This is a genomic window from Dysgonomonas hofstadii (assembly GCF_014196915.1).
GTDB lineage: Bacteria > Bacteroidota > Bacteroidia > Bacteroidales > Dysgonomonadaceae > Dysgonomonas > Dysgonomonas hofstadii.
On sequence record NZ_JACIEP010000003.1, the window covers coordinates 1 to 230,686 of the forward strand.

Annotated in this window: 200 protein-coding genes and 4 tRNA genes (1 of these 204 cut by a window edge); 103 read left to right on the forward strand and 101 right to left on the reverse strand. The window is 37.7% G+C overall.

Annotated elements, in window-relative coordinates; all coding sequences use genetic code 11:
* Nucleotides 1–378: 378 nt before the first annotated feature.
* From GGR21_RS04360 to lepA, 6 genes are all read right to left on the reverse strand, one after another.
* Nucleotides 379–1,326 carry a DUF3667 domain-containing protein gene (locus tag GGR21_RS04360; RefSeq protein WP_183305974.1) on the reverse strand — a complete coding sequence of 316 codons (948 nt, stop codon included), beginning with the start codon at nt 1,324–1,326 and terminating at the stop codon, nt 379–381.
* Between the two features lie 15 nt (nt 1,327–1,341).
* On the reverse strand, nt 1,342–2,100 hold the full coding sequence (locus GGR21_RS04365) for a hypothetical protein (protein ID WP_183305975.1): 759 nt from the start codon (nt 2,098–2,100) through the stop codon (nt 1,342–1,344).
* A gap of 74 nt (nt 2,101–2,174) precedes the next feature.
* Nucleotides 2,175–4,067 carry a biosynthetic arginine decarboxylase gene (speA, locus tag GGR21_RS04370; protein ID WP_183305976.1) on the reverse strand — a complete coding sequence of 631 codons (1,893 nt, stop codon included), beginning with the start codon at nt 4,065–4,067 and terminating at the stop codon, nt 2,175–2,177.
* Between the two features lie 24 nt (nt 4,068–4,091).
* Nucleotides 4,092–4,562: a GyrI-like domain-containing protein gene (locus GGR21_RS04375; RefSeq protein WP_183305977.1), complete on the reverse strand. Its 471-nt coding sequence runs from the start codon at nt 4,560–4,562 to the stop codon at nt 4,092–4,094.
* Nucleotides 4,562–5,071 (reverse strand): flavin reductase, encoded by a 510-nt coding sequence (locus GGR21_RS04380; protein WP_221232919.1) that lies wholly within the window; start codon nt 5,069–5,071, stop codon nt 4,562–4,564. The genes GGR21_RS04375 and GGR21_RS04380 overlap by 1 nt, the downstream gene beginning before the upstream one ends.
* A 235-nt stretch (nt 5,072–5,306) precedes the next feature.
* Complete coding sequence (gene lepA / locus GGR21_RS04385) at nt 5,307–7,094, reverse strand: translation elongation factor 4 (RefSeq protein ID WP_183305978.1); 1,788 nt, start codon at nt 7,092–7,094, stop codon at nt 5,307–5,309.
* Between the two features lie 236 nt (nt 7,095–7,330).
* On the opposite strand from lepA, the gene GGR21_RS04390 reads away from it, so the two are divergent.
* The 3 genes from GGR21_RS04390 to GGR21_RS04400 are packed head-to-tail and all read left to right on the forward strand — an operon-like array spanning nt 7,331 to nt 9,297.
* Nucleotides 7,331–8,332: a M28 family peptidase gene (locus GGR21_RS04390; RefSeq protein ID WP_183305979.1), complete on the forward strand. Its 1,002-nt coding sequence runs from the start codon at nt 7,331–7,333 to the stop codon at nt 8,330–8,332.
* Nucleotides 8,333–8,340: 8 nt separating this feature from the next.
* On the forward strand, nt 8,341–8,772 hold the full coding sequence (locus GGR21_RS04395) for a SufE family protein (protein WP_183305980.1): 432 nt from the start codon (nt 8,341–8,343) through the stop codon (nt 8,770–8,772).
* Nucleotides 8,773–9,297 (forward strand): hypothetical protein, encoded by a 525-nt coding sequence (locus GGR21_RS04400; protein ID WP_183305981.1) that lies wholly within the window; start codon nt 8,773–8,775, stop codon nt 9,295–9,297.
* Here GGR21_RS04400 and GGR21_RS04405 read toward each other — a convergent pair.
* Together GGR21_RS04405 and GGR21_RS04410 are read right to left on the reverse strand one after the other, a co-directional pair.
* Nucleotides 9,282–9,923, reverse strand: a complete 642-nt coding sequence (locus GGR21_RS04405; protein WP_183305982.1) for a thiamine diphosphokinase — start codon at nt 9,921–9,923, stop codon at nt 9,282–9,284. The genes GGR21_RS04400 and GGR21_RS04405 overlap by 16 nt on opposite strands.
* A gap of 52 nt (nt 9,924–9,975) precedes the next feature.
* Nucleotides 9,976–10,539: a hypothetical protein gene (locus GGR21_RS04410; protein WP_183305983.1), complete on the reverse strand. Its 564-nt coding sequence runs from the start codon at nt 10,537–10,539 to the stop codon at nt 9,976–9,978.
* A gap of 253 nt (nt 10,540–10,792) precedes the next feature.
* Here GGR21_RS04410 and nspC point away from each other — a divergent pair, with 253 nt between their 5' ends.
* The 17 genes from nspC (at nt 10,793) to GGR21_RS04495 (ending at nt 29,656) form a co-directional block, all read left to right on the forward strand.
* Nucleotides 10,793–11,935 (forward strand): carboxynorspermidine decarboxylase, encoded by a 1,143-nt coding sequence (nspC, locus tag GGR21_RS04415; protein WP_183305984.1) that lies wholly within the window; start codon nt 10,793–10,795, stop codon nt 11,933–11,935.
* Nucleotides 11,936–12,023: 88 nt separating this feature from the next.
* A complete protein-coding gene (locus tag GGR21_RS04420; protein WP_183305985.1) occupies nt 12,024–12,179 on the forward strand; it encodes a hypothetical protein in 156 nt (51 codons plus the stop codon).
* Between the two features lie 97 nt (nt 12,180–12,276).
* Nucleotides 12,277–12,936, forward strand: coding sequence for an XAC2610-related protein (locus tag GGR21_RS04425; RefSeq protein WP_183305986.1), 660 nt, complete (start codon nt 12,277–12,279; stop codon nt 12,934–12,936).
* A 66-nt stretch (nt 12,937–13,002) separates the two neighbouring features.
* On the forward strand, nt 13,003–13,827 hold the full coding sequence (locus GGR21_RS04430) for a toxin-antitoxin system YwqK family antitoxin (protein WP_183305987.1): 825 nt from the start codon (nt 13,003–13,005) through the stop codon (nt 13,825–13,827).
* A 71-nt stretch (nt 13,828–13,898) separates the two neighbouring features.
* Nucleotides 13,899–14,552: a ribulose-phosphate 3-epimerase gene (rpe, locus tag GGR21_RS04435; protein ID WP_183305988.1), complete on the forward strand. Its 654-nt coding sequence runs from the start codon at nt 13,899–13,901 to the stop codon at nt 14,550–14,552.
* A gap of 18 nt (nt 14,553–14,570) precedes the next feature.
* On the forward strand, nt 14,571–16,544 hold the full coding sequence (locus GGR21_RS04440) for a ComEC/Rec2 family competence protein (RefSeq protein WP_183305989.1): 1,974 nt from the start codon (nt 14,571–14,573) through the stop codon (nt 16,542–16,544).
* 47 nt (nt 16,545–16,591) lie between these two features.
* Entirely contained in the window at nt 16,592–17,635 is a 1,044-nt protein-coding gene (locus tag GGR21_RS04445; protein WP_183305990.1) for a DHH family phosphoesterase, read from the forward strand.
* Nucleotides 17,636–17,649: 14 nt separating this feature from the next.
* A complete protein-coding gene (locus tag GGR21_RS04450) occupies nt 17,650–18,249 on the forward strand; it encodes a DUF4827 family protein (protein ID WP_183305991.1) in 600 nt (199 codons plus the stop codon).
* 31 nt (nt 18,250–18,280) lie between these two features.
* The gene (gene glmM / locus GGR21_RS04455) at nt 18,281–19,666 is read left to right on the forward strand and encodes a phosphoglucosamine mutase (RefSeq protein ID WP_183305992.1); all 1,386 of its coding nucleotides are present in this window, start codon (nt 18,281–18,283) and stop codon (nt 19,664–19,666) included.
* 67 nt (nt 19,667–19,733) lie between these two features.
* On the forward strand, nt 19,734–20,423 hold the full coding sequence (locus GGR21_RS04460; RefSeq protein WP_183305993.1) for a DUF2461 domain-containing protein: 690 nt from the start codon (nt 19,734–19,736) through the stop codon (nt 20,421–20,423).
* Between the two features lie 32 nt (nt 20,424–20,455).
* Complete coding sequence (locus tag GGR21_RS04465; protein WP_183305994.1) at nt 20,456–21,352, forward strand: diaminopimelate dehydrogenase; 897 nt, start codon at nt 20,456–20,458, stop codon at nt 21,350–21,352.
* A 90-nt stretch (nt 21,353–21,442) separates the two neighbouring features.
* A complete protein-coding gene (gene ispE, locus GGR21_RS04470; protein ID WP_183305995.1) occupies nt 21,443–22,264 on the forward strand; it encodes a 4-(cytidine 5'-diphospho)-2-C-methyl-D-erythritol kinase in 822 nt (273 codons plus the stop codon).
* 277 nt (nt 22,265–22,541) lie between these two features.
* A complete protein-coding gene (locus GGR21_RS04475; RefSeq protein ID WP_183305996.1) occupies nt 22,542–23,519 on the forward strand; it encodes a lytic transglycosylase domain-containing protein in 978 nt (325 codons plus the stop codon).
* Between the two features lie 23 nt (nt 23,520–23,542).
* Complete coding sequence (gene uvrA / locus GGR21_RS04480) at nt 23,543–26,374, forward strand: excinuclease ABC subunit UvrA (protein ID WP_183305997.1); 2,832 nt, start codon at nt 23,543–23,545, stop codon at nt 26,372–26,374.
* 650 nt (nt 26,375–27,024) lie between these two features.
* Nucleotides 27,025–27,762: a TorF family putative porin gene (locus GGR21_RS04485; RefSeq protein ID WP_183305998.1), complete on the forward strand. Its 738-nt coding sequence runs from the start codon at nt 27,025–27,027 to the stop codon at nt 27,760–27,762.
* A 70-nt stretch (nt 27,763–27,832) separates the two neighbouring features.
* The gene (locus tag GGR21_RS04490; protein ID WP_183305999.1) at nt 27,833–28,192 is read left to right on the forward strand and encodes a P-II family nitrogen regulator; all 360 of its coding nucleotides are present in this window, start codon (nt 27,833–27,835) and stop codon (nt 28,190–28,192) included.
* Nucleotides 28,193–28,225: 33 nt separating this feature from the next.
* Entirely contained in the window at nt 28,226–29,656 is a 1,431-nt protein-coding gene (locus tag GGR21_RS04495; RefSeq protein ID WP_183306000.1) for an ammonium transporter, read from the forward strand.
* A 78-nt stretch (nt 29,657–29,734) separates the two neighbouring features.
* On the opposite strand, the gene GGR21_RS04500 is transcribed toward GGR21_RS04495, so the two are convergent.
* From GGR21_RS04500 to GGR21_RS04525, 6 genes are all read right to left on the reverse strand, one after another.
* Complete coding sequence (locus tag GGR21_RS04500; RefSeq protein WP_183306001.1) at nt 29,735–30,181, reverse strand: VOC family protein; 447 nt, start codon at nt 30,179–30,181, stop codon at nt 29,735–29,737.
* Between the two features lie 198 nt (nt 30,182–30,379).
* A complete protein-coding gene (locus tag GGR21_RS04505; RefSeq protein WP_183306002.1) occupies nt 30,380–30,715 on the reverse strand; it encodes a YegP family protein in 336 nt (111 codons plus the stop codon).
* A 494-nt stretch (nt 30,716–31,209) separates the two neighbouring features.
* Entirely contained in the window at nt 31,210–32,031 is an 822-nt protein-coding gene (gene pyrF, locus GGR21_RS04510; protein WP_183306003.1) for an orotidine-5'-phosphate decarboxylase, read from the reverse strand.
* A 16-nt stretch (nt 32,032–32,047) separates the two neighbouring features.
* The gene (gene prfA, locus GGR21_RS04515) at nt 32,048–33,133 is read right to left on the reverse strand and encodes a peptide chain release factor 1 (protein ID WP_183306004.1); all 1,086 of its coding nucleotides are present in this window, start codon (nt 33,131–33,133) and stop codon (nt 32,048–32,050) included.
* 311 nt (nt 33,134–33,444) lie between these two features.
* On the reverse strand, nt 33,445–34,149 hold the full coding sequence (locus GGR21_RS04520) for an SAM-dependent methyltransferase (protein ID WP_183306005.1): 705 nt from the start codon (nt 34,147–34,149) through the stop codon (nt 33,445–33,447).
* 6 nt (nt 34,150–34,155) lie between these two features.
* A complete protein-coding gene (locus tag GGR21_RS04525) occupies nt 34,156–35,664 on the reverse strand; it encodes a glycosyltransferase family 39 protein (RefSeq protein ID WP_221232920.1) in 1,509 nt (502 codons plus the stop codon).
* Nucleotides 35,665–35,790: 126 nt separating this feature from the next.
* Between GGR21_RS04525 and GGR21_RS04530 the strand changes: the two genes are divergently transcribed.
* On the forward strand, nt 35,791–37,179 hold the full coding sequence (locus GGR21_RS04530; protein ID WP_183306006.1) for a methyltransferase RsmF C-terminal domain-like protein: 1,389 nt from the start codon (nt 35,791–35,793) through the stop codon (nt 37,177–37,179).
* Nucleotides 37,180–37,190: 11 nt separating this feature from the next.
* Here the strand turns inward: GGR21_RS04530 and GGR21_RS04535 are convergent, their stop codons facing one another.
* The 3 genes from GGR21_RS04535 to GGR21_RS04545 all read right to left on the reverse strand — a co-directional run bounded on the left by GGR21_RS04535 (nt 37,191) and on the right by GGR21_RS04545 (nt 39,294).
* Entirely contained in the window at nt 37,191–37,529 is a 339-nt protein-coding gene (locus GGR21_RS04535; RefSeq protein ID WP_183306007.1) for a hypothetical protein, read from the reverse strand.
* A 61-nt stretch (nt 37,530–37,590) separates the two neighbouring features.
* Nucleotides 37,591–38,412, reverse strand: coding sequence for a glycosyltransferase family 2 protein (locus GGR21_RS04540; protein ID WP_183306008.1), 822 nt, complete (start codon nt 38,410–38,412; stop codon nt 37,591–37,593).
* 3 nt (nt 38,413–38,415) lie between these two features.
* The gene (locus GGR21_RS04545) at nt 38,416–39,294 is read right to left on the reverse strand and encodes a glycosyltransferase (protein ID WP_246347992.1); all 879 of its coding nucleotides are present in this window, start codon (nt 39,292–39,294) and stop codon (nt 38,416–38,418) included.
* Between the two features lie 336 nt (nt 39,295–39,630).
* Here GGR21_RS04545 and GGR21_RS04550 point away from each other — a divergent pair, with 336 nt between their 5' ends.
* Nucleotides 39,631–40,728 (forward strand): Gfo/Idh/MocA family protein, encoded by a 1,098-nt coding sequence (locus tag GGR21_RS04550; RefSeq protein ID WP_183306009.1) that lies wholly within the window; start codon nt 39,631–39,633, stop codon nt 40,726–40,728.
* A gap of 47 nt (nt 40,729–40,775) precedes the next feature.
* Here GGR21_RS04550 and GGR21_RS04555 read toward each other — a convergent pair whose 3' ends face one another.
* From GGR21_RS04555 to GGR21_RS04635, 17 genes are all read right to left on the reverse strand, one after another.
* On the reverse strand, nt 40,776–41,732 hold the full coding sequence (locus GGR21_RS04555; RefSeq protein ID WP_183306010.1) for a hypothetical protein: 957 nt from the start codon (nt 41,730–41,732) through the stop codon (nt 40,776–40,778).
* Between the two features lie 75 nt (nt 41,733–41,807).
* A complete protein-coding gene (locus GGR21_RS04560; protein WP_246347993.1) occupies nt 41,808–42,512 on the reverse strand; it encodes a WbqC family protein in 705 nt (234 codons plus the stop codon).
* Entirely contained in the window at nt 42,500–43,624 is a 1,125-nt protein-coding gene (locus GGR21_RS04565) for a DegT/DnrJ/EryC1/StrS family aminotransferase (RefSeq protein WP_183306012.1), read from the reverse strand. The genes GGR21_RS04560 and GGR21_RS04565 overlap by 13 nt, the downstream gene beginning before the upstream one ends.
* 85 nt (nt 43,625–43,709) lie before the next feature.
* Nucleotides 43,710–44,564 (reverse strand): glycosyltransferase, encoded by an 855-nt coding sequence (locus GGR21_RS04570; protein ID WP_183306013.1) that lies wholly within the window; start codon nt 44,562–44,564, stop codon nt 43,710–43,712.
* A 28-nt stretch (nt 44,565–44,592) separates the two neighbouring features.
* A complete protein-coding gene (locus tag GGR21_RS04575) occupies nt 44,593–45,450 on the reverse strand; it encodes a glycosyltransferase family 2 protein (RefSeq protein WP_183306014.1) in 858 nt (285 codons plus the stop codon).
* Between the two features lie 52 nt (nt 45,451–45,502).
* Entirely contained in the window at nt 45,503–46,357 is an 855-nt protein-coding gene (locus GGR21_RS04580) for a glycosyltransferase family 2 protein (RefSeq protein ID WP_183306015.1), read from the reverse strand.
* A complete protein-coding gene (locus GGR21_RS04585; protein ID WP_183306016.1) occupies nt 46,354–47,277 on the reverse strand; it encodes a glycosyltransferase family 2 protein in 924 nt (307 codons plus the stop codon). The genes GGR21_RS04580 and GGR21_RS04585 overlap by 4 nt, the downstream gene beginning before the upstream one ends.
* Complete coding sequence (locus GGR21_RS04590) at nt 47,274–48,236, reverse strand: glycosyltransferase family 2 protein (protein ID WP_183306017.1); 963 nt, start codon at nt 48,234–48,236, stop codon at nt 47,274–47,276. The genes GGR21_RS04585 and GGR21_RS04590 overlap by 4 nt, the downstream gene beginning before the upstream one ends.
* On the reverse strand, nt 48,233–49,015 hold the full coding sequence (locus GGR21_RS04595) for a glycosyltransferase family 2 protein (RefSeq protein ID WP_183306018.1): 783 nt from the start codon (nt 49,013–49,015) through the stop codon (nt 48,233–48,235). The genes GGR21_RS04590 and GGR21_RS04595 overlap by 4 nt, the downstream gene beginning before the upstream one ends.
* Before the next feature lie 7 nt (nt 49,016–49,022).
* Nucleotides 49,023–50,231 carry a glycosyltransferase gene (locus tag GGR21_RS04600; protein ID WP_183306019.1) on the reverse strand — a complete coding sequence of 403 codons (1,209 nt, stop codon included), beginning with the start codon at nt 50,229–50,231 and terminating at the stop codon, nt 49,023–49,025.
* 8 nt (nt 50,232–50,239) lie between these two features.
* Nucleotides 50,240–51,355: a glycosyltransferase gene (locus GGR21_RS04605; RefSeq protein ID WP_183306020.1), complete on the reverse strand. Its 1,116-nt coding sequence runs from the start codon at nt 51,353–51,355 to the stop codon at nt 50,240–50,242.
* A gap of 7 nt (nt 51,356–51,362) precedes the next feature.
* A complete protein-coding gene (locus GGR21_RS04610) occupies nt 51,363–52,073 on the reverse strand; it encodes a class I SAM-dependent methyltransferase (RefSeq protein WP_183306021.1) in 711 nt (236 codons plus the stop codon).
* Nucleotides 52,063–52,953, reverse strand: a complete 891-nt coding sequence (locus GGR21_RS04615) for a class I SAM-dependent methyltransferase (RefSeq protein WP_183306022.1) — start codon at nt 52,951–52,953, stop codon at nt 52,063–52,065. Before GGR21_RS04615 ends, GGR21_RS04610 begins: the two co-directional genes overlap by 11 nt.
* 105 nt (nt 52,954–53,058) lie before the next feature.
* The gene (locus GGR21_RS20880) at nt 53,059–54,321 is read right to left on the reverse strand and encodes an ABC transporter ATP-binding protein (protein WP_183306023.1); all 1,263 of its coding nucleotides are present in this window, start codon (nt 54,319–54,321) and stop codon (nt 53,059–53,061) included.
* Between the two features lie 16 nt (nt 54,322–54,337).
* The gene (locus GGR21_RS04625) at nt 54,338–55,198 is read right to left on the reverse strand and encodes an ABC transporter permease (RefSeq protein ID WP_183306024.1); all 861 of its coding nucleotides are present in this window, start codon (nt 55,196–55,198) and stop codon (nt 54,338–54,340) included.
* A 182-nt stretch (nt 55,199–55,380) separates the two neighbouring features.
* Nucleotides 55,381–55,602, reverse strand: a complete 222-nt coding sequence (locus GGR21_RS04630; protein ID WP_183306025.1) for a hypothetical protein — start codon at nt 55,600–55,602, stop codon at nt 55,381–55,383.
* 173 nt (nt 55,603–55,775) lie between these two features.
* Nucleotides 55,776–57,443 (reverse strand): AMP-binding protein, encoded by a 1,668-nt coding sequence (locus GGR21_RS04635; RefSeq protein WP_183306026.1) that lies wholly within the window; start codon nt 57,441–57,443, stop codon nt 55,776–55,778.
* A 178-nt stretch (nt 57,444–57,621) separates the two neighbouring features.
* Between GGR21_RS04635 and mtaB the strand changes: the two genes are divergently transcribed.
* From mtaB to GGR21_RS04660, 5 genes are all read left to right on the forward strand, one after another.
* The gene (gene mtaB, locus GGR21_RS04640; protein WP_183306027.1) at nt 57,622–58,932 is read left to right on the forward strand and encodes a tRNA (N(6)-L-threonylcarbamoyladenosine(37)-C(2))-methylthiotransferase MtaB; all 1,311 of its coding nucleotides are present in this window, start codon (nt 57,622–57,624) and stop codon (nt 58,930–58,932) included.
* A gap of 3 nt (nt 58,933–58,935) precedes the next feature.
* Nucleotides 58,936–59,859, forward strand: a complete 924-nt coding sequence (locus GGR21_RS04645; RefSeq protein WP_183306028.1) for a lysophospholipid acyltransferase family protein — start codon at nt 58,936–58,938, stop codon at nt 59,857–59,859.
* Nucleotides 59,856–60,875: a glycosyltransferase family 2 protein gene (locus tag GGR21_RS04650; protein WP_183306029.1), complete on the forward strand. Its 1,020-nt coding sequence runs from the start codon at nt 59,856–59,858 to the stop codon at nt 60,873–60,875. Before GGR21_RS04645 ends, GGR21_RS04650 begins: the two co-directional genes overlap by 4 nt.
* Before the next feature lie 93 nt (nt 60,876–60,968).
* Entirely contained in the window at nt 60,969–61,598 is a 630-nt protein-coding gene (locus GGR21_RS04655; RefSeq protein ID WP_183306030.1) for a DUF4294 domain-containing protein, read from the forward strand.
* Nucleotides 61,599–61,693: 95 nt separating this feature from the next.
* A complete protein-coding gene (locus GGR21_RS04660) occupies nt 61,694–62,269 on the forward strand; it encodes an outer membrane beta-barrel protein (protein ID WP_183306031.1) in 576 nt (191 codons plus the stop codon).
* Between the two features lie 89 nt (nt 62,270–62,358).
* Here GGR21_RS04660 and GGR21_RS04665 read toward each other — a convergent pair whose 3' ends face one another.
* Together GGR21_RS04665 and glpE are read right to left on the reverse strand one after the other, a co-directional pair.
* Entirely contained in the window at nt 62,359–64,059 is a 1,701-nt protein-coding gene (locus tag GGR21_RS04665; protein ID WP_183306032.1) for a hypothetical protein, read from the reverse strand.
* Between the two features lie 242 nt (nt 64,060–64,301).
* Nucleotides 64,302–64,595, reverse strand: a complete 294-nt coding sequence (gene glpE, locus GGR21_RS04670; protein WP_183306033.1) for a thiosulfate sulfurtransferase GlpE — start codon at nt 64,593–64,595, stop codon at nt 64,302–64,304.
* A 114-nt stretch (nt 64,596–64,709) separates the two neighbouring features.
* On the opposite strand from glpE, the gene metA reads away from it, so the two are divergent.
* From metA to GGR21_RS04760, 18 genes are all read left to right on the forward strand, one after another.
* Complete coding sequence (metA, locus tag GGR21_RS04675) at nt 64,710–65,657, forward strand: homoserine O-acetyltransferase MetA (protein ID WP_183306034.1); 948 nt, start codon at nt 64,710–64,712, stop codon at nt 65,655–65,657.
* 21 nt (nt 65,658–65,678) lie between these two features.
* Entirely contained in the window at nt 65,679–67,514 is a 1,836-nt protein-coding gene (locus GGR21_RS04680; RefSeq protein ID WP_183306035.1) for a peptidase U32 family protein, read from the forward strand.
* Between the two features lie 149 nt (nt 67,515–67,663).
* Nucleotides 67,664–68,083 (forward strand): VanZ family protein, encoded by a 420-nt coding sequence (locus GGR21_RS04685; RefSeq protein WP_183306036.1) that lies wholly within the window; start codon nt 67,664–67,666, stop codon nt 68,081–68,083.
* Nucleotides 68,080–68,610 carry a TlpA family protein disulfide reductase gene (locus tag GGR21_RS04690; RefSeq protein ID WP_183306037.1) on the forward strand — a complete coding sequence of 177 codons (531 nt, stop codon included), beginning with the start codon at nt 68,080–68,082 and terminating at the stop codon, nt 68,608–68,610. The genes GGR21_RS04685 and GGR21_RS04690 overlap by 4 nt, the downstream gene beginning before the upstream one ends.
* Nucleotide 68,611: 1 nt before the next feature.
* Complete coding sequence (gene hisH, locus GGR21_RS04695) at nt 68,612–69,208, forward strand: imidazole glycerol phosphate synthase subunit HisH (protein ID WP_183306038.1); 597 nt, start codon at nt 68,612–68,614, stop codon at nt 69,206–69,208.
* A gap of 9 nt (nt 69,209–69,217) precedes the next feature.
* Entirely contained in the window at nt 69,218–69,679 is a 462-nt protein-coding gene (locus GGR21_RS04700) for a DUF4870 domain-containing protein (protein ID WP_183306039.1), read from the forward strand.
* A 7-nt stretch (nt 69,680–69,686) separates the two neighbouring features.
* Nucleotides 69,687–70,409, forward strand: coding sequence for a 1-(5-phosphoribosyl)-5-[(5-phosphoribosylamino)methylideneamino]imidazole-4-carboxamide isomerase (gene hisA / locus GGR21_RS04705; protein WP_183306040.1), 723 nt, complete (start codon nt 69,687–69,689; stop codon nt 70,407–70,409).
* Nucleotides 70,410–70,453: 44 nt separating this feature from the next.
* Entirely contained in the window at nt 70,454–70,942 is a 489-nt protein-coding gene (locus tag GGR21_RS04710) for a hypothetical protein (RefSeq protein ID WP_183306041.1), read from the forward strand.
* Between the two features lie 12 nt (nt 70,943–70,954).
* On the forward strand, nt 70,955–71,707 hold the full coding sequence (gene hisF, locus GGR21_RS04715; RefSeq protein WP_183306042.1) for an imidazole glycerol phosphate synthase subunit HisF: 753 nt from the start codon (nt 70,955–70,957) through the stop codon (nt 71,705–71,707).
* Nucleotides 71,704–73,311: a S41 family peptidase gene (locus GGR21_RS04720; RefSeq protein ID WP_183306043.1), complete on the forward strand. Its 1,608-nt coding sequence runs from the start codon at nt 71,704–71,706 to the stop codon at nt 73,309–73,311. The genes hisF and GGR21_RS04720 overlap by 4 nt, the downstream gene beginning before the upstream one ends.
* A gap of 6 nt (nt 73,312–73,317) precedes the next feature.
* Nucleotides 73,318–73,914, forward strand: coding sequence for a bifunctional phosphoribosyl-AMP cyclohydrolase/phosphoribosyl-ATP diphosphatase HisIE (hisIE, locus tag GGR21_RS04725; protein ID WP_183306297.1), 597 nt, complete (start codon nt 73,318–73,320; stop codon nt 73,912–73,914).
* A 4-nt stretch (nt 73,915–73,918) separates the two neighbouring features.
* On the forward strand, nt 73,919–74,617 hold the full coding sequence (locus tag GGR21_RS04730; protein WP_183306044.1) for a cell division ATP-binding protein FtsE: 699 nt from the start codon (nt 73,919–73,921) through the stop codon (nt 74,615–74,617).
* Between the two features lie 62 nt (nt 74,618–74,679).
* Nucleotides 74,680–75,210, forward strand: coding sequence for a GNAT family N-acetyltransferase (locus GGR21_RS04735; RefSeq protein WP_183306045.1), 531 nt, complete (start codon nt 74,680–74,682; stop codon nt 75,208–75,210).
* Nucleotides 75,211–75,330: 120 nt separating this feature from the next.
* The gene (locus GGR21_RS04740) at nt 75,331–77,178 is read left to right on the forward strand and encodes a 2-oxoacid:acceptor oxidoreductase subunit alpha (RefSeq protein ID WP_183306046.1); all 1,848 of its coding nucleotides are present in this window, start codon (nt 75,331–75,333) and stop codon (nt 77,176–77,178) included.
* 2 nt (nt 77,179–77,180) lie between these two features.
* Nucleotides 77,181–78,215: a 2-oxoacid:ferredoxin oxidoreductase subunit beta gene (locus tag GGR21_RS04745; RefSeq protein WP_183306047.1), complete on the forward strand. Its 1,035-nt coding sequence runs from the start codon at nt 77,181–77,183 to the stop codon at nt 78,213–78,215.
* Between the two features lie 126 nt (nt 78,216–78,341).
* Nucleotides 78,342–78,414 (forward strand) — tRNA-Gly (locus tag GGR21_RS04750).
* 38 nt (nt 78,415–78,452) lie between these two features.
* Nucleotides 78,453–78,536: transfer RNA gene (locus GGR21_RS04755), tRNA-Leu, on the forward strand.
* A 308-nt stretch (nt 78,537–78,844) separates the two neighbouring features.
* On the forward strand, nt 78,845–79,690 hold the full coding sequence (locus GGR21_RS04760) for a hypothetical protein (protein ID WP_183306048.1): 846 nt from the start codon (nt 78,845–78,847) through the stop codon (nt 79,688–79,690).
* Between the two features lie 8 nt (nt 79,691–79,698).
* On the opposite strand, the gene GGR21_RS04765 is transcribed toward GGR21_RS04760, so the two are convergent.
* The 5 genes from GGR21_RS04765 to GGR21_RS04785 all read right to left on the reverse strand — a co-directional run bounded on the left by GGR21_RS04765 (nt 79,699) and on the right by GGR21_RS04785 (nt 85,147).
* Complete coding sequence (locus GGR21_RS04765) at nt 79,699–81,306, reverse strand: MFS transporter (RefSeq protein ID WP_183306049.1); 1,608 nt, start codon at nt 81,304–81,306, stop codon at nt 79,699–79,701.
* A gap of 1 nt (nt 81,307) precedes the next feature.
* Nucleotides 81,308–82,408 (reverse strand): HlyD family secretion protein, encoded by a 1,101-nt coding sequence (locus GGR21_RS04770; RefSeq protein ID WP_183306050.1) that lies wholly within the window; start codon nt 82,406–82,408, stop codon nt 81,308–81,310.
* Between the two features lie 2 nt (nt 82,409–82,410).
* The gene (locus tag GGR21_RS04775) at nt 82,411–83,715 is read right to left on the reverse strand and encodes a TolC family protein (protein ID WP_317169859.1); all 1,305 of its coding nucleotides are present in this window, start codon (nt 83,713–83,715) and stop codon (nt 82,411–82,413) included.
* Entirely contained in the window at nt 83,712–84,044 is a 333-nt protein-coding gene (locus GGR21_RS04780) for a MarR family winged helix-turn-helix transcriptional regulator (RefSeq protein ID WP_183306051.1), read from the reverse strand. Before GGR21_RS04780 ends, GGR21_RS04775 begins: the two co-directional genes overlap by 4 nt.
* A gap of 266 nt (nt 84,045–84,310) precedes the next feature.
* Nucleotides 84,311–85,147, reverse strand: coding sequence for a hypothetical protein (locus GGR21_RS04785; RefSeq protein ID WP_183306052.1), 837 nt, complete (start codon nt 85,145–85,147; stop codon nt 84,311–84,313).
* Between the two features lie 215 nt (nt 85,148–85,362).
* On the opposite strand from GGR21_RS04785, the gene GGR21_RS04790 reads away from it, so the two are divergent.
* Complete coding sequence (locus GGR21_RS04790; protein WP_183306053.1) at nt 85,363–86,409, forward strand: tyrosine-protein phosphatase; 1,047 nt, start codon at nt 85,363–85,365, stop codon at nt 86,407–86,409.
* A gap of 87 nt (nt 86,410–86,496) precedes the next feature.
* Here GGR21_RS04790 and GGR21_RS04795 read toward each other — a convergent pair whose 3' ends face one another.
* Together GGR21_RS04795 and GGR21_RS04800 are read right to left on the reverse strand one after the other, a co-directional pair.
* Nucleotides 86,497–87,357 (reverse strand): sigma-70 family RNA polymerase sigma factor, encoded by an 861-nt coding sequence (locus GGR21_RS04795; RefSeq protein WP_183306054.1) that lies wholly within the window; start codon nt 87,355–87,357, stop codon nt 86,497–86,499.
* A 240-nt stretch (nt 87,358–87,597) separates the two neighbouring features.
* A complete protein-coding gene (locus GGR21_RS04800) occupies nt 87,598–89,121 on the reverse strand; it encodes a Do family serine endopeptidase (RefSeq protein ID WP_183306055.1) in 1,524 nt (507 codons plus the stop codon).
* A 263-nt stretch (nt 89,122–89,384) separates the two neighbouring features.
* Between GGR21_RS04800 and GGR21_RS04805 the strand changes: the two genes are divergently transcribed.
* Both GGR21_RS04805 and GGR21_RS04810 read left to right on the forward strand, forming a co-directional pair.
* Entirely contained in the window at nt 89,385–90,794 is a 1,410-nt protein-coding gene (locus GGR21_RS04805) for a glycosyltransferase family protein (protein ID WP_183306056.1), read from the forward strand.
* Nucleotides 90,795–90,798: 4 nt separating this feature from the next.
* Nucleotides 90,799–92,253, forward strand: coding sequence for a sodium:solute symporter (locus tag GGR21_RS04810; protein WP_183306057.1), 1,455 nt, complete (start codon nt 90,799–90,801; stop codon nt 92,251–92,253).
* A gap of 57 nt (nt 92,254–92,310) precedes the next feature.
* Here the strand turns inward: GGR21_RS04810 and GGR21_RS04815 are convergent, their stop codons facing one another.
* The 5 genes from GGR21_RS04815 to GGR21_RS04835 form a co-directional block, all read right to left on the reverse strand.
* Nucleotides 92,311–93,183, reverse strand: coding sequence for a Cbp1 family collagen-binding glycoprotein adhesin (locus GGR21_RS04815; protein ID WP_183306058.1), 873 nt, complete (start codon nt 93,181–93,183; stop codon nt 92,311–92,313).
* Nucleotides 93,184–93,232: 49 nt separating this feature from the next.
* Nucleotides 93,233–93,907 (reverse strand): 16S rRNA (cytidine(1402)-2'-O)-methyltransferase, encoded by a 675-nt coding sequence (gene rsmI / locus GGR21_RS04820; RefSeq protein WP_183306059.1) that lies wholly within the window; start codon nt 93,905–93,907, stop codon nt 93,233–93,235.
* An 88-nt stretch (nt 93,908–93,995) separates the two neighbouring features.
* Nucleotides 93,996–94,784: a TIGR02757 family protein gene (locus tag GGR21_RS04825; protein ID WP_183306060.1), complete on the reverse strand. Its 789-nt coding sequence runs from the start codon at nt 94,782–94,784 to the stop codon at nt 93,996–93,998.
* Between the two features lie 64 nt (nt 94,785–94,848).
* Nucleotides 94,849–95,394 carry an AAA family ATPase gene (locus GGR21_RS04830; RefSeq protein ID WP_221232921.1) on the reverse strand — a complete coding sequence of 182 codons (546 nt, stop codon included), beginning with the start codon at nt 95,392–95,394 and terminating at the stop codon, nt 94,849–94,851.
* Between the two features lie 341 nt (nt 95,395–95,735).
* On the reverse strand, nt 95,736–96,596 hold the full coding sequence (locus tag GGR21_RS04835; protein ID WP_183306061.1) for a hypothetical protein: 861 nt from the start codon (nt 96,594–96,596) through the stop codon (nt 95,736–95,738).
* Nucleotides 96,597–96,699: 103 nt separating this feature from the next.
* Between GGR21_RS04835 and GGR21_RS04840 the strand changes: the two genes are divergently transcribed.
* Nucleotides 96,700–97,482: a HipA family kinase gene (locus GGR21_RS04840; RefSeq protein WP_183306062.1), complete on the forward strand. Its 783-nt coding sequence runs from the start codon at nt 96,700–96,702 to the stop codon at nt 97,480–97,482.
* Nucleotides 97,460–97,843, forward strand: coding sequence for a DUF3037 domain-containing protein (locus GGR21_RS04845; RefSeq protein WP_183306063.1), 384 nt, complete (start codon nt 97,460–97,462; stop codon nt 97,841–97,843). Before GGR21_RS04840 ends, GGR21_RS04845 begins: the two co-directional genes overlap by 23 nt.
* 208 nt (nt 97,844–98,051) lie before the next feature.
* Here GGR21_RS04845 and GGR21_RS04850 read toward each other — a convergent pair whose 3' ends face one another.
* From GGR21_RS04850 to GGR21_RS04895, 9 genes are all read right to left on the reverse strand, one after another.
* Entirely contained in the window at nt 98,052–98,921 is an 870-nt protein-coding gene (locus GGR21_RS04850) for an AraC family transcriptional regulator (protein ID WP_246347994.1), read from the reverse strand.
* A 473-nt stretch (nt 98,922–99,394) separates the two neighbouring features.
* Nucleotides 99,395–100,972, reverse strand: coding sequence for a carboxypeptidase-like regulatory domain-containing protein (locus GGR21_RS04860; RefSeq protein WP_183306065.1), 1,578 nt, complete (start codon nt 100,970–100,972; stop codon nt 99,395–99,397).
* 15 nt (nt 100,973–100,987) lie between these two features.
* Nucleotides 100,988–101,893, reverse strand: a complete 906-nt coding sequence (locus GGR21_RS04865) for a FecR family protein (RefSeq protein WP_183306066.1) — start codon at nt 101,891–101,893, stop codon at nt 100,988–100,990.
* Nucleotides 101,890–102,441, reverse strand: a complete 552-nt coding sequence (locus GGR21_RS04870; RefSeq protein ID WP_183306067.1) for an RNA polymerase sigma-70 factor — start codon at nt 102,439–102,441, stop codon at nt 101,890–101,892. Before GGR21_RS04870 ends, GGR21_RS04865 begins: the two co-directional genes overlap by 4 nt.
* A gap of 108 nt (nt 102,442–102,549) precedes the next feature.
* The gene (locus GGR21_RS04875; RefSeq protein WP_183306068.1) at nt 102,550–103,809 is read right to left on the reverse strand and encodes a carboxypeptidase-like regulatory domain-containing protein; all 1,260 of its coding nucleotides are present in this window, start codon (nt 103,807–103,809) and stop codon (nt 102,550–102,552) included.
* 184 nt (nt 103,810–103,993) lie between these two features.
* Complete coding sequence (locus GGR21_RS04880; protein WP_183306069.1) at nt 103,994–104,431, reverse strand: Hsp20/alpha crystallin family protein; 438 nt, start codon at nt 104,429–104,431, stop codon at nt 103,994–103,996.
* Between the two features lie 300 nt (nt 104,432–104,731).
* A complete protein-coding gene (locus tag GGR21_RS04885; RefSeq protein WP_183306070.1) occupies nt 104,732–105,364 on the reverse strand; it encodes a hypothetical protein in 633 nt (210 codons plus the stop codon).
* Between the two features lie 439 nt (nt 105,365–105,803).
* Complete coding sequence (locus tag GGR21_RS04890) at nt 105,804–107,420, reverse strand: hypothetical protein (RefSeq protein ID WP_221232922.1); 1,617 nt, start codon at nt 107,418–107,420, stop codon at nt 105,804–105,806.
* Between the two features lie 10 nt (nt 107,421–107,430).
* Nucleotides 107,431–108,129: a hypothetical protein gene (locus GGR21_RS04895; RefSeq protein ID WP_183306071.1), complete on the reverse strand. Its 699-nt coding sequence runs from the start codon at nt 108,127–108,129 to the stop codon at nt 107,431–107,433.
* Nucleotides 108,130–108,463: 334 nt separating this feature from the next.
* On the opposite strand from GGR21_RS04895, the gene GGR21_RS04900 reads away from it, so the two are divergent.
* Nucleotides 108,464–109,381 (forward strand): phage integrase SAM-like domain-containing protein, encoded by a 918-nt coding sequence (locus GGR21_RS04900; protein ID WP_183306072.1) that lies wholly within the window; start codon nt 108,464–108,466, stop codon nt 109,379–109,381.
* 147 nt (nt 109,382–109,528) lie between these two features.
* Here the strand turns inward: GGR21_RS04900 and GGR21_RS04905 are convergent, their stop codons facing one another.
* Nucleotides 109,529–110,800 carry a tyrosine-type recombinase/integrase gene (locus tag GGR21_RS04905; protein ID WP_183306073.1) on the reverse strand — a complete coding sequence of 424 codons (1,272 nt, stop codon included), beginning with the start codon at nt 110,798–110,800 and terminating at the stop codon, nt 109,529–109,531.
* Between the two features lie 964 nt (nt 110,801–111,764).
* On the opposite strand from GGR21_RS04905, the gene GGR21_RS04910 reads away from it, so the two are divergent.
* The 5 genes from GGR21_RS04910 to GGR21_RS04930 all read left to right on the forward strand — a co-directional run bounded on the left by GGR21_RS04910 (nt 111,765) and on the right by GGR21_RS04930 (nt 119,336).
* The gene (locus tag GGR21_RS04910) at nt 111,765–112,988 is read left to right on the forward strand and encodes a hypothetical protein (protein WP_183306074.1); all 1,224 of its coding nucleotides are present in this window, start codon (nt 111,765–111,767) and stop codon (nt 112,986–112,988) included.
* On the forward strand, nt 112,985–113,689 hold the full coding sequence (locus tag GGR21_RS04915) for an ABC-three component system middle component 1 (RefSeq protein ID WP_183306075.1): 705 nt from the start codon (nt 112,985–112,987) through the stop codon (nt 113,687–113,689). Before GGR21_RS04910 ends, GGR21_RS04915 begins: the two co-directional genes overlap by 4 nt.
* Nucleotides 113,682–116,000 (forward strand): ATP-binding protein, encoded by a 2,319-nt coding sequence (locus tag GGR21_RS04920; RefSeq protein WP_183306076.1) that lies wholly within the window; start codon nt 113,682–113,684, stop codon nt 115,998–116,000. Before GGR21_RS04915 ends, GGR21_RS04920 begins: the two co-directional genes overlap by 8 nt.
* Before the next feature lie 70 nt (nt 116,001–116,070).
* Nucleotides 116,071–118,068, forward strand: coding sequence for a DUF4365 domain-containing protein (locus tag GGR21_RS04925; RefSeq protein WP_183306077.1), 1,998 nt, complete (start codon nt 116,071–116,073; stop codon nt 118,066–118,068).
* Between the two features lie 47 nt (nt 118,069–118,115).
* On the forward strand, nt 118,116–119,336 hold the full coding sequence (locus GGR21_RS04930; protein WP_183306078.1) for a DUF2971 domain-containing protein: 1,221 nt from the start codon (nt 118,116–118,118) through the stop codon (nt 119,334–119,336).
* A gap of 35 nt (nt 119,337–119,371) precedes the next feature.
* Here the strand turns inward: GGR21_RS04930 and GGR21_RS04935 are convergent, their stop codons facing one another.
* The 8 genes from GGR21_RS04935 to ilvD form a co-directional block, all read right to left on the reverse strand.
* On the reverse strand, nt 119,372–120,658 hold the full coding sequence (locus GGR21_RS04935) for a tyrosine-type recombinase/integrase (RefSeq protein WP_183306079.1): 1,287 nt from the start codon (nt 120,656–120,658) through the stop codon (nt 119,372–119,374).
* A 237-nt stretch (nt 120,659–120,895) separates the two neighbouring features.
* Nucleotides 120,896–121,942: a ketol-acid reductoisomerase gene (gene ilvC, locus GGR21_RS04940; protein WP_183306080.1), complete on the reverse strand. Its 1,047-nt coding sequence runs from the start codon at nt 121,940–121,942 to the stop codon at nt 120,896–120,898.
* Nucleotides 121,943–122,025: 83 nt separating this feature from the next.
* Nucleotides 122,026–122,763 (reverse strand): acyl-[acyl-carrier-protein] thioesterase, encoded by a 738-nt coding sequence (locus tag GGR21_RS04945; RefSeq protein ID WP_183306081.1) that lies wholly within the window; start codon nt 122,761–122,763, stop codon nt 122,026–122,028.
* An 87-nt stretch (nt 122,764–122,850) separates the two neighbouring features.
* The gene (ilvN, locus tag GGR21_RS04950) at nt 122,851–123,405 is read right to left on the reverse strand and encodes an acetolactate synthase small subunit (RefSeq protein WP_183306302.1); all 555 of its coding nucleotides are present in this window, start codon (nt 123,403–123,405) and stop codon (nt 122,851–122,853) included.
* A gap of 99 nt (nt 123,406–123,504) precedes the next feature.
* Nucleotides 123,505–125,208, reverse strand: coding sequence for a biosynthetic-type acetolactate synthase large subunit (ilvB, locus tag GGR21_RS04955; RefSeq protein WP_183306082.1), 1,704 nt, complete (start codon nt 125,206–125,208; stop codon nt 123,505–123,507).
* A gap of 24 nt (nt 125,209–125,232) precedes the next feature.
* Nucleotides 125,233–125,754, reverse strand: a complete 522-nt coding sequence (locus GGR21_RS04960; RefSeq protein WP_183306083.1) for a DUF2628 domain-containing protein — start codon at nt 125,752–125,754, stop codon at nt 125,233–125,235.
* Nucleotides 125,755–125,760: 6 nt separating this feature from the next.
* A complete protein-coding gene (locus GGR21_RS04965) occupies nt 125,761–126,255 on the reverse strand; it encodes a DUF2628 domain-containing protein (RefSeq protein ID WP_183306084.1) in 495 nt (164 codons plus the stop codon).
* A 4-nt stretch (nt 126,256–126,259) separates the two neighbouring features.
* Nucleotides 126,260–128,089, reverse strand: coding sequence for a dihydroxy-acid dehydratase (ilvD, locus tag GGR21_RS04970; protein ID WP_183306085.1), 1,830 nt, complete (start codon nt 128,087–128,089; stop codon nt 126,260–126,262).
* A gap of 420 nt (nt 128,090–128,509) precedes the next feature.
* Between ilvD and GGR21_RS04975 the strand changes: the two genes are divergently transcribed.
* Nucleotides 128,510–129,358, forward strand: coding sequence for an Ig-like domain-containing protein (locus GGR21_RS04975; protein WP_183306086.1), 849 nt, complete (start codon nt 128,510–128,512; stop codon nt 129,356–129,358).
* A 79-nt stretch (nt 129,359–129,437) separates the two neighbouring features.
* On the opposite strand, the gene pheS is transcribed toward GGR21_RS04975, so the two are convergent.
* Both pheS and GGR21_RS04985 read right to left on the reverse strand, forming a co-directional pair.
* Entirely contained in the window at nt 129,438–130,457 is a 1,020-nt protein-coding gene (pheS, locus tag GGR21_RS04980; RefSeq protein WP_183306087.1) for a phenylalanine--tRNA ligase subunit alpha, read from the reverse strand.
* A gap of 196 nt (nt 130,458–130,653) precedes the next feature.
* The gene (locus GGR21_RS04985) at nt 130,654–131,832 is read right to left on the reverse strand and encodes an OmpA family protein (RefSeq protein ID WP_183306088.1); all 1,179 of its coding nucleotides are present in this window, start codon (nt 131,830–131,832) and stop codon (nt 130,654–130,656) included.
* Nucleotides 131,833–132,144: 312 nt separating this feature from the next.
* Between GGR21_RS04985 and GGR21_RS04990 the strand changes: the two genes are divergently transcribed.
* Both GGR21_RS04990 and GGR21_RS04995 read left to right on the forward strand, forming a co-directional pair.
* Nucleotides 132,145–134,517, forward strand: coding sequence for a cation:proton antiporter (locus GGR21_RS04990; protein ID WP_183306089.1), 2,373 nt, complete (start codon nt 132,145–132,147; stop codon nt 134,515–134,517).
* A 13-nt stretch (nt 134,518–134,530) separates the two neighbouring features.
* Nucleotides 134,531–135,358, forward strand: a complete 828-nt coding sequence (locus GGR21_RS04995) for an endonuclease VIII (RefSeq protein ID WP_183306090.1) — start codon at nt 134,531–134,533, stop codon at nt 135,356–135,358.
* A 4-nt stretch (nt 135,359–135,362) separates the two neighbouring features.
* On the opposite strand, the gene GGR21_RS05000 is transcribed toward GGR21_RS04995, so the two are convergent.
* The 5 genes from GGR21_RS05000 to GGR21_RS05020 form a co-directional block, all read right to left on the reverse strand.
* Complete coding sequence (locus GGR21_RS05000) at nt 135,363–136,655, reverse strand: bifunctional folylpolyglutamate synthase/dihydrofolate synthase (RefSeq protein ID WP_183306091.1); 1,293 nt, start codon at nt 136,653–136,655, stop codon at nt 135,363–135,365.
* A gap of 19 nt (nt 136,656–136,674) precedes the next feature.
* On the reverse strand, nt 136,675–137,367 hold the full coding sequence (locus GGR21_RS05005) for an HAD family hydrolase (protein ID WP_183306092.1): 693 nt from the start codon (nt 137,365–137,367) through the stop codon (nt 136,675–136,677).
* Nucleotides 137,368–137,487: 120 nt separating this feature from the next.
* Complete coding sequence (gene radA, locus GGR21_RS05010; protein WP_183306093.1) at nt 137,488–138,855, reverse strand: DNA repair protein RadA; 1,368 nt, start codon at nt 138,853–138,855, stop codon at nt 137,488–137,490.
* On the reverse strand, nt 138,843–140,678 hold the full coding sequence (locus GGR21_RS05015; protein ID WP_183306094.1) for a trypsin-like serine protease: 1,836 nt from the start codon (nt 140,676–140,678) through the stop codon (nt 138,843–138,845). The genes radA and GGR21_RS05015 overlap by 13 nt, the downstream gene beginning before the upstream one ends.
* Entirely contained in the window at nt 140,675–141,196 is a 522-nt protein-coding gene (locus GGR21_RS05020) for a shikimate kinase (protein WP_183306095.1), read from the reverse strand. The genes GGR21_RS05015 and GGR21_RS05020 overlap by 4 nt, the downstream gene beginning before the upstream one ends.
* Before the next feature lie 234 nt (nt 141,197–141,430).
* On the opposite strand from GGR21_RS05020, the gene GGR21_RS05025 reads away from it, so the two are divergent.
* The gene (locus GGR21_RS05025) at nt 141,431–141,802 is read left to right on the forward strand and encodes a BlaI/MecI/CopY family transcriptional regulator (protein ID WP_183306096.1); all 372 of its coding nucleotides are present in this window, start codon (nt 141,431–141,433) and stop codon (nt 141,800–141,802) included.
* 11 nt (nt 141,803–141,813) lie between these two features.
* Complete coding sequence (locus GGR21_RS05030) at nt 141,814–143,619, forward strand: M56 family metallopeptidase (RefSeq protein ID WP_183306097.1); 1,806 nt, start codon at nt 141,814–141,816, stop codon at nt 143,617–143,619.
* Nucleotides 143,620–143,687: 68 nt separating this feature from the next.
* Here GGR21_RS05030 and ypfJ read toward each other — a convergent pair whose 3' ends face one another.
* From ypfJ to glmS, 10 genes are all read right to left on the reverse strand, one after another.
* Nucleotides 143,688–144,548 (reverse strand): KPN_02809 family neutral zinc metallopeptidase, encoded by an 861-nt coding sequence (gene ypfJ, locus GGR21_RS05035; protein WP_183306098.1) that lies wholly within the window; start codon nt 144,546–144,548, stop codon nt 143,688–143,690.
* 100 nt (nt 144,549–144,648) lie between these two features.
* Nucleotides 144,649–145,245 carry a Fe-S-containing hydro-lyase gene (locus GGR21_RS05040; RefSeq protein WP_183306303.1) on the reverse strand — a complete coding sequence of 199 codons (597 nt, stop codon included), beginning with the start codon at nt 145,243–145,245 and terminating at the stop codon, nt 144,649–144,651.
* 45 nt (nt 145,246–145,290) lie between these two features.
* Nucleotides 145,291–146,136, reverse strand: coding sequence for a fumarate hydratase (locus GGR21_RS05045; RefSeq protein WP_183306099.1), 846 nt, complete (start codon nt 146,134–146,136; stop codon nt 145,291–145,293).
* A gap of 1 nt (nt 146,137) precedes the next feature.
* Nucleotides 146,138–147,079, reverse strand: coding sequence for a P-loop NTPase family protein (locus tag GGR21_RS05050; RefSeq protein ID WP_183306100.1), 942 nt, complete (start codon nt 147,077–147,079; stop codon nt 146,138–146,140).
* Between the two features lie 115 nt (nt 147,080–147,194).
* Nucleotides 147,195–147,512: a DUF4387 domain-containing protein gene (locus tag GGR21_RS05055; protein WP_183306101.1), complete on the reverse strand. Its 318-nt coding sequence runs from the start codon at nt 147,510–147,512 to the stop codon at nt 147,195–147,197.
* Between the two features lie 12 nt (nt 147,513–147,524).
* Nucleotides 147,525–148,895, reverse strand: a complete 1,371-nt coding sequence (locus GGR21_RS05060) for an acyclic terpene utilization AtuA family protein (protein ID WP_183306102.1) — start codon at nt 148,893–148,895, stop codon at nt 147,525–147,527.
* Nucleotides 148,896–148,990: 95 nt separating this feature from the next.
* Entirely contained in the window at nt 148,991–150,235 is a 1,245-nt protein-coding gene (locus GGR21_RS05065; protein ID WP_183306103.1) for a methylaspartate ammonia-lyase, read from the reverse strand.
* Between the two features lie 32 nt (nt 150,236–150,267).
* Nucleotides 150,268–151,728 (reverse strand): methylaspartate mutase subunit E, encoded by a 1,461-nt coding sequence (locus GGR21_RS05070; protein ID WP_183306104.1) that lies wholly within the window; start codon nt 151,726–151,728, stop codon nt 150,268–150,270.
* Between the two features lie 33 nt (nt 151,729–151,761).
* Nucleotides 151,762–153,141 carry a methylaspartate mutase accessory protein GlmL gene (gene glmL, locus GGR21_RS05075; RefSeq protein ID WP_183306105.1) on the reverse strand — a complete coding sequence of 460 codons (1,380 nt, stop codon included), beginning with the start codon at nt 153,139–153,141 and terminating at the stop codon, nt 151,762–151,764.
* Nucleotides 153,142–153,152: 11 nt separating this feature from the next.
* The gene (gene glmS / locus GGR21_RS05080; RefSeq protein WP_183306106.1) at nt 153,153–153,560 is read right to left on the reverse strand and encodes a methylaspartate mutase subunit S; all 408 of its coding nucleotides are present in this window, start codon (nt 153,558–153,560) and stop codon (nt 153,153–153,155) included.
* A 315-nt stretch (nt 153,561–153,875) separates the two neighbouring features.
* Between glmS and GGR21_RS05085 the strand changes: the two genes are divergently transcribed.
* The 15 genes from GGR21_RS05085 to GGR21_RS05155 all read left to right on the forward strand — a co-directional run bounded on the left by GGR21_RS05085 (nt 153,876) and on the right by GGR21_RS05155 (nt 170,968).
* On the forward strand, nt 153,876–154,619 hold the full coding sequence (locus GGR21_RS05085; protein WP_394353475.1) for an MlaE family ABC transporter permease: 744 nt from the start codon (nt 153,876–153,878) through the stop codon (nt 154,617–154,619).
* The gene (locus tag GGR21_RS05090; protein ID WP_183306108.1) at nt 154,616–155,392 is read left to right on the forward strand and encodes an ABC transporter ATP-binding protein; all 777 of its coding nucleotides are present in this window, start codon (nt 154,616–154,618) and stop codon (nt 155,390–155,392) included. Before GGR21_RS05085 ends, GGR21_RS05090 begins: the two co-directional genes overlap by 4 nt.
* 12 nt (nt 155,393–155,404) lie before the next feature.
* Nucleotides 155,405–156,169 carry an exodeoxyribonuclease III gene (locus GGR21_RS05095; RefSeq protein ID WP_183306109.1) on the forward strand — a complete coding sequence of 255 codons (765 nt, stop codon included), beginning with the start codon at nt 155,405–155,407 and terminating at the stop codon, nt 156,167–156,169.
* Between the two features lie 120 nt (nt 156,170–156,289).
* The gene (locus tag GGR21_RS05100; RefSeq protein WP_183306110.1) at nt 156,290–157,486 is read left to right on the forward strand and encodes a TPR end-of-group domain-containing protein; all 1,197 of its coding nucleotides are present in this window, start codon (nt 156,290–156,292) and stop codon (nt 157,484–157,486) included.
* Between the two features lie 177 nt (nt 157,487–157,663).
* A complete protein-coding gene (sufC, locus tag GGR21_RS05105; protein ID WP_183306111.1) occupies nt 157,664–158,422 on the forward strand; it encodes a Fe-S cluster assembly ATPase SufC in 759 nt (252 codons plus the stop codon).
* Nucleotides 158,422–159,762: a Fe-S cluster assembly protein SufD gene (sufD, locus tag GGR21_RS05110; protein ID WP_183306112.1), complete on the forward strand. Its 1,341-nt coding sequence runs from the start codon at nt 158,422–158,424 to the stop codon at nt 159,760–159,762. Before sufC ends, sufD begins: the two co-directional genes overlap by 1 nt.
* A 77-nt stretch (nt 159,763–159,839) precedes the next feature.
* Entirely contained in the window at nt 159,840–161,054 is a 1,215-nt protein-coding gene (locus GGR21_RS05115; RefSeq protein ID WP_183306113.1) for an aminotransferase class V-fold PLP-dependent enzyme, read from the forward strand.
* A gap of 96 nt (nt 161,055–161,150) precedes the next feature.
* Nucleotides 161,151–162,002: an outer membrane protein assembly factor BamD gene (locus GGR21_RS05120; protein ID WP_183306114.1), complete on the forward strand. Its 852-nt coding sequence runs from the start codon at nt 161,151–161,153 to the stop codon at nt 162,000–162,002.
* Between the two features lie 39 nt (nt 162,003–162,041).
* Nucleotides 162,042–162,374, forward strand: coding sequence for a DNA-directed RNA polymerase subunit omega (locus GGR21_RS05125; protein WP_183306115.1), 333 nt, complete (start codon nt 162,042–162,044; stop codon nt 162,372–162,374).
* Between the two features lie 96 nt (nt 162,375–162,470).
* Entirely contained in the window at nt 162,471–162,923 is a 453-nt protein-coding gene (locus tag GGR21_RS05130) for a DUF4293 domain-containing protein (protein ID WP_183306116.1), read from the forward strand.
* 326 nt (nt 162,924–163,249) lie between these two features.
* A complete protein-coding gene (locus tag GGR21_RS05135) occupies nt 163,250–166,207 on the forward strand; it encodes a PEP/pyruvate-binding domain-containing protein (RefSeq protein ID WP_183306117.1) in 2,958 nt (985 codons plus the stop codon).
* Nucleotides 166,208–166,285: 78 nt separating this feature from the next.
* Nucleotides 166,286–166,356 (forward strand) — tRNA-Cys (locus tag GGR21_RS05140).
* 223 nt (nt 166,357–166,579) lie between these two features.
* On the forward strand, nt 166,580–167,332 hold the full coding sequence (locus tag GGR21_RS05145) for an N-acetyltransferase (protein WP_183306304.1): 753 nt from the start codon (nt 166,580–166,582) through the stop codon (nt 167,330–167,332).
* A 678-nt stretch (nt 167,333–168,010) separates the two neighbouring features.
* Nucleotides 168,011–169,921 (forward strand): transcription termination factor Rho, encoded by a 1,911-nt coding sequence (rho, locus tag GGR21_RS05150; protein ID WP_183306118.1) that lies wholly within the window; start codon nt 168,011–168,013, stop codon nt 169,919–169,921.
* 102 nt (nt 169,922–170,023) lie between these two features.
* Complete coding sequence (locus GGR21_RS05155; RefSeq protein ID WP_183306119.1) at nt 170,024–170,968, forward strand: cation diffusion facilitator family transporter; 945 nt, start codon at nt 170,024–170,026, stop codon at nt 170,966–170,968.
* A 10-nt stretch (nt 170,969–170,978) separates the two neighbouring features.
* Here the strand turns inward: GGR21_RS05155 and GGR21_RS05160 are convergent, their stop codons facing one another.
* Complete coding sequence (locus GGR21_RS05160) at nt 170,979–172,943, reverse strand: DUF3857 domain-containing protein (RefSeq protein ID WP_183306120.1); 1,965 nt, start codon at nt 172,941–172,943, stop codon at nt 170,979–170,981.
* Entirely contained in the window at nt 172,940–174,766 is a 1,827-nt protein-coding gene (locus GGR21_RS05165) for a DUF3857 domain-containing protein (RefSeq protein WP_183306121.1), read from the reverse strand. Before GGR21_RS05165 ends, GGR21_RS05160 begins: the two co-directional genes overlap by 4 nt.
* A gap of 174 nt (nt 174,767–174,940) precedes the next feature.
* On the opposite strand from GGR21_RS05165, the gene purH reads away from it, so the two are divergent.
* From purH to rodA, 6 genes are read left to right on the forward strand one after another with little or no spacing between them, the layout of a single operon-like run.
* Nucleotides 174,941–176,464, forward strand: coding sequence for a bifunctional phosphoribosylaminoimidazolecarboxamide formyltransferase/IMP cyclohydrolase (gene purH / locus GGR21_RS05170; protein ID WP_183306122.1), 1,524 nt, complete (start codon nt 174,941–174,943; stop codon nt 176,462–176,464).
* A gap of 37 nt (nt 176,465–176,501) precedes the next feature.
* Nucleotides 176,502–177,527 carry a rod shape-determining protein gene (locus GGR21_RS05175; protein WP_183306123.1) on the forward strand — a complete coding sequence of 342 codons (1,026 nt, stop codon included), beginning with the start codon at nt 176,502–176,504 and terminating at the stop codon, nt 177,525–177,527.
* Nucleotides 177,528–177,580: 53 nt separating this feature from the next.
* A complete protein-coding gene (gene mreC, locus GGR21_RS05180) occupies nt 177,581–178,438 on the forward strand; it encodes a rod shape-determining protein MreC (protein ID WP_183306124.1) in 858 nt (285 codons plus the stop codon).
* Nucleotides 178,425–178,952, forward strand: coding sequence for a rod shape-determining protein MreD (mreD, locus tag GGR21_RS05185; protein ID WP_183306125.1), 528 nt, complete (start codon nt 178,425–178,427; stop codon nt 178,950–178,952). Before mreC ends, mreD begins: the two co-directional genes overlap by 14 nt.
* Entirely contained in the window at nt 178,934–180,907 is a 1,974-nt protein-coding gene (gene mrdA / locus GGR21_RS05190) for a penicillin-binding protein 2 (protein ID WP_183306126.1), read from the forward strand. Before mreD ends, mrdA begins: the two co-directional genes overlap by 19 nt.
* Nucleotides 180,908–180,913: 6 nt before the next feature.
* Nucleotides 180,914–182,365, forward strand: a complete 1,452-nt coding sequence (gene rodA / locus GGR21_RS05195; protein ID WP_183306127.1) for a rod shape-determining protein RodA — start codon at nt 180,914–180,916, stop codon at nt 182,363–182,365.
* Here the strand turns inward: rodA and GGR21_RS05200 are convergent, their stop codons facing one another.
* From GGR21_RS05200 to GGR21_RS05210, 3 genes are read right to left on the reverse strand one after another with little or no spacing between them, the layout of a single operon-like run.
* On the reverse strand, nt 182,366–183,379 hold the full coding sequence (locus GGR21_RS05200; RefSeq protein WP_183306128.1) for an ABC transporter ATP-binding protein: 1,014 nt from the start codon (nt 183,377–183,379) through the stop codon (nt 182,366–182,368). It abuts the gene before it with no gap.
* Nucleotide 183,380: 1 nt separating this feature from the next.
* On the reverse strand, nt 183,381–184,412 hold the full coding sequence (locus GGR21_RS05205; RefSeq protein WP_183306129.1) for an iron ABC transporter permease: 1,032 nt from the start codon (nt 184,410–184,412) through the stop codon (nt 183,381–183,383).
* A gap of 50 nt (nt 184,413–184,462) precedes the next feature.
* Complete coding sequence (locus GGR21_RS05210; protein WP_183306130.1) at nt 184,463–186,097, reverse strand: C69 family dipeptidase; 1,635 nt, start codon at nt 186,095–186,097, stop codon at nt 184,463–184,465.
* A 570-nt stretch (nt 186,098–186,667) separates the two neighbouring features.
* Here GGR21_RS05210 and GGR21_RS05215 point away from each other — a divergent pair.
* The gene (locus tag GGR21_RS05215) at nt 186,668–187,168 is read left to right on the forward strand and encodes a helix-turn-helix domain-containing protein (RefSeq protein WP_183306131.1); all 501 of its coding nucleotides are present in this window, start codon (nt 186,668–186,670) and stop codon (nt 187,166–187,168) included.
* A gap of 55 nt (nt 187,169–187,223) precedes the next feature.
* Here GGR21_RS05215 and GGR21_RS05220 read toward each other — a convergent pair whose 3' ends face one another.
* The gene (locus tag GGR21_RS05220; protein ID WP_183306132.1) at nt 187,224–188,600 is read right to left on the reverse strand and encodes a tryptophanase; all 1,377 of its coding nucleotides are present in this window, start codon (nt 188,598–188,600) and stop codon (nt 187,224–187,226) included.
* A gap of 619 nt (nt 188,601–189,219) precedes the next feature.
* Between GGR21_RS05220 and GGR21_RS05225 the strand changes: the two genes are divergently transcribed.
* The 6 genes from GGR21_RS05225 (at nt 189,220) to GGR21_RS05250 (ending at nt 195,491) form a co-directional block, all read left to right on the forward strand.
* Nucleotides 189,220–190,002, forward strand: coding sequence for a dihydroorotate dehydrogenase electron transfer subunit (locus GGR21_RS05225; protein ID WP_183306133.1), 783 nt, complete (start codon nt 189,220–189,222; stop codon nt 190,000–190,002).
* A complete protein-coding gene (locus GGR21_RS05230) occupies nt 189,990–190,901 on the forward strand; it encodes a dihydroorotate dehydrogenase (protein ID WP_183306134.1) in 912 nt (303 codons plus the stop codon). The genes GGR21_RS05225 and GGR21_RS05230 overlap by 13 nt, the downstream gene beginning before the upstream one ends.
* Before the next feature lie 12 nt (nt 190,902–190,913).
* On the forward strand, nt 190,914–191,534 hold the full coding sequence (locus tag GGR21_RS05235) for a hypothetical protein (protein ID WP_183306135.1): 621 nt from the start codon (nt 190,914–190,916) through the stop codon (nt 191,532–191,534).
* Between the two features lie 117 nt (nt 191,535–191,651).
* Nucleotides 191,652–192,806, forward strand: a complete 1,155-nt coding sequence (locus tag GGR21_RS05240) for a BamA/TamA family outer membrane protein (RefSeq protein ID WP_183306136.1) — start codon at nt 191,652–191,654, stop codon at nt 192,804–192,806.
* Nucleotides 192,807–192,818: 12 nt separating this feature from the next.
* The gene (locus GGR21_RS05245) at nt 192,819–194,516 is read left to right on the forward strand and encodes a phosphoethanolamine transferase (protein WP_246347995.1); all 1,698 of its coding nucleotides are present in this window, start codon (nt 192,819–192,821) and stop codon (nt 194,514–194,516) included.
* Between the two features lie 18 nt (nt 194,517–194,534).
* Nucleotides 194,535–195,491: a PCMD domain-containing protein gene (locus GGR21_RS05250; RefSeq protein ID WP_183306137.1), complete on the forward strand. Its 957-nt coding sequence runs from the start codon at nt 194,535–194,537 to the stop codon at nt 195,489–195,491.
* 183 nt (nt 195,492–195,674) lie between these two features.
* On the opposite strand, the gene GGR21_RS05255 is transcribed toward GGR21_RS05250, so the two are convergent.
* On the reverse strand, nt 195,675–196,277 hold the full coding sequence (locus GGR21_RS05255) for a SagB/ThcOx family dehydrogenase (RefSeq protein ID WP_183306138.1): 603 nt from the start codon (nt 196,275–196,277) through the stop codon (nt 195,675–195,677).
* Nucleotides 196,278–196,444: 167 nt separating this feature from the next.
* Between GGR21_RS05255 and GGR21_RS05260 the strand changes: the two genes are divergently transcribed.
* The 10 genes from GGR21_RS05260 to GGR21_RS05305 all read left to right on the forward strand — a co-directional run bounded on the left by GGR21_RS05260 (nt 196,445) and on the right by GGR21_RS05305 (nt 211,367).
* Entirely contained in the window at nt 196,445–197,677 is a 1,233-nt protein-coding gene (locus GGR21_RS05260; protein ID WP_246347996.1) for a lipoprotein N-acyltransferase Lnb domain-containing protein, read from the forward strand.
* Nucleotides 197,674–199,260, forward strand: coding sequence for an alkaline phosphatase family protein (locus tag GGR21_RS05265; RefSeq protein WP_183306139.1), 1,587 nt, complete (start codon nt 197,674–197,676; stop codon nt 199,258–199,260). Before GGR21_RS05260 ends, GGR21_RS05265 begins: the two co-directional genes overlap by 4 nt.
* Nucleotides 199,261–199,353: 93 nt before the next feature.
* Nucleotides 199,354–202,671 carry a preprotein translocase subunit SecA gene (secA, locus tag GGR21_RS05270; RefSeq protein ID WP_183306140.1) on the forward strand — a complete coding sequence of 1,106 codons (3,318 nt, stop codon included), beginning with the start codon at nt 199,354–199,356 and terminating at the stop codon, nt 202,669–202,671.
* Nucleotides 202,672–202,873: 202 nt separating this feature from the next.
* Complete coding sequence (gene gyrA / locus GGR21_RS05275) at nt 202,874–205,480, forward strand: DNA gyrase subunit A (protein WP_183306141.1); 2,607 nt, start codon at nt 202,874–202,876, stop codon at nt 205,478–205,480.
* 24 nt (nt 205,481–205,504) lie between these two features.
* Nucleotides 205,505–206,803 carry a tetratricopeptide repeat protein gene (locus GGR21_RS05280; protein WP_183306142.1) on the forward strand — a complete coding sequence of 433 codons (1,299 nt, stop codon included), beginning with the start codon at nt 205,505–205,507 and terminating at the stop codon, nt 206,801–206,803.
* A 169-nt stretch (nt 206,804–206,972) separates the two neighbouring features.
* A complete protein-coding gene (locus GGR21_RS05285; protein ID WP_246347997.1) occupies nt 206,973–207,293 on the forward strand; it encodes a DJ-1/PfpI family protein in 321 nt (106 codons plus the stop codon).
* Nucleotides 207,294–207,523: 230 nt separating this feature from the next.
* The gene (meaB, locus tag GGR21_RS05290; protein ID WP_183306143.1) at nt 207,524–208,618 is read left to right on the forward strand and encodes a methylmalonyl Co-A mutase-associated GTPase MeaB; all 1,095 of its coding nucleotides are present in this window, start codon (nt 207,524–207,526) and stop codon (nt 208,616–208,618) included.
* Nucleotides 208,619–208,753: 135 nt separating this feature from the next.
* The gene (locus GGR21_RS05295) at nt 208,754–209,716 is read left to right on the forward strand and encodes an ROK family protein (protein ID WP_183306144.1); all 963 of its coding nucleotides are present in this window, start codon (nt 208,754–208,756) and stop codon (nt 209,714–209,716) included.
* Nucleotides 209,717–209,849: 133 nt separating this feature from the next.
* Complete coding sequence (locus GGR21_RS05300) at nt 209,850–211,016, forward strand: AIR synthase related protein (protein WP_183306145.1); 1,167 nt, start codon at nt 209,850–209,852, stop codon at nt 211,014–211,016.
* Between the two features lie 111 nt (nt 211,017–211,127).
* A complete protein-coding gene (locus tag GGR21_RS05305; RefSeq protein ID WP_183306146.1) occupies nt 211,128–211,367 on the forward strand; it encodes a hypothetical protein in 240 nt (79 codons plus the stop codon).
* Nucleotides 211,368–211,423: 56 nt separating this feature from the next.
* On the opposite strand, the gene gcvT is transcribed toward GGR21_RS05305, so the two are convergent.
* Nucleotides 211,424–212,518 carry a glycine cleavage system aminomethyltransferase GcvT gene (gene gcvT / locus GGR21_RS05310; protein WP_183306147.1) on the reverse strand — a complete coding sequence of 365 codons (1,095 nt, stop codon included), beginning with the start codon at nt 212,516–212,518 and terminating at the stop codon, nt 211,424–211,426.
* A 244-nt stretch (nt 212,519–212,762) separates the two neighbouring features.
* Entirely contained in the window at nt 212,763–213,977 is a 1,215-nt protein-coding gene (gene pepT, locus GGR21_RS05315; RefSeq protein ID WP_183306148.1) for a peptidase T, read from the reverse strand.
* Between the two features lie 274 nt (nt 213,978–214,251).
* On the opposite strand from pepT, the gene GGR21_RS05320 reads away from it, so the two are divergent.
* Nucleotides 214,252–214,325, forward strand: a tRNA-Thr gene (locus tag GGR21_RS05320).
* 38 nt (nt 214,326–214,363) lie between these two features.
* Here GGR21_RS05320 and GGR21_RS05325 read toward each other — a convergent pair.
* Nucleotides 214,364–215,590, reverse strand: coding sequence for an FAD-dependent oxidoreductase (locus GGR21_RS05325; RefSeq protein WP_183306149.1), 1,227 nt, complete (start codon nt 215,588–215,590; stop codon nt 214,364–214,366).
* Nucleotides 215,591–215,999: 409 nt separating this feature from the next.
* On the opposite strand from GGR21_RS05325, the gene GGR21_RS05330 reads away from it, so the two are divergent.
* From GGR21_RS05330 to hemN, 3 genes are read left to right on the forward strand one after another with little or no spacing between them, the layout of a single operon-like run.
* Complete coding sequence (locus GGR21_RS05330) at nt 216,000–218,096, forward strand: TonB-dependent receptor (RefSeq protein ID WP_183306150.1); 2,097 nt, start codon at nt 216,000–216,002, stop codon at nt 218,094–218,096.
* 2 nt (nt 218,097–218,098) lie between these two features.
* On the forward strand, nt 218,099–219,343 hold the full coding sequence (locus GGR21_RS05335) for an MFS transporter (RefSeq protein ID WP_183306151.1): 1,245 nt from the start codon (nt 218,099–218,101) through the stop codon (nt 219,341–219,343).
* On the forward strand, nt 219,321–220,688 hold the full coding sequence (gene hemN / locus GGR21_RS05340) for an oxygen-independent coproporphyrinogen III oxidase (RefSeq protein ID WP_183306152.1): 1,368 nt from the start codon (nt 219,321–219,323) through the stop codon (nt 220,686–220,688). The genes GGR21_RS05335 and hemN overlap by 23 nt, the downstream gene beginning before the upstream one ends.
* Here hemN and GGR21_RS05345 read toward each other — a convergent pair.
* From GGR21_RS05345 to GGR21_RS05380, 8 genes are all read right to left on the reverse strand, one after another.
* The gene (locus GGR21_RS05345) at nt 220,685–221,053 is read right to left on the reverse strand and encodes a hypothetical protein (protein WP_183306153.1); all 369 of its coding nucleotides are present in this window, start codon (nt 221,051–221,053) and stop codon (nt 220,685–220,687) included. The two genes, hemN and GGR21_RS05345, sit on opposite strands and share 4 nt — an antisense overlap.
* Before the next feature lie 250 nt (nt 221,054–221,303).
* On the reverse strand, nt 221,304–221,708 hold the full coding sequence (locus GGR21_RS05350) for a GNAT family N-acetyltransferase (RefSeq protein ID WP_183306154.1): 405 nt from the start codon (nt 221,706–221,708) through the stop codon (nt 221,304–221,306).
* Nucleotides 221,709–221,715: 7 nt separating this feature from the next.
* Complete coding sequence (locus GGR21_RS05355; RefSeq protein ID WP_183306155.1) at nt 221,716–223,365, reverse strand: DUF4980 domain-containing protein; 1,650 nt, start codon at nt 223,363–223,365, stop codon at nt 221,716–221,718.
* 168 nt (nt 223,366–223,533) lie between these two features.
* On the reverse strand, nt 223,534–226,884 hold the full coding sequence (locus tag GGR21_RS05360) for a carboxypeptidase-like regulatory domain-containing protein (protein WP_183306156.1): 3,351 nt from the start codon (nt 226,882–226,884) through the stop codon (nt 223,534–223,536).
* Between the two features lie 833 nt (nt 226,885–227,717).
* Nucleotides 227,718–228,680: an alpha/beta hydrolase gene (locus tag GGR21_RS05365; RefSeq protein WP_183306157.1), complete on the reverse strand. Its 963-nt coding sequence runs from the start codon at nt 228,678–228,680 to the stop codon at nt 227,718–227,720.
* Between the two features lie 4 nt (nt 228,681–228,684).
* Nucleotides 228,685–229,305: a YIP1 family protein gene (locus tag GGR21_RS05370; RefSeq protein WP_183306158.1), complete on the reverse strand. Its 621-nt coding sequence runs from the start codon at nt 229,303–229,305 to the stop codon at nt 228,685–228,687.
* Complete coding sequence (locus tag GGR21_RS05375) at nt 229,295–229,558, reverse strand: DUF2089 family protein (RefSeq protein WP_183306159.1); 264 nt, start codon at nt 229,556–229,558, stop codon at nt 229,295–229,297. Before GGR21_RS05375 ends, GGR21_RS05370 begins: the two co-directional genes overlap by 11 nt.
* 168 nt (nt 229,559–229,726) lie before the next feature.
* Nucleotides 229,727–230,686, reverse strand: the 3' portion of a protein-coding gene (locus GGR21_RS05380) for a phosphoenolpyruvate carboxykinase (protein WP_183306160.1). Its footprint extends 774 nt past the window's final position; 960 of the gene's 1,734 nt are visible here — the last part of the coding sequence; the start codon falls outside the window, past its right edge; its stop codon occupies nt 229,727–229,729.

Below are 230,686 nucleotides of genomic sequence, written 5' to 3' on the forward strand. Positions count from 1 at the left end.
GCCGATGGTACTGCGTAACAGTGGGAGAGTAGGTTACCGCCGTTTTTTAAGAAAGTGAAGTCCGCATACTAAAATATGCGGACTTTCTTGTTTTTTAGGCTAATAGTTAATAACTCTTCTACACCTTTTATATTTAAAAATTTACCTCCTGTTCGGATGGTAGTCAAATTATTTTCAAAGAGCGTTTTTGGTAGTTTAAAAATGATTGTTCTTTTTAGACTAATATATAGATAAAGGTCTCAAATTATAATTTAGATTATTAACAGAAAGAATAACCTTTTTATAAAAGATGGCAATCAAATACTACCATAGTAGCATTTTAACCTGTAATGAGGAATATTCAATAATTGGTTTTTAGTATGGTACATTATATCAATCTCATCCATATACTTTTACAACAGTAAATAGTCCATATATTATTAAGACCAGTAATATCAATATAAAATTTATTATCACCTGAATAAATGATTTGATATTAGAAACCCATCTTTTTTCATTGTAGAATATACGACTTCCTCTGAAGAAGTAGAATGTTATATAGCAGATAAAGAATATCCAGGTTAACGCTGCTAACCAGATCCAGTCTAGCCAGTTTGCGATGCAGACTAATATGCTCCCTATTGTGAAAGAAAATAAGACTACCGAAAAGAAATGTAATGTGAAAATCCCACTATCGAAATAGTAAAATCTCTTTTTGTTATGAAACAGCCATAACATAAAGGCAAACATTGGCATATATATAAATAAGGCTTTTGGTATGTTGCTTACAAAGAAATCCATGGCTTTTTCTTGCCTGTGTTTATCGTCCATGTTATCGGCAACGTTCAGTGCTGTTTTATATATGATATTATCTGTAGAGATTAATTGTTTTTCAGGATTTGAGTTTCTGTATATCGAATCTAATTGAACGCTAAGCAGTTGTTTATCATTTAATATTGTTGTATCTCTACCGGCATTTACGATTGTTAATTTATTACCGGTATTCTTTTCTTCATCGTTAATAGTAGGAGGATCAGGTAGCAGGAAGGGGATAAAGAAAGCCAGGAAGCTAATAAATATATATAAAGAGAAAGGATTAATATACGATTTCCGTTTACCTTTCATATACTCAAGTGATAACTTTCCTGGATATATGAATAAACATTTTATGCTTTTCCAGAAAGACCCATCGTAGTGAAGGTAATCTGAAACAAAGTGTGTAAAAAGGTGATAAAACGACTGGCGGCTTTCACTGTTTTCCTGGCCACAATTAGGGCAATGATTCCTTTCGACAAAAGAACCGCAATTGAGACAGGTCTTATTGTTTCTGATCTTATGCTTACTCATGGCCTATCACAATATTTATTCTGTAACGATTTCTATGGAAAGTTCCTTATCAGGCTTAAGAAATAGACTTGCCGGATAATTGAGTATAGCCGTTTTTCCATCCATGGAGAAAGTTGCATCTTTATTGTTCACACTTTTTATTTTTTTAGGAAAGTGATATTTAACAACCATCTTACCTTGCGAAAATAATCTGTCGAATGACTCATCAATCTTTTTGTCCATTCCCTCTTCGGAATCAGTATTCTGATTTGTTATCTCTTCTTTTTCCGGCGCTGTAACAATGCGTTTTAGCCTTGTTCCATCCCAGGAAAGAGTGTTTTTATTGAATAAATTATCAATTGAAAATTTACTCATTGGATTATTTTCTCTTTTCTTAATTTGTCCTTCAATTTTAGACATCGACGCAAAGGCATTTGTAAAGGATTCCATATTATCGAAATCTCCATAAACAGATATTTTCAGTATCCCAAGACTATCATTGTTCTGAACCCGCATGTATATTGGTTCTATATTTTTTACATCTTGTTCTATTTCGGCTGGGATTATATCCAGTGTATCTCTTACAATTTGTGAAAAGTTGATAATACTGTCTTTTGGATAGCCATTTTTCCCTTTAAGGGACGATTCTCCAACGAGAGCCATCATTTCTCCGCCATCTATGGTCATATTATATTTTACACGGCCATCTTCCAGGAAGTATATGTCTTCATACACAGAACAACTACTTAATATAACGATTGGTAACAGAAAAAATGTAAGGATGTATTTCTTCATAATATTATAAGTTTGAGTAATGATAAAAATCCCTCTTTACTTATTAGGAAATAAAGAGGGATATCTTATTTTTATTATTCAAGGTATGTATATCCATATAAACCAGACCGGTAGTTTGAGAGAAACTCTTTCCCTTCTTCTACCGTAATTGTCCCTTGCTTCACACTCTGGGTTACCCATGTTTCAACTGTACGAACGAGCTTCTTTGCATTGTATTGTGCATAGTCCAGCACTTCGGCGACAGTTTCACCATCGATCATTTGCTCTATTTTATATCCGTCTTTATCTACGGATATATGTACAGCATTTGTATCGCCAAACAGGTTGTGAAGATCGCCCAGTATCTCCTGGTACGCACCTACAAGGAATACTCCCAGATAATATGCTTCATTCTTTTTCTTGGAATGTACAGGAAGATATGATTTTTGATTACCATTCGTAATGAAATTATCGATCTTGCCATCGGAATCACAAGTAACATCCTGTAAAGTCGCTGTTTTATCCGGTTTCTCGTCCAGACGATGGATCGGAATAATAGGAAAGACCTGATCGATAGCCCATGAATCGGGTAACGACTGGAATAGTGAGAAGTTACAGAAATATTTATCCGGTAACAACTTCGATAACTGTTTTAATTCTTCCGGAGCATGTTTGGCCCGTCCTGCGATCTGAAATATTTCGCGCGCAATGGAGAAATAAAGTCGTTCAACCTGTGCCCGGGTTTTCAGCGCGAGCATGCCGAGACTGAATAGGTCAAGAGCCTCTTCACGGATTTGCTGGGCATCATGCCAGGCTTCAAGCATTCGCGACTGGTTCAGATCATCCCATATTTCGTATAATTCCCGAACCAGTTCATGGTCATCTTCCGCTATTTCTTCACTTTCGTCCCATTCGGGTAAAGTGGTTGTTTCTAAAACCTCAAATACCAGAATAGAATGATGTGCTGTAAGAGAACGCCCCGATTCAGTAATAATGTTAGGGTGGGGTATATCATTCTTATTCGCGGCATCTACCATTGTAGCTATCGAGTCGTTTACATATTCCTGTATCGAATAGTTTACGCTACTTTCATTGTAGGAAGAGCGTGTGCCGTCATAATCTACACCAAGGCCTCCTCCGATATCAACAAATTCGACTTTAAAGCCCATCGTATGTAATTGTACATAGAATTGTGCAGCTTCACGCAGAGCTGTTTTGATGCGGCGTATTTTTGTTATCTGACTGCCTATATGAAAATGGATAAGACGGAGCGAATCCTGTAAGTTATTCTTTTCAAGATATGCAAGTGCTTCCAGTAGCTCACTCGAATTCAGTCCAAATTTACTGCCATCTCCTCCCGATTCTTCCCATTTGCCACTGCCAGAGCTGGCTAATTTGATGCGAATGCCAATATTTGGTGTTATTTTTAGCCTCTTCGCTATTTTGGCGATCAGAGGTATTTCATTGAGCTTTTCTACAACAATGAAAATTGGTTTTCCCATTTTTTGAGCCAGGAGAGCCAGTTCTATGTAACTTTCGTCTTTGTATCCATTACAGATAATAAGCGAATCGGAATCGGTATTGATGGCTATTACGGCATGAAGTTCGGGTTTAGAACCAGCTTCGAGTCCGATGTTGAATTTCTTGCCATGGCTGATAAGCTCTTCAACAACGGGACGCATCTGGTTTACCTTAATAGGATAAATTATATGGTTCTGCCCTTTATATTCATATTCTTCGGCAGCCTGTTTAAAACATGTCGATATTTTCTCGATACGGTTATCCAGAATATCTGGAAAACGTATCAATACCGGAGTCGATACATCACGAAGCTGCAGTTCATCGAGCAGCTCTTTCAGATCGACAGATACTCCGTCTTTACGCGGAGTTACCACAACGTTACCTTTCTCATTCACAGAAAAGTAATTAATTCCCCAGCCTGCAATGTTATACAGTTCGGCCGAGTCTTCGATGCGCCATTTTCTCATTCTTTCGTGTAAAATGTAAAATAATTATTTAATAGATAAAAACGTCGTAATTTTTGTATTCTTAGGATCCCGGGATTCTGCTCCATATACATCGAAATCGGCAGCATAGTGTCTGTCAATATTCGATTGCCAGATATGTGCCCAGGTTTTTCCTACAGCATAAGGCAACTCTCCTTCAGATATATATTTATAATATTTGCTCTCAGGGATTTCTTTAATAGTTAAACTCAGGTTGGTCGGAATCCCTTCTATTCCTGATACTTTATATCCTATGATTGTTGTATATTTTCCAGTGTAGTCGCTCTCGTAATCGGTATAAATACAAAAGATGTCATCAGATACTTTGTTCGCTAACATTTGTTGCAGATATCCGTTCCGGAAAAAAATTTCCCACAATTTGGCGATATCCCCTTGTGACTGATGATTCTGATTTGTTGTACGTACCGAAATGCCGACAACATAGAATTTATCTAATGCAACTTCTTCGTGTTTCATTATTTGTCTTTCTGTAAAATGTCAGTTATTACTGCAATATAAAGATAGTGAAAATCTTTTTCAGGATACCATTGTTTGATAATGCCCTTATCTAGAAATGCCGATTCATCTATTCGCTGCACAAACAGTTTTTTTGCAAGAATCGCAGTTTCGGCTTCTTCGAAGTATGGTATGCCATTTTTTTTAACTACAGTCAGCCCTGTCTTAGCTATCTTATCTTCATCACGTCCCGATATTTTACCCAGATAACCCAAATCTTTTAGATATTTTTTATCGAAGAATGTAAGCGAAAATGATTCTGCGCTATCTACAAATTCCTTTGTATATCTTTGTGGACGTATAACAACAAAGACAACTTCTTTGTTCCACATCACGCCGAATCCGCCCCAGCTTGCCGTCATTGTATTAACTGTTCCATCAGGTTTGGCGGCCGTGATAAGCATCCATTTATTCTTCAATCCGAAAGCATCGGGGGTGAAGTCTTTTATATTCATTTCTTTATGTTCCATTATCGTTTAATTTAAATAAAAACCTGACAAACCTGACACTTTATTTAGCCTTTAGCTGCTAGCTCATAGCCATTAGATTTTTAGATAAAAAGTTACAATCAACGATCGCCGAAACGTAGGCGAGGCAAACTTGTAACTATTTAAAAACCTGACAAACCTGACAAATTTTTTCTGTTTTTTTCAAAGATCGCACCTATTTTGTTCCCACCTTAATTTTTCTATCCTATAGATAAAGTTAATCCAATTTCAATACAGCAAGGAAAGCTTTCTGTGGTACTTCTACATTACCTACCTGTTTCATACGCTTCTTCCCTTCTTTCTGTTTTTCCAGAAGTTTACGCTTACGGGAAATGTCACCGCCATAACATTTTGCCGTAACGTCTTTACGTACAGCCTTGATAGTCTCGCGGGCAATGATTTTTGCACCGATAGCTGCTTGTATCGCAATATCAAATTGCTGGCGGGGAATCAATTCCTTTAGCTTTTCACACATGCGGCGGCCAAATGTAACCGCATTGTCAACGTGTGTTAGCGTGGAAAGTGCATCTACCGATTCTCCATTGAGCAGGATATCCAGTTTTGCCAGCTTCGATTCACGATAGTCATGCATATGATAATCGAACGAAGCATAACCCTTCGATATACTTTTCAGTTTATCATAAAAGTCGATTACGATTTCGCCCAGAGGTATGTCATATATTATTTCAACCCGGTCGCCCGAGATATATTCCTGTTTAATAAGTATTCCCCTTTTACCAAGGCACAGGGTCATTATCGGTCCTATATAGGTGGTGCTTGTGATAACAGAAGCCCGTATGTATGGTTCTTCTATATAATCGATAAGAGTGGGGTCGGGTAATCCTGCCGGATTATGTACTTCTTTTTTATTCCCTTTCTTATCGTGTACAATATAAGATACATTGGGCACAGTGGTAATCACATCCATATTGAATTCCCTGTCCAGGCGTTCCTGTATGATTTCCATGTGCAGAAGTCCCAGGAATCCACATCGGAAACCAAAGCCAAGAGCGACAGAAGATTCCGGCTGGAATGTCAGTGATGCGTCATTTAATTGCAGTTTCTCTAGAGAAGAACGCAAGTCTTCAAAGTCTTCACTGTCTATCGGGTATACTCCGGCAAAAACCATTGGTTTTACTTCCTCAAATCCGGCAATAGCTTTATTAGCAGGGTTTTTCACATGAGTTATAGTATCTCCGACTTTAACCTCTTTAGAGGTTTTAATACCTGAAATAATATATCCAACATCTCCGCATTGGACTTCATCGCGTGGGGACATATTGAGTTTAAGAACCCCAACCTCGTCGGCGTCGTATTCTTTCCCTGTATTGATGAATTTTACAAGATCACCTTTTCTTAATGACCCGTTTACAACTTTAAAATAGGCTATAATTCCACGGAAAGAATTGAATACCGAGTCGAAGATCAAAGCCTGCAATGGTGCTTCCGGATCACCTTCTGGCGCCGGTATACGTTCTATGATAGCATCCAGGATGTCATATACACCTTCTCCTGTTTTTCCGCTTGCCCTGATAATTTCTTCTTTTTTTACACCCAGTAATTCGATGATCTGGTCTTCTACTTCTTCGGGCATAGCGCTTGGCAAGTCTATCTTGTTAAGTATCGGAATTATTTCCAGATCATTATCTATTGCCATATACAGGTTCGATATAGTCTGTGCCTGTATGCCCTGTGCCGCATCTACAATGAGCAAAGCGCCCTCGCAGGCGGCAATGGAACGTGAGACCTCATACGAAAAGTCTACGTGTCCCGGGGTATCTATCAGGTTGAGTATATATTTTTCACCTTTGTACATATATTCCATCTGTATGGCATGGCTTTTGATCGTAATACCCCGTTCACGCTCAAGATCCATATTGTCCAGTACCTGTGCTTGCAAATCTTTGCCTTCAACAGTTTTTGTATATTCCAAAAGCCTGTCGGCAAGGGTACTTTTACCATGGTCGATATGTGCAATGATGCAAAAATTCCGTATTTTATTCATTCTTATTTACCTCAATTTTATTTTCTTGCAATTCAGAGTAGATACACTACCCCAAATTAGAGTGCAAATATACTAAAAAGATATAGAAATATTACTTGTATAGAGCAAAGGAGAGTGAATATTTATTAGTAGGCTTAAACTGTTTACCAAGAGTTCCGATTTAAAAACTTATAACTCATAACTCATAACTTATAACTAATCCTTATCTTTGCAGACAATAATTTAACTTTCAAAAGATGACGATAAAAAATATTTTTGCTATAGCTTTGGCTTTTTCCCTGATAGCATGTTCGTGTGGAAACCGGGCAACTAAAAATACAACTACTACACCGGTGACATATCAGAAAATATCACCGGATTTCAATGGTGATAGTGCCTATGTTTATGTAGACAAACAAGTAGCATTTGGTCCCCGAGTTCCTAATACTGCTGCGCATGTGGCATGTGGCGATTACCTTACAGGTGAGCTGAAACGTTTTGGTGCCGATGTTACAGAGCAAAAAATGACAGTAACCGCTTATAACGGAACAAAACTAAATGCACGCAATATTATAGGGGCATACGTACCGGATAAAAAAAACCGTGTGCTGCTTTTCGCTCACTGGGATAGCCGTCCTTATTCAGATCATGATCCTGATCCGGCTAATCATAAGAAGCCATTATTGGGAGCAAATGACGGGGCCAGCGGAGTAGGAGTGTTGCTGGAAGTAGCCAGGATTATACAATCGCAGGCTCCTGAAGTGGGAGTGGATATAATTTTCTTCGATGCCGAAGATTACGGGCTTCCGGCATTTGTGACTGATTATAAAGGAGACTCGAATGAAACATGGTGTCTTGGTTCGCGCTATTGGGCACATAATCCTCATGTGGAAAATTATAAAGCTAAATTCGGTATATTACTCGATATGGTGGGTGCCGAAAAGGCCACTTTCTATAAAGAACCTTATTCAAAAGAATTTGCAGGTAATGTTGTGGAAAAGGTATGGAGTACTGCTGCTCGTTTGGGCTACGGTAAATTCTTTATTGGTAAAGATGGTGGTGGCGTGATGGACGATCATATTCCGGTCAATCAGATAAGACGCATACCTAGTATCGATGTAATAGATTACAGAACGGATACCGAGAATGGATTTGTTCATACATGGCATACACAGAAAGATGATATGAGCAATATAAGCAAGGAAACCCTGAAAGTTGTAGGACAAACAGTTTTGGAAGTAATTTACAAGGAAAAATAAAGAGAGATATGGCTACAATAAACGAAGTACAGGACGAGATAATAGAAGAATTCTCTATGTTTGACGATTGGATGGATCGTTACGCATTGTTGATAGAGTTGGGAAATTCGCTGGGAAAACTTGATGATAAATATAAAACGGAGGATAACCTTATAGTAGGATGCCAGAGCCGGGTATGGCTGCAGGCGGAATATATTGACGGTAAGGTCGTGTTTCATGCCGAAAGTGATGCTGTAATAGTTAAGGGGATTATAGCATTGTTGATAAATGCCCTTTCGAACCGTACACCGGATGAAATAATTAATGCCGACCTGTATTTCATAGAAAAGATCGGATTAAAGGAAAACCTGTCGCCGACCCGTTCCAATGGATTGGTGTCAATGATAAAGCAGATACGCTTTTATGCAATGGCCTATAAGGCAAAAGAAATGGGAGAGTAGATGAATGTTATATTTCATGTGGCTACGGCTATTAGTCTTACTATTGCATTAACGGACACAAACAAAATAAAGACAGTTAAGGACACAATTATTCCTGCTTGTGGCGGGTTAATATCGGGTGTTTTCGCACATGGAATCATTGATTATCTGCCACACACTTATCCTCTTTCTGCAAAGCCGGATATAATTATAAGTTTTTTGCTGATAGCAGCTATGTTGGTTATCGCTAACAAACAGTATATATTGATATTAAGCTTTACAATATTTGGTTGCGTTTTGCCTGATCTTGTTGATTTATTACCTCCTATGATGAATAAGTATCTTGGATTTCAGATATCGGTAAATGAAAAGATATTCCCCTGGCATATGCCTGAGTACTCTGGTTCTATTTTTGCCGGTAAGAGTCTTGCTTCTGATATAAACCATATAGCAGTCCTACTGATAACAGTGATGATCTGCTGGTGCAGGAGGTCTGACTTTTCAAATATCTTTATCCGGGGAATAATAAATCAGAAGGCCCTGTAAATTATAGTTCGTCCATAAGTTTTTATAACGAATTCATTGCTCTCAGCCTCATTAAGTGTTGCCTGCCACCAATTTGTGAAAACCTGATCTTTAATAGCATAAGCCAGATTGTGAGAGGTGATTTTGTATTGGTCTATGCAAAATATAGAGACTTGTTGCTGGGGGATACTTTCGAATATAGAATCGGAAGTGATAGCATTAAAGATACCATAATCAGTAATCATTTCCACATCGGCTGATCTCATATACTCACATAGCAGACTTATATTTCCTATAGTGTGGTCTTCACGTTTTCCGGTAGCACCCAGTATGGTAATCTTTTTTCGTCCCTGTTGTACACAGAAATTTACTGCCTTTGTCAGGTCATTGGTTTCCTGTTCGGCAATACGGTGGATAATGTCAGTAAAGCGTTCCTTGTTTTCTTTCGACAGTGAGTCACAATCACCGACTATGGCGTTGGGAATCTTATCCGTTGCTGACAAATTATTTATAGCCCCATCACAACAAACCAGATATTTACAGTTTTCCAGTATTGATAATGCTATAGGGTGGGAGGGAAAGTCGCCGTTTGCCAGTATGACTGTATCGGTATGCTGTCCTATAATTGGTAATATATATTTTTTCATTAAGTTAAATTAGCACCTATATAGAACAGCAAAATTAGCGAAATGTTTTATATTATTCCTCTTCCTGTACGAAAGTTCCTACTATTGGTACAGACTTAGATGTTGATGCGGCTTCAGTCTCAATCACTTCACGTTCGCCTTTATCATCGAAAGTGTACATTTTGTATTGCCGGCCGTTTTTATCAATTCTTACACCCCAGGTATGTCCTTCGGGTGTGTGCCAGAATGTACATTTCCATTCATTACCGTCTGTTTTGTTATAATAACCTTCCTGTTCCAGGTATTCCAAAACATTATTATAACCATATATATTTCTTCCGGTTTCAAGATCAGTTACAGTACAATTACCCTTGTTGTCGCATTGTATCCATTTGCCTACCCTTAACTGATTGGGAAGGAATACCACTTTTTCTTTCAGGCTACCATTAGCATAAAATACTTTATAAACAATATGAATTGCCGGAGCAGGCGGATATTCAAAAACCTCAATTTCGGAGTTACGCCTGTAGGATTTAAATACAAGTTTGGTGCCGTCATCTTTTGTGTAACTATAATCTAGAATAGAGCCTTTGTATTTACCTGTATACAGCCCTATATCTATTACCTCTTTATCCATGGAAATTTTATAGTCAGGGTAAATTTCCGTATATGCTGTTTGAGCATTTAGAGAAAAACAACTACATAAAATGATAAATAGAGGTAATAATATAAATTTAGGAGTACGCATAGCTTATATGTTTTTTTGTGTTATTAAATCCGAATTATCTTATGTGTGTGATAGCAAATATATTTTAACAACTGCTAAGATAATTATTATCGATTAAAATTTAATAACTTTGACGGTTCAAAAATAAAAAGTTATTACGAAAATGATCGAAATAGATAAAATCCCGTCACCTTGTTTTGTGATGGAAGAAGAATTGTTAAGGAAAAACCTTTCACTGATAAAGTCGGTGAAAGAAAGGGCTGGGGTTAACATAATCCTTGCTTTCAAGGCTTTTGCCATGTGGAAATCCTTCCCTATCATCAGGGAGTATATCCCGCACTCGACGGCCAGTTCTGTTTATGAAGCGCAGTTGGCATATGAAGAGATGGGAAGCCTTGCCCATACTTTTTCTCCGGCATATACGGAGGAAAATTTCCCCATATTTATGCGTTACAGCAGCCATATAACTTTCAATTCGCTGTCACAATTCAATCGTTTTTATCCAGATACGCTGAAATACCGCAAGAAAGTATCATGCGGGCTCCGTATAAATCCTGAATTCTCAGTAGTGGAAACCGATCTTTACAACCCGGCTACTCCGGGCTCGCGTTTAGGAGTCTCTGTCGATCAGTTGGACGATACTTTGCCGGAAGGGATCGAGGGCTTACATTTTCATACGCTATGTGAGTCTTCTTCTTACGATCTTGAGAAAACACTGGAGGTTATAGAACAGAAGTTTGGACATTTGCTTAAACAAGTAAAATGGTTCAACATGGGAGGCGGCCACCTTATGACGCGTAAGGATTATAATGTGGAGCATCTTATTGGTGTACTTCAATCGTTTAAGGCAAAATATACGAATCTGGAGATAATAATGGAACCCGGAAGTGCATTTGCATGGGAAACCGGAGTACTTGTATCCAGTGTTGTGGATATTGTGGAAAACAGAGGTGTGAAAACAGCAATACTTGATGTGTCTTTTGCCTGCCATATGCCCGACTGTCTCGAGATGCCATATAAACCACGGATCAGGGGTGCTTACCATGATCCGGTAGAAGGCTTGCCTACATACCGTATGGGTGGAAGTAGTTGCCTGAGCGGGGACTTTATTGGGGAATGGTCTTTTGATGAACCTTTGGCAATAGGAGACAGGATAATATTTGAAGATATGATACATTACACTACGGTTAAGACTACCATGTTTAACGGAATATCGCATCCGGCCATTGCCCTTTGGAACAGATATAACCAATTGGAAATATATCGTGAGTTCACTTATGAAGATTATAAAGGGCGAATGAGTTGATTCTGTAAATGTTAAAAATAAGGGAATAGGCAATAAGACCTCCGGCATGGCGTTTCGTATATAGGAAATCTATTAAACAAGGACGCTTATGAAAAAAATCTTTACACCAAAAGATAATATGAAGAAACAGGAGGAGGTTGTCGTACCTTCCGAAAAAACACTCGATTTCTTGAAGCAGTTTGCACGCTCATACTATGTAGAGAAATCCCTGCCGAGAGCAGTAAATGAAATTTGTGTTAATTAATTTATTCTTAATAATTAAGAATATGGAAAGGTACAGACTTGCAAAATGTTTGTACCTTTTTTATCTTTGATGCTCCAATCGTAAATTAGATTATACTATGAGAAAGATAGTTTTTATACCTTTTCTTTTTATATTGTTATTCCTGTCTTGTGGAAGAAGGGATGTTGTTGATAATAATATTCCTCAAATGTCGTTGAGGGATACATTACATTTGCTGATGGATAAAGCATTGCTGGTTGATTCTTTTGAATTCGCCACCGATTCATTACCGTTAGCTTATCTCAAAACAGGCTATTTTCTCGATTCATTAACCAAAAATGCACTGTTGATATATAATCCGGCAGATACGTCCTATACAATAAAATTATATACCCAGGCCAATGATATATGGGTACAGAATGATTCGGTACCCGGAATATGGGGGTTGCCTGCATTCTTCGAAATAAAGTATATGGACTATAATTTTGATGGAATAAATGATATTTATATACAAACATCGGTTTCGAATAATCTTCCTATTTCGAGAGGACATCTGTTTACTGTAGATCGAGATTCATTGAAGCTGAACTATCATTACGAAACAAAAGATCTGGGTAACCTTGCGCCGGATAAAGAGAATAAGGTTGTTTATTCACAAGAGGCGATTATAGATAATTATGGTCTGTGGAAATATCAGGTATCTGCGCACCAATGGGAAGAAGGCAGGCTGATTATCATAAGAAAAGAAGACCCGGTTGATCCGGATGCCGGAAAATAGAAGTTTTGTGTTATTTTGCACAGGTTCTGCTTTACAAATACTAATAAATAATACACACAACTTATTATGAAAAAATCAGTTTTATTTTGTCTGCTGTTGATGCTCTTTATAAATGCGTTCTCTCAACAACAGATAGAGCTTACCGATATTCAGATGAATAATCTGGGTGATACCCAGATGTATGCCCATAAGCGGGATGAAGCTAAAACTCCGTTGGATGGAAAAGTGAGGATCATAACAGGTTTCACGACAGAATATATCGATGCCGAGTTTAAAGACGGTTATGGCGTAAATACATGGGAATATTACCGTAAGAATAAGCTAACCATATCTGTGCACTTCAAAGATGGTTATATGGATGGAAACTTTACTGAATACTATCCGGGTGGCGATATAAAAGAAAAAGGGCAGTATGTAAAAGGACAAAAAAACGGGACATGGGAAAGCCTGAAAGACGATGGAATTCCAAAGCTTACCGAAGTTTATGACAATGGGAGCAAAATCAAGACAGTGACTTATTATACCGATGGAAAAGTAGACAGGGAGCGGAATTTTAAGAATGGAAAAGAACATGGCATTGATAAACAGTATACATGGGAAGGTGAACTGAAATCTGAAAAGAACTATGTAAATGGTAAGCAAGTAGGTAAGCAGATGCAGTATTATACAAGCAATCAGAGTAATTTTATCCAGACAAGCAATTATAATGAAAAAGGTCAGCTTGATGGGGATTTCTCGGAAATATTCGCTGAAAAAAATACAGTGAAGACAAAAGGAAAATATAAAGATGGAAGGAAAGTGGGTAAGTGGGAATATGGTTATCCTCACAAATTGTATAAAGAAGAGATTTACGAAGACGGTAAACTAATTGAAACTAAAAAACTAGATTAATAAGCCGGGACAATATCTTCTTATATGCATCTTTTTACCTAAATTTACAGTCACATATTATAATCAGAATTATGAGTCATAAGATTGCGCCCTCTATTCTTTCTGCCGATTTTCTGAATCTGGCTGCAGATGTAGAGATGATAAATAATAGCGAAGCCGACTGGTTTCATTGCGATGTGATGGATGGAACATTTGTTCCCAATATATCATTTGGATTCCCCGTAATAAAACAGATCAGTAAGATCGCTAAGAAGCCGCTCGACGTACACCTGATGATTGTCAATCCTGATAAGTATATCAATGAGGTAAAAGATGCCGGCGCGTATATGATGAATGTACATTATGAAGCTTGTACACATCTGCATCGTGTAGTAGGAGCCATACATGATGCCGGAATGAAAGCAGGGGTTACTTTAAATCCGCATACTCCGGTATCTCTGCTCGAAGATATTCTTCAGGATGTGGATATGATACTCCTTATGTCGGTCAATCCCGGATTCGGAGGTCAGAAATTTATAGAACACTCCCTTACGAAAGTCGTCAGGCTTAAAGAAATGATACTCAAACAAAATCTGGATACACTGATCGAAGTAGATGGAGGGGTTAACCTGGAGACAGGCAAACGGTTGATAGATGCCGGGGCTGATGTACTGGTGGCCGGTAATGCGGTATTTGCAGCCGATAATCCTACAGAGATGATACATAAACTGAAAAGTATTGTATAAGAATTGCAGTAGAGGAAGGTGAAGAATCCGCTGGCTAAAATACCTTTTCTGTTCCTTCTGATTCCTTTATTGATCGGGATTCTTTTGCAATATTATTTCAGTACTGAATATTTAAGCATGGCCTTTGCCCTTACCGGGACAATGGCCATGCTTTTTTCTTACCTGATAGCAGAAAAATATCAGTTTAGCTTTCGCTGGCTATTCGGCTTTGGTGCCTTTCTTTTTATCGTAGCTATTGGAATATTCTCCACTGAACTTCGGCAACAGAAATCGGAATTTATATTTCCAGATATGCAGGAGGCATATTATGGAATAGTGACCGATACCCCGCAGGAGAAACCGAATACAACGGCATATCGTGTATATCTGCCTGATTTGGATAAACAAATAGTCTGCTATTTCCAACGGGATACATTGGATAACAATCGCCTCCTTCCGGGAGAGCAATTCCTGTTTTTCGGAGCTATACAACCGTTTAGGAATATGGGAAATCCCGATGATTTCGATTATGTGAAGTATATGTATGATCAGGGATTTGCAGGCTCTGTATATCTAAACAAGCAATCGTGGAAGTCATCAGGTGACGTGTCGTACTCATTGAAGTATTTGGCGCTTCGTTGCCGGCAGCAGATTATGAATTTCTATAAATCATTGGGATTTACCCAAACGGAATATTCTATCCTTTCTGCATTGACGCTGGGTTATCAGAATGATCTGACCGATGATATAAAGCAGGGTTTTCGTACGACCGGGACTGTTCATGTGTTGTCGGTTAGCGGATTGCATGTCGGGATCATATATCTGATAATAAGTTTTCTCTTAGGTTTTATCTGTCGTAGTTCAAAATATTACTGGATAAAACCATGCCTGATTATACTGTTGCTGTGGTGTTATGCGTTTATTACAGGACTTCCGGTGTCTGTAGTCCGTGCAAGCCTCATGCTGAGTGTATTTTGCGTGTCTGAGATTTTCGAAAAGAAAAGCTTTTCCATACATGCTTTATTTATCGCCGCCTTTTTTATATTGCTTATTAATCCTTTTTCTTTGTTCGATGTCGGGTTTCAGCTTAGTTTTATATCAGTACTTTCCATATTGTATTTGTTACCGAAGGTATCGGGCATAATAAAAACAGAGAATAAATATCTACGAAATGTGTGGCAATTATTTGCTTTGTCTTTGGTAGCACAACTGGCTACCTTCCCGCTTTGTTTATATTATTTTGGAACGTTTCCAACTTATTTCTTTATCGGGAATTTGCTGATAGTTCCATTGGTCTCCTTTATTACTTATGCAGTAGCTGGGATTGCTGTGGCTAAATTATTCAGCCTGATATTGCCGGATTTAAGTTATTATTTTTATTATCTTCCTGTAAAAATATTGCAGCTGCTGGTGTGGCTGATGACTGCAATAATTCGGCTAATAGAGGATTTGCCTTATGCCTTGATCGATAATGTAGAGTTTTCCTTTACAGATTTGGTTCTTATGTTTACAATGATAATAAGCGGAATATTCTTTTTTGTTTATAAACGATCAAAGGCTTTATTGGTGAGCCTTTCTGTAGTAGTATTTATATTTTCAATTCATATTTATGATAATCTGAGACAGAAGCCGGATCTGCTGACTGTATATAACAGGAGGCAATCGACAGAGATCAGATTGTACAAGGAACAGAACGAAACGATACTAAATACGGAGGATCTCAGTCAGGGTTATTATATTCCGGATACGAGAGATAAAAATACATTAATATTATCATCGGATAAATGGGATAGAAAAAGAACAGGAGATAAACTCTGTGTTGATAACCTTATACTGACAAATGATAATAATTTTTCTTTGTATTCTTTAACTGAATTATTTATTCCGGCCAGAGTTGTATTAGATGGCTCATTATCAATATATACCCGTCGCAGATTATCTAAAGAATGTAAAAAACTGAATATTCCCTGTCACGATGTTGTTGAAAATGGTGCGTTTAGTCTGTTTTTTTAGTATTTTTGTGGCTGCGCTTAAAATATAAGAGAAAGAAGTATAAGTAAATGATTTCAAAGATAATAGCAAGCAAAAAGATAACTCAGGTTGAAGAATTGCTTAACAAATATGATAAGATTGTGATTGTAACGCATGTTTCGCCCGATGGAGATGCCATAGGCTCTTCATTAGGTTTGTATCACTATCTTAACGATTTAGGGAATAATGTGAATGTGATTGTGCCCAATTCCTTTCCCGATTTTCTGAAATGGATTCCCGGATCAAAGGAAATTATAGATTATGAGAGGTATACAGAATTTGCCCAAAGGCTGTTATCGGAAGCAGAATTAATATTTTGTCTCGATTTCAATATTCCAAAACGTACATATCTGATGGCTCAGGCTTTGGAAGCGGCTAAAGGAAAAAAAGTACTGATAGACCATCATCCCGATCCTTCCGATTTTTGTGATGTCGTGATTTCATATCCGGAAATATCATCAACCAGCGAACTTATATTTCGCCTGATCTGCCGGATGGGAGATTTCGAAGCTATGAGTTTCGAAAGCGCCACCGCTCTTTATACGGGTATGATGACTGATACCGGTGCGTTTACTTATAATTCAAACAATGCCGAGATATATTATATTATCGGGGAATTGCTGAAAAAAGGAATAAATAAAGATCAGATATATTCAAATGTCTATCACAACTATTCGGAAGACCGTTACCGGATGCTTGGTTATACGTTGTGCGACAAAATGAAAATTTATCCTGAATATAATGCTGCGCTAATATGGTTAACGAACGAAGAGCAAAAACGCTTTCATGTAAAAAAAGGCGATACGGAGGGTTTTGCCAATATGCCATTGAATATAAAGGGAATTATTTTCTCTGTTTTTATTCGAGAGGACAATGATTTTATAAAAATTTCGTTTCGTTCTCAGGGGGATTTCCCTAGTAACAGGTTTGCATCTGAATGCTACAATGGGGGAGGACACCTGAATGCGGCCGGAGGTGAATTTTATGGTACAATGGATGAGGCGATAGCTATTTTTGAGAAGGGCCTGTCTGAGTTTGGAGATTTATTGAAAAAAAACAAAACGAAAATATAATTTAATATTTACTGATGAGAAAGATAATAGTTACAATATTTGCATTGATGGGATTTGCTATCCTGTTTTCTGCTTGCGGTGGAGAAACGTATGCCGATAAACTAAAAAAAGAAAGCAAGGCAATTAACCGTTTTATAGATGATAACGGCATAAAGGTGCTTTATACATACCCGGACAAACATCAGTTTGCTGAAAATGAATATTATCTGGAACCTTCTACCGGAATATACGTTCATGTAATTGATTCGGGAATTAAAGATAAACCTTCGAAGGAAAACAAAACTCAGATATTTTTGAGATACGATGCTATTTATGATATGCTGGAAAATACAGATGTGTCAGGTTCTAATTTTTCGGGAGTAGCCATGTCATTCGAATATGGAACATCTTCTACATATTATAGTACTGATTATAGTACTACATATACGGCTCAGATGTACTATTTCCTGTCTCAGGCTTGTGTTATCCCGTTAGAGCTTGGTTTAGGTAAATACGCCGAGGTAAAATTAATTGTGCCTTTTGCCAGCGGCTCTACCTATCAGCAGTCCAGCTATGTACCGCTATATTATTCCAGATTGCAGTATAATTTCCTGCTGGATCAGCCAGAAGAATAAATAAGATTAAAAATACAACATTAGTAATACTATGACATTAATAAAATCTATCTCGGGAATCAGAGGGACAATGGGGGGAAAAGTCGGTGATGGACTTAATCCGTTGGATACAGTAAAATTTGTATCTGCATACGCTACTTTTATCAGGGAGAATGTGAAAAATGGTTCGAATACAATCGTTGTGGGTCGTGATGCACGCATCTCCGGTAAAATGATGGAACAGGTAGTTATAGGAACACTTATGGGGATGGGCTTTGATGTAACGAATATCGGACTGGCCACTACCCCTACAACAGAATTAGCTGTAACAATGGAAAAGGCTTGTGGTGGAATAATCCTTACAGCCAGCCATAACCCTAAACAATGGAATGCCCTGAAACTCCTAAATGAAAAGGGAGAATTCCTGAATGCAAAAGAAGGAGAAGAAGTTCTCCGTATAGCCGAATCGGAGGATTTTGATTATGCTCATGTAGACCATATAGGAAAAGTTGTTGAAAAAGATTATACTGATAAGCATATACAGGCGGTCTTAGATTTATCGTTAGTAGACATAGAGTCTATTAAATCTGCTGATTTTGAAGTTTCTATCGATTGTGTTAATTCAGTAGGAGGTGTCGTTATTCCTAAGCTATTAAAGGCTTTAGGTGTAAATAAGATAAACGAATTATATTGCACTCCTAACGGAGAATTTCCTCATAATCCGGAACCACTGCCCGAGCACCTGAAAGATATATCAATAATGATGAAGACCACTCCTTCAGATGTAGGTTTTGTTGTTGATCCCGATGTTGACCGTCTGGCTATAATCTGTGAGAATGGCGAAATGTTCGGAGAAGAATATACATTGGTTGCAGTGGCCGATTATGTGTTGAAACATACTCCGGGCAATACAGTATCAAATCTTAGCTCAAGCCGTGCATTACGTGACATTACACGGAAGTACAACGGTGAGTATTATGCGGCGGCTGTAGGTGAAGTAAATGTCACCACCAAGATGAAGGCTGTAGATGCAGTTATCGGAGGTGAAGGTAATGGCGGGGTTATATACCCGGCAAGCCACTATGGGCGTGATGCATTGGTTGGCATTGCATTGTTCCTGTCTCATCTGGCATTCGAAAAGAAAAAAGTAAGTGAGATCAGGGCTGAATATCCGCAATATTATATAGCAAAGCAAAAAGTAGAACTGACTCCGGCCATAGATGTGGATGCTATATTAGGTGCAGTTAAAGAAAAATACAGCCAGTATGATGTGACAGACATTGATGGTGTGAAAATAGATTTCCCCGATAAATGGGTACATCTGCGAAAATCAAATACCGAGCCGATTATCCGGGTTTATTCCGAAGCCCATACAATGAAAGAGGCCGAAGATATTGGAGGTGAAGTAATGGATGTAATAAAACAATTGGCAAAATAAGATCAATAAAATAGCAGTTTTAACAAAAACTGCTATTTTTGTCATAAAATACATCGAATTCGGAAAAATGGCTCAGAAAGATTTAATATTTAAAGGTTTTACTCCGCAGACTTTCCAATTCTTCAAAGATCTTGGAGAGAATAATTATAAAGAATGGTTCGATGCTAATAAGCCAGTCTATGAAAAGGTATTATTAAATCCATTAAAGGCTTTGATAACTACTTTGTCGCCGGCAATGCATAATATAGACCCGGGGTTTGAGTTGCGTCCGCATCGGGCGATGTCGCGTATATACAGGGATATACGATTCTCGAAAAATAAAGATCCGTATAAGGATTTTATGTGGGTTGCCTTTCAGATACCGGTTACAAATGATGTATGGAAAGACTATCCCGGTTATTTTATGGAATTCAGGGCTGATACATACACGTTAGGACTTGGCCTTTTTCAGCCGAAGAAGAAGGTGATGGATACTTTCAGGGAAGAAATTTCATATGATGCGGAAGAATTCAGAAGACAAACACAAACTAATGTTCTCGATCGTGGATATGCGATAGGAGGTGAGGAATATAAACGTCCTGTTCCGAATGATCTTCCTGAATATTTCCAGCCATGGATACAGCGCAAAGGCCTATGGGTGGAGAAAACAAGGCCTATAGGAGAAGAGTTATTTTCTTCCGGTTTTGTAAAACTGGTACAGGAAGATTTTATGGCTATGGAATGGCTGTATAATTTCATGAAAGAGTGTACATTGTAATTATAATCAAATAATATATAAATCAATAACCAATGAAAAAATTAAGAGCAGCGATTGTCGGATACGGAAACATCGGGCAATACGTTTTGGATGCGATTCTTACATCGCCCGAATTTGAAGTGGCCGGTATCGTGCGCCGTGATCCGAATAATGTGCCTGATGAAATTAAAAAATATCAGGTAGTTAAGAGTGTTAAAGAACTGGAAGATGTAGATGTAGCCATACTATGCACACCTACCCGCAGTGTAGAAGAATATGCGAAAGAATGTCTTGTTGCAGGTATCAATACAGTAGACAGTTACGATATACACGGAGGTATTGTCGCTTTACGTGCCAACCTCGATGCAGTAGCCAAAGCTAATAACACAGTTTCAATTATATCAGCAGGATGGGACCCGGGAACAGATTCTATGGTACGTTCCATGCTTGAGTTCATGGCTCCTAAGGGTGTTACATATACTAATTTCGGGCCCGGAATGAGTATGGGACATACTGTTGCTGTTAAAGCCATAAAGGGGGTTAAGGCCGCCTTGTCGATGACTATTCCGTTAGGAACAAGTATCCATCGCCGTATGGTATATATAGAGGTCGAAGATGGATATAATTTTGATGAGGTTGCAAAGGCTATCAAGACAGATGATTATTTCGTTCATGATGAAACTCATGTAATGCAGGTAGACTCTGTTGACAACCTCAAAGATATGGGACACGGAGTGAATATGGTTCGCAAAGGCGTTTCGGGAACAACCCAGAATCAGCTTTTCGATTTCAATATGCGTATCAATAATCCAGCTCTTACAGCTCAGGTATTGGTCGCATCTGCCCGTGCAACCATGAAACAAAAGCCTGGTGCATATACTATGATTGAAGTGCCGATTATCGATTATATATACGGCGATAAAGAGGCTTTGATAAAAAAACTGGTTTAATAAATTAAAAATGAAGAATTAAAAATGAAGAATATATAGATAGTTATTCAAAATTTTTAATTCTTCATTCTTCATTTTTCATTTACAAACATGATCTGTTTTCCGAATGCAAAAATAAATCTGGGACTGAATATTGTTTCGAAGCGTAGTGATGGTTATCACAATCTAGAAACAGTATTTTATCCTATTGGAATAAAAGAAGCATTAGAAATTATTATAAAGGAAGATCTGAAACAGGATTCTTTTTTTCAATGCGGAATACAGGTTGATGCGATTCCTTCCGATAACCTGGTGATAAAAGCCCTTAGATTAATGCGTGAGCATTACAATTTCCCTCCGCTTGAAATTCACCTGCTAAAGAAAATACCTTTTGGAGCAGGTATAGGGGGAGGATCGGCTGACGCTTCTTTTATGCTGAAACTCTTAAATGAGACTTTTAACCTGAATGTTACAAAAGAGAAATTGATTCATTTAGCCCTGCAATTAGGTGCCGATTGCCCTTTCTTTATTTATAATAAGCCGAAGTTTGCTACCGGGGTGGGAGAGATTCTTGAGGATGTGGAATTGTCGTTAAAAGATTATTATTTCGTGCTGATAAAACCGGATATACATATATCAACTAAAGATGCATTTGCTTTGGTGACACCACAACAACCGCAAACTTCATTAAAAGAGATCATCACTTATCCGGTTTCTTCATGGAAAGATCTGATGGTAAATGACTTTGAGAAAAGCGTATTTATTAAATATCCGCAGATAGAGGATATAAAGAAGGACTTGTACGAAAAGGGAGCATTGTATGCGTCTATGTCGGGATCAGGTTCCTCTGTTTTTGGAATTTTTAAGGAAGAAGTAAGTATTCCCGAAAACCTTTATGCAAACCACTTTGTTTGGGTAGGACAAGGTATGTAACAGTTTCCCATTCTTTTATAACTAAAAATAAAGTCGTACCTTTGATAGTTATTGTCTATTTTGGTGAAATGCCAGAATCTTTATCTATTAATAAAAAGAGGAATGATATTGTAATGGAAAGTAATACAAAAAAGAAAACAGGAGAAGTTGTAGAACTTTGTTACTTTTTAGTTAAAAGTTTTAGTTCTCCATTTTTTACTTTTAATTATTAGTTTTTCATTTTTAATTACTTTCATTACTTTTTAGTTAAAATGTTTTTGTATAAGTGTTATTTCTAATGAAAAAAAATATAATGTATTTTATTCCTGTTGTTTTGTTATGTGCGGCAGCTTTCATGTTTTTGTCCAATCATAATCAGGCGCAGGTTGAGGCAGAGAAGCCGTACGTGTTGTCTATGACAAAATCGGTAGAGGTGCCACAGAAAGTGCAATTTGCAGGAGAAGACATTGACTTGAGCCGGTACGATATGCATGAGCGGTTTGACAGGGAAATAAACGGGTTTACCTATCTTCATTCTACAACATTGCTGCTTATTAAAAAAGCGAACAGATTTTTCCTTGTGATAGAACCTATCTTGAAAGAGAACGGAATACCTGATGATTTTAAATATCTGGCTGTTATAGAAAGTAGCCTTAACCACCGTGCTGTATCTTCAGCCGGAGCTGCCGGCCTTTGGCAATTTATGCCTAAAACGGCTCCCAGTTATGGGTTGGAAGTTTCATCAGAAGTAGATGAGAGATATTCAATAGAAAAATCGACTGTCGCTGCCTGTAAGTATTTCAAACAGGCATATGCAAAATATGGCAGTTGGGCGAGTGTCGCTCTATCATATAATGCAGGACAAGGGCGTATAAGTGGTGAGCTTGACAAACAGCAGGCAGAAGATGGATTAGATCTTTGGCTGGTAGACGAAACTACACGTTATTATTTCCGCATGCTGGCGGTTAAGCAGATATTTGAAAATCCTTCCAGATATGGTTTTGTATTAACAGATAAAGATTTATATAAACCTATGGAGTTCAGGAAAGCCGAAGTAAGCCAATCAATCGTCGATTTGGCTGCATTCGCCAAAGACAACGGTGTATCTTATGCACAGTTGAAAGATTTCAATACTTGGCTTCGCGACCGGAAACTGACTATTTCGGCTAAAAGCCAGAGTTCATATACAATTTTAATTCCTACACAAGAATCCCTCTACTATAAAAAGGGCGAAAAAGTAAAGGTTCATGACAGAAGATGGCTTTATCAGGATTGATCGAGCATGACAGAATTAAATTAATGGAAACAAAAACAGAGAAAGAGACTATAAATGTGTACGGTGCACGTGTACACAATCTTAAAAATATTGATGTGGAAATTCCTCGTGATTCACTTGTTGTAATCACAGGGCTTAGTGGCAGTGGGAAGTCTTCGTTGGCATTCGATACCATTTTTGCGGAAGGGCAACGCCGCTATATTGAGACATTTTCGGCCTATGCCCGTAATTTTCTGGGTAGTATGGAGCGTCCCGATGTAGATAAGATCACAGGGCTTAGTCCTGTAATTTCCATAGAACAGAAGACCACCAATCGCAACCCACGTTCTACAGTAGGTACAACGACAGAAGTTTATGACTTTCTGCGTCTGTTGTATGCCCGGGCTGGGGAAGCTTATTCTTACCTGACGGGTGAGAAGATGGTAAAATATACTGAAGAGCAGATTCTTGACCTTATACTTGAAAAGTATTTGGGAAAAAAGATATATATGCTGGCTCCTCTTGTTCGTAACAGGAAGGGACACTATAAAGAACTCTTCGAGCAGATCAGTAAAAAGGGATATCTAACAGTCCGTGTCGATGGAGCAATACGTGAGATCATACCCGGGATGCGCCTCGACAGATATAAGATGCATAGTATAGAAGTCTTGATTGATAAACTGGTTGTATCCAATAAATTTATCGATAACCTCAAGGCAAGTTTACGTACGGCTATGAAGCTTGGAGAGGGATTGATCCTGATCCAGGATGTAGAATCGGACGAAGTCCGGCATTATAGCCGGCAGCTGATGTGCCCGACCACAGGATTGTCCTATAGTGAACCGGCTCCGCATACTTTTTCTTTTAATTCTCCGTACGGAGCATGTCCCCGTTGCAAAGGCCTTGGTTATGTCAATCAGATAGATATGACGAAGATAGTACCTAAGCTGCAGTTGAGTATATATGCGGGAGGTATTGCGCCATTGGGTAAATACAAAAACTCATTGTTTTTCTGGCAGATTGAAGCTATCTGCGAAAAACATGGTGTTACCATTAAAACTCCGATCAAGGACATTCCACAGGAGGCTATGGACGAAATCATGTTTGGAACCGACGAGAGGCTGCAGATTAAGAATGAATCGCTGGGAAGTTCCAATTATGTGGTGGCATTCGAAGGTGTTGCAAAATATATAGAAATGCAACAGGATGGAGACTCTTCGGCTTCTGCTCAGAAATGGGCTGAGCAATTTATAAAGACTGATGTTTGTCCTGAGTGTAACGGACAGAGATTAAATAAAGAAGCATTACATTATAAAATAAACGGAAAGAATATTGCCGAACTGGCGGAAATGGATATTCAGCATCTTTATGAGTGGATTAAAGATATGGATATACATATTTCCGAACGTCAGAAAGTAATAGCCTCTGAAATTAAGAAAGAAATAGTTTCACGTCTTTCATTCCTGCTCGATGTGGGTCTTAGTTATTTGTCCCTTAACAGGGCATCGGTTTCTTTGTCGGGTGGTGAAAGTCAGCGTATTCGTCTCGCCACACAGATCGGTTCTCAATTGGTAAATGTTCTCTATATACTGGATGAACCGAGTATTGGTTTGCATCAACGCGATAACAGGCGTTTGATAGAATCGCTGAAGAAATTACGCGATACAGGTAACTCGGTTATAGTTGTAGAACACGATAAGGATATCATGCTCGATGCTGATTATGTTGTAGATTTAGGCCCTTATGCCGGACGCCGTGGAGGAAAGGTTGTTTTTTCGGGAACACCTCAGGAAATGATAAAAGCAAGTACCATGACTGCCGATTACCTGAATGGAAAACTTAAAATAGAGATTCCTAAAAAGCGAAGGAAAGGTAATGGTAAAAAGATCACTATAAAAGGAGCCACAGGACATAATCTGAAAAATGTAAATGTAACATTTCCTTTAAATACTTTTATTTGTGTCACAGGGGTATCGGGTAGCGGGAAGTCCAGCTTGGTTAACGGTACTTTACAACCTATTCTTAGCCAACATTTATATAGATCATTGGCAGATCCACTACCATATAAATCACTGGAGGGGATAGATAATGTGGATAAGGTGATCAGTGTAGATCAGTCACCTATTGGACGCACACCCCGTTCCAATCCGGCAACTTATACCGGAGTCTTCTCCGATATAAGAAACTTGTTTGTAAACCTGCCCGAATCAAAGATCAGGGGATATAAGCCCGGCCGCTTCTCTTTCAATGTGAAAGGCGGGCGCTGTGAAGTCTGTGGCGGGAATGGTTATAAAACAATCGCAATGAACTTTTTGCCGGATGTATATGTACTATGTGAAGAATGTCATGGAAAGCGTTATAACAGGGAGACGCTGGAAGTCCGTTTTAAGGGAAAATCAATAGCAGATGTGCTGGATATGACTATTAATATGGCTGTTGAATTCTTTGAAAATGTACCTAACATTCTTCACAAAATTAAAGTCCTTCAGGAAGTGGGATTAGGATATCTTAAATTAGGGCAACCTTCTACAACTCTGTCAGGAGGAGAATCTCAACGTATCAAATTGGCAGCTGAATTAGCCCGTGTCGATACCGGAAATACAATATATATTCTGGATGAACCTACAACCGGATTGCATTTTGAGGATATACGCGTATTGCTTGGAGTACTTAATAAATTGGTAGATAGAGGGAATACTGTAATAGTAATAGAACATAATCAGGATATAATTAAAAGTGCCGATTATATTATTGATATGGGGCCCGACGGAGGAGTTGGAGGTGGAACCGTAGTCACTACAGGTAAGCCGGAAGATGTTGTTAAGACAACCAACAGCTTTACAGCTGAATACCTAAAAGATGAACTTGTTAATTAAGGATAAAAACAAATATATTTTATAAAAAAAAATAGATACTGTCTATTGTCATTGTGTAAAATTTGCATATCTTTGTTGTGTCAGTTTGCATATAAAAGAATATATAAGTTTTAATTTTTGAAAAGTTTTAATAACTGATTAGATTATAAAACTGAAAAGAAATATAATGAGACATAGGGTTGGTTCCTGATTTTGAACCAATTTCAGGCTGCGATCAGCTCTATTGTGTAGTTTTGTAAAGTTTGTGTTAAGGTTGGGAAGTCTGCGAAGTTGATTTCGCGGACTTTCTATTTTTATGCATATTTCTTTCGTTAATTTATCTATACTCAGGTAAATGATTAATATTAGATATTGATTGTTTTCTGAGATCTTTTGAAATAAATTTTTAATCACAATTCTATCGTTTAATAACCTTTATTTGATAAAAATATCAAGGCTATATTGTTTTTAATCAATTCCTTAGTTTAATATTCAAGATGTTTGAAATTGATTGTATATAAATTTCTTTAAATTTTATCTCTTTAAAATTTGTTGGTTAAAATATTTTGACATAATTTTGTTGAATAATAAAACAAAAAGATCACTCTTCTCCATTTTTCTAATCAAAAAGAAGATTAAATTATAAATTTAACATCTTTAAATATTTGATTATGAAAAGCTCTATTTTAAGGAAAATTATTTGTTTGGTTATTGTATTCACATGTTTATCCTCTGTCTCATTACAGATGAAAGCCCAGTCTGGTATAGATGTTGACTTTGGTGCAGATCTTGTCAGTTCGTATGTCTGGCGTGGTGTTAAATCTGCCGGAGCCAGTGTGCAGCCCAACCTGAGTGCAAGTGTAGGAGGATTTTCTCTAAGCGCATGGGGTTCTACCGATTTAACCAGTAAAGAAGGTAAAAAAGAGGTAGACTTCACTGCCGCTTATGAAGTTAGCGGACTTAAGTTGGCTGTCACCGATTACTGGTGGGATGGAGAGGGTGTTTATCGTTACTTTAGTTATCCTAACGATGGTTATAGCGGCCACCTGTTGGAAGGAACTATTGGCTATACCTTGCCTGAATCTTTTCCTCTAAGTATTACCTGGAATACTTTTTTCATGGGAAAGGGAAATAAGAAAGCAGACGGAAAGAACAGCTATTCTACTTATGTTGAATTTGCATATCCTTTTTCAGTAAAGGGAGTGGATATGGGAATCTCTATGGGATTCACTCCCTGGCAGAACACTACACTGGGAACAGACAACGGTTTTAAAGTAACTTCTATTTTGTTGAATGCATCTAAAAGCATAAAAATCACAGATTCTTTTTCTCTACCCGTATTTGCTAATATAATAGCTAATCCGGCACACGAAGACATACATTTCGTATTTGGTATATCTATCAGGTAATTATCATTGGTTCTGGTAAAATTCATTTATATAACAGGTTCGTTAAAACCAATTGTAAAATAAGTAAAGTATGAAAAAGATTGAAGCAATCATCCGTAAATCAAAATTCAATGAAGTGCGTTGCGCCTTGCATGAAGCAGATATCGACTTCTTGTCGTGGTGGGATGTAAAGGGGCAGGGGAGTGCCCGCCAGGGATTAATATTCAGAGGAATAGCATATGATGTGAATGCTATAGACCGTATATTCATTTCGTTTGTCGTCAGGAATATAAATGTCGACAAATCGATTGATGCCATATTAAGGTCGGCATATACAGGAGAAAGTGGTGATGGAAGAATCTTTGTGTCGAGTATCGAGCAATCTATCCGTATTCGCACGGGAGACCATGGGGATGAGTCTTTATACGATAAAGAAGAGGAAGATAAGTAAATAAATTTCATGGTTAGGTAAAAAATAATAAATATGAAACGAAGATTTTTTAAATACATCGCAATATTATTGGTCACTTTTGTAATTGCTCCTACTATATTAACAGCTCAGGATTCGATAGCCACAACAACCGATTCAGTTCAGATCGTTGCGGGAATTACTACACCAATCATAGAAGAAGTTTCTGCGACAGCAGAAGTGTCGGGCCTGGACTCTGGTAATACAGCCTGGATTATTGTTGCGACAATTCTTGTTATGATGATGACTGTTCCCGGACTGGCTCTCTTTTATGGAGGCTTGGTACGGCAGAAGAATGTACTGAGTATCATTATGCAATGTCTCATTATAACAGGAGTCATCAGTATACTCTGGATTTCATTCGGATATAGCTGGGTATTCGGTACCTCTTTCATGGACTCTGAAAGCTCTTTAGGAGCTGTGATCGGAGGATTCGATAAAATATTCTTAAAAGGTCTTTCCCTAGAAACATACATAGACGGTGTAGGTATACCTGAAATACTTTTCGCCTTGTTCCAATGCATGTTTGCTGTTATAACACCGGCCCTTATTATCGGAGCATTTGCCGAGAGGATCAAATTTTCGGGCTTCCTTGTATTTACTATCCTCTGGGCTATTCTTGTATACAATCCAATGGCTCACTGGGTATGGGGTGGCGGTTGGTTGATGCAGATGGGCGCTATCGACTTTGCCGGAGGAACAGTGGTGCATATCAATGCTGGTATTTCGGCTTTAGTAATGGCTATTATGCTTGGTCGTCGTAAGGGATACCGGACTATAGGCCACCCGTTTACTCCACACAATATACCGTTCGTCTTCATCGGTACAGCATTACTTTGGTTAGGCTGGTTCGGGTTCAATGCAGGTAGTGGACTGGCGGCAGACGGATTAGCTGCAAATGCTTTTCTTGTAACACACCTTGCAACCTGTATGGCGGCTGTAATCTGGATGAGCCTGGAATGGATCATGTATAAAAAGCCGACAGCCGTAGGGTTCTGTACCGGAGCTGTTGCCGGATTGGTAGCTATAACTCCTGCAGCGGGAACTGTCGATGTGCTAGGTGCATTTGCCATAGGTGGAATCTCTGCTCTGTTTTGTTTCTGGATGGTTGCTTATGTGAAACCAAAACTCAAATATGATGACTCTCTGGATGCTTTTGGCGTACATGGGGTAGGAGGGATAGTCGGATCTGTCCTTACCGGGGTATTTGCAACTCAAGCCATAACCGGTGCTGATGGTGCGCAGGGAGCCCTGTATGGCGACTGGAATCAATTATGGATACAGGTAGTGGCAACGTTCGCTTCTGTAGCGTATAGTGCAATCCTTACCTTCATCCTGTTCTTCATAGTTAACAAAACAATAGGCCTGAGAGCGTCAAAAGAGGAAGAATCTATCGGGCTCGATATATCTCAACACGGAGAAATAGCTTATAGTGAAGATGAATAAAAAAATACTAAGTACTATTAAAAACACACATTTTTAGTCAGAAGCGAGGGGAGGCCTATCCACCCTCGCTTCTTTATATTATTTTTCGAATTTTTCCATATCATCCAACAGGTCTTTATCCCATTTGTCCCTAGCCAATTCCGAGAATAACTCGATAAGATTTCCATCTACATCTCTGAGGTGTACCGTTCTCATACCCCATCCACCCATATCGGTAGGCTGGTTGATAAATTCTACACCGCGAAGCTGTAATTCTTTATAAGTTTCATCCACATTATCCACATTTAAGATAATAGCGACCTTTTCCCGACTATTCTCTGGTAGAGGCATGTCTGAATTACCAATCGCTTCGGCCATAAGGTTGGATGGAAAAATAGAAAGGCTGTCAGGGTTATCCCCTATGTCGAAACTGGCGTATGCTCCACCCAATTCACCCCATGTTACTTTTAATCCCAGCTTTTCAGAATAGAATTTAAAGCTTTCATCAAAATTCTTTACTAGTAGTCTGATTCCAATTAATTTCATAATATTATATTTATTATTAGTATCTATTTCTTTTTTAATAATTATATCAAATTGATATATATATAGTGTTTTTATATATAGATAAAGATATAAAAATATTATTCAGAATATTTTAGATTTTAATGTTTTTTGATATAGATAAAAAAGACAAAAGCCCCGAAAGGGGCCTTTGTCTTTTACTGTTATGCATATAATTTATTATTCTGCGGTCAGATCTTCAACATCTGCATCAGGAGCATTTTTTTTGACGGAAGCAATTCCATTATCACGACTGACTACACTTTCATACATTTCACTGGTTCCGATAATCTGGCCGTTACTGGCTTTCAGATTGAAATATGGCTTTCCGTTTTTAGCTTCCAGTTTTTCAAATCTTTCGTCGAGTTGGCTATTTTTCTTTACAGATTCGATCCCTTTTTTACAATTTTCTTTTGTTGTATAGCCTTCACTGCTTAGAATAACCTGACCGTTAGAGGCCTTCAGATTGAATTGGAATTCTCCGTCTTTTCTTTTCTTAATTTCAAATTTTCCCATTTTGTTTCGTTTTAAGAAGTTCGTATTATGTAAACATCAAACATTTAGAAAATGTTTAATGAAATCTCACAAGGTTAATACGATTCAAAATGAAAAAGAATAAACGATCTTTATTTTTTAAGATGTTTAGTTTCTTTGATTAGTTCAAATACGGCAAAGGGTACTAAAATTAATAATATTCCCGTACAAATTAATTTTAATTCAAGTCCAAATGCTAGTCCAGATAGAACCGGAGTGGTTACCAGTATTGAAATAAGAATTAATAGTAAGCTATATCTAATACTTTTTTTCATAAAAACTATATATAAACAATATTACATAATATGAACTTCTTAAAACGAAACAAAATAAAGAAAAAGATTAGGCTGTTACTACTGCCACTACTACAGCAGCATAAATAATTAACTAAATACTAAAGTGTGTGTTGTAAAAATAACAAAAATAGGTTATAAACCAATATTTTCCAGATAATATATAGCGCTATTATAATAAAGCTACATATTCATCAGATATCCAGCCATTTCTTCCTGTATCTTCTTCGCTTCTGCAGCAGCGGCGAAAGCAAATTCACGTGTGCTGTCAGCATAGATTATTGCCCGCGAAGAATTAACCAATAGTCCACATTGCGAATTCATCCCATATTTCACTACCTCTTCGAGGCTACCACCTTGAGCACCTACTCCGGGTACCAGCAGGAAATGATTCGGTGCATATTGGCGTATATCAGTGAACATGCTCCCCCGGGTAGCTCCCACAACATACATCAACTGTTCATCGGTAGCCCATTCCTGAGATTTTTTCAGTACTTTTTCGAACAGGCGTTCCCCGTTTTTGTCTTCTGTCAGTTGAAAGTCTGCAGAGCCTTTATTCGATGTCAGTGCCAATAATATCACCCATTTGCCCGGATATTTAACGAATGGCTTTACGCTGTCCTCTCCCATGTAAGGAGCGACAGTGACGGCATTTGCCTTTAGGTGTTCAAATGCTGCAGTTGCATACATCTCAGATGTATTGCCGATATCTCCGCGTTTAGCATCGAGGATAATGAACTGATCAGGATATTTTGTGCGTATATATTCAATTGTTTTTTCCAGAGAGATCATTCCCTTCACGCCCATGCTTTCATAAAAAGCAGTATTGGGTTTGTAGGCCACACAATATTTCGCTGTGGCATCTATAATCGTTTTGTTGAATATGTAGATCGGGTCTTCTTCTTCGAATAAAAATGAAGGTATCTTTTTTATATCGGTGTCGAGTCCTATGCAAAGAAAAGACTTTTTCTTTTTTATATTCTCAAATAATTCTTGTTTTGTCATAATTGTTTTACTTCTTCTATAGTTCACTTTCCTTTAATCTCTCGGTATTTTCAGCAATTATCAACTGATCTAAAATAGGTTGAATATCCCCATCCATTACTCCCGACAAGTTATATAGCGTAAGATTGATGCGATGATCGGTGACACGGCCTTGTGGATAATTATATGTCCTGATCTTTGCAGAGCGGTCGCCTGTTGAAACCATTGTTTTACGCTTGGATGCTATTTCATCCTGATATTTTGTTAATTCTATATCATATAGTTTAGCTCTCAGCATCTGCATGGCAAGTTCCCTGTTGGCTAATTGCGAACGTGCCTGCTGGCATACAACCACTATGCCCGACGGCTTGTGGGTTAATTGCACTTTGGTTTCCACCTTATTTACATTTTGCCCTCCTGCACCGCTCGAACGTGCTGTCTGCATCTCGATGTCTGCCGGATTTATATCTACGTCCACCTCTTCAGCTTCGGGAAGAACTGCAACTGTGGCAGCCGATGTATGCACCCTTCCCTGAGTTTCGGTAGCAGGTACACGCTGCACACGGTGTACACCCGATTCATATTTCAGAATGCCATATACACCTTCTCCTGTAACAGTGAATATGACCTCTTTGAATCCGCCCGAAGAACCTTCCGTCAGACTGGTTACTTCTGTTTTCCAGCCTTTATTCTCGCAATACTTCTGATACATCCGGTAAAGGTCACCTGCAAATATGGCAGCTTCGTCACCTCCTGTACCTCCTCTGATCTCGACAATAGCATCCTTACTATCTCCCGGATCGGCCGGAATAAGCAATAGCTTTATATCTTCTTCAAGTTCGGGTAAGCGGATTGTTGCGGCATCCAGTTCTTCTTTTGCCATTTCCCTTAATTCTGCATCATTTTCTGTTTCCAGAATGTTTTTAGCTTCATCTATTGTTGTCAGCAGTTGCTTATATTCGTTGCGGGCTGAGTTGATTTTCTCCAGGTCGCGATATTCCTTGTTCAGCTTTACATAGCGTTTCATATCCGAAATAACGGCAGGGTCTGTTATCAGTTTGCCTATTTCTTCGAAACGTATGACCAGTGTATCTAATTTCTCTAATAATGACGTTTGAGCCATGTTTTCTCTCTTTTTTAATTCGGGTACAAAGGTACTGAAAAAGGCTTCATCTTCAACAGCCGCAAAACATAATTTATGAAAGGAGGATGAATATTTATATGGCGTTCTGTTTTAACAAAAGTCTGATATTTCATTCAGTTAACAGTCAACAGTTAGCAATTAATAAAAAAGTTACAAAAGTTACACTTTTGCAGTATTTTTCTCGCAAAGACGAAAAGTTTTTTGTTTACAAATTTCAAAGACCGTTCACATTCTTTGTTTCCCATTAACAACATACAGATAAACTATTATAAAAAAGATGCAGGAAATGACTATTTATAAAGCAGAAATATGCATAATTGCTTGTTCATGTCAGGCAATTGCTTGTTCCATTGTTTAACAGTCATAGTTCTGATGTATTCGTTGTCGCAGGTAATGTTCATTGCAATGCATAATTTTGTGTTCGGGTTGCAATGTTTGAGTATGTCCTCGACAAGCTTCAGGTTTCTGTATGGGGTCTCTATAAATATTTGTGTTTGATGATCCCGGTATATGTTTGTTTCCAATTGTTTCAGTTTTTTTATCCGCTCAGAAGCTTCTACTGGGAGATATCCCTGAAATGCAAAACTCTGACCGTTGAATCCCGAAGCCATGAGTGACAGCAGAATGGACGAAGGGCCTACCAGTGGTACTACCTTGATGTTCTTTTGCTGTGCAATAGCTACAATGTCACTGCCTGGATCGGCTATTGCAGGACAACCGGCTTCTGAAATAATTCCTACATTAAATCCTTTGGTAATCGGTGTCAGGTAATTTTCAATTTGCTCGGGGTTGGTATGTTTATTCAGCTCATAGAACGTTAGTTCATCTATATCGATGCTGTTATCTACCTTTTTCAGGAAACGGCGCGCAGACCGTATGTTTTCAACAATGAAATATTTCGTTTGCAGGATTATTTCTTTATTATACGGAGGCAGAACCTGTTCGATACCAGTTTCGCCCAATGTTACAGGAATAAGATATAATGAAGGCTGCATAATAGCTCAATCTTTTCTTTTATACAAGTGAAAAAACTTATCTCCTTTATCAATATATGTATCTATCAGATCGTAATTTTCTTTCAGATAAGGCAGATTATAAAAATAGTCGAAATTCAGCGCTTTCTCCGGCAGAATAACAAATTGTATTTCCTTGTTTTTTATATAATCCGTCTGCGCATTACGCATCTCAGGATACATCTCGTAAGTAATATTGGGAGTGATGAAATACTTAACATTCGGAATAATGTTTAATTGGGTGAATATAACATTGTTTTCGTCCAGTCCCATATTCATCAGTGTGGGATTGGTTTCAGCCCCAATTATACTTTCGAAATGACTGTATACGGTAGTTTCTTGTTTTCTACTCAATAAATCCTTTATTTCGAAGTCGAAAAAGTTCTTTTTGGAAATTCCCCAGTTCAGAGCCAATACAGCGCATATGGCATAGATATACCATTCCGGTTTCAGATTTAAATGATTACAGATGACTATGAAGCCAAGTAGTCCGTATATATAATATACTATCGTATAATAATAGAGAAACTTCGGAGTAATAAATATAACACTATAAACAGCAAAAAAGGAACAAATGATAGCGATCTTACCTAATTTATTCTTAATGTATCGGATTGGGAACCATATCGCACCTGTGAGTATAATGATAAAGTCGAACGGCTCGAATCTCAATCGCAGATAGAAACGCACAGCCAGTTGCTCGATCACTTCGGGTAATGTTCCTATTTCAGCGTAACTTCTGTTGAGGACTATATAAATATTCCAGGCTTCGGACAGGGAATTATTTACAACAAAATATAAGATAAACGGTAATGTTACCACAAGAACACCTCTGGCGAACGCGATTAGATTATGCAGCAGGTTTTTATATTCCTTGTTTATCAGTATATTCAGAAATATGGCAAGTACAGGGAAAAACCAGAAGATGGCTAGATTTATCTTTATGAAAATCACGGCTGTGAACAAAATTCCGTGAATAAGCATATCAGTCGGCTTATGCCTTATTGCCGTACTATCTTTAAAATACGAAATAAAGAGGAATAAGCTTATGACGGCAAAAACTGCGATGAATTCTTCAGCAGAGCCACCTTCCGATGTATGTGTTGTTATAAATACAGGGAATAAGACTGTTGCAATAAAAGCATATATCTTATCAAGGTATAGCCTTGCTGTATAATATGCTGCAAAAACCATAAGAGTCCAGCAAGCAGACTGTATAATATATACACCCAGAAAGCTACTATTGGAGATCAGATAACCAATACCGTAAATTACGAATATCAGTGGCCCTTTGTGGTCGAAGGTTTCCGAATAGATCGTTTGCCCGTTAAATACGGCTTTACCTATGTTGAAGTAGAGATTGACGTCAGCCCATGCATTTGTCGGATATAGAGGCGACATCTTGGAACAGAAGAAAAGTAGCAGGAATGTATATATAGCCAAAGTAATAAGGATATTCCTGTCTTCTTTTATTCCAATGCTTCTTATTATACTCATATCTTGTAAAATTGGATGTAAAAATAGGAAAAATATTGCTGTCTACGAATTGTTTTTAAGTATTCATTAGTTCCGGATATTGGAAGAAGCGGTAAAACTTCTATTTTTGTATTTAAAAAACTAAAGATGGCCGAACTTTCCATTGATTTTATATCCCGAACGAAGAAACTGCTTTTTAAGGATTGGGACTTGTTTGCTGATGCGCTGAAGAGTGAGTCTCCGGTAAGTATACGCTTAAATCCGGCTAAGGCTGATGTGAAAAAAGTTGCATCTTTCTCTTCTGTATTATGGAACAGTGACGGGATGTATCTGGAAAAACGCCCCCGGTTCACTTTCGATCCGTTATTTCATTCGGGGGCTTACTATGTTCAGGAAGCATCTTCCATGTTTATCGGTCATGTTCTGAAGCAATATATGGACGGCGATTTGAAAGTGCTTGATCTTTGTGCGGCTCCTGGAGGAAAGTCTACATTGTTGGCAAGTCTGATGAACAGGAACAGTTTGCTCGTGTCTAATGAAGTGATCCGTTCCAGAGCGAATATATTGGCTGAAAATATGATTAAATGGGGCTATCCGAATAATATAGTAACAAATAACGATCCGGCACAGATAGGGAAGCTACATAATTACTTCGATGTAATTCTGGTGGATGCTCCATGTTCGGGTGAAGGAATGTTCCGAAAGGATGAAGGGGCTATCAACGAATGGTCTGTTGAGAATGTAAAGCTGTGTAAAGAACGCCAGCAACGGATTCTTGCCGATATATGGCCTGCATTAAAGACTAGTGGAATACTTGTGTACAGCACATGTACCTATAATCTCGAAGAAAACGAAGAAAATGTAGGATGGATAAGGGATGAGTTGGGAGCAGAGGTTTTACCGGTAGAAATAGAAAAGGGGTGGAGGATATCTCCATCTTTTGTAAAGGAGGTGCCTGCCTACCGTTTCTTTCCTTATAAAACCAAAGGTGAGGGCTTTTTTTGCGCATTATTGAGAAAAACAGAAGAAGCCGATGACTGGACAGATTTGCCTAAAAAGCCGAAAGATAAAGGAAAGAAGATGAAAGAGTCACTGCCGGTTGAATATAAGAACTTTCTTCTGAATGATAAGGAGTTCTCTTTTTACACAAGTAAAGAGAGATGGTATGCTTTCCCGGCGTCAATGTATGATGATCTGTCAACTCTGAGAAAGTCCCTGAATGTAATGTCAGAAGGTATCTGTCTTGGAGAGTTTAAAGGAAAAGACTTTGTCCCGGATCAGTCATTGGCCATGAGTATATACCTGAATAAAGAGAATTTTATCATACACGATATAGATTGGAGAACGGCAATCAATTACCTTCGCAAGGAACCTCTTGCATTACCAGATCAACCCAAAGGGTTTGTATTGCTTACATATAAAAATATGCCGCTAGGTTTTGTGAAGAACATAGGTAACAGGGCAAATAACTTATATCCACAAGAATGGCGTATCAGGTCATCTAATATTCCCGATGAACCGACAGATGTGTATTAATGCTGAGTTTCTTAATCTTTTAATTGTGCCTCTTCGTAGACATAGGGTTCTACATAAAGTCCACTTTCGTTAGCTCCTAATATGTAATTCTGATCAGCTTCTATTGAAGCGTGCACAAGCGCAGGTGTCCTTTGATATGTAGCACCATGAGCTATGATACTGTACTTTCCCGGTTGCAGATAAATTATTTCAACCTTTCCTGTGAGTAACCCTTTTCTCTTTTTGCTTTTTTCCCAATAGAAGTCATTCAGTTTTTGCTCATTTATCGAATCAACTTTGATAAAATTAAATAACTTTCCACATATCAAAGGGGGCTCTTTAATTTTACTTTTTGAATCAAAAATACTCATAATAGTTATTTTTAGATATAGATTTAAGTTTAGTGTTCTGAGTTCTGTAAATATATAACTATTAATCCAAATTAACAAATCTAAATATTCTTCCTAGCTTACAAAATACTCTGAAGCAGTTGTATATCCATCTTTTAGACTTCATTATATCAGTCACAAATCCGTTTTGTTCCAAATAATAAAGCCGTTCTAATTTCTTTACTGCGCTCTCTTTTAAAAACTCGCGGCAAACTTTTAGTTTCTCCGGATAGATCACCTCTCCTCCGATCTGCGTGCTGAAACCTTCCATATTGTAGATGACTATGAAAGTATCCACATATCGCACAGGCAACTGATCTATAGCTATCCCTTGAAAAAACAATTTCCAATCTGCTACCACCCGCAGGCTTTCATCATATAATCCGTATTTTTCGAAATTATTGCGATGAATAAAAAATGCCTGATGACAAAGAAATCCGGAGAATAGTTCATATACAGCCAAATGCCAGTCGCGGTCTCTGTAAGAAGTATCTGCTTCGAGCTGTCCGGCGACTTCCATATAAAAGCTGCCGCAAATGAACGGATCGTGCGGATCATTTTTAAATACTTTTTCCAGAGTTGTATTTTCATAAAGCGCATCGCCCGAATTCAGAAAATAAAGGTATTCTCCTCTGGCCTGTTTTATTCCTTTATTCTGTGCATTATATATGCCGCTGTCTTTTTCACTTACCCAATAAGAAATCTTATTTTCATATTCTTTGATAAGCTCCACATCCCCTTTAGTAGAACCTCCATCGATAATAATAAATTCGTAATCAGTAAAAGTTTGAGAGACAACACTTTCTATGGTTTTTTCCAAACCATCTTTGTTGTTAAGATTTATAGTGATAATAGATAACTTCATGGTTTATTTTCTTCTCGACTCTATTAAGAAAGGATTAATAAGGGCTAATTTCTGATATAGACTAAGTACAGCAGCGGCTTTCCGCAGACTGTAACCTTTTGCATAATATATTTGTAGTTTATACATCCTTTTTATACGTTCTACAATTGCTTTTTTATATCCATTGCTTGTATATTTATTGAATTCATGCAATAAGTATACCATCCATGCAGTCTGGTTCAAAGGCTTTAAGGTGGATGACATTCCACCCAGATGCTGCCTGTAGACTGCCATATATTCAGGTAGGAATTTTATTTTACCTGACAGTGATACAATCAGTTGCAGCGCATAATCGCCATTCTTCACTGTGTAATACCAGCCGGGTGTTTTATGTGCGTCCTTGCGAAAAAAAACAGAAGCAGTGAGTAATCCCCAGTCTTTGTTTATCAGATCCTCAGTTGTCAACTCATCTTTTTCCATTTCTATATTTTCATCCAGTACGCCGCACATCAGAGTATGCACTTTGTGAGAACAAAGTGCAAAATCAGGATTGTTCTCCATAAAATCCACTTGTTTTTGCAGCTTATAAGGATCTGTCCAGTAATCATCTCCGTCGCACAAGGCGATATATTTGCCTTGTCCGCTTTCTATGTTGTTTATCCAGTTGAGCATCATGCCCTGATTTGGGTCATTCAGTCTCAGGCGAATAATGTCGGGATATTTCTGATGCATATCGATGCAGATAGCACGGGTATTATCGGTGCTGAGGTCTTCTCCGATAACTAGTTCGAAAGGGAATGTAGTCTTCTGTGATACAACACTTTCGATAGCTTCGGCAATGAATTTCTCATGATTGTAAGTAATCATGGAAACAGAGACCATTATATTTTTTTGCTCATTCATTTTAACAAAAAAGTGACAAAAGTTACGAATTCAGGAGTTAGTAGAATTGAAAATCGGCGGATCCAAAAAACTTGTTTACTTGTATCTCGTTTACTTGTCAACTAAAAATTAACTAAAACCTTACAAACTTGTATATGTTTTTCAAAGTTACTTCTTTTTTCGATATCATCTTTTCACAGTGTTGATAAATTGAAATATATAGATAAAGATGTTTGAATTTATTAATATTTAAGTACATGAAAATATTTGCGTCAACAGTGGATATATTAGAGGATAAATAGTCGAAAAATCAGATTGTTATATTTATCTTTAAACCTTAATTTAGCAATACCGGCAATGAATAGAATGAAACTTATTTATCTGATAATATTATCAGCTATTGTAACAACAATGACCGCTCAAAATGATAAGCCTTTACGGCTGGGTATAGCAGGGCTTTCACACGGACATCTGTGGGAAGTTATATCGCGTCTCGATCGTGGAGATTTCGAAGTAGTAGGAATAGCAGAAAGAAACACTAAACTATGGAATAATAAAACGCTGCGAGCGAAGGTTGATGAAAAACTATTCTTCGAAGATATAAATGAGATGCTCGACAAGACCAGGCCCGAAGCTGTAATTGTATATGAAAGTATTTACGATCATCTTCGTATCATAGAAGCCTGTGCTCCCAGAGGCATCCACGTTATGGTAGAAAAGCCACTGGCAACTACTACAGAGCAAGCGAAGCGTATAGCAGAACTGGCTGAAAAATATAATATAATGGTGCTTACCAATTATGAGACTACTTGGTATCCAGCTAATCATAAAGCATACGAATTGATAAATAATCAGGGGAAAATAGGAAAATTATCCCGTATCAACGTATATGATGGACATGAAGGCCCTGTTGAAATAGGCTGTGGCCCTGAATTTCTCGAATGGTTGACCGATCCTCTTCTGAACGGTGGAGGAGCAGTTGTCGACTTTGGTTGCTATGGTGCAAACTTAACTACATGGTTGCTGAAAGGGCAAAAACCACTAAAGGTAACAGCCACGCTAAAACAATTGAAACCGCAGATTTATCCAAAAGTAGATGACGATGCCACTATCGTATTGGAATATCCCGAAACAACGGCTGTTATTATGGCTTCGTGGAACTGGCCGATGGGCCGGAAAGATATGCACATATATGGAGCCAGTGGATATATCTATCAGGATGATCCTACTAATATGCGTATATATGCAGATAAGAAGCAGACTACTACTGTTGCGGAAAAACTTCCGACGCCTTACAATGATTCATTCTTTTATCTCAAGGCAGCTGTCAGGGGAGAAATAGAAGTGAAGCCAACTGATCTTTCGTCTTTGGAAAATAATCTTATCGTAGTTGAAATACTGGAGGCTGCCATCAAAAGCAGCAAGACAGGAAAAGCCGTAGAATTGGATAGATAATATTTTCCTGTATGTGAAGAAACGTTTCTATATTGTCTGGTGCGGATTTATCCGTGCCTTATTACATTCACTATCCTTTCCATATCCTCTTCATCATACCGGTGGTCGCAAGGTAATGGCAATAAATAGTTTACAATCTTATATTCGGCCGAATCTTTTTCTACCAGGTCTAATGTCGCTTTCCAGTAAGTGGAAACGTATATTTTGTTTTCGATCAGCCTTTTTCTCAAGTGGGGATCTTCCGAATAGAACATATAGCTCAGAGGGCAGGTATCGGCAGGGAAATCGTCATATTCGAATTTATTCTCTTTTCTCAGAACGGCATGCAGATAACGAAAATTCTTTATCTGCCTTTCTTTCAGATTTTCATAATCGAGACTTTTCAATAAAGATTCTCCCAGATTCGACATCCGTTTAATCGGCTGATTGATAAGTCCTGCGCAATAATTGAGGTAATCCTGATAGGCGGAACTCGCACTACCGTATTCAATCCGTTTCATCAAATGCGTCATGTGGGGGATAGCGTCATCCTGATCAAATTCTTCATCCAATAAAATATCTGTGAAAAGATATGCGCCATCAGGTAATCCAAAGAATTTCCGAGGTGAATATATTGTATCTATCCCTTCATATGGCTTAGAAAAGAAAGCATGGGTATTATCAATAATCAGTTGCTTACCCAAACGTTTAACTAATTTTTCTACTGTACAGCATTTGATGCCGTAAGTATCGGAGTAAAAGAAAACTTCATCTTCCTCCAACTTCTTATCAAAAATAGGATCAAGTTTAAAATCAACGGAATAGAATTCATATTCAATACCTAATTTACCCATTGGTTCCCAAATTACTTCCGAGTCGAGATAGGGAATATATATCTTTTTATATTTTTTCGCCCTGAGAATATACTCAAGGCAATTGCGGGCAGTATTTAGTTGTATTGCGCCTTTATGGTAATGTTCTCCTTTCCGGAGTTGAAGTTCAAAGTATCCGCCTATTTCTTTCATCTTGTCAATTAGCAGATTAGCAGATTGGTAAATTAGCAAATATTTTCATTGGCTAATCTCCGAATTTGCTAATTTTCAAATTAATTTATATTCATTCAGCATTCTTTGTATATTATCTGTCGAATTAAACATCATAACATCCAGAATCGACAGCCAAGGTACAAATTCATTTTTAAACTGTTTATATTCAATAGGATTGCTTGATATAAAGTTCAGGATTATATTTTCTTTTGCAAATTCGTTTTTGTCATACAACGATTGCCCTCCTATTGCATTATAATAGTTTTTTGCGTCTAATGATTTGCAAAGGGCTATTACCTTATCCTGTCCTTTCAGCGAATGATCAGTGTCAATCGCAGATGATATGATCAGTTCTGTTTTTATACCTAAGAAAACGCGAACCTTGTCTATCGAATTATATATATATTTGGCCAGGTTACATTCCTCATAATTGACAATATCCTCGATTAGAGGTATTATTTCCTGAAAATACGGAGCCTTCCTGTACGACTCTCGTATCTGGTTGAGAAGTTTCTTCTTATCGAAATTTTGAGAAACGCTCCTGTCTTTTATATCGAGGTAATCCGAATCTTTTTCTACAGGAACGGTTATCAGTACATCTTTTCCGTTTTTGAGAATGCGATTGCGATTGATCCACCCCTTTTTGGTGTATTGTATATTGTCATATATCACATATTTATCAACAGCATTCATCAGTTGGAAATACCCGATATATGGCAGGAAATAAGGTTGCATTATTCCTATAGTCATTTCTTCCATGGCTTATTTCTTATCAGATCGCAAATCCGTTCTACTTCTTCAAATTCAAGATTAGGATAGATCGGCAGGCAAACGATCTCCTTCGATACCTGTGTAGCTACAGGGAGGTTTGATACGCTGGCAGATGGTAATCCTTTATAGGTTGGGAAATCGCTGATAAGAGGATAAAAATAACGGCGTCCGAAGATATCGTATTCCTGTAGTTTAAAATAGAGGTCATCACGGCTTATGCCGTATTCGGCGGTATTGATACGTACAGGGTAATAAGGATAGGTATGTTTTATATCATCTGCTACTTCCATTACGGTAATACCCGGAATATTTTTCAGTAGATTATCATATAATTCTGCCAGTTCCAGCCGTTTCGCTATATAGCTGTCAACATATTTCAGTTGAAGAGAACCATAAGCAGCCTGTAATTCGTTCATCTTGGCATTGATACCGGGTTCTATGACTGTGACTTCATCGCGGAAGCCGAAATTTTTCAGTAAATCGATACGCTGTTTGGTCTTCTCATCCTGACAAACGATTGCTCCGCCTTCAATGGTATTGTATACCTTTGTGGCATGGAAGCTTAGAATGGAAAGATCACCCCAGTTCATCACCGATTGTCCGTTTTTCCTCACAGCAAAGGCATGGGCGGCATCATAGATTACACGTAAGCCGTATACGTCGGCTATACGTTGTATCTCCTCCACATCGCACGGATTGCCATATACATGCACGGGCATGATCGCTGTGGTTCGCGGAGTGATGGCTGCTTCTATTTTTTTCGGATCGATATTATAATATTTGTCATCGATGTCAACGAATACAGGCTTGATGTTGTTCCACCACAGAGAATGTGTTGTTGCTACAAAACTGAAAGGTGTTGTTATCACTTCCCCGGTGATGCGTAGTGCCTGAAGAGCTGTAATAAGCGCCAGTGTTCCGTTAGAGAATACAGATATATATTTTACACCCAGATATTCGGCCAGTTCTTTTTCAAACTGTTCGTGAAAAGGTCCGTTGTTTGTCAGCCATTTATTATCCCATATCTTTTGCAGGTAAGGAATAAATTCTTCCAACGGTGGAAGGGCGGGCTGGGTGACCATTATTTTTTTATTGCTCATATGTTTTCTTGTTATGAATTATGAGTTATAAATTATGAGTGTTTTAATGTTTTTCAATTCATCATTTATAATTCATAACTTATAATTAATTTACTATTTTCCTGTATATACTCCTTATAAACGCAGGGGTAATGTTTTTTATCCTGCCTTTCAGCGATTTATCGCCATAAAGGAGAATTTCCAGCCTCCGTTTATGTTTTGTAAATACTTCTGTATATTTATAGTTGAAATATTTATCATATTCGTTTATCAGTTCGATGATGCGGATAAACTGTTCTTTCTCGTCCATACGTGACCATTGGCCGTTATCGTGTATGCGGTACGCCGAGGTTACTTCTTTGAGGTATAGCAGCGGGCCAAACTGTCCCATATACATACCCAGCATCCAGTCGGCAATTTCCATGTCAAAAAGCTTCGGGTCGATATTACGGATATACTCTCCTCTGAATACACAGCAGGAAAGGTTTCCTATGCGATTACCTAAGGCTAGCTGCTCTGTGGTTATCCGTTCATAATCAATGTTACTCTCCCAATCGAATAACTCTTCTCTGTTCTGATCTTCAAACAGGCGCAAATGCCTGTTGTAACTCATAGAGCAACAATATTGTTGTTCCAGGAAATTTATATGATTTTGTAGATGATTCGATTTTATCCAGTAATCATCACCTTCCATTATGGCCACATAGTCTCCTGTGCAGGCGGCAAATGCCAGTCGGTAGTTTTTATTATAACCTACGTTGTGCTCTTTTTGCAGGTATATAAAAGAAAAGGACGTTTTACTTTCGTATTCTCTGATTATGTCGACGGTATTATCGGGTGAACAGTCATCGGCCACAATAATCTCCACTTCATGCCCGGTTTCCTGCATCAGTATGCTTTCGACAGCCTGACGTATATAATTGGCATGATTATATGTGATTAATATGACGTTTATTTTCATAACAGTTTGTATTTCCGTCTCTTATGTTTCAACCCTTTTTAGAGAATATCCGGTGGTAAAGTTTTTTTAATCCGTTATATGGTGAAAAAAGAATACGTCCAAGCCTGTATTCTTTTGTATTATAGTGCCAGCTTAATTCCCGTTTATAGGTTTCGGCTTCTATACGATCTTTTACCGGATTGAAATATTCCAGAAACAAAGGTACATGATTCCTGAACATTTGCAGAAGCATTGCGTCGTTTTTTTCTGTGTGCCGGGCAATATCTGCTGAGCGTGACACTGCTTTTATCCGGTAATAATAATGAAATGCATTCAGTTTTACTACCTTATCGGCTGGCTTGATAAGTGATAGATAAAAATCCCAGTCTTCGATTCCGTCAATCATATTGGGATTGTATCCTCCGGCCTCAATAAAATCAGATCTTTTGAATATAGCTGAATTGAAAATCTGGTTTTCGGTCAATATTTTTCTGAATTCAAATTCAGAATTGATCTTTTTCTCGTTTACATCGCCAAAAAGTATTGTATCGCTATATATTAATTTTATTTCCGGGTCGTTGGTAAAAGTTGCAATAGCTTTGCTGAAATAGGAAGGTCCTATCTTATCGTCTCCGTCGAGAGGTATGATATATTTTCCTGTAGCCTGTTCTACTCCGAAGTTCCGGGTATTGCACACGCCGGAGTTTTCTTTCCAAAAATACTTGAAGCGGCTGTCTTTTTCAGTCCATTGCCTGGCTACTTCCTCTGTATTATCAGGTGATCCATCGTTTACAATGATACATTCCCAATGAGGATAATCCTGATCGAGAACAGATTGCAAGGCCTCGGGCAGATATATTGCCTGATTGTAGCATGGAACTATGACGGATATTACAGGATTTATCATGATATGGGTTGTATAATTCTATTATCCAAATGTAGGCAGATAGACAAATTAGTTATGAAAATAATGATTTTATTTTATCCATTGCTTTATCTATTTTCCTGTATTTTTTATATTTATCGGCAATGTGATCGAATTCGTGCTTGGGTGTGAAATAGTCGAAGAAAGTAGATTCCAGATTGATACCTCTTCGTCTGGCTGAACTGAACACAACTACCCATGCCCAATAGTATGCTTTGCGGGCATTCTGGGTTGTTGAAATACCACCCTCATGTATACGATAATAATAGAGAGCTTCATCCCAGAATAATGTTTTTCCTATATCATATAGTTTTAGGTATAGGTCTTGATCGACAGCCCTTTGCAGATAAATATCTATGCCTTGGGTCTTATTATAAAAATCTTTTTTGAAAGTGCTGAAATGAGTGATGGCTCCATCCAGATTGAAAAATAAGAGATTGTGAGGATCTACATTTCGTGCTACCGGATATTCCCTGGTGATTTTCATGTTTTCATCGCATAAATACGATTTTGAGTGAATAAGCGAATAATCGGGATTTTCTGTATGTAATTCAACCATTTTTGATAAAGCGTTGTTTGCCAGTGTGTCATCTGGGTCGAGAAATCCGCATATTTCTCCATTTGCTTCATCCGCACATCTTTTTTTCGCGTATCCGGCTCCTTTATTTTTATTATTGTAGAATATCCTGATGCGTTTATCGTTTTCTACAGCTTTGTATATTTCCTTTGAATTATCAGAAGAACAGTCATCGACAATTATAATCTCCCAGTTTTCATAAGTCTGGTTATAGATTGAGTTTAATGTTTCCTCCAGATATTTGCCATTATTATAGTTTGCTATCAGAACCGAAAATAATGGTTGTTTATTCTTTTCGTTTAAGATACTCATAAAAAAGCCTGTCCTCCCTTTTTTGATAACGTCCTGTTTCTGTGAATATTTGGCAACAGAAATATAATTTTATAAAATACGACGATATTGATTAGTAGTTTTTCAAATGAAAGGCGTAGTAAATTTTTCAGAGATGATGATATATTTGAAAAAATGAATCTACCTACACATTTGAAAAAAGATTCGTGAATATTGCATAAACCAAGTAAAGATATAACTAATTCTTTGCTTTTTTTGTTTACGAAGGATGGTTTTCTCCATTCACTGCGGTTTCTGTCGTGAATTCCAAAAACTTCGGGATATAATCCTACCTTTTTATTATGATATTCGAGTCGTTGTATGTAATTTTCGTCTTCTCCGTAGTGAGGGAATAGCGGGTCGAAGATCCCTACCGTTTCGATGCATTGACGAGATACGAGCCATAATGCCGCATTGACAAATTTAACGGGATATATTTTGTCTTCGGGCTTCCTTTTTGTAACAAGATCAGAAATCAACCCCGGACATCTGTCGGGTAATATATAATATGAGAAATTGAAATCAAGGTTTTGTTCTGTTCCGTCAAGATGTATAGGACTCAGAATCCCGTATTCTGTATTTTCCTGCATCTTTCCGATGAGTTTTTCTATCGTATCGGGTCTTACCCAGGCGTCCTGGTTGAGAAGAAACACATAGTCTGCATTCTGCTCCAAAGCATATCTCAGGCCGATATTATTGGCTTTTCCAAATCCAAGATTTTCCTTGCTGTCTATTAAATGGATTTCGGGATAATTCTCTTTTATGAAAGATATTGTCTGATCGGATGACTTATTGTCGATAACAACAATCTCTACGGGGACGGAGGAATCCTTAAGGCTGTCGAAACATTTCCGATACCATTTCATTCCGTTGTAGGTGACAATTATTGCTATTGTTTTCATTTGAATACTATATGCTTTATGTTTGTCAGAATTTGTATTATAGCTTTACCCTTCGAGGTTGAATATTTTAAAAATAAGAAATAATTTTTAATAACCTTACTATATTCTTTTTTCAAGGTAAAAAAATAGGCTTCGTCTGCATAGTCGTTTGCCAGCTTTTGCTTATTGATGATATTTATTTCGTGATCTATATTTATCTTTTTTAAAAATTCGTTATATCTTAGACGTACGTCGATATGCGGTTGTTTGTAAGTCGGTACATCTTTTGTCCACACCTTAGACACTACACTCTGGTCATGGTATCTAAAATAATTCAGCTTCTTGGCAGAAAAACTAATTTTACCCATAGACGATATTTTCAACCAGGTCATCCAGTCTCCAATATATCCAATATTGGTATCGGCTCCACCAATCGTCTCAAATGTACTTTTTCGAAAAAGTACGCCGCTGGCATTGGGAATTGTATTTTTATGGATCAAAAATTTCCTGATAAATTCTTTTCCTTCCATGGTGAAGTCTTCTGTAAAAATATTATCAAGGTCGTATTCTTGTGTATGGGAAAGCCAATCTCCGGTTACATCCCCTTTATTGTTAACCCGGTAAGACTGACAAAAAGATAAAACAATATGATCATCAGATATAATATTTTCATATAAAGTAGTAAGAAGGTCGGGGGATGCGAAATCGTCACTCTCGGCTATTAAAACAAACTCCCCTTTAGAAAGAGATACGCCTTTGTTCCATTGAATAAAGGTAGATCCTGAGTTTGCCTCATTATATATAATGGTACTAATATGGGGATGGTTCCTGTATTTTTCTATTATTTCTTTACTGTTGTCTGTTGATTTATCATCCAGAATAATAACCTCAAAATCCTTGAAATTTTGGCTCAATATAGACTCTATCCTTTGTTCTAGATAAAAGGCGTGGTTGTAATTAGGAATAATAACAGAGATCATAATATTTTCTTTGCTAAACGTTTAAGAAAACGCAGTGGTTTTAGAATTATATTCCCTATTTTATAATCTTTAGAAGACAGAATATTTTTCAGAAACATATTCTCTAGCTCTAACTCACTCTTTTTGTTGAGTTCATCAAATGAATATATTTCTTTAAAATACCAATCATCTTTGGATGTGCTAATACCGGACAAATCATTGTATAATACGATAGTTCGGTCGTAATAACATATTTTCAGATCAGGGGTGGAAAAGCACCGTATATTAAAATCCCAGTCGGCATATATTGAAAAATGTAAGTTATATTGTCCCAGCCTGTAAAATATCTCTTTTTGATAAAAAATTGCCTGATGGCATATATTCATCTGTTTATTTAATCTCTCCCGGGTAAAATACCCGGCATGGAATTTTTCCTTTCCAATGAAATAAGCATTTCCATATGCTACATTGCAGTCGTTCTCAGAAATAAAGGAAATGATATCTTTTAAAACATTATTATCGTACAGGCGATCGTCACTTCCAAGGAAATAGAGCCATTTCCCATTTGATTTATCTATCCCTTTATTCATGGCGTCATATACACCTGTATCTTTTTCGGAAAATATATGGATATTGCTATTTTTGTATTCTTTTACGATATTAATTGTATTGTCAGAAGATACACCATCCATAATCAGCACTTCATAATCTGTATATGTTTGCGATATAATACTGTCGAGGCAATCTTTTATCGTTTTTTCCGAGTTGTATGTGGGTATGATAATGGATAAGGAATACATATTTCTTTTAAATTACAGATTCTTTATTCAGAATAGATTTATATAATTCGATGTACTTATCTGTTTGAATTTTTATATTAAAACGAGATAATATATCTTCTCTGATTTTATTATTATCGAAATGTGTATTAATCGCTTCTTGTATTGCATTAGCCAAATCATCTGATGAAAAATGATCTGTAATAATTCCATTGAATCCTGTTCTTATTACATCCAAAGCACCTCCTGTAGGGAATGAAACAACAGGAGTCCCACAAGACAGGGATTCGATAATTACCTGACCAAAAGTTTCTTCTATAGAAGGCATTACAAATATGTCAGCAGCAGAATATATCAAAGATAGTTTATTTTCATCATGTATAAGCCCCAAACTGAAAATGTTCTTTTGAAGCCATTCGGGTGAATTTCCAAAGGCGCAAAATAAATAATTGGAAAAGTCAGGTCTATTTATTGCTTCGAGCAATAAATCCATACCTTTTCTCTTAACAAGCAATGCTTCGGCTCCGAATAAAATGATTCTTTTATCAAGGGGTAATCCTAGTAATTCCCTTGCTTCTTTTTTATCGAACTGTTTAAATATATCGGAATCTATCCCGTTTTGTATGACGGTAATAGGGTTCCCTTTCAACAATTCGCTTTTTTCAGCTTTCGATTTAGTCCAGTTTGAAATGGCAACGATGTTAATTTTCTTCCCTGTCAGGCTATTTTTCCTTATCTTATAATTTTTCTTTATCATGTTATGATATGTCCCGAAAGGAAATTCTTTTTCATAATGATTGCCTCCACCGCATATATATAAGTCTGCCATTCTCCAGACCACAGGTTTTTTGTTTTTTCTAAAAAAGCTAGGTTCGTCTAAAAAACCTGAAACCCAATTCAATTGTATTATATCGGCTTCTTTGTAAAGGGGGTGCTTGGTAATATCATATATTGTTTGAGGATTTGTAAAAGCCTCAACAGGATATTTTTGGCGAAATGTACTGAATTTCGAAAGCTTTTTTTTATAGTATCTTGATTTTAAACTCCTGTATAATCCATCGATTCTATTTTTTATATTATTCCAATAGTCGAACTGATATGTTTCGGGTATATCCTTTGTTTTATGTAATAATAGAACCTTTGAGTCAATACCCTTTTCTATAAGAGTTTTATGGATGCGCATGCATGCATTTGCTGCACCTCCCGTGTCTTTGGTATTGACATGTAGTATTTTCATAGGTGTAGTTATTTTATTACATCATGAATAACCTTATTCAAATTATCCATATGTATTTCCATCCTATATTTTTCAAATATATTTTTACGTCCGGCTTTACCCATTTTCTCTGATAAATCAGGATTGTCCAGTAGTTTTATCATGTTTTCAGCCATACCATCTACATCGTGTTCATCTACTAAAAATCCGGTTTCTCCATCAATTATAACATCTGGTATGCCTGCATGTCTGGTAGAAATAACTGGTAAAGCTGCAGCGGATGCTTCTAATATAGCAACAGGAGTTCCTTCCATATCGCCATTTGCTGCTGTAATTGAATGTTGAACATAGGCTTTCGCCTTTTCATAATACGATAGTAATTCAGCATGACTTAAAGCTCCTAAAAATATTACGTTATTCTCTAAAGCTAATTGTTTTGTCATATTAATGCAGGTATTAAAGAGGGGACCGTCTCCTGCCATATATAATTTTGCATCGGGATATTTTTCTACAATTTTTTTTAATGCCAGAATCGTGTAATAAGGAGCCTTTTTATCGACAAATCGACCAACAGAGAGGAATGAATTCTCTTTATAGGTCGGTTGAATATCAAAAAAATCATCTTCTGGCCCATAAGTTATATATTCAAGTTTCTCGGCAGAACATCCCATATCAATCAGGCGATTGTACATTTGTCTGGATACTACAATGATTTTTGAAGAATGATCAAAGAGTCTTTCATATTGCTCCTTATAATTTTCAATAATATCATTTACGGAAATATCTGCTCCATGAAAATTGACTATAAAAGGAATGTCTAATTTCTTGCAAATATTGGTTATAGCTGCTCCTGTAGGGCCATATTCAGCATATACAACATCTATTTTGTGTTTCTTGAAAGAATTAATTAATGCTTTCTCTTTTTCTGTATATTCCGGTTTCTTTTTTAGAATTCTTTCTTTTATATAGCGGATTATTCTCTCTTTTTTATTTAGTCCCAATAAAGCCTCTTCTTCCAGGAAGATGGGCAGATATCCTCCATAATAGAATTTGACATTCGCATCAAAATATTTTTTGTGATTTTGAATAAATGTTTCAGAATATGCATTCAGATTTGGAGATATGAGAGCTAGGTTTATTTTCATATTTTACTTATTTGATAGCCTGTACAAATAGGTTGGTAATCATTAAGCCTTCGTGAAAGTTAGTCGGCGGTTTATCTTTTTTTAATAAGTATTTGATAATTGGTTTTAGTATAACAGATAAATATTTTTTTTTCTTAGCAGACAAGCCACTTCTTCTAACCCATAATCCTAACATTTGAGCCATACTGGCATGCCATCCTCCACCTGCATAAATTTTTATATCCCTGAATCCAGCTTCTTCAAATAAACGCTTTACTGCAAAAGGAGTGTATCTGTATTCATCATGAGGTGTCTCATGAAGTGGCCAAAGAAAAGGCATGGAGAGAAATATATATCCATCTTTCTTTAGTACCCTTTTCATTTCCTGAAGAATTTCGGCAGGATAAGGACAATGTTCCAGCACTTCAGTTGCAATGAGGGTATCATAGCTTTCATTACTGAATGGTATAGTTTTTCCATCCCATGTATAATCGGGTCTAATGTCTTTGTTGTATTCTATTGCCGTATCTATGTCTAGCCCTGTATATGTCTCAATCTGGCTGTTTTCAAAAATGTACTTACGATAAGGCATCTGCCCGCATCCGACATCAAGTAGGCTACCTTTGAAATATGTCAAACTTTTCTTTATAAAATTAAATATAGATGTGCGAATAAAGTATCTGTCTAAATTATTCGTTATAAAAGGGATATCTGTAAAATTGTCGTATTTATTTGTCATCCTTTCTATATATAGCTAATATATTTCTTCCATCGATAGATGAGCTAAATTTTTTCACAATCTTATATGTAGCTCTTCTTACAATTTTACCAATTACACTTTTTCCAAAGAAATAGTTTATTTGTACATTAAACCAGTGATCATAATGGTTATTTGGCTCAATGTATAAATTGTCATTTTTTAAAGAAAAGAAACGAGGCAATCTCTTTAATGATTTTTTATTCCATAAACCTATATGATGCGGAGGTAAATTCAATGTGTGATAAAGATCATGTTTAAATAGGTATGGGTTGTTGTTGGGTACTCCTATAATCAGTTTTCCGTTGGGTTTGAGAACTTGTACACAAGAATCAATAAAAGATTGTATATCGTAAACGTGCTCTAACACCTGAAAAGCACAAACAACATCAAAAGTTTCAATGTTTTCCTTTGAAAAATGCTGAATATCTGATTTAACAACTGGAATGTTTTTTTCTTTGCATTGTTTTATTGCTAAATCGTTATATTCCAATCCTTTTATATTAGTAGTTTTATTTAATAGTTTTTCCAGAAAATAGCCGGAACCACATCCTACATCCAATACAAAGTCATCTTTATTTATTTCATCTAATGCTTTTTGATGTTCCCACCTCCACGAATAATATGATTTGGGACGCATTTGTAATTCTTCATAGAATAAGTCATCTCCTGCGAGTGTAGCAGGGTAATAAAAACGATATAAAGAATCTTTACATTTATAAATTATTACATCTTTATTTAAAAAATATTTTTTTGTATCTATGCCAAGATCTTTTTTATATAAATCAATTATGATTTGATGATTTAATTTTTTTACAACTTTGGCATTTTTTCTACCTGTTACAGGGCTAATAATATTCATTGTATATATGTTTTGTTAATTAATTTAACCAGATTCTTTATATATTGTTTATATCAATATATCTTCTTTGAGAGAATGGTATAAACTAATTTGATAAACTTTAGTTTATTTTTCTATATTCCAGAATGAATTTTCTACGTAAGTTGCATTATTGGGATACCAATAATAATCTCGCAGATTTCCAAAAACTTTGACTTCGAAGGAAACAATGTCGATCAGAGTTTCATATTTTGTTTTGGTTTTATTATCAGCAAAATGTACAATTAATCGATAATTATCAGGATATAAATGAATTTTAGGTATAGTAGATTTTATTATATATTTCCCTGGCTCTTTACAGAATGGAATTTCTTCACTTAAATTTAAAATATGCAAAACCGGAATATTTCTTGAATTAACTATTTGATAAGAAATTGCAGCGGATTGTACATATATAGGATTCTCTATTTCGAAAATGAACTCCATTCGTTCACCCAATTGCTGAATGTTACCTGCATGAGATGATATGCATTCTACTTTTGTAATAGTTGGTTTGTCCGAATATCTGTTATTATTAATGTATATATTGTCAAATTGAGCAGAAGATAAGTATCTTTGAATTACATTCTCTGTTTTATCGATCATCTCAACTTTGCCATCTGCCAATAAAACACTATTATTAGTCAACGTAGAAACAGCCTGCATATTATGGCTTACGAATAATACAGTTCTTCCTGCTCCTTCCGAAACATCTTTCATCTTTCCTATTGCCTTCTTCTGAAATTCAGCGTCTCCTACAGCCAATACTTCGTCTACAACCAATATCTCAGGTTCCAGATGAGCGGCTATAGCAAAGCCCAGGCGTACTGTCATTCCCGAGGAATAGCGTTTTGTTGGGGTGTCTATGTATTTTTCTACTCCGGCGAAATCAATTATTTCATCGAGTCTACTCGTTATCTCCGTTTTGGTCATACCCATTATAGTACCGTTCATGTAGATGTTTTCCCTGCCTGTAAGTTCGGGATGAAATCCTGTGCCGACCTCTAACAATGAACCTATGCGTCCTTTAGCTCTTATTGAGCCTTCTGTAGGAGCAGTAACCCGTGATAACAGTTTTAACAAGGTTGATTTCCCGGCTCCGTTCTTTCCTATTATTCCAACAATATCGCCTTGTTTTACCTCAAAGGAGATATCTTTTAAAGCCCATACATATCCGCTCTTTGTTTTTTTTGAACGGTCGTTAACTTCACCTATTTTAAGATATGGATCATCTTTTCCTCTAACAAGATGCCACCATCTGTTTATATCGTGGCTAATTGTACCTGTACCGACTGTTCCTAACCTGTACTGTTTTGATATACCATCAAATTTTATCGCTATATCTGACATATGTTCAGTATTTCAATTATACAATATCGATAAATTTCCGTTCCATTTTGTTGAAAATCCAGGAACCGAATATGACTAGAACAATGGTTACAACAAAACTATATCCCAGAGCCCACCACGAAAATGCTCCTTCTCCCATAAAGGAGTATCTCATTGTTTCTACAATAGATGTCATTGGATTGAGTTCTACGATCCACCGGAAGCTTTTGACCTTATTAGGAATAGCTGAAAGCGGATAGGCAATAGGAGTGGCATACATCCATAATTGTGTGAGAAATCCGAATAGTATAGCCAGATCCCTGTATTTTACTGTGAGAGAAGATATGATGATACCAAAGCCAAGTCCCATGAAAGCAGACATCAATATAAGAAGGGGGAAGAGAAGTATGGTTGCGTTCGGGTTTATATTTGCTCCCTGGTTGATGTAATAAATATAAATGCCTAAGAATAGGGCAAATTGTATTCCTAATTTAAGTAATCCGGATATTAGCCCTGATATGGGAACAACCAACCGTGGAAAATACACCTTGCTGAAAACTCCGGCATTTCCAGCAAAGGTTGATGATCCCCGTCCCATACATTCCGAAAAGTAGTTCCAAAATAATAATCCCGACATATAGAATGGTATGTGAGGTATGCCATCAGTCGATATATTGGCGATATTCCCAAAAATAACGAGATACATCAGTGATGTAAATAGTGGCTGTATTACATACCATAACGGCCCTAAAATCGTTTGCTTATACTGGGTTACTATATCGCGACGAATATACATTCTCACAAGGTCTCTGTATTTCCATACTTCCTTGTAGTTTAAAGAGAACTTTTCATTCTTGGGCTTTATGATAATATCCCAATGCTCTTTTTCAACTTCCATTTGTTTCAATATGACTTTTCTGATTTGTTTGTGTCTAAATCCCAATGTACAAAGATAGTGTTTTTATCGAAAAAAACATTCATAAACATAGGGGCGTGTAAATATGGCGCCTTGAAAGGCTAAAATAAAAAAACCTATATGAGTGATCATACAGGTTTAATCCTTTTGTGTTGTTCGCCGGATTACTTTTTCTCAAGAGCAGCGATTGAGTCAAGAACTGCTTGAACTTTAGCCAAAGAATCTGCCTGAAGAGCTGCTTCAGCTTCAACTTTAGCAATAGAGTCTGCTCTGGCAATAGAATCCTGGATTCTTTTTTGCTCTTCTTCCGGAGAAGGTTTGCTTCCACCACAAGAAGCGAAAGAGATTGCAACGATAGCAACAGCAAATAATACTAATTTTTTCATTTTTCTTTCTATTAAAACTTAAACGGTAAATGTATTTGAGTTATTTCTGATAACACGCTGCAAAGATATATAATAATTACGTTATGTTGTATAACACAATTATAATTTTTTTAGTATTTTTTCTGGAAATAATTCAAAAAACGACTTTTTTTCGTTTTTTCGTCTATAATAGATTAATTTTCATACAAATATCTTTTTATGCTTTTTTTAGGAGTTTTTTCAAATTCACCAGGGTAAATCTGTATTGCGGAGATATTTTCGTAACTGGCGAGCATCTTGTTGAGATTTTGCTTATTCTGATCCATTATAGCAGGTAGCATTTCCTGGTCAACATGTGCGGCGTCCATTGTTTCATAGTCGGGATGCACCAATGCTACCAGTTTACCGCTACGCTCTACGATAAGGCTTTCCATCACAAAAGGCATATTGTTGAGCTTCGATTCTATTTCCTCAGGGAAAATATTTTGTCCGCTTGGTCCTAATAACATTGTTTTGCTACGGCCGCGTATAAATATACGGTTGTTTTTGTCTATCGTGCCCAGGTCTCCTGTCCTGAGCCATCCGTCTTCTGTAAAAGCAGCTTTGGTGGCTTCCTCATTCTTATAGTAGCCCTTCATCACATTTTCTCCACGAACCTGTATTTCTCCTACAATGTTGTACGGATCTTCCGAATCGATACGGACTTCCATTATATTGTCCAGTATTTTTCCACAGGAAGTGGGTATAAAGTCATAGTTATGATCGTAGGATATCAATGGAGCGCATTCGGTCATTCCGTACCCCACGGTAAATGGGAATTTAATTTTGTGCAGGAAGGCTTCTACTTCTCCGTTTAGGGCGGCTCCTCCGATAATAACCTCATGGAAATTGCCTCCCAGACCTTCCATCAGTCCTTTTCTTATTTTTGCATATATCTGGTCTCTTACGATTGGCACTTTAAGCGCCATCTTTATGGCAGGTTTTTCAATCTTAGGCAGAATGGACTTTTTATATATCTTTTCTATAACTAATGGTACCGATATTATCAGATGAGGTTTGATTTCTGCAAAAGCTTCCGACAGTATTTTAGGGGAAGGTGCTTTTCCTAACAAAGTGGTATGCGAACCTTCTGTCAGGGAATAGAGAAATTCGAAAGCACAGCCATATGCATGAGCCAGCGGCAGAAAGGACACTATGTTTTGTCCTCTGAATAATAGTTTAAGGTAATGTGCATGGGTTATATTCCCGGCCAGATTATTTGCCGTTAACATCACTCCCTTGCTAAAACCGGTTGTTCCTGATGTATAATTGATAAGTACAACTTCCGAATTATTTACTTCTGCATATTTAATATTGTCAGAAGTAAAACCTTTCGGATATTTCTGATTCATTTTATCATTAAGAGACTCACTGATAAGAGAAAAATGTTCCCCTTTTCGTTCATACAAACATTTAAAACTAAGATCGTTAACTGAAAAAGCGCCTCTTATGCTAGGTAAATAATCCTCGTCCAATGATTCCCATATAGTAGTATTGGTGAATAAAAGTTTAGATTCGGAATGGTTGATGATATGTTGTACGTTGTCTGCGTGAAAATCCTGTAGTATGGGGACTATTATTCCACCATATGTGATAACAGCCAGATAAGTAGCGCACCAGGGGATATTGTTTTTGCCTATCAGTGCAATCTTGTCTCCTTTTTTCACCTTGGCTTCCGATAACAGAATATGTATACGTGCTATTTCACGGGCGAGGTCTTTATAATATAAGGTTTTCTTCTCGGAGTAATCAGATAATCCTTTTAGATCCCAATTATTTTTGAAGCTGTTTTCATATAACTCAATTAGATTCTTATCGATCATAAATATTGCTCATTTTTGATGAATTTGTGCAAAAATAGGAAGTCTGCATAGAATCTACAAGTATTTTGTCGTTAAAGTTGTAACAATTATGTAATTTTGTACTCTTTTTAAAACAGCCATGTTTTGTGTTTATTGGCTATTGTGTTCAAAATAATTTATTTAGGTTCTCACAACAATAATGATAGATAATTCAATATTTGAAAATAAAAAGGCCGCATACCTTACATTGGGCTGCAAATTGAACTTTGCCGAGACATCAGCCATTGGCAGGCAGTTATTGCAGGTCGGTGTACGCAAGGCCAGGGAAGGGGAAATAGCAGATATTTGTGTCATTAATACTTGCTCTGTTACAGAATTTGCAGATAAAAAATGCCGGCAAGCCGTGCGTAAACTGATAAAAGAAAATCCGGGGGCTTATGTGATTGTTACCGGATGTTATGCGCAATTGAAGCCGGAAGATATTTCGGGAATAAAAGGTGTGGATATTGTCTTGGGTTCGGAACAGAAGCTGGATGTAGTAGCTTATCTGGATGAGTTAAAGAAGAAAGATAAGGGAGTAATACACACATCTAAAACAAGTAAGATAAAATCATTTGTGCCATCATGCTCACAGGACGATCGTACACGCTATTTCCTGAAAGTGCAGGATGGATGTGACTATTTCTGTTCGTTTTGTACCATACCATTTGCCCGGGGACGCAGCCGTAACGGGGCAATTGAAAGCATGGTGAAGCAGGCGCAAGAAGTGGCTGCCAAAGGGGGAAAAGAAATAGTTCTGACAGGTGTAAATATCGGGGATTTCGGCAAGACTACAGGTGAAAGCTTTATTGACCTTATAAAGGAGTTGGATGAAGTGGACGGTATTGAACGTTTTCGTATTTCGTCGATAGAACCTAACTTATTAACTGATGAGATTATAGAATTTGTTGCTCGTTCGAAGCGGTTTGCGCCACATTTTCATATCCCTTTACAGGCCGGATCGGATACTGTATTGAAGTTGATGCGTCGCCGTTACGATACGGCATTATTCCGTCACAAAGTGGAAAAAATAAAATCCATATTACCGTATGCTTTTATTGGGGTAGATGTAATTGTGGGAACCCGTGGCGAGACGGACGAATATTTCGAAGAAACAGTGCAATTTCTCGAAAGCCTTGATTTTTCCCAACTTCATGTGTTTACCTACTCTGAACGTCCTAATACGCAGGCTTTAAAGATTGAACATGAGGTTGATCCGAAGACTAAGCATGCTCGTTGCAAAGTGTTATTGGATATCTCGGACCGGAAATTGCAGGCGTTTTATCAATCGCAGCAAGGAACAGCTCATAAGGTGTTGTTCGAGCATGCACAGCATGAAAAAGTGATGTATGGCTTTACTGAAAATTATGTAAAAGTGGAAACTCCGTATAGCGAGAAAAAAGCGAATGAAATAAAAATTGTTACTTTGGGAAATTTTAATAAAATGAAGTCAGCACTTGTAGAAGGATAAGTTATGGATAAACTACTGTATTATATATTGTATTTCTGGATGTATCTGCATGCCTTGTTGCCATTCAGGGTACTTTATATTTTATCGGATATACTGTATTTATTTGTGTACAAGATCGCGGGATATCGCCTTAAGGTTGTCCGAGGTAATCTTTCATTGTGTTTTCCTGAAAAAACAGAAAAGGAAAGAAATGAGATTGAACGTAGATTCTATCATCACTTCTGCGATTATTTTGTAGAAACAATTAAACTTCTGCATATTTCAGATAAACAGATGGCTAAAAGAATGCAGTTCGATAATATGGATCTGGTAAGAGAACGAATGAAGAAAGACGGGAATTCTGCGCTTATGTTTCTGGGGCATTATTGTAACTGGGAATGGGTACCTTCCATCACAATGCAGTTTAGAGGAGTTGGAGAGGAAGATATAATGCTTGGTCAAATATATAAACCATTGAGAAATAAGGCTGTCGACGATTTGTTTCTAAAGATTCGCAGTCGTTTTGGTTCGCTGAGCATTCCTAAAAATGAAACATTACGCGCCATTATAAAACTTAGAAGGGAAAAGAAACAAATTCTTATCGGTTTTATGGCGGATCAGACTCCTTCGGCGGTGAATATTCACTATTGGACAGATTTCCTGAACCAGGATACTCCTGTATTTACGGGTGTAGAACGTATTGCCAAACAAACCGGATATGCGGTGTTCTATCTCGATATGGAGAAAATAAAGCGGGGATACTATAAGGGTACCGTGCGGCTGATTGCTGATAAACCGAAAGATGAACCGGATAATCGGATAACGGAAACTTATATCCGTGCAATGGAAAAAACAATTCTTCGCGATCCTGCATACTGGCTTTGGACACATAAGAGGTGGAAAAGGACTCATGAGGAAGTAGAACGTATACAGCAAATCCGCAAATGAAAAAAGTAGCTGTTGTTATTCTCAACTGGAACGGTAGGAAACTTCTCGAAGAATTTCTGCCTTCTGTTGTGAAATACTCTACACATCCCGATGTGGAAATAATAGTGGCAGACAATGGCTCCTCTGATGATTCTATAAACTACCTGCAAACAGTATATACTGACATCCGGCTTATTGTATTACCTGAGAATTACGGCTTTGCCGGTGGTTACAACAAAGCTTTGCAGCAAGTCGAAGCCGAATATTTTGTTTTACTCAATTCGGATGTGGAAGTAACCGAAAACTGGCTGATGCCAATAATCGGGCATCTGGATAGTAATAAAGATATTGCGGCAGCTCAACCTAAAATACGGTCGCAGCGGAATAAGGTTTACTTTGAATATGCCGGAGCCGCAGGAGGATTTCTTGACCGATACGGTTATCCGTTTTGTCGTGGACGGATATTTCAGAATGTAGAAGAAGACCGCGGGCAGTACGATCAGCCTATAGATGTGCTTTGGGCGACAGGGGCCTGTCTGTTTATCCGTTCAACGGACTTTTTTGAAACAGGAGGTTTTGATGCATCTTTTTTTGCCCATATGGAAGAGATAGACCTGTGTTGGAGACTCAGTTGCAGGGGGAGAAGAATTGTATGCTTGCCGTCTTCGACTGTTTATCATGTGGGTGCTGCAACCTTGACGAAGGAAAGTCCCCGCAAAACGTATCTCAATTTCAGGAATAACCTTTTGATGCTCTATAAGAATCTGCCGCAAAAACATCTGAAACGGACAATGATTATTCGTCTTATTCTCGATTATGTGGCCGCTTTTCAGTTTACATTGACAGGTAAGTATGCCAATGCAAAAGAAGTGATAAGGGCTCATAAAGATTTCTATAATAATCGCAAGGAGTATAGAGAGGCCCGCCAGGAAAATTTAGCTAAGAGGGCTGTTGTGACAGTACCTGTTGTGTATTCTAAAAGCATCTTAGCCGCTTATTATCTTCGTTTTGTACGGGTATATTCGAAATTGAAGTAATAGTTCCGGGAGTTATTAATTCTTAATTTTTCATTCTACATTCATCATCTTTTATTTTTCTTGTATATTTGAGAACTTGAATCGAAAGAATATATGAAAAAAGTTGTGTTCATATTATGTGTGTGTGCTATGTTTTCTTCCTATGCCAAAGCGCAGGATGAGAAACCTAAAACATATATCGATGTGGCCGGAATTTATGAAGGTGATACTATTGCATGGTTTCAGCTTCGTCCTGTTTATATATTCGCCCCGCGTAAATTTAAAAATAACAAAGAACGCCAGGAATATACAAAACTGGTGCGTGATGTAAAGAAAACCTATCCCTATGCCCGTAAGATAACTGAAGCTATTATCGAGACTTATGAATATATGGAAACGCTTCCGACCGAAAAGGAAAAACAAAAATATCTGGAAGATGTGCAGAAATTCATGATGGACGAATACAAGCCCCAAATGAAGAAAATGACGAAAAATCAGGGAAAGATATTAGTCAAGCTTGTCGACAGGGAATGTAATACCTCTTCCTATAATATTGTGAAAGCCATTGTTGGTAGTTTCAAGGCCGGTGTTTATCAGACCTTTGCCGGTCTGTTCGGTAACAGCCTGAAAACAAAATACGATCCGGAGGGTAAAGATGCCGAAATAGAGGCTATTGTTATCCAGATAGAGCAGGGAACTGTCGATTACTATTATTCTATCAATTATCACGGATATAAAAAATAAGATTTTTTGTTTATTTAATAAACGGTAGCTTTCGATTTGTTAATTGATTAATTTTATGTTAAATTGCATAATATCTAATTAACCAATTGTCTATCATGAGAAAAGCTGTTATTAGCATATTGTTTTTGTTCACATTCACATTTACATTACACGCCCAATGGGGAGTTAAAGGTGGGGCTGATTATTGTTCTATTACAGGTCATAATCCTTATTCCAACCATGCGGGATTTCACATAGGGGCTACTTATGATTATCAATTATCCGGGAATTTTTATCTACAGCCAGCGTTGTTATTTTCACTTTTCCAGTTTCGTTATCCTGTAACTGAATTATATAATTCGGGTAAAGCGCAAAAATATTCGTTAGAGCTACCCTTGAATTTGTCATTTCAGCCGCATCTTACAGAAAAGGTAAAACTTGTAGTTGATGCCGGTGTTTACTTTAAGTGTGGAATAGCTGGAAATTACAAGCTTAAAGGTGTAGATGATTTGACCGGTTCTTCATACGATGATTTTAACCGTTTCGATTTCGGGCTTAATATAGGTGGCGGTGTCCAAATCAGTAAGATTTATATCGGATTGGGGTATCAGTATGGGCTGATTAATGCTGAAAAAGGAATAAGTGATTATCACAACCAGATTACCCGTATTAGTCTGGGATATAAATTCTGATTTCAATGTAATATAATATAATAAGAAAGGGTTCGATAACTAACTATCGAACCCTTTCTTATTATATAAATAGAATCAATGTCTTATGATTAATTCAACAACATATTCCTTATATCCGAATTAGTAAGGAAACGTGTAAATTCGATATCATTCAGTATCTCGCTTGTCGGAACACCTTTGTCGATAGCCGATTTCAGGTTGCCTGCTACGCCTGATGCATTATTCGTTCTGGCAGCAACAATCGCAGACAGATAACTTGTAGTAGCATCTTTGTTCGGTACAGCATTCAGTATTTGCTGGGCTTTATTGTAGTTCTTGGTTAATATCTGAGCTACAGCGGCATTGTTTGTATTTGCGTTGCCAAATGCCTGAACAGCTTTGTTGTAATCTCCTTTCTGAAGATACAATAATCCCATTGCTTCACCCAGTGTATTTGCTCCGGATGCATTACCTAGCTGTTGCTCTGCCTTGGAAAGGTTTCCTTCAGCCAAAGATAACAATGCCTGGTTCATGTTTGCTTCAGGTGCAAGAGATGTAACGCTGGCAGCTTTACTGAAAGCCTGTGCAGCTTTTGCTGTTTGTCCTGATTGATAGTAGTAAGCTCCGAGGTTGTTCCAGCCGCGATAATCGTTAGGGTATTTCTGAGTTATATAAGTATATACCTTTTCTTTTGATACTCCGTCAAGATTTGCACTGTAAAGCAATTCTTCAACAGTAAGGCCCGACAGGTCAGAATCTGCTGCCTGCTGTAATTCCTGGTCTGTTTTTCCTATTACTTCAACGTTAGCGATTAAGCGGGAACGGCGAAGTTGTGGAAGTATAGTTTCTGCAAGACCTGAATAAACCGCTGAGATATTTTTAATTTCTCTTTCTCTGGTTTCAGTGTCAGGATACATAGATAGCACTCTTAATACAAGATCTTTATCCTGTAGGCTGGAAGCTTGTACCAGTTTCTGGAAGCCTTCCCAGTCCTGAGCAGTGTATTTTGCGTTTATTTCAGTATCTATATCTTTCTTCTGGAATTCCTTTACTAAATAGTCTGTTGTGTTTTTCTCACGTTTTTCAGCTAGTTTTTCATTCAGTTCCAAACCACCGTCTGGTGAAGCATAAGCAGAAATTTCCACATTAAGATTTTTACGTTGGTTGTCGTTAGCTTCTTTTACTAAATTCTGCCATGCGGCGAGATTTGAAGAGTTCAATTCGCTTGAGCGCAATTCGGCTTGTTGGATAAGGAACATGATATCTGCATCATAAGCTTCTTTTATGATACGTTGGAATGCATCGGGAGCCACAGCCGGAGTAGTTGTCGCTGCACTGGCCAGTGCTTGTGTTGCGATTACACCGTCAGCAATTTTTATATCACTGAAACCGGGAACAGTCTGGCCTTTTCTTGAAAAATCGAATCTTAGGAAGAGTTCAGATTTTTTCATTGCCGGAATGTAGTTGAATTCTGAACGCATTGTTATGGCGCTTCCGTTCTCGTAGCTTACAGTTACTCCGTTTCCTGCTACTTTTTCACCCTGATAAGTATAAGGTGTACCCAGAGTTTCTCCTCCCTGATACTTCAATACAGGAGTAATAACAACCGTAGTTTCTTTTTCGAACCATTTAGCAGGGAAACGTCCGTTGATGGTAACAGGGACTTTTGTGCCAACAAGTTCAAGAGGGGAAGGATTTGTCGTAAACAGCGAATTCGCTAAGGGAGTGATTGTCTTTTTACTACAGGATGTAGCTAATACAGCAACAATCATAATCAATGAAAAAAATGATTGGAGTTTTTGCCTCTTCATAAGTTCTAAGATTAGTTTATTTATAATTATTTATTCAAATGTTTTTCCTTCACGCAAATCTACCCTTTTTCTTTCTGAATGAGAAATGTAGATGTTCATTTTTTAAGATAAATAAGAGTTTTAATATTTTTTAATCCTTTATTAAGAATCCTTACACTTACTTTGTTTTACAGCTGTTGCAAGATAGAAAGCAAATGTTTTTAAAGTTTAATGAAATATTCGGTTTAAAGTCAACTATAATTTTAAAAATTCCAGGCTTCATATCCGCCAATAATACTGTACACTTTACCAAATCCTTGCTCTGACAGGTATCCAGCTACTATCTGGCTGCTGTTTCCATGATAACAGATAACGAGCACCGGAGTGTTTCTATTTGTATCTTTCAAAAAAGAAGGAAGATTATCTTGTGTAAGATGGAATGCTTCTGGGGCATGGCTTTGGCTGAAGCTTTCGCTATCTCTGATATCGACTAGCAATGCGGAGTTTGTTTTTAATATTTTTTTAGCTTCCGATGCGCTTATTTGTTCAAATGACATATTATCTGATCTGTTTTACAGAATTTATTACTAACATATAATAAGAACAAAAATAATATACCTTGCCCTTAAAATCATTAACTTTGCGAATTAATTTTTAATAAAAAAGCAAATATGCCTGTTACCATACCAGAAAGTCTTCCGGCAATAGAGATTTTAAAGAAAGAAAATATCTTTGTAATGAATCAGTTAAGGGCCAATCAGCAGGATATCCGTCCGCTGAGGGTTCTTATCCTCAATCTGATGCCGATAAAGATAATGACAGAGACAGATTTGATCAGGTTGTTATCGAATAATCCTTTACAGGTAGAAATAGATTTCCTGAAGCTGGAGACTCATGTTTCAAAAAATACACCCGAAGAGCATTTGCTGATGTTTTATAAAAACTTCAGTGAGGTGAAAGAAGATTATTATGACGGGATGATCATTACAGGTGCTCCGGTTGAGCTCTACGAATTTAAAGATGTGACCTATTGGCCCGAAATATCATCTATATTCGATTGGGCGCGCACTCATGTTACATCTACGCTATATATCTGTTGGGCAGCACAGGCGGCGCTTTATCATTTCTATGGAGTGAAGAAATATCCATTATCCGAAAAAATGTTTGGTGTATTCAAACATATAGCCCACGATAAGAAATTCCCTTTATTCAGAGGGTTCGATGATGAATTTTATATTCCGCATAGCCGGCATACTACAGTAACTCGGGAAGATATACTGAAATATCCTGAATTAAAGATATTATCGGAATCGGACGATTCGGGTGTAGGCATTGTTATGTCCCGTGGCGGGAGGGAATTTTATTTCACAGGGCATTCCGAATATGCGCCATATACGCTTCATAACGAATATGTGCGGGATGCAGAAAAAGGACTTCCTATAAAAATACCTTATAATTATTATAAGAACGATAATCCTGAAAATCCTCCTGTTGTGAGATGGACAGGTCATGGTAATTTGCTGTTCAATAATTGGCTGAATTATTTTGTTTATCAGGAAACACCATACGATAAAACAAAGATACAGGAGCTGGGGGATATATTACCTGTTAATGAATAATCAATAAGGAAATAAACAGACTTGCTTAAAACGCGAAAAATAGAACTTCTTGCTCCGGCAAAAAACATGGAGTGCGGTATCGAAGCCATCAATCATGGAGCCGATGCCGTTTATATAGGTGCACCTCGGTTTAGCGCTCGGGCTGCTGCAGGTAATACGTTGAAAGACATTAAGCAGCTATGTGAATATGCACATCTGTTCAATGCTAAAGTATATGTGGCTCTGAATACAATATTAAACGATAAAGAACTTCAGGAAACAGAACTGCTTATCCGGCAGCTTTATAATGAAGCTAAGATCGATGCGCTCATTATACAGGATATGGGCATTACAATGCTCGATCTTCCCCCCGTGGCTTTACATGCCAGCACACAGGTTGACAATAGGGGAGTCGAGAAAGTGAAATTCCTTGAAGAAGCAGGTTTCAGACAAGTGGTACTGCCTCGCGAACTTACAGTGGATGAGATACACGACATTGCTTCGCAGGTAAATATTCCTTTGGAAGTCTTTGTGCATGGTGCTTTATGTGTGAGTTATAGCGGCCAGTGTTACCTCAGTCAGGCTCTTTCGGGTCGTAGCGCTAATAAAGGTGCTTGTGCCCAGTATTGCCGTTTGCCCTATTCGCTGGTAGACTCAGCAGGCGAAGAGATTGTTTCGAAGAAACATCTTTTATCGATGAAGGATTTGAATCTTTCCGGTAATCTGGAAGAATTACTGGACGCAGGCGTAAGTTCACTGAAGATAGAAGGGCGGCTAAAAGATGTTTCGTATGTGAAGAATGTGGTGGCGTATTACAGAAAGAAGCTGGATGCTATATTTGCAAAACGCCCCGAGTATTTAAGAGTGTCATCGGGTGCGGTCACATATGCATTTGAACCGAATTTGGAAAAAAGCTTTAACCGTAGCTTTACTAACTATTTTTTGCACGACCGTAGTAAAGATATCTGGTCTTTGGATTCTCCTAAATCGGTAGGCGAGCCAATCGGCAAAATCACAGAAATAACAACAAAATATATTAAGATTAATACTCAGAAGGAATTTCATAATGGTGACGGGCTTTGTTTCTTTAATCACAGGAAGGAATTGGAGGGGATCAATGTAAACAGGGTAGAGGGTGACCGTATTTATCCGGCTTCGATTCCCGACATAAAACGTGGCGCGTTTGTCTATCGTAATTATGACCACGAATTCGAAAAGGTTTTATCAAGGAAATCCGCCGAACGGAAAATAAAGGTGGAAATAGACGTCGATGAAATACCTTTCGGGTTTTCTTTACAGGCAACAGACGAGGATCAAAACGTTGTTGTCCTTAATTTTGAATATGATAAACAAGCAGCTCAGAAACCTCAGACTGAAAATATAAAAAGCAATCTGGGCAAAACGGGCAATACTATTTTTACAGTAGACAGTGTCGATATAAAATTCGCATCATCATGGTTTATTCCGGCATCTGTTCTGTCGGATTGGCGCAGGCAGTTGACGGATAAATTACTCTCTGTCCGGAAAATAGCATATAGACCGGAAATTGTAAAACACCGGCAAACTTTCCATCCGTTTCCTCAAAAGGAAATCAATTATCAGGGGAATGTGATGAACACAAAAAGCAGGCAATTCTATGAACAGCATGAAGCCAGGGTAGCTCAACCTGCTTTCGAAAAGCAGGAGCAAAAAGATGTTCCTTTAATGTTTATCCGCCATTGTATTAAATATTCATTGGGCTGGTGTCCTAAAGAAAAGGGAGAGAGGCATCCATATAAAGAACCTTTCTTTTTGATATATAATAATACTAAATTAAAGCTTTCGTTCGATTGCAAGGTCTGCGAGATGAAAGTCTTTAATGATTCTGCCGCAGAATAATATACATATTGATATTTTCAGTATCTTTGATGTCTTGTATATGAGTGGTAGATAGTATTTAAAGATAAGTTTCTATATTAAAAACTACCAATGGTTGTGCTTGTAAAAGCAATAAATAGGTCTGTGACCTTAATACCCTGTAACCTTATATGTTGAAAAGAATATTTAAATACACCTGGCCTCCGGCTATTGTAGCCGTTATAATATTTTACCTGTGCTGCCTTATTCCGCCTGACGATGTTCCGGATGTAGGATTTGAGTTCTTTATACCAACAGATAAGGTCGTTCATTTTTTGATGTATTTTGGTTTGGCAGGTATTGCGTCTTTCAATTATGTATATGATAAGAAAGGGCATATTATCATACTAAAATTATTAGTATTTGCTATATTGGTTCCAATCCTGTATGGTGGTTTGATCGAAATTCTGCAGGCAGAGTTTTTCCCGCTACGATCGGGCGATTGGTACGATTTTTTAGCGGATGTGCTGGGAGCTTTAGCCTCCATCCCATTCTCTCTATGGTTTAGACGTATATTATTAAACAGACAATTAAAAGAAGAAGAAGCATGAAAGCCAGATTATTTATATTATTAAGCGGTTTGTTTTTTGTCCTGGGAGCAGTTGCTCAGAACATATACCCCGATCAGTATAAGGTGAAGGTAGGGGATATGGCTCCCGATTTTGAGATGAGTTTGCCATCCGGTGAAAAAGTGAAACTATCCTCTTTAAGGGGAAAGGTGGTTATGCTTCAATTTACTGCCAGCTGGTGTGGTGTATGCCGGAAGGAAATGCCTCATATAGAAAAAGAAATATGGCAAAAGCATAAGGACAATACTGAATTTACTCTATATGGTATTGACCGTGAAGAGCCTGCGGAAACTGTATTGAAATTTGCTAAAGCCACAGGAGTTACTTATCCTATAGGTCTCGATCCGCAGGGAGATATATTCGCTTTGTATGCAGAGAAAAATGCAGGTATTACCCGGAATATAATAATCGACAGGGATGGCAAGATTGTAATGCTTACCCGGCTTTTTAAATTGGAGGAATTTGGAGAAATGGTTGAACTGATCGATTCTCTGTTGGAAAAGAAATAAAATGGATATAGCTATTATTAAATATAACGCTGGAAATATTTTTTCTGTAGAGCACGCTTTTAAGCGTTTAGGTGTAGATGCTGTTGTAACAGAAGATAAGGAATTGATAAAAAAAGCAGACAAAGTAATTTTTCCCGGAGTGGGGGAGGCCAGCACTACCATGGATTATTTGCGTCGATCAGGTTTTGCCGATCTCATTCCTGATCTGAAACAACCTGTGCTGGGTATCTGCCTGGGAATGCAGCTGATGTGTTCATATTCGGAAGAAGGAGATGCCGATTGCCTGAATATCTTTGATGCACCGGTGAAACGGTTTATACCACAGAAGCAGGAGGATAAAGTACCCCATATGGGATGGAACAATATTATGGATGTAAAGAGTGCTTTGTTTGACCAGTCGCTGGAGGATCAGTTTGTCTATTTTGTACATAGTTATTATGTACCTGTGACAAACGATACCATAGCAACGACTAATTATATACAACCTTTTAGTGCCGCTTTGCATAAGGATAATTTTTATGCCACACAATTTCATCCCGAAAAGAGTGGGAGCGTAGGAGAAAGAATCTTGAAAAACTTTTTGTCAAATACTAAATAAAATTAAGTCATGGATAAATATGACGATTTAAGGAAACTGGAAGAACTTCGTGAAAGAGGGGTTATTTCGGAAGAAGAGTTTCAGAATGAAAAACAACGGATATTGAATTCTGACAACTACTATCGTAAAGATATCGGAGGTATGTCGATAAATACATATCTGTTACTTATGCACCTGTCCCAGTTTGCCGGGTTTATTGTTCCCGGACTAGGCTTTATTGCGCCTATTGTAATGTGGGTAGTAAATAAGGAAAATCCTGAAGTAGACAAGCATGGTAAGAATATTGCCAATTTCATGATAAGCATGATCATATATGCCATTGTTTCAGCCATATTGATCATATTGATTATAGGTATTCCGATGCTGATTGCCATAGCTGTCATCGAACTTGTCTTTATAATAATAGCTGCGGTTAAAGCAGCAAACGGAGAATATTGGAAATATCCGTTGGCAATACAGTTTTTTACATAAATATAAAATGATAGAAATTGTTCCGGCTATTGATATCATCGATGGTAAGTGCGTGCGCTTATCGCAAGGAGATTACAATGCCAAGAAAGTCTATAACGAAGACCCTGTCGACGTCGCTAAGATGTTTGAGGATGCGGGTATCCGCCGCTTACATCTTGTCGATCTCGATGGAGCTAAAGCCAAACGTATTGTTAACCAGACGATTTTAGAAAAGATCACTTCCAACACTTCGCTTATTGTCGATTTTGGCGGAGGGGTACAAAGTAATGAGGATATAGAGATCGCTTTCAACTCAGGAGCTTCTATGGTTACAGGAGGCAGTATTGCTGTCCGAAACCGGGATTTGTTTCTTAGCTGGATACAGAAATACGGATCAGGAAAAATCATTCTGGGTGCTGACTGCAAAGACCATAAGATCGCTGTTTCGGGCTGGCAGGAATCTACCTCTGTCGATATCATTCCCTTTCTGGGAGATTATACCAAAGAAGGAATCACAAAAGTTGTTTGTACCGATATAAGTAAGGATGGTATGCTTCAGGGCCCTTCCTTAGATTTATATAAGGAAATATTGGAAACATACCCTGACATGTACCTTATTGCCAGTGGTGGAGTAAGTTGTTTTCAGGATATACTTGATCTGGAGGCCGCAGGGGTTCCTTCGGTAATATTAGGTAAGGCTATATATGAAAATAGAGTGACTTTGAGGGAGTTAGCTGGTGTGAATTTATGAGATATTGTCTGCTCTTAGTTCTGGCTCTTTTTTGTATAAATATTATGGGGCAGGACTCTATCCCTCGCACAATATATTATCCGAGGTTCCGAGAAGGGACAAAGGATATAAGCCTGTACACGGGCTTCGTTATGAGCGGAGAGGAGAAAGTTTCTACCAGAGGCTTTGAAGTTGGCTTGTCCAAAGATTATCTTGTACCCCCATTACTCATAAGTTATGGCTATTATGGTGCAAGTGAGTTTTTATTTAACCGGGATGGTTTTCTTATGGGACCGAAAGCGGGGTGCTACGCCAGTTTTTTTATAGCATATATTGGTAATGAACTGGTACTCTATAACGATTTCAAGAAAAGTTCCCTGCATTATGCTCCCTATTTTGGGATAGGGGTTCCCGGAGGCAGGATATCGATTGCATATCATCTGCCATTTTATAATAAAGACTTCCGGTATAAGAGAAACTTTACAATAAATATAGCTGTAAATATTTTCAATATCTCTAAAAAGAAATTTTATTGGCACAATCTCAATAAATAGGAAAAAATAAAGATGCTTGCAAAAAGAATAATACCCTGCCTCGATGTAAAAGATGGCAGAACTGTAAAAGGAACCAACTTTGTAAATCTGCGTGAAGCCGGAGATCCGGTGGAACTTGGAGTAAAATATAGCGAACAGGGAGCCGATGAACTGGTCTTTCTCGACATTACTGCATCTCACGAAGAACGGAAAACTTTTACCGATCTTGTAAAGCGCATTGCGGCAAATATCAATATACCGTTTACTATTGGCGGAGGAATAAATGAATTGTCGGACGTAGATCGCCTGTTGAATGCCGGAGCCGATAAGGTATCTGTTAATTCCACAGCCATAAGAAATCCTAAGATTATAGAAGAAATTGCAAAAAATTACGGTTCACAGGTATGTGTATGCGCAATAGATGCTAACTTTGAGGGTGGAATATGGTCTTGCTATACAAGTGGCGGACGCAATAAGACGGAAAAGGAACTGTTTTCGTGGGCAAAAGAAGCTGAAAACCTGGGTGCAGGCGAAATCCTGTTCACCAGTATGAACCACGACGGCGTGAAAACAGGCTATGCGAACGAAGCTTTACGCCGATTATCCGAAACATTGGATATTCCGGTAATAGCCTCTGGTGGCGCTGGAAATATGCAACATTTCCGGGATGTATTTGTTGAGGGTAAAGCAGATGCTGCATTGGCTGCCAGTGTTTTTCATTTTGGAGAGATTGCTATAGAAGATTTGAAAGAGTATCTCAAGATTCAAAATATTATAGTGAGATGAAAAGTAGATTTATACCTGTATTATTCTTGTTATTAGGGGTACTCTCTTCCAGGGCGCAGGTATTGTCACGGGATTCACTATATAATGAATTCCGGTATTTTGTAAAGTTGCTGGAAGAAACTCATCCTGATCCGTACAGCGAATATGGAGGAAAGGTATCATTTCATAAAAAAGCTTTTGAAACGGGGCAGACATTAAAATCAACTGACTATACACTGGAACAATATCAAGATGTACTTGCATCCTTTATCTCAGGACTTCATGACGGGCATACCAATGTAAATAATTCGTCTCAACTTGAGACAACACGCTATATTTCTCTTATGCTCAAAGCGATTCCGGAAGGTATGATTGTAAAAGGTCTACCAGAAAAAGATGTTAAATATCTGGGTAGCAGGGTTATTTCTATAAATGGAATCTCACTTGATTCGTTGTGTGCCGGAATGTCAGAAATATTACCCAATGAGAATAAGTATGGGGAATATATGAATCTGGAATACATAGTCTACAATCCTTCCCGTCTGATGCAACTGTTTTCTGGTTTGAAAAACAGTGAAAGTCTTGTGATGCAAATACAAACACCGGAGGGAGAAATAAAAAATATAGTAATTCCGGTCACAGAAAATAAAGAATGGTATAAAGTAGATTTTGTTCAACTGCCGAAACAGAGTAGATTGTCGCATGATGAATATTTATATTACAATATGGCTGATGGAGGACAGACAATGTATCTACGAATGAAGTCCGTGATGGCGCGAGAGAATTTTCTAGCCATGCAACAACAGAAGTGGCCTTCGTTTGAAAATCAGCTAAAAGGTTTTTATCAATGGACAATACGCAAAGAAATGCCTGAAAATACAGATGAAGCTATACTTCAGTTGCCTTGCTTTGCTGAGGTTTTTCGTAATATGCTTTCTGAAATGAAAATGAATAATACCCCTAATCTCATTATCGACCTCAGGGGTAATGGTGGAGGGTGGACGCCGATTACATTGCCGACATTATATATGATGTACGGAGATAAATATCTGAATACAGATATAGAAACCCATTACTACCGGATGTTTTCGCCTCTTTACATGAAGAAGCTTGGAACTACTTTAGAAGACTTTAACAGGAATAATAATTCAGATTACTTCTATGGAGATTACTCGTTCGGCAATTCTTCCGGTGAAGATTTGACACAAGAGGAAAAACGGGCGCAGTTCGTGAAAAACACTATTGGTAATGGTGGAGATTATATAGAAGATCTGAATGGAAAACCTGTATATACACCTGAAAAAGTTTATGTGCTGACTGATGTGGGTACATTTAGCGCGGCATTCCATTATGCATTTTACCTGTGGAAAATGGGGGCTGTCGTGGCTGGGGTTCCTTCCGCGCAAGCACCTAACACATTTATGGAGACAACTGCGTTTGAGTTACCATATACAAAGACTAAAGGAAGCATTTCCAACAGCGCACAATACTTTTTGCCGTCAACGGATAAAAAAGCTAAGACATTCTGGCCCGATGTAATGCCTGAATACGAAGACTATAAAAAATATAATTTCGACCAGGATGCTGAACTATTGTGGCTCCTCGATCGTATTAATAATAATTAGATGGATATGAATCTCGATTTTGATAAAGTAAACGGCTTGATTCCTGCTATCATACAGGATAATGAGACAAACAAGGTTTTGATGCTTGGCTATATGAATGAAGAAGCCCTGCAAAAAACACAGAAAACAGGGCGGGTGACATTCTTTAGCCGCACTAAGCAACGCCTTTGGACAAAAGGAGAGGAAAGTGGAAATTTTCTGAATGTGGTGAGTATTAAGGACGACTGCGATCATGATACCCTGCTGATAAAGGTAAATCCTGTAGGGCCTGTGTGCCATACCGGAGCCGATACCTGTTTTGACGAAGAGAATAAGGAAGATATTTTATTCTTAAAATATTTGCAACATTTCATTGAGAAACGTTATAAAGAGATGCCGGAAGGTTCTTATACAACGTCTCTTTTCCAGTCGGGGATAAACCGCATGGCTCAAAAAGTGGGAGAAGAAGCGTTGGAGTCGGTTATCGAAGCTTGTAACGGTACAGATGACCGTCTGATATATGAATCGGCCGATATGATGTACCATCTTATCGTTTTGTTAACATCGAAAGGATTAAGTATAGAAGATCTGGCAAGGGAATTACAGAAACGTCATAAGAAGTAATATTATGGACGAAGAAAAAGATGTAATCGTAAAATACGAAGGTGTCGATCTCGATCGTGACAGGAATACAATTTTGAGCGATATCAATATTGCGATCAGGGAAGGTGAATTTATATACCTCATAGGTAAAGTCGGTTCAGGAAAAAGTACTTTTCTGAAAAGTCTTTATCACGAAATTCCTTTGGAAAAAGGTCATGGCCGTATTTTAGATTATGAATTGGAGAATCTGAAAAAAAAGCAAATACCATACTTGCGGAGGAAAGTCGGGATTGTCTTTCAGGATTTTCAGTTATTGACAGACCGGACTGCCGAAAAGAATCTGGAATTTGTATTACGGGCAACAGGCTGGAATAATAAAGACCTGATCTCTATTCGTATTAATGAGGTACTCACACAGGTAGGAATGCAGAATAAAGGATATAAAATGCCGCATGAATTGTCTGGTGGGGAACAGCAGCGTATTGTTATTGCGCGTGCTTTGCTGAATTCTCCCGAAATAATCCTTGCGGATGAACCTACCGGAAACCTTGACCCTGAGACTGGCAATCAGATCGTGCAATTGTTGCATACAATTTCACAGGAAGGTACAGCGGTGATCATGTCTACACATAACTATGCTGTGGTACAAAAATATCCGGGGCGTATAATCAAATGTGAAGACGGACATCTGAAAGATGTGAAACTGAATAGTCATCATAACTAAATCGGTGGAGTCAATTATGAATGCATTGTTAACTGTTAACTGTTAACTGAAAAGAGGGAGTTATGGAAATTAGAAATTTGGACTTAAAAAATAACCACGAGGTTTCATTTGTGGAGAATCTGTATATCGAGTCTTTTCCGTTGAGCGAGCGTCGCCCGGTGGAAACGATGTTCGACCTGTATAAAGAAAATTCTCCGTTTGTAATATCAGTTACTATCGAAGATGATAACCTGGTTGGTTTCCTTACCTACTGGGATCTGGATGATTTTATATTTGCAGAGCATTTTGCGATATCGCCCGAATTCAGGAATGGAGGCTATGGACGTAAAGTAATGGAACTCTTCAAGACTAATATGGTAAAACCTATTGTTTTGGAGGTTGAACTGCCAGCCACAATATTGTCAGAGCGCCGGATCGGTTTTTATCAGCGTTTGGGCTTTAAGTTGTGGGAAAATATACAGTATCAGCAACCTGCTTATTATGAGCATACCGGAGCTATACCAATGAAACTGATGTCGTATGGAGATATAGATGTTGAAAAAGAACTGGTAGAAATAAAAGGTAAAATATACAGTATTGTCTACGAATGCTGATAAAAAACATTCCATCTTTATCGTGTTTGATATTTTTTCGAAAAATATGTTTGTATATTCGTGAATACTTTTTTCCTTTGTTTGTAATTTAAAAACATTCTATATATTTAAGATCAAGTAATGCAAAACACAGTAGAAATTAAGGACGTAAAGGACATAGTCATACGTTTTTCCGGCGATTCGGGAGATGGTATGCAGTTAACCGGAACCATCTTTTCCAATCTATCCGCTATTTTCGGGAATGAAATATCTACATTTCCCGATTATCCGGCTGAAATACGAGCTCCGCAAGGAACTTTATCCGGAGTTTCGGGATTTCAGGTACATCTGGGAAACCGTATTTATAATTCGGGAGATCAATCGGATGTATTAGTAGCAATGAATCCGGCGGCATTGAAAGTAAATGCCAAATACCTGAAGGAAGATTCAGTTATTATTGTCGATACCGATTCTTTTGAAAAAAGGGATCTGGAAAAAGCCTTATTTGCTACCGAAAGCCCTTTTACCGAATTAGGACTTACTTCTCAGCAAATTATATCTGTACCCATCACTTCACTGACAAAAGAAAGCCTTGAGGGAATGGAACTGGATATGAAATCGCGTATCCGCTGTAAGAATATGTTTGCGCTGGGACTTGTGTGCTGGTTATTCAACCGTCCTTTAGATGTTGCCAATAATATGCTTTCATCCAAATTTGCAAAGAAGCCTGTTTTGGTCGAAGCAAACCTAAAGGTATTGGCTGATGGGTATAACTACGGGCACAATACAGATATGTCCATAACATCATATAAGGTAGAAACCGTGAATGTGGACAAAGGTTTTTATCTGGAAGTAAATGGTAATACAGCAACAGCATACGGACTGATCGCAGCTTCGGAAAAAGCAGAGCGGCCTTTGTTTCTAGGCTCTTATCCGATCACTCCGGCAACTGATATATTGCATGAACTGGTTAAATTTAAACAACTGGGAGTAAAAGCCATCCAGGTGGAAGACGAAATCGCAGGTGTTTGTACTGCGATAGGCGCAAGCTTTGCCGGAAATCTGGCAGCTACATCTACATCCGGCCCCGGACTGGCTCTGAAAAGCGAGGCGATAGGCCTTGCCGTGATGGCCGAATTACCGCTTGTTGTTATAGATGTTCAGCGTGGTGGGCCTTCCACAGGATTGCCTACAAAAACAGAACAGACAGACCTTCGTCAGGCTTTATACGGGAGGAACGGTGAAAGCCCTATCGTAGTGATGGCTGCCGCAACTCCTACCGATTGCTTCGATATGGCCTACTGGGCATCGAAAATTTCCCTTGAACATATTACGCCTGTCATATTACTTACCGATGGTTATATTGCCAACGGTGCATCGGCATGGCGTATACCTGATATGGATAAGTATCCGGCAATTGCACCACACGATCAGACTTTAGTTGATAGTAACGAATGGCGTAGTGCCCTGCGTGACGATACAACCTATGCACGTTATTGGGCTGCCGCGGGAACAGAAGGCTATACTCATCGCATAGGCGGCCTCGAAAAAGATTATGATACAGGCGCTATCTCTACCGATCCGGCAAATCACCAGAAAATGGTGGATACCCGCCGTATGAAAATAGAGAAGATATCTGAATATATCCCCCAACTGGAACTTGTAGGCGGTGAAGACGCCGAATTGCTGATTGTAGGCTGGGGTGGTACATACGGACATTTGCGTGAAGCTGTGGAAAGACTGAATGATATGGGACATAAAGTCGCATTGGCTCATTTCCGTTTTATCAATCCACTGCCTAAAAACACTTTGTCAGTATTGAGCAAATTCAAGAATATTGTTGTGGCAGAACAAAACAACGGCCAGTTTGCGGGTTACCTGATGGAGAAAATCCCGGGCTTGCAGGTCGAATTATATAGCAGGGTAGAGGGACAACCGTTCTCTATATCCGACTTGGTAGAAACATTTAAAAATAAATTAGAAAAATAAGCATGATGGATATAAATTTGAAACTAGCCCCATCTCATCAGGCTAAAGATTATAAGAGCGACCAGTATGTACGCTGGTGTCCGGGTTGCGGCGACCATGCCATACTTAATTGTCTACACAAAGCTATGGCCGAACTCGATATAGAGCCACATATGACGGCTGTCGTGTCGGGTATAGGATGTTCGTCCCGTTTGCCATATTATATGAATACTTATGGCTTCCATTCTATTCATGGTCGTGGCGCGGCAATTGCTACGGGCGTAAAAACTGCTAACCCGGAATTATCGGTATGGTTGGCAACAGGCGATGGAGATAGCCTTGCTATCGGTGGTAACCATTTTATTCACGCTGTACGTCGTAATATAGATATCAATATTCTTTTGTTTAACAATAAGATATATGGCCTGACTAAAGGGCAATTCTCCCCGACTTCGGACAGGGGAGCTATTACCAAATCGTCACCATATGGTACAGTAGAAGATCCTTTCCATCCTATCGAACTGGCTTTAGGGGCAAGAGGAACTTTCTTTGCACGTTGCGTTGATGTCGATCTGGCTAACACCACAGAGATTTTGGCTGTAGCTGCACGACATAAAGGTACTTCGGTTATCGAGGTGTTGCAGAATTGTGTGATATTTAATGATGCTATTCACAGCAACATAGTAGATAAAGCATGGCGTGCCGAACGTACAATTCTACTGAAACATGGAGAGAAGATGCTGTTCGGAACCAATAAGGACAAAGGCCTTGTTATGGACGGCTGGAATCTGAAAGCGGTGACAATAGGCCAGGAAGGATACACAATAGATGATGTATTGATACATGATGCCAAAACTCAGGACAATACATTGCATCTGAAGCTTGGTCTTATGACCATCGAAGATAACCTGCCTGTGGCTCTAGGTGTCATCCGTGACGTGGAAGCTCTTGCATACGATCAGTGTGTCGCAGATCAGATCTCGGAAGTTCAGGCTAAAAATCCTGTGAGAACTTTGCACGACTATCTGATGACAAAAGATGTCTGGGAAGTGAAATAAAAAAGCTTATATACGTAATCACTCTTGTAAACAGAGTGATTGCAGTAAAAAGCATATTTTAGATGAAATAGCGGGCGCAAAAATTTTGCAAAAAAGAAAAAACGCATTATCTTTGCGCTCACCAATGCGAAAATAGCTCAGTTGGTAGAGCACGACCTTGCCAAGGTCGGGGTCGCGGGTTCGAGTCCCGTTTTTCGCTCAAATGTGACAGTGGTCACATTTTTTATTTAAAGGTATGCGCACGTGGTGAAATTGGTAGACACGCTACTTTGAGGGGGTAGTTTCTGTAAGGATGTACGAGTTCGAGTCTCGTCGTGCGCACAAAGGTTTTCAAGAAATTGGAAGCCTTTTTTGTTTTAGGAATGTGGTCAATTTTGTGGTCAAAAAACATATAGAAAAAGATTACATTCTAAATACTCCTTCTTGTTTCTGTGTTGTAAATTTATAAAATAATTATTTCTGGCTTATCATGTTTCTTCCCTTTTCGAGATGGTTTTTTCTTTTCTGAGTAGCAACTAACAGGCTGGTCCTTCTGGAGTAGATATAACTTTTTTACATTCAATACAAATTTTATGATTGTGAACCATTTTATATTTAAAATATATTTACATTTGCTTTTAAAATAGAATATGAAAAGAGATTTAAGAAGAATATTTGATAAAAGTTTTAAAGTCTGTTGCCTTGTTGTAACTCTGATTGTTGGAGTTATTAGTTTGTTAGATGTTGCAGGGTATCAAACATCTCTATTCAATATCTGCCTTTTTATAGGAATTCCGGTAGTTCTTGTTTTTATTTATTTTTTTATTAAAGATTCAAGCATAAATGATACTATCTATGATCCTGAATTATTAGATGAGAATTCCGGATTCTCTATTTCATATGACACTAAAGATGATTGTCGGTTTTTAAATCAAAATACACAAAGGGTATTTGGTAGCGATTTCATTGATGATGCGGTCGCTGAATCATGGAGACGTGTTAATCCAAAAGGGTTTTTATGTCTAAAAGACTCATCGAAAAATATTTGGGCAGGATTGACCTTATTATCTATTGAGCCAAAGTGTTTTAAGTTTTTTAAAGATGGTATAATAAAAGAATCTGATATAGACTATGAGAGTTTAAACAGTTTTGAGGAATCTTTTGATTTTAATGATTTATATATTACATTAATAATAGTAATAAAAGCCCCTTATGTGAGGAAAAGACATGCTTTACCAATCATGATATGGGGATTCTTTGAGTATTTAAAGAAAAACTATTATTCTGAAAATGGAAAGAAATACACATTATATGCATTGCCTATTAATCAAGACAGTGAGAATTTGTTGATCAACTTCGGTTTTACTGTTTATCCTAATTTACAAAGAAAAGATAAACATCGATTATATTATTTAGAATTAACGTCCGAAAACCTTGAACGTGCATCATCCCGTGTGCCAGACTATTCTAAAAAATGTAAACTTGATATCGATTAAAAACCACCTTATCCCGACATATCATTACCCATCTTCATTAGCTTAACAGGAGTAAACTGAAGGAGATAGAGAACAATACATACTAACAGGATGATCCCTAAAATCAGCATCCATCCGGCAATGGTTTTTATACTAACTGTCGTTGATTGTATTTGTATAGTTTGGTATAAAGTATTTGTCGCCAGTTTTTGAGCATCTTCCAGGCTCCAGCCTTGTGCCAGAGCATTATTTACAGATGTTGTAAACTGGCTTGATGCCAGTTGGTTTTGCATATCCACACCTTGCGATAGTATGCTGATATTCTTTTGTTGTAGGCGATACAGCCAATTGGTCAGGACAGATGCGCCTACAGCAGGAGCTATCGCAGAACGGGCTGATATAAGGAAAAAAGCATTGTAAATCAATTGTTTTGGAGAAAGCCCGTATATACCATAAATGGCGAATGCCACAAACAATACAAGCATTCCAACCCCTCTTAGGAACATTAACAAGTATAAATCTTCATAAAGCCCGTATGGGGTGATCTTAAAATACAGGATGGCTATAGATACTGTAAAACAGGCAAATCCCAGGAAGATAAGCCATGTCATACGGATTTCTTTCAAAAACCAGTAATAGCAGATAATGCCTCCGACTATAAATCCCGGAATCATATAGAGATAGAGTTCATTTACATGTGTACTGTCGAGCCGTAAAACGTTGGTGGTATATGATGATACCAGAATACTGAAAGATGCGTAAAACATCAACAGGAATGAAAGCAGATAGACAGTAACCGAGTTGCGGTTCTTTAGCACACTCATATCCAAGAACGGTTTGTCGGAGAACTGACGGCGTATAAAAAGCCATCCGGTAAGAGGGATAAGTATAGTCGCTATCAGTATGCTGCCCGAAGCAAACCAGTCTTTGGTTTTACCATAAGTGGCCACATAAATAATAGACATAAAACAAACCGATACAAGAAAGAAACTCAGCCAATCTATATCTTTCAACGGAATGCGTATCAACCGCCTGGCAAAAGACATGCAGGTGACAACGGCGATAATAGCGACCAATAGCATCAATATCATAAAATAATACATATACTGCCAGTTAAACATATAGGCGAGTTCGGCGGTAAGTACCAGGGATAACTGCCCGCAGGCAAGTGTTATGGGGTAAAATTTGGCATAGAATTCGTTACGTGTGCCACTGGGGCTCAGGGCAGGCATCAGTATATTGATGGTCTCTATCATCGAGAATGCTTTGAAATACCCGATAAAGAAACTGCAAACGATGATCACCTCCATGTAATTCGTTTCAGCACAGATAAGGCTTAACAGTACCTGAAACAAGAGGACTATAAGAATGATCGTTTTAGCGGTAGCAATGGGTTTCACCTTTGGAATGACCAGGTGAGCCACAGCCATACCTGCGGATGAGGCATAATAGGCCATATTTATATCCTCGGAGATTACACCCAGGTAACCGGATATATCTATGTTACTCCCTGTATACGCTCCGTTGACAAGTAATATAGGAATAAGTATTAATAGCGCGACGATCACCTTCAGCCAGTTGGGAACCCAATGCCTGAAAGGACTTATCGTTGCTCGTTGTATTACGGGAATTATCATTTTAGTCCTTAACGGCTTCTGTTATTACCATCATACCGGCACGTAGTTTTTTCATATCTTCCGGCGAAATATCTTCAAATTCGATACGTACGGGAATCCGCTGTTGTATTTTAACAAAGTTACCGGCCGAGTTGTCTGTCGGTAGCATTGAATATTTAGAGCCTGTGGCTTCTGAAATCGCAGTCACCCGTCCTTTAAATGTTTTATTACTGATGGCATCCACACGGATTTTCACTTCCTGACCAATGGATATATTTTCTATCTGTTTCTCCCGATAGTTGGCTATGATCCATTTATTGTCATCTTTAATCAGATTGGTAATCGTTTGTCCGGCCTGTACCAGCTGTCCGGTTTCCAGTGTTCGCCGTCCTATATATCCGTTATAAGGGGCTGTTATAACTGTATAGGAAAGGTTTAGTTTGGTCATCGCCAGATCTGCTTCACGCCGTAGGATTGTAGCCTCGACATTTCCTTGTCTTTTTGTTGTTTCGGTAGAAGTTGACAAGAGTGCTTCCCGCTGTTTCAGTAAAGCATTGTAATGGGCCGATTGCGCATCATATTCACTTTTAACCTGTTCGTATTGCTGACGTGAGACAGATTCAGCATCCAATAGATTTTTATAACGCTTCATATCCTGTTCTGCACGCCATAACCTCGCTTTAGCCTCTTCAACATTGGCATCGGAAACGGCTACATTCGTTGAGGTGGTGGTTATACTGGACGATAATACAGACCCTGAGTTTTTAGCATCCATCAGGGCGGCTTCCGCATCCATCTCTTTTATCCTGAATTCCCGGTCATCGATTATCAGTAGCGTGTCACCCGAATTTACCCATTGGTGTTCGGTAAAACGTATCTCTTTAATATATCCTGTTATGCGGGAATTGACAGGGGCAATGTATTGCTCAACAGTGGCATCGTTTGTTATTTCATATCTATAGTAATGGATGAAGAAATTTACTCCCCAGATAATACCAGCCAATGCCAATAAGATACTGATAGAATTGAGTATAACATTCCTTCTGCGCTTATTTTTAAGTTTCCTGTAAGCTTCCTTTTCAGCTTGTTTGAGTTCCGGTGCTTCTGATTTATCTGTATCCATAATTATAAATTTCCGCTTACTTTTTGTAGTTGATAATAAGTATATATTGCATTGGTTCTGGCCGCGGTAAGTTGAAGTTCCGAGTTAAGTTGTACTGTATTGGCATCCAGCAGGTCGGTCAGTATGGCCAGTTGATTAAAGTATTTATTTTTAACTATACGGTAGTTTTCCTTCGATTGTCCGAGCGATTCCTCCAATGCCTTTATCCTGTCCAGTGCTTCCATATGCTTAATATAAGCTGATTTTACATCGGTGCGTATTGTTTGTTTTTGTTGTTCCTTTGCCAGCTCTTGTAGTTCGATCTGCTGTTTGGCTACACTGGTGTTATGTTTTTTATCGAAAAATGCCGATATGTGGAATGACAGGTTCAGTGTCACTCCCCATGCGTTCAGGTACAGATCCTGCGCCGGTGAGACATTCGGTATCGGGCGCGCCAATGTATTGCTGGCCTGTAATGACAGGGTAGGGAGGTAATCAGCTCTGGTCAGTTTCAGGTTGTTATTTGCCAGTGCGATATTTGCCTGCGCTATTTTCATGTCCGGATACCGGACATAAGCCTGATCTACATAATCAGTCTCGGTTTCCATTGCGAATTTCGAATCCAGAATATCCTGCTCCGGTTCCAGCAATATATTTTCATCAAGCCCCAGAACTACGTCCAATTGCTGTGATACGAGTATAATGTCGTTCTGTGTTTCCTTATATGATAACTCGTAATTGGTCAGTACAAGCTGACTACGAAGAACATCGTTTGTTGTGATCATTCCTTCTTCTTTCATCTTTTCGATGTCGTGCAGACGTTTTTTGGATTCTTCTATATTTTGTGAATAAACTTCACGCTCTTTATACAGATTGAACAGGTCAAGGTACTTACCAATAAGCCATAATTTAATTTCTGCTTTGTCTTTCTCTAAGGCCAGCCCGACGATTTCCTGTTCCAGTTCGGCTTTCTCTATATTATTCTTAATTCGTCCTCCCTGATAGATCGGCTGTGTGGCTACCACCTGATAGTTTTGTTTCCACGAAGGTGTTTCCGAATGTTTCAGGAAAGAGAAGTCCTTATCTAATATGGTGGGGGTACCTACATACCCAACAGCGCCCCCGATTGTAATATCGGGCAACCGCTTATTCTTTGCCAGGCTTACTTTTCCTGCGGATATCTGTGATTTAATTTCGGATGATCTGATAACAAGGCTGTTTTGAATGCCCCGTTCAAATAATTCGGTTACAGAGAGCCTGTATGTGTTTTGTGCCTTCATAATCAATGATATGGCCAATAACAGTATTGTAAAGCTAATACGTTTCACGTGGTTTGTTCATCTTTAACTGTTTGCGTAAATTCTTTCATATAATCGATGCATAAGCGTATATGCCCGGGATTCTGGTTCTTTTCCAGTTCCTGGTATACATCCTCTATGATCTTTCTGATCCGAATATATAATTCTTCTCCTTTAGAAGTGAGAATCACCTGTTTGCTGCGTTTATCGCTCTCATCTTCTTCTCTCCTTACAAGTTCTCTTTTTTCCAGATTCTTGATAAGGTATGACAGGCTCGATTTATCTTTATACGTCAGATTCGCCAGTGTTTGTTGATTCACTCTGCCAGCTCCGTCCAGGCACCTTAATATGTGTAACATTTCAAATGTTACGTCTATATTATGTTCTCGTATTTTTCTATGGATTATCTGACGGTAAAAAGATTGAGTCTGCAATATTGTTTGTACAAATTCCTGCAACATATCTCTTTTTTCTTACTGCAAAGATATAACAAATAATTTAGTTAAATGTTTAACTAAATTATTTTTATTGTTGTTTGATAAATTCTGTATAATATGAGGATAAAAAAAGGGAGATAATGGCTTTAAACCATTATCTCCCTTTACTTTCATTATATAGACTCAAACTATACAGGCTTAGTGTCATTCACTTTGCGTGCATCTTTTATCACCTGACGTTTGTCGTCCCTGTATTTAGTGGTAAGGTTTTTAATCTTTTGTTTTTGGGCATCCGGAGCGATACGGCTAAGCTCTACGGCTTTCTTTTCTTTAAGATAATTCTCCTTTAGTTCTTTCAGTTTTGTCTTACTGGCATCATCAATATTAAGATTGCCTCTGTGACCCCTGAAAGAGAATCTGTCGTCTTTCTTGAAATTTTTCTTCATTTCATCCAGCTTCACGCGCTGTTCAGGAGTGTATACCTTATTCAATTCTTCACGATGCTGTTGGGATAGTTCTTTCGATTTTGTTCTGAAATCATCATTCAGGGCTTTTATTTTTTGCTTCTGATCGTCAGTCAGGTTCAGGTCTTTCATGTGATCTCCACGTTGAGCCATGTTTCCTCTTTTTGGCATATCATTTTTCCCTCTCATAGCCATATCTTTCCCCTTTCTGCCATCGCGTTTTTTTGCCATTTCACCTCTCTTATCTTTCCATTCCTTCATTTTAGCTTGTTGGTCGGGTGTAAGAACCTTGTTTACTTCGGCCATGTGCTGATCTCTCAGTTCCTTCATTCTAGTCTGTTTGTCATCTTTTGATAATGCGGCATTATCTTTCAGTTCTTTCATCTTTGTACCGAAATCGGAACGTAAAGACTCCATCTTTTGCTTTTGGTCGGCAGTAAGATTCAGTTCTTTTTCCATACGCTCTCCCGGACGACCATCTCTTCCCTTATTCTGTGCATCAACTTGCATTGTCAGTGATGCTGCTATTAATATTGCTAATGATAAAAACAATCTTTTCATAACTTTCTCATTTTAAATGTTTCTATGTGCTTAGATACAAATTAAAACCGGAGGTTTAATCGGAAAATTGTTTTTAACATTTATTGGACTTGTGCGTAATTCGCTCTATTATAACAGTCTGCTATTCAGGTTCGGTCAGTAAAGGAATTTTGGTTCGTGACGGTTTTGTGCGGATATGGTTATTTTAACTAACTTGCATGAAAAATTAGATGGCAATGTATAAACTTATTATATCTATGGCACTATGCACGTTTGCTGCGACTTCATGCGGTAATAAAGAAACAAAAGCTGAATATTCGGGAAAAGATATTTCTAATGATGTTAATATCATCAGGGCAAAAACGACTAAGAATGCTTCTGTCCAGGTATATACAAAAGGGGTGTGGAAATTATATGCCGGGACTTCCATTGAAAGTATCGACCTTACAGAGCCCATTACCGGAGGTAAAGACAGTGGCACTTTCCCTATAAATGTGCCTGACAATGTGCGTTCTTATTTTCAGATAGAGACCGAAGAAGGCAAAGCTATCTTGTCGGACAGGCATCTTCCTATGTCCGGAGGATATAACTTCCGCGATCTTGGAGGCTACCGGACTACAGATGGGCGATATGTGAAATGGGGAAAGATATTCCGCTCCGACGACCTGCATAATCTTACAGATGAAGATCTTAACTATTTGTCATCAATCCCGTTGGTCTCTATTGTCGATTTCAGATCTGACGATGAACGGGAAGCCGCTCCGGATAAGAATCCTGAGTCGGTAAAGGAGAATTATAAATATGCCATCTCTCCCGGAAACCTGATGGGTGCTATCAAAGCAGATTTACAGAATATCACCGAAATGAAAGCCGATACGCTGATGATGGGTATGAACGAATTGCTGGTTAGTGATCCGGCTTGTATAGATCAGTATCGTAAATTCTTCGAACTACTGCAGGATGATAAGAATGTGCCTTTGATGTTTCATTGTTCAGCCGGCAAAGACCGTACGGGAATGGGTGCCGCACTGATTTTGTTTTCGCTGGGTGTGGATGAGCAGACGATAATTAATGATTATTTACTATCAAATAAATATCTGGCAAACAAGTATGCTGCATATAAAGCGGCTTATCCTGCATTATCTTCTCTGTTTGAGGTAAAGCCTCAGTTTTTGCAGGCCGGAATCGATAAGATAAGGAAAGATCACGGTTCTGTTGATAATTATCTGACTAAAGTACTGAATGTCGATATTACTAAAATGAGAGATAAATATCTTTACTAAGATATTGTGCGATAGACTATAATAAAAAAGAGAACTGAATCTTCAGCTCTCTTTATCATTTTAAACTTAGTAATCAATGCATCTGCATTATCCTAAGTAGCTTTTTAGTAATTTGCTTCGTGAATTCTGGCGTAAACGCTTTATTGCCTTTTCCTTGATCTGACGGACACGTTCCCGTGTCAGTTGGAATTTATCGCCGATTTCTTCGAGGGTCATTTCCTGATATCCGATACCGAAGAACATTTTGATAATTTCACTTTCTCTTTCCGTCAGTGTTGATAATGCACGGTCGATCTCTTGCTGGAGCGACTCGTTTATCAAGGTACGGTCGGCAATAGGTGCGTCGTCATTTACAAGAACATCCAACAGACTGTTGTCTTCCCCTTCTACAAAGGGAGCATCCATTGAGATGTGACGTCCTGAAACTTTCAACGAATCGGCTATTTTATCTACCGGTATGTCCAATTGCTCGGCTAGCTCTTCTGCTGATGGCTTGCGTTCGTTTTCCTGCTCAAATTTAGAAAAGGCTTTACTGATCTTATTCAGTGAACCCACCTGATTGAGCGGAAGGCGTACGATACGCGATTGTTCTGCTAGCGCCTGCAATATGGATTGGCGAATCCACCATACCGCATAACTGATAAATTTAAACCCTCTGGTTTCGTCGAATTTTTCAGCAGCTTTGATTAGTCCTAAATTTCCTTCGTTGATAAGGTCAGGTAAGCTTAGCCCTTGATTCTGATACTGTTTTGCTACAGAGACTACGAACCTTAGATTAGCTCTTGTCAGTTTTTCTAAAGCGGCTCTGTCGCCTTTCTTAATTGCCTGTGCTAACTCAACTTCTTCTTCAACTGTAATAAGGTCTTCGCGACCAATCTCTTGTAAATACTTGTCTAAAGACGCGCTCTCACGATTTGTGATTGATTTTGTAATCTTTAACTGCCTCATATATAATTATATATGTTTAATGCCCGAAAAATGTCTGCAAATATAGTAAAAATCCAGCAAATTCAAGGCTTATGCCTCCTTAATAATGGGATAGCTTTAGTTAATAATATTCAATTGCTATTTTGCTGCGTCTAGAGTATATAAAAGTTTATTATAGCTTATTTACATAATTAATAACGCTTGAGCCACTATTTTGTTTCAGGCCCAAGCGTTATTCTGTTAGTTTTAACTTATTTACTATTATTCACTTAAGTCAACAGCGTAATATTTTCTTCCACCGTTAGAGGTAATAGCTGAAATGAACAATACCTTATCTTGGCTATTGGCTGTAGATTGTATTATTCTTTCTACTTCGGCTGGTGTAGATACTGACTGGTTATTGATCTTCAATATAACAAATCCTTTCTGTATACCTTCTTTATGGAATTTACCTGAATTGTCCACTCCGGCAACTTCTACACCATAACTGATGCCTAATTGTTTTTTCTTATCGGCAGTCAGTTCTTTGAATGCCGCACCTACAGTTCCTATAGCATCTTCTTTCTTCACAACGGAAGTACTGCCTGTGCTTGTTTTCAATGTAACATCAAACGATTTGGTTGCTGAACCCCGGACAACCTCCAATTTTACCTTTTCGCCCGGACGGAATCTATTCACCTGATCCTGAAGTTCACTTACACTTCTTACTTTAACTCCATTTACAGAAGTGATCACGTCACCTTCTTCTACTCCGGCCTGTTTAGCAGGACTCATTTCAGCGAATCCACCTACATAGGCTCCTTCGTTAACTTTAATATCTTTAGTTTTTTCAGGATTTGCTTCTTTTGCAATATTCATATCCTGTATCATAACTCCTAAAACAGCGCGTTGTACTGTACCAAATTCTTTAATGTCGGCAACAACCTTGCCTGCAATGGAAATAGGCACCGCAAAACCATAACCGGTAAAGTCTCCTGTCTGGGAATATATAGCGGTATTGATACCTACCAGTTCGCCATTGGTATTAACGAGTGCACCACCACTGTTACCTCTGTTGATGGCAGCGTCTGTCTGGATGTATGACTGAATGTTCGCAGGACCTGAAGAACCTATTCCTCCCCGGCCTTTTGCACTAACAATACCGGCTGTAACTGTAGATGTGAGGTTGAAAGGGTTACCAACAGCTAACACCCATTCTCCGACCTTCAGATTATCGGAATTGCCAAATGGAATATAAGGAAATTCTTTGCCTTCTATTTTTAATAAGGCTATATCGGTCTGAGGGTCTGTACCTATAAGTTTAGCTGTATATTTACTATTGTCATTCAGCGTAACTTCTATTTCGTCGGCTTTATCTATTACGTGGTTGTTGGTAACGATATATCCGTCTTTATTAATAATGACACCCGATCCAAATCCCACACTGGGCTGAGGGTTTGAATAGCCTCCGCCACCATCACGATCACCAAATCCAAAGAAATATTCGAAAGGGTCTATCATCCTTTGGCGTCCCTGTCCCTGAGGAGCCTGTGCTTTAACGGTTGACTTGATATGTACAACCGCATGTATGGAATTTTCTGCAGCTTTTGTGAAATCGGGATAGCCATCGGCAGTTAAACTGGCTAGGCGTACTCCTTTCTGATCGAATTCAGCTCCATAATTATAAGAATCGGAGGAACTATAATTTCGCTTACTTTCCATATAACTATAAGTAGCGTATGTGGCTCCACCACTTATTAGTGCAGCCAATGCAAGTACTGATAAAATTTTTCCAAAATTTTTCATATGCAAGTATTTTTTAGTTATCAAATATCATTTATTCTTTTCTCAAAATTAAACACAAAAATCATTCATTTGATGCGTGTGACATCTATTTTTTAACACTTTTAACCGAGTGCGAATTCTTTATTGCTATTTTAACAATTTCGACGGACTTTTTGTCATGTCAATAGATTATTATCTCTTGAAATAGAGTTTTTTCATATTCTCTGTAAAAAATATTATATTTTTGTAGTGCCCCAATTGGTATCTTATTTTTTACAAAGAATATGAAAACTATAAAGCTATTTTTCTCCAATGCGATCCATGCAATCAAAGGGATTTTTTCGAACCTGAAAGATTGGAAATTAATACTTGTCCTCACTATACCAACTATAGCTGCCATATATTTTGCATCTACAGTGGCCATTTCCTGCGATGAGAGTGTAACATTCTTTAATTATGCGAAACGCCCGCTCGAAAAATGCATGGTACGTTACCCCGAACCGGGAAACCATATATTAAATTCTATCCTGATCTGGTTCTCTAACAGATTGCCGATTACTGACATTTTATACAAGATAAGGCTACCCTCTGTTATATTCTCTTTTTTTACCTGGCTTGTCGCCTATTCCTTTATAAAAAAGAATTGGGGGGAGAAAAGCGCTTTGTTTGTTGTTGCCATATATCCGATACTTTTCATGTCTGTATATTACAGTTATATGGCCAGAGGATATGCCCTGTTAATTTTGATGTTCATCATTAGCCTACACTCCATCTATAACATAATAAAATATGGTGGACAAAGAAAGGATTGGATGTTTTTTACTGTCGCTTCGGTATTGGGGTTTTACACAATGCCATCCTTCTTATATCCCTTTATAACACTAAACATCATTATCCTGGTATACGACCATAAGCTATTTAAACCGCTATTTCGCTACGATTGTTATATAGCTATTTCTGCTATTCTTTTATATTCTCCCATACTATTTAATGATGGTATAGGAGCTTTGGCAAATAACCAGTATGTAACCCCCAAAAGTCGTTTCTGGGTACTAGAGAATCTTTTACCTTTCGCAAATGAAACGATATCCTTCATGTTTGGCTTTCCGGCAATTATAATAGCTATATTAATTATTCTGACTGTTTTTTTTGTTATAAAGCAACATAATAATACTCTAATAAAAGTATGGTTTATCTGTCTGTTTACTCCGTTTATACTATTATTCATCCATTCGGTAATACCATTTCCCCGGACTTTCTCATATTATGGGTTTTTATTCATATTTCTTTTTGTTGTATCTTTCAGGGAATACATTGGCAGAATAACTTACAAATGGTTATTGTTCTTTGTAATAGCTATTCAGATAGCAGGCTTCATAAACTTTAAGACAAATATAAAAGAGGCTGAAACATTCAATACCTATAATATTGAGATAACAGATCATGTACTTCAGGAAAACAAATCATATTATGTACTTTCGTTCGGAAATCATCCGACATTCAGATTTGAAGTGGAAAGACGAAAACTGGATGTAAATGTTTTTTATGACGATTATTATTATAATGACAAAAGAGCATCAGCTGACACTATCAACAATTACGACTATATCATCATCGATACCGAAAGGGATGATACAAAAATAAAGAAACCGATCTACTCGAACGTATGGCAGAGGGTATATGGGAAGGAATAAATAAATGGGAATATATATATTAATAATTATCGCTATATACTTCGGAGCCTTATTGCTCATTTCTTATTTTGTAAGTAAGAAGAATAGCGATAATGAAGCTTTCTTTCTTGGCAACAGGCAGTCGCCATGGTTTATTGTAGCTATAGCTATGGTGGGTACTTCCATATCAGGAGTGACATTTGTTTCCGTGCCAGGTATGGTGGGTAAGTTCGATATGACATATATGCAGATGGTGTTTGGTTTTGTCGCCGGATATTTTGTTATTGCTTATTTGTTGCTGCCTTTGTATTACCGGTTGAGCCTGACGACTATATACGGTTACCTGGATCAGCGATTCGGCTTGTATTCTTATAAAACAGGCGCTTCGTTTTTTATCTTATCGAAGATTATCGGGGCTGCTGCACGGCTTTATCTTGTAGCTATGATTCTGCAAACGCTTGTTTTCAGCCAATGGGGTATCCCATTTTGGGTTACAGTTACAGGGATTATATTATTGATATGGGGATATACTTTCCGAAGTGGTATAAAAACTATTATCTGGACCGATACCTTGCAGACATCGAGTCTCATATTGGGAGCTATATTAATAATCTGGCAGGTGGCTGTCAAAATGGATATGAACTTTCCGGAGATGGTACAGACTATCGCTGATAACGAACATTCCCGCATATTCGTCTTCGATGATTGGGGTTCGCGTCAGAACTTTTTCAAGCAGTTCCTTAGCGGGATGTTCATTACCATCGTAATGACCGGGCTCGATCAGGACATGATGCAAAAGAACCTGACCTGCAAAAATCTGAAAGACGCACAAAAGAACATGGTGACTTATGGTTTTTCCTTTGCGCCGATCAATCTCCTGTTTTTATCGTTGGGGATATTACTTTTGTTGTTTATGAGCCGGTACAATATTTCTATACCAGAAAATTCAGATCAGATATTGCCAATGCTGGCGACCGAATATCTTGGTTTCCCCGTGCTCGTATTCTTTACTATCGGTATAATAGCCGCTGCTTTTTCCAGTGCTGATTCTGCTCTTACAGCCTTAACTACTTCGGTATGTGTGGATATACTGAATATAAAACGGGAAGATGCGGTAAAAGCTAAAAAGACAAGGAAAAGAGTACATATAGTAGTAAGCTTTGCTTTTCTGCTGGTGATACTCTTGATAAATACAATACAGCAGGAAAATGTCCTCGATACAATATATAAAGTGGCTTCATACACATATGGACCTTTGTTGGGGTTGTTTTTCTTCGGCCTGTTTACCAAGATAAATATCAGGGACAGGATGGTGCCCTTTATATGTATGTTGGCGCCTGTTCTAAGTTATGTGTTGGAGTATGCTTTATTCAAGATATATGACTATCGGGTAGGGTATGAGATCTTATTATTTAATGGATTGCTTACAGCTTTTGGCCTGTTGTGTATTTCTAATAAGAAGAATTCCAAGCCTTTGTAGATAAAAAAGGACTAATGATTGTTCATTAGTCCCTTCTTTATAATCTGTCAAGCGGGATTATCCTACTTCAACTACTAAGAATTTAGTAAGGCTCCAGAATCTCTTATAGTCTGTAATCTTCACAACGATCTTGTTGTTGGCATCTTTTTCCAGTGTATAGCTGTCTTTCGGGTGGTCGGATAGTAGCTTCGCTTTCTTGTCATAAACAGGGATACTTTGTGTGTCACGAATGTCGATTCTTACGAATTTGCTTTTTTCGATTCCTTCGTTCAGTATTTTAGAAGACGCAAGGAAGCCACCTGTTACCACTTTCGCTTCTTTCAATTCTTTTGATGTTCCGAACATATAATAAGCTGTATTCAGCTCTTTGTCTTGTTCTTTAATCTTTGAAGCCTGTTCAGCTGTCTGACCAGATAATACTTCAACGTTTTCTGTCAAAGATTTTACATCTGTCTCTAATGCAGCGATCTGGGCATCACGTTTCGAAAGAGCTCCTTGAAGTTCTGTTATTGTATTGGCTCTTTCTGTCAGTTCTGCATTCAGGTTCTCGATGGTTTTCTTAAATGTGGCCATCTGTCCTGAGTTATTTTTCAGTCTTTGATTCAGTTTGTCAATATCAGCCTTATTCTTTTTAAGGATGTCATTGATCATTTCAAAATTGTCTTTGACACGTGTTTTTGTATCATTCGACATTTCGCCTTTTGTTTTAGACTCAATAGTCAGATACTTTTCAGCTTCCCTTATCTGACGGAAGTTTTCTTCTATCTGATTTATTAAGTTATTGGTTTCTTCCAATTCACTATTACTTTGCGCACTTGCCTGCATCAAAGAATCTCTTTCAGCCTGCAAAGCCTTGTATTCATCCGAACTTTTTACATTACATGAAGCCATTGCCAATAAGCACAGGCATCCTACTAATAGTTTTTTCATATAAAAATTGTTTAACTTGTTAGTTCTATAATTTATTTATTTTATCCTTTTAATTATCCTTACCAGACACTACTATAACAAATTCACCTTTCGGTTCGTTCACAGAAAAGTGAGATATTAATTCTTTCAGAGTTCCCCGCCGGGTATCTTCATATACTTTCGAGATTTCCCTGCATGTAGCGGCATACCTGTCTTCTCCCATATACTCCGCCAGTTGTGTCAGTGTTTTTACGACTCTGTGGGGAGACTCATAGAATACGATCGTGCGAGGTTCTTCCGATAATATTTTCAATCGTGTCATACGTCCTTTTTTCGGAGGGAGAAAACCTTCGAAGCAAAATTTATCGGAGGGGATGCCTGAAGACACCAACGCCGGCACAAAAGCCGTTGCCCCCGGCAGACATTCAACTTTTATCCCGGCCCTTACACATTCGCGCACGACAAGGAAGCCCGGATCGGAAATACCGGGTGTACCGGCATCTGATACCAGGGCTATATCTTCACCACCATCGAGCCGCTCTACAATATGAGAAACAGCCTTATGTTCGTTAAACTTATGATAAGATTGCATTTTGTTCTGGATATCGAAATGTTTCAGCAATATCCCTGTAGTACGGGTGTCTTCAGCCAGAATAAGTCCGACCTCTTTTAAGACCCGTACAGCCCTGAATGTCATATCTTCCAGATTTCCAACCGGGGTAGGTACTACAAATAATTTTCCCATCCTTTACCTTCGAATATAAGCCTTTTACGTTGCAAATATACGAATTTTTTAACCCGTTATATATAGAACGTTAATAATGTCAGTTTTATTATATTTTCTTTATGATACATTTTTCTTCGATGGAGATACCGAATAATGCAAAATCATACTTCACAGGATCATCCTTGTCCAGTAACTGCAGATTTGCTGTCAATTCAAGGGCTGCCCGCCAATCAGGTTTGTCGCGTTCCAACAGGCCAAGCATACGGGCTGTGCGCTCGACGTGCAAGTCCAGAGGACAGATCAGGGAAGAAGGCGATATTTTTTTCCACAAGCCGAAATCCACTCTTTTATTATCATTCCTGACCATCCAGCGCAGATACATATTTAATCGTTTGCATGCCGATTTCTGTATTGGGGATGGTATGTGCTTGCGTGTACGGTGAGGAGCATCGGGCGAAGAAAAAAAGTAATTTTGAAAATGATTTAATCCGCTTTCCACATCCATATCGTCATGTGGGAAAAAAGCTGTTTCCAATGTATTACTTTCTTTATAATGGCGTTTCATAAAATCGATACAATATAATAGATCGGTATCATTGAACGTCCGATGTTTGAACCCCAGAAGACTTTTCAAGTTTTGTTCGTTATGATTCTTTACAAAATCTGAAGGAGCATTATCCATTCTTTCCGATAATTCCCTGCATTTGTTTATTATAGTCTTGCGTTGTCCCCACGCGAAGATGGAGGCAAAAAAGCCCATGATCTCTTTATCTTGTTTCGAAGTATAGCTATGAGGAATGCAGATTGGATCATTGGCTATAAAGGCAGGAGTGTTGTATTGTTCAACTTTCTTGTCCAGTAGTGTTTTGATATCCTGCAAATACTGATGTTTCATATACGTTCTTTTTTAGCGACTGCAAATGTAATATTTTTAATATCAAAAATAATGAATCAATAACTTATGTAAGTTTTAATATACTCAATATAAAATCTGCCCTTTCCTTTACGGGCAGGCAAGGCACATCGATAACATTATATCCCGATTTTTTATAGATATTACACATTACGTTATAGGTTTCTGTTGCTTCATCGAAATCCTGCTTCCGTTCGTTATCTGTTCCATAAATCTCTTTCCAGGGTGGAAGTATGAACACAGTAGGATTATACCTGTATTTAACAACAGCCTCTTCGAGAAGCTTGCTTATTTCCAGGTTGATAAGGACTTCATAGCCATAGGTGTCAGGTATTCCCCTGTCGAAAAATAGCAGACTGTCTACGCTTTTGTTTTGCACAAAATCGTCAACAGACCGGAATAACATCAGGTCGGAGTATTTACGGGTATTTGCCCAGGGCAGTGCATCTCCGTTACCGGCTATTTGTTCTTTTATAATTTTACGGGCTACTTCCTCTATGTATTGATAACCTCTGTTCCTGAGTTCTTCCAAAAGAGTGGTTTTACCCACTCCAGGGCCTCCTGTTATAATATGAAAATTCGATTTGATCATAATAAAACATTTTAATAAAAACCTGAAACCTGACACTTCTTTCAGTTATCAGTTAATAAAAAAAGTTACAAAAGTTACACTTTTGCAGTATTTTGTTGAGGTGTATCACATACATCTGCATGATAAAACCTGACAGATCTGACATATTTTCTCGCAAAGATGCTAAGCCGCAAAGTATATTCATAACTCATAATTTATAACTCCTTTACTTATATAGATAAATAAGAAAATAAAATATGCAGATAAGAAAGGTTGGAGATAATAATAATCGAAAAGTAATACAAATATACGAAAAAGCCACGATCCGAATGAATCGTAGCTTTTAAATTTTTATATGTAGGCTATTTTTCCCGAACTTCTACTTCTATTTGTTTGCTTTGTCCCGATTCATCACTTACTGTCAGTATCGCTGTCCCTGGCTTAAAACTGTCAACATTGAATGCTATGGGATTATAATTGGCATTTGTTATATCCCAGACATATTCAGAAAAATAACCAGTTGCGACAGTAGGGTCAGACGATTCTACTTTATAACCGCCATTCCCCATTCCAATACCGAAGCCACTCCCCTTGGAATTCTGAGATAAAGAATATTTTCCAATTGGGACTATTAAGGGATATTCTTCCACGACTCTTATATCATAATTGTATTCAGTCCAGTAATTCTTACTGACGGACAGTACTGTACGCCCGCCTTCTTTACCATCAACAATAAGTTGATCTGTCCCAATAGTAGTAGCTATTATTTCACTATACTGGTCTGGCAAGAGTGTGTAGCCCATATCGGCAGGATAGGGATGTTTAAAAACCCGGGTCTCACCTTTTTTTACAAAAACTACTTCGGTTATTGTTTGTACCCTGATTATTTCGTTTTCAACAGATATTTTTACTTTTGCTGTATTGGCCTTGCTATCAGAAACTATTATATCCGTTTCCCCGGTTTTAAATCCCAGAATAATTAGCTTTTCCCCGTCAATTTCGGCTGTAGCCACATTCTGGTTAGAGCTGGAGGCAAAGCATTCACCAACAGGTTCGAGAATATCTATCACTTCAAAGTTTTTAGAATTATTCAGTGTTGCTTCATTCAGGCTCAACCTTAATCCGGCTTCTGGTTCGGGCCTTGGAATTATGTTTTCCTCATCTTCGTTGTTACAGGCTATAAATAAGATAGATGCTAATAATAAGAAAAGAATTTTTTTCATAGGATAGGCATTAGTTAATTGATGGAATACAAATTTAAGAAAAAAGAATCTTATAATGAATAGAAAGTTTGTTTTATCTTTACTACTTAAATTTTAATAAGAAATGGAACTTCGCACAGTAAATGTAATACGCTATATCGCACCTTTACGCGAAGGTGGATCACTTCCCGCACTGGCCGAAGCTGATGACGGATTCAAATATGTTGTCAAATTCCGTGGATCGGGACATGGTACAAAAATGCTCGTGAGCGAACTTATAGGAGGATTAATTGCCCAAACTCTGGGTTTTCGTGTTCCGGAAATGGTTTTTATCTACCTTGACGAAGCTTTTGGCCGTAACGAAGGCGATGAGGAAATACAGGATTTATTACAAGGTAGTAAAGGATTGAATATGGGCTTGCATTTTTTGTCGGGTGCGCTGACTTTCGACCCGTTGGTTAATATGGTGGATGAAAAGACCGCATCGCAAATTCTTTGGGTGGATGCCTTGCTTACGAATGTAGACCGCACGGTGAAAAACACTAATATGCTGATCTGGCATAAAGAACTATGGCTGATAGACCATGGTGCGTCACTCTATTTTCATCATTCATGGACAGGCTGGGAAAAGTATGCCTTGAGTCCTTTCGTACAGGTAAAAGATCATGTTATGCTGCCTCATGCGACTATGCTGGAGGAAGTAGATAAAGAGTTTAAAGGGATACTTACTACAGAAAAAATTACTGAAATAGTAGGTTTATTACCTGATGACTGGTTGCATTGGGGTGGGGAAGAAGAGTCGCCTGAACAGATAAGACAGGTATATATCGATTTCCTGAACGAGAGACTGAAACATTCCGATATATTTATAAAAGAGGCTCAACATGCAAGGAAAGCATCTGTATGAATACGCTGTTATTCGTGTTGTGCCAAGGGTGGAACGCGAAGAATTTATCAATGTGGGTATCATCATGTACTCTAAAAGGGCAAAGTACCTGAAAGCCCGTTATCTGGTGAATGAAGAAAAATTAAGGTTATTTTCTACTGAACTGGAATCAGAATCATTATACGCTAATCTGAAAACATTCGATCTGGTATGTTCGGGTAATAAAAACGGAGGGCAGATAGCCTTACTCGATATTCCGGAGCGATATCGCTGGCTAACGGCCACCCGTAGTACATCTATTCAAACATCTGTCTCCCGACAGGGATTCTCTGATAATCTGGATATTACATTCGAAAAACTGTTCGAAGAATATGTGTTGTAAGTTATCAATGATAATGCGAATCAGTTGTTAGATGTAAAAAAAACAGTCTCATGCAAAGTCGCTAAGACGCAAAGAATAAAGAGAGGGATAGTCATTTCAAACGAGAGATGTTATCGGATAAAAACAAGTCCTGCGAATCTCACGACTAACAGGACTCAACCTTAACACAAACTTTACAAAACTACACAGCAATCGTGCGATTGCTTTTTTACTTTATATTTTCGTTTTTATCGTACATTCTATACTCTGTTGGTGACATTCCTGTATGCTTCCTGAAAAAGCGACCTAAAGAAGCCTGGTTGGAAAAATTCGTTTTCAATGCAATTTCCTGCACATTCATAGACGAATTTTTCAATAAAGATTTTATTTCCAGCAGGAGGTATTCGGTGATCCATTCTTTGGCTGATCTTCCACTGACCTCTTTTATAATAGCAGAAAGGTATTTGGGTGTAATAAATAGTTTTTCTGCATAAAAAGACACTTCTTTTTCTTCTTTGTGATGTTCCAGTATCAACAGGAAAAAATTGTATACCAATTGCTCTTTTCTCTTTTCCGGCACTGCTTTTGTCGACAGCAGATCGTTTTTATAATTATTATATAAGTCCAGATAAAACAACCTTAAAATATTTACAATATACTCTTGCTGAAACGATTGGTTGCGTGATAAGAGCCTGTTATATATCAAGTTATAATATTCTGTATATCTGTATACTTCATCTTCTGTCAGATTGTATAAGTACTTTTGCCTCATATGGATAAAGAAAAGAGGAGATAGGCGCGAGATACCACTCAACGTTTCATTGATAATATTTTCAGATAACAGAAAATAATTAATCAGAAAGTCCTCACTTCTGTTTTTCAATGCTGCTACTTGTCCGGGAAGAATGACAATCAAATTGTCCTTGATAAAATTAAACTCCTGAAGATAAACTTTTAAGGTTGCACTTCCTGATTTGCATATTCCCAATATACCATAAGGTATATATGTGGGGATATCAGGGATAAAAATCGACTGGGCGTTTATAAAAGTTTTAAAATCATCGTTTAAAGTATATGAAGTTTCTGGTCCGTCTTCCAATTGTATATTATTTAAAGTTCTACTACTCACCATTAGAGATGAAATCTAAAAACCGGATGCAAATATATAATTAATTATTTATGATTTCCTATTAGTGGAGATATGGTATAAATTTGCAGTGGTTTGGTACCGTATTTCTTTATTAGCTCTATTTTTGTGTTGTTATTTATCTTCTTTACGCAAATGTAAAGAAAAGCTTTGTATAAACACAACAAAAATTAAGAATTTATGCCTGGATATATTCTTTTTGTAAATCATAAAAGACGGACATGTTACTTACATGTCCGTCTTTTGTAGTTTGGGCTATCACTGCTATTGTATTATTACTCCTATTTTTCCGATAAATAAAATGATGCCGGTACTTTTTTCCCTGATGGCTAATGCAAAAGGTTCGTTGACAATAAATAATATATTACGCTACTTATCTACTTGATGCATATCAATTGAATAAAGTTGCATACCGGGTAACTTTATTATTCGTCGGGATAATTCTCCATTATCTCACTAAGATTGGAGAGGATAAACTCTTTGAGCTTGTCTTCGGGGACTATGATATTAAAATCCCCCCAGAAGTTTTTATCGTATTTGTACTTGGTTTCCGAAAAAATTTTGTGTACAGGCAGCCGGTCTTTTCTCCTGATGCCTTTCACGTTTTCGGTCTCTGTTTTGCAATTTACCATCTCAAACCATATATGTAATGCCGATCCGGAGCTGAACAGCCTTCGTTTCCTTTTTATATTGAATTTTATATCGGCACGTATATGATTGACATTATACAGTCCATTATCTAGCTTGCGGTATGTGACTATGTATTTTGCTTCTTTTAAGATGATGTCTAGTTTGGGATCTTTCTTTTCTATGAAACTCCTGCTGGCCAGCCTTGCATATTGGGGATTAACTTCAAAACGGGCTTCTACGAGTGCCGAGTTTTCAGGGTCTATATATAATTCTCCTTTATACAAAGGGGTTTTTATATGGTCTTTTTGTTCAAAAGAGATAACGTTTACCCGTTTGTTGTCTATATAAGAAATATCAGTGTGTGTGTAATTGTATTCTTCAGCTCTGTTAATATCAAGGAAATCCGGTGTTTTCTTCATGATATCCAGGAAAAGGCTCGATTGTATTCCCGACTTCATTTTCGGAACTATAGAGTCTTTTTCGATCTGGCTTACTATGCGGCGCATTTTTATCAGTTTCACCTGATCCGATTCGGAAGAGTGCTGATAACCTGTTTTATATATTTGAAGCACTGCTTCGCTTATATCTGTATTGTTCTTTTTATGATCTACACCTTCCCTGTAAAAGGTAGTGAGTAGAGTAGGGGTGGATGGATAATTTTGCAAGCGCTTTTCGAGCATTTTATTTACTTCCTCCTGCGGATTGACAATGCGTACAACTACTTCCTGAAGTGGAACAATTTTGGGCTCGAGCGATAATTTTATATTTTGTCCTGCCAGAAAGGATGCTTTTATTTCTTCGGTTTGATATCCCACGTGGCTAAATCTGACAGACGATTCATTCAACGAATCGGGGATAATGAATTTGAATTCCCCATTCCGGTTCGATACGGTGCCGATAGAACTCTGGTTTATACTAACAGTTCCATAGATAATAGGCTCATTGCTCATCCGGTCGTATATTGTACCACTTATTACAATATGATTATCCTGTTTGTTGTCTGGTGTCGCAATTGACGTTCTGGCTGCCACATATGGATTTTCTCCGTTGCGTAAAAGTATGTGTTTCCCTATTATGTTTATTTTCCACTGATTACTGCCTGTTATTGTGTAAATAGCTTCCCTGAGAGAATATTCTCCTTTCTTTATCTTTATTTTTTTATCGTTGTTGATTATCTGGCTATCGTAGATGAACTGATAACCGGATTTCTCTGATACGTGGTTAAGTAATTCATAGATAGTTCCTTTGTCTTTATCCAATTTCAGTTTCAGACTCAAAATATTCCCATCGTCGGCCTGTGCCGGGATTACTGTAAGTATTAGTAATACCCAGACCGAAAAACGAAGGAAAATATTTTCAGCCGTCTTTTTCATTTCGCCATGTTATTATCACCTGAATATGGTAATGATATTTGATTCCTGTTTATATTGTAGATCCAGAGCCATGCTGATCAATTGCGCCATAGTATCCGGAGAGTCGTTGGTCAGTACCATCGTTAGCATTCTGTCAGCTATCTCAGGTGAAACTTTGAGTTGTATGGAATCTGAATTCAAATTGATGATATGCACTACATTTGCCAGTTTTTCGTCTTTAAACTGTATTTGGTTGAAATACTTGTCGAATAGTTTCTTTTCACTTATTTTCTCCGTAGTTAAATGACCCGATTCTATCACAGCCCTTTCGCCTGCCTTTACGTGAACAATTTTGCCACTGCTTTTTGAGGTTACTTTTACTTCTCCATTTTTTACCGATAGCGAAAATGCGTTGCTATTGCTGCTTTTAACGTCAAAGGCAGTTCCCAATACTTCGATTGTAGCCAGCGATGTTTCTATGAAGAAAGGTTTTTCTTTATTCTTACTGATCTCAAAAAAAGCATCACCCTGCAGATTTATTTCTCTTTTTGTTTCGGCAAACTGTTGTGGATACTGTATTGATGCCAGATCGGACAGGTATATAACAGATCCGTCTTCGAGAGTTGTAACCAGAGTTGGTGCTCCTTCGTCATTTTGGAGAGTGATAAGATCCTGCCTGGTGGTTTCTCCCGAAGAATTAAAGACTAATGCAAATACCAGACTGATGCAGGCCACCAGACCTCCGGCAATATATAGCCATTTCAGGTTGACTTCTCTATTCTGAGTATTTATTGAATCCCTGAAGTCTTCATGTATAATGGCTGCTTCTTTTTCCGCAGGGGTTGTATTCTTCCGTTCGAGCAAGCCGTCCTGTTGCAGGCGCGAATAGAGTTTATCCCAACCCTGATCGGTAAATTTATCAGTCCTTTCTTTTATTTTCATGATGTATGTGTATATTTTTCTATTTCCAACCTTAATGCCTGATAGGTTTTTGTCATTTCTGCTTCTACGGTTTTTACCGACAAAGACAGTATTTCGGCTATTTCTTTATATTTCTTTCCGTCATTGCGATGCATCCGGAATATTTTGAGGCGACGTTCGGGTAACCTCTTCAATGCCTGATCGATTATTTTTTCCAGCTCCCTGTATTCCATCTGTTCATGAGGGGTTTCGTCATGGGTTGCTTTATGCTGGTACAGCGCTTTTTCTTTATAACGGTTCTGTATATTTTTATGTTCTATGTATTGCAGCGACTGGTTACGAATGGCACCATATAGATAGCTTTTTATAGATCGTAGTATTCGTAGCTCTTGCCGGTCTCTCCACAATACATAGAACAGTTCCTGTACTACTTCTTCCGATGCTTCCTGTTGCCCGGTTATGCTGTATGAGTACATGCACAAAGGAGCATAATATTGACGAAAGACATGTTCAAATGCCTTTATGTCTCCGTCTTTTATCCTTTTAAATGCAAGCAGATCGTTCAACATACGTAGTTGTCAGTTAATACCGAATATAGTGAAAGCAGAAGTCAGAGACCGGGTTGGCCCGGAAGTGTGCTAAAGCGCATCCTATATTCTATAAATATATGAAAAATATTATTTGTCGTGTTGTTTTTTCAATTTATTCACAGCGTCTTCCAGCGATTCGGTAGGTTCTATGATATTGTAATCTTCCCAAAAGCCCGGATCAAGGAAACTGCTCACTTTCTCCGATAGCGAATTTTTTGCATCGAAAGCCAGCTTGTTCGATATTTTTTCCACATTGTCTTCTTTACGGTCGGTTACTACCATCTCAGATACAATGGTATATCCGGTAGAGAACAATTTACGTTTCCAGTCACATTTAAATCGTACTTCATTCCTTATGTAGCTGAGATAGCTGATTCCGTTATCTTGCTTATATGTGATCAGGAATGTTACTTCTTCTGGTTTGAAACGTAGTTTGAAAGGTTTTTTACGCAGGATGACTTTCGATACTTTATCTTTATCGTCCATGCTCAGATTGATATCTGCCTGTGAAAATGCCAGATTTTCCTGATCGATATATAGTTTTCCGAAATATAAAGCATATGGGCTTATTGCATTCGGTTTGAATTTTACTACATAGTGGGGGCGTTCGTTTATCATCACCGATTCGTCCCATTCAAATTCATGAAGTGATAACATTTCTTCATCTAAAAAGAAATTCGGATTCTTCACAACGTCCATATATGTTGACAAATTCGGCCCCCCAATAAATTTAACCGCCAGAGTATCATCCAGCTTCGGACTCAATAACTTACGTCCTTTATATACCTGCACCTTGTCGCGGGATGCATCTTCACTATATGGAGTTTTGTAGATATTTATAATCGCCTCGGATATATTTATATAGTTACGCCTTTTCTTTATAGTTTCTCTGTAGAAGCCTGTCAGAAGATTTACCTTGTCGGGATTGTTTTCGGCAATCTTACCCATGGCTGTTTCTACAAGCTTGCGCGGGGTCATATTGTCGGGAACTATTACAATGTCTTTTAGCTGTCTGGTATTCGATGACAAATATATTGTAATGTCTTTCTCATTGTTGTTTTTTATAGGGTATGTTCTGTTTTCATATCCCAGATGTCTGACCTCGAGGGCCTTTGCCTGTAATGAATCGTTTATTTTTATACTGAAAGTGCCATCAGAGTTCGTTACTGTACCGATACCTGTTCCCTGAACAGAGATAGAGGCATATTCAAGCTTTTTGTTGTTCCGGCTGTCTTTTACAATTCCATTGATAGTCGTATAAGACATTTCTTGTCCATGAAGAAAAATAAATCCGGATGTCAACAATAAAATAAATAATTGTGCTGTACGTAAGTATATTGTTTTCATAACTGTAAACATTAAAGGTGAATAATAACCGGTTTACTTATATGATCGGGAAAGAAGTAAAAACCCTATTAAAAAAACAATTTATTTTTGATTAAGATACAAAATAAAAAAGTTATCCCCCATAATATGGGATAACTTTTCTGATTATTCACCTAAAACCTAAAACTATTTACCAAACAAATCTTTATTTTATCTCTATTTTCTTCACTTTATCTTCTAATGCTTTATTCATCTTGGGTAATGAAACCTGTAGTATTCCGTCTTTCTGAGTAGCCGAAATATTTTCAGTATCAATGTTTTCAGGAATGGTAAAGCTGCGGGTAAATGAAGATTTCCGGAATTCCTGACGAATAACTTTTTGATTTTCGTCTTTTTCTTCATTATTTACTTCACTCTGAGCCGAAATTCTGAGTATGTCCTTTTCTATTTCTATTTTAATATCCTCTTTATTGTATCCCGGTACAGACACTTCAATACTGAAAGCCTTATCGTTTTCAGATACATTAATAGCAGGAAGTTCTCCTTCTATAAAATTGTTGAATAAGCTATCGTTCAGATATCCATTGAAGAATGAAGGGAAGAAGTTTCCGCTACGGTCAAATTTTCTGATTTGATTTCTCATAATTTTATCCTCCTATAATTGTTTATGTTATTATCGACTTATTTAATGCCGTTTGATAACAATATTGCAAAAAGTGTGCAAAAGGGACATTTTGTCATATTTTGAAAAGTTAATTTGTTTAAATATTTTTGTAATTATTTGTTTGTAAGATTATTGTATAAATTTAGTTTAGAGATATAGGTTTTAAAAATATGACATTGTGTCATTTTTGGTCAACTTATTTCAGAACGGGACAGGTATAAAAAGTAAAAGAGGAGAATCACAAGATTCTCCTCTTTTACTTTTTACGGTTTGACTCTCTTATTTCTTTTTTGTTACGGTAATCTTTACATTTTTTATGTCAGCGAAAGTTTTTTCTTCATCAGGATTAAGCGCAAAACTAACAAGTGAATATTTACGTTCTCCGACTATTTTTTCTATTTCGGCATCTTTGGTCAGGAATACTTTTCCGCTCGTGTTTTCACATTCAAATTTACATCTATATGTGCCACCTTCCATAATAAGGAAGTAGGCATCTATAATCGGTTTTTCCTTATATTTTGCGAAATAGTCCAAAGAAACCCCCGAAGAAAAGTTTGCTGTATATGGTATCACATCATAATGAGTTTCTACTTCCTTGTTGAACCCGTCAGCAAAACCATCGACCGCTTGTACTACAGTCCGGCCACCTACCGAGAATACTTTTTCAGCGTGTTCATTTAGCTGTCTGTCAAGGCTGCGTCCTACACCTTCTGCCAACTTTCCGGCTGCGTCAGTAGCCTTTTCTCCTACACGGGCACCATGTTCGTCTACAGCTTCAGATATGCCTTCAATGGCTTCCAAACCAGTTTCAGTTGCACTTTTAGCTGCTTTTTTTACACATCCCGAGCAAGAACTAAAAAGCCCGATAATTGACAAAGATAAAATAGTTAATAGGATCAATGATTTTTTCATAATTTGCAAAAGTTTGAGTATATTAATTGTAACAAAGATAACAAAATCTTTAGAAGAAGAAAATGCCAAACAAAAAAGGGGCTATCCCAAAAGTATTTTTATCTCTCTGAGAATTGAATATTTGAAAACAGTCTCAGATACAGACCCGAAGAAAAAGCATAGAAAAAGGGGCTTGTCCCAAATGGGAGCAGCCCTATTAAAGAGCAATAGGCTGTATATCAGATGTAGATATTTGTGGTTTTTGCCATATCCTGCATATATTTCTACATAATGGCTTGGTTATTACTATATTTATACGATTGCAAATATATACAGTTTATCTCAATTTAAAAGCCTATGAATGATAAGATTTTTGAAGTCTTACATTTATAGGCTTTTTATATTAATACGGCTAAAATTATTTATCTACAACTGAACTTAAATATTTGATTGTAGATAATTAACCAGAAATATATTCTAACAATTCTGCATCCACTGCCTTTTTAATAAGTCTAGCTCTTTTGGGTCCGACATTATAAATTTTAAGTATTAAATCAGACTCTGTTTTGTTATGCAAATCATCTATAGTATAAATACCTGCTGCGTTCAATTTTCTTTTCTGCCAATCTGTAAGCATTTGTAATACACCAATTGGCTTTTTAAGCATACTCTCTAGAGATTTATGAAAGGCTTCATCCTCATCCGTTATTACATTTTTTAAATTTATTACAGAAGTAAAAGCAGAATTATTTTTTCCAAATTCAGGAAACTTTGCAATCGATAAATTATTATAAAAACTTTCAGAGATAGAATGAGGATTGGACTCTAGGCTAATAATGCACCCATATTTCACTTCGTATCGAGTACCAAGTTCAGACCTAGTTGCTCTAATTCCCGAATCCATTTTTCTTATAATCCCCGTATATGTTAATAATCGCAGAGATTCATTGACGGTTTCAGGTGCATCTTTATGAATCCAAAAATAAGTAGTAGTTTCATTCTTACCATCAGCTTTTCGGACATTATTATACTTGACTATTGAAGGGACAACACTTTTTTCCAGAAAATCTCTACCCCAATCTATTAAGACTTTATGTCCCTGATATTTATCTCCTAAATCGGTATGTTCCGCCCATATCTTATTTCTATAAAAATCCTTGATAATTTGCTCTACATTTCTAGAATTAAATGGAGTTATATCTTGTAAAGTTTTTAATAAAAAACGAGGATTTCCCCCACAACAATACGCTAAAGTTATAAATAATGAAATATTGTTTTCTATGGCTTTCTTTAAGCTGTCATCTGATTGATTAAATACTATTTCTTTAAAATATTGTAAATAGTTAGAATCTCTAATATCTCTTTCTAGTTTCAGATATATACAATCATGCAAAGGTTCAAAAGATTTTCCAAAATATGTAACACCTGGATAAATTGCAGCATTACAGGTTATATAAGGAGACCTAAGATCCTTAAATAAACTAAAAAATTGCCTTTGTTGCTCAGGCCGAAACACATGAGCTGCCTCATCGAATAGAAAATAGATCCTTTCTAAATTATTTTCTTTACAAATTAATTCGATTGCCTCTTTTACGTCCTCAATATCAGGCAATGCATCTATATTTATAGAAGAATGATCTTTATATGATTTTTCATATAATTTTACAATCTCTTTTAGACTTTTAGAAACTTCTTCATCATTTTCTTTTTCATCATTACTTAATAAATTTGCAGAATGCTGATTTATTATAATCCCTTTTTTTCTCAAAGTATTCATGAGTCCTTTTAAGGTTTTCGCAAGCATCCAATGATAAAATTGCAGTTTATCATCAGTGCTTATTAAGGAACTAATATTAAACGACATATAAACACATATGCAGTTATTATGACTCTCTTCAATTTCCAATTCTGTAAGTCTTAAAAGAAAAGATTTACCTGTTCCTCGAGAGCCTTCTAGCAGACATGGGTCTGGTAATATGAGAGATTTAATTATATCCTTATCTTGTTGACTAATAACTGAAAGACTTTTTATATCTTCCAACTTAATACTCTCTGTTCTTAAATAGAATGTAGACATAATAATTTTATTATTTAGGTCCTCCCATGTAGACTCGAATATGCTCTATATGAGATAACTCCGTTAGTAGAAAATCTAGATTATCTTTATTTATAGACTTAAGATATCTTGCCGATAATGAAAAAAATATAATTTCTGAAATTTCTTTAAAAAAATAGAAGAAGTCTTTTATTAAGGTTTCATTATATTTTAGTTGGAGCCCACTTTTTGTCCATGTTTCATTATTTCCATGAACAAATTCTGACAAAGATCTATATACAGTAGAAGCTCTTTCATTAAATGATTCAACATATTCAGTTAAATCAGCATTGAATGCATTTGTAAATCGTTTCGACAAAATCCCATCTACTTTATCAATCAGATTATGCCATTTTATGTCTTGCTTTCCTTGTTGCCACTCTAAATATTCTAATCTATTTATAGAGTAATGTACAGACCCTAAAATTAATTCAAAACTTAATCTTAGACATGAATATGATTGTCTATACAAACCAATGGTTAAACAAAAAATGCTTGTTTCTAACTGTGAGATTGCGTTTTTTAATATATAGACGTCGTCATTAGACTTCACAATTTCCTCTGTATAATCAAATATACAACTTGTTAGATAATGAGATTCTGCAATTAGCCCTTCATGATGCTTTAACGTTTCAGTGAAGATAGATTGAGACTGAGAATTAACATTGTTAAAATATTGATTTATATCCATGTGTATGAGAATGAAGTCTAATATTATTTATACTAATTATAAATGTAAATATAATTTAAAAATACAAAAAAAACAATCATTATATTTCAAAAAGAAAGAAATGAGTATTTATATAAATGAAAGACAATTTTAATATGACTGAAGTATGCCTATACAAATCTTAGTGTATCTCCTTGAATGTTTAGTTTAACCCTTAATACTTTCCTAAGATTTATGTAATTCAAGAGTAACTTAATTATTTTTTTTCAAACCTTCCCTATTTTGACCTCCTATTCTTATAAAAATTAATCAGTCCCAAGTGGGATTATGTATAACAATTAAGTTTTATAAGAAAATGAACAAAGAATTATCAATTTCAGAAGTCATCGATTACTTAATCGAAAAATTCAGTACACAAGTTAGGATCAAGAATGGTCGTGAAGTCATCGGCTCCACCAATGCCAAGGACTATAAGATGCTGAAAAACTCATTGGAGAAGTTTGTATCAGAAAAATATAAGAAGCCACTTACATCCTATCAGTTTCAGGATATAGATACTCATTTTCTCATTGATTACATTTCTTTTCTGGAAAGACGGGCTGCCGACATGGGCACAAAAGGTGCCATACCCAACCGATTGAAGAAACTTCAGGCTGTCTTCAATCATGCCCGGGAAATGGGAGTTAAGAACGCCGATTCATCCATATTCAAGAATGTATCAGAAGAAATGAAGATATCTGAGGTAGCTCCTTTAATTCTTTCTGCTGACACTATGCATAAGATAGAGAACATTGATCGCTCGGCCTTTTCCCGTACCGAACTGTTTCATGTTGACCTGTTCCTCTTTAGTTTATATACCGGCGGCATGACTTGTTCCGATATGGCTTATCTAACTTATAGCCAGATCAAAAAGGGCATAATTACCTGCGAGAAGATGAGAACCCATAAGACAGTTATTGTCTCTCTTATCACAAAATCTCAGGATATAACAGATCATTACCGGAATAAGTGTTATTCCAATTATGTCTTACCCATATTTACAGCAAAGCATCTGACAGAAAAACAACAGCGTGAAAGAATAGACCGATTGACATTTAGCGTTAATAAGACACTGATCAAAGTATGTAAACAAATTAAGTTCCGAAAGAAAATAACATTGGGCTCAACACAGGCTGCCTATATAGCCCAGATGCTGAAGTCTGGGGTTGATCCATTCTACATAGCCCAAAGTACCGGATGCACAACAGAATATATCTGTAAACATTTTCTATAATATTATACTATTCTATTTATATACTGAGAGTCTTTGTGAAAAGAGTATATTGATTGTAAACATTAATGATTTTAAAGTGTAAGTACAACAGTGCGGCTTATCATCAGCTGCACTGTTTGCTTTTTCATATGTTAGTATTACTTATACTTAGAACAGTTCATTTAAGTGTTTCCTCATTTTCTCCTTATTGGTATTGATATAGTAGTATTTATAAATAGTCTGCGGATTATTACCAACCTGTTCGGCTATCTGTAAAGGATGATAACCCTCATCGATCAGCCTGGAAATAAAACAACTGCGGGCTGTGCCCCAGGTTACTCTTTCCGTAATGCCCTGATACAGGCATATTTTCTTGAGTGTCTTATTTACCTTAACGGTAAGCCTTGATACCAGCTCATATCTGTTCTTCTCTGACTGGTTGCATAACTTGAATATCGGAAAAATATAATCCATACAAGCTTCTTTCCTGTATTTTTCGATTAAGTCTTTTGCTTTGTCTATTAATACTACACGGACCTGCTTATTACACTTTATGCGTTCAAAAGCTATTTCGTCATTCTTTATACATTTACGGGTAAGATAACATATGTCGATATTGGATATACCTCCGGCATAGTAGCTGAATAAGAATAAATCCAGATGAAATCTCTCATACTTCTTTAGAAAAGACCTGTCCATATTCTCTAATAACTGCATGGATATATTCGTTACGGCTTTGGGAATGAAGAAACGGGATTTGAACTTATCCCGTATAGGTTCGAAGACGGACAGGTTAACTCCGTACACATTATACTTCTTTGCATAGGTAAAAGTAGCATGAAGGTACTTTAGTTTTGCATAAATGCCACCGTTATTTCCTTTCTTAGCACCCTGTTGCTGGATAAAGACACCAAAATCCAAAATGAACTTCTCTGTTATATCCCGGAACAGGTATCTTGAAAATTCTTTCCGGTATTTTAGCTTGGTAAACTTTTCCAGAGATCTTTTCAGAAATCGATATCCTCTGGCTGTATTGGAACTGGAAATCGTTATACCGTTCTTGACACGTTTCCGGTGTTCAAAGTAATTGACAATACGGTCAAGAATAGCCGAAACGCTAACCTGCCGGTCCTTATACTTTTGGTTATCATCATAATAATGGGATAGCTCAGCGGGAGACCAATCCTTCTCTTCACATTCCCACCGTTCGGCAATTTTCAGATATTTTAGGATTGTTTTGCGGAGCAGATGATTCTTTGAGCTGATTTCGGCTGTATTTCCGATGAAACATTGTCCTTTCTGATCCCAGTCCTTATACAGTCCGGAGATACAAATGGTTTTGGTGATCCGTGAGTAACTTGTCCGGTAAAATACAAGTTTCAGACGGACCATTTCGATGTCTTTTGGAGTTCGGTCTCCTTTGAGTCGGATAGAAAACATAGTTGAATAATTTATGTGTTAGTACTGTAAAATTTCAACTAGGCGACTATCTCGCCTTAACAATTTTGAAAGCCTAAAATGCAAAACAATGTAAAAATAAAATGAAAAGATAGGACTATTTTAGGTTTATGCAGATTTACGGGTCAAAGTCCGTACTGGAAACGCTGAAAACCTATTATCCTACAGTAACTTACAAGGAATTAGCTATATATGTACGAAATAGCAGGTTGTCATCACGACAACCAATTAATATATGGAATATTAAGTTAATTCTGGATTTCTATTATTTTCATATTATACTTATATACTGTCTGTTACAAAAAAAATGAAATTTTGAGGTCTTTGAGATGTCAATTAGTAAAAAACACAAAAATAAATCTAATTGTTAACTTTTCAACCGAAACAGTATATACAATATAATACCCAGAAGGGTATGCAAATGTAATAATCTTTTTGGAATAGTACATAGAGGAAGCCATATCTATTTGAGTAATGCCTCAAAAGATTTTATAATGAAAGCATATTTTGATCTGTATATATTCTAAGTATATGAATTGACACATTCCATTAACAAATAGAAATGCAAGATTCTTGAGATTTTGACGAGGTTCTTTTCGAAGTATCTAATATTATAGTAATTCATCATGAGCCTTCCTTTGTTATTGAATACTCTTTCAGTCAAAAGTAGTTTTTAAATTTCGTTCAAGTAAATGTTAAATTTAGATTAAATCTAAGGTTGAAATTTTAATTATATTCATTACATTTACGAATTAACATGATAAATCACAAATACACTCAAAGGTTTATGAGACACGAAAAAACAAGTAAGACATCAGCTGATTCTTTTTTAAGAATTGAAGTAAATTATTATCTTATATAAAAGTATAAGATTATTTAGGGATGGCTCTATTTGTTTTGTAATGGAGGATATTTTGAGTGTCTGGAAATTAAAAATATTGAGTTAATGAGTTGGGATGCATCACCTACTTGGTCTGGCTATATCTTTCAAGGAGAGGTAGCTTTATGTAAAGCGATTGAAGTTATAAATTGTGTTGAAAATCTTCCAGATGACTATTGTTTAAAGATAGAAGAGGAGGAGGATTTTTCTTTGCATGAAATTGACAAGCAAATATTCCAAGTGAAGGCTTATACAAAGCATAATTATACAAAGTATAAAGAAGCATGGGGGGATATGATGAGACGTTATCCCGCTAATTGTGAGAGAAACTATCTTATATTACACAAAGAAGATGTAGATTGTGATAGTTTTGGAGAGATAATAGAGAAAGATAAATTAACGTCTAATGTAATATCTGGGATATATACTCTTAATAATGTTTGTACAAAACTTGATGATGAGATAAAAAAACTACTTATAGCGAATCATATAAATTTAGTTGATGCAGATATCGCGCTCAAACGAAATTTTTGCTGTGAAAAAATATATCAATCAATCAAGAAAAGACATCAAAATAAAACGCCTGAGTCCATATGTCTAAATAGTATTAAAAAGTGGATATTAGAAGATTCTTCCCTTGCTTTAACTGAAGAAATTGTTTGGTATGAAGCTACCAAAATATTTTTTGATAATATCCGAGTTGGTATTGAACATTATGACATATCTGACCCTAATGATAAAATTAAGATAGAAAAGTTAAATTTGGCTATTAATGAACTAGAAAAATTATCTATACAGGAAACAAATAAATTATTGGATGAACATCTTTTACCACATAAGCGATTAGATAAAAATAATTTGAGAGCTACATCTATGGATTTGATTAATAGTGCTACAATCAAAAATGTGATACAGAATGCAATAAAGAAGATTCAACTTGCCCCTATATATAAAACTTTACAATATATTAAAGCAAATGATGACTCTACTCGATATCAATTAATAGTGCATAATGAAGATTTTGATTTAGAGGATATTGCTAGCAAAATCGATTTTCAAAAGCATTGTGAATTGATAAATAATCAACCTGTATCAAAAGATATTGATTACTTCGTAACTCAATCTTTAGAAAAAAACAAAGAAGAAGTAAAGAAGCATTTAGAAAAAGTAACAGAAGTACCTTCCGATTATAAAGAAGATGAAGAGGCGAGTTTGAACTTAGAAGAGAAGAAACAATTTGCATTTAGAACAATCGAAAATACAATAATAGACTTAAACGGAGAATTATGAAAGAACTAATCAATAATATCATTAGAGACAATCAACTAAAAGTCATGATTGATAATTTTTATGATGTGGATATTATATTTTCTTATTTTGAAGATAAAGAAGATTTTTTCATTTTTCTATTTTGTACTTATTCTGAACTATCACAAAAAATTAATAAAGACAATAATAATGAGAATGATATTGAATATGCTTTAAATTCATTTGTATATGAATTTAAAAAGAATAGGTTAAATGATTTCAGAAATCGAAATATTGATAATAATCTATCTTTAATCATTGTGATAGAAGAAACTAGTAAAGATATGTCCCATCTGTATAAAATTGAAGAGAATTCGATCATTTCTAAAAAATATATTTTATCTTATGATAAACAGGAGCTCGAAAAATTAAAAAATGAAATTGATGACTCTCAAAACATAGTCAATGTATTTAATGAACTTGCAATAAAGCACAGTAATAAATTACAAAATGAAGAGGAAGCATGGTATAATCTATTGTTAAAAATATTTATAAAAATTCCCTTTTTAAACTATGTCTCTACTATTAATACAGAAGTAAATAAATTAGAAAAGCTTGAAGACTTGATTGTTCAAGAATTAAGTGTAGAACAACATTCAATATTAAATAAAATATTGAATGTGTATAATCCCAATGACATGGATTTAGAACTATTTATATCATTAAATCAAGACAATGAATAACAAAAATACACTTAGAATCAACTCATTATACGTAAAGAATTTTAAAAGTATAACAGAGGCTTCATTCAAATTTGATGAAAATAATTTAATTATTTTTGATGGACCAAATGGATATGGAAAAACAACAGCATTCGAAGCAATTGAAATTATTCTTTCAAAAACGCCTCGGAAATATAGAACTATATTGATAGATGCAAAAATAGGCTATACCAATAGTCCAATTCATAATGATGAAAACTCTCCCATTGAACTTATGTTGCATTTAAACAATAATGGAGAGTCTTTATTTATAAAACGATACTTTGAAAAAGCTCCACAGAGAAAGAGTCAAGATAATAACATAAGAAATATATTTGAAACATCTAAGCTCTTTATCAATGAAGAGGAAAGCACAGAAGATAAATTAGAAAAAAGATTAGATTTCCCTAATATAAATATCTTATTTAATGTTCTGAATTATGTGGAACAAGATGAAAATACATTCTTTCTGAAAAAGAATCCAAAAGAAAGATATAAAGAGTTATCTTCTTTATTAGGTGCTGAAAAAGAATTATTCCAACTTGAAAAAATAAAATCTTTAGAGAAAGAGTTATCAGGTTTAATTAGACAAAAGAAAATAGAGCGGGATAATATTATAGAAAGGAATCGAGAGATATTAAGTTCCGAAACCTTAACCATATCATATAAGCAATTTATTAAAGATAAAGTTTTTGCATGGGATCAAGAAAATATCGTGAATACTGATATTAACATTAGAAATAGCTATTTATCAGAGGTTGAAAAGATAAAATATCTATATTCTAACAAGGGCTTATTAAAAGAAATCTATGACTGGCATAATATACAAACTTATATAGGTGATGATTTCTTAGATAAATTCATTAGTTTTTACTGGAAAATAGAAAATTATGAGGTTCTTAAGGTTGAACTTGGAGAAAGAAGACGGAATGATTCTATATTAAAAAATAACCAAACTCTTATTGAGGCAATAGACCAACTTAACTATAATTATCTTAATCAAGATTCGACTTGGGAATATCTGAAAGAAAAAGGTATTAATATAGATATCCCTAAAACTAAATTAATTCTGTTTATCGCACAAAGGGAGGCTCTTGGTGCACAAAGTAAAGTGTTGAATAATTTGAAGAATAAACGAATCGAATTATTATCAATACAGAGGGAGCATAGATATCTAATTAATTTGGCAGATGGTGAATGTCCTACATGTGGATTTGATTGGGAATCATCTGATATATTGATAAATCATATACAGCAAACAGAACAAAAAATATTTCAAGAATATAATGTCCTAAATGTAGAGTTTGAAAAGCTTAAAGGAGAAATAAATTTTTTATTAGAATCTTTTAGAGATAGACTAATAAAAGACAGTGAATTAATTACAGAAATAACAAATAAATTTATTACTTATGATAGTTTTGCTTATCTAGAAGATATCTATTTACAACAGAAAGAAAAATTCGATGTATTTCTAAGCGATATGAATGAAGATGATAAGGTATCTATAATTTCTTTGGTTAATAATCGGATACAAGCAGACGATCAAAATAATCTAAAAAATAGCATTCGATTTATTATTAATCAGAAAAAGCCTAGCATAGATTCATCTATCAATACCTTTCAACTGGTTAATGATTTTGATGTGTATTTTCAGAATAACATACAAATATTAAATAATATATCAGAAAAAGATATTAATGATAAATCATTATACATAATAACTCAGTATAATTTGGCAATTAATAGAGACCTTAATAGTCTCAAAGATAAGATCGAACAGCAAGAATCTTTTCTTGTCAAAGTACAGGGGATTATAAAGATCTTTGATAACGCAATAAAAAACTATACTAAGAATATTGTTGATACAGTAACAATACCATTTTATATATATACAGGAAAAATACTTCAGCGCCACTCTTTAGGTTCCGGATTAGTGTTAGATTTAGATGTTAGTAAAAAAGATCCTCAACTAAAAATAAACCCGACTGGAAGAGATCAAGAAGTATCCTACACTCTAAGTTCAGGCCAATTATCAGCAACTGTTATTTCATTAATGTTAGTATTAAATAAAGTCTATAGCAAATCTAAGTTTGGAACTATATTAATTGATGATCCTTTACAGACCTTAGACGAGATAAATACTCATTCTTTAATTGAAGTTTTGAAATATAATTTTTCTGATCAGCAAGTTGTACTATCAACACATGAAGATAGATATTCAAAATTGATTAGATATAAATATGATAAATTTAATTTACTCAATAAAAATATTAGAATGAAAGATATCTTTTGATTATTCTATTCAATTAAGGTTTTACTAACTGTTGTTTGAGTGGTTCTATGTGATTTACTAAATTAAGAATATGAGTTTTTATACCCGTCCCAAAATAGATTTCAATGCCGAAAGATCTGAAAAATCAGTATTGCTTGTTCGGCAATTCTTTTTAATGGAAAATGGATTTGTATCAAGAGAGATTGATGGAACAAAGGACTATGGTGTTGATATCTATACAGAACTTGTTGATTCTGATGGCCCGATGGGAGTATCGTTCCCTATTCAGATCAAAAGTGCAAAAAAAGGACAAATAATAGAAAAGAAAAATGGAGATTACATTTCTCTTCAATTCAAAACAAGCAGGTTAGGATATCTATGTAATCATATTCCTTATTATGGGTTAATTGTATATTATGATGAATATACTGAATCTCTCTATTTTGATTACGTATGGAAAATATATGAACGCTTAATGTTGATAAAAGGAGATGATAGTTGGAAAAACCAAGAAACAGCTATTATTCATATTCCTATTGAAAACACCCTTTCTAAAGACTCATTACTGGAAATTTACAATACTTTCTCAAATATCTCAAATAATCATATTAGCTTAATTAAAGACAAGGGGGCAGAATATGGACTTAATTATATAGAAACTAGATCTAACATAAGTAAAGAGAAGGCTTTAGATAAAAATCAAGTAATAGAATATTTAGAAACCAGTGGAAAGGATTTGATAGATTCATATAAATTTGAACAAATCATTCAGATAATAGAAAACTGTTTATGCTATAAGGACTATAAAGATCATTATTTGATACATTTCTTAGCTGCTATATCTTACACTAAATTAGGTATCTATATAGAAGCGAATGTTTCTTTTTTGAGATGTCAAAAGTATAAAGCTAATTTTCATGAAGGTTTATGGGAGATTCTTGAATTAGTAAAATTTGAGTTGGATTATGGATTAGGAAAATACTCGTCGCAAGATGCATTGCTGAAATTGGGAGAGTTGAAAAGCCATGTTGTAGATATTAATAATATTGCTTCTATTGATCAAATATCAAGCATGATCCGAGTTGGGGAACAAATTGGCAAAAAGGAATTTAGTATCAATGAAGTAGAGAAATTGATGGAGGTATTCGAGATTATTGAAAATAATACAGATAGTGAAAACCAAAAATATTTTCAGAAAGTATTTCAATCAGAAAATTTGTTATTTGCAATAACTAGATTACATGCCGATTTTATAAATGATGAAAGACTTATAGATAAATCTGAGCCCTATCCGAAACATAGGAAAAACCTATATGATTATATAAAGAATAAAATTGTATTCATAATAAAAATCAATACAGATGCTTTAGAATATTCCTTAAAAATAGAAGATAAATTTTTAGAAGCAACGACTAAACACAATATAGCAAGAACCTATTTTTCGATAAATTACACACTGTTTATTGATAAGACAGAACTAAATCATAAGCAGGGATTCATTAAGTTAATGGAAGATAGTATAAAACTTGCGATTGAAAGCTATAACCTATTTTTAACTTTATCAGTAAATAAAGAAGCGTATCTTTCAATAAGAACAGTTTATGATTTATATCGTTTAACAAAAGAGTATATAAATACCAATTTGGATTATTTAATTACTTTGGATGAAATCAATAAAATAATAGAGAGCTTCTCCGAATATGATTTCTATAGTAAATATGGTTCAACTATTGATGAATACTGTATGACATATAGTCATCATCAATATTCGGACAATCCTCTTCTAGAACAAACAGACGAAGATATTGAGTTCTTAGCAAAACGTTATATAGAAATACAAGGTCTACCTCAAGATAGAATTCAGAATCTGAAAAATGAAATGGTCAGTTATCGAATATTTTTTCAATTCTGCAATAACCCAGATTTGATGTTATTTACTAATCAAAATAAAGTAAATGATAATGAACTTTGGGAACTTCCTTCTATGTATCAAATAAGGAGTCAGCATACAGGACTCATTTGTGCAGAAGGATCTGATGTCAAAAAGATGTTAGCTTCAATAGGAATTGACACTAGTACTAATACATAGACGAAAAGTCTCTTAATAAATAATAAATTAATACACTCTTATATGTTATGTTAGACATAAAAGGTTCGAAATATTCTTCAAATGATTATAGAAGTCGAAATTTCAAGGGGGATTGGACTAAACATTTTATAAATGACTACGTAACATCTACCCTAAATAAAGGTGTAATAGAAGCACAAAAAGAGTTCACTGGCTATAAAGAAGAACACCTACCCTCTCAATTATACAAATTTATGCCACCGACTGTGTATAGTCTCATGAGTTTGCAACAACAAACCGTCTATCTATCATCTCCACGTAATTTCAATGACCCTTTCGATAGCTACTTATGTGTAAATCGAGAAATATTTTTAAAAATGTACATCTTAAATAAAATTAAAGATATTGGAACAATATCAAAAAATGGTACACCTGATACTCTGTCTGAAGAAGAATATTGGAATGTGTTTTACTCCCATTGTGAAGGAGAAAAAAAGAATTATAATCGAGGTCCATTTTGGAAAACATTCTGGGAAATAACAAAGGGGAAATCAGAGGACTTTATGTATCTGTTGGGCATAAAGTTAATGGTTGAAGCGCAAAGAGAGTGTGATTTAAGAATGGATTATCTTCGTAATACAATGTTTCGAATTTCTTGTTTTTCATATTTTGAGGAAGACAATGAGCTAATGGAAAATACAACAATGTGGTCTCATTATGCAGATAATCACAGAGGATTTTGTATAAAATACTCCCTAGATGAAATAAATAACCATAAATACAAAGATATTCTATCTTGTGGCCTATATCCTGTAAGATATACAGCAAGGACACAAGAAATAACTCCCTATCAATTGCTTAAAGTAGAGCAAAATTCAGATAGTATAGATATAAAGATACAGCAGAAGTTACTTAAATCTTTTTTAACTAAATCAAGATTTTGGAGCTATGAAAAAGAGTGGAGGCTTATTGTAAGCGAGGAAGATTCATTTTTGTTCTATGAAAATAATATACCTTTTCTGAAGATTAATGCTATCTACTTGGGTTGTAGAATCGACCAAAGCCTAAAAAAACTCCTCGTTACAATAGCAGAAGATAATGGAATATTAATATACCAGACTAGACAATCTGACAATAAATACAGCCTAGCTAACTATTCTATAAATAAAACAAGTCTGTTATCGGATGAAAACTATCTTAAACAAAAAAAAGTAATGACAATTAAAAACGAAAATGAAAAAAGGGATAGATTAAGGCGAATAGATAATGATTTTCAGGAGAACCTTTAAGTTGTACCTTTTAATCATTATTTCAGATAAGTGATTCAAAACATTTCATTCATATGCTTAAGCACATCATCCTTATGAGTTTGATCCCAATAATGCTTATAGATTGTATTGGGACTATTCCCTGCAAATTTTGCTACGGCAATAGGATGATAACCTTCATCAATCATCTTAGTGATAAAAGTACCTCTGGCAGCATACCAAGTAAACTCTTTTTCAATCTTTAGGATTCGGGCAATTTTCTTCAAAGTCCTGTTCACTTTCTCTCTAAGACGTATTATTCGTTTCGTTTGTTGGTATTCACTCTTATGCTTAGCTGTAAATATCGGCAAGACATAGTTCTGATAGCATTTGTCTTTATATTTCTCTACAATTACTTTTGCCTTATTATTAAATGGTATTTCAGCTTCCTTTGGAAATTTTGTACGTTCATAAACAATCATACCATCGACAATACAATCCCATGTCAAGTAACAAACATCTACGCTGGCCATGCCTCCAGAATAAAAGCTAAACAGGAACATATCAATCCAAAAGATTTCTTTTTTGCTGAATTGACTTTTATCCATTTCTTCAATCTGTGTAATAACATCATAAGATATTGCTTGTGGAGGGTTTTCTTTTCTTTTAAAATGAGGACTGACACACTCGAATATTTTCTTGTCAGCATGAGGTTGTCCCATCCGATTCGCATAATAAAATACTCCGTAAAACTTTTTTAGTCTTTCTGGAAGAGAGGCATTTGTTCCTTCCCGGGCTCCTCTTTCCTGAAGATATTGGACAAAATCTTTCAGGAACTTCTCGTCAATATCCCGGAAATAAAAAGAAGAAAAACTCTTATCATACACCTCTTGAGTAAATTTCTGTAATTGCAAACGAAGATAATAGTATTGACGGGCGGTATTAGCACAAGATACAAACTTGCCGTTTTTCAATCGTTTCTGGTTCTTTATATCCTCGATGATAATGTCAATACACTGCGATATCGGCATCACCTTTACTTTTTTCACTTTGGGAGTTTCTTTATTATCAGCATCGAAGTAATGAGACCATTGGACAGGTGACCATTTGATGCCTTCGGCTTCCCAATCCTCTGCTACTTTTTGATATTTGAGTCTAAGATCGAAAAGAATTTTGTTCTTGCTGATAGCATCTTTAGACTTAGGCCTAAAGTTTTGTGCTGTCTGATCCCAATCTTCAAACCGTCCGGTTAAGTTCAACGATTTTGATACTCTGGGATAGCCTGTCTGGAATAAGATCATATCCAGTTTTACCAACTTACTGTCTTTAGGGTGTGGTTTTCCTTTGAAGTTAATTGTATACATACTAAGTGGTTTTAATTGCCATTCATGTAGAATTAGTTTCTACATATTATTCTACATGAGAATAGGGCTATACCACAAAAAAGGTTTACTCCGAGTATATTTTAGTATATAACCCGTACGAGTAAACCTTTTAAATATCTTACAATCTTTTAGTTACAGATATTACTCCGTATATCTATGAAAAAGAGGCTGTTCGACTTTTGGGACAGCCCCTCTTCTATAATAAATATGAACTGATCAGTTGTTTTCCGGTCTCAACTTACGTACCACTGCACCTGCGCGCCACATTTCGCTTTCGCGAAGAGCTTTCAGTTCTTCTTCCAGCTTTTCACGGTAGTCAGGTTTTGAGTTAGTGTCGATAGAACGCTGAGCTTCATTTCCACAGGCAACTTCTTTATAAAGTTTTTCAAACACAGGTTTTGTGGCATCATGGAAAGGTCCCATCCAGTCAAGGGCACCACGTTGGGCTGTAGTAGAACAGTTTGCATACATCCAGTCCATACCGTTTTCTGCGAATAGAGGCATTAATGATTGAGTAAGTTCTTCCACTGTTTCATTGAACGCTTCTGAAGGAGAGTGTCCGTTTTCGCGAAGTACCTCGTATTGAGCCTGAAGGATACCTTGTATAGCACCCATCAGTGTTCCCCGCTCACCTGTAAGGTCAGAATAAACTTCACGTTTAAAGTCTGTTTCGAACAAATAACCTGAGCCTACACCTATACCCAGTGCAATAACACGTTCTTTGGCACGTCCTGTTGCATCCTGGAAGATAGCATAGCTTGAGTTTAATCCACGACCTTCCAAAAACATACGGCGAAGACTTGTTCCCGATCCTTTAGGTGCAACAAGGATAACATCTATATCTGCCGGAGGAATAATTCCTGTACGTTCTTTATAGGTGATACCAAATCCATGAGAGAAATAAAGAGCCTTACCTGCTGTAAGATATGGTTTGATGCGTGGCCAAACTTCTATTTGAGCGGCATCTGAAAGAAGATATTGGATGATTGTTCCTTTTTCGGCAGCTTCTTCTATTTCTAATAGTGTTTCTCCCGGTACCCAACCATCGGCAATAGCTTTTTCCCATGTTTTGCCACCTTTGCGCTGTCCTATGATAACGTTGAAACCATTGTCACGAAGATTTAAAGCTTGTCCCGGACCTTGCACTCCGTAACCGATGACTGCAATGGTTTCATTTTTTAATACTTCTCTTGCTTTTTCCAATGGAAATTCGTTACGGGTAGCCACTTGTTCTACTACTCCGCCAAAATTCATTTCTGCCATTTTTTTTCTAGTTGTTTAATTAATTAAAATCAGTTATTTGTATTTTATTTATTTCTATATAAATCCGGTTTATTGTAAACTGTTTATCTCCAAATTACTTTTGCCGAACAAACATTCGTTTGTTCATCTCTCATTTCAAGAATAAAGACACTGTCTTCCTCTTCACGCTTCAGTATATCCAGCCTTTTTCCATAATGCGCTTCGGAAATGTAATTAACCTCGATGCGGCGTATTTCCTTTTCACGAAACATATCTATATCGAAAACGTCGACAAAGTGTTCGATATACTTCATGCTGTTCAGGTGTTTGTTTATATCCACATCGCTGTATTTCACTACAAATTCTGCTGCTTGTTCATAGTCATCTTTCAATGCCGGAATTTTACTTAAAGCATCTATTGGGGCTTCTTTTTCACTATTAATATAATCTGATAAACCGTACAGTTCCATCAGATTTGTTGGCCTGCGGGTTTCCAGATCGATAGATGCCCATAGGGAACGGGCATAGCCTAAAGGTTTACCATTTTCATCCTCAAAAGCAAAATGCCGTTCTGTGAACAGGCGGTTTACGCTCACAATCCATGTTTTGATAATAAAAACTGTATCGTTTTTAGGATATTCATGCACTTGTATCGCCATACGTGATAGTACCCATACCCGTTGTTGCGATGTCATATCGGAATAGCCGAACCCCCGTTCTTCAGCATGTTTTGTTGCAGCCTGCAACAAGAATCCTCCAATCATAGGCAGAGTGGCTTTTCCTCTGAAATCCGTTAAATACGCGTCTATCGTGAATTCGTATTTTCCAACAAGTGCTATCATAAAAATTAAGAATTAAAAATGAAAAATTAAGAATTCAAAGTTACAAGGTAAAATTATTATTTGCATAATAAAAGAATTTTTAATTCCTCATTCTTCATTCCTCTTATATTTCCTATCCAGTTCAGCCAGCATATCGCTCAGGCGTTCTATTTTCGATTTGGTGATCGCCACCCGTCCCGAGCGAATGAACTGCAACACACCGATGGTTTTGCTTAGCTGTTCGAACAGATCCTGTGTTTCCTGATAATGTCCTGTTTTTTCCAATACAACACTGTTTTCGTTAATATCCAGTATACGTGCATTATGGTTGCGTACAAGTTCTTCTACAGACGATATTTTCAAGAATTCGGGTGTAGATAGCTTATAGAGGGCGATTTCTTGAAATACCAGTTCATCATTCGTATTGTAATATGACTTCAGGACGTCTACACGTTTATCTATCTGAAGGACTACTTTCTTGATGGTTTCTTCGTCACAGAACACGGTGATGGTGAATTTATGTATTCCTTCGAGAGCTGATGCCGATACCGATAAGGTCTCGATATTCAACTGGCGCCTTACAAATACACTGGTTACCTGACTTAGCAATCCTACGGTATTTTCTGAAAATATAGTTATTGTATATAATGTTTTATCCATGATGTTAATTTGAAAATTTGAAAATTAGCATATTAGCAAATATTTAAAACAAATTGTTTTAAATCATTATCAAATTCGCTAATATCCGAATTTACTCATTAGTTATTCATTTCCTAATAAAATATTCGTTACACACGTCCCGGCAGGAACCATCGGATATACCATCCCTTTGGCTTCTACCTGTACATCGAGCAGGTAAGAACCTTTATGGGCAATCATTTCTTCGATGGCTTTGTCCAGATCGGCACGGTCTTCCACTTTCTTACCAGGAATATCATATGCTTCTGCTATTTTTACAAAATCCGGATTATGCATTACTGTGTTGGAATAGCGTTCATCAAAGAATAATTCCTGCCATTGGCGAACCATACCTAAGAAGTGATTATTCAATAATATGATCTTCACATCTATCCCATACTGCATGATTGTTCCCAGTTCCTGTATCGTCATTTGTATTCCGCCATCGCCAACGAACAGACATACAGTTCGATCCGGGGTTCCGTATTTTGCGCCGATCGCAGCAGGCAGGCCGAATCCCATTGTTCCCAATCCGCCGGAAGTAACCACACTGCGGCTTTGAGAGTATTTGAAATAGCGTAGTGCCATCATCTGGTGTTGCCCGACGTCGGTAACCAGTACAGCCTTGTTTCCGGTGGCTTCCGATACTTTATTGATCACTTCGCCCATCTTTAGCTGCCCCGATTCCGGATATAGTTCTTCTTTGATTACAACATTGTATTCCCTGTCATAGCAAACTTTAAATTCATCCAGCCATTCAGTGTATGATTTTCTATCTAAAAGCTCTGTAACTAAAGGCAATGTTTCTTTTACATCTCCTAGTACACAGGCTGTTACAGGTACATTTTTATTTATCTCGGCCTTATCGATATCGAAATGTATAATCTTTGCCTGTTTGGCATATGTATTCAGATCGCCTGTAACACGGTCATCAAAACGCATGCCTATGGCTATAAGCACATCACATTCGTTAGTTTTTTGATTTGGGGCTATATTCCCATGCATGCCAAGCATACCTACATGTTGAGGATGATCTGATGGCATAACAGATAGACCCAGGACTGTAGAGGCCACAGGTATACCCGATTTTTCGGCAAAAGCAAGGAATTCTTTTTCAGCGTTCCCCAAGATTACACCTTGTCCGACAAGTACTAATGGTTTTTTTGCCGTATTTATAATTTGTGCCGCTGTTTCTATCTCCTGTTGCTTTACCTCGGGTTTTGGTTGATAACTGCGTATAAATGTTGCTTTTTCGTATTTGAAGTTTTCGAGTAACCCGAATTGTGCATCTTTGGTGATATCCAGGATAACAGGTCCGGGACGTCCCGTGGATGCTATATAAAATGCCCGTGATACTGCCCATGCAATATCTTCGGGGCGGCGTATCTGGTAGGCCCATTTGGTAACAGGTTGCATAATACCTACTACATCGGCTTCCTGGAATGCATCGCTTCCTAACAGAGAGGATACTACTTGTCCTGAAATAACAACAATAGGAGTACTGTCAAGCATGGCATCGGCAACACCTGTTACAGCATTAGTCGCTCCCGGCCCTGAGGTAACGAGGGCTACACCAACCTTTCCCGATGTGCGTGCGTATCCTTGTGCTGCGTGGGTAGCACCCTGTTCGTGACGTACAAGGATATGGTTTATTCTGTCCCGATAGTCATACAGACAATCGAATACGGGCATTATAGCTCCGCCCGGATATCCGAAGATAGTATCTGCTCCTTCGTTCAGTAACGATCGCATAAGAGCTTCACTTCCTGTTATTTTACTATTGTTCATAATTATATTATATATGCTATTTTGTTAATAATAAAGATTCTCAATATAGTTGATCAGAAATACTAAACCAATAAGGATAAGGACAATGACTGCCAATACTATAGCTGGTCCTGTAAATGAAACGCCACCTTCGTATTCGAGGTAATCCAGCTGGTCTTTTGTATTGTTATAGGATTCTTTAGCACGCCTGACTGTGCGCTCAGCTTTTTTCATATAGAAAATGTTGGCATAACAGCCTGCAAATATTACCCCTAAAAGAATAGTCCATACATAAGGGTAGAAGCCCATAACGATCATAATAAAATTGTTGAGCAAACCTATGGCAAGAACGAAGACAACCAATTCTGCATACATTTTACGATATGGCAACCAAAAGATACTAAGCAGGAAAGCATATGGATTGAAGATGATCGACTCTCCCGACAGCATCCTTTTATATATCTTTTCGTAATAGGTGGCATCTTTCCCGAAAAAGGTCTTATAGTATAGACTTTCGTCAAAGATATCGTCTAATTCTGCTTCTTTGTTTTGATTGTCGTATTTCATTTGATATTACATTGCCGGATCACTCATTATAAATGATACAAATATTATGAAAGCTATTAGAAATAAAACCGGAATAAAAACTATTAATAAAGAATCAAAAATATTTGTTCCGCCTTTTTCTCTTATATAAGTGAATTTATCTCCCAATCTTTCATATTCATTTGCCTTTTTAATCACTTTGATTGCTTTTTTTATATATAAGTAATTTCCAATAAGTCCTAAAATAAGAGAAAATACAATATATAATAACAAAAAAGAGATATTTACGAAAAAACTAAATGTAAATAAAGCATATATTATCAGTGATATAACTATTGTTTCCAGTGTCATTCTCCGATAGCAGAACCAAAATACATTGCCTATAAATGCATAGATATTAGGGTTGATAACAATCCCTTTTTTTACTTTATCCAGACATTTTAGATAATAGTCTTCGCTGCTGCTAAAAAATGCTGCATACATTGCTCTTTCTTCTATTTCATTTAAAGACTTATCTTCCATCCTTTTATTCCACTATCCTTATTCCGCCCAAATCAGCTGAACTAACCATGCTTGCATATGCCCTGAGCGCCTTAGATACAACACGGTTACGGTTCGGTTTAAATGCATCCTTCCCTTTTGCCAGTTCTTCCTGACGGCGGCTTTCCAGTTCGGCATCAGAGAGTTTGACGTTGATACTGCGGTTTGGAATATCTATTTCTATAATATCACCATTACGTACCAGTCCTATTGCCCCACCCGAAGCTGCTTCGGGTGAAACATGTCCGATGGATAAACCGGATGTACCACCAGAGAAACGGCCGTCGGTGATAAGTGCGCATTCTTTTCCTAAGTGTTTCGATTTGATGTACGAAGTGGGATAAAGCATTTCCTGCATACCCGGTCCGCCTTTCGGCCCTTCGTACGTGATGACGACTACATCTCCCGCGACTACCTCGTTGCGTAGAATACCATCACAGGCTGCATCCTGGGAATGAAAAACTTTTGCAGTGCCCGAGAATCTGAAAATACTTTCGTCGACACCTGCGGTTTTTACTACGCAACCATTCAGAGCGATGTTCCCTTTCAGTATTGCCAGACCGCCGTCTTTAGTATAAGCATTCTCCATATCCCGAATACATCCGTTAGTGCGGTCAGTATCGAGGGTAGGGTAGTAATTATCTTGTGAACCCATCACCAGATTAAATTTGTTTCCCGGAGCCGATTTATATAACATTTCGGCTTCCTGCGAAGGGTTTTGTTTTGTTATATCATATTTTTTGATAGCCTCGCCAAGGGTTAACCCATCTGCTCTTGAAACACAGGTATCGATAAGTTTTCCTTTATCCAGTTCTTTCATAATCCCTAATATGCCTCCTGCACGGTTCACATCTTGTATATGATATTTCTGTGTATTAGGAGCTACTTTGCAAAGGCATGGTGTATGGCGCGACAGTTTGTCGATATCATTCATCGTGAAATCAACTTCGGCTTCCTGTGCTATGGCCAAAAGGTGAAGGATCGTATTTGTAGATCCTCCCATTGCTATATCGAGTGTCATAGCGTTCAGGAAGGCTGTTTTGGTCGCTATTTTACGGGGGAGAACGGATTCATCACCGTCACGGTAGTATTTGTATGCATTTTCTACGATTTGCTTAGCCGCATCCTTAAATAGTTTGGGGCGGTTGGCATGTGTGGCAACTATTGTTCCGTTACCGGGAAGAGCTAAGCCTATGGCTTCGTTCAGGCAGTTCATCGAATTTGCAGTAAACATTCCCGAACATGATCCGCAGGTGGGGCACGCAGCCCTTTCTATCGCATCTACTTCTTTATCGGAAACAGACTCATCGGCGGATTTTATCATAGCATCTATCAGATCAAGATGCTGATTGTTCAGCTCCCCGGCTTCCATCGGTCCGCCCGAAACGAATATGGCAGGGATATTCAGGCGCATGGCGGCCATTAGCATCCCGGGAGTGATTTTGTCGCAATTACTAATACAGATCATTGCATCGGCCTTATGCGCATTTACCATATATTCCACGCTGTCGGCTATCAGGTCGCGTGAGGGTAGGGAGTAAAGCATCCCGTCGTGGCCCATCGCTATCCCGTCGTCTATGGCTATTGTATTAAATTCGGCGGCAAAGCAGCCTAATGCTTCTATTTCTGCTTTTACTTTTTGTCCTATATCGTGAAGGTGTACATGTCCCGGAACAAACTGGGTAAACGAGTTGACAATAGCGATCAGCGGTTTGCCCATCTGATCTTCTTTCATTCCGTTTGCTCTCCACAGAGCACGGGCTCCGGCCATGCGGCGTCCTTGTGTACTTGTTGAACTTCTTAATTCGAATCCCATAACTTTTTTATTAGCAGTTAACTATTTCTAGTTTTAATTAATCAGACAACTTTATAAAAAAAGCCTTTCCCATATTTGAGAAAGGCTTATATTTAGTTTTTTCCTTAGATTTTCAATCTATTATTTATATACATACCTTTCTCATTTATTCTGGCCGACGAGGAGAATATTAATGACGAGGACGATATATAAAAAACAATTTGTCATATTTTTTTATCAAAAGTGATCACAAAGTTATAAACTCTTTTTTTATAAGCAAATTTTATCAATACTTTTTTTGTTGGGGAATAATTAAGTTCTATTTTTTTATGGAATTAGTCAAGATATTTTCAGTTATCTGTTATTTTAAATGTATAAGGAAGCGTTATATTTGTGTAATTGAATATCTAATCTATGAATATTAATAAATATAATTTAGTTATGAAAAACATTTATTATTTTCTTTTCATATGTATTTTTCTTTGTTTTCTTTTTGCGGGATGCAGTAGTGATAATGAACTAGAACTAAGTGAATATAGTTGCGAGCTTGATGATGCAAAGATGTATGCCAGGATTGAAATTAAAAGTGGCTCAGGTGAATATACTGCAACCTCTTCAAATGAGAATGTTGCAGTAACATTAATTGAGGGAAATGTATTATTTATATGCGCAAAAAAAGAAGGGACCGCAACTATAAATGTTATGGATGGAGAAAAGAATCATGCAAAAATAGATGTAGTAAATAATAGGTTTATGCTTGATCCGAATCCTGCGTCTCGAAATATTGTCTTAAAAAAAGGTTCATCATGGGAAATCCCAATAGAGGATGCCGTGAAAGGATATGAATATCTGTTTCTTTATGCTGATGACAAATCTTTATTTGAATCGGGAATGATTGAAAATAAAATTAGAATAAAAGGAATTAAAACAGGAGAAACATATTTGTCAGTCAAGCAATTAATATGGACATATGCTTATTATCACGTGAAAATAGTAGATGTTTATGATCTTAATTTATGGAAATATACAGATGTGTTTGATATTCAGCCAGAACAGAAGATATCGATTGATATTATGGAAGGTAACGGTGATTATAAAGTGACCTTTACCGAACCTGATATTGTATCTGCAAACATTGAACCTTTTATCGAGAATGAATACATAAAACATACATATTATTCAGAAAATCAAAATACTTTAAAAATCAAAGGATTAAAATCCGGAAATACAACAATTACTATTACCGATAGAGAGGGTAAATCGGATGTTGTAAAAGTAAGAGTAAATTAAGTATTTAAGTTTATTGATAAAATAGGAAAGCTATCCCCAATGGATAGCTTTCCTATTTTATATGGTCAATATTATATTTTTAATATGCACTCTCAAATTGTTCTAAGAAACGCTTGTCGTTCTCCGAGAACAGGCGCAGGTCACTCACTCTGTATTTTAGGTTCGTTATCCGTTCGATTCCCATGCCCAGAGCATAGCCGCTATAAACCTTACTATCGATACCACAACTCTCCAATACGTTAGGGTCTACCATACCGCAACCAAGAATTTCTACCCAGCCTGTATGCTTGCAGAACGGACAGCCTTTGCCGCCGCAGATATTACATGAGATATCCATTTCCGCACTAGGCTCTGTGAATGGGAAGTATGACGGGCGAAGACGTATTTTTGTGTCTGCCCCGAACATTTCCTTAGCGAAATACAACAATGCCTGTTTCAGGTCGGCAAACGAGATATCTTTGCCTATATACAAAGCTTCTACCTGATGGAAGAAACAGTGTGCTCGGTACGATATAGCTTCGTTACGGTAAACGCGTCCAGGACAGATGATACGGATTGGAGGCTCCTGTTTTTCCATTACACGTACCTGTACAGAAGATGTATGTGTGCGGAGTAGTATCTCTGGATTATGCGCAATAAAAAATGTATCTTGCATGTCACGTGCCGGATGATCGTCTGCAAAATTTAGCGCAGAAAACACATGCCAGTCGTCTTCTATTTCGGGGCCTTCGGCTATCGAAAAGCCAAGATGGCGGAATATATCACATATTTGTTTTTTTACGACTGACATTGGGTGGCGCGTACCCAGTGTTACAGGTGCAGCAGTGCGGGTGAGGTCGATGCTATCGTCTGTCGTCTGGTTGTTTTCAAAAGAATCTTTCAATTCGTTGATTCGGGTCTGGGCTTTTTCTTTCAGTTCGTTAAGCTTCATTCCCACTTCACGTTTCTGATCGGAGGCTACATTACGAAAATCGTTCATCAGAGTCGATATTTCACCTTTTTTACTAAGATATTTTATACGTAATGCCTCTATCTCTTCAACTTTACCAACTTTGAGATTTTCTATCTCTGATAGCAGTTTATTTATTTTATCAATCATGTATTTTGTTATAAATTATAAGTTGTGATTATAAATTATAATATTGTTTCATTTTAAGCCTACAAAAATACATTTTTCTTTTTTGATAAGCGATTTTATGTGTTTTAATTTTTATATTAAGTAAAATCTATAAAAAAAATAAGGATGCTCAAACGAGCATCCTTACTACCTGATATTATTTCTAACTATTTTTCTGTTATTTGCTTGTAGCGGTGAATACAACCACACGGTTCCATTCGTCTGTAGGGAATAGTTGTTCCTTGTCTCCGCTGGCTTTAGTTGTAATGCGGCTAGGAGAAATGTTGTATTTGTCGATCAATACTTTTGCTACAGCCTGAGCGCGTTGTTCAGACAGCCTTTGGTTTACTGCGGCAGTACCGGTGCTCTTATCGGCATAACCTGTAACTGTAACGTTTACACCAGGATTGTCTTGCAAATAGCGTGCGGCGTTAAAGATATTGATATCCTGATTCTTTTCCAGTTGTGCGCTACCAAGACGGAATACGACAACAGCATTCATCAATACTTCTGTTTGTTCTTTAACTTCTTTGGTTTCTTTTACGATAACCTGAGGTTCCGGTTTAACGGCCAGATCACGTTTCAGACGGCTGATTTCAGAGTCTTTGCTGTCAAGAGAAGCTCTCTGTGCATTGATCTGATCGTTCAATGCTTTTAGTTGAGCCGGGTCTTGTACATCTACCATTTTGAATCCACCTTTTGTCAGGTTAAATGTAACACCCAACAAGGCATTGACTGTACCATCATAAGAAGCAGCCTGTGTACGTCCGTTGAAATCGTCACGAAGAAGATTCCCTGCAACTTCAAGGTTAAGGCTGGCTATTTCGCTTACACGGAAATCGAACTGAACACCCGCACGTGGCACAATCATATTGGTAGTGGTCAGCGCATATTCTGAATCTTTAAATCCATGAACATAACCTAAACCGGCTAAAATACTGAAATTGAACACACGGTCTGGTTTGTAAGGTAAGAACAGGTTAGTCAGGTTCAATATACCATCTAAATTAGTCTGGATATATTTGTTTTTGTATGTGCCTGTCAGGCCATTTGAAGCACCATATAATGCTTCGCCTCCTGTAAAGTCGTAATAGTTTTTAGAAGACCATCCGCCAACTTGTAAACGAGCTCCAACTGCAGGAGAAAAATATTTACCTAGGGATACTGCTGCATGAGGAGTAATAAGGTCTCCGAATGATGCGCTACTTCTGTCTTCACTGATTGTGTAGGATGCTCCACCTTGCAATTGGATAAACCAATTATCCCCGAATTTGTTAGGAGCAAAAGCTTTTTCTTGGGCTAATGCAGGCATTGCTGCTAAAGCAAGTGCTGCAATACTAAATACTAATTTTTTCATTTTTCTTAATAATTGTTTGTTGTTAAGTAGAACAATCGTTCTGTAAAGTTTGTTCGAAAGCAAAAGTACAATATTTTATTTTTCAAAACATTTGTTAAATGAAAAAGTTTTGAACATCTGTTCACAAATAGCTTATAGTCAATATTATCAAATGAAAAATGATGAAAGAAAAAATATTAGTAATTATGTATCGCTTTGCCAAAATTCTTTCATAAATCATTTTTTTTTGATAATTTTATGATCTGAAATTCTTTCCAAAAACAAAATTCAGGTTATTGAATTACACAAAGTAAAAAAACATAAAGATAATATATGGCGCATCTACCCGATTTTATCAGTGATCTGGCTATTATTTTAATAACAGCCGGAATAGTCACTATTATATTTAAATGGCTGAAACAACCTGTCGTCTTGGGCTATATTGTTGCCGGATTTTTGGCCAGCCTGCATTTTAAAAATTTTATAGAAGGTATAGTTCTGAAGGTAACAGGAGCTTCGGAAGAACAGGTCTCGGGTATATTCAGGGCGTTACCTGAAATTTCCGATATGGCCAATGTAACCATTTGGTCGGAGCTTGGTATTATATTCCTGCTTTTTGCATTAGGACTCGAATTCAGTTTCAAGAAACTGATGGATGTAGGAGGAAAAGCCTCTATTGCCACATTAATAAATATGGGTTCGATGATCGTAATCGGATATATTGTGGGTGAACTACTGATTGTGAAGCTTATACCCGATTGGAATGCAATGAACAGTATCTTTCTGGGAGGTATGCTTTCCATGTCATCTACTACCATTATTATAAAAGCCTTTAACGATATGGGGCTGCAAAAGAAGAAATTTGCCGGAATTGTATTTGGCATGCTCATTGTAGAGGATCTTGCTGCCATTGTGATGATGGTATTACTTTCTACATTTGCTGTCAGCCGGCATGTCGAGGGTGGAGAATTGGCTAATAGTATAGTTAAATTACTGTTCTTTATGTTGATCTGGTTTGTAGTGGGTATATATATGATACCTACCATGCTGAAGAAGCTAAAGAAATACCTCAATGATGAAACGCTTCTTATAGTCGCTATAGGTATGTGTCTCGGTATGGTTTACTTTGCTACAGCGGTAGGGTTCTCTGCGGCTTTGGGAGCCTTTATTATGGGTTCTATTCTTGCTGAAACAATGGAATCGAAACATATAGAACACTTGATTGAACCACTGAAAAGTCTTTTTGGAGCTGTTTTCTTTGTATCGGTAGGTATGATGATAGATCCTGCTGTAATTAGTGAATATGCCTCATTGATTATCCTGTTAACAATTGTTGTCCTTATAGGACGTATTATATTTGCCACTATTGGGGTTATGGCTTCGGGCGAAGGGCTTAAAGTTGCTGTTCAATCAGGTTTCAGTCTCGCTCAGATCGGTGAATTTTCGTTCATTATTGCTACGTTGGGTATGAGTTTGGGCGTAATAACCGAAACACTTTATCCGATAATAGTTGCCGTGTCGGTGATCACTACATTTACAACACCGTACTGTATACAATATTCGGGTAATGTTTCCGACTGGATAGAGAAACATATTCCTCTTAAATACAATAAACTGATAGAAGGGTACAGTGCTTCGGGCTATAATACGGTAAACAAGCAGAACGACTGGAAGGAACTCCTGAAAAGTATCCTCAGCCTTGTGGCTGTTTACTTTACAATATCGATAGCCATATTATTGGTATTCCAGAAGTTTATCACTCCTTATATTGTGGAATGGATGCCTGGCAGTACCTGGGGGCCAATATTGGCGGCTTTGATAACGCTTACATTGATGGCTCCGTTCCTGCGCGCCATAATGATGAAAAAAAACCGTTCTGAGCAATTTAAAAATCTGTGGAAAGATAACCGTCTCAATCGTGGCGCATTGATCTCACTCATCGTTTTTCGTATAATAATATGTATAGTGTTAGTTCTGATGGTGCTGATCCCATTATTCCCTCATCTTACAGTATTAATGGTGATTATATCGCTGGCAGTAGTTACACTCATTATATTCTCGCAAGGATTCAAGGCTCAGTCCCGCAGGATAGAAGCCCGTTTTCTTGAAAACCTGAATCTGAAACAAAGAGTGGAGGAGAAGAAAGCGGCTATATTGCCGACTGTGGCAAACGACCTGAGATCGAAGAATATACATATCGAAGAGTTTGAAATATCCCAGAATTCGTCAAGTGTTGGTAAAACGCTCAGGGAACTCAATTTCAGGCAAAAGACAGGAGTAAATATAGTGACTATCATACGTGGAAGCAAGAAAATAAATATACCTGACGGTAACGAACATCTTTATCCGTTCGATAAACTCGTTGTATCAGGATCGGATGACGAGATGCAGCAATTATCGCAATACCTGCAAGATAAGCGTGAGCAAGCATCACAAATGGAAGAGGAGGCTCAGTATCATGTCAGCCTATCGCAATATCTGGTAGAACCGGGCAGTCCACTTATCGGAAAAACAATAGTGAGTGCCAAAATAAGAGAACGTACAGAATGTATGGTTATCGGCATCGATCGTAACGAAACCTCAATCATACAATTTACACCTGCCTTTCTGTTCGAAGAGGGTGATGTGATATGGCTTGCCGGAGAGAAGGAAAAGTTGAATTCATTTGAAGATAATATAAAAGATCTGGAACCGCTTATCCCTTAAAAGAATAAGTTTTATGATAGAAATACCCGAATCCACTGTAATTAGTCGTCAGGCGGAAAATATATTGATTGGTAAACGAATATCGAATGTTTTACAAGCCACAAGTCCGCATAAGTTCGCATGGTACAACGGCGATCCGCTTTTGTACAAAGATTTGCTTGTTGGCCGTGAAATAGAGTTGGTGAGGGGACACGGCTCTTTTGTTGATATTATACTCGATGAGGATGTGAAAATATCAATAGGAGATGGTACAAACCTTAAATATTATCCTGCATTCGAGAAATATCCTGTTAAGCATCAATTATTGATAGTTTTCGATGACAACAGTTTCCTGGCTTTTACAGTAGCTATGTATGGTGCAATATTCGCTTATAAGGGTGAGTTGGATAATTTTTATCATCGCAACAGTTTGGAAAGTATTTCTCCACTTGCTGAAGAATTCGACAGGGTATATTTCGGGAATATATTCAAAAGCGTAAAGAAAGATATGTCTATAAAAGCCCTTTTGGCTACTGAACAGCGGATTCCGGGATTGGGTAACGGGGTACTTCAGGATATCCTTTTTAAAGCAGGGATACATCCGAAGCGGAAAATATCAACGCTATCCGATCTTCAAAGAGATGATCTTTTTCACTGTCTGAAGGTAACATTGCAAAGCATGACAGAGAAGGGTGGACGCAATACTGAAAAAGATTTTTACGGAAACTGGGGTAGATATAAAACACTTCTATCCAAAAATACGTATAAAGATCCTTGTCCGAACTGTGGCGGAGAGATTAAGAAAGAGGCTTATTTAGGTGGTAGTGTTTATTACTGCATTGATTGTCAAAAAGATAAATAATTTCCTATTGATAGCCAAAATACTCTAATGCATCGGCCACAATAAAATTACTTCCTCCGATAAAGATGAAATCATTCGGTGCAGCCCAATCTTTAGCAGCTTGCACAGCTTCGGCCACAGTAGGGTAGGAGTAACCGGTCAAACCTTGTTTGCGAGCAAGTGCTTCCAATTCTCTTTCGTTTCTTGAGCGGGGAATAGATGCTTTCGTGAAGTAGTAAATCGCTTTTTTAGGTAGCATGGTCAGTATATTACTTATATCTTTATCGTTAACCATTCCCAATATAAAGTGCAGGGTCTGATATCTCTCTGTTGTTAGCTGCTCGACTATATATTTCATTCCGGCAGCATTGTGCCCCGTATCACATACTATTTTGGGATTTATTTCCTGTATAATTTGCCAGCGTCCCATCAATCCGGTCAACTCATTAACATAGGCAAAGCCACTGTAAACAGCTTTTGACGGAATTACATATCCGAGTTTCTGGAGTTCTTTAATTGTGCATAGTACTGTTGCTGCATTCTTGATCTGGGCGTATCCCGATAGTTCTCCTTTCAGGTGCAGATGATATTTGGTGTCGAACAGCCAGCCACTTGCGGTTTTCAGGCTCGAATGGATGATCTTTTCGTCTTCGGCGAAGATAATGGGCGCGCCTGTTCTTTCGGCAGTTTCTTCAAATACCTGTCTGACCTCGCCTTCGGCTTCACCTATTATCACAGGAATATCTTTTTTTATTATTCCTGCTTTTTCCGCAGCGATTTTAGGCAATGTGTTGCCTAAGAACTGCATATGATCGAAGCTAATATTAGTGATTATACTCAGATCAGGACTTATGATATTCGTACTGTCGAGGCGGCCGCCGAGGCCAACTTCAATAACAGCTACATCTACCCCCATGTAGGCAAAGTACATGAAAGCCATCATCATTGTCAGTTCGAAAAACGATGGTTCTATAGGTTCGAAAAAAGCCTTGTGTTTTTCTACAAAGTTCACAACATAATCTTCCGAGATTTTTTCACCATTTACACGTATACGTTCCTTAAAGTCAATCAGGTGGGGGGATGTATATAGTCCTACTTTATATCCGGCTTCTTGCAGAATGGCGGCAGTAAGGTGCGATACCGATCCTTTTCCGTTGGTTCCGGCTACATGTATTGTTTTATATTTTCGGTGCGGATGTGAAAAATATTCATCCAGGCGAAGGCTATTGTCCAGTCCTTCTTTATATGCTGATCCTCCTACCTTTTGATAAACAGGAAGCTGATTGTATAAATACTCTATTGTTTCCTTGTAATCCATGTTTTAACTAACCTTTTCACTATCTTACCAGATAGTGGCCTAATTCTCTGATATTGTCAACCTTATAGAAGTGTTTGCTTGATATGTTGTTATCTACCACCTCGTGTTGCCACATGGTGTGATATGGAACATATGCAGCATACATGCCAATAGACAAGGCGGGGATTATATCGGATTTTAAAGAATTTCCTACCATGAGTATATTCTCCGGAGCTACATTCAAAGCAGAAACAAGCTTTGTGTATTCTTTATCCGTTTTATCAGACATAATTTCAACATGGTCGAAATATTCCGCAATGCCTGAACGATCCAATTTCCGTTGCTGATCCAGTAAGTCCCCTTTTGTAGCGACTATTAGCTTATATCTATTTTGTAGTAAAGATAATATATCTTTTACACCATCGAGCAGTTGTATAGGCATATTTAAAAGATATTTACCTTTTTCAATAATTTTACTGATTGTTTCGATCGGGATGTTCCCGTTGCTTACTTTTATAGCTGTCTCTATCATCGATAAGGTGAATGCTTTTGCTCCGTAGCCGTATACTCTCATATTGGCCATTTCGATATCGAATAAGGCCGAAGATATTGTTTTATCATCTCCATATTGGCTAAGTAATCCGCATAGTTCTTTTTCTATATTCTGGAATAATGGTTCGTTATCCCAAAGGGTATCGTCGGCATCGAATGCCACTATTTTTATATTATTCATTTTAATTAGTAGTTAGATTCGTTAAGAAAGGAAACATTTTTTTTACCTGCTTCTCCTGACTAAAGCCCACACTAGCGGCCTTGCGGCTCCTCTCCTTCTGGAGAGGCAGGGGTGAGGTGATTATCCGAATAAATTACGAAATGCTTCTTCTACTTTTCTTACTTGTACTATTTCTATATTAACTTTTGATGTGAATCCTTTCAGGTTATTCTGAGGAATCAGTATCTTTCCGAAACCTAATTTTTCAGCTTCAAGAATCCGCTGTTCTATACGGTTTACCGGACGTATTTCACCCGACAATCCCACCTCGCCCGTCATGCATACATGCTTTTCTATTGAAATATCGAGACTGGAAGACAATACCGCGCTGATGACCGAAAGATCCATCGCCGGATCGTTTACCCGTAATCCTCCGGCGATATTGAGGAATACGTCTTTCTGTATAAGTTTAAATCCTGCACGTTTTTCCAGTACAGCTAGCAACATGTTCATCCGCCGCAGGTCAAATCCTGTTGCCGAACGCTGTGGTGTACCGTAAGCAGCAGTACTTACCAATGCTTGTGTCTCTATCAGGAAGGGGCGTATACCCTCGATCGCAGCAGCAATGGAAACACCGCTCAACCCTTCGTGATTCTGGGTAAGAAGTAACTCCGACGGGTTGCTTACTTCACGAAGCCCGTTTTGCCGCATTTCGTATATTCCCAATTCGGCTGTACTTCCAAAGCGGTTTTTAATACTGCGCAGGATGCGGTACATATAATGTTGGTCGCCTTCGAACTGGAGGACTGTATCTACTATGTGTTCGAGTACTTTTGGCCCGGCAATACTTCCTTCCTTATTGATATGTCCGATAAGAATGACCGGAGTGCCTGTTTCCTTAGCGAATTTAAGTATGGCTGCGGAGCACTCGCGTACCTGTGATACGCTTCCCGGAGAGGATTCTACAGTTTCGGTATATATTGTCTGAATGGAATCGACGATAACAAGATCGGGCTTTGTATTTTGTATATGGACAAATATCTGTTCCATATTGGTTTCACATACTATAAAGCAATTCTCACTGGCAGGATTGATGCGGTCGGCACGTAGTTTCAATTGTCTGGCACTCTCTTCTCCCGATATATACAGGGTTTTTATTTCTTTCAGTTCCAGAACGGTTTGGAGGACTAATGTCGATTTGCCGATTCCTGGCTCTCCTCCAATCAGAACAAGAGAGCCCTGTACAAGCCCTCCGCCCAGTACCCTGTTGAGTTCTCCGTCATGCAGGTCAATACGGGGTTCTTCGCCTGTCTCTACGTCTTTCAATAACAAAGGTTTGGCCTTGCTCGTTTCAAATATATCGAGTCCGTTTTTAGCAGACGGTTTTTCTTTGCTGATGCGTTCTTCCACATAGGTATTCCATTCTCCGCAAACCGGGCACTTGCCCAGCCATTTAGGCGAATCATTACCACAATTGCTGCAAACATATACTGATTTTATTTTTGCCATAATATCTTTTTCGCCTTCGTTCCCCCTTTTTCTGTTTTTATTTGTATGATATATAGACCTCTACGGAATGGCAACATGTCTATTGTATGACTACTTTCATTGATATCTTTTTTATCGTAGAATACATCGCCGTCTAGGTCTATAAGCCTTACCTGTTTGATAACATCATCCTGATAAATACTGACTTTAATGGAGTTTCCATCCATAAAGAAATCTATGTTGTTTCTTACTGTAACAACCAGTTCTTTTGATTTATTCAGCCGGTCTTTTACGGTTATTACCGCCCGTCCCAGTTTTTTTGCATTCACATTGATTGTTGAGCCACTGACTTCGGCTGTAGCGATATTGTCATCTGATGACGTTATTGTATATCCATCATTGCCGCTAAGAATACTCACTGGTGATGATGTGTGCGGAAGGATGTCCAGACTGTTTTTTTCGAGTACCAGTTCTTTTACATCCCCGTCTATATTGGGTAATCCTGCCAGAACAGTCTGTCCGGTATTCAAAGGATCTAAATACTTGCTCATGTGCAATTCTGTATTGGCCGACTGATCCCAGTGGTACCATAATTTTCCGAAAACATCTATCCGGTTTTGGGAACTGCAATCCATTGCATCGCCTCCTGTCAGGGAACCTATGACTAAGCCGTTTTGATTGAATAATGGGGCGCCGGAAGATCCTCCGGCTGTGATACCATCTGTGTATTTTATATTCCAATAAGCCTGATTAGCACCGTTTTCCCATGTTGTAGTGGATGGGGACTGGCTAAACAAAGATATTTTTTTTATATCTCCATTCGGGTGATGAATTATGCTTCCGCTTGTCGTAGAACTGGCATGGTTATTTCTGTCCCAACCATTATAATATACTTCCCAATACTCGGGTATAGAACCCGTGAGCAATATTAATGCGCCGTCACTACCTCCAACGGTAGGATTAAGTATTTTAACCTCCCCTCCCCGGTGGTATTTATATGTCGGACGTTGGTTTTCGCATCCGGGCGATTCATATTCAAAGAGAACTTCAATATTATCGGGATTGGATACAACTACATCTTCGAAACAGTGGTATGCTGTGAGTATATAAGGTTTTTTATCTTCGGCAGTATTATTTATAAGCGTACCCGAGCATAAGTTGCTGTTGTTGCCGCCGCTTCTGATTGTGCGGAGCTGAATTACTCCTCGCTTTTGTACTTGCCAGTCCGCCCCTTGTTCGCAATTTATATTTATCATGCAAGGCAGTGATGCTCCATAGTAATCCCTATCAGGGATAGTTTGACCTTCAACGTATTTATATCCTAGTTTAGCTAAGTGAAGACGGGGCTTTTCGGTTGGATTTTCAGGTGCTACATATTCCAGTACGACATTATCTCCATAGAGATTTTCGAATGAATATGGCCCTCCTTCGGGATTGTCTTCTGGTGCAAACAATATTGCGTTTTTCAGATTATCTTTATTATATACATATAATTTACTCCCTTTTGGCAGATAGAAATCATCGAGCCCGATAAAGAATATCTTAGCCTCGGGCACATCTATTTGTATTTTCCAGATATTTTGTCCGGTAGATAACTGCGACCACGCGCCGATAGTATCCATATCGATATCTAGTTTATACAGGCGTGCTTCAAGCATCGGCCGCCCCTGTTCTTTCCGCAGGATATTATCTACTGTAAATTTTGTTTTTTCCTGACTGACGAGTATTGATATGGCTGATTTGTCGCTGTTGAGCTTATATTCCTTATTCTGGGCTGCAAAAGGAATGCTTGTGATCAGTACTATTATACTCAGAATAATTCTTTGTGTAAGGATTTTTTTCATAATATTCCTGTTAGTTGCTGTACATACTGTTCTACATCATCCCGGCTGATTAATCTGTCTGTTTCAAAGATTATTTTTGCACGGGAGTAAAAAGGTTCGCGTTTATCCAGACTTTCTACAATAAAAGTATATAATTCTTCTTCGCTTTTGTCTTTTATTAGGGGACGTTTGTCTTTACATGTATTTAGCCTGGAGGCTAATGCCTCGGGCTGAACTTTCAGATAGACGGTAGTACCTGTCTGGTTCATATATTCCATGTTATCAAAGAAGCAGGGAGTTCCACCTCCGGTTGCTATAACTATATTTTCGAATTCCCCGACTTCACGCAGCATATTACGTTCAATGTTGCGGAATTCAGTTTCTCCTACTTCCTGAAATATTTGATTTACTGTTTTTAAGAAACGTCCCTGAATGAAGTGGTCGAGATCAATAAAATCTAAACCAAGGGCTTTGGCGAGCTCTCTGCCGGCAGTTGTTTTGCCTGCTCCCATGTATCCAATAAGGAAAATCCTTCTCATTCTTTATTCTACCTTTTAGCTAATCCTACAAAAATAGAAATAAAATACAGAAAGACATATCTAAGGAATGTAAATATTTTGAAGACGTGAATATTCGTTTTTTTAGGCTTTGTCTAAAAAAATAGTCAAAAATATTTGCTGTCTAAAAAAATAGACATATATTTGTCGAGGATAAGATAGGAATTCTCTATTTTTATCCGGAATATTAAAGAAAACGATAAAGTATATATAATTATGCAGTTGACCAAGGCCGAAGAACAGATTATGCAAATACTGTGGACAATAGAGGAGGGGACAGTACAGGATATATTGAAAGAATTCACTGATAGTAATAAACCTGCCAGAACCACAATAGCTACGGTATTGAGTATTTTGGAGGGGAAAGATTTTGTGACTCATTATAGTGAAGGGCGCACCAATATTTACAAAACCACAGTGTCGAAGGAAGAATATTCGAAGAAGCAATTGTTTGGCTTTGTGAAAAATTACTTTAACGGTTCATTTTCTTCTATGGTGTCTTTTTTTGCTAAAGAGACAAACCTTTCGATAGAGGAGTTGGATAAATTGATAGACGATACCCGGAAAGCGCTGGAAGAAGAAAAATAAAACCTGATATTATGGAATCATTTATCATATATATAGCTAAATCGGGTATATGGACGGGAATCTTTCTGGTCATTTATGTGCTGTTTTTGCGGAAGACCACCTTTTTCCGATTCAACAGGTTTTTCCTTATAGCAGGATTTATCGCATCACTGATTCTCCCGGCTATAAATTATACCTATGATGTTGTGATCTCTATCCCGCTTCTCCCTATCGAGGATAGAATTCCTGCCATGGCACAGTCTGTGGCTTCCTCGCCGGCAATAGATACATGGTCAGTTCTTTTTGTCCTGTATGTCCTTGGGATGCTTGTCCTCCTTATACGGAACGTCTGTTCGTATCACAGATTAAAGCAATACATCACAAACGGTGAAAGGCTGGACGCTAAAGAATATAAGCTGATAGAAAGCGATATCGTAAAATTTCCTTTTACGGTGCTAAATTTTATTCTGATTAATACTAACAGGCTTTCATCGGCAGAGAAAGAACTTATATTAAAACATGAAATAACCCATATCAGACAAAAACACTGGATAGATCTTATTGCCGGCGAATGCATGCTGCTGTTGCAATGGTTCAATCCCTTGATATGGATATATGTGTATTTATTAAAAGAAAATCACGAATATCTTGCCGATAAGGCTGTTCTAGATTCCGGGGTTTCTCCGGCATTGTATCAGGCGGTACTTATCAATCAGGAATTTCAGGGCCCCGTATTTTCTTTTTCCAATTCATTTAATTATTCAAAGCCATTAAACAGATTAAGTATGATGAAGAAAGCAAAAAGTGCCTCGTGGAAAAGGCTGGCAGCCCTGATGATTATTCCGGTGTCGGGTTTGTTTCTTTGGGCTTCGGCAGAGCCGAGATATATTATAGAACAGACGAGTTTTGATTTTGGTGAATATCTGGCCGGTAAGGACACTGTTGACCTGCACATGAATATTGAAAGTTCCGATAGTACCCAAAAGGTTTATTATTTTAGAATAGGAGATACAACCAGTATTGACAATAGTATAGTGAGGACGAAGGTATTTACTGTAAGTAAAGATAAAGAATCTAAATTTTTTGTGGATGGAGTGAAAGGTGATTCTGCTGATATTCAGGAATTCGAGTTCAAAAATATCAATTATCATGATTCGTTGTATGAAGTAAAAGCTAAGAATGGTATTATGGTTTTGACAACAAATAAATTGAATGGGAAACCTGTAAGGGTACAGACACAACTGATACGAAAATCGACTGACAGTATTTCTGAGAATGAAGGAGTAGGACATTTTTTGAGTAATGTAAGAATCATACCAAAAGGAAATGCTTCGGGGAAGGTATCTTCCAGCACAATGACATTGAGGGGTGATACTATTAATATTCGAGTTAAAAACACCAGTAGTATACCGAGAGACAAGCCTTTGGTCATCTTGGATGGAAAGAAAATTTCGTATGATAAAATGAATGAAATCGCTCCGAATACGATAGATAATATATCGGTACTAAAGGATAAGTCAGCTATTGATGTATATGGAGAAGATGGTAAGAACGGGGTGATTATTATCCATACAAAAGAGTATGTAAAAGAGAATCCTTCCAGTGAAAAGGTTTCTAAAGTGAAGGTTATCGGTTACGGATCGATGAGTAAAATAAATAAGGATCTGCAACTTGATAAACCTCTGCTGATAATAGACGGAAAAGAAGAGCCCGATAAAAGCATCGATTCGTTGGATGCGAAAGACATAAAGTCAATGCATGTTTATAAAGGTGAAGAGGCGATAAAGAAATATGGCGATAAAGGTAAAAACGGAGTTATAGTAATTATAACAGAATAGAACACTACTTATTCGATGCGGCCTCGAAAGTCCTTTTCTATGGATTTTCGGGGTCGCATTATGTAGTGCTATAATTGCGAGTAAGGTACAGAGAATGTATCGCCATCTGCTAAATTTCCCGTTTGCAGCCCTTTTTTCAGCCAGCGTGAACGCTGTGCTGAAGTTCCGTGATTAAATGAATCGGGAACAGTGTAACCTTGTGCGTTCATTTGCAGGCGGTCGTCCCCGATCTGAGACGCTGCATTCAATCCTTCTTCAATGTCGCCGTCTTCTATCGAATTGAATATCTTATTGTCATAATGCGCCCATACTCCGGCGTAGAAGTCGGCTTGTAATTCCAGTCTGATATTCAGTTGATTACTTTCTTTCTGGCTCATCCGTTGCTGCTGTTGTTGCACTTTATCGAGTGTTCCCAACAGGTATTGTACATGATGTCCTACCTCGTGAGCTATTACATAGGCATAAGCGAAATCGCCACCTGCATTCAAATGGTTTTTCATCTCGTTGAAGAAAGACAGGTCGATATATAGTTTCTGATCCACGGGACAATAAAACGGGCCTGTGGATGCAGTTGCCTTTCCGCAGCCCGATTGGGTTGCCTGCGTGAAAAGTACCATTTCGGGTGGGGTATATGTCTTTCCGTTTAGCTTAAATATCTCTGTCCACACATCTTCAGTGCCGGCCAGTATCTTTTTTGAAAATGCAGCAGCTTCTTCTTCCTCTGCCGAAGGTGTATAATCTCCTTGTGTAGTAGTCATTGATCCATCGGATAATTGCTGGGTTACAACATCTAAAGGATTACCGCCCATCAGCCACACAATGAGCCCTGTTATAATTAATCCGCCGATACCCAACGATGCTTTGCCCCCGGGAATTTTACCTCTGCGGTCATTTACATTATCACTGGTTCTTCTTCCGTCAAGTTTCATGTTATTCCGTTTTATAGAATAACGTTATGGTGATATCTTTTGTTTGTGTAAATACATGAAAAATAACTGGAATAACAACATTCTCATTATAGTTTATAATTCATAACTCATAATTCTTTCTCCCTTCCTCGTACATATTCTTTCCCTGGCTATCGATAGCTACGATTACAGGCAGATTTTTAACTACAAGCCTTCTTATGGCCTCGGTTCCCAGTTCTTCAAAAGCTATCACTTCCGCACTGATTACGCTTTTACCCATCAGTGCTGCTGCTCCGCCAATAGCAGCGAAATAGATGCCCGAATGTTCCACTATGGCGTCTATAACTTCCTTATTGCGCAGGCCTTTACCTATCATCACTTTCAGACCTTTTGCAATCAGTTGTGGCGAATAAAGATCCATCCGGCCGCTGGTAGTCGGGCCAACCGATCCGATAGGAGTGCCCGGTTTGGCAGGGCAGGGGCCTGCATAATATATTGTCGCCCCTTCGAAATCGAAGGGCATAGGTTCTCCTTTTGCCAGCAATTCACACATTTTTTTGTGTGCAGCATCGCGACCAGTGTATATCGTTCCTGAAATATATGCCATATCTCCGGCTTTCAGGTTCTTAATAATTTCATCTGAAATGGGAGTAGTTAGTTCTATTCTGTTTTCCATATGTCTATATTTTTTGTCATGTTGAGCAACGAAACATCTTATATTAGATTCTTCGCTACTCTCAGAATGACAAATAAAAGAAAAATTTTATAAATTACCTTCTGCGTGCCTTGTGGCATGGCAACCGATATTAACCGAAACAGGTAATCCCGCTATATGAGTGGCAGAGGTAAGTATATTTACACTTAAAGCTGTGGTTGTTCCTCCAAATCCTGCCGGACCGATTCCCAATTTATTGACCAATTCCAGTAATTCCTCTTCCAATTTTGCTAGTTCCGGATTGCTGTTTCTTTCATTCACAGGGCGTAAGAGAGCTTTTTTGCTCAGATAGGCACATCTTTCCATCGTACCGCCTATGCCTATGCCTACAATAATCGGAGGGCAAGGGTTTGCTCCCGCTTCCGAAATAGTATTGATCACAAAATCTTTGATGCCTTGCAGTCCCTGGCTTGGTTTCAGCATTTTCAACTGGCTCATATTTTCGCTGCCAAAACCTTTTGGTGCAACTGTCATATGGAATTCATCACCCGGTATTATTTCGTAATGGATAATGGCAGGCGTATTATCTTTTGTATTAACCCTTCCTAGTGGATCGCTGACTACGGATTTCCGGAGGTAACCTTTTTCATAACCTTGCCGTACTCCCTGATTGATGGCGTCTTCAATATAGCCCCCTTCAATATGCACGTCTTGCCCCATTGTGACGAAAACAACGGTCATACCCGTGTCCTGACAGATTGGGTCATTACCGGTTCTGGCTATATCTGCATTTTCTATCAATGTATTCAGTATATCCTTGCCTAAAGGTGACTTTTCCTTTTTACGACACTCTCCCAGACATTGGTAAATATCCTCTGTTAGATGGCAATTGGCTTCTATACAAAGCTTTTCTACAAGTTGGGTTATATCTTTAGCATAAACAGTTCTGGTCATTCTAGCTTTGTCTTTTTAAGAAATGAATTGTATTCAGGTTCTTTATATTGATCTTATCTTCATCATCGAGACATCCGACAAGGCAATAGGTATTTGTCTTGGGATCGTAAATGAATTTTTTGATCAGCGTAAAATGTTCGACTTCCGATGTGTTGCGGATATGGAAGCGTGGCCCGTCACACTTCACAATGGTGTCACCTATCATTATATGGTCTTCATCGTAATAATTGATAGTCAGGTTCTCTGCCAGTTTTTCGTGTATGCGCTGCGAAAGCCTGCAAAAATCGAGCTCTACTTCTTTTATAAATCTTAGCACAAATCCGTTACGCATATCAGAACTATAATACAGATTTTCGTCTACGCCGAATTCTGTGCCGAGCAGTAGCATCGTAATATCTTCGATTGTGTGTGCCACTTTCCTATACCACAGCGATTCATGCACAATATCGTATATACTTTGTGGCAATGGGCCAAAAATGCTGGGACGTGTAACGATAATCTCTTCACCGATGCCCACTATTATATCGGCATTAATCCCCAGGGCAGGAAATAACAGGTCGAAATGTTCTACTATGATTCTGCGTTTGCGTTCAAGAATATGGCGAACAAAGTCCACGATCTCGTGCATTTGTGTAAATGCCACTTGAAAACGCATATCGATATGATATGTAGTCGCTTCGTGCAGATCTTCTTCGAGATCCCTTACCTGTAATATTTTACGGGGATTCAATGTGTCATCGTCATTTGAAAGTTCCAGTCCGGGAAACATTCCTTTAATAAGGGATGACTTTCCCGATCCGGCATCTCCCACAATCCCGATCAACCGGTCATAATAGCTGAGATGGCGCTGTGATATCTGTTCACCAAGGAATAGAAGCCTTTCTCTGCCACGAGGGGCGAAGTATTGGGAGAAGACGGAGTATTCCTGTATTAAATTGCGCATAATAGATTTGGCCCCCTGTATCCCCCGGAGGGGGAGTTGAAAACAAATGACATATTATAATTTGTTTTATTATTCTGTCTAGTTCCCCCCCTCGGGGGGACACAGGGGGGCTTTATTAAAGTTTAAATTTAAAATTCATTAAAGGGGAATGCTGTTGTGCTCCGTATACATCTGTTTCTCCTAAAGCTCCGGATGGAATAGGGCGTATGATAGTAATTTTCACCGCTTTGGCCGGATCGAAATATACCAGATTGATAATGTCCGATTCGGGTATATTATATAATGTGGCAAACCCTTTTTCGTTAATTGCTTTGGCCGCTTTTATTTTATTATACATTTCAAATTCCTTGAATATGATATCAAAAGTAAGCTCATATGGGCCGGAATTCTTGCTGCGGATAACCGAGGCTATATCTCTTAAATTGTATTCCATAATGTTATTCGATTAATTTCCGTTCCTAAATTCTGTATACGTAATGGGAAAATACTCCATAGGATCGTCCACCTTCATCAGATGGTAAATGTTGAACTCATAAACTTCGCCCACTTTACAATCTGACGGGGAGAAAGGGAATGCCAGGTTTCCGGCGGTGGAAATACGCCCTTCATATCCGAAGTGTAACATTGTACTGCGTGCAAACCCACAAATGGTATCTGCCTGATCCTGAGTTGGGGCAACAGCCTCGATAACGATGGCCAGTTCATGAGCTACACGGTTATCTGCTCCGGGGAATAGTCCCATTACACCGTTCTTTCCATATATCTTAAAATCGAGGAAGAAATCGGTGATACCATAGCTCTCAAAATTGTTTTTTACACGGTCTTTCACGCTTTGTACTATGGAATCTATTTTTTCGATCATTACAGGGTCTTTCACAGCAGCAACTGAAATAGTACGGTAACCAACTTTTTTCACCCCTTCCAGTTTTACAAAATATTCTTCGGTAGGCACAAATTTACTGCCGGTAACTTTTACTGTATTATCGGTAACCTGCGTAAATTCAGCTTCATGTAAATCAATTGCTCCACCAGGACCCGGAAGTATATACGGATTTGTTTTTTCATACAATGTATGGGCAGCCACCGAAAGAGTAGTGCATTTGCGCAATGGAGATAGCGGTTCGAGGACAAAATTATCCTTTTGCAGGTATCCGAACATGCAATCGCTGCCACTACCCGGAATAGCGGCAATCGAAGCGCATTCCAGTATTTTGCCCAGGTGTATGGCCAAACCTTTGTCAAATCCTTCTTTAATAGCAAGAGCAGCAAATACCGACGGATCGTAAGAACGTCCGGCAAGGATTACATTTGCTCCTTCACCCAAGGCTTTTATATAAGGTTCTTCTCCCATTTGAGCAACTATACGTACTGTATTATCTACATCTTCTTCTGTAATAGGGCCGGCGGGATGAAGCGGAATAACTTCACCTTTCCTTAACTTCGATTTTATAAGCTCTTTATCCAGTTCGGATTGTATTATCGCCAGTTTGAACGATAATTTCTTTTCTGTGGCTATTTCTTCAATTATCCTGCGACAAAACTCTACGTGGGGATAACCTCCGCAACCGCCTCCGGTGCCGATGATGACAGGTATTCCTGCTTCTATGGCGGCAGGGATCATAATCCCAAGGTCGCGTTTCACTGAATTATAGTCAGTAAAGGATTTTCCGGCACCCAGATAATAAGGGCCCGGATCTGTAGAGCCCGCATCCACGGCAATCACATGAGGCTTACGCTTCATACCTTCAACAAACGATTCCATCGGAAAGCCATATCCCAGGATGGCAGTAGGGGAAAGAATTCTTATTTCTTCCATAATCTAAAATTTCAAGATTTAAAATTTAAGGATTTCAAAGATTCTTTTCAAATTTAATTTTGAAATATTGAAACCTGAAATTTTGAAATTATTTTTTACAATTTATTTTTTAATGCTAATATACGTTGCATTTCGTTGAAAACGATCATATAGCCTTCATCGACACCCATACCCGGTTTTGCCAGATATTGTATTGGTGAGGTTGCCATTGCGATATGCGCACAGACTTCGGCTGAGCGATTCGTTTCGTTGCATGTTCCACCCAGATAAGCCCCCATGCCGTTTATTTTACAATAGATCACCGCTTCAATGGAGTTATTGATGCCCCCAAGATCAGGAGTTTTTATCTGTGCCATATGTCCGGCTTTATTCATCGCAAAATCCTGAATGTCTTCGAGTGTATTACACCATTCATCAGCGACTATCTCTGCTTTGATACCTTTATCTTCCATCAACTGGCGAATCCTGCTCAATGCATTTATCTGCGCGATCTTTTCTCCCATATCCACAGGCCCTTCTATCCGTATATGGAAAGGTTTGGCTATCACTTCCAGTGTGCCGATATATTCGGCGATCTTTTCAAAATCATTGTCGAATACAGGCCCTAGCGTTCCATATACGTCTATATGTATAACAGGGCTATAACCTTCATACGGTTTAAACTGCAAGATACGGTTTTTCAGCCATTCTACATAAGCCTGTAATTTTTCACCTTTCAACCCGGTCTTTTCTTCCACATTATTAAACAGGGCATGAGGAAGTACATCCGCACCTTTCATAATCATTTTGTCGGCGTTGAGATAGCGGTCGTCGCCCGATTGGGAAAAAATAGGAATAATGCTATCTGATATGCTTGTCCCGTACTCATCAGCGATAACCTGCGCCATTAGCTTTGATCTACTTTTGGCGACAGCGTCGAGACAGGCTTGTGTTACACCGTAACGAATGGCTGTATGGTATATTTTTCCTGTTTCGGGGTTGATGCCTTTATCCACAATGTCGGCCATTTCACGAAATGAAGAGATTTCTTTTCCTTTATATAATGGTGCTATATATTTTTCTATAACAGGTATAAAATCTTTGGCAAGGAACAATGGGTCGCGTCCGCCTGCTCCCGAATATTGCACTGCCGCACAATCGCCATGAGCAATGGCGCCGTTTTCCAGGATAAATAATACTGAAATGGCTTCTCCCGCCTGTCTTACCGCCGTAAATCCCGGAGTCATAGGTTCACCTTCATAAAATGCGCCATCGTGTTTTGCTCCTGCTTTTATGGCTTTCTGATCGTCGAAGAAAAAACCTGTTTTTCCCTGCGCACAAATTACATCGACTATTTTCATAACTGTATTTTTATAATGATTGATATTCTTGTTTATGAACGACTGGTTGGTCTGCCGACAAGAAATCCTTTTCCTATGGCATATACATCGTCAATCACCATCTGGAAACTTACTGGACGTTTTTCGTAAGCGGCCCTTTCTTCCAGTTTCTGACGATGGAAGATTTTCAGGTCTTCAGAGAAAGGAACATTTCCTATTTCGAGGAATCGTACGGCTCCCATATTGTCCCGGGCCGGCATAATCTTACCTGCGTTGTATTTGCTCGGTGCAAAAGGAATGTCGATGACCCCGGCCTCGAATGCGCGGACTGTGCCGACTGCATAGTCGCCATGTCCCAGTTCTTCTACTTTATCCAGGATACATCTCATTTCTTTCATAATAATTTCACTCTCGGCGACCACGGCAGGGATATCTACAAAACTCTGGTCTTTCAGCATCGATGTAAGTTGCTTGCTTGCTTTCAGCCCTGCAGCATTGGCTTCTTTAGTTGGTACCCCCATAGCTTCGTGAGGAGTTTTTACGATCACTTTGGTCGCTTTTGCCAGTACAGCTGCTGCTGCTCCCCATGAGATGACGGCAAACGATTTGGATTCGTCCTGCGGAAATCCGCCCATCCATTGATGGAATACCGTTGTAACCCTAACATCAGTAAAGCCGAATTTATCAAGATATTCCCGTGTCATTATATTCAGAGAACGTATAGCGGCTACATCCTGAATGAGGTTTCCGCATTGTCCGTAGCCCACTGTTATATCTTTCACTCCTTGTGTAGCGGCAAGAATAGATTCTATAACAGCAACGCTATTCGAAATACATGGAGGGACAAGCGTCCCCGTCAACGGGCCGAATGGCTCCCTGTTGATGGAGACACCCGCTTCTTCGTATAAACCGATCAGACGGTCGGCATACTGCCAGTGAGCAATTGTTTTTTCAAGTGAGTGATTCTTCGAATATGGTATATTGTAAGAAATACCACCACCTTCATACGAGGTGAAACCTCCGGCTATGGCTATTTCTGTAAGTAATCTGGCATCGGGAGTTCCATGGCGCACCTGTACCGGACTTTTAAGCGAAGAAGTCACAGTGCGGCAAATATCCACACCATAATTCACGGCAGGAAAACCGTTGAGCATGGAACGTCCTGTTTCTTTACTTTTCTCTATTCCTATCTCGGCTTCTTTGTATCTGTTCAGACGGGTATAGCTGTCGATGGTAGTCGGCAATAAGTCGGCTTCACCTTCAGTTTCCAGATATTGCAGCAACTTGATATGTTCGGCGTAAAGAGCTACTCCCGCGCGAGGCTGGATCAGCGTGACCCCTTCTGCCGCTGCTTTTGCTAGTTTTTCACCAAAGCGTTTTTTTGCGGGAATTTCTTTCTGATATTTGACCGCTTCGTCAAAATCAACGCCTTTTCCCGTAGGCCAATGCTCCAAAACTTCTTTGCGTTCGGCAAAAAAATCGTCGTTAGATAACTTTACGTTTTTAATTTCCATTTGGTTTACCCTCCTCGGTTCAATTATTTTAGGTTATATTTTTATTATTTCTTTTTTCATTATATCTAAGGCCAAATCGGGATCGGCTTTTGCCAGAAGTCCCATCGAGGCGAAAATGTATTTTTTATCCAGCAGGTATTCCGGTTCCCGGGGTTTCATATAATTATATTTTCCCGGATTGTATTTTGCTCCTCCCAATATGAATGACGGATTGCTACTGTTTATTATGGCGCCTCCTATACCTATTATATAAGGTATTCCGGTAAGGTCTTTTCCTGTAAGGGTAAATATCTCACCCATTGGGGAATAGGAGCTTTCCAATATACCACAGTGCCTTTCTACGGCTATTTCCACAGCACTTCTGGCAAGTAGTTCTTCAATGATGGATTCCTCAGCATTCATTGCTATGGTATCAGGATTCTTATTGCATTGCGAAATCCAATCCAGAATAGTGTTTTTGATTATTCCCGATTGTTTTTCCAGAGAATCGAAATCGATGCTTTCAGCCATTGAATTCAGGCTATACCGCATTCCCAGATCACCTTCGACCGTACGTTTGCTGAATGGTTCGGGCAATCCTTTTTCCAAAATGTTTTCCATCTGCGGCTTTCCGTCAGCCATTGAATATACATCGGTGGTTGCCCCACCCAGATCTACTGCCATAAAATCGCCAATGCCTTTGGCGGTTTCCATGCCTTTACTGAGCAGTTCACATGCCGACATAACGGCCAATGGGGTAGGGATAACCTCGTTCGAAGCCATTGCCTGTACACCCGAAAGACCTTTAGCCTCAATGATCTTTTTTATAAAGAGTTCACGTATGCTTTGCTTGGCAGGTTCAATATTAAGCTTATTAAAGACAGGCATTACATTATCTGTAATGATAAAGTCTTTCCCCGAATCCTTAAATATTTCTTCTATTTCGTCGGAAGCACACTTATTGCCAGCTACGATTATGGAAAAATCGGCCGGGATGTTTTTCAGGCGTCCGGCATTTGCAATGATTACTTCTTTATTTCCTCCGTCGGTACCTCCGCAAAGTAGTACGAGATCAGGTCGTATGCCAAGTATTTCTTTTTCTTCGGCTGAAGATATTTCAAAAGAGTATGTTTTGATAACTTTCGCTCCGGCACTTGATACAGCCATTTTAGCGGCTTTGGCGGTCAGTTCGGGAACCAGCCCGAGGGCGACCATCTTTAACCCGCCTCCGGCACTGCTACAACAAAGTATCTGATCGAAGTGATTTTTCCCTATTGTTTGTTCGAGTTTGAGCAAAGCGGTGTTATACCCGTTAATGATATCTGTGTCAATCGTGGTAAAGGCACTGGCAGTACCCATTATGGTCCTGTTTTCGGCATCTATGGCAGTTAGTTTGGTGTATGTGCTGCCAAAGTCGACCGTCAAGTATTTCATGACAAAAAGAATTAACCTATTAGTTCATTCAAATCGTGGATTGTTGTTTCTAAGGTTGTTCCCGGAGGGTATGCACGCGTAAAACCCATATTGATGAATCTTTTTTCAACATCGGCAAAATCCTGCTTACCTACTACCAGATTTCCTCCGGCCAATAAAGGGATGTTTTTTAGTCCGGCTTCTTCACACTTTTCACGAAGGCCGTTGCAATCAATCTCTCCGTGTCCGTAGAGAGACGAAACGACTATGGCATCGGCATTTGTTTCTATGGCCGCATCTATAAATTCTTCCTGAGAAACCATAACCCCAAGATTCACAACGTTGAATCCTGCTTCTTCAAGGGCAAATGCAAGGATTTTATTACCTACGGCATGCACATCGGCACCGATAACACCGGTAACAATAGTTTTTGTTTTCATGGTTTGTTTTTAATATATAGGTCTTTTAGGTCAATTTGTCACGAGTATTAAAATGATATTTTATTGTTCAGAAATACGATGTAAATGTACAAAATAAAAGCAATATGAAATAATATTAACTATAATTAACTAATTAGAATTCTTTAATATTGAATTTTTGGTTTTGTGTGTGTAAAAAATAAAGTAAATGGACTTCGAAAAACAACAATCTTAAAACAATATAAATTCTGAGCTGTTAAGAAGAAGAGGCAAAAAAAATGTATCTTTGTCTGGATTTTACAAATTATTGCATAAAGAAATAACTATTATATGTTTTTGATATCTATTTTCGACAAATTGGGAAAATACACGCTTCTGATGCAAAAAGTTTTTACCAAGCCCCAGAGGTGGAATGTATTTCTTCGCCAGTATATGGATGAAATAAGCAAATTGGGTGTAAATTCCATCTGGATTGTAGTCATTATTTCTTTTTTCATCGGTGCTGTTATTGTAGTACAAATAAAACTGAATATTGATTCACCTTTTATGCCGCGTTATACGGTAGGGTATGTCTCCCGTGAAATTTTGATACTTGAGTTTTCATCCACTATAATGTGTCTGATCCTTGCCGGAAAGGTGGGGTCGAATATTGCTTCGGAAATAGGGACGATGCAGGTTACAGAGCAGATAGATGCTCTGGAAATTATGGGCGTCAATTCGGCTAATTATATAATATTGCCTAAGATCGTAGCCCTTATGAGCTTTGTTCCTGTACTTGTGATATTGAGTATGTTTTTTGGGGTGATAGGTGGTTTTGCTGTCTGTATCTTCGGTCAGGTAATGCCGGCTGACACATTCCAGTATGGATTGCAATTTTTCTTCAAGGAGTTTTATGTATGGTATGCGCTTATTAAAACAATTATTTTCGCTTTCATTATATCTTCGGTAGCCTCATATTATGGTTATGCGGCCCGTGGCGGATCGCTCGATGTGGGAAAGGCCAGTACCGACTCGGTGGTAATGAGCAGTATTCTGATTTTGATTGCCGACCTGTTGCTCACTCAATTGATGATGTCATGATAGAAGTAAAGAATTTATATAAATCATTCGACGGACGAGAAGTTCTCTCTGATATAAACATTATATTCGAGGCAGGAAAGACCAACCTGATAATTGGCCGTAGTGGCTCAGGAAAGACTGTATTGCTGAAAAATCTTGTCGGACTGATGCGTCCTACAAGTGGGCAAATATTGTATGACGGGCGCGACTTACCTAAAATGAGTGCAAAGGAGATGAAAGATCTTCGTCAGGAGATGGGAATGATTTTTCAGGGTTCGGCTTTATTCGATTCGATGACTGTGTTCGAAAATGTGCGATTCCCATTGATGATGTTCTCTAAAATGTCGAAAGCCGAACAGGACAAACGCACCCAGTTCTGCCTTGAACGTGTGAATCTGGGAGACTCCGGACATTTATATCCATCCGAGATTAGTGGAGGTATGATGAAGCGCTCGGCTATTGCGCGAGCTATAGCTCTTAATCCGAAATATTTATTCTGTGATGAGCCAAACTCAGGTTTGGATCCTCAAACTTCTCTGGTTATCGACGACCTTATTCATGATATTACCAAGGAATATAAAATGACAACCGTTATTAATACGCATGATATGAACTCTGTAATGGGTATCGGCGAACGCATAAACTTTATTAAAGAAGGGCAGTTGGAATGGCAGGGAACCAGCAAAGATGTTATGTCATCTACGAACGAAGATTTCAATGATTTTGTATTTGCGTCCGATCTGTTTAAGAAAGTAAAGGCTGCCGAAAATGAAGGTATAAAACTAACTGATTAAAATATCGCATCGATGAAAATCATATCATATAATGTAAACGGTATACGTGCTGCGGCAAATAAAGGACTTTACCAATGGATTGAAAAAGAATCACCGGATGTGCTTTGTTTACAGGAAATAAAGGCAACGGAAGATCAGATAGACGTTATAACGCTCCGGTCTCTCGGGTATAATTATTATTTCCATCCTGCCGAAAAAAAAGGTTACAGTGGTGTCGCTATTTTGTCGAAACTGGAACCCGATCATGTAAAGATAGGTATGGGAATCCCTGAGTTTGACAGAGAAGGCAGGGTGTTACGTGCCGATTATGGTGATCTGACAGTCATATGTGTATATATTCCTTCGGGTACGATGGGGGATATCCGTCAGGAAATAAAGATGCGTTTCCTTGCCGATTTCACCGGCTTTATAAATGAATTGCGAAAAGAAAGGCCGCAGATACTGGTCTGTGGCGATTATAATATATGTCATAAGCCAATAGATATTAACCATCCCGAACGTCACACCAAAAGTTCGGGCTTCTTACCTGAAGAACGTCAGTGGTTCGATGAGTTTATTGATACGGGATTGATAGATACATTCCGTGTATATGACCAGAGTGCCGAAAAGTACAGCTGGTGGAGTTATCGTGCCGGAGCCAGGGGGAAAAATCTGGGCTGGCGCATCGATTACCATATTATATCGGAGGCGGCAAAACATCGTCTTAAAGGCGCTTCTATTCTGAATGAAATTTACTTTTCAGATCATTGCCCGGTAGTGGTGGAGATGGATTTTTAAATGATAAAAAGCTATAAAATAAACAAGGAAAATCAACAAATAATGTTGATTTTCCTTGTTTTATGTAACAGTATGGCTGATTGTTTCGTCTTCTTATTAAACCGGTAACTTAATAATATTATGAAAAAAATTTCATTGTTTATTGTAATTGCTTTATTTTCTGCACATTCCGTTAATGCGCAAAATGAGAATAGTAATCAGAAAGAAGATTTTGAATCGTTTATGGGAACTGTTTTTCAACAGGTTGGTAAGTGTTTTGAGGAAAAAGATTATTTGTGCGCAAAGAATAATTTGCTGGAAGTCGAGAATAAATATTTAATGCTTGGAAAAGATAAGCAACGTGATTTTTCCGGTTCCTTGCAACATGTTTATTATAATCTGGCATGTGCGTACTCTATGCAGGGAAATACAGAAGAGGCTTTATTGTCGTACGAAAAGGCTATTAAAAATGGTTATAGTAATTATAACCATTCAAAAAATGACAGTGATCTGGACAATATCAGAGCTTTTCCCAGATTCAAAGAACTTCAGAATTCTATCCGTGAAAAAGGCGATTATACCTATATTTTACAGAAATCAGGACCATATTCGAAAGAACCTCCTGTATTTACATATCAACCACCTGGTGCATCTGAATTACAGATTTTAAAGAAATATTTCAATTTGGATTCAATCGCAGGGGTGGGTAATGAGACATCACGCATATTGAATCTTATGACATGGGCTCACAATCTTATCAGGCATGATGGAAATTTTATGCCGCCGATAGATAAACGTACAGCAATATCATTATATGAATATGCAAAAGAACACGATAAAGGCATAAATTGCAGGGCTTTGGCCATATTCCTGAACGAATGTTACCTGGCGATGGGTTTTAAATCACGTTTTATAACCTGCTTGCCTAAGGATGAGAATGACTCGGATTGCCATGTTATTAATATGGTTTATTCGGAAACATTAAACAAGTGGGTGTGGGTCGATCCTACTTTTAATACATGGGTAAAAGATGAGAATGGAAATATGCTTGGTATAGGAGAAGTAAGGAAAAGGTTGATAGAAAATAGTCCTGTGTTTATAAGTGATGATGCGAACTGGAATAATAAGATAAAATATACGAAAGAAATGTATATAGACAGTTATATGTCGAAGAATCTGTATTGGTTTTCTTGTACAGCTTCCAGTAGTGTCGATTCGGATATGATACGGGAATACAACTGCAAAATAGCATTGGTGCCTCACAACTATTATCAGAAGAATAGGGATAGTCTGACTTATTATAGTCATGATGAAGATTATTTCTGGGAGAATAACTGATAAAACATTATAGATTTAATAGATAACTAATAGCCTGCCATAAGCAGGCTTTTTTCTTTTTATTTTATTAAATTTGCGTCCTGAAGTTCAATAAATTCTGAACATATATATTTCTTTAGTGTTCAATAGATGAACAAACACTAAGAATTTAACTTTTAAACAATAACAAAATAAATAATGGTGAACTTATTAAACATAAAAAATCTTCACGCCAACGTCGAAGGCAAGGAAATACTAAAAGGATTGGATCTTGTTGTAAACGAGGGAGAAATACATGCGATAATGGGGCCTAACGGTGCCGGAAAAAGTACCTTGGCTTCTGTACTTGTAGGTAACCCCAATTTTGAAGTGACAGAGGGTGAAGTTGATTTCCGTGGACACGATCTGTTAGATATGGATCCTGAAGACAGGGCGCGCGAAGGGCTTTTCCTTAGTTTCCAGTACCCTGTTGAAATACCGGGAGTCAGTATGACGAATTTTATGCGCGCATCACTTAACGAAATACGTAAACATAAAGGCGAGGAGCCTATTTCTGCATCAGACTTTTTGAAAATGATGCGTGAAAAACGCGAATTGGTAGATTTAGATAAAGACCTTGCCGGGCGCTCGGTGAACGAAGGTTTTTCGGGAGGAGAGAAAAAGCGTAATGAAATATTCCAGATGGCAATGCTAGAACCGAAACTGGCTATTCTGGACGAAACAGATTCGGGTCTTGATATCGATGCCTTGCGTATTGTGGCTGCAGGAGTGAACAAGCTGAGAAGTAAAGATAATGCAACAGTCGTTATAACGCACTACCAGCGTCTGCTGGACTATATCAAGCCGGATTTTGTTCATGTGCTGTACAAAGGGCGGATAGTGAAAAGCGCAGGCCCTGAGCTGGCTTTAGAACTCGAAGAGAAAGGTTACGACTGGATTATTAAAGAATTTCAATAATGATAGAAAAACAATATATAGACATATTTCACCAATACAGAGATACTATAGACAGTAAGTCTGCTGCGGGGATGAATAGTCTTCGGGATAAATCATTCGAAGCTTTTCAGAAACAAGGCTTTCCTACCAAAAGAATGGAGGATTACCTATATCTGGATGTGGCCGCAGAATTTCTACCCGATTATGCACTGAATATACACAGGGTACCATTCAAGGGCAATCCTTATGTGGCTTTCAGATGTGAGATACCAAACCTTACAACGAATTTATATTTCGTACTAAATGATCTGTTTCACAAAGAGCATCAACCACGGGTTGAATATCCGAAAGGTGTGTTTGTGGGCGGTATGAAGGATTTTGCAGAACAGAATCCTGAGGTGTTTACGAAATATTACGGGCACATAGCCGATGTGAATAATAATGGTATTGTGGCATTTAACACCATGTTTGCACAGGATGGTTTTGTTATCTATGTGCCAAAAGGTGTGATTGTAGAGAAACCTATACAGTTGATCAATATACTGAAAAGTGAGTTTAACTACCTGGTGAATCGTCGTGTGATGATCATTGCTGAAGACGATGCACAGGTAAAACTACTGATATGTGACCATACGGTTGACGAATCCCAGTTCCTTGCTACACAGGTTACTGAAATATTTGCCGGCAGGAATGCTGTTGTTGATTATTACGATCTGGAAGAAAACTCTGATAAAGTGACACGTCTCACCAATACGTTTGTCAATCAACAGGAAAGCTCAAATGTGTTGGTAAATAATATGACATTTAATACAGGGGTAAGCCGTAATAATTATGTTGTTAAACTGAATGGGGAGCACGCCGAAGCCTATGTGTGCGGTATGGTGATCGCCGACAGGCATCAGTATGTCGATAACTTCGCATTCCTTGATCATCTTATGCCACATTGCACAAGCACGCAGCTTTTTAAATATGTGTTACAGGATGAAGCTACAGGCTCTTTCTGCGGACGTATCAGGGTAGAAAAAGATGCACAGAAAACAATGGCCTATCAGTCGAACAACAACCTGTGTATTGCTCCGACGACCCATATGTATTCAAAACCGCAGCTCGAGATATATGCCGATGATGTGAAATGTTCGCACGGGCTTACAACAGGTCAGTTGGATGAAGATGCTTTGTTCTATCTGCGCTCGCGTGGTATTCCTAAAGAAACTGCTCGCCTGATGCTTATGCAGGCTTTTGCTGCAGGGGTATTGGAGCATGTGCGTATCGACCGCCTGAAGGACCGCCTGCTTGATCTTGTGGAGAAGCGTTTCAAAGGGGAGAGCGCCCGTTGCGGGAATTGTGCTGTTTGTAAATAAATATAGATACGAGGTACGAGATACAAGATACTTTTTTTAACTTGTTTACTCGTATCTTAGTTTACTTGTCAACTATTATGATTGATATAGAAAAAATAAGAGCTGATTTTCCAATACTTTCTACCACTGTTTATGGAAAACCATTAGTTTACCTTGATAACGGTGCAACTACGCAAAAGCCTAAAATTGTAGTGGAAACACTGGAAAAAATATATTACACCACGAATGCTAATGTGCATCGTGGTGTACATCATTTAAGCCAGCAGGCTACAGATCTGGCCGAGGAAGCACGGTTAGAGGTTCAGCAGTTTATAAATGCGAAGCATAGCAAAGAGGTTATTTTTACAAAAGGAACTACCGAATCCATTAATCTGGTAGCGCATAGTTTTTGTCAGCAATATTGCGAAGAAGGGGATGAGATAATCATTTCCGAGATGGAACATCACGCCAATATCGTATCGTGGCAATTACAAGAGACTATCAGGGGAATTAAACTCAGAGTGATTCCCATCAATGAAAAAGGAGAATTGAAACTTGATCAGTTCGAGCAGATGATTTCGTCAAGGACTAAATTGGTTTCAATTATGCATGTTTCTAATGTATTGGGTACTATAAATCCGGTAGAAAAAATCATTGATATTGCCCATTCCCACAATATTCCTGTATTACTTGATGCTGCGCAATCGGTTCAACATATCGAAATAGATGTGCAGAAGCTTGACTGCGATTTCCTCGTTTTCTCCGGCCATAAAATATACGGGCCAAACGGGGTAGGGGTGCTTTACGGAAAAGAAGAATGGCTCAACCGGATGCCACCTTATCAGGGAGGTGGTGAAATGATCAGCCAGGTGTCGTTTAATAAGACTACGTTCAATGAGTTGCCTTTCAAATTCGAAGCCGGTACACCCGACTATCCGGCCGTGATAGCATTGGCCGAAGCAATAAAATATGTAAAAAATATTGGTCTCCACTCAATAAAAGTGTATGAAGATCAGTTATTACAATATTGTACTGATGAATTAATGAAAATAGAAGATGTCCGTATATTTGGCACTTCGGATAATAAGAGCAGTGTAATCTCGTTTCTTATTGGAGATATTCATCATTACGATATGGGAATGCTGCTCGACAAAATGGGCATAGCTGTCCGCACAGGGCATCACTGCGCCCAGCCGCTGATGGAGGTTTTGGGTGTAGAGGGCACGGTAAGGGCTTCGCTGGCATTCTATAATACGGGAGAAGAGATTGACAGGTTTATTGAAAGTGTGAAACGGGTTGTAAATATGTTCTGATAATCCGGTTAAATCTCTCAAAAAAACATAATTGTAAAAGTTTATTTTCAAATTATAAAAGCTTTGTGTAAATTTGCAAACTAATTTTTGAGTAGAATGAAGATTAAAATTCTGTGTACTTTATTTTTGGCTGTGTTATTAGCTTCGTGTGGCGAATATAATAAAATACTGAAAAGCCGCGATGCTGAACTGAAATATACATACGCCAAAAAATATTTCGATGAAAAAAAATATAGTAGGACATCCACTTTGCTGGAAGAAATATTAACTGCATACACAGGATCTGCCAAAGAACAGGAGATTTTATTCCTGTTGGCCCAGTCTTATTTCTATAACAAAGATTACACTACGGCAACTCAGTACTATACGCGCTATTATAACAAATTCCCGAAAGGAGATTACACCGAACTGGCCCGATACAATGCAGCCTACGGTTTGTATCTCGATTCGCCTGATGCCCGTCTCGACCAGACAAGTACAATTAAGGCAATTCAGGAGTTTCAGAGTTTTCTGGAATATTTTCCTCAGAGCGAAAGAGCACCCGAAGCCCAGGATCTGATGTTTAAATTGCAAGAGAAACTGGCGTATAAAGAGTTCCTCGCTGCCCGTTTATATTATAATCTGGGATTGTATATGGGTAATAATTACGAAGCGTGTATTGTTACAAGTCACGAAGCATTAAAGAATTATCCGTTTTCTGCTTTTTCAGAAGAGTTTCAGATCCTTATTGTAAGAGCCCGTTACGAACTGGCATATTACAGTGTAGAAGAGAAGAAACCTACGCGTTACCGTGATTTGCTGGATGAGCATTTCAATTACAGGAATATGTTCCCTAATGGTAAATATTTGAAAGAGTCGGAGCGGTATTATCGTCAGGCGCTGAAAGCTTTGGGACAGGAAGTAGATCAGGTGACCAATGAGGCTGTTCAACAGGAAATGAATAATTAAAAGACTAGTATAAAACATTAAAATAATTTTTTAGAATATATGGATTACAGAAAGTCGAATGCAGCAAACAACACAGTTACAAGAGATATGATGTCCCTGTCGGAAGATACGGGTAATGTATATGAAACTGTGAGAATCATAGGGAAACGTGCTAATCAGATATCTGTGGAAATGAAACAGGATCTGGACAAGAAGCTGCAGGAATTTGCATCATATAACGATAACCTTGAAGAAGTTTTCGAAAACAGAGAACAAATCGAAATTTCACGTTATTATGAAAAGTTGCCGAAAGCGACACTGATAGCAGCACAGGAATATACAGAAGGTAAACTTTATTACAGAAATCCAAATAAGGATAAAGATAACTTCTAAGGCCACCAGACCTTTTTATCCTTTCTTAAGCATAATGACCAGCATTAATTATGATTCAGAAACGGATCATTAAATGTTCTTATTTCTAAAAAGCTGATGATACAACGCATACAGACGATCTTTCTATTACTGACTGCTATATTGATGGGAGTTACTATTATTTGCCCGTTACTGGGGATTGATGATGGAAGCAAGTTTATACAGTCTTTCCATTCTTATGGGATAGGAGTATTTGGCAGTGGTTGTCATACATGGGGCGTACTCACCTTTGCTGTGTTAGGTACTCTATTGCCACTGATTAATATCTTCCTTTACAAAAAAAGAAAACTGCAAGCGAATATAGGTTTACTTACAGCATTATGTATTATTATATTTTATGTGACATTTGCTGTATATCTCAATGCATTTCTGGGAAAGATGGATGAATATATAATACAGGTGCAGGTTGGTATCATATTACCGGTTATAGCTCTTATATTTGACCTGTTAGCAGTATCTAAAATTAAGAAAGACGAAAAACTGGTAAAATCGTTAGACCGTATACGTTGACAAATATCGTAAAATATATAAAGAAGCTGGATCGTGAATACAATCCGGCTTCTTTTTTGCATTATATTTGTTATTCGTATAGAGGTTTTATGTTTTGCAGACATCTTTATCTATGTAGGAAAGGAGTTCTATATTGTAAATTATAAGTTTGAATTATGAATAAAGGATGTAAAATATGTCAGGTTTGCTTCACCTACGCTTCAGCGATTTTCAATTAGACCCTTACAAACCAATTAAAAAATGAAATATGTGTCAACTTTGTCAACTTTTAACAATACTTTCAGGCTTTACTGATTGTCGACAGTTGACCTATAACTGAAAATATTATGGAAAAAATACCTGATATAAAAGCGTTTAGGTTCAAGGATACATCGTTTGCCGATCTGATGGCTAAACGAATTTTTAATGTATTGCTGATAGCGACAAAGTACGATTCTTTCATGCTCGAGGATGATGGGCGTATCGATGAACAGATATTTAATGAATATACGTCCCTCAATCTGAGTTATCCTCCCCGCTTTGTACAGGTTGTTTCAGAAGAAGAAGCCTTGAGAGAACTAGAGGATAATCACTATGAACTGATCATCCAAATGCCCAATATGGATGAAACGGATATGTTTGCTACGGCAAAGCACTTAAAAGAAAAATATCCTGATATTCCGTTTGTAGTATTGACCCCATTTTCGAGAGAGGTGACAAAGAGGCTTTCGCAGGAAAACCTTTCCGGGGTAGATTATGTGTTTAGCTGGCTTGGCAATCCCGACTTGTTGTTAGCTATAATAAAGCTAATAGAGGATGCTATGAATGTGGAACACGATACAGAAAGTGTAGGGGTGCAAATTATATTGCTGATCGAAGATTCTGTGCGTTTCTACTCGTCGGCGCTTCCTACATTATTTAAAATTGTGATGGAAGAATCGAAGGAATTTTCGAAAGAAGCCTTAAACGAACACCAGCAGAAGCTTCGTATGCGTGGACGGCCTAAAATTATGTTAGCCCGCACATATGAAGAAGCTGTTAATATTTATACCCGGTATTATAACAATATATTAGGCGTTGTAACCGATATGAGCTATACACACAAAGGGATAAAGGATAAATTGGCCGGTTATCATTTTGCCAAATGGGTGAGAGAGCGAAGGCGGTTTGTTCCTATTGTATTCACTTCATCGGAAAAATCGAACGAAATATATGCTGAAGAGCTGAATAGTAACTTTATAGATAAAAATTCGAAGAGTTTTCCAAGAGACCTGAAAAAGCAGGTCGTTAACAATTTCGGATTCGGAGACTTTATTATTATAGATCCGGAGACGAATGAAGAGGTTATGCGTATCAGGAATCTGAAAGATTTGCAGAAAAATATTTTTTCAATTCCTGACAATTCTCTTGCATATCATTTATCAAACGACCATTTTTCCCGCTTTTTCTACTCCCGTGCGATGTTTTCTGTTGCCGGGTGGCTGAAAAGGATAAGTGTATCTGAATATACAAGTATGGAGGAGGCACGGCAGCTTATTTACGATATGATCATCAAATACCGTAAGGTAAAAAACTCGGGTGTGGTGGCTATCTTTGATAAAGACCGCTTCGATGAATTCTCTAATTTTGCCCGTATGGGAGATGGTTCTATCGGTGGAAAAGGCCGCAGTATCGCCTTTATGGATAATATTGTGAAGGAACACCTGGAATTAAATGAAGATGTCAATATCCCGGTGAAAATACCCCGTACAGTGGTTCTTTGTACAGATATTTTCGATGAATTCATGGAAACAAACGATCTGTATCCTATTGCTCTGTCTGACCGTCCGGATGATGAGATATTACGTTATTTCCTTAAAGCCGGGTTGCCGGATCGCCTCATTGAAGACTTTATGGCTTTTCTGGAAACAATAAAGGCTCCGATGGCAGTGCGGTCGTCAAGCCTATTGGAAGATTCTCATTATCAGCCTTTTGCTGGTGTATATTCGACCTATATGATACCTCTTTTAGAGGATAAATATCAGATGCTGGAACTTTTGAGCAAAGCGATAAAGGCTGTCTATGCTTCTGTTTTTTACAGAGACAGTAAGGCATATATGACAGCTACCCAAAATCTTATTGATCAGGAAAAGATGGCAATCGTATTACAGGAGGCTGTAGGCTCTGTATATGGAGATCGTTTCTATCCGACTATTTCGGGTGTGGCCCGATCTCTTAACTTCTATCCTGTAGGAAATGAGAAACCGGAAGAAGGCATTGCCAATATTGTATTAGGGCTGGGAAAATATATTGTGGAGGGTGGGGTGAACCTGCGTTTTTCTCCGGCTCACCCGCATAATATTGTACAACTTAGCACTGTCGATCTGGCATTACGGGATACACAACGTTATTTTTATGCATTGGATTTGAAAAGTCCTGATAAAGAATTTACTACCAATGATGGTTTCAATCTACTGAAACTTACAATCAAAGATGCGGAGAAAGATAATTCGATTCGTTATATATCATCTACATATGATCCTGTAGATCAGGTAATATATGACGGATATTATGATAGTGGGCGGAAAATTCTATCTTTTGTGAATGTATTACAACACAATGTTTTTCCGTTAGCTGAAATTCTTCAGCAAATACTGAAAATAGGGCAGGAAGAGATGGGGCGTGCCGTGGAAATTGAATTTGCGGCAGACTTGAAGGATAAAGGAGAAGGTAATTTCTATTTATTACAGATACGTCCGATCGTTCAGAATAAGGAATTACAGATAGAGGATTTATCCCGTATAAAACCTGAACAGGAAATACTTCATTCCAACAGTGCTTTGGGACATGGTGTCTTTAGCGAGGTGTATGATATCGTATATGTGAAAACCAGGGACTTTAATGCGGCAAACAATAACAAAATAGCATCGGAGATAGATTTAATTAATGCCGCATTTCTTGAACAGGAGAAGAACTATGTGCTTGTCGGTCCGGGAAGATGGGGGAGTAGCGACCCGTGGCTGGGCATTCCGGTGAAATGGTCCCAGATATCAAATGCGCAGGTTCTTGTAGAATTAACACTTAATAATTATAAAATAGAGCCGAGTCAGGGAACTCATTTCTTTCAGAATCTGACATCTTTTGGCGTCGGCTATTTTTCCATAAATCCATATGTATCGGGGGAAGGGCTTTTCGATGAAGATTATTTGAACAGTCAACCTGCGATTACAGAAACGGAATATGTACGCCATGTCCGTTTCGAGAAACCGATTGTAATAAAAATCAATGGAAAGACAAACACCGGAATTGTATTGAAGCCGGAATAGGGTGAAAAGTATAAAAACATTGACAAAAACTTGTCTTCTAGATAAAATATTATATCTTTGCAATCGCTAACCGAAAAAGGTTCCTTGGCCGAGTGGTTAGGCACCGGTCTGCAAAACCGTTGACGGCGGTTCGAATCCGCCAGGAACCTCAGAATGAAAGCTCAATTGATTGATTGTCAATAGATTATTAATTAGTTGAGCTTTTTTATTTAATTAGATTAATTGATTATCTTATTATTAGACACAAACTAAAATCTCTATAAACGCTAATCGAGGCGGATGGGCATGTTTATGTTATATAATTAGAAGAAAATCAATAAGATAGTTTTTTTTGATATTTAATCTACCATGGCTGATCCATTGACAAATATTATGAATACAGATTTTGTAAACATAACACCGGAAAACCTTATCGATGAACATTTATGCTGCATTATCTGTAGTAAAAAAACACATCAAGGGATTGAAGCAAAGCGACAATGGCTCTCAGACCGGCTAGAAGAAGGCCATGTTTTTAGAAAGTTAAATGCAAAAGCTACGGTTTTTATTGAATATGCCCCTCTTGAAACAGCCTGGGTTCCTATAACCGGTGATAACTATTATTATGTATATTGCTTATGGGTTTTGGGTAGTTATAAAGGAAAAGGGTATGGGAAATCACTGATGGAGTATTGTTTGGCTGATGCTAAAGAAAAAGGTAAATCCGGTATTTGTATGCTTGGAGCAAAAAAACAAAAATCCTGGCTTACAGACCAATCATTTGCGAAAAAGTTTGGCTTTGAAGTTGTTGATACTACCGATAGCGGATATGAATTGCTTGCCCTTTCTTTTGATGGAACAACGCCAAAATTTGAGCGAAATGTTAAAAATAAAGAAATTAAAAACAAAGAGCTAACAATCTATTATGATATGCAATGCCCCTATGTCTCTCAAAATGTCGAGCAGATGAAACTGTATTGTGAAATGAATAACGTTCCTGTATCTTTAATTGAAGTGGATACGCTGCAAAAAGCAAAGGAATTACCTTGTGTTTTCAATAACTGGGCTGTGTTTTATAAAGGAAAATTTGAGACAGTGAATTTGTTGTTAGATATTGCCTATTTGGAAAGAATACTCAAAAAATAGAAATGTAATCTTGGCTTTCTCTCCCTGAATGAGTGCTTTCTAACTGTCGTATCTTTAACTATAATAATACGAAAATGAAATAAGTGATATAGTTCCAGCGAAGGCTTCGATTATTCTATAATAGAGCAATTTAGAAAGATTAGGAAAAATTGTCAGAAATGATACATAGTGTAAGAGGCTGTTAATCATATTATTTGTTTGGAGATTACTATGTAGATAACCACTAATAGATGAAGCCGGAGAAACAAAAGAGTAGAAAGTAAATGGAGGACAGATCTGTTGAAAAGTGATTTATTTTAGCTAAAGAATAATTTTTTTTTTTAGAAATCGTTCCCAAAAGAAACAGATGTATGTTTTTTTAGAGTATTTAACGCTTGAAATACAAATTCTTTTGTATATTTGCGCTCTGATTCTACTAGAAGGATTAGAACAAAAGTTCCGGTCTGGATAACAATCTTATATATTTTAATCTAAAATTTATATATCAGTCTAAATTTAGGGTATTATATATAAATGCCGGAAACTTCTAAAAGCAAACTTTCAGGTAGCTTAATCTTCAAAAACGATCCTATATCATATATAATATAATTGAACTACAAGGAAAGTGCATCTTATTCATTTTATAAATATAAATTATAGTAAATCAACTAAATAATATAATTTAACATAGATATACACATGCGTATATACAACATTCTTGAGCTAAATGAAAAGCTCACTATTGAACTTAGAACTATTGCAAAAGAGCTTGGAATAAGACGTCCGGATGCTTATAAAAAAGATGAGCTTATTTATAAAATACTGGATGAACAAGCAATCCTGAAAGCTCGTAACAAAAACTCTGAAAGCTATCAGAGTGAGGACAGGATAGAGCAACAGCAAAAAAAATCTTATGCTGCAAAAACAAAACAAACGAAATCAAAAACTCCATCCTCAACTAAAAAACAGGAAGCTGTAACTCCAAAAGCAGAAGAAACACCTGTTGTTGAAGCTAACAAGGTGAAAAAAGAAGAACCTAAGGCGCAAAAAGCGACAACCAAGGCAAAAAAAGAAGTGCCCGTTGTTGTTCCGGAGACTGCTAAAAAGGAAGAAGTCCCAGCAGTCGTTGCAGAAGCTGTGGATAAGAAACCACTAAAGGAAATAATAAAAAAAGCACCTGTTGAAGTAAAAGAAAATAAACAGGAAGAACAACAGCCTCAGCAACCAAAATCTCAGCCACAGCCACAAGCACAGCAACCTTCAGCAAAACCAACCCAATTAGTTTTCAGATCGAATAAGGTAAGAGAAAGTGAGCCGCAGGAGCCAATTCCAGGGTTGCCATTACTTGCACCTCTCGAAGTAGACTCGGATGTGGTTCCCGTTGAAGTTGTTCAGGAAGCTGCTCCTGTAAAACAGAATAAAGTACAACAGCCACAGCATAACAATAACAACCAGAAACAAAACAATCAGGCACAGGAGAAACCGTTTGATTTTGAAGGTATTCTTGTCGCTACAGGTGTATTGGAAATTATGCAGGAAGGATACGGGTTCCTTCGTTCTTCAGATTATAATTACATGTCGTCTCCCGATGATGTTTATATATCACAATCACAGATTCGCCTGTTTGGTTTAAAGACCGGAGATATTGTAGAAGGCCCGATTCGCCCGCCAAAAGAATCGGAGAAATTTTTCCCATTGGTTAAAGTTGACAGAATAAACGGACGTACTCCGGACGAAGTTCGCGACCGAGTTCCGTTTGACCACCTGAAACCTCTTTTCCCAGATGAAAAGTTCAGGCTGACCAAAGGCCGTAATGATAACCTTTCGTGCCGTGTTGTAGATCTATTCTCTCCAATAGGAAAAGGACAACGTGGACTTATAGTTGCTCAACCAAAAACAGGTAAAACTACATTGCTGAAGGATATTGCCAATGCCATTGCAAGTAATCATCCTGAAGTATATATGATTGTTCTTTTGATCGATGAACGTCCGGAAGAGGTTACCGACATGGAGCGTAGTGTGAATGCAGAAGTAATTGCTTCTACATTCGATGAACCGGCCGACCGTCATGTGAAAATTGCAGAGATTGTGCTTAATAAGGCAAAACGCATGGTAGAATGTGGACATGATGTAGTTATACTATTAGACTCGATCACACGTCTTGCGCGTGCATATAATACTGTTCAGCCGGCATCAGGTAAAGTGCTGACCGGTGGGGTAGATGCAAATGCATTGCATAAACCAAAACGTTTCTTTGGAGCGGCCCGTAATATAGAAAACGGAGGATCGTTAACCATTATTGCCACAGCACTGACTGAAACAGGTTCTAAGATGGACGATGTTATCTTCGAAGAATTTAAAGGTACAGGTAATATGGAACTTCAGCTCGATCGTAAATTGTCTAACAAACGTATATTCCCAGCAGTTGATATTATTGCATCAAGTACACGTAGGGATGATTTGTTGCTTGACAATGACACGCTTAGCCGTATGTGGGTGCTGCGTAACTTCTTGTCGGATATGAATTCGGTAGAAGCAATGCAATTCCTTGAAGGACGGTTGAGAAAAACAATGAATAACGAAGAATTCCTAATCTCAATGAACGACTAATAAGTAGATTAGTGAATTGCTCGAAAATATTTGAAAGCAAGGGAAAAAGAATTAACTTTACCCTTGCTTTTTTATTTTTAATAATTCTAAATAAGAATATTCATGGGACATAATCATAACCATGACGATCATACTCACAGTCATAACCATTCACATAGTGGCCACAGCCACACTCACAATGCTAATAAGAAAGCTTTAACTATCAGTTTCATTCTGATAACCAGCTTTATGTTTGTTGAATTTATAGGCGGATATCTTACTCATAGCCTTGCTCTTATATCTGATGCCGGGCATATGTTGAGTGATGCTGTTGCTTTGGGGTTAAGCCTGAGTGCCCTTATATTCGGAGCCCGGGCTGCAACTCATTCTAAGACTTATGGCTATAAACGTTTTGAAATTCTTGCGGCATTACTGAATGGTATAGTATTGGTCTTGTTGGCTATCTTTATTTTCAAGGAAGCTATAGATCGTTTATCCGATCCGCCACAGGTAATGGGAAAAGGGATGATGATCATCTCTGTTATCGGGCTTATCATTAATATTATCGTTGCTTATATATTGCATTCACAAGGTTCAACAGAAGACAATCTGAATGTACGAAGTGCATTCATGCACGTTATCGGGGATTTGTTAGGATCGGTAGGAGCTATTGTCGCTGCCATACTGATAATGCTGTTTGGATGGTATATCGCAGATTCAATAGCCAGTATGATTGTTTCAGTATTAGTATTGTATAGCGGATGGAATGTACTGAAGGAATCCGTAAATATATTGATGGAAGCAAAACCGTACGGTATAAATTTTGATGAAGTAATGAAACTCCTGAAATCTATAGATGGGGTAGAAGATATACACGACCTGCATATCTGGATGATAACTTCCGATTTTTCGGTAATGACCGCACATTTAAAGGTGAAAAAAGACATGGACAGGGATGCTATCCTCGAAAAAGCAAAGTCTGTAATCGAAACTAAATTCGGAATCAGGCATGTAACTATCCAGATAGAGGGTAGGGAGGTTTGCCCTCACGAAGAAATTTGCAATTAACCTGTAATGCTTATTCTTTGACCAATACTACCAGTTCTTCCATTTTTTTTATTATTTCAGCAAAAGACATTTTCAGCTCATTGTAATCGCTGGCACTATATATATTCTTTTTATATGAATATCCGGCGGTTATTACTATCTGGTTATTCTCATTTTGGATTAAGTAATCCATTCTTATTACGGAATTATCAATAGTTTGCACTTGTGGCATATATTCTATTTTGTAGCCCTGAGGTATTTCTATTTTTGATTTATAATTACTTCTTCTCACATACATCATATCTACAAAAAGCCGCCGCTCAGTTTGTTTAAATGGATTATCGCTTATAGACAGGTTTGCGAATGGATGTATAAATAATTTATCCGGAGTACTCTCCAAGTTAGTAGTGTAGGAAAAAGAAAAATGAAAAGGTCTGTTCAGTTTATCTTTATCTGCTGTAACATCAATATCTCCTATGACATCGATATTATGATTCTTTTTTAAATAATTAACAAGATTCTCTTTTTTTCCGAGATAAGCAGTACGGTAATAATAGGCGTCGTAACCCTGACCTATGAATCTGCTGTTAGCTTCTATTTTATTTCCTTCCGGTACTATTTTGAGCGATATTTCTTTCTGATCGAAAGAAATACTTCTTTGTATAAGCTCAGCCCATTCTTCACTTTTAGGTTTTACGACCAATCCTTCTACATTTATACAACGAATAGGTAAATCGCTGAAATACAACAAAGGTTCGGTTGCATCTATAAAATAAGGCCGTCCATCTATTGTAACCTGAGTTACAACGTAATTAAGAAATTTACTGAAAGGATAACTCTTTCTTATTATGCCATTCTTTCTTGTACTGAGGGCTACCGGATGCGCATCTATGCCAGCACTTTTGAGCAGGCCTGTCAGAAATAAATTTAGATTTCCGACATTTCCTTTTTTCTGCTTAAGAAAATCTGATAGCTTAATCTCTGCATATTTTCCATACATGCCATTCCAGTTATAGTTAGACTTAACATATTCTGTTATTGCTTGCACTTGTTCCAAAGGGGTCTTGTTTTCAAGGTTTAATGATGGTAATATTTTTTTGCCTTCTTTTTCTGCATTTTTGACATATTTTCCGAAGTCATCATTCTTCAGGTATTCATCGCATATTTCAGGCCAGGTACTCATATATTCTTTATTTCCTCCTCCGGGATAATGAATTTTTGATAACTGGAAGTTTAAACTGGCTATATAATCTTCTTCCGAGGTAATAAACTCTTCATCTTTAAAAGCAGGTAGGTCTTTCATTCCGAACGTATATTCCATTTCCTTATATAGCAGATTGCCAAAGCGGATATCCTGCAATAAAGCTTTGCTGTCAAATTCATCGAACTTATCGGTACCCTTTGCGATATATACATATTCATAATATGGGATCGCTTTATACTTGAGCTTGCTGTATACAACCGGAATTTTTCTTTGAAAATCCCACTGCCGCATATGTACAAAGTATGGTGTAGTCAGAATATAGCTGATTTCTATGACCGACCCTTCTCTTACATTTGGCAATGCTATTTTTTTCACTCTTACATTATTTGTAGCCTTTTCTTCATATATATTTTTATTATCCAGAACTGTTTTTATTAATTGTCCGTTTTCTGCGTTATAGGTAGTCGCTTCTATCTCATGTATTTCTTCCCAATCGTTACCTTCTATATAGTAAGGAATCTCGATATTTGCATATTCGATGCCGGCTGGTTTCAGTATTTTTATTTTGGTTTTTCTTTTCATATATAGTATGAAACCCCGCCTGTCATCTCCCTGAAAAAAATATTCTCCCATGTCGTAAACGACCAGAGCTTCGGCATCAGCATCTTTACTATATTCAGTCATAGTCATTTCATAATTCGTAACCTTACCATATTCCATGGAAAAGTTTTCCTGGGCATAAGTGGTTATAAATATTGACAAAAACAGGAAGAGAACTAAAGTCTTTTTCATAGTGTTTCTATATAATAGTTTTTATTTTCATTGTTGTAGACAAGGGTCATAAACCTGTAAAATTCATTATATTGCTCTTTGGAATACCTTCCTGAAAATATAAGAATCGATTTGCATATAATCAGTTTATTACCATCTTGAGTGAATGTCTGGGAATATTCTCCAAATTTAGATTTGAGAAGCATATCATCAGGTAGCTTCGTTATATTTTTATCTGTAATTCCATAAACAATAGTGTCCTTATAATATTCAGGATAATCTATTTGAACATCGTTTATTCTTTTTTCGGGCAATTCGTATGACGGGAGGATGATGGGAAAGGGATTCAGTACCAAGTTGTTGCCGTATTCTTTATAAAGATTATGCATTTTGCATTTTACTTCCATCTTTATATATGCGCTATCGCGGTTTTCTTTCTGGAATTTAAAGTCGAGTAAGTCGTAGGAGCCTGATAATATATTCTTCCTGATGTGTTTATCTACAATGTTTTTGGTTACATCTGATGATAGAAAATTAGAAAATTCATAATTCTCACCTCTTTCGGTTGCTATCATGCCCATCTCCAGTGTGTTCAGATTGACATTGAGATTGCGGGTACATAACACATCCTCAGGCTTGAGGGATGGAATGCTTATTAACTGACTATTATTTTCATCGATAAGTAGTGCTTTACGCCCTTGTATCTCTGTGTGTATATAGCCAAAAGGTGTATTTTGGGATGTACATTCCAGATATACGGTGTCTTTTTCGAAGGGAATGGTCAAAATTACATGGTTGAAAGCGTTCGTGGCGAAATTGTTTTCTATGTCGAATACATTTTCATCGGAATATATAAGCGTGTAATGAGATTTTATGCCTATATATTTGAGCATAGATTGCATATAATTGGTTAGGGCCTTGCAGTCTCCATACTTATTGTCACATACGTAGCTTGCCGGATATGTTTGTAAGCCGCCAATTTTAATACTTACATTTATATATCGTGTATGGTCCTGCAAATACTTATATAAGACTTTTGCCTTTTCTTTATCATTATCTATTCCCGATAATAAGTTCTCGATCTTGTTTTGTTCCGATACAGTCAGTTGGTCTCTTCCTTCGTTTAGTTTATGTATCCAGTTCCCAAAACCAGTCCAACTGTTGGTATTTCCTTTTATACCATATTTAAAATCAACCGGAAGTATTTCAATTTTGGGTGCTTTAGATGTGTTTGGTGATATTTTTATTTCGTTTATTCCTTCCGGTTTATAGCTATAGGTCCAATGGTATGTTTTTGTATTAGCAATCGTATTAATCTCGGGTTCTGTCACATTTTTCTGCTTATATTTTATCTGCATATCAGAAGGAGTTTCTACAATTAATTTAGCAGATCTGATTGGGTTTCTTCTACCTGTGCAGTCCATATCTGCTATGTGGATATATGCAGGAAATACATATTTGTATGAATAAACCATTCTGTAAGGATATGAATTATGTTTCAGACTGAATGATTTTATAAACTTATCTTCATATAATGAGTAGTTTTTTATATAACTATTATCCATTATCTCATTTTTCTTTAATTTTCGGATAATATTTCCATTCATATCCTCAATCCACACATCACCTATTGATAGCTTGTCCCCTTTGGAGTACACAAGTCCTATTTCAGCATCATTATCTCCCATTCGTTCATTGATTTGGAGTGTAATTGAGTCTGTCCTTTCTAATTTGTCGCCTTTGATTTTAAATACAGATATATGCTCTATAATTTCACTTCTGGGAGTTTGTCCAAAGCAAGGAAATGAAATAAGTAATGAAACAATAAGAACGAAGAATTTCATAGACAACAGGCTTAAGATTATATTTGAATTATGTAAAAATATGTAAAAAAAATAGCAAATCAAACTTATTTTTTACATTATGATTTATTCATTAAAAATTATACTAAAAACGGGCTGTAATCACAATAGTTTTTATAACTTTGTTTCCCTGAAATAAGGATATTAACACATCATATGTCTTACGAAAAAAAAATTAAAACAGCGTTAGTTTCAGTTTATCATAAAGATGGACTGGATGAAATTTTAACAGAGTTGAATAAATTAGGAGTTCGTTTTATTTCCACAGGTGGTACAAGAACTTTTATAGAATCGTTGGGCTTCCCATGCGATGCTGTGGAAGATACTACCGGTTACCCTTCTATTCTGGGAGGACGGGTTAAAACACTCCATCCCAAAATATTCGGTGGAATTCTTTGCCGTCGTGACTTTCCCGAGGATTTGAAGCAAATTAAAGCATACGATATACACGAAATTGATCTTGTAATAGTTGACTTATATCCGTTCGAAGAAACTGTAGCTTCTGGTGCAGACGAAGCTGATATAATTGAAAAAATAGATATAGGTGGTATTTCCCTTATACGCGCAGCCGCCAAGAATTTTAAGGATGTGGTTATTGTCGCATCCAAACAGCAATATCAGCCTTTGAAAAAATTACTTGAAGAAAAAGAAGGAATATCAGATATAGAAGATCGTAAATTCTTTGCTAAGGAGGCTTTTGCCGTATCTTCTTCATACGACTCATCTATATTTAACTATATGGATAATAATGAAGGTACTGCTTTCCGTTATGCGGAAGACAATGCTATGCATCTTCGCTATGGGGAAAATCCTCATCAAAAAGGCACATTTTATGGAGACTTCAACGCGATATTCGACCAGTTGCACGGCCGTGAGATCTCATACAATAATTTGCTGGATATAGAATCGGCTGTAAGCCTTATCAGTGAATTTGACGAGACAACTGTTGCTGTCCTGAAACATAATAATGCCTGTGGTATAGCCTCACGCCCGTCAGTAGCCGAAGCTTGGAAGGATGCATTGGCCGGAGATCCGGTGTCTGCATATGGTGGTATTATTGTAAGTAATAAGAAAATAGATAAAGCTGCGGCTGAAGAAATAAATACGATATTTTTTGAAATAATTATTGCCCCTGAATATGATCAGGAAGCTTTGGATATATTCAAACAGAAGAAAAACCGTATAATTCTTGTACAAAAACAGTCTTTGGCAGGAGAAAAACAATTCCGTTCCCTGTTAAATGGTGTTTTGGTACAGGATAAGGATCTAAGTATACAAGCATCAGAAGATCTGAAGCTGGTAACAAACCGTCCACTGGAAGGTACAGAGGTTGAAGATCTCCTTTTTGCCAATAAACTGGTAAAACATACTAAGTCGAATGCAATTATTCTGGTGAAGAATAAACAACTTTGTGCTGGTGGTACAGGGCAGACTTCACGTGTAGATGCATTAAAACAAGCTATAGAGAAGGCTAATTCTTTCGGGTTTGACCTGAAAGGTTCTGTGATGGCATCCGATGCTTTTTTTCCGTTTCCCGACTGTGTGGAAATTGCCGGAAATGCAGGGGTTACAGCAGTCGTACAGCCTGGTGGATCTATCAATGATAAATTATCTGTTGAGTATTGTAACGAGCACAATATATCGATGCTGATGACTGGTATCCGTCATTTTAAACATTAATAATTGATTGTAAATAAGTAATATATAAGTACAGAATATGGGATTATTCTCTTTTACTCAGGAAATAGCAATTGACCTCGGAACGGCCAATACTATCATAATACATAATGGAAGAATAGTTGTAGATCAGCCTTCAGTGGTAGCATTGGAGCGCAGATCGGGTAAGGTAATAGCAGTGGGGGAGCAGGCTCGCCAGATGCATGGGAAAACGCATGACGATATACGCACCATCCGTCCGCTAAAAGACGGGGTGATTGCAGATTTTACCGCAGCAGAGCAGATGATTCGTGGGCTCATTAAGATGTTCAATAATAAGAGCCGTTTGTTTTCACCATCTCTTCGTATTGTAATATGTATCCCTTCGGGAAGCACAGAGGTTGAAACCCGTGCTATTCGCGATTCAGCGGAACATGCGGGAGGACGTGACGTATTTATGATATACGAACCAATGGCAGCAGCTCTTGGTATTGGAATCGATGTGGAAGCACCCGAGGGAAATATGATTGTAGATATAGGTGGAGGAACAACAGAGATCGCTGTAATATCGCTGGGCGGTATTGTTTCTAATAAATCTATTAAAATTGCAGGGGACGATCTTACCGAGGATATTCAGGAATATATGGGACGCCAACACAATATTAAAGTGGGAGAACGTACCGCTGAAAATATAAAGATCGCTGTTGGTGCAGCTCTGACTGAACTACCGGACGAAGATATCCCGGAAGACTTTATTGTTCACGGGCCAAACAGAATGACTTCATTGCCAATGGACATCCCTGTGTCATATCAGGAAATGGCTCATTGTCTCGATAAATCCATATCTAAAATGGACTCAGCTATACTTAGTGCTTTGGAGCAAACTCCACCAGAACTGTATGCTGACATTGTACGTAACGGCATATACCTGACAGGTGGCGGAGCTTTGCTTAGAGGACTCAGTAAACGCTTCACTGATAGAATAGGAATACAATTTCATGTAGCTGAAGATCCACTTCACGCTGTAGCAAAAGGAACGGGTATCGCTCTTAAAAACATTGAGAAATTTAATTTCTTAATGAGATAAATATCCGGATAGATATAATAATTTACTAATTAAATCAGAGACAAAGGCAGATTATGCGTAACCTGATCAACTTTTTAATTAAAAATAGTTCATGGTTTGTATTCATATTTCTTGAAGTAGTCTGTTTTTATCTTATTTTTAGTAGCAATTCGTACCAAAAAAGCGTATTCCTTAGTTACTCTACAGAAATAACCGGACGCGTTTATTCTGTATCGGGCAGTATTTTATCTTATTTCGGTTTAAAGCAGGAGAATCAGGATCTTTTGCAGAGAAATGGGGAGTTAAGTACCCGGATATCAGAATTGGAAGATTATATCTTTACCCTCGAAGCTGATTCCCTAAAAACAGAAGCTTTTTTACGTGATTCTCTTGGAAGGCGTATCGAGCCTGATTTTATTGTTGCCCGTGTTGAGAAAAATAGTATCTCAATGATAGAGAACTATATAATTATCAATAAAGGAATAAAAGACGGAGTAAAAAGCGATATGGGAGTACTCTCACAACAAGGAATTGTTGGTGTTGTAAGAAATGCCAGTTCGAATTATGCTATTATCCAACCAATATTGAATCCGCATAGCCGGTTTAGTTGTAAAATACAAGGCTCTAATGCAGATGGCATTTTAGTATGGGAGGGAGGAGATTCCCGATTTGCACGGCTAACTCAGTATCCTAAATATGAGAAGATCGAGAAAGGTGACACGATAGTGACAAGCGGGTTCTCTGATTTTTTTCCGGAAGGGATAATGGTAGGTACAGTTGAGGATTATAAGAGTGAAACAGATGATAATTTTTATAGTCTAAGTGTAAAACTGTCAACAGATTTTGGTGCATTAAAGAATGTATTTATAGTAAATAATACAAATGAAGAAATAAAGGAATTGGAGAGGAAAGTCAAAAATGTTAAAAAGTAATATATTCAAATATATCACGCTGTTTATTGTACTTGCATTATTGCAGGTATTAGTTCTTAACAAGATTTCTTTTCTTGGTTACGCTGTTCCTTTCGTATACATTTATTTTATTCTGAAATTGCCTGTCGGATGTGATAGAAACCTGTCTACATCTCTGGGATTTCTTTTGGGCTTTTCTATTGATGTATTTTGTAATACGCCAGGAATAAATGCTGCTGCGACAACTTTGATAGGTTTTGTCTGTCGTCGGGTACAGGGGCTATTTTTCATGGTAGATGATTATAATAATCAGACTCCGGGCTTATCCCTTTTAGGAGGAGCTTTTATGAAGTATGCTATTTTCATTACTTTGATACATCATATTGTTTTAGTTTCGATAGAATCATTCTCTTACTTTAATATCAAGCTTATATTATTGAGAATATTCTTATCTGCCATACTCACTATTGTATTAATTTTTGCATTCGAAGGATTCTCTTATAAAAAGAAAAATTCATGGCAAAAAACATCATAGATCTCACAAAACGTAAATATATTCTGGGAGGAATAGCATGCGCTATTGTTCTTATATACATCGGACAGTTATTTTATTTGCAGATAATTAAAAGCGAATATAAGGCATCTGCGGATAATAATGCATTCTTTAACAGAACTTTATATCCTGCCAGAGGAATAATTTCGGATCGTAATGATCGCCTTCTTGTATACAATCAACCAACATTCGATCTGGTATATATCCCGAGAGAAGTTCAACCATTCGATACACTTGATCTCTGTAAGATATTAAATATCAGCAAGGAACAATTTGATAAACGTTTGGTGGATATAAAAGACCGTAGGTTGAATCCCGGATATTCTACTTATACACAACAGACCTTTATGACACAACTGACCTCACAGGAAAGTGGTCTGTTGCAGGAAAAATTATATAAGTTTCCCGGATTTTTTATACAAAAAAGGGCATTGAGGCAATATACACATACTAATGCCGGCTTACTTCTAGGATATGTAGCAGAAGTCAATAAAGCCCAGATGGAGAGTGATCCTGAAAATTATTATGTGCGTGGTGATTATGGAGGAAAATCGGGAATAGAGCTCTCTTACGAAAATTATTTACGGGGAGAGAAAGGTGTTGAAATATTGCTGCGTGATGCACATGGCAGAATACAAGGCCGATATGAAGATGGGAAGCACGATGTTGCTCCTGTTTCAGGTAAAAACCTTACTTTGTCTATTGATATAGAATTGCAGGCATATGGCGAATACCTGTTGCAGAATAAAGTGGGCAGTGTTGTTATGATAGAACCGTCTACAGGCGAAGTATTATGTTTGGTTACATCACCCACATATGATCCTGCATTGTTGCTGGGCCGCGATTTTGGTAAAAATTATCTGGAACTGGAGAATAATCCGCTTACACCTCTGTATAACCGGGCAATACAAGGTATGTATCCACCCGGATCGACTTTTAAAACGACTCAGGGATTGATCTTTCTTGAAGAAGGGATTATAAATGAGAATACAATGTATTCATGTCATGGTGGATATCCACCTTTGGGAGGGCGCCCTAAGTGTCACCCACATGGGTCACCATTGCCCCTTATTCCTGCAATTGCGACATCCTGTAATTCTTATTTCTGTTACGGGCTATCGGCTATGTTGAGCAACCGTAAGAAATATACTAATGTGCAATCAGCTTTCGAAGTGTGGAAGAATCATATTGTGGGACAGGGATTTGGATATGCATTAGGTGTTGATATGCCATCAGAAAAGAGAGGGTTCATTCCTAACAGCGCATTTTATGACAGGGCTTATAAGAGTAATTGGACAGCATCTACGATTATTTCCATAGCCATAGGACAGGGTGAGGTAACCGCAACACCTTTGCAGGTAGCCAATCTGGCTGCAACAATTGCCAATAGAGGTTATTTTATAACACCCCATGTTGTGAAGGAAGTACAAGATGTTCCACTTGATCAGAAATATGTAGATAAACGGGAAACAGGTATTAGACGGGAGCATTACGAGTCAATCGTGGAAGGTATGGCTAAAGCAGTTACAGGAGGAACATGCCGGGGCGCAAATCTATTACCAGATATAGAAGTATGCGGTAAGACGGGTACAGCTGAAAATCCACATGGACGTGACCACTCTATTTTTATGGGCTTTGCACCGAAAGATAATCCTAAGGTAGCGGTATTTGTTCTTGTTGAAAATGGTGGTTTTGGTGCAACGAACGCAGTGCCGATAGGACGTTTGATGCTTCAGAAGTATCTGAAAGGAGAAGTGCCGGCAAGCGATAAAGGATTAGAAGCGATGATAGCCAGCCGGGTTATCTTACCACAGTCATTCTTCAGTTGGAGCCGTAGTAATCTGAGAAATACGGAATTTCGGAAAATTACTCCGGCAGGATCGGAAGGAGAAGGAGAGAAAGTTATACAACCATTTAAACCAGAGGTAAATAACTAAATAAAAATGTACCAACGGGAAGATGAAAATATAAAAAAGAGTCTGGATTGGTTTACAATAGCTTTGTATCTCATCCTCATTGTGTGTGGATGGTTGAGTATATATGGAGCCAGTTACCAGTATGAACATGCCGGAAGTCTGTTCGATGGAAGGGCTGGTTCTCAGTTGATCTGGATGGGGACATCTATCATATTAGGTTTTATTATATTGAAACTGGATAGTAATATGTATGATATTCTTGCCTATTATATATATGCTTTTTTTATGCTGCTTTTACTGGTCACGGCAATCGTAGCTCCCGATATAAAAGGTTCCCGGTCGTGGCTTGTGATAACTGATACTATACGATTGCAACCTGCCGAATTTGCTAAATTTGCAGTAGCATTGGCATTGGCCCGGCTCTTGAATACATACAATTTTAAGCTATTACAACCTAAGAATTTACTACTGATAGCTCTTATTATAATCGTACCGATGGTTCTGATTCTTTTACAAAAAGAAACAGGATCGGCATTAGTTTATACGGCCTTTGTACTGATGTTATACAGAGAGGGGTTGCCGGGTATCGTGTTATTTCTGGGTATTGCGGCCATTGTATTTTTTGTTATTGGCCTGAAATATTCCGAAACGGATATGGGGATAATTCCTACAGGTGAATTTATAACAATTATTTTGGTGATAATAATAGCTGCCATCCTGTTATTAAGTTATCGTCAGGACAAGATCGCAGCCCGTAATATAGTACTGGGTGCTATTGGAATTTTTGGTATATCCTATCTTATTTCTTTATTAGGAATAGATGTTGATTTTGGAGTAACTGCTTTAATATCAGTTGGATCTCTGGTTGTATATCTTCTCTTTCTGGCTAAGAAGTATTGGTCGAAAGTGTATTTGCTGACAGCCGTTTTTGCCATAGGCAGTGTTTTATTTGTGGGATCGGTAGATTATCTGTTTAGCGATGTAATGCAACCGCATCAGCAGATGCGTATAAAAGTCACTCTCGGTATGGAAGATGACCTGATGGGTGCCGGATATAATGTTAATCAGTCTAAGATAGCGATAGGATCGGGAGGACTTTTAGGAAAAGGATATTTGAATGGGACACAGACCAAATTGAAATATGTACCGGAACAAGATACGGATTTTATTTTCTGTACAGTAGGCGAGGAGCAGGGTTTTGTCGGGTCGGTAGCCGTACTTTTTTTATTTTTGGCATTGATACTTAGGCTGATCTATCTTGCAGAAAGACAGAAAAGTATATTTGGTCGGGTATACGGATACTGTGTAGCATCGATCTTTCTGTTCCATGTTATCATCAATATTGGGATGGTCATTGGACTTACTCCTGTTATTGGTATTCCTTTACCATTTTTTAGTTACGGAGGTTCTTCACTCTGGGGATTTACTATTTTGTTGTTTATTTTTCTTCGTATCGATATGGCACGTAAACGGCGTTAGTTATATATAGTTTCTGAGCCAATTTGCCAGTTCTTCAAAAGTATTTAATTTAGTTTTTTCCCCGTTGATATCTATAATAATATTATCGGGAGAGGAGATGTATATAGAAAACAGAGGTATATCATTATCAATAGCTAAAGCATAACCGTGTTTTTCAATAAGATTCTTCGTCCAGTGTAAAAGAAGGTTATTTGTCTCAATATGAACCTTTCTGTTACTTTTCCTGTTAGGCAAGAAATTACCTGAATACCTGTCGAATACAACATTCTCTCCTTTGAAAAAATTATCCATTATCCCTGATAAAATAATATCTTCGGTGATGCCGCTGACTAAACCTTTTTCTTTCGAAAGTAGCCACAGGCGGTCAGCAAGGAGTAAAGCTAAATCGATATCGTGAGTAGATAGCAGAATTGTTTTATTCTGATTTATAGCAAGTTCATGTAATAAGTTCATTATTTCTATCCGGCTTTCAATATCCAGAAAAGCCGTTGGTTCATCTAGTAAAATAATGGGACATTCTTGTGCTAAAGCTTTAGCTATCATTGCTTTTTGCCGTTCACCATCAGAAAGTTCTGCTACATAAGAACTGGCTTTGTGAATAATCCCGACATCTGTCATCGCTTTTTCAACAACATCTTTATCTTCCTTATTTATTTGTCCGAAGAAACCTGTGTAAGGATATCTTCCCAATTCGACTAACTCTTTGACTAACAGCCCTCCGGTAGCCGTTTTATCTGTAAGTACCAAACCCAGTAATCTGGAAAGAGATTTTTCAGAATATAAGGTTATGTCTTTATTCTGAATGAAAATATTTCCGTTAAGTGTTGGTTGTGAGTTACTTATGGATCGGAGTAGGGTAGACTTGCCTGCTCCGTTAGCCCCTATCAAACAGACTAATTCACCTTGATACAAATTAAAAGAAAGACCTTTGTATAAAGCCGTTTCGTCTCTGTGTTTTGTTTTACCATAACCGATTCCGATATTCACAGCAGATATAATAATGTGTTTCTCCATCTCAATTAAAATATTGTATTTTTTTCTGATTCAGAATCACATAAATAATTACCGGCGCGCCAAAAATAGGAGTGATAGCATTAAGAGGAAGAACACCCGATGCACCCGGCAGTACACTTATCAGGTTGCATAAAAGAGCCGTAGCCGATCCTATGAGGATAGTAACAGGTAGTAAAGATTTGTGATTGGATGTTCTCAATAACAGACGGGCAATATGAGGTACAGCTAATCCTATAAAAGCAATTGGTCCGCAGAAAGCACAGGTAATAGCAGTAATAAGCCCTGCGCACAATAGCAATAAAAACCGGATAAGTTTTATACTCACTCCCAGATTTGCAGCGTATCTTTCTCCTAAAAGAAGAGCATTGAGCGGTTTGATCAACAAAATTGATAACAAAAGTCCGATTCCTACTATAATACAATAAAATGGTAGCTGCTCCATAGAAACTCCCGAAAAGTTTCCCATTCCCCAAAGCATAAAAGAATAAGCATTTTCATGAGTACTCCAGAATTGAAGGATGGAAATAACAGATGAAGTCAGATAGCCAACCATGATACCGATAATCAGCAGCATAACACTATTTCTGATTACAGATGCGAATCCCATAATAATAGCAAGAATAACTGATGCTCCAATAAAAGCCCCTATAACAATGCTCATGGAATACGAAAAGTCGAAGCTTGCTACCGATCCTATACTGTTTCCTATCAACAATACAACTAATGCGACCCCGAGATTTGCTCCGGCGCTTATCCCCAAAATCCCGGCATCGGCCAGAGGATTCCTGAAGGCAGTTTGAAGTAGAAGTCCCGAAACAGCTATAGCTCCTCCGGATACCAGAGCGGTTATTGCCTGAGGCAGGCGTGACTCCAGCACAATATATGACCATGCTTGTTTTTCAACTTCATTTCCCTGCAATATTTGGAGGATAGCTGATGCAGGTATCGATACAGAGCCCAGAAACAGCGTTAAAATAAACAGGATTATAATGCTTATTGAAAATAGTATGCTATATATAAGCCATTTAGGCATAGAAATGTATATTAATATAAACCCCTCGTTTGAGAGGGGTTTTGTGAAAATTAGTATAAAACTTTATATTTGTCGCCTGTTTCTTTTACTACACGGCGATAATGATCTTCCGGATATCCCACACGTTGCGGAGAAGATGGTTTGCCATGTTCGTTACGGATAAATTGTCCGTCTTTTTCTTTACGCACAATTCCGTCCATATATTTTATAAGAAGGAATTCTCCAAGTTTTTTCCATTTATCGAAAGCAAACTGTGCTTGCTCACCACTGTAGCGGGTTAAGTACTGTATCGCTTGTTCAGGAGATTTCTTATATAGCTCAACAGCTTCTTTTTCAATTCTGGCCTGATTCATAAAAAATCCATTTTCGAGTTCATTCTGTACTTTTACCAGATCGGCATGCATTGGTTCATATCTGTTGTATACCATGTTTGATACCCAGTTTTGAATCCAGAAGCTTGATGTCCACGAGAATGTATACAAGTCTCCGTTTCCTTCGCGGTAGCATTCAGGTATTTCGGTGATTGAACAATACATAGGTGTAAACACTGTTTGTGCAGCGTCATCTGTTCCAAACCAAATTACACCGCCTACAGGATTTGGCAACCACGAACGCATTTGTGTTGTGAATACAAAACCACTTTGCTGTGTTGCTATAGGGCGCTCGTTACAATATTTTACAGAATCGGATTCCCATGTGAGTGGAGCCCAGCGGTATGGCGATTTAAAAGGGCCTGCGCCCACGTCGTTTGTCCAGTCAAGTTCTGTTCCTTCATAGTGATCTCTCATCATTGCCTGAAGATCAGCTAATGATAATTTTTTGTTAGCCTTAATATAAAGAGGCATCGGTTCTTGTGTTTTACCCTGTGCATAAGTCACGTATTTAGCCATATCTTTATTATAGCGATTAAAGAACGCCCACACACGAGCTTCACAAAAACGCTGTCCGCCAAAGTCTAGTGGGTTATAGGCCTTAGCGAAACTAAAGTCTTCATCTTTACCACTAAAATATCCTTTTTCCCTGGCAAAAGAAATAACATCTTTAGCGTAAATACAGTTATCAGGATCATTCAGCGGGAATTGCTGTATTCTCGCCTGGTTGGCATGAGCAGAAACACAGTCATCAGGAATGCGTACAGCTACCCAAACAGCGCCCTTATTGCCTTTACCCTTGCCACTCATTTCCAATACCCATATTTCATTCGGATCACCAATCGAGAATGATTCACCTCCACTATAATAGCCATATTCAGCTACAAGATCAGTCATTATTTTTATCGCTTCACGTGCTGTTTTTGCCCGTTGTAATGTGATATATATCAGGCTGCCATAATCCATTATTCCATCAGGATCGGCTAATTCTTCACGGCCGCCAAATGTAGTTTCGGCAATGGTAAGCTGGTGCTCGTTCATATTACCAACCACATTGTATGTCTGGTTTACTTGGGCTATTTCGCCCATATATCTTCCAGAATCCCATTCATAAACTTTCAGCATCACACCATTGGGATATTTTCTGGCAGGCCAGTGATACAATTCTCCGAATAGTGCGTAAGAATCTGCAGAATATGTGATCATAGTAGACCCGTCTACAGAAGCTTTTTTGCCAACTAATAAATTTGTGCACGCAAATACGTGAATCTCGCAGAGTAAACAAAATAAGGTAAACAGAAATAGTTTTCTCATATGATTTGAATTTTTGTTATGAATGTAAAGATAATTGATTATTTGTAAAATAGGAACTTTCAGCCTTACAGATGTATTTGTTTAATTATTCAGAATACAAATGTATACTATATGATGATCTACATTTGTATTATCAATTATTATATTATCTACAAATATTAAATATTACAAAAATAAACTCCACGAGATATAGATACGTACAAATGTATTGTATACAATAGTACACAAATTATTCATTGTTAAATGTTGATGTTTTAGAATTATAAAATTCAAATAATCAGAATATTATAATTATTTTATAAAGGTTTACTTTTTGATTTTGCTTCAAAGAGAGGAAAATAACTCTTAGAGACCACCTGTAGGTGTATATATACGTAATTATAGTATTATATATTAATATATTATAACAATAATATAAAGCAGTACTTTTTATTGTATACAAATGTTCAGCTATATTTAATATACAAATGTTCGACGACTGGTTACTTTTGTTGTTTACAAATATAAATCGCATTAATTTTCATTTGTTGATTTAATAATATACATTTGTAGTATTATAATTTACATCACATGAAAGACCGGATTAAACAAATTATAGATCAGGAACATCTGTCACCATCTTCTTTTGCAGATAAACTGCAATTAGGAAGGGCTGTTGTATCACATATTCTGAATGGACGCAATAATCCAAGCCTGGATGTTGTAACCCGCATCCTCTCTAAGATGGATTATATAAACCCGGACTGGCTGATAACAGGGAGTGGCGATATGTATAAATCCGGATATAAGGATAGAAATGCTCCTACGCAACAAATTCCGGCAAATCCGACATCCTATAATTCACCTCAGTCCGATCTATTCTCCCAGAATGTAATATCTGCGGCCGATAATGTACAAAATACAGAATATCGCAAGGAAATTATAGTTGAGCAACCTCTAAAACAACCGGAAATTATTGAAAATAAAACGGTTATATATCAAAAAGTTCCAGAACGAAAAGTGTCTAAAATAATCATTTATTATACAGATAATACATTCGAGACTTTCAACGCAGATAATAAGCCGCTATAAAACGAAAATAGCCTTCATCTAGACAGATAAAGGCTATTTTCTAATATTACGCCTTCTAATCAATTCTTTTCATTTCTACCGTAAAGTGCCTTAACAATTCGGATTCCCAGATAATTTCCAAACCTTTTGTGATATTTTCACGGCGATCGTAGATATTCTTTAATGCAGCGGCGACTACATTCATATGATTATCCGTGTAAACTCTGCGGGGAATAGCTAAACGCAACAAGTCGAGTCCGTCAAATCGGTTCTTACGGGTTACAGGATCGCGGTCTGCTAAAAGATATCCTATTTCGCACCCCCGTATACCAGCCTCAAGATATAATTCTACAGTCAATGTCTGGGCTGGAAATTGTTCTTTAGGTACATGTGTCAATAATTTTGTCGCATCAACGAAAATAGCATGCCCTCCGGCCGGCCGTTGGTATGGAATTCCATATTCATCCAGTTTCTTTCCCAGATATTCCACCTGTTTGATACGGCTTTCGAGATTATCGAATTCGGTATTTTCATCCAGTCCGATAGCCAGTGCATTCATATCCCGTCCGTTCATTCCTCCGTATGTAAGGAATCCTTCATAGGCAATGCCCTTTACCTTTGCTGCATCATACCAGTCTTTGATATTTGTTGCAAAGAAACCGCCCATATTTACAATCGCATCCTTTTTTGCGCTCATGGTCATACCATCGGCATAAGAGAACATTTCGAGGCAGATTTCTTTGATTGTCTTATTATCAAAGCCCTTTTCACGGGTTTTGATAAAATAAGCGTTTTCGGCGAATCGTGCCGAGTCGAATAATACCTTTTTTCCGTACTTATTAGCCAATACACGGGCCTCCCATAGATTTTGCATAGACACGGGTTGTCCGCCGGAAGTATTATTTGTAATGGTTATTATAATGAATGGTATGCGATCGCTGTACTCTTGTAAAGCCTTCTCTAATTTTACTATATCTACATTCCCTTTGAATGGAATTTCAAGCTGGGTATCTTTAGCTTCGTCAATAGTACAGTCCAGCGCTATAGCTTTGCGGGACTCAATATGTCCTTTTGTAGTGTCGAAATGTGAATTGCCCGGCACAATATCTCCTTCTTTTACCATAACGGAAAAGAACACATTTTCGGCGGCTCTCCCCTGGTGAGTCGGCAGTACATAATCGAAGCCTGTTATTCTTGAAACAGCCTCTTTCATATTATAAAAAGAGGTTGCTCCGGCGTAACTTTCATCACCCAGCATCATGCCGGCCCACTGGCGGTCGCTCATGGCTCCGGTTCCCGAGTCGGTGATAAGATCGATATACACCTGATCGGCTCTCAGTTGAAACATATTGTATCTGGCTTCTGCAAGCCATAGTTCACGTTCTTCCCGTATGCTTTTACGGATGGGTTCCACCATCTTTATTTTCCACGATTCGGCAAATGGTAATTCCATAGTAATATGAATTATAAAGTTTTAGATTATAAAAAATTAGGAGGAGGCAATAATGTTTACCTCTAAAGAATAATAAAAAGAGAATATGCCGAAAAGTGGTCTCTATCCTTTATATTTAAGTATAGAGGGCTGAAAAATGTGTTTATGAAAGAAAAATTATCTTTATACATCGGTTATTATTGATAATCTTTGTCATAAAGATAGTAAATCTTTTTAGAAAATTAATTTATCGGATATTGAAAAAATTATCTATACATTATGTGCTAATAGGTTAATATGCCAATGATAAGGAGTTCTTTGAAAAAATGTTAAAGAGTTGACAAGTAAACAAGATATAAGTAGACGAGTTAAAAAACTTGTATTTCGTGTAAAAGAGTCAGTTTTGTCAGCTTTTTGTTAAATTCATTGAACTGAATAAATAGTGCAAAAGTGTAACTTTTGTAACTTTTTTGTTTGGAATCAATGAAGTTTACAACTGAAAAATCAATAATGAATAAAGATGAAATTCTTCATTGGCATATTGGCATATCTTCAAATTTTCAAATTGATTTCTGTCAGTTTTTTATTAACTTTGTACCCGAAAACTAGCTGAATAATATTCCTAAAAAAACGAAGGTAAATGAAAAAAATACTGGATTTAGTTGTTATAGAGAATAACAAACTGAACCAAAATTATTGCCTCATAAAACTTACCACTACCGACAAATCCTTACTCCCGGATATGTTTCCCGGACAATTTGTTGAAGTGAAGGTAGATAATTCTCCTTCTACTTATCTGCGCCGGCCTATATCGGTAAACTATGTAGACAAGATTAAAAATGAATTATGGCTGCTGATACAGGTAATTGGTGATGGTACACGTAAAATGTGCGAATGGGAGGCCGGAGAGATTGTAAATCTGCTGTTGCCATTGGGTAATACATTTACTATACCTGATTCAGATAATGGGCATGAGCTACTTCTTATAGGCGGTGGTGTGGGAACTGCTCCTATGTTATTTTTGGGTGCATGTCTCAAAGAAAAAGGGTTTAAACCTAAATTTCTGCTAGGTGCCAGATCGAAGAATGATTTACTTCAGCTAGATGATTTTGCCCGGTATGGTGAAGTTTTCTGCACTACAGAAGATGGTAGTTTTGGCGAAAAAGGATATGTTACCGATCATTCGGTGTTAAATAATATACGTTTTTCACAGATTTACACATGTGGACCTAAGCCTATGATGGTAGCTGTAGCAAGGTATGCCGACACGAATAAAATTAATTGTGAAGTATCGCTCGAAAACCTTATGGCATGCGGGTTTGGTGTATGCTTGTGTTGCGTAGAGAAGACCCGCGAAGGGAATGTGTGTGTATGTATAGATGGTCCCGTATTTAATATAGAAAAGTTGACATGGATAAGTTAGCAGTAAACATAGGTAATTTACATTTGAAGAACCCTGTGATGACCGCATCGGGTACTTTTGGCTATGGAAAGGAGTATTCTGACTATATTGACCTTTCGCGAATTGGTGGTATATTTGTCAAGGGAACTACTATTCGTGATCGTCAGGGAAATGACTATCCGCGCATGGCAGAGACCCCTATGGGTATGTTAAACGCTGTGGGACTGCAGAATAAGGGTGTGGACTACTTTGTATCAAACATATATCCTGAGATAAAAGATATAGATACGCACATAATCGTGAATGTATCGGGTTCCACAATCGAAGATTATGTGGAATGCACCGAAAAATTGGTAGGACTAGACAAAATTCCGGCTATAGAACTAAATATTTCCTGCCCTAATGTAAAAGAGGGTGGAATGGCATTTGGTGTATGTGCCGATTCGGCAGCAGAAGTTACTAAAGCTGTGCGAAAGGTATGGGATAAGACCTTAATAGTGAAACTTTCACCCAACGTAACCGATATAACCGAGATTGCCCGTGCGGCAGAAGCTGAAGGGGCAGATGCAGTATCTTTGATCAATACACTGTTGGGAATGGCTATTGATATTAATCGAAAGCGTCCGGTGCTTTCTACTGTAACAGGGGGACTCTCGGGGCCATGCGTAAAACCTGTTGCTCTCAGAATGGTGTGGCAGACTTACAATAGCGTTAAAATACCGGTTATAGGTATGGGTGGTATATCCTGTTGGCAGGATGCTATAGAATTTATCCTTGCCGGATCGTCAGCTATTCAGATTGGGACACATAATTTTGTAGACCCTGCTATATCTGTAAAGGTTGTGGATGGTATAGCCGAATACCTTGACAGAAATAACCTGAAATCGGTAACGGAATTGGTCGGTGCGCTGAATATATGATTTGCAGGTATAATGGCAATTATTGACTATTTTAGATTAAATAGACCAACCTTACTATTTGCTTATAAATGGATAGGTCTTATATTTACAATAATTGCTGTAATTATAATAGTCGGTGGTATTATTACAGATGGTTTCATAGCAGAATCTATATGGGGTGCAATAGCCTTGTGCTTTCTTGCTATTTTATACGGGAATCTGCTCGGATTGCTAATTATGCTGATAATATTCTTTTCCGGTTTTATTCAAAACAGAAGATTATTATGCCTCTTTTCTGTGAAGAATAAAGTTTTCAGGGACATCTTTAATTTAGGTACTCTATGCCTTGATGTTAATTCTAATACCAAATTAGCCACTATCATTGAAATTGTAGGAGAATTTAATAATGTTGCTTTTAAGGTTGTACGGATTGACAAGGAAGTAAAGTTAGTCTTGCCATTTACTTTTACAAAAGCAATTACCCCAGAGAAAGAGCAGAAGTTATCAACTCTTGGGATTGGTATATGGGGTATTGGACTGTACAAAAAAATGAGTATGAAAGAGTGGAAGGACATTTCGTCCGAAGATGTATATGGCATTTTAGAATTAATGATAAAAGAAAGTTATAGTATTGAAAATGAACAAAATGTTTAAATTAACTTTATTAGTTAAATAATTCTTTTTGTTAAAAAATGGCAAACTATCTAAAAAAGAAAGTGATTCTTTATAAAACATTTCACAAAAACATTACAATACTGTTAATTTTGTTTCATGCATCAGGTGAAACTTACATTACTATCTATCTTTATTGTATTCAGTACTTTACTGAGTGCCCAGACAGATTCTACAGCAGTAGCCGATACGCTTAATGCTGGGAAGAAAGGATTTTTCAAACGTTTTATAGAATATTTCGAGAAATCGAATAAAGTAGATCCTGCTAAGAAATTTGATTTTTCTATAATAGGAGGACCTCATTATTCCAGTGACACAAAGCTGGGATTAGGAATGGTAGCTTCGGGATTATACAGGATAGACCGGACGGACCTGGAGATGTCCCCTTCCAATGTTTCCCTGTATGGGGATATTACCACATCTGGAGCCTATGTGATCGGGATAAGTGGGAATACCCTATTCCCTGAAATGAAATACAGGATAGATGCCGATATGTACTTTGCATATCGTCCCAGCCGTTACTGGGGAGTAGGCTATGATGCAGGGCGACAGGATTATTATTCGGAGTACGATAATCAGATAATAGAGCTGAAGTTTGACTTTCTGAAAAAGATGGCCAATAATACCTATCTTGGGATTACGACCAATGTGAAGAATATCAGGGGAAAGCATTTTGATGATATAAGTCTCCTCGGAACAGAAAGAGAGAGTACAACAGCAGTCGGTGCCGGATTAATACTATCCTACGATTCCAGGGATTTTATCCCCAATCCATACAAGGGTATATATGCCAGCGTAGAACATATTTTTTATCCTAAGTTTATTGGAAGCACTTATACTTTCAACAAGACAGAGGTCATATTCAGGTATTACCAGCAGGTATGGAAAGGAGGAGTTATTGCTTTCGATGCACAGGGCCTTTTCAATTATGGGGATGTGACGTGGAATATGATGGCGCAGGCCGGTAATTCACGGCAAATGAGGGGATATTACGCCGGGCGTTACAGGGATAAGAATATGATACAATCGCAGATAGAGTTGAGACAACATATCTACGGACGTAGTGGTGCTGCCGTTTGGGTTGGCGCTGGAAATATTTTTTCTAAATTTTCTGAATTTGAATGGGGGCATACACTGCCTACTTATGGTATCGGCTATCGCTGGGAATTTAAAAAAAGGGTAAATGTCCGTCTCGATTATGGGTTTGGTAAAGGAGAATCTTCCTTCTACTTCAGTATTAACGAGGCTTTTTAGAATATAAGGATAATGGAAGTCAAGAAACATCTGGATGAATTTTTAGAAAATCCGGTCAAAATGTTTATATTCTTTGTTATAGTCAATCTGTTACCTAGTCTGGGATTGATTTTTACAGAGCCGTATAATTTATGGGGGAAAGTCATTTTGATACTGTTTCCAACAGGACTTTTCTTTTTCATTTTCACAATAATGAAGAATGTAGGCCTGATGCAGTTGATACTGATCCCTATACTTATAATTCATGCTTTTCAGATTGTAGTCTTTTATCTTTTCGGAGAAGGTGTTATTGCAGTAGATATGTTTCTGAATGTAGTAACAACCAACGTCACTGAAGCCAGCGAAGTTTTGAATAGTATACTCGCCTCGGTGGTATTTGTTATTATAGTGTATGTGCCAACAATAGTTGTAGCTGCCATTGCGAACAAAAGGAAAGTATACCTTACAGGTAAATTCAGGCTAAGGATCATGATTGCCGGAGTCGTTATAATGTTGGGGGCATACCTGCTCACATTTGCAGCGAATAATACCAATACAAATAGCTTTACCATGCATGAAGATGTATATCCGGTAGATGTTACGTATAATCTCGGCCTTGCCCGTCAGAAATGGAAAAGGAGCAGTCACTATCACGAAACATCAAGGAATTTTACATTCAATGCTCATAAAAAGGATTCTGTCGGGCAGCGGGAAATCTATCTATTGGTAATCGGTGAAACAGGCCGGGCAGAAAACTGGAGCTTATACGGATACGAAAGAGAAACAACACCGTATTTGGAAAAAGATAGCAATCTTGTTATTTTTCAGGACGCCGTTACCCAGTCGAACACAACGCACAAAAGTGTTTCGATTATGTTGACTGCGGCTTCGGCCGAGAATTATGATATTATTTATAAGCAAAAAAGTATCATTAAGGCATTTAAGGAAGTAGGATTTTCTACGGTTTTCCTTTCCAACCAGTCTGCAAACCGCACATTTACTGATTTCTTTGCTAAGGAAGCTGATTTTACTGAATATTTCAGATTTTTCGGCCAGACTACCAATAATTATGATGAAGTGCTTTTGCCCCGGTTGAAGCATTATATAGACTCTGTACAGGGTAATATGTTTATCATTCTCCATACATATGGCTCACACTTTAATTATAAAGAGCGCTATCCGAAAGATTTTTCGGTATATACGCCTGATAATGTGACGGAAATAAGCCGGTCTAATAAATCTATTCTCATCAATGCCTACGATAATACAATACGGTACACCGATAATTTCTTACATAATGTGATACAACTCATGGAGAGGACAGATGCCTGCTCCTCCATGTTTTATACGTCCGATCATGGAGAAGATATACTGGATGACAATCGTCAGCGCTTTTTGCATGCATCGCCCAATCCGACATTTTATCAGCTTAGGGTACCTATGTTATTATGGTTCTCGTCGAGCTATAAGCAAAATTATCCTGTAATTGTGGAAAATGCCACCAAAAACAATATGAAACCGGTTGCTACTAATGTGGTTTTCCATACACTACTCGATATGGCTCATATAGATACAGAGTATCTCAATAAGGAGAGATCGCTTGTAAATCCGGAACTGAAAGTAACAACAAGGATGTACCTGACCGACCATGACAAGCCTATTCCGTTTTATAATGCGGGGTTGAAGAAGCAAGACAGGGCTATGATTGAAAAAAGAAATATGAGTCATTAACGAAAAACAAGAATCAGTATGAAAAAACTATATATTACCTCGTTGGTAGTGTTGTTTATGGTTTCTAGCCTATCGGCACAGACTGAAAAAGTAGAGTCAATAGCTTTTGGCAATATGGATACCTGGATGGTGAGAAAAATAAAAGAATCGGGTATTATTGGGGGAAATACCAGATATCTGTACGAGATTACTAAAGGAGATACACTTGTCGATGCCGCATATAAGAATACATCATCTCCCTGGGCGACGTCTTCGGTATTGGCAAAGGTAAAAGGTGTAACTAAGACAAGTATTACTGTTTTCCCGGAGCAAAGGGGAAGCGGACATTGTGCGCGGCTGGAAACAAGGATAGAAAATGTTAAAGTGCTGGGACTTATTAATATAAACGTACTAGCCAGTGGCACTATATTTCTGGGAGAAATGATTGAGCCGATAACGAGCACAGATAACCCGCAATCGAAACTGATAACGGGAATAGCTTTTACTGGTCGTCCCAAATATCTGCAATATGACTATAAGGTAACTACCGGAGGGGATTGTATAAGGTCGACAGGTTTCAGTGGTCAGAAAAAAGTTGACAGAAAAGATATGGCCGAAGTACAGATACTATTGCAATACCGTTGGGAAGATGCTGATGGCAATGTATATGCAAAAAGAGTGGGTACAGGCTGGGAACGTTTCCAGAATTCTGTTGAAAGCTGGCAAAATAATCACCGTCTCGAGGTTCATTACGGTGATGTAACTGCAAAAAGTTTCTATGGCTCTTATATGGGACTAAAAGATAAGGAAGAAACATACTATTATACAAAGAATAGTAAGGGTAAAATGGTGCCGATACGCGAAGTCGCATGGGCTGCTCCGGATGAAAAAGTAACTCATTTGATCGTTCAATTCTCGTCCAGTAATGGAGGCGCATATACAGGAAGCATCAATAGCCGGCTATGGATAGATAATGTCAAATTAGTTTATAAATAGGAATAAAAAAGAGGGTGTGTCAAAAGTCAAACTGCTCTATTAAAGTGTTATCCTCTTTGTCATTCTGAATGTAATGAAGAATCTCAACCCTCCGGACACGAGATGTTTCACTCCGTTCAACATGACAAAAAGAAAGTAAAAATTACTTTTGACACACCCTCTTCTCTTTTATAATTGTGATTATTATTTCACATAACCTATAGCCTGAACAATAGTTATTTCCTGATTATCTGCCAATTTCATAGCTTTATGCAGATCAGGCCTTTGGAATGAAGCCCGCACAACAGAACCTAATCCAGCCGAAGCACAATACAGATATACATTCTGGGCAATGAACCCGCTGTCGATAAATCCGGCTTCACGGTTCGAAGCCTTACTCATATCGGCCACGTAAACAAGGGTTAGGGATGCATTTTCCGATATATTAGCTTGTCCCAGGGCCTGTCTGAAATCACCTTTCTGTATAAGTTTTAAGATGTTTGCCTTAGCGTTGTAAAGGTATATACCTGTATCAAAGACAACATACACGTCCATTTCCTGACGATTTTGCGATGTAGGTACAACACGTTTGTCCTCCCGGTTAAATCCGTTAGCCGCCCATAGCAGATCCGACAAAGTTTGCGCCGGCAGATCCTTTTTCTCGAAGCTGCGGTTCGACTGACGTTCGTTCATTGCATCCAGTAATGGCTTTCCTCCCGTTTTTGTGGGTGCGTTCAATGGTATATCCTGTGCCGAAAGGCAACTTATAAAAGATAACAGCAAGATTGTGAATAGTCCTTTTTTCATACGAGTATACTTTTTAAAAATTTCTGTTTAAATTTATATAATATCATTGTCATTATCTACATAAATATGTTCGTTTTTAAGTAAAATTCACATCATAATAACGAATGAAGAGTCTGACTTAGCACATTCTTTTAACGGATATCTTATCTTTGTGCATAAATAAAAATATGATGCGTAAATATATTATACTCCTTATACTAATCACCGGATTCGTGCAGTTAACCAAAGCTCAGAAAGAATATATATTTCCTGTAACACTGAGCGATTCGGCGCAAATCAGCCTTCTCACAAATCAGCCTTGGGATGAAGCTGTTTATTCTTTGTTCGGGCATGCATCTATGCGGGTAAAAGATCCTGTGCAGAATTTCGACTTCGCCTTTAATTTCGGTATCTTCAATATGAGTAAGGATAATTTCATATTGTTATTCGTCAAAGGCGAGACCGACTACATGGTTGCCGCTATTCCTTTCCATTACTATTATCTGGACTATCAGGAAAAAGGAACAAGTATCATAGAACAGATCTTAAACCTTACACAGGAAGAAAAACAGGAAATATATGACGCCTTTCTGATAAATATCAGACCAGAAAACAGGGAATACCGGTACAATTATTTCTATGACAACTGCGCCACCCGTCCCCGTGATATACTGGAGAAGTACATAAAAGGTAAAATAAATTATATCCCTACAGGTAAAGACCAGTCGTACCGTGATCTTGTGCACGAATGCACTAAAGTACGGTCATGGTTCGAATTTGGGGTTGATCTTGTGATTGGTTCCGAGGCTGATAAGACAATAAATGACAGGCAAAAAGATTTCCTTCCCGAATATCTGATGAATGCTTATCAGGGAGCGACAGTCCGGAATGACAGTATTTCCCGCGAACTGGTTCTTTCCAGGTCAATATTACTAGAACCGGCGCCATTGAGTAAAGATATTCCGGTAAAACCTGTCCATGCAGGGATTTTGTTATTAATTATTACAATTGCTATTTCTATCTTAACTTACAAAAAAAGAGAATTTAAGGCCGCTCATATTTTTGATACAATATTATTCTTAATAGCTGGTATTGCGGGATTTATCATATTTTTCCTGATGTTTTTTTCGGAGCATCCATGTACTTATCCTAACTGGAATATCATATGGCTGAATCCATTGCAATTGATCGCAGCCTTTTTATTCTTTGCAAAATCACTGGCAAAGTATCTAAGTTATTATCATTTTATTAACTTTGTGGCGCTTTTAGCATTTCTTTTGGCATGGAGTTTGATACCACAACAATTAGAAATAGCATTTATTCCGTATATCTTATCTATTGCGATCAGATCTGGAATGAACATTTTACAGGTAAAAAAGTTAAATAAGAAAGCTGATTACAGCTTGCCCAGAGCAAAATGATAAGAATAATAACCTCTTTAGTCGCAGTATTAACAATATCTTCCATACAGGCTCAATCGACTGTAAGGGAGACACCTAAGCTTGTAATTGGTATTACTATCGACCAGTTGCGGGGCGATTATCTGGAGTTATTCCAGCATACATTTACCCAGAGAGGCTTTAAAAGGCTTTTGAGCGAAGGATTGGTCTATCAGAACATAAAGTACGACTTTCCTAATCTCGACGATGCATCTGCCATAGCTACCATTTATACGGGCACAATGCCGTTTTATCACGGGATAGTAGGCAATAAAAAGTATCTGGCTGCTAAGCAACAGGAGGTATCTACATTTGCCGACGATAATTTTCTGGGAAATTATACACAAGATAAGGTTTCACCTTTAGCAATAAAAACCTCTACCATAACAGATGAATTAAAGATCGCCACCGGTGGCTCATCCGATGTGTATTCATTTGCTCCGAATATTTCCCAGGCTCTTATAACTGCCGGATTGAGGGGTAACACTGCGTACTGGGTGGATGACTACACTGGAAAATGGGCTTCATCTACATATTATGGGGCTTTTTACTGGTCTGTAGACCAGGAAAACCGCAGTAATTATGATTTTTCGGTAAAGGCCAAAACCTCGAAATGGACTCCATTACTTAATATGGGTGATTATAAGGCATTCCCTTTTTTACAGGGCGTCTCGTATTTTACTCATGAAACAAGTTCTGGGACAGATGCTTTTGTCAGGATAAAACAAACTCCTGCCATAAATGAGAATGTGACATCGATGGCAATGACAGTCTTAAACAAGGCTGAACTGGGAAAACGAATTGCTCCGGATTTCCTTTCATTGACTTTCTATGCCGGAAATTATGGTAATACATCTGATTATTCTGTTGAGATACAGGATACATATGCCCGCCTCGACAGGGATATTGAAAAAATACTGGATGAAGTTGAAAAGACTGTCGGATTAAGAAACGCCCTGATCTTCGTTACTTCTACAGGCTATTATAACTCTAACGAATCGGACAATTCGGGAAAACAAAATATACCTGAACGCAAGTTTTATGTAAACCGTTGCGAAGCTCTGCTCAATATGTATTTGATGGCCATATATGGCAGGGACAGCAAATGGGTTGATAAATTATATAACGGACAGGTTTACCTGAACCGTGAGCTGATCAAACAAAAGAATATATCGTTACAGGAAATCCAGAACAAGGCTGCTGAGTTTGTTTCCGAGTTTACCGGAGTACAAGAAGTTTATACAACCTATCAGTTACAGCATGGACAATGGAATCCGGTGATGGAATTCTACAAAAACGGTTATACCCAGGAAACAACCGGAGATCTATTTGTAGAACTGCAACCAGGTTATAAAATAGTAAATGATCAGGATCCTTCTTTCAAGGAAAAGCAGGTACGCAACAATGCTGTTGTATGCCCTGTTATTTTTTTTGGAAACAGCATCAAGCCCGAACGGATTAAAAGAACGATAAAGGCTACCGAAATAGCGCCTACTGTATCGTATATCATGCGCATACGTTCGCCGAATGCGGCAAAAGAAGAAGCTTTATCCGAATTACTCTGAACAGCTAACAGTCAATAGTTAACTGTTAACAATGAAAATGAGTAATCTTGAAATTTTTAAATATTAAATCTTGAAATAAAAAAATAAATATATATGGGATTCGCTGATTTTTTAACATCATTATTCGGAAACAAATCTCAACGCGACTTAAAAGAGATTAATCCGTATGTAGACCGTATACAAACTGTATATCCTGAAATAGAACGTCTGTCGAACGACGAGCTGCGTGCCAAAACCGCAGAGATCAGACAGCAGGTTCAGGATTATGTAGCTACGGAAAAAAATAAAATTGTAGAACTGAAAGCTAAAGTTGAAACACTCGAAATAGACGAGCGTGAAGAAATCTGGGCTGAAGTTGATAAGCTGGAAAAAGAAGTAATGGACAAATACGAAGAAGTACTCGACAAGGTGCTTCCTGAAGCTTTTTCCATTATGAAAGATACCGCCCGCCGTTTTACGCAAAATGAAGAGATTGTAGTAACAGCGACTGATTTTGATAGGGAACTGGCTGAAATACATGATTTTGTTGATATAGATGGAGATAAAGCTATCTATCACAACCACTGGGTAGCAGGAGGAAATGAGATCGTTTGGGATATGATTCATTATGATGTACAGCTATTTGGTGGTACTGTGCTTCATAAAGGTAAGATTGCCGAAATGGCTACAGGGGAAGGTAAAACCCTTGTGGGTACATTACCTGTATTCCTTAATGCGCTGACAGGCAACGGTGTGCATGTGGTAACGGTGAATGATTACCTGGCAAAACGTGACTCGGAGTGGATGGGGCCTATGTATATGTTCAATGGGCTTTCCGTAGATTGTATTGACAAGCATCAGCCTAACTCGGAAGGTCGTCGCAAAGCTTATCAGGCAGATATTACGTTCGGGACGAACAATGAATTCGGTTTCGACTACCTGCGTGATAATATGGCAATTAACCCATCCGATCTGGTACAGCGCAAACATAACTTCGCTATTGTTGACGAGGTTGACTCCGTATTGATCGACGATGCCCGTACACCATTGATTATTTCAGGGCCGACACCTAAAGGCGAACAACAGCTTTTTGAAGAGTTCCGCCCACGTGTGGAAATAATCGTAAAAGCACAAAGAGATTTAGCCACAAAATTATTGGCTGAAGCAAAAGCGAAGATGAACTCGGAAGATAAAGAACAACAGAAAGAAGGTGCTTTCCTGTTATATCGTTCATTTAAAGGACTTCCCAAAAATAAACCATTGATCAAGTTCCTGAGTGAGCCGGGTATCAAAGCTGCTATGCTGAAGACAGAAGAAGAATACATGGCTGAGCAGATGCGCCGGATGCATGAAGTTACAGACGAACTTTATTTTGTAATCGATGAAAAGAATAACAGCATTGAGCTTACGGATAAGGGGATTGACCTGCTGACAGGTAATTCTGACGACCCGTTATTTTTCGTATTGCCAGATATTAGTTCTCAGCTATCCGAACTCGAAAATCTGACTGTATCTGATGGCGAGAAAGCACAGAAGAAAGACGAGATTATGCAGAATTACTCGATCAAGTCAGAACGTGTTCATACAGTAAATCAGCTGCTTAAAGCATATGCATTATTTGAGAAGGATGATGAATATGTTGTTATCGACAATAAAGTAATGATCGTTGATGAGCAGACAGGCCGTATTATGGACGGACGCCGTTATTCTGACGGACTGCATCAGGCGATAGAGGCAAAAGAACGTGTAAAGGTAGAAGCTGCCACTCAGACATTCGCAACCATTACATTGCAGAATTATTTCCGTATGTACCACAAGCTTGCCGGTATGACAGGTACGGCGGAAACAGAAGCAGGTGAGTTGTGGAACATCTACAAACTGGATGTGGTAGTTATTCCTACTAACAAGCCAATTGCCCGTAACGATATGAACGACCGTATATATAAGACCAAACGTGAAAAATATACGGCTGTTATACAGGAAATAGAAAAGCTTGTAAGTGAAGGACGTGCCGTACTGGTAGGTACAACTTCTGTTGAAATATCAGAATTACTGAGTAAGATGCTTACCATGCGTAAGATCAAACATAATGTATTGAATGCCAAGTTACACCAGCGTGAAGCCGAGGTTGTTGCCCTTGCCGGACAGCCGGGAGCGGTTACCATTGCTACCAATATGGCTGGTCGTGGTACCGACATTAAATTGGCGCCTAGCGTGAAAGAAGCGGGAGGTTTAGCAATCATTGGTACAGAGCGTCACGAATCGCGCCGTGTAGACCGTCAGTTGCGTGGTCGTGCCGGACGTCAGGGTGACCCGGGATCATCAGTATTCTATATATCGCTGGAAGACGATTTGATGCGTTTATTCGCATCCGAGCGTATTGCAGGGATGATGGATAAGATGGGCTTCAAAGAAGGCGAAATGCTTGAGCATAACATGCTTAGCAAGTCTGTGGAGCGTGCCCAGAAGAAAGTAGAAGAAAATAACTTCGGTATCCGTAAGCGTTTGCTGGAGTATGACGATGTGATGAACTCGCAGCGTGAAGTGGTTTACAAACGCCGCCGTCATGCACTGATGGGAGAACGTATTGGCATCGATATTGTGAATATGTTCTACGATGCAGCAGTTAATTTATCAGAAGAATATGCTAACAATCTCGATTACGAAGGATTAAAAATAGATCTGCTACGCTTGTTTGCTATCGAAGTACCATTTGACGAATCTGCATTCCGCTCGATGAAGCCGGAGGCTATATCAGATGCTATTTATGAGAAAGCAGTACAGAACTTCAAGCAAAAGATGGATCGTCTGGCAGAGATTGCTAACCCTGTGATCAAACAGGTTTTTGAAGAGCAGGGAGATAAATTTGAGAATATACTTATTCCTATAACAGACGGAAAACGTATCTACAATATTTCATGTAATCTGAAAGAAGCCTACGAAACCGAGTCGAAGGATATTATCAAATCTTTTGAAAAAGCAATTGTTCTCCATACGATAGACGAAGAGTGGAAAGAACACCTTCGCGAAATGGATGATTTGCGACAATCGGTACAGAATGCGAGCTATGAACAAAAAGATCCACTGTTGATCTATAAGCTTGAATCTTTCAACCTCTTCAAAACTATGTTGAATAGCATCAACTCGAAAGCTGTAACTATACTGATGCGTGGTCAGATACCGGTTCGTGAACCTGAACAGGTTCGTCAGGCTGCGCCGGAACAAAAAACTGATTATAGCCGCTATCGTACAGAAAAAGATGATGTTGATCAAGGTGGAGGCGAACAAAGAAGACCGCCTATGCCGGGACAAGATCCAAACAGACCACGACCTACAGCTCCGATACATGTAGACAAGAAGCCGGGGCGAAATGATCCTTGTTTCTGCGGAAGTGGTAAAAAATATAAGAACTGCCACGGTAAAAACGAATAATTTTTTGACTGTTGAATTGAAGTAAAATTCATATAAATAAAAGCCCGGTAGATATATATACTTCCCGGGCTTTTTTGCGTCTGTATATTTTCATAATAAAAAGGAAATTTGTATCTTAGCATGTTTTTTAAACAGTCGTGAAAACCTTATCACAAAGGCTTTTTATAAATATTTGAGAATAAAAAAATTATCTTAAAATATAATGGCAGAAGCAGAGGATAGAATTATTAAAATTAACATCGAGGACGAAATGAAATCTGCCTACATTGATTATTCAATGTCGGTAATTGTATCGAGAGCATTGCCCGATGTAAGGGACGGATTTAAACCCGTTCACCGCCGTATCCTTTATGGTATGAGCGAATTAGGAAACACTTCAAATAAACCACACAAAAAATCAGCCAGGATCGTGGGGGAAGTATTAGGTAAATACCACCCGCACGGAGACTCTTCGGTTTATTTTGCGATGGTGCGTATGGCTCAGGAATGGAGTATGCGCTATATGTTGGTTGACGGTCAGGGTAATATGGGTAGTGTTGACGGTGATAGTCCGGCAGCAATGCGTTATACCGAGGCCCGTCTGAGCCGTTTGGCAGAAGAAATGCTGAAAGACATAGATAAGGAAACTGTTGATTTTCAGCTTAACTTCGATGATACGTTGAAAGAACCTACGGTTCTTCCTACACGTATTCCGAATCTGCTTGTAAACGGAGCATCCGGTATTGCTGTTGGTATGGCTACCAATATGGCCCCTCACAATATGACAGAAGCTATTAATGCCACTATTGCATATATTGAAGACAAAGATATCGAGATCGAAGGTCTGATGGAGCACATAAAAGCTCCAGATTTCCCATCCGGTGGATTTATATATGGCTATCAGGGTGTTAAAGATGCCTTTGAAACTGGCCGTGGCCGGGTTATTATGCGTGGTCGTGCCGAAATAGAAATGGAAGGCAATCATGAAAAAATCGTAGTTACAGAAATACCATATCTGGTAAATAAAGCCGAACTGATCAAGCATATAGCCGATTTAGTCGGCGAAAAGAGACTGGATGGCATCAGCAATGTAAACGATGAATCAGACCGTCAGGGAATGCGTATCGTTGTCGATGTTAAGCGTGATGCGAATGCGAATGTTGTGCTTAACAAGTTATATAAGCTTACAGCATTACAGTCTTCATTCAGTGTTAATAACATCGCTTTGGTAAAAGGCCGTCCACGTACGCTGAATCTTAAAGACATGATTTCCGCATTTGTAGAACACAGAATAGATGTGGTTATTCGTCGTACTAATTTCGATTTACGTAAAGCGGAAGAACGGGCACATATACTTGAGGGATTGATTATTGCCTCTGACAATATTGACGAAGTGATAGCAATAATCAGAGCGTCTAAATCTCCACAGGAGGCTATAGAAACATTGATGGAGAGATTTTCTCTTTCTGATCTCCAGGCTCGTGCGATCGTAGAAATGCGTCTGCGTCAGTTGACAGGACTTGAACAGGATAAATTACATAATGAATATGATGAAGTTCAGAAACTGATCGCATATTTAAAAGAAATTCTTGAGAATGAAGAGCTTCGCATGACTGTTATTAAAAATGAATTAATCGAAGTAAGAGACAAATACGGAGACAAACGTCGTACAGAGATAGTTTATGCATCAGAGGAACTTAATCCGGAGGATTTCTATTCCAATGACGAAATGATTATTACTGTTTCTCATTTAGGCTATATTAAGCGTACTCCGCTAAGCGAATTCAGGGCTCAAAACAGAGGTGGAGTAGGGGCAAAAGGCTCGGAAACACGTAATGAAGACTTTATTGAGCATATTTATCCGGCTTCGATGCACAATTACATCTTGCTGTTTACCCAAAAAGGAAGATGCTACTGGTTACGTGTATTTGATATACCGGAAGGTACCAAGAATTCGAAAGGGCGTGCAATACAGAATCTTCTAAATATAGAATCGGATGATAAAGCAACAGCATTTATACGTGTCAGAGGGTTCGGTGATAAAGAATATATTAATACGCACTATCTTGTATTCTGTACTAAACAAGGAGTTATTAAGAAAACAAGCCTTGAAGCATATTCCCGTCCACGTCAGAATGGTGTTAATGCGATAACTATACGTGAAGACGATAAAGTGATAGAAGTGCTTATGACTGACGGTGATAGTGAAATCCTTATAGCTAACCGTAATGGGCGCGCTATACGTTTCCATGAATCGGAAGTCCGCGAAATGGGACGTACAGCCACTGGAGTTCGAGGTATGCGTATTGATGAAGACGGAGAAGATGAAGTTGTAGGCATGCTTGCTATGTCGAAAGAAGCACAAAAAACTGAAACTATTATGGTAGTTTCGGAACAGGGTTATGGTAAGCGAACAAATCTGAATGATAAAGACGAAGAGGGTAACGAAATCCTTGATGAAAACGGCAATATTGTACCTGTTTACCGGATTACCAGCCGTGGAGGGAAGGGCGTTAAAACCATGAATATTACAGACAAAACAGGTAAGCTGGTTTCGATTAATAGTGTTACTGATGATAACGATTTAATGATTATTAACAAGTCTGGTATAACAATTCGTCTAAAAGTTTCAGATATTCGCACTATGGGACGTGCTACACAGGGCGTAAGACTTATAAATCTGGGTAAAAGGAATGATGAAATAGCCTCTGTGTGTAAGGTTGAATCAGAACCAGAAGATGAAGATATAAATGACATAGATTTAGATTTATCTGATGATAGTAATGACGATAACACAACAGACACAAATAACTTTGAAGTAACAGAATAGATAATTAATTTAAAAACAGGTAATATGAAGAGAATATTATTAATTACATCACTCTGTGTGTTGGCAGGTTTCTCTTTTGCTCAGAAAAAAGCAGTGAAAGATGCCAAATCTGCAATGAAGAAGGATATTCCGGAAGCCAGAACTTTGATTAAGCCAGCGCTTACCGATCCGGAAACAGCAAATGATCCTGAAACATGGAAACTTGCCGGCGATATTGAATATACGGCTTTTGACAATGAACGTACACTGGAAATGCAAAAGCAATTTACAGGTAAAGGAGGTAATGAAGAGGCTATGTATACCGGGCTTTACAACATGTATGATCCATACATTAAAGCAGACGAACTGGGACAGCTTCCGAATGAAAAAGGAGAAGTTAAAAATAAAGTAAGAAAAGACATTGTGAAGAACATGCTTGATGGTCATAAATACTTCATCAATGGTGGTGTATTTTACAATGATAAACAAAATTATAAGAGGGCAGCAGACTTTTTTGAAAGATACTGGGAGATGCCTACACTGGCAATGTTCGAGGGTTCAAAAGAAGCTTTTGTTATAGACTCTATATTCCAGACTATTAAATATTATGCTGTTATCAGTTCTATACAATCGCAGGATCATGCCCGTTCTATAAAATTGTTGAATAAAATTATGGCAGAACCTTATATTGCTAATACCACATATAAGGAAAGCGATGTATACGAATTGTTAGCTAGTGAATATCAGCAAGTTGAGGACAGCCTTTCGTATGTAAAAACATTACGCGAAGGAGCTCAAAAATTCCCTAGTAATAAATATTTTACACCAAATCTTATCAATGAATTTATAAGAGGAGGAAAAGTTTCTGAAGCTCTGACATATCTTGATCAGGCTATAGCTAATGATCCGTCTAATACATGTGATCTTATGAGTGTTAAAGCATCTCTTTATGCTGAACAAAAAAACTACGATGAAGCGGCTCCAGCATATACAGCAGCTATAGCTGCTGATCCGAATTGCGAAAGAGCATTAGAAGGATTGGGCGTATTATACGTATTGCAAGCACAGGACTTGAAAGAAAAAGCGAGCCAGGCTGCTTCTCGGAGAGAGCAGGCTGAAATGGATAAACAAACATCAGAATTGTATCTGAAAGCATTACCATACCTGGAAAAATATTATGATCTGTTGAAAGCAAAAAATGCAGATACATATGAAGTTAGACCTGCTTTGATGAAACTTCAGAATGTATATTACAATCTAAGTCTTTTAGATGTTGATAAATCAAGTGAACTGAAAGTTATTGATGACGCTTTGAAAGCAATTACAGGAGAGACTGAAGAATAAAAAAAATTGATATATAAAAGCGAAGGAGTTGTTCCTACTTTGGGACAGCTCCTTTTTTATTATCTTTTAAATAATCAAAAGTTACTATATTTGTATTTATCTCACAAATGAGCATATTATTCATCGCAAAACTGACAGAAATTTTAACAAATTGACAATTTTGAAAAGTATGCAAAATAAGAAAGTATTGGTGTTTCTGGCAAAGGGATTTGAGACTATGGAGTTTTGTGTTTTTATAGATATTCTTGGCTGGGCCAGAGTTGATTATGGACATAATTTGATAGTTGACACATGTGGTTTTACTGAAAAAGTTATAAGTACTTTTGATGTACTCGTAATAGTAGATAAAACCATTGAAGAAATAGATGTTGACGAATATGACGCTTTGGCAATACCTGGTGGATTTGGGGAATTTGGTTTTTATGAAGAAGCATATGACGAAAGATTCTTAAAAATAATTAGGGAAATAAAAAAAGCTATGGGATTTTAAGAAAATGTTAACTTTAATTCAATTGTTATATAATCTCTATTATGTTTAATTTGTTTTTCTTTTGATAATTAAATATGCATTTTATTTCAGATACTTTATCTATGACATAGGTGACAGAAATTTGCTATTTGTGATTTTCTGGGTTTTCTCTGACATATACCTGATACTTTAAGCCCTCCTCTTTTTTTACTATATTTACATCATAATTCAATTTTAAAATATATTTGAATATGGAACATATCGAGAACGATGAACAGTTTCAGGGACTACGTGTAAACAAAGGGACTTCCGAACAACCTACAGTAAATCCCTATCTAAATAATTTCAAAAAATTTAAACGTAAAACATATACAGCTTCAGAATATGTGGAAGGTATCTTAAAAGGAAATATTACTATTCTGGGGCAGGCTGTAACCCTTATTGAAAGTGCCAAGCCAGATCATCAGGCTCTAGCACAGGAAGTGATAGAAAAATGTTTACCATATACAGGAAATTCTATCCGTGTAGGGATAACCGGAGTTCCGGGTGCAGGAAAAAGCACATCGATAGATGCTTTTGGAATGCATATTCTGAAGGAGAACCATAAACTGGCCGTATTAGCTATTGATCCTTCGAGTGAGGTTACAAAAGGTAGTATTCTGGGTGATAAAACCCGTATGGAGAAACTTTCGGTAGAACATAATGCCTTTATCCGCCCCTCCCCTTCTGCCGGTTCGCTGGGAGGTGTGGCACGCAAAACCCGTGAAACAATAATATTATGCGAGGCTGCAGGCTTTGATCGCATTATTGTGGAAACAGTTGGTGTAGGACAGTCTGAAACTGCTGTACATTCTATGGTAGATTTCTTCTTGCTTATTCAACTAGCAGGAACTGGAGATGAATTGCAGGGCATTAAACGTGGAATTATGGAAATGGCTGATGGTATTGTTATAAATAAGGCCGATGGAACTAATATAGAGAAAGCAAAACTGGCTCAATCCCATTTTCAGAATGCATTGCATCTGTTTCCCCTACCCGATTCTGGCTGGACACCTAAGGTGATGACTTATTCGGGGTATTATGAAATCGGCATCGATGAAGTCCTGAAAATGATAGATGACTACATTGATTTTGTAAAGAAAAATGGATATTTTGACTATCGCCGTAATGAACAATCACGATACTGGATGTATGAGACTATAAATGAAAAACTTAAAAATAATTTCTATAATAACCCGAAAATTCAGGAAGAATTGAAGGGATATGAACAACAGGTTTTAAATTCTCAAATGACTTCATTTGCTGCAGCAAACAAAATTCTGGACTCTTATCTTAAAAACCTTTAAAACCTAAATGTTAATTAGCATATGGGGATACGTTTTTATCATTTCTTCAAGTATATTTATATGTGAGAATTAATTATATTTGTACAGCTAAAATCTGAAAATAATTACATTGTAAAATTAACATATTTTTAAATCATGGAAAAACCATATGCTATTGGAATCGATATTGGTGGAACCAACTCGGTTTTTGGTGTCGTTGATAAAAGAGGACACATTATAAATCAAGGTTCTATCAAAACAGGAGCTTATAAAGAAATAAACGAATATGTAAACCATCTGTCTGCTGGTGTACAGGAGATAATTGATCAGGTTGGAGGTTCAGGAAACATCAAAGGTATTGGTGTTGGAGCTCCTAATGGTAATTATTTTACAGGTTGTATAGAGTTTGCGCCTAACCTGCCATGGAAAGGTGTGATTCCTTTAGCTCAGATGCTTTCTGATAAGCTGAATATTCCGGTGGCTCTTACTAACGATGCCAATGCTGCTGCAATCGGAGAAATGACTTATGGCGCAGCTCGGGGAATGAAAGATTTCATTGTTATCACTCTGGGTACAGGTGTTGGTAGTGGTATAGTAGTTAACGGGCAGTTAGTATATGGACATGATGGTTTTGCCGGAGAGCTTGGACACACAACTATAATTCGTGAAGGACGCATCTGTGGCTGTGGAAAGAAAGGCTGTCTTGAAACTTATACATCTGCTACAGGTGTTGCCCGCACAGCAAAAGAATATCTGCAAACGAGAAAAGACCCTAGTATACTGAGAGAATTGGATTTGGATACAATTGAATCAAAAGACGTTTACGATGCAGCCGTTAAAGGTGATCAGCTGGCATTGGAAATATTCGAATTCACAGGACAGCTATTAGGAGAATCCTTTGCCGATTTTGTGGCATTTTCCAGTCCTGAGGCTATTATCTTATTTGGAGGGCTAGCCAGATCTGGTAAATTTATCTTCGATCCGGTACGTAAGAATATGGAAGAGAATATGCTCCCTATTTACCGCAATAAGATCAAACTTCTTATGTCGGAACTGAAAGAAAGCGATGCTGCTGTACTCGGTGCCAGCGCCCTTGGATGGGAAGTGAAAGATTATTAAATAGCTCTTATTAATAATTAATATATAAGCAACCTGTAAGAATATCTTATAGGTTGCTTTGTTTTCGGATAAGTAGATTTTCAAATCATATTGATTTTATTAACTTTGTACACCAAATACAAATCATCGAAAAATGAGTGACCAACGTTATAACCAGAGAGGTGTTTCAGCTTCGAAAGAAGATGTACACAATGCTATAAAAAACATTGATAAAGGCATCTTTCCTAAGGCTTTTTGTAAGATAATTCCTGATATATTGGGTAATGATCCCGAATATTGCAATATAATGCATGCTGATGGAGCAGGTACAAAATCGTCACTTGCATATATGTATTGGAAAGAAACCGGTGACATCTCTGTATGGAAAGGTATAGCGCAAGATGCACTTATAATGAATATTGATGATCTGTTGTGTGTAGGAGCAACGGATAATATCCTGCTTTCTTCTACTATCGGCAGGAATAAGATGCTTATCCCAGGAGAAGTGATTTCCGCTATAATAAACGGTACCAATGATCTGTGCGAAGAATTATCTTCATTAGGAGTGAATATTTATCCTACAGGCGGAGAAACTGCCGATGTTGGCGACCTTGTTCGTACAATTATTGTAGATAGTACAGTCACCTGCCGTATGAAGCGGTCGGATGTGATATCGAACGATAATATACAAGACGGAGATCTGATTGTAGGGCTTTCTTCTTCGGGGCAGGCCAGCTATGAGAAAGAATATAACGGTGGTATGGGAAGTAATGGCCTGACTTCGGCTCGCCATGATGTATTTGCTAATTATCTGGCAGTAAAATACCCTGAAAGTTATGATTCGTCTATTCCTTCTAATCTGGTTTACTCCGGTAAAATGGAATTAACGGACAAGATAGAAAATCTTGGCATCGATGCCGGGAAACTGGTACTCTCCCCTACCCGCACTTATGCGCCTGTAATTAAGCAGATTCTTGAAAAGTTACGTCCCGTAATTCACGGAATGGTTCATTGCTCTGGTGGCGCGCAGACTAAAGTATTGCATTTTGTTGAAAATGTGAAAATTACGAAAAATAATATGTTCCCTGTTCCTCCTCTGTTTAAACTGATACAGGAGCAATCGGCTACAGACTGGAAGGAAATGTACAAGGTATTCAATATGGGACATCGTATGGAAATATATTTACCCAAAGAGAATGCTCAGGAGGTTATCGATATATCCAAATCATTTAATATTGATGCGCAGATTGTTGGTTTCGTAGAGAAATCCGATAAATCAGAATTGATAATAGAAAGTGAATTCGGTCATTTTGAATATTAATAAATGTAATAATCTAATATTTAACTTCCGTTAAATATATTTTAACTAAATAGCCAATTATATTTGTAGCATAACAAATTTGTATAACAAACTAAGCGAATAAAATCAGGTATGAAAAAACTAATAATGTCAGCTGTTATGTGTGTAGCCTTAATAGCTTCGGCCGGAGTAATGGCTCAGGATGGAAAAACTACACAAAAGGAATGCTGCAAAGCTAAAACCGAGTGCAAAAAAGACGGAGAAAAGAAAGCTTGCTGTTCAGATAAAAAAGCCACAACAGACAAGAAAGATTGTACTAAAGATGGAGCTAAAAAATCATGCTGCTCGGATAAAAAAGCTGATAAGAAATAACTATCATTTTTATAATGAAGAAGAAAGGACCCGATAATACCGGGTCCTTTTTATTTTTATAGCTTTCTGAAAGGCGGTTTTACCACTTCAGCTTTCAGCATCTTATCTCTTACTTTTATGTAAATAGCTGTACCCATCGGAGCATACTCTGGTTTCAGATATGCAAGTCCTACTCCGATTTTTGTAGTCGGCGACATTGTTCCGGATGTAACAACTCCTATTTTCTCTTCTTTGTCATTCACTATTTCATAACCATGGCGTGGAATACCTTTTTCCAACATATGGAATCCGCAAAGCTTACGGGTTACCCCTTCTTTTTTCTGTTTTTCAAGAATTGGGCGTGCTGTAAAATTCCTTTCTTCAGTAAATTTGGTGATCCAGCCTAATCCGGCTTCTATCGGGGTTGTAGTATCGTCCAGATCGTTGCCATAAAGACAGAAACCCATTTCAAGGCGCAGTGTATCACGGGCACCAAGCCCTATCGGTTTGATCCCGAATTCTTTTCCTGCCTCAAATATAGCATTCCATATATCAACACCATATTGAGGATAGAAATATATCTCAAAACCTCCTGCTCCGGTATAACCGGTATTTGAAATAATCACATTATCAAGTCCCGATCCTTCTATACTACCGATAACAAAGGTGTAATATGGAACTTTTGTCAGATCTACTTTGGTAAGCTTTTGCAATGTTTCCAATGCTTTTGGCCCCTGGATAGCCAATTGTGCTATATTGTCGGAAGCATTTTCCAGCTCTGCATTTTCCTGATTATGGTCTACAAACCATTTCCAGTCTTTTTCCACATTAGATGCATTTACAACAAGCATGTATTTTTCGGGTTCGTAATGGTAAACGATTATATCATCTACTATTCCACCCTGATCGTTTATAATAGCTGAATATTGGGCTTTACCTGTCTCTAACGAGGCTACATCATTGCTCATCATGCGTTGAAGAAACGCTTGTGCACGGGGGCCTTTTACCCATATTTCGCCCATGTGCGATACATCGAATACTCCTACGGCATTGCAAACTGTAAGATGCTCGTCTATGATACCCGAATACTCGATAGGCATATTATAGCCGGCAAATTCATGCATCTTTGCTCCAAGAGCGATGTGAATGTCTGTAAATGGTGTTTTTTTCATGTTTATAAATTATATTTTAGGTATTATAATGCAATCAGGTTTCTCCAAAAGTTGACAAAGTTGACGCATATTTTAATTTTTAATTGCTACTGATCTATTAATTAAAAACAGACAACCATTACACACTTTCTTATTTTCTATATACTTCATCACTTTATTCATAAGTTTCTAAAATTCTATAGATAAAGTATTCTGAAAAAAATGCAGGCATGTGATCTGTTTTTTATAGACTCAACTAATTTAATTACTTATTCGCTGCCAGTTCCGCAATCTTTACAATCACCTGAACAGCCTTTTCCATCGATTGAATCGGTACGAATTCGTAACGTCCATGGAAATTATGTCCTCCCGCAAAGATATTAGGACAAGGCAGTCCCATAAATGACAAACGAGCTCCGTCTGTTCCTCCTCTGATCGGTTTTACTATAGGAGTCACACCGGCCATCGTCATAGCCTCGAAAGCCAGATCGACAACATGCATCACAGGTTCTACCTTTTCGCGCATATTATAATATTGGTCTTTTATTTCTACAACAGTTGAATTCGGATAGAGCTGGTTTATATAATCGATTGTTTCTTTCATTAACTTTTTCCGGTTTTCAAACAATTCACGATTATGGTCGCGAATAATATAGCCGACTGTAGCTGCATCTGTTGTGCCCGATACATTTGTCAGATGGAAGAAACCTTCATAATGTGCAGTATGTTCAGGCCTTTCGTTAGCGGGAAGCAGCGAAATCAGTTTATTCGCTACCACCAATGCATTCACCATCTTATCTTTAGCATATCCGGGATGTACACTCCTACCCTGTATATTGATTTTTACCCCGGCGGCATTGAAGTTTTCGTATTCCAGTTCACCAATCGGGCCACCGTCCATGGTGTAAGCCCATTCACATCCGAATTTTTCAACATCGAAATAATCGGCACCTGCCCCTATCTCTTCGTCAGGAGTGAATCCTATACGAATTTTTCCATGCTTGATTTCCGGATGATCTTTCAAGTATTGTATAGCAGTCAGTATTTCGGCGATACCGGCTTTATCATCAGCTCCCAGTAACGTATTTCCATCGGTTACAATAAGGTCTTGTCCTATATAATCCAGCATTTCGGGAAAATCACCTGGAGATAATGTAAATTCATTATTTAATGGAATATCCTTCCCATCATAGTTTTTTACTATACGTGGATTTACGTTATTTCCGGTCAGATCGGGGCTTGTATCCATATGTGCGACAAAACCGATAGCCGGAACTTTTTTATCGGTATTGGCAGGAAGTGTTGCCATTATATAGCCTTTATCGTCTAAAGAGATATCTTCCAATCCCATTTCCCGAAGCTCTTTCTCCAGTTCTTTAGCTAAAACCATTTGTCCGGGAGTACTAGGCGTTACACCTGTTTCGGTACTCGATTCGGTATCAAATTTCACATATTTCAGAAATCTGTCTACTACTGTCATATTATTTATTCTTTTTATATTATTTTTTATTGAAACACTTCTGTTTTATAACGCTTTGATAGTTAGTCTATTCTTTTCTACAAAAGACTTCCATACAAATGTAATAAAAGGAAAGCAAAGGAAAAAATCGAATACACATTTTGTGAATAAGAAAAATTTATCTACTTTTGTCGCGGGTAAGTCCTATACGGCCAGCTCCTGATTAATCCCCCAGGGCTTGATCGCAGCAAGGGCAGTCGGTCGTAGCGGCGCGATATAGTAAGCTTGCCCACTTGCCTCTTTAGCTCAGTTGGCCAGAGCACGTGATTTGTAATCTCGGGGTCGTTGGTTCGAATCCGACAAGAGGCTCAAAAGAAAACCACTTGAATTTTCAGGTGGTTTTCTTTTTATATATTGTTCTGATTATGAGCCTTATACTGTTCAAATTCATCTTTCGACCTGTTTATACAGTCTTCGATAGAAAGTCCATAGAAATAATTTCCCAATATATAGATCGAATTGTTTTGCCGGGCATCTGATATTTGCTTATCTATATGGAGATGTTGCATCCGGACTGATGGCAACAAGTGCTCTGTAATCGATTGTTCAACAATGTCTTGTCTATTGATTTCTAAAACCTTACAAATAAGCTCTGATTTTTCATCATCTGTTTTCTTTCCCTTCTCAAAATGAAAGGTAAAACTGCGGTATCTGTCATCATCTACTGTATCACGTGACACGGCAGACATAAATTCGTCAGATAATGAAATGATTCCGGCTACGGGTTTTATCTTCAGCTTTTCCTTCAGGATTATTACGTTCAATGATTCGGAACTAAATGATGGAATCGACCCCAAAAGATTACTTAAGTCTGATTCTATATTGATTAGCAATTTTGAGTCTGTTTGAGGATTACATGCCAATGCTATATTTTTAGTTTGGTATATTTCGCCGTTTTTCGTTTCTATAATATACAAAGAATCCTGTTTCTCAATGGAAATGGAGATAACTTCCGAATTTGTTTTTACATTTAGTTTGTTTTTTTCAATTACAGTTTTTATAAATGAAGATAAACCGTTTTTCAGTGAATATTTCCTGGGAAATTCTTTGTATCTGTCTTTTCTGTGTTTCAGGAATATTTCGGCAGGGTAATCGTCAGCAGGTTGGCAAATTACAGCACGGAATGCATTGGTAAACAATTTATTATAATTTTTACTACCGAAAATAGGACAAAAATACTCCTTTACGGTTTTGCTTGATTTATCTTTATTGGCAAAGAGTATTTTCGGTATACTTAAAATGCAGGATAGTATAGATATTCCTGAGGAAATACTTTTTATTTTGTTATCATAAAGCACATAACTTACCTTATTTAATAGCTGAACTTTATCTTCTGCTTTTATATCTTTTAATATTGACAAGAAACTGGTGTATGAGTTGTAGCAGGTATGTGAGCCTAGTTCCCGCCAGTATTGTTCATCCTGATTGGATGACAAGGAATGAATCTGCCCTCCTGCCCTGCCGTCTTTTTCCAATATCAATATATTCTGATCGATGGATGTAAGGTAATGGGCAAATGAAATTCCGCTGATTCCTGCTCCTATAATTATACAGTCATATATATATTTATCCATATTAAATTTTAAGCAATAAATAGTATTTAATGATTTGAAATTTAGTAACAAAATAATGCAAATACCATCTTTGTCATTTTGAACGGAGTAAATTGAAAATCGGCGGAGCCAAAAATCTCATGGAAACGAGATGCTTCCTGTCGTCAGCATGACAAATAGAAACTATAAAAAGGTCTGCGACCTCAAAGATACTCTATTATCATATATTTCCTGCACTTTTTTTAATGCATAAAATTTTTAGATATAAACTGTAATCTATGTTACAAAATATTTTTTTTCTTCTTCGTATTTTAGTTAAAAATTAATGAAAAGTCCTTTGTGTAAACGAAATATCACTACATCTAGTGATTGATTTCAAACATGGCTTTCTTTAATTTTGCATGGCAACTAAAAACTATAATAATCATATATGTATCGTAACAAAGTTCGTTTGCTAATCTTATTTCTATCTGTCATTATATTTAAGGTACATGCTGATGATGTTCCCCATGAAAGCGACTCTGTTATAATGAGATATACAGCTAATGAAGTCGTTGTCGAATCTTTTAAGCAAAACAATAAACTGTATATACAGCCAGTCTCTGCAACATTATTGTCTGCACGGGAAATAAAAGAAAGCAATATACTTAATATAAAAGATATCACAGGGCTTATCCCCAATCTGTATATGCCCGATTACGGATCGAAAATGACCTCTCCTGTTTTTATCAGAGGTATCGGTGCGGCAAAGGATGCCCCTTCAGTCGGATTATATGTTGATGGTGTGCCATATTTTGACAGGTCAACTTTCGATTTCAATATAAATGATGTAGATCGTATTGAAGTCCTGAGAGGGCCACAAGGCACAATCTATGGACGAAATACAATGGGTGGGATAATTAATGTATATACCAAGTCACCGTTCAAGTATAAAGGAACGAATCTTAGTCTTTCGGCAGGAAATCACAATAATTATCAAGGAGGCTTGTCGCATTATGGTAATATAGATAACAAACTGGGATATTCTTTTTCGGCTAATTATATACACTCGGGCGGCTTTTTTAAAAACGTGTCTACTAATAAAAAAGCTGACCCTATTGATGCCGTATCGCTTAGAGGAAAGCTTAGCTGGCGCATACAACCACGGCTGACCGCACATTTGATTCTTGCATATGAATATTCTGACCAGGATGGTTATCCTTACAGGCTTTATGATAAGGAGAGCAGAAAGATGGAAAATATAGATTATAATTCGCCAAGCTTTTACCGCCGCAACATGTCTACCAATGGACTAAACATTGAATATGTGACAGACAATTTTAAACTGGGCTCGCAAACTTCTTTTCAGTTTTTTGACGGGAAACAGGGATTAGATCAGGATTTTTCTCCTCTGGATAATTATTATGTGGATTTTTATCACCGCCAGCAAATGTATTCACAGGAGTTCAATATCAAGTCTATAAAAGACAGTCGATATGAATGGCAATTCGGACTCTTCGGATTTTACCAGAATTATTTCCAGACAAATTATACAGATATTCGCACAACAGGTGGATATGCAATACAAAATGTGAAAAATCCTACAGGTGGTTTTGCTGCCTACCATCAGTCCACGTTAAACGATTTATTTGTAAAAGGGCTATCTGCGACTATTGGTATTCGTTTCGACTGGGAAAAAACCAAACTAACATACGAGAGCCTTAGCTCTAGTTCAACGTCTGATGAAGATCCTTATATAGATGATATATCGTTCTCACAAATAAGCCCTAAAGTATCTCTGCAATATTTTTTCGGAAAAGAAGGTATTGCTTACCTTTCTGTAAGCAGAGGATACAAAACCGGAGGATTTAACAGTACAGCATATCCAAAAGAGCCAAAAGAAGACTGGACTTTCGAGCCCGAGCATAGCTGGTCATACGAGACAGGTGCTAAATCTGTTTTTTTCAACAACCTGCTATCCCTCGATCTCTCTTTATTCTATATTGACTGGCGCGATCAGCAGATATTCCAACCAAAAGAGGCTTCTACAGGCTATAAGATACGAAATGCAGGTAAGTCATCTAGTAAAGGGCTGGAACTGGCAATGCAGGTGAATCCGATGAAGAACCTTAACTTTCAATTGTCTTACGGATATACCAATGCTAAATATAAAGACTACAAAAGCGGTGATTTGGTTTACGACAGAAATTACCTGATAATGGTTCCCCGTCATACACTCAATTTATCAGGAAACTACACGCTAACACTTAAAAACTTCTGGTTCGAAGATATTATATTCAATGCCGGATATACAGGCGTCGGCAAAATTTATTGGAATGACGAAAATGATGTTGTACAGCCATTTTACAGTCTTGTAAACGGAAAGGTGTCATTTGCCAGGAAGAATTTTTCGATTGACTTATGGACGAAAAACATTGGCAACACCAGTTATATTTCTTACTATTTTTCGATGACAAACGGGACAAAACATTTAGTACAAAAAGGGCGTCCTTTTACCTGTGGTGTCAATATGAACCTTAAATTCTGACTATGGCTGACTTTCAAAAAGGTGGGAGATTATTTACATTCTTTTGCTTGTATATAGCACAGAAGATACCAATGAGCTTTTTTTCAACGGTAATTCCCGTGATCATGCGTCAACAGAATTTCTCACTCGAGACAATAGGTCTGCTACAGTTGCTGAAACTACCATGGATACTTAAATTCCTGTGGTCACCTGTTGTCGATCGCAATACGCATAAGTTAAGTGATTTTAAAACCTGGATATTTTCTTCCGAACTGATCTACGCCTGCATAATATTTTCCATCGCGTTTCTCGATCTAAGTGTCACTCCGCATCTTATTATCGGATTGGTCGTTGTGGCATTTATTGCATCTGCCACACAGGATATTGCGACTGATGCACTGGCCGTTATATCTTTTAGTAAAAAGGATAAAAGCCTGGTGAACAGTATGCAGTCGATGGGAGGTTTTGCCGGGACTATGATTGGTAGCGGACTGTTACTCTTGCTTTACAATAAAATGGGTTGGGGAAGCCTTCTACCCTATCTTGCCCTGTTTGTAATAATTGCCGTGATACCTCTTATATTCTTTAAAACAGATAATAAAGATGGTATCGTCAAACCAAAATTGCAGGCAAAACCAACATTGAACGACTTCTCTGGATTCTTTAAGCAAAAGGGTATCTGGAAACAGGTTATATTCCTGTTCTTTTATTATGCCGGATTGATAGGTGTACTGGCCATGCTTAAGCCCATGCTTGTAGATTATGGCTATAGTATGAGGGATATAGGCATTATGTCGGGGATTGTGGGTACATCGATAGGCTGTCTGGCATCGTTCGGCGGTGGATTTGTAGTAAGGAAACTGGGCAGGCATACTTCGAGAATCTTATTTGCAGTCTGTACTCTGATCACTACTATTTACTTTTGTCTGTTGATCAATATTATACCTGTAAATATAGCTACCCTGCATCTTGGTATATCCTTGTTGTGGGCCAGCTATGGAATGTCTGTGATTGTAGTATATACTACGGCTATGGACTGTGTGCGTCCCGGATATGAAGGTACAGATTTCACGATACAGACAGTTATAACCCATCTTAGTGGTATTATAATCGGTGTGAGTTCAGGTAAAATTGCGGCTATGGTTACTTACAAGGGCCTGTTTATGGTAGAGGCCTGTATTGCCGCTGTATCGTTACTTTTTATATTATTTGCATTTAAGTTGAAAGCTCCAAAAGAAGAATACGATGAAACAAGAATTACTGAATAAGTACAGCATACCTGTGCCCCGGTATACGAGTTATCCTCCTGCCAATTTTTTTAATGATTCGTTTACATCCGATTCATACTGGGATGCTGTTGCTGAATCAAATAATCAGCATCCGGAACATATTTCATTTTATATACATATTCCCTTTTGTTATCAGTTATGCTATTATTGCGGATGTAATTCACAGTCTTTCAGGAGCGATGCCGTTACCAATAAGTATATAGAAGCATTGAAGAAAGAGATAAAGATGGTGCTTCCCCTACTCGACCACAACCGGAAAATTTCACAGATACATTATGGAGGTGGTACTCCCACCTCGCAGCCAGTATCTGTACTGAAAGAGATCAACCAGATACTTTTATCTGAATTCGACTGTATAGATAATCCCGAAATAGCGATAGAATGCCATCCCGGCTATATGGACGAACAATACTGGAAGGAACTCACAGATGCCGGATTCAACCGGATTAGTATGGGAATACAGGACTTTAATCGGGATGTATTGAAAGTCGTTAATCGTAAGACTCCGCGATTACCTATCGAAGAAGCGGTTAAGATCGTACGGGATAAAGGCCTGTCTTTGAATATGGATTTTATATATGGCCTTCCTTTGCAAACTTCCGAATCATTTGCCGCAACTATAGAAAAAGCAATAGATTTAAAACCTGACCGCATTGTAACTTTCTCTTATGCGCATGTACCCTGGGTAAATGAATTGCAGAAAAAACTTGAATCGGCAGGGCTTCCCGACGTGGAGACCAAGAACAATCAATATACGACTGCAAGGCAACTGCTTACCAGTGCAGGATATAAAACTATTGGTCTCGATCATTTCGTTCTACCCGGTGATGAATTATATAAAGTACTGATTACAAAAAAACTACATCGTAATTTTCAGGGATATTGCACCCGCCGCACTACCGGACAGGTTTATGCATTCGGAGTTACCGGCATCAGTCAACTTTCAACAGCATATAGCCAGAATACCAAGGATCTGGATACATATATATTTATGCTGGAAAAAGGGGAACTGCCTGTAGGTAAAGGATATATATTGAATGAAAATGAGCAGATTACCCGCACGGTGATTTCAGAATTGATGTGTAATTATACGATACACTGGAAGGAAATTGCCGACGAGCTCCATTTGACCGTCGGGAGAATTAAATCTGCTGTTAATTATAATACTAATACATTAACAGAGTTTGAAAAGGATGACATTATAGAATTCAATGAAGATACACTTTCCATCCTGCCCGATGCGACTCCTTTTGTACGCAATGTTGCCGCCTCATTCGACAGGCTTTTGGGTACAAGAGAAAACCGGTATTCCAAATCGATTTAAGAATAAGTAATAATTTCTGTAATAAAGAATACTAATATAGTAAGCAACAATGATGAAACGAACGATACCATCAATATTTTAATATTCTTTGCAAAAGTGCATATTACTGTTACGATCAGAAGAATGAAATACAAGACGGCAAATATAAGATTAAAAATAGCTGATGAACTGGATGACATACGTCCTTCTATTACTCTATCATTTAATCCGTATACATAACTATCTACGGCTTTGAATCCTGAATCGGCAAATCCCATAGCATGTTCATAGGCCAGGTAACCACATAATACCATTGTTAATATAGCAATTACCCAAAAACCGGTATTAGTTTTTTGTGTATAATATTTATTTTTTTCGTAATCCATAAACCAATTTACACTTTATCTTTTCCGAACTGTATTTAAACCCTGTTTTTTCAGGGCAGCAACGTCCATACCCAGGATTTCATATTTATTTATTTCCTTTGCCAAATTTACATCATAATCCGTTTTTCCACTATCAAAAAAGGCTAAAAGTGTAATAACTTTAAGCCTTCTTTATGCATTTCCAGCAAACTTCGTATAATATGTGCCCTAAAAGCCTAATAGCGGATCGTATTTTTTCTACCTTTATTCATCATGTCCAGAGTGATGTGATAAACATTGGCACTTTATCTTCTCCTGCTTCAAAGCCGCAATGCTCATAAAAGGCTGTTTCTTTTTCATATGCGATGAGCACAATACGCAGATATTCTTCATATCGGGCTTTGATCATGTTTACCAGTTCTTTACCAATACCCATTTTATGGTATTCCGGATTTATAAGTAAATAGTGGATATATGCCGTCATTATACCATCATCCAAAGCATTGATCAAACCAACAAGTTTATCACCGTCCCAAGCTGTGAAAACAGTTGACGAATTTTTCATTGCTACCACAAGCTTATTAGGATAATGTCCCGATGACCAGTCGACGGACAGAAATAAGTCCCGTAATTCTTCCGGACTAAATTCCTTAATATCTTTATATGTTATATTCATAATTGTTTTATTGCCAGATAGATTTAACTGAAAATACTTCAAGGTTTTTAACCTCTATTCTATTACCCCTGAAACGGAAACCTTCTTTGTTGTCATTATGGGCTTTTCGTTCCATTGAATAAGAGTAGACACCGCCGTCAATAAATACTTCAATAGAAGTCCGGTCAATAAAGATGTCTGCTGTTAGTTCCATGCTTGTCATATCCTGAGGTGAATAGAAGACACCATTAATTGTGTTTGCATTCATGTCGTAGTCGATAATACGCTGTCCGAAAAGCCTGAGACCGGCACTTGTGGCATGTGATAGTTTGATCGTCGTTCTTATCCTTAAAACGTCAGCATCGTTATATTCTTTGAGCTTGTCATTCGCTTCGTCGGACGAAAGCGAAGTCCATTTACCGGCAGGAGTGAACAATCTTTCGGTTTCTTGCACCGGATTATTAAATAACCTTACCTCCTCTTTAGTTGTGCGTAATGATAATTCGGTAGGCAACATCATCATTCCGTTGAAAGGCATTCCCGGGTGAGAGATACGCCCCCATCCTATCTGTATACGTCTGCCATCGCTGTCAGGTATATTTGTGTAAGTCTGTGCGGCATATATGCTTCCACGCGTATAAAAATATTTTCCCGCTTCGGGTGTAAAGACCTTTCCATCGAAAGAACCGATCATATATGTGCCGGTAGCACCATACATTACCCATTTTTTATTGTTTTTATTTCCATCGACAGGCAGTTCGAATAATTCGGGACATTCCCAGAATCCGGTTATATGACTCTCGTATTTCCAGTCTTTCAGATTGTCAGAGGTGTATATAGAATGTCCGTCGCGTTCGTTTAGCACCATTACCCAATTATTCCCTGGTTTGTACCAGAATACTTTTGGGTCACGTGTATCCCTGCTGTTCCATATTTCTTTGGAATCTATCACCGGATTTTTATCATATTTGATGAATGTACGCCCTTTGTCGAGGCTGTAGGCAACACATTGTGTCTGTCTGTCACCATTTTCGGCTGTGTAAATAACCACCATCGCCGGAGTATTTCCTTTATTGAATCCGGCCGTATTATCGTAATCGATGACTGCTGAACCCGAAAACATGGTGCCATGCTCATCAGGATAGAGGGCTACAGGTAATTCTTCCCAATGTATGAGGTCTTTGCTTACGGCATGCCCCCAATGCATATTTTCCCAATCGCGTTCATATGGATTGTATTGATAATACAAATGGTATTCCCCATCAAGGTAAACCAATCCGTTCGGATCGTTGATCCAGCCTCGCTTTGTTGTAAAGTGATATTGTGGGCGGTTTTCTTCCTTGTATATATTTTCCTGTCCTTCTATTTTATCGTCCTGGTAAATTTTGCTTAATCCCGTATTATTACCTTCATAACTGATCTTTATTGTCTTGCCGATGTATGCCGACACATCGCAAAACACCCAATACTCTGCTTCGTCCGGAGCCAGGCGGATAACAAAAGACCGTTCCTTTTTACCATCAACACTGATAGACATGCGTGCTCTGTCCACTTTATGGGAAACGGGAATATTCAAATATTTTTTAGAAATCTTTATTTCTATTTCGCCGGCATACGTATGCAGACAATTAGACAGGATAAAAAAGAAGAATAAGAGTTTCTTGATGTTCAGATTCATAGGTTATATTTTTTTATAATGTGTTTATGCTACAAATAAAAACAATACAGATTATTTCTAAGATTAACTTAGGGTTATAAACAGGTTATTATTCTGCATTTGCCATTAACTATGTCTGATTTTGCCTGAAAATTCGCATTATTTACTTATTCTTTAAAAGGGTTTCATCTATTTAATTTTAAATTTCATGACGGTATTCCGTTTATCTTCGTCTTCATCATAATCGTTCCAATTACCGCTTCTGAGAGGGATTACTTTCTTGGTAACTTTCTCATTTTTGCGCCCCCAGTTTCTGTAGATCTCAATATATGCTTTCGCTTTAGTCGCTGTTTGCGTTCCGCTGTCGGCGTAATAGTCAAGTAATATGGAATATTCTCCCTGCGGTGCTTTTTCAAGGACATACATTTCAGGACCATAACCACTCGTTACGTCTTTGGTCAGCTGTCCTCCTATTTTAGTATTACTGTTTCCATAATAACACTTTTCTCCGGTAGGTTCTAATATGTGGAGATCTATATCTGTATTATCTATATTCCAGCTCACTATAACAACGATATCGGCTTCATCGATTTCTTCCAGGTTGTCGTTGGCCAGTATGTCCTTTACTACTTCATCTTTCATATAGGTCATAAACTCTTTTGTATGAGCGGTTATAGTGTATATAGCAGAATCGGATAATTGATTGAGATATTTATTAGCCTTTAGCGCGACGATCGTTTCTATATCTCCATAATCACTGTCCCAGTCGCTTTGCAGGCAGATATAGTAATACACAAGAGCCATATCTATATATCCGGCATTGGCTAAGGCCTCGGCGGCTGTCATATAAGCCAGCGCTTCGCCTTCGCGCCAGTCTATTATACGTCTCATCATGTAGTAAGCATGATCACCCATATCCCAGTCTATAGCAGTCATTGCCACATCGCGTATTGCTTTTACATCGGCAGCATTCCGTTCTACCACCGAGCTTAAGAGTTTCAATGCATTGGGCTTTCCATAAGAAGAACTTCTCTTTTTTGCCAGTTTAAACAGGTTATCGAAACGTAGGTCATCATCAGCCAGCATTTCTATTTCTTCATCGGTTTGCTGTTCTGCTAGTTGTACACCAAAACGTCTCTCCTTCAGTTTTATCGAAAATATTTCTTCGGGCAGTCCCTCTATATATTTATCGAATTCGTCAGTCATATCCAGTCGTGCATCACTATCATCAGACAAATGTTTCAGCCATCTCTGAAAATCAGATTTGCCATAACCTAATGCTAACGCTGAGCCCGATTCTTCTATGGCCTTCACAATCGAATTAACAGTATTGTCTTCCACAAAGCTTTCGGCATCACTATCGTCAATTCCCCATCTGTCGTAATCCCGTTCGCTTTCCAACATGAGGAAAGATGTGTATTGTCCCGGTACTTTGTAATACGTGGAATAGTTAATTGCCGCATCTTCTGAGTGGAACCCGTAACTCTCTAGATAAGAGGATGCTATTTGTCCGTAAATTCGTGAAACTAATGCGGATTTGATTATTTCTTTTGCGGTATAAGTGATAGTTCGTCTTTCTGAACCATTGTTTACATCTATATGGATATTGCCCGAAGGTATGTCACGGCCTGAAAATATTAGTTTCTGACCGTTGTACAATTGAGTAGGTTGTCCCGAGATCAGAAAATCTTCAACGCCGTCTACTGTAATATTTTCAATATTCCAGGGTTTGTATCTGAAAGATCTGGCTGTTAATGTGGCTTCTTCTTCCCCTGTAACAGTAAAAGCAAATCCTCCCGATATTTTGCTGAGATAGTTCAACATACTTGAATTTGTTCCCGAAAGTCCTGTTTTATATGTATGTATCTGATCTCCGGGATGAAGCAGGTTCTTAAATGTATGCATATTGGTTTCGCCCCAGTTATAGTCAGCATCACTCATCAGAAAGATATGTTTGGGTGTATTCTTGCCTTCCTTAATCCACGATGGATTGGATGCCTCTTTCAGTGCCGATGACAGATCGGTGGCTCCTTCGAGAGCAAGCGTATTGGCATATTCCAGAAAACGGGACATATTATGGTAATTGTTTTTCTGGAAATGACGGCCATACCATTGCTGGTCTATATTGAATGTCAATACAGCAAAGCGCTTGATTATATCTTTGTTTTTATCCAGTATTTCTTCAATCAGTTTTAACCACACATTAAATTTGTCCGGATTTGAACTGATCGATACATCCAGCAAGAAAACGGCGTCGGCAGGCAGGTTTTCCTGCAATGTTTCCGGCAATTCTACCCTGTAATTTGCAGCAAAGTACGGAATATCTATCTCCTCATCGTATCCGGTTTCCTGTACCAACATAACAGGTTCTACTTCGTCATATCTTACTATATATTCATTTTCCTTAGGATTGGTGAATGAATAGAAGTCTTTGCCGTTTTCCGATTTTACCGGCGTTACCTGTGGTGTAATACTTGCCTGTAGTAGTGGTGAATTGTGAATTACAATGTCCATTTTCAGTTCTGTTCCGGTTTTGGGCAATGACATTATATATTCCCTGAAGTCAAGGGCTTCGGTCATATTCAGGTCGTATCCGATCACAATACGGTGAAGTGTGTTATTTGACAAAGGATATACACGGCAACTAAACATATCGGCTCCACCCCACTCCATCAGTGCCGGGTCTATATTTGCCGAAACTGTTTGTTCGTATGCTTTTGCAGCTTTTTGCTTCGATACGATACGGGCTTCTTTCACCCTGTTCCACTGGCGCCCCTCCTGATCCTTTATTCCCTGATAGGTAAGATTGAAATTATCAGACTCATATTTTTGGTATGGAATCTTTTTTGAAGTATTTTTATCATCATCATTTTCATTTATATATTCGGTTTCGCCGAAGGCAAAGAAATACGGGGTGGCATCAGTTGGAAGTTTTAGTTTAAAGGCACCTTCCAGCCCATTGCCTTTATCATTATAGAAAAAACAATCCATCAATACCCTCACTCTGAAACCATCTATTTGTACTGCCATTTGAGCCGCTTCCAGTGGAAGGAAATCGTTTTCACCTACTTGTAAACGAATGGAATTATCTTTCATTCCTGACCGTTTCCATGTTGTTGATTTCTTTTTGCCCTCTTTTTCTTTCGCCGAAGAGGCGGAAATTCCCATGAGAGAGCCTGTCAATGATTGTTTTCTTTGTATGCCGTAGGCCACCACAACCACTTCTTCGAGAAGCTGGACGTCTTCTTCCATTTTTACCTGATAACGCGACTGAGAGGTTATATCTATTTCCTGTTGCTTATAACCGATATATGCTACTACCAGTGTTTTGTGTTCGGAACTGATATTTAAGGAAAAATTTCCATCAAGGTCTGTAATAGTACCTGTAGTTGTTCCTTTGACCAGAATGCTGACACCTATAAGTGGTTCTTCTGTATTTTTATCTATGACCGTTCCGGTAATTGTTCTGTGATTTCCCTGTGCATTGGATGTCAGAAAGGTAATAATGAGTAAAAAGATAATGGTCAATGCCTTTTTCATAGTAATGCAAATTTTGTATAGATAAATGCAAATTTAAAAGAATTATCGGGTTATGGGAGAAATAAGATAAAAATAATGGATAAATAGTTGATAATACCAATCTGTAGTCGAATTATGATTGTAATAAATAATCGTTCAATTTTACTAACGCGCCAGCCGGCTTGTTCTCTCAACTTTTGTCTTGATACAAAAGTTACAAAAGATCAAGGCTGCATTCCTCACAGACCCACCATCTGCTCAGCGGCTAAACTAAATAAACTCGTCTGCGGCTCAGACAGTATTTAGTTTCACGCCGCTTTCGCAGGGTGAGTGCCCCTGCTGCGGACATGATGCCGGAGTCGCAATGCGCTGACAAGGGCTTTTTCTAGTCTGCCTTATCGTGCGTCAGCCAGCGCCATTAGCTGAGCGTACGGGGCACCCGTCGGAAGAAGATGGCGTAAAACGGGGTGCTGTTTGAGCCACAGGCGAGTTCAGCCTGTTTAGCCATCGGAGCCCGTAACGGGTCGTACGGCTAAGCTGGGCGCAAAAGCGTTTTTGGTTCCTTTTGCGGCTTTGGGCAAAAGGAACACAAGCAATCTTCGATTGCGCGTAGTAAAAAAATAGAACGATTAAATCTAACTACTGATTCGCATTAATAAATTAATTTCTCAATTATTTATCTATAGACATGAATGGATAGTCTTTAGTGAGGTGTTAGGAAGTGATCTTTGAAATGTGGAAAAACTTGTAATATTTGTCAGGTTTTAGTTAAAATAAAAAAGTTACACTTGCAGAAAAATTACTGCAAAAGTGTAACTTTTGTCACCTTTTAATAATTTATTGCTGAATATCAATTATTTATCTAAAGTAAAATCGGATATATATTTTACTAATTGGTTGTTGATTAGGACAGTACTATCGGTATACGTATACAATTGTGATTGCAGGTCTTTTTGTTCGCAATCTTTCAGAACGTGGTTCATCTTCTCGATAATAACCTCTTTCGCTTTTGGATTAGCTTTTGTCAGCAATTCGGCATGTTCTACAGGAACCTGCACATCCATAGCCCCTTGGATGATCAATATGGGGATTGTAAGCTTGCTGATTTCTGTTTGCGGGTTATATTTAAACCATGAGATCATATATGGCTGTACACTGGGACGAAATAATGAATTAAGAGCTGCTGGAACATTATCTATCGTCTCGCCTTTTTCAATCCTGTCGATATATGAAAACATCGTCTCTTTTATCGCGGGCTGGTCTTTTAAGCGGTCTTCCAGTTGTTCTTTGAGTATATCGGCGGCTTTGATACCGGATCCGGCAATAGAAACATACTTATTAACTTTAGGATTGTCCTGTGCGGCTACCATTCCTATTAATGAGCCTTCGCTGTGCCCTGCAATGATGATTTCAGAAAAACGCCCGTCTTTTGATAAAATATCAATCCAGCCACGCACATCGTCTATATAATCTTCGAAACGCAGATCAGATTCTTTTTTCATTGCGTCCTGACTTTCACCTATTCCTCGTTTATCGAAGCTAAGCGATGCTATATTATAGTAAAACAGTCCATCGGATAACATCTTCAACGAATTATTTTTCATCTGCGGATTATTTCCATCCCTGTCTGTGGGGCCAGACCCTGCAATGATTAATACGATTGGGATTGGCTTACTATTTGAGAAAGGAATTTTTAAAGTACCGTGAATATCTCCTGACGATGTTTTTAGAACAACGGGTTCTTCTGAAATAATAAATTGAGCGAAAATCGATGCCGATAGAAACAGACAAATGATTATGGATGCTATCTTTTTCATTGGTTTATTTTATTAGTGGTACAATCAGATAAATAGCTATTTTAGAAATAATTTCACTTACGAACAGGGCTAACCCGAAAGAAATCCAGGCAACTGCTCCTTTTAGGTTTGCCGATACAGAGTAAGCATTGTATTTTAAGATAACCGACCAGATAGTAAATACCATAAATATGATTGTACCAACAGTTAACGGTATTATATTTTCTTTGAGGTTTTCCATTATTGCAGCCATTGTCATAGTATTCATGTCTCCCATAGAAAAGTGGAGAAAAGGCATAAAACCGGCCAATGCTGCAAATATGAGGGGGATCTGAGAAAGAGCCATTGTTCCGGCAATATCAATCAGGCGTGTTTCTGATTTTGATGCTATGCGTGCTGTAATATAAAATACAATGGTAAGGATAAACCAGGTGGACAACTGGTAAAATGCATGGATTATATAAGGAGTCGACGCTTCTGGGTTTCCGAGATGGATGTCAATTATACCATCAAAATGGATATTGCTCAAATAACCCGCAACTGACAATATAGCAAGAACAATGATGCCAGATACTAAAGCCTTACTTCCTGCAATATAGGTAAATGGTCTGAATAACCATGTTACGAGAGTTGATTTATTTTTCATAGCTATTAAGTTTTTTAATTATATCATCTAATAAATTACGTACAGTAGGATAGCTTAAGCCCAGTTGCTTTGCCATATCTTTCAGGCTTCCGCTACTCTTTACAAACTTGAGGATAAAGTCTTGTTCTTCAACAGACATTTGTGCCAATACAGGGAGATCATAGAGGCCATGGACTTCGGTGCCACAGTTCTCGCATTTCAGGCTTTTTACTTTCAGTTGGTTTTGGCATGCCGGACAATTACATGGTAACATAATATTATTCTTTAATTTTTTACAAATATAAAAATAAAATTGAATAATATTAATAATAAAATAAATAATATTTAATCACAATTGAAAATAATTGAATATGTTGGATGAAAAATGCCCTCTGGCATAAGATACCAAAGGGCTTTATATTATGGTAAGTAAAGCTAATACTTATTCGTTGATCAGATCAAATAGTTCTTCTGCTGCTTCGCGAGGTCCGTCTTTTGTTTTACCGTCAATAGCCAGAGAAGTATGCATTTCTCCTATTTCTACTCCTGCATCCTTCATCTCCTTGAAATATGAGCGTACCAGTTTTTCAGTAGCTTCGCGTTCCTGTACAGGACCGAAAGGGTTAGCGAAATAGGATTTCACCAAGCCTTTTTCTGTTGTAGTACCTTTTGCTTTGCGGGCGCCATCTTCAAAAACAGAGATAGCCTTATCCAGATTGTCGTAGATCAGGATTTTCTTATCGGCTTCATTGTAATTGTTTGCATAGAGGAAATAGTCGATAGGATACCCCTTTGATATAACCTCGTATGTAGAGATCGGAATAGTTACACGGGCATTTACCTGATCCATATTTGTGTATACACCCTTGTCAAGCTGTTCGAAGGCATAAGCCGGGTCCAGGTCGTCGACACGGACAAAAGCCCCTATTTCTGTTCCGTATGCTTTGATTGTACCGTCTTCTTCTTTTTTCAGATAGCCCATATCGTCGAATATAACACGCATATGGCGAATATACTTTTCATTAAGAGTACGGAATGCTTCAAGGCTTTCAGATTTACCGGCACCACTGTCCCCTACTATAATAATGTTAGATTCTTTGCCGTTGCGAAGAACAATATTGACCATTGCTCCATGAATAGGTAAGCGCTTTTGTTCGATTTGCTTCACATTATGTAATGTAAGCAGCATTTTCTTCATATAGCCGAAATAGTCGATATCATCGCAATAATTTGCATAACCGATCAGTATATCATTCTTTTTGTCCTTATAATAGAATGTACGTTTTTCTTCGTAACCATCGGGATAACCGAACACGTATATCATGTCGGGTTTTTTCCCTATATATTCTGTTTCGGTAGCCATTTCAAACAGGTTTGAAACTCCTATTCCGTGTACCATAAA

Coding starts and splice junctions, on each gene's coding strand:
- mreD (WP_183306125.1), top strand. CDS start 178,425: ATGTTAAAAAGTAATATATTCAAATATATCACGCTGTTTATTGTACTT.
- mtaB (WP_183306027.1), top strand. CDS start 57,622: ATGATAGATAATTCAATATTTGAAAATAAAAAGGCCGCATACCTTACA.
- GGR21_RS04745 (WP_183306047.1), top strand. CDS start 77,181: ATGATGGATATAAATTTGAAACTAGCCCCATCTCATCAGGCTAAAGAT.
- GGR21_RS05220 (WP_183306132.1), bottom strand. CDS start 188,600: ATGGAATTACCATTTGCCGAATCGTGGAAAATAAAGATGGTGGAACCC.
- GGR21_RS04875 (WP_183306068.1), bottom strand. CDS start 103,809: ATGAAAACAATATACTTACGTACAGCACAATTATTTATTTTATTGTTG.
- GGR21_RS04885 (WP_183306070.1), bottom strand. CDS start 105,364: ATGAAAAAATCATTGATCCTATTAACTATTTTATCTTTGTCAATTATC.
- GGR21_RS05005 (WP_183306092.1), bottom strand. CDS start 137,367: ATGAATAATATAAAAATAGTGGCATTCGATGCCGACGATACCCTTTGG.
- GGR21_RS04870 (WP_183306067.1), bottom strand. CDS start 102,441: ATGTTGAACGATCTGCTTGCATTTAAAAGGATAAAAGACGGAGACATA.
- GGR21_RS05020 (WP_183306095.1), bottom strand. CDS start 141,196: ATGAGAAGGATTTTCCTTATTGGATACATGGGAGCAGGCAAAACAACT.
- radA (WP_183306093.1), bottom strand. CDS start 138,855: ATGGCAAAAATAAAATCAGTATATGTTTGCAGCAATTGTGGTAATGAT.
- GGR21_RS05330 (WP_183306150.1), top strand. CDS start 216,000: ATGTATCGTAACAAAGTTCGTTTGCTAATCTTATTTCTATCTGTCATT.
- GGR21_RS05130 (WP_183306116.1), top strand. CDS start 162,471: ATGATACAACGCATACAGACGATCTTTCTATTACTGACTGCTATATTG.
- GGR21_RS05125 (WP_183306115.1), top strand. CDS start 162,042: ATGGATTACAGAAAGTCGAATGCAGCAAACAACACAGTTACAAGAGAT.
- GGR21_RS04525 (WP_221232920.1), bottom strand. CDS start 35,664: ATGAGTATAATAAGAAGCATTGGAATAAAAGAAGACAGGAATATCCTT.
- GGR21_RS04860 (WP_183306065.1), bottom strand. CDS start 100,972: ATGAAAAAGACGGCTGAAAATATTTTCCTTCGTTTTTCGGTCTGGGTA.
- GGR21_RS05355 (WP_183306155.1), bottom strand. CDS start 223,365: ATGAATCTGAACATCAAGAAACTCTTATTCTTCTTTTTTATCCTGTCT.
- GGR21_RS04730 (WP_183306044.1), top strand. CDS start 73,919: ATGGACGAAGAAAAAGATGTAATCGTAAAATACGAAGGTGTCGATCTC.
- hisIE (WP_183306297.1), top strand. CDS start 73,318: ATGAATCTCGATTTTGATAAAGTAAACGGCTTGATTCCTGCTATCATA.
- GGR21_RS05200 (WP_183306128.1), bottom strand. CDS start 183,379: ATGGAGAAACACATTATTATATCTGCTGTGAATATCGGAATCGGTTAT.
- GGR21_RS04790 (WP_183306053.1), top strand. CDS start 85,363: ATGTATAAACTTATTATATCTATGGCACTATGCACGTTTGCTGCGACT.
- GGR21_RS04880 (WP_183306069.1), bottom strand. CDS start 104,431: ATGAGAAATCAAATCAGAAAATTTGACCGTAGCGGAAACTTCTTCCCT.
- GGR21_RS04595 (WP_183306018.1), bottom strand. CDS start 49,015: ATGTATTCCTTATCCATTATCATACCCACATACAACTCGGAAAAAACG.
- pheS (WP_183306087.1), bottom strand. CDS start 130,457: ATGATTGATAAAATAAATAAACTGCTATCAGAGATAGAAAATCTCAAA.
- GGR21_RS04550 (WP_183306009.1), top strand. CDS start 39,631: ATGAATAGAATGAAACTTATTTATCTGATAATATTATCAGCTATTGTA.
- GGR21_RS04445 (WP_183305990.1), top strand. CDS start 16,592: ATGATTTCAAAGATAATAGCAAGCAAAAAGATAACTCAGGTTGAAGAA.
- mrdA (WP_183306126.1), top strand. CDS start 178,934: ATGGCAAAAAACATCATAGATCTCACAAAACGTAAATATATTCTGGGA.
- GGR21_RS05095 (WP_183306109.1), top strand. CDS start 155,405: ATGAAAATCATATCATATAATGTAAACGGTATACGTGCTGCGGCAAAT.
- GGR21_RS04920 (WP_183306076.1), top strand. CDS start 113,682: ATGAATAACAAAAATACACTTAGAATCAACTCATTATACGTAAAGAAT.
- GGR21_RS04900 (WP_183306072.1), top strand. CDS start 108,464: ATGAACAAAGAATTATCAATTTCAGAAGTCATCGATTACTTAATCGAA.
- GGR21_RS04945 (WP_183306081.1), bottom strand. CDS start 122,763: ATGATAGCACTTGTTGGAAAATACGAATTCACGATAGACGCGTATTTA.
- GGR21_RS04815 (WP_183306058.1), bottom strand. CDS start 93,183: ATGAAAAAACTATTAGTAGGATGCCTGTGCTTATTGGCAATGGCTTCA.
- GGR21_RS04380 (WP_221232919.1), bottom strand. CDS start 5,071: ATGGAACATAAAGAAATGAATATAAAAGACTTCACCCCCGATGCTTTC.
- GGR21_RS05115 (WP_183306113.1), top strand. CDS start 159,840: ATGATTGATATAGAAAAAATAAGAGCTGATTTTCCAATACTTTCTACC.
- hisA (WP_183306040.1), top strand. CDS start 69,687: ATGATAGAAATTGTTCCGGCTATTGATATCATCGATGGTAAGTGCGTG.
- GGR21_RS05305 (WP_183306146.1), top strand. CDS start 211,128: ATGAAAAAACTAATAATGTCAGCTGTTATGTGTGTAGCCTTAATAGCT.
- mreC (WP_183306124.1), top strand. CDS start 177,581: ATGCGTAACCTGATCAACTTTTTAATTAAAAATAGTTCATGGTTTGTA.
- GGR21_RS04800 (WP_183306055.1), bottom strand. CDS start 89,121: ATGAAAAATTTTGGAAAAATTTTATCAGTACTTGCATTGGCTGCACTA.
- GGR21_RS04890 (WP_221232922.1), bottom strand. CDS start 107,420: ATGTCTACATTCTATTTAAGAACAGAGAGTATTAAGTTGGAAGATATA.
- rho (WP_183306118.1), top strand. CDS start 168,011: ATGCGTATATACAACATTCTTGAGCTAAATGAAAAGCTCACTATTGAA.
- GGR21_RS04650 (WP_183306029.1), top strand. CDS start 59,856: ATGAAAAAAGTAGCTGTTGTTATTCTCAACTGGAACGGTAGGAAACTT.
- GGR21_RS05375 (WP_183306159.1), bottom strand. CDS start 229,558: ATGTTACCATGTAATTGTCCGGCATGCCAAAACCAACTGAAAGTAAAA.
- ypfJ (WP_183306098.1), bottom strand. CDS start 144,548: ATGAAACTTGACGGAAGAAGAACCAGTGATAATGTAAATGACCGCAGA.
- GGR21_RS05065 (WP_183306103.1), bottom strand. CDS start 150,235: ATGAAAATAGTCGATGTAATTTGTGCGCAGGGAAAAACAGGTTTTTTC.
- GGR21_RS05240 (WP_183306136.1), top strand. CDS start 191,652: ATGCATCAGGTGAAACTTACATTACTATCTATCTTTATTGTATTCAGT.
- GGR21_RS04935 (WP_183306079.1), bottom strand. CDS start 120,658: ATGTATACAATTAACTTCAAAGGAAAACCACACCCTAAAGACAGTAAG.
- sufD (WP_183306112.1), top strand. CDS start 158,422: ATGATAGAAAAACAATATATAGACATATTTCACCAATACAGAGATACT.
- GGR21_RS04425 (WP_183305986.1), top strand. CDS start 12,277: ATGAGAAAGATAGTTTTTATACCTTTTCTTTTTATATTGTTATTCCTG.
- GGR21_RS05015 (WP_183306094.1), bottom strand. CDS start 140,678: ATGAAAAAAATCCTTACACAAAGAATTATTCTGAGTATAATAGTACTG.
- pyrF (WP_183306003.1), bottom strand. CDS start 32,031: ATGACAAAACAAGAATTATTTGAGAATATAAAAAAGAAAAAGTCTTTT.
- GGR21_RS04460 (WP_183305993.1), top strand. CDS start 19,734: ATGGCTCAGAAAGATTTAATATTTAAAGGTTTTACTCCGCAGACTTTC.
- GGR21_RS04830 (WP_221232921.1), bottom strand. CDS start 95,394: ATGATCAAATCGAATTTTCATATTATAACAGGAGGCCCTGGAGTGGGT.
- GGR21_RS05365 (WP_183306157.1), bottom strand. CDS start 228,680: ATGAAAAAGATAGCATCCATAATCATTTGTCTGTTTCTATCGGCATCG.
- GGR21_RS04630 (WP_183306025.1), bottom strand. CDS start 55,602: ATGAAAAAATTAGTATTATTTGCTGTTGCTATCGTTGCAATCTCTTTC.
- GGR21_RS04570 (WP_183306013.1), bottom strand. CDS start 44,564: ATGAAAATAAACGTCATATTAATCACATATAATCATGCCAATTATATA.
- lepA (WP_183305978.1), bottom strand. CDS start 7,094: ATGAATAAAATACGGAATTTTTGCATCATTGCACATATCGACCATGGT.
- GGR21_RS04930 (WP_183306078.1), top strand. CDS start 118,116: ATGTTAGACATAAAAGGTTCGAAATATTCTTCAAATGATTATAGAAGT.
- GGR21_RS04375 (WP_183305977.1), bottom strand. CDS start 4,562: ATGAAACACGAAGAAGTTGCATTAGATAAATTCTATGTTGTCGGCATT.
- ilvD (WP_183306085.1), bottom strand. CDS start 128,089: ATGGGATTCGAATTAAGAAGTTCAACAAGTACACAAGGACGCCGCATG.
- GGR21_RS05135 (WP_183306117.1), top strand. CDS start 163,250: ATGGAAAAAATACCTGATATAAAAGCGTTTAGGTTCAAGGATACATCG.
- pepT (WP_183306148.1), bottom strand. CDS start 213,977: ATGACAGTAGTAGACAGATTTCTGAAATATGTGAAATTTGATACCGAA.
- GGR21_RS05235 (WP_183306135.1), top strand. CDS start 190,914: ATGGCAATTATTGACTATTTTAGATTAAATAGACCAACCTTACTATTT.
- GGR21_RS05155 (WP_183306119.1), top strand. CDS start 170,024: ATGGGACATAATCATAACCATGACGATCATACTCACAGTCATAACCAT.
- GGR21_RS04740 (WP_183306046.1), top strand. CDS start 75,331: ATGCAAAACACAGTAGAAATTAAGGACGTAAAGGACATAGTCATACGT.
- GGR21_RS04965 (WP_183306084.1), bottom strand. CDS start 126,255: ATGGAAGATAAGTCTTTAAATGAAATAGAAGAAAGAGCAATGTATGCA.
- GGR21_RS04895 (WP_183306071.1), bottom strand. CDS start 108,129: ATGGATATAAATCAATATTTTAACAATGTTAATTCTCAGTCTCAATCT.
- gcvT (WP_183306147.1), bottom strand. CDS start 212,518: ATGAAAAAAACACCATTTACAGACATTCACATCGCTCTTGGAGCAAAG.
- ilvC (WP_183306080.1), bottom strand. CDS start 121,942: ATGGCAGAAATGAATTTTGGCGGAGTAGTAGAACAAGTGGCTACCCGT.
- GGR21_RS04465 (WP_183305994.1), top strand. CDS start 20,456: ATGAAAAAATTAAGAGCAGCGATTGTCGGATACGGAAACATCGGGCAA.
- GGR21_RS04450 (WP_183305991.1), top strand. CDS start 17,650: ATGAGAAAGATAATAGTTACAATATTTGCATTGATGGGATTTGCTATC.
- GGR21_RS04360 (WP_183305974.1), bottom strand. CDS start 1,326: ATGAGTAAGCATAAGATCAGAAACAATAAGACCTGTCTCAATTGCGGT.
- GGR21_RS04540 (WP_183306008.1), bottom strand. CDS start 38,412: ATGAAGTTATCTATTATCACTATAAATCTTAACAACAAAGATGGTTTG.
- GGR21_RS05070 (WP_183306104.1), bottom strand. CDS start 151,728: ATGGAAATTAAAAACGTAAAGTTATCTAACGACGATTTTTTTGCCGAA.
- GGR21_RS04655 (WP_183306030.1), top strand. CDS start 60,969: ATGAAAAAAGTTGTGTTCATATTATGTGTGTGTGCTATGTTTTCTTCC.
- GGR21_RS04635 (WP_183306026.1), bottom strand. CDS start 57,443: ATGATCGATAAGAATCTAATTGAGTTATATGAAAACAGCTTCAAAAAT.
- GGR21_RS05175 (WP_183306123.1), top strand. CDS start 176,502: ATGGGATTATTCTCTTTTACTCAGGAAATAGCAATTGACCTCGGAACG.
- GGR21_RS04805 (WP_183306056.1), top strand. CDS start 89,385: ATGAAAACTATAAAGCTATTTTTCTCCAATGCGATCCATGCAATCAAA.
- GGR21_RS04585 (WP_183306016.1), bottom strand. CDS start 47,277: ATGAAAACAATAGCAATAATTGTCACCTACAACGGAATGAAATGGTAT.
- GGR21_RS05050 (WP_183306100.1), bottom strand. CDS start 147,079: ATGCGCAATTTAATACAGGAATACTCCGTCTTCTCCCAATACTTCGCC.
- GGR21_RS04685 (WP_183306036.1), top strand. CDS start 67,664: ATGTTGAAAAGAATATTTAAATACACCTGGCCTCCGGCTATTGTAGCC.
- hisF (WP_183306042.1), top strand. CDS start 70,955: ATGCTTGCAAAAAGAATAATACCCTGCCTCGATGTAAAAGATGGCAGA.
- GGR21_RS04990 (WP_183306089.1), top strand. CDS start 132,145: ATGGCGCATCTACCCGATTTTATCAGTGATCTGGCTATTATTTTAATA.
- GGR21_RS05090 (WP_183306108.1), top strand. CDS start 154,616: ATGATAGAAGTAAAGAATTTATATAAATCATTCGACGGACGAGAAGTT.
- GGR21_RS04365 (WP_183305975.1), bottom strand. CDS start 2,100: ATGAAGAAATACATCCTTACATTTTTTCTGTTACCAATCGTTATATTA.
- GGR21_RS04760 (WP_183306048.1), top strand. CDS start 78,845: ATGAAAAGAGATTTAAGAAGAATATTTGATAAAAGTTTTAAAGTCTGT.
- uvrA (WP_183305997.1), top strand. CDS start 23,543: ATGGAAACAAAAACAGAGAAAGAGACTATAAATGTGTACGGTGCACGT.
- rpe (WP_183305988.1), top strand. CDS start 13,899: ATGAGTCATAAGATTGCGCCCTCTATTCTTTCTGCCGATTTTCTGAAT.
- GGR21_RS05345 (WP_183306153.1), bottom strand. CDS start 221,053: ATGGATTACGAAAAAAATAAATATTATACACAAAAAACTAATACCGGT.
- GGR21_RS04925 (WP_183306077.1), top strand. CDS start 116,071: ATGAGTTTTTATACCCGTCCCAAAATAGATTTCAATGCCGAAAGATCT.
- GGR21_RS05280 (WP_183306142.1), top strand. CDS start 205,505: ATGAAGAGAATATTATTAATTACATCACTCTGTGTGTTGGCAGGTTTC.
- GGR21_RS04995 (WP_183306090.1), top strand. CDS start 134,531: ATGATAGAAATACCCGAATCCACTGTAATTAGTCGTCAGGCGGAAAAT.
- GGR21_RS04560 (WP_246347993.1), bottom strand. CDS start 42,512: ATGGAAGAAATGACTATAGGAATAATGCAACCTTATTTCCTGCCATAT.
- GGR21_RS05215 (WP_183306131.1), top strand. CDS start 186,668: ATGAAAGACCGGATTAAACAAATTATAGATCAGGAACATCTGTCACCA.
- GGR21_RS05255 (WP_183306138.1), bottom strand. CDS start 196,277: ATGAAAAAAGGACTATTCACAATCTTGCTGTTATCTTTTATAAGTTGC.
- GGR21_RS04500 (WP_183306001.1), bottom strand. CDS start 30,181: ATGAAATTAATTGGAATCAGACTACTAGTAAAGAATTTTGATGAAAGC.
- GGR21_RS05160 (WP_183306120.1), bottom strand. CDS start 172,943: ATGAAAAAGACTTTAGTTCTCTTCCTGTTTTTGTCAATATTTATAACC.
- GGR21_RS05060 (WP_183306102.1), bottom strand. CDS start 148,895: ATGGAAGAAATAAGAATTCTTTCCCCTACTGCCATCCTGGGATATGGC.
- GGR21_RS04490 (WP_183305999.1), top strand. CDS start 27,833: ATGAAAAAGATTGAAGCAATCATCCGTAAATCAAAATTCAATGAAGTG.
- glmL (WP_183306105.1), bottom strand. CDS start 153,141: ATGAAATACTTGACGGTCGACTTTGGCAGCACATACACCAAACTAACT.
- prfA (WP_183306004.1), bottom strand. CDS start 33,133: ATGGCTCAAACGTCATTATTAGAGAAATTAGATACACTGGTCATACGT.
- GGR21_RS04845 (WP_183306063.1), top strand. CDS start 97,460: ATGCAAGGAAAGCATCTGTATGAATACGCTGTTATTCGTGTTGTGCCA.
- speA (WP_183305976.1), bottom strand. CDS start 4,067: ATGAGAAAATGGCGCATCGAAGACTCGGCCGAACTGTATAACATTGCA.
- GGR21_RS04810 (WP_183306057.1), top strand. CDS start 90,799: ATGGGAATATATATATTAATAATTATCGCTATATACTTCGGAGCCTTA.
- meaB (WP_183306143.1), top strand. CDS start 207,524: ATGGAACATATCGAGAACGATGAACAGTTTCAGGGACTACGTGTAAAC.
- metA (WP_183306034.1), top strand. CDS start 64,710: ATGCCTGTTACCATACCAGAAAGTCTTCCGGCAATAGAGATTTTAAAG.
- GGR21_RS04580 (WP_183306015.1), bottom strand. CDS start 46,357: ATGAGTATCTTAAACGAAAAGAATAAACAACCATTATTTTCGGTTCTG.
- GGR21_RS04910 (WP_183306074.1), top strand. CDS start 111,765: ATGAGTTGGGATGCATCACCTACTTGGTCTGGCTATATCTTTCAAGGA.
- GGR21_RS04520 (WP_183306005.1), bottom strand. CDS start 34,149: ATGCAGCCTTCATTATATCTTATTCCTGTAACATTGGGCGAAACTGGT.
- GGR21_RS05265 (WP_183306139.1), top strand. CDS start 197,674: ATGATAAGAATAATAACCTCTTTAGTCGCAGTATTAACAATATCTTCC.
- GGR21_RS04390 (WP_183305979.1), top strand. CDS start 7,331: ATGACGATAAAAAATATTTTTGCTATAGCTTTGGCTTTTTCCCTGATA.
- GGR21_RS04535 (WP_183306007.1), bottom strand. CDS start 37,529: ATGAGTATTTTTGATTCAAAAAGTAAAATTAAAGAGCCCCCTTTGATA.
- GGR21_RS05300 (WP_183306145.1), top strand. CDS start 209,850: ATGAGTGACCAACGTTATAACCAGAGAGGTGTTTCAGCTTCGAAAGAA.
- GGR21_RS04605 (WP_183306020.1), bottom strand. CDS start 51,355: ATGAAAATAAACCTAGCTCTCATATCTCCAAATCTGAATGCATATTCT.
- GGR21_RS05335 (WP_183306151.1), top strand. CDS start 218,099: ATGGCTGACTTTCAAAAAGGTGGGAGATTATTTACATTCTTTTGCTTG.
- ispE (WP_183305995.1), top strand. CDS start 21,443: ATGATCTGTTTTCCGAATGCAAAAATAAATCTGGGACTGAATATTGTT.
- rodA (WP_183306127.1), top strand. CDS start 180,914: ATGTACCAACGGGAAGATGAAAATATAAAAAAGAGTCTGGATTGGTTT.
- GGR21_RS05030 (WP_183306097.1), top strand. CDS start 141,814: ATGGAATCATTTATCATATATATAGCTAAATCGGGTATATGGACGGGA.
- GGR21_RS04625 (WP_183306024.1), bottom strand. CDS start 55,198: ATGGAAGTTGAAAAAGAGCATTGGGATATTATCATAAAGCCCAAGAAT.
- GGR21_RS05000 (WP_183306091.1), bottom strand. CDS start 136,655: ATGGATTACAAGGAAACAATAGAGTATTTATACAATCAGCTTCCTGTT.
- GGR21_RS04710 (WP_183306041.1), top strand. CDS start 70,454: ATGGGGCAGGACTCTATCCCTCGCACAATATATTATCCGAGGTTCCGA.
- gyrA (WP_183306141.1), top strand. CDS start 202,874: ATGGCAGAAGCAGAGGATAGAATTATTAAAATTAACATCGAGGACGAA.
- GGR21_RS04985 (WP_183306088.1), bottom strand. CDS start 131,832: ATGAAAAAATTAGTATTTAGTATTGCAGCACTTGCTTTAGCAGCAATG.
- GGR21_RS04610 (WP_183306021.1), bottom strand. CDS start 52,073: ATGACAAATAAATACGACAATTTTACAGATATCCCTTTTATAACGAAT.
- GGR21_RS04825 (WP_183306060.1), bottom strand. CDS start 94,784: ATGAAACATCAGTATTTGCAGGATATCAAAACACTACTGGACAAGAAA.
- GGR21_RS05245 (WP_246347995.1), top strand. CDS start 192,819: ATGGAAGTCAAGAAACATCTGGATGAATTTTTAGAAAATCCGGTCAAA.
- GGR21_RS05210 (WP_183306130.1), bottom strand. CDS start 186,097: ATGAGAAAACTATTTCTGTTTACCTTATTTTGTTTACTCTGCGAGATT.
- GGR21_RS04840 (WP_183306062.1), top strand. CDS start 96,700: ATGGAACTTCGCACAGTAAATGTAATACGCTATATCGCACCTTTACGC.
- hemN (WP_183306152.1), top strand. CDS start 219,321: ATGAAACAAGAATTACTGAATAAGTACAGCATACCTGTGCCCCGGTAT.
- GGR21_RS04410 (WP_183305983.1), bottom strand. CDS start 10,539: ATGGATAAAGAGGTAATAGATATAGGGCTGTATACAGGTAAATACAAA.
- GGR21_RS05350 (WP_183306154.1), bottom strand. CDS start 221,708: ATGAATATAACATATAAAGATATTAAGGAATTTAGTCCGGAAGAATTA.
- glmM (WP_183305992.1), top strand. CDS start 18,281: ATGACATTAATAAAATCTATCTCGGGAATCAGAGGGACAATGGGGGGA.
- GGR21_RS05285 (WP_246347997.1), top strand. CDS start 206,973: ATGCAAAATAAGAAAGTATTGGTGTTTCTGGCAAAGGGATTTGAGACT.
- GGR21_RS04865 (WP_183306066.1), bottom strand. CDS start 101,893: ATGAAAATAAAAGAAAGGACTGATAAATTTACCGATCAGGGTTGGGAT.
- rsmI (WP_183306059.1), bottom strand. CDS start 93,907: ATGGGAAAATTATTTGTAGTACCTACCCCGGTTGGAAATCTGGAAGAT.
- GGR21_RS05165 (WP_183306121.1), bottom strand. CDS start 174,766: ATGAAATTCTTCGTTCTTATTGTTTCATTACTTATTTCATTTCCTTGC.
- GGR21_RS05225 (WP_183306133.1), top strand. CDS start 189,220: ATGAAAAAAATACTGGATTTAGTTGTTATAGAGAATAACAAACTGAAC.
- GGR21_RS04575 (WP_183306014.1), bottom strand. CDS start 45,450: ATGATAAATCCTGTAATATCCGTCATAGTTCCATGCTACAATCAGGCA.
- nspC (WP_183305984.1), top strand. CDS start 10,793: ATGATCGAAATAGATAAAATCCCGTCACCTTGTTTTGTGATGGAAGAA.
- purH (WP_183306122.1), top strand. CDS start 174,941: ATGTCTTACGAAAAAAAAATTAAAACAGCGTTAGTTTCAGTTTATCAT.
- GGR21_RS04565 (WP_183306012.1), bottom strand. CDS start 43,624: ATGAGCAATAAAAAAATAATGGTCACCCAGCCCGCCCTTCCACCGTTG.
- GGR21_RS05360 (WP_183306156.1), bottom strand. CDS start 226,884: ATGAAAAAGGCATTGACCATTATCTTTTTACTCATTATTACCTTTCTG.
- GGR21_RS04495 (WP_183306000.1), top strand. CDS start 28,226: ATGAAACGAAGATTTTTTAAATACATCGCAATATTATTGGTCACTTTT.
- GGR21_RS05230 (WP_183306134.1), top strand. CDS start 189,990: ATGGATAAGTTAGCAGTAAACATAGGTAATTTACATTTGAAGAACCCT.
- GGR21_RS04430 (WP_183305987.1), top strand. CDS start 13,003: ATGAAAAAATCAGTTTTATTTTGTCTGCTGTTGATGCTCTTTATAAAT.
- GGR21_RS05260 (WP_246347996.1), top strand. CDS start 196,445: ATGATGCGTAAATATATTATACTCCTTATACTAATCACCGGATTCGTG.
- GGR21_RS04835 (WP_183306061.1), bottom strand. CDS start 96,596: ATGAAAAAAATTCTTTTCTTATTATTAGCATCTATCTTATTTATAGCC.
- GGR21_RS04530 (WP_183306006.1), top strand. CDS start 35,791: ATGGCCGAACTTTCCATTGATTTTATATCCCGAACGAAGAAACTGCTT.
- glpE (WP_183306033.1), bottom strand. CDS start 64,595: ATGTCATTTGAACAAATAAGCGCATCGGAAGCTAAAAAAATATTAAAA.
- GGR21_RS05325 (WP_183306149.1), bottom strand. CDS start 215,590: ATGGATAAATATATATATGACTGTATAATTATAGGAGCAGGAATCAGC.
- GGR21_RS20880 (WP_183306023.1), bottom strand. CDS start 54,321: ATGTCAGATATAGCGATAAAATTTGATGGTATATCAAAACAGTACAGG.
- GGR21_RS04600 (WP_183306019.1), bottom strand. CDS start 50,231: ATGAAAATACTACATGTCAATACCAAAGACACGGGAGGTGCAGCAAAT.
- GGR21_RS04405 (WP_183305982.1), bottom strand. CDS start 9,923: ATGAAAAAATATATATTACCAATTATAGGACAGCATACCGATACAGTC.
- GGR21_RS04555 (WP_183306010.1), bottom strand. CDS start 41,732: ATGAAAGAAATAGGCGGATACTTTGAACTTCAACTCCGGAAAGGAGAA.
- GGR21_RS04395 (WP_183305980.1), top strand. CDS start 8,341: ATGGCTACAATAAACGAAGTACAGGACGAGATAATAGAAGAATTCTCT.
- sufC (WP_183306111.1), top strand. CDS start 157,664: ATGGTGAACTTATTAAACATAAAAAATCTTCACGCCAACGTCGAAGGC.
- glmS (WP_183306106.1), bottom strand. CDS start 153,560: ATGAAAACAAAAACTATTGTTACCGGTGTTATCGGTGCCGATGTGCAT.
- ilvB (WP_183306082.1), bottom strand. CDS start 125,208: ATGAACAATAGTAAAATAACAGGAAGTGAAGCTCTTATGCGATCGTTA.
- GGR21_RS04720 (WP_183306043.1), top strand. CDS start 71,704: ATGAAAAGTAGATTTATACCTGTATTATTCTTGTTATTAGGGGTACTC.
- GGR21_RS04735 (WP_183306045.1), top strand. CDS start 74,680: ATGGAAATTAGAAATTTGGACTTAAAAAATAACCACGAGGTTTCATTT.
- GGR21_RS04505 (WP_183306002.1), bottom strand. CDS start 30,715: ATGGGAAAATTTGAAATTAAGAAAAGAAAAGACGGAGAATTCCAATTC.
- GGR21_RS04785 (WP_183306052.1), bottom strand. CDS start 85,147: ATGAAAAGATTGTTTTTATCATTAGCAATATTAATAGCAGCATCACTG.
- GGR21_RS04660 (WP_183306031.1), top strand. CDS start 61,694: ATGAGAAAAGCTGTTATTAGCATATTGTTTTTGTTCACATTCACATTT.
- GGR21_RS05055 (WP_183306101.1), bottom strand. CDS start 147,512: ATGGAATACAATTTAAGAGATATAGCCTCGGTTATCCGCAGCAAGAAT.
- GGR21_RS04905 (WP_183306073.1), bottom strand. CDS start 110,800: ATGTTTTCTATCCGACTCAAAGGAGACCGAACTCCAAAAGACATCGAA.
- GGR21_RS05205 (WP_183306129.1), bottom strand. CDS start 184,412: ATGCCTAAATGGCTTATATATAGCATACTATTTTCAATAAGCATTATA.
- GGR21_RS04700 (WP_183306039.1), top strand. CDS start 69,218: ATGGATAAATATGACGATTTAAGGAAACTGGAAGAACTTCGTGAAAGA.
- GGR21_RS05145 (WP_183306304.1), top strand. CDS start 166,580: ATGAATACAGATTTTGTAAACATAACACCGGAAAACCTTATCGATGAA.
- GGR21_RS04485 (WP_183305998.1), top strand. CDS start 27,025: ATGAAAAGCTCTATTTTAAGGAAAATTATTTGTTTGGTTATTGTATTC.
- GGR21_RS04780 (WP_183306051.1), bottom strand. CDS start 84,044: ATGTTACACATATTAAGGTGCCTGGACGGAGCTGGCAGAGTGAATCAA.
- GGR21_RS04975 (WP_183306086.1), top strand. CDS start 128,510: ATGAAAAACATTTATTATTTTCTTTTCATATGTATTTTTCTTTGTTTT.
- GGR21_RS04400 (WP_183305981.1), top strand. CDS start 8,773: ATGAATGTTATATTTCATGTGGCTACGGCTATTAGTCTTACTATTGCA.
- GGR21_RS04475 (WP_183305996.1), top strand. CDS start 22,542: ATGAAAAAAAATATAATGTATTTTATTCCTGTTGTTTTGTTATGTGCG.
- GGR21_RS04960 (WP_183306083.1), bottom strand. CDS start 125,754: ATGAAATACGACAATCAAAACAAAGAAGCAGAATTAGACGATATCTTT.
- GGR21_RS04770 (WP_183306050.1), bottom strand. CDS start 82,408: ATGGATACAGATAAATCAGAAGCACCGGAACTCAAACAAGCTGAAAAG.
- GGR21_RS05295 (WP_183306144.1), top strand. CDS start 208,754: ATGGAAAAACCATATGCTATTGGAATCGATATTGGTGGAACCAACTCG.
- GGR21_RS04645 (WP_183306028.1), top strand. CDS start 58,936: ATGGATAAACTACTGTATTATATATTGTATTTCTGGATGTATCTGCAT.
- GGR21_RS04915 (WP_183306075.1), top strand. CDS start 112,985: ATGAAAGAACTAATCAATAATATCATTAGAGACAATCAACTAAAAGTC.
- GGR21_RS04765 (WP_183306049.1), bottom strand. CDS start 81,306: ATGATAATTCCCGTAATACAACGAGCAACGATAAGTCCTTTCAGGCAT.
- GGR21_RS04690 (WP_183306037.1), top strand. CDS start 68,080: ATGAAAGCCAGATTATTTATATTATTAAGCGGTTTGTTTTTTGTCCTG.
- GGR21_RS04665 (WP_183306032.1), bottom strand. CDS start 64,059: ATGAAGAGGCAAAAACTCCAATCATTTTTTTCATTGATTATGATTGTT.
- GGR21_RS05120 (WP_183306114.1), top strand. CDS start 161,151: ATGAAGATTAAAATTCTGTGTACTTTATTTTTGGCTGTGTTATTAGCT.
- GGR21_RS05025 (WP_183306096.1), top strand. CDS start 141,431: ATGCAGTTGACCAAGGCCGAAGAACAGATTATGCAAATACTGTGGACA.
- GGR21_RS04590 (WP_183306017.1), bottom strand. CDS start 48,236: ATGATCTCTGTTATTATTCCTAATTACAACCACGCCTTTTATCTAGAA.
- GGR21_RS05250 (WP_183306137.1), top strand. CDS start 194,535: ATGAAAAAACTATATATTACCTCGTTGGTAGTGTTGTTTATGGTTTCT.
- GGR21_RS05100 (WP_183306110.1), top strand. CDS start 156,290: ATGAAAAAAATTTCATTGTTTATTGTAATTGCTTTATTTTCTGCACAT.
- GGR21_RS05045 (WP_183306099.1), bottom strand. CDS start 146,136: ATGACCAGAACTGTTTATGCTAAAGATATAACCCAACTTGTAGAAAAG.
- GGR21_RS04615 (WP_183306022.1), bottom strand. CDS start 52,953: ATGAATATTATTAGCCCTGTAACAGGTAGAAAAAATGCCAAAGTTGTA.
- hisH (WP_183306038.1), top strand. CDS start 68,612: ATGGATATAGCTATTATTAAATATAACGCTGGAAATATTTTTTCTGTA.
- GGR21_RS04795 (WP_183306054.1), bottom strand. CDS start 87,357: ATGAGGCAGTTAAAGATTACAAAATCAATCACAAATCGTGAGAGCGCG.
- GGR21_RS04545 (WP_246347992.1), bottom strand. CDS start 39,294: ATGAATGAGCAAAAAAATATAATGGTCTCTGTTTCCATGATTACTTAC.
- GGR21_RS04420 (WP_183305985.1), top strand. CDS start 12,024: ATGAAAAAAATCTTTACACCAAAAGATAATATGAAGAAACAGGAGGAG.
- GGR21_RS05370 (WP_183306158.1), bottom strand. CDS start 229,305: ATGAAAAATAAATCAACTCTCGTAACATGGTTATTCAGACCATTTACC.
- secA (WP_183306140.1), top strand. CDS start 199,354: ATGGGATTCGCTGATTTTTTAACATCATTATTCGGAAACAAATCTCAA.